We start from the raw sequence: 230,686 nt of genomic DNA, 5'->3' as shown, positions 1-230,686 counted from the left end.
TTTCAAGTAACCTTCCCGCAGCTTCCAGTCAATCGGATTGATCGAGGTGGCGGCCACTTTGACTACGACTTGATGCGCTTGCGGAGCAGGGCTCGGCACTTCTCTTTCCTGAAGTTCTTCCTTGCCCCCATAACGATCGATGACGATGGCTCTCATTGCTTCTCCTCCTTAAATACACGCTTCAACAGTATTATCCATCTCATTACACAAAAAATGCAAATGACCAAACAATTTCCATAGCATTCAAATAAAAAGAAACGGCTTCGCTGTCCTCTGATGGAGGCAACATCCATTTCTCAAAAATTACAGGAACAAAAAACCTTCACATCCACGGCAATCGTGGATGTGAAGGTTGAGATGCAGTATTGGAATTCAAGCCTACTCCCATTCAATCGTTGCAGGCGGTTTCGAGGTAATATCGTAGACGATGCGGTTGACGTTGTCCACTTCGTTGACGATACGGACGGAGATCTTCTCCAGCACATCCCAAGGGATACGTGCCCAGTCGGCCGTCATGCCGTCGATGGAGGTTACTGCGCGAATACCTACAGTGTAGGAGTAGGTACGTTCGTCACCCATAACGCCTACACTCTTCATGTTAGGCAATGCGGTGAAATACTGCCAGATTTCGCGGTCGAGACCGGCTTTGGCAATTTCCTCACGCAGGATGTAATCGGAATCGCGCACAATGGTCAGCTTCTCCTCGGTCACTTCGCCAAGCACACGGATAGCAAGTCCTGGACCCGGGAAAGGCTGACGCCAGACAATGGCATGCGGCATTCCCAGCTCTTCGCCCAGCTTGCGCACCTCGTCCTTGAATAGCGTATTCAATGGCTCGATCAGACTGAACTTCATATCTTCCGGCAGTCCGCCGACATTGTGATGCGATTTGATGGTTTGCGCCGTTGCCGTTCCACTCTCTACAATATCGGTGTACAGCGTACCTTGGGCAAGGAAGGAGAAGTCACCCAGCTTGGCCGATTCTTCGTCGAAGCAGTAGATGAATTCGTTACCGATGATTTTACGTTTCTGTTCGGGATCGGAGACACCTGCCAGCTTGCCCAGAAAACGATCGCGCGCATCGATCTTCACCACATGGATATCGAATTTGCCGACAAAGGTTTCCATGACACTCTCTGCTTCACCTTTCCGCAGGAGGCCGTGGTCGATAAACATACAGGTCAGCTGGTCGCCGATCGCCCGGTGAATCAGCATCGCCACCACCGAGGAGTCCACACCGCCGCTGAGGGCGCAGAGCACTTTTTTGTCGCCGACTTTGTCTTGGATATCCTTAACAGCATCCTCAATAAAGGATTCCATCGTCCATTTGCCTTCGCAGCCGCAAACCTCGTACAAAAAGTTCGAGATGATCTCATTCCCGTTCACGGAGTGGCGTACTTCAGGATGGAATTGCACAGCGAAGAATTTGCGGTCAACATGACTCATTGCCGCAATCGGTGCACTCTCTGTGCCGGCATCCAGCTTGAATCCGGTCGGAAGCTCCACCACATGATCACCATGGCTCATCCAAACGGTCTGACCGCTATCCAGTCCGGTAGCAAGTACAGCCCCCATTTCAAAGTCAACGTTGGCCTTGCCGTATTCCCGCTTGTCCGCACGTTCAACCTTTCCGCCCTGCTGGTGGGCCATAAGCTGCATACCATAGCAGATACCAAAAATCGGCAAGCCCAAATCATAAATAGCCGGATCTACATGAGGTGCATCCTCGGCATAAACACTGCTTGGTCCACCAGAGAAGATGATCCCCTTCGGTGATAGTGCCTTAATCTTCTCAATTGGCGTATTGTACGGCAGAAGCTCGCTGTATACCCCCAGGTCCCGAATTCTGCGCGCGATAAGTTGATTGTATTGTCCCCCGAAATCGAGAACGACGATAATTTCATTTGGCTTGTTCATTACGTGCCTCCCTTGATTATTGGATTCATTATACTCATGGTTAATTCTTACCGTCAAGGAAAGGAAGGCACGTTTATTCAATGGTTTTGCCCTTGTACAGCAAGCAAATATCAACAATTTGGCAGATGTTCACAGTATAGGGGATGAGCCAAAATGTCATTAAGTCAGGCGAAAGGTAATTGTCAGACAGTTCCCGATAAAGTCTGCGCCCTCGGCAGCGGCTTTTTTGCTGGCGGCTGCGGCCCCGGCGCGGCGTTGGTGCTTGAGGTCAGCCGCTGAGCAGAGCAGCGGGACGGCCGGGAGCGACGACGCTGTGCGGAGCGCCGGGACAGCCGGGAGCGACGCCGCTGTGCGGAGCGCCGGGACTGCCGGGAGCGACGATGCTGTGCGGAGCGGCGGGACAGCCGGGAGCGACGCCGCTGTGCGGAGCGGCGGGACAGCCGGGAGCGACGCCGCTGTGCGGAGCGGCGGGACAGCCGGGAGCAACGCCGCTGTGCGGGACGGCGGGACAGCCGGGATGGGTAGCTGCACCTGCGCTGACGCGGCGGGGCAGCTGTACGCCAGGGCTTCCCACTGGCGTATGAACTGCCGGAGCGCGGCGCGCAGCCGCGCATCCTCAATGGCCAGGGAGGCGACGTACTCCCTGGCGGTCACCCCGGGCGGCGGCGGTCCATACCGCACCGCCAGCCCGCGCCAGGCCAGAGCGGCAGCGCGCAGCTGCCGCTGGCGGCTCACCCTGCCGGCGCGCCGTGCCGCTGGCAGCAGGGCCAGGCTGCGCCGCCAGCGCCAGGCGGCGGCCAGCCCCACCAGCGCCGCTGCTGCCGGCGCTGGCGGGTTCCCGCCCGCCTGCGGCAGGGCGGGCAGAACGTCCGCGCCGCGCGCAGCGGACGCGGGGGTTCCCGGCGGCGCGGATGCAGCCGCCGGGGGGTCTGCCGCGAGGCCTCCGGCAGCGGCGAGAGTGGCAGCGGGCGTGGGGTCGAACGGGACCCAGCCCGTGCCGGGAAAGTAGACCTCCACCCAGGCGTGGGCATCGCCCTGGGTGACGTCATAACGCGGCGGCACGGAGCCCGGCGCCAGCGTACCCGTCCCGTAGCCCTGGACATAACGGGCCGGTATACCGGAGCTCCGAAGCAATACGGTCATCGCTGTTGCGAAATGCACGCAATAGCCCTGCTTCGTGACGAAGAGGAAATCATCCGCGAAATCAGACCCGGTGGGCGGCACCCGGGTCTTCAGCGTATAAGTGAATCCGCTTTGCAGATAATCCCGCACAGCGGTGACAGCTTCATACCGGTTACCCGCTGAAGCTGTGAGCTGTGCAGCCAGCTTGCTGACCCGTTCAGGCAGCAGCGCGGGAAGCTGCAGATACTCATCGCGGACAGACAGAGGGTCCATTCCGGAAGAAGCCGCCAGTACATCGGGGTTACTCTCCGGGAGCAAAGAGTCTACAGTGTATTCTGCAACTCTGACCGTGCCGCCCGCTTCGGGGAGCCGGAAGCGGGTTTTCTCCGGATTTGCAAGCACATAGCCAAGCCGGCTCCCGTCTTCAAGGATCACGCCCCGGATATCCGTTACCGTTCCGGCACCGAACAGCGGAAGTCCACCCGCAGAAGGAACCGCGAATTGAACGCGCTGAACAAGTCTGCGGCTCCCCCCTGCATCTCCGGATAGCTCCTGTTTGAATACAGGCAGCCCTGTCAGACTGACCGGCAGAAATGCCGCTCCGTCCCTGATCCAGCGTCTCCCGTCATAATAAGCTATACTCTCCCCGCGCCAGTACGAGGGCTGAGAGGCAAACACACTAAACACAGCTTGCGTACTGGATGACAGCGGAGCCCCTAGCTCTGCGTCACTTGAACTGTAGCCTGTGTTCCCTGACAGGGCCTGTTGCTTTTGGTAGGACTCCTTCATTTGCTCTGACGCCCAGTTCTGCATCATGGTCATCACCGGCTGGAAGGTGATTGGCCCTCCCGGACGTGCTCCGTACAACTGCCCCCCGGTCCAGGCCCCTGTTATTATCACTAAAGCAGCACCCAGGGCCGCCACTCCCCAGCGTGTATAAGGAAGTGAAGCACTCCCGGTGCGCTCTCTTAGCCGGAGCAGACTGTTCAAAGCCTGCATCCATAGAATCAGCCCCACGGCAACTATAATATCTCCGGTTGTTCTGACCGTGAAGCCCATATCCAGTGCAAGAAGATACACCAAGGTCACGAGAGTAAAAAGCGACGTACTGCCTCTGTATAGCGCCAGCTGCTGTACGGAGCAGACCAGCAGTCCCCAGCCCAGCACCAGAATCAGCAAGCGGCTATTCCCGCTAAGCGCCGAGAGATGTCCTGAAAAAAGTAAAGCCACATCCTCCGGAAACCCGGCAGCATACGTGCCCAGCCAGCGTCCCCCTTCGTTGGCGGCACATATATAGAACCAGGTCATGAACATCATTATGAATTGAACCGCATACAGCAGAAAATTAGGAAGCCGAAGGCTTCCCCACAGCAGCAATGCTGCCGCGGAGAACATGAGCGTGTACAGCAGCCGCTGTGTATCCGGCTCGACGGCAGACCGGAGTAGCGGGAGCAGCCATTCCATGAACAAGCCCATAATAGCCAAAGAGAACAGCAGCCGATAATGCAGAGGACTGCCGTCCCTGTAATCAGCTTGACTGTTCTCCAAAGGGTCCCGGGCGGTCGAGGCAGGGCTTGTACCGCTCCTCTGCTCCAGGCGTTTCTTCCACAGGCCTAATAGCCCTGCGATCGCTCCTGCTGAATCCGGTTGGATGCTACCAAAGTGTTGACTTCTCCTGGAATCCATGGTTTCCGACCCCCTTGTATCCGTTTGACGGGCAACTGTCTCTGAGGCAGTATACATTGGCTCCGAGTCTGGTCAGGCTGGCGCCGACCGTTGAAGCAGGGCTCCATGAATTCTTCTCAATACCACCTGCCGGCTCCGGAGCGGGTTGATCCCAGACATAATACAGTTCAACCTTCACACCCTGCACCAGAAAACGGGCAAGGGAACGGGCGGATTCTTCCTCCAGCCGGCCTGTAATGACGGCAACGGTCATCCCGGGAATCCAGCCCTTCGAGGCATCCTCCAGCAGAGTGCTTAGAGAACGCCCGCCATCGGGGGCAATTTCGGTGAGCATATCCTGGACTCTGGACGGGATTTGCCCGAGTCCTTCATGTCTTGCCATACCCTCAGGCCATCCGCCGCTGAAGAGCTGCACATATGAACCAGTCTGCTCAGCGGCCAGCAAAAGACCCATGGCGGCCGAAACCGCCTGCTCAAATGCATCGGGTGCAGCACTGCGTTGCCCCCGCGGGGTCAAAGCCCCGTATGGAATTTGATATTCTCCTGGAGTGTTGGCAAGAACGATGCAGGACATGCGTCCTTCCTCCCGCTCCGGCACACGGCTCTGCAGCGTTCCCTTGCGGGCACTGTTCTTCCAGTGGATACGGCTGAGCGGATCTCCTGGTGCATACTCGCGGATTTCACCAGCTTCAGCGCTGAAATTCCGGGTACTCCTGCTAAGTGCCACGTCTCCTGCCTTCATACCGCTATAAAGCGCCGCTCCGCCTATATACAAAGGTCTCGGACGGACCTTGAAGCTGTCTCCGCAACCTGACTGGCAGCCGCCAGTGAATAAGCCGAGCATATCTCCCCAGCTTACACTGCTTCCGTGAAGCCGGTGTACACCCCTCTGTACTTCCTCCAGCGGATAGCTATAAGTCAGGGAGCGCCGGAACCCCGGAAAAAGCAATTCCTGGTGTTGTCCTTGGCTCCAGTGGTCGGCTATAACCATCCACGGCAGTGGAATGCTTGATCTGAAGCTGACCTGCACTTCCACGGTCAGCGTATCCCCGGCTGCCAAGCTGACACGGGACAGACTTCTCGTAACGGTCACCTGATGCGGGCCCAGGAGCTTCAGCAGCAGCCCGCCTATCATAAGAACTCCGCAGGCTGTCAAGAGAAACAACAGCGTCTCGCCTCCCCGCCAGACATACAGGGATAGAGTGACAGCAGCCACCGCCAGCATTCTCAGCCACTCTCCCAAGGCATTTCGGCCATAGTGGGCAGGCAGGCTCCTGGTAAGATTTACGCTATTTTGATCCTTCCGTTCAAGCGGTTTCTGTTCCATTAAGGATGAAGAGGACAATGGACTACCCTTCCTTTGGTCATAGACTAGCCCCCACTGCCATCCCGGTTAGGTAATATGGCGGTTCGAAGCCTGATACTGTCTATTCTTCCCACGAAAAAGAGTGCCTAGACCTCCTGTTCAGCTCCATTTCAAAGCGTTTTTACCCTGCGCTCGTCTACGGTCACTGCTGTAGTCAGCGGTGCATGACCGGCAGCCTCCAGCAGCCCCCGAAGCGAAACCCACAGTGAAGAGCCGATCATTTGCACATCCGCACTGCGGACCTGCTGTCTGCCATCTGCACCTGTTATGGTTAGTTGTTTGCGCGCAGCATCCGCTATGATGGCCCGGCCATTCCAGACAACTTTGCCGGTGCGGCTGGCTGAATCCCAGTTAACCCGGCCGCCAAGCCGCTCCACCACTGCACGCAGCGGAACCCTGTACTGTCCTTCGCTGATGCTGTATTCCCCGGGCAGCAGCTTGGTTTCCAGCAGACCCACCTCCAGTGCCAGCGCTTTGCCCGGGGTGAACAGTTCACGGTTAGGAGCTATATTTGCGGCAATCCAGTCCCTGGAAGGCCCGTTACGACTGGCTTTGGCTGCTGCGTCCGATACTCTGAACTGGACAGGCTGCATCTCTGCATCCAGTACACCAAAAGCATATCCGGCAGACTTGTAGCGCTGGATGATTTCCGGCAAAGCCTTGGCACTCTGTTCATGGCCGCCCCCGTCATGCAGCAGGAGGATCACGCGGGAAGCGTTCATATCTGCTACCGATTCCTTCAAAATATCCGCAGCAGGCACCCCTTTCCGCCTGGAATCCCCGCTATCTACTGTCCAGTCCATGACGGAATAGCCCGCTTGCTTCAGCAGATGGAAATACGTCTGGTCGAAATGTCCAAACGTCCCACCTGGCGCACGAATAAGCTGCGGGCGCACCCCTGTGATATTGCGGACAATCTCCTCGGTTTGCTTGATTTGAGACCAAAACTCCGTAAACCCGCTATATAGATCATGGTAATTATGATTATAGGTATGATTGCCGATGGAATGGCCCTGCTCCCATATAGCATTGATCAGCTCCGGCCGCTGTCTGGCCTGCTCCCCAAGCACGAAAAAAGTCGCCTTTACCCCTTGCTGCCTCAGGATTTCCAGCACCTTCGAAGTGATTTTGCTGGGGCCGTCGTCAAATGTTAAGTAGACTGTCTTGTGCTTGTTGGGCGCAGGAAGATGATTTTGGGCATTATTCTTTGACACAGCAGCTTCTGCCTTAACAGCAGCTTTCGCCGGGGTTATAACCATTCTTGGAGCCATAACTTTCCCTGCTGCCTGTGAAAGTCGGTTTGGCGAATACACCCCTGCATTCCAAGAGGAGCCCGGCTTCGTCTGAAGCTGTCCGGAATTCGCCGCTACCGGGGCCAAATCTTGCTTCACGGGAGCCGGAAGATTATTCTTATAGAGTACAGCCCATCCCCCTACTGCAAATATTAGAACTGCCATAGCAAGCAGCCCGCTTAGAACGATCGGGCGAATATGATTTTTCCGGCTTTCTTTCATCTTCTCTACCTCCAGCATTCTATTGCGCTTTTTGCGCTGTTTGGTAGATTGTATGAAGACAAGCTGCGAAATAGACTTAGGCATGGTGCCCTTGGAGAGTGACGACCTATGGAAATGTTGAATTGGATACAGGAATTGTTCGCGAGTTACGGATATAGTGTACTATTCTTCGGACTTCTGCTGGAGTTTGTGGCCCTGCCTTTTCCGGGGGAGACTACTATGGCATTTGCGGGCTTCCTGTCCTATACCGGCAGACTTGACTTCTTTGTACTGATTGCCGTAGCTTTTGCCGGAACTACAATTGGCATGACTGTGACTTATTTCATCGGACTTAAGGCCGGGCTTCCTTTTATTCGCCGTTATGGAAAATGGTTTTTGTTCTCAGAGACCAAGCTGGAGAAAACGCAGCATTGGTTCGACCGCTATGGCAGTATACTGGTTTCCATAGGCTACTTCATTCCTGGAGTCCGGCATTTTACCGGCTATTTTTCCGGCATTACCGCCCTGCCGTTCCGGAAATTTGCCCTCTATGCATACAGCGGTGCCCTGTTATGGGTAGTGCTTTTTCTGGGAATCGGAAAAGTGTTCGGTCCGCAGTGGATGGGCATCTTTCACCTCATCGAACAGAATGCGGTCTGGATTGTCTCCGGTATCGCCGGTCTTGCAGCCCTTATTATCCTCTACCGCTGCCGGCGTAGCATCAGCGCCCGTCTTCTCCGGCGCAAAGGAAGTATGAACCTGGATTCAAAAGTGAACGTCAAGGTCAAGGAACCTTCCAAGTGAAGATTTGTCCCCTATCGTTGCTGAAATGACTGATTTCACCTGTTCTCCCGGCGCCGGCGCAGCAATGAAAAACCTCCAAGCAGCAAGGCCACCCCTGCGAAGCCGGCTCCACCTGTAAAGCCCAGCGCCCTCGGCCCCATCATATCCAGCAGCCAGCCTGCACCAAACATGGACACTCCAATCAAAGATCCGCTGATCGCTGCCAATATTCCAAAAACCACCGGCTGCTGGGCCTGAGGCGTATTCCTCATCACCAGTGTATCGAGACAGGCATTGCCTATCCCTCCGCACAGCGACAGCAGAATATAAAGGACAAAGGCCGCTCCAAAGTGGCTGCTGCCGCTGATGCTCATCAGCAGAATTCCCTCCAGCAGTAATCCGGCAAGCGCGATAGATAGCAGCCTCTTCTTCAGTAGCCGTCCGGCAAAAAAGCTAAGGCTGAGTCCGATGCCCAGCGCGCCATAAAAGGCTCCGACTCCGGCATCCCCCGCATGAAAAACCTGCACAGCATACACGCTGATCAGCACATTGTCCCAGCCATTGATAATGGGCACCAGTAACTCGTAGGCCATAATAATCTGCAGCACCTGACTGCCGCCAATCAGAATTTTGAGAGTCTGTACGCGGCCAGCCCGTCTCCGAAATCCCTGCTGTAACTCTGCTGAATCAGAGTCTGCACTCTGTTCATCCCCACTGTCAGCATTCTCCGGAAACCATATGCCCCGGATCAGAAGTGCCGCCAGCAGGAAAGAGGCTGCATTCAGGACAAAACCCATCTTCGGCCCCCACCACAGGGACACAATTCCACCTGTAAATGCCCCGAGGATGAGTACACATCCGGTCATTAACTGCTCCAGGCTATTGATCTTAAGCAAAGCATCCGGTCCGGCCAGCAGTGGAATCGAAGATTTGCGCACCGGACTGTAAATCGCCTCCCCAGCCGCCATAATAAAGCTCCCTGCATAGAGCAGCCATAACTTGTCCTCCCCATCCACCAGCAGAAAGGACAGTGCAATCGGCACCCGCAGGATATCAACGGCCATCATGAGGGTTTTGCGCGGTATTTTCAAGACCAGTATCCCGGCAAGAGGGGCCATGAACAGATAGGGAATAACTCTTACCCCCAGTGCGATCCCTACCGCCATTCCCGAGCCAGTCACCTTTAGAATGAGTGCCAGCATGGCGATACTACTGAACCGGTCACCGATGCCATTTACAAGACCTGCTGTGAACAGCCGTGAATACCCTCCCTTATTCCTTGTCCGCACTGCCACGGAGCTGTCTTTCAATCCATTCATGTTCACAACGCTTACCCTCACATTCATCATTAAATAATTATCTAATTAGATGTTATTCTAATATATGTGATTTGGCAAGCTTTTATTTGCTTTGATTCCACGTAAGAATACAGGGATAATGAGAGTACGAATCCTACCGGAAAGAAGGACGTTTGTGTGAAAATAGACCGTTTGCTCTCCATTGTCATATTGCTGATGAACCGGCCCCTGGTTCAGGCCAAGGATTTGGCCGAGATGTTCGAGGTGTCTGTACGCACTATTTACCGTGATATCGATAGTATTAACGGCGCGGGTATCCCCGTCGTCACCTATCAGGGTGCCAATGGCGGCATTGGCCTTATGGAAGGATACCGGCTGGACCGCAATGTCCTCACCGAACGCGAACTAGCGGATATTTTCACAGCTCTGCAGAGCGTCTCCTCCTACGGTGGAGGTGGACACAACCTGCTTATGGAAAAAATCAGCAGCGTTATTCCTCCCTCCAAGTCGCAGGCCTTCCGCACCAAAACAACCCAGCTGATTGTCGACTTCTCCCCCTGGGGGCTGCAGGGTCTGCTGGAAGAGCGTCTGTCCCTTCTCAAGGAGGCGCTGGAGGAGAGCACTGCCGTAGCTTTTGATTATGTCGATGCAGACGGCGGGGTCAGCCACCGGTCTGTGGAGCCTTATACACTAGTACATAAAGGTGCGGGGTGGTATCTATATGGTTACTGCACTGAGCGTCAGGATTTCAGGCTGTTCAAGCTGCAGCGAATGAAGGCACTGGTCAAAGAAACCCGAAGCTACGAGCGCCTGGATATTCCGCTGAAGGATCTGCCCTGGACAGAAGGCTGGAAAGAACCGCTGCACACACAAGCTATCGTCTTGCATTTTTCGGCGGAGGGCAGACATCTGGCGGAGGACTACTTCGATTCAGAAGAGCTGGAACCGGCTGGAGACGGCGGATACACCGTTAAGGTAGCTTATGCGGAAAACAATTGGCTGTACGGATTTTTGCTGAGCTTCGGAACGGTTGTGGAGGTACTGGAACCGGAACCGATCCGCCGCAAACTGGCCGGACTCGCAGCAGAAATCGCCGCCAAATATAAAGACAGCTTGTAAACCTGAAGGTATGTTGTCAGGTTTGGTATTTTATACTGTGGAGGAATACGGGCTGAAGGAGCCCAATCCATATCCAAGGAGCGTGTTAATAGTGGAAATGACAGCATCCCGTGAAAGCGGAATCCCCATCTGCCAAAGCTGCGGAATGCCGATGGCTGAGGCAGAGCTGCAGGGCACTGACCGCGAAGGCAGCAAGACGGAAGAGTATTGTGTATATTGCTACGAGAGTGGAGAATTCAAGCAACCGGAGACTACCATGGAAGAGATGGCTGATCTGTGCGCCGGATACATGGTAGAGGAGGGCATGGATGAAGCTGAGGCACGAAGTATTCTGGCTAACAGCCTGCCGCGTTTGAAGCGCTGGAGTACAGGGGCCGAGGTCCAAAAATCCCTGTAAACAAGGGACAATGTATCAGCAAAAGGACTATCCATAGCGGATAGTCCTTTTGTTCATAGATATGAGTACAAGTTCTTGCAAGTAAGTAGCTTATGCCTGCTGTGACTTCACTTTCTGTAGCTGCACAGGCTCCGCCTCTTCCGTTTTCAGGAAGTCAGGCTGCGGAGAGGTTTTCTTGATGAACAAGGCCAGCACCAGGGCCACAACGGTTACCCAGGTAGCTACGGTAAACGCATGGGTAATCCCGTTGATCGTGGCATCCTGTGTAAGTTTGAGCATTGCCGCCTTGTCGGTCTGGGATACAGCTCCGCTCATTACAGCATCCGTAATGTTGCTCTTCGTACGGTTGGTCATCAGGCTGACGAATAGCGCCATCCCCAGTGCTCCGCCGACCGTCCGCAGCGTATTCGACATTGCGGTTCCGTGTGAAGCCAAGCGCTGCGGCAGCTGGTTCAGACCGGCGGTTACAATTGGCATCATCAGCATGGACATCCCGAACATCCGGGCTGTGTACGTCAGAATCAGGTGGGTGTACGTAGTTGTATGGGTAATCTGGCTGAATTCCCAAGTGGTAACGGTAGTAATAACCAGACCGATAACGGACAGCCATCTGGCACCGATTTTATCAAAAATAATCCCTGTGATCGGAGACATTACGCCCATAAGAATTGCACCCGGCAGCAGCATCAGCCCCGACTCCATAGGTGTAAAGCCACGGATCGTCTGCAGATAGATCGGCAGCAGGATCATACCGGAATACAGTGCCATCGTAACAATAATGTTAATGACTGTAGTCAATGAGTACATATTGTACCGGAATATACGGAACTCGAGCAGCGGCTTGTCGGTGGTAAGCTCACGCCATACAAACAATGCCAAAGATACAACGCCAAGAATCAGGCAGGCATATACTGTCGGGCTGTTCCAGCCGTCTGTACCGGCATCACTGAAGCCATACAGCAATCCGCCGAAACCAAGCGTGGACAGGACCACACCCAATTTATCCAATCTGGGTGAAGTCAGCTTTCCGACATTCTGCATCGTCTTCATCCCCAGCAGCGTGGAGAAAATAGCCAGCGGAAGCACAATGTAGAACAGCACCCGCCAGGAATAGTTCTGAACCACCCAGCCGGACAGCGTAGGTCCTACAGCCGGGGCAAAAATCATGGCGACTGCCATCAGACCCATCGCTTTACCGCGCTCTTCAATCGGGAAGATCCGCAGGAAGACGATGTTCATCAACGGCATTAGAATACCTGCGCCGACAGCCTGGATCACTCTGCCGACCATAATCATCTCAAATCCGGTCCCTATGGCACAGACCAGCGTTCCTATAGAAAAAAGGATCATTGCCGTTGTAAATAATTGACGGGTGGTAAACTTCTCCACCAGAAAGGCACTGATTGGAATAAGCACCCCGTTCACCAGCATAAATCCTGTGGTCAGCCATTGCGCCGTATTGGCGGCAATATTGAGGTCCTCCATCATTTTGGGCAGTGCCACATTCATCAGCGTCTGATTCAGCAGCGCTACGAATGCGCCTATCAGAAGGGCTGCAATAATGGGGCCTCTGCGTATCGTCTTCGACGGCGAGCCAGCGTTAGCAGATATTGTACTCATAGCTTCTTGTTCTCTCTCCCTTGTTCTAAAATTTTAATAATTTCACCATGCAATCGCAGCAGCTCTTTGGCATCTTCTGCGGGTATGTTCGACAATGGCTCCAGATGGCTTCTGAGCGACTGTTTGCTTCGCTCCCTGATCTCCAGGCCTTTCTCAGTCATTGCCAGCCTAAATATGCGTTTGTCGCTCTCTGAGCGTTGTCTGGTTATCAGTCCAGCCTTTACCATCCGGTCCACTACACCGCTCGCAGCGCTGTTCCCCAAATGCAACAGGTCCGCAAGCTCCGTGATCCCTATATCAGGGTGAGCCGCCAATTTACGCAAGACCATTAACTGGGTAGATGTAATGCCCAGCTCGTCTGCATCCTTCCACATCAGCTGTTGAAAATTATGGATGATACAACGGAACGAAGAAAAGATTTCATCCAATTGCTGCTCTTTATCCTCCAACACTCATTACCTCCATGAAATTCACATACTCAATAATACTTCGCATGCGAACTATTTTACTATTTACTTATTTATTCGTCAACCATTTACTGAAAATTTCTGAAACTATCATTTTGGTATTTGGAGTATTTCCGGTTTAATATATACTTTAGAAGAATGACAACATTAAAGCGGAAGCGGTGAGCCTCTTGAATCTTGAAGCACGGACAATCTGGAGCGCCAAGCATAAGCAATTGACTGGAATCATTACAAAACCTGAGGAGCATACTAATGCGGCAGCTCTGTTCCTGGAGCTCCATGCCAACCTGTACGCCTCGGATGGTACGAATCAGGGACAGGTAGCCTATGAAGATGTGCTGTTGGAAGATCTCCGCGAGCAAACCCTGCGCAGTTATCCGGTACATACCGTTAACAGTAATAATTCGATCGTGTGGCATATTTGGCACAGTGCCCGAATTGAGGACATTACCATGAATATCCTCATTGCAGGCAGTGAACAAATTCTTCATTCCGGGCATTTTGCCGACAAGCTTCAAACCCCTTTTATTCATTCCGGAAACGGGATGAGCGAAGAGGAAATCGCCGAATTCAGTGAAACGGTCCACATTGAAGCTTTGCTGGCTTACCGTCAGGCCGTAGCAGCACGGACACGGTCCATCATCGCTGCTCTGCAGCCCGGGCAATTTCGGGCCAAACCCGGTCCCGCGCAGATCAGCAGAATTTTCGGGGAAGGCGCTGTGAAAGAATCGGAACAATGGCTCATTGATTACTGGGGGAGCAAGACCATTGCGGGCCTGGTGCTGATGCCTGCCACGAGGCATAACTTCGTTCATTTGAATAAAGCCATGCGGATCAAGCTGAAACTGCAAAAATAACAGGACTCCTAAGCTCATTGAATCCGGCATCCAAAATAAAGAGCGCACCCCATCTTGCAAAGGGCGCGCTCTTTGAATTTATTTAAGCTAATTATAGATCGCTTCTAATGCCCACTATTACAGGCTTAACCGTGCTGCCTTTTTTCACCTTTGGGGTAGGGAGGGGGGCACGGTTCTCCAGCCCGCTGGCGATAGACATCATGAGCTTGATCCGGTTCGCCTGGTTCACGACACTGACCCCCGCATCATAATCAATGGCGGCAATGTTGGCGCCGGGATACAGATCCTTCAGCCCCTTAATCATTCCCCGTCCGGTAATATGATTCGGCAGACAGGCGAAAGGCTGGATACAAGCAATATTATTAACCCCGTTATCCAGCAGATCCATCATTTCCGCAGTCAGGAACCAGCCCTCGCCCATTTGGTTGCCCACAGAGACCAGGCGGCTGGCCTTCTCGGCCAGTCCGTAGATATTCTCTCGCCCTTTGGCCAGTCCTGCTTCTTCCAGCGCCACCTTAACTGGTTTGCGGTAAATTTCCAGATAAGAGATCAGCATTGGATTAATGTAGCCCAGCTTTCTACTTTTACCGAACTGCTCAGCTTTGTAAATGGGATTGTAGACGCAATAGAAAATGAAATCCAGGAAATCCGGCATGACCGCTTCGCCGCCCTCGGCTTCAATCATCTCAATGATGTGATTGTTGGCATCCGGATGAAATTTGATCAGGATTTCACCCACGATTCCCACTCGCGGCTTCACGGCTCTAATCACAGGGAGTTGGCTGAATTCTGCCACGATCTCCCGGGTCAGACGTTTGTATTCCCTGAACGAGAAGGTAGACAGGCTGGACTTGCAGCGGTCCATCCCTTTGCGGAACAAGGCCTGGGCGCTTCCCGGAATCACCTCATACGGTCTGAAGCGGTGCAGCAGACGCATCATCAGGTCGCCGTAACACGCGGCTGCAATCAGGCGGTTTGCCAGCTTCAGGCTAATGCGGAAGCCGGGCTGGTTCTCCATTCCGGAGGCATTCAGCGAAATTACCGGAATCTGCCCCAGCCCGGAGTCCTTCAGTGCCTTGCGCAGCAGTGAAATATAATTAGTTGCCCGGCAGCCTCCCCCCGTCTGCGACATAATCACAGCGGTCCGGTCCGGATCATAGTCTCCGCTCTTTAGTGCCGACAGCATTTGTCCGATGGTGACAATCGCCGGATAGCAGGCATCATTATTTACATATCTGAGACCCTCCTCTGTCTCCTTCGGTCCGGTGCTCTCCAGGATTTTGAGCCGGTATCCGGCGTCACGGAAGACCCGTTCGAACAGTTCGAAATGAATCGGTGACATTTGCGGAGCCAGAATAGTGTAGGTTTCCTTCATTTCCTTTGTAAAAGGCACGTTGGCCTGTGTCTTGTAAAGAAGCTGAGGCTGAACATCGCCCTTCTCCCGTTCGCGCATGGCCGCGAGCAGGGACCGCAGACGGATGCGCGCGGCACCCAGATTGCTGATCTCATCAATCTTGATTAAGGTATATACCTTGTTATTGCGTTCCATAATGTCCTGAACCGCATCGCATGTGATGGCATCAATACCGCAGCCGAACGAGGTCAGCTGCACCAGCTCCAAATCGTTTCTGCTGGCGGCCAGACGGGCTGCGCGGTACATCCGGGCATGATAGGTCCACTGGTTAACTACTCCCACATCCCCTTCACTGCGGTCCAGGTGACAGACTGAATCCTCGGTCAACACAGCCAGCCCCATGCCCGTAATCATCTCAGCAATGCCATGATTAATCTCAGGGTCTGCATGGTAGGGATGTCCGCAGAGCAGAATCCCCTTGGTATCACTATGAGTAAGGAATTCGAGCGTTTCTTCGCCTTTGTTTCGCAGATCTGCTTTGGCCCGTTCGGCTTCGGTGAGACCGGTCTGCACGGCAGCGGCAATCTCTTCCTTGGGAATATCCATAAAAGTCTTCACTAGAACCCGGGTCAGCGCCGGGATATCATCAAAGGTCAGAAATGGACTCACGAGCGGTATGCCTTTTTCTTTTAGCCCATCCATGTTGTTGCGGATGACTTCGGGATAGGAGGCCACCACTGGACAGTTGAAATGGTTCTGCGCCGCGTCATCTTCCTTCTTCTCGTACACAACAGCCGGGTAAAAAATGAAATCGACTCCCTTGCTAAGCAGGCTCTGGACATGACCATGGGCCATCTTCGCCGGATAACAAATGGATTCCGAAGGGATGGTATCCATTCCACTCTCGTAGAGCTTCTTGCTGGACTTCGGCGACAGCACCGTCCGGTAGCGCAGTGTGGTAAAAAAGGTATGCCAGAACGGGTAGTTCTCAAACATATTCATAGTCCGCGGAATGCCGACCGTCCCCCGCTGCGCCTGCTCCTCAGGCAGCCCCTCATAATCAAAAAACCGTTCATATTTATATTGCATCAGATTCGGAAGGCTATTCTTCTCTTTCTTGCCTCCGGCCCCGCGCTCACAGCGGTTTCCAGTTACATGGAAGCTCTTGTCGGGGAAGCGGCTGATCGTCAGTGCACAGTTGTTGGCGCAAAGGCCGCAGCGGCCCGGAGAGACTTCATATTTGAAGGCTTCCAGTTCCTCGGGTCCCAGAAGGGTGCTGGTTCCGTCAAGTCCAGCATGCTCTCTGGCAATCAGCGCACACCCGTAAGCGCCCATCACACCGGCAATATCCGGTCTGACCACGGTTCTTCCGGTGAGCAGTTCAAACGCCCGAAGCACCGCCTCATTATAAAAGGTACCGCCCTGCACGATGATATTGCGTCCCAGATCCTCTGGGTTGCGGATTTTGATTACCTTTTGCAGCGCATTCTTAATAACGGAATACGCAAGCCCTGCCGATAAATCGGCTAGAGTGGCGCCTTCCTTCTGAACCTGCTTCACTTTGGAATTCATAAAGACCGTACAGCGCGAGCCCAGGTTGACCGGCTCCGTGGATTCCAATGCGGCTGCGGCAAATTCTCCAATGCCTAGCTCCAGAGCTGACGCAAAGCTCTCCAGGAAGGAGCCGCAGCCCGCGGAGCAGGCTTCGTTCAGCATGAGGCTGTCGATGGCGCCGCCGCGGATCTTGATGCACTTCATATCCTGTCCGCCGATATCGAGGATGAAATCAACCTCCGGCATGAACTTGAAGGCTGCCTTATAGTGGGCTACCGTCTCCACTTCGCCTCCATCTGTACGAAGCGCTGCCTTGACCAGGCCTTCGCCATAACCGGTTGCATAGGCACCGGCAATATGACAGCCCTCCGGCAGAATCCGGTAAATCTCCTTCAGAGCATCGCTTACAGACTGCAGGGGATTGCCTTTGTTGCTTCCATAAAAGGTATAGAGGATTTCGTCTGCTGAGCCGGTAATTACCAGCTTGGTTGTGGTAGACCCGGCATCAATGCCGAGATAACAGGGACCGCGATATGTATCCAGTTCAGAGCGCGGAGCTGCCGCCTGGCCGTGGCGGAGACGGAACTGCGCCAGATCGTCCGGCGTCGCGAACAGCGGCTGCAGCTCGGCATCCTCAGCGCGGTCGGCTGAGAAGTCCACGGCGTCGAGCCGGGCCAGCCAGCCGGACAGCGGCAGAACCAGCGGATCGTTCTGTGACAGTGCTGAACCGATAGCGACAAAATACTGTGAACGCTCCGGGAACAGTACATCCCCTTCGTTCAGTCCAAGGGTCTCTGCAAAACGTTGCCGCAGCGCGGGCAGGAAGGTCAGCGGTCCGCCCAGGAAGGCTACCCGTCCGCGGATCGGGCGTCCGCAGGCCAGTCCGCTGATCGTCTGGTTGACGATGCTCTGAAAAATAGAAGCCGCCACATCCTCGCGGCGGGCGCCTTCATTAAGCAGCGGCTGCACATCGCTTTTGGCAAATACACCGCAACGCGATGCGATAGGGTAGATCCTTTCATGCTGTTCGGCCAGGGTATTCAAGCCCGCCGGGTCTGTCTGCAGCAGGGAAGCCATCTGATCAATGAATGCTCCCGTGCCGCCCGCACAGGCCGTGTTCATCCGCTGCTCAATGCCGCCGCTGAGATAGATGATTTTGGCGTCCTCTCCGCCAAGCTCAATCGCTGTATCACACTGCGGGATCAGCTCGCTGATCGCTTTCGTGCAGGCAATGACCTCCTGAACAAAGGGGACCTCGCCAAGCTTCGAGAGAGACAAGCCGGAGGAACCGCTTACAGTAAGTGCAGCCTCACGATCCGGGAACCTGTCCCGCACATCCGACAGGAGGGATAGCGCAGCTTTTTTTATATCGCTAAAATGTCTCACATAATCCTGATATATAATCGTATCACGTTCCATAACAACCAATTTGGCCGTAGTTGATCCGACGTCCAGCCCAATACGCAGCATCATCATGCCCTCATCACCATGCCTTGCTCCAAATTTGAAGTAATATGAGGCAACTATATCATGAGAGCGCCTTATAGAGGCTGTTAGAAATGTTACAGACATTTACAATTAATTACTAGCATACTTATTTATTCATGATTTCTCCCAATACTGCTTCAACATGTCCTTTGACCCGAACCTTCCGCCATTCTTTGACCAAAAGGCCTTGCTCATCAATCAGAAAGGTAGAGCGCACAATACCCATAAATTCTTTGCCGTACAGTTTCTTAAGCTGCCAGACTCCGAATAATTGGCTTACCTTATGCTCCTCATCGGAGAGCAGCGGAAACGGCAGACTGTTCCTCTCGATGAACTTCGCGTGGGAAGACAGGCTGTCCGGGCTGATTCCCAGCAGAACTGCATTGCCCCGGGCAATCGGGTCCCCGGCGTCACGGAATTCGCAGGCCTCCTGGGTACAGGCAGGCGTCATATTTTTCGGATAAAAATACAGCACTACCTTGCTGCCCCGGTAATCCCGTAAGCTGATGTTCTGTCCAGTTGAAGCGGGAAGGGTGAAATCCGGCACTTCTTGTCCGACCTTAAGTTCGTTCATTTACTGTTTCGCTCCTTAATAATATGGATGTATATTCCGAAATTGCTTGTATACCTAAAAGAAATTATAATGTAGAGAATGTGAATGGGAAAGGAAGAACGAAATGTCACCAAGAAAGAAACGGCACGCAAAAGCCGGTAAGTCAAAAAAGAAACCGCTGCTCTGGACTCTGGCAATCATACTTCTCCTCATTATCGGCGGGGCAATTTATTATTTTGCTGAGATCTATAATCAAATGGACAATCTGCATAAGACGGGTGAAGACTCACCGTTTGCGGCACTCCCCTCTCCTTCGGCCGATGTTATTCAGCCTCCTAAATGGGAAGGTACCGAGCCGGTCAACATCCTGCTTATGGGTGTCGATGCGCGAGGCGTGAAGAAGGGTGAAGTACCACGCTCCGATACGATGCTGGTCGCCTCGCTTGACCCAGTCAAGAAGAAGTTTTATGTGTTCTCTATCCTCCGTGATACTTATGTTCCTATCCCTGAGCACGGCAAAGAACGTATCAATACGGCGATTACTCATGGACCCAACACGGCAATGCAGACAGTCAGCGATCTGCTCGGCATTCCGATTCAATATTATGTCTACACCGACTTTCAGGGCTTCATCAAGCTGGTGGATGCCGTTGGCGGGATCGATTACGATGTCGAGAAGGACATGGTCTATAAGACCAAAGCCGATGGACCGGAATACGACATTGATCTGAAAAAAGGCTTCCAGCACCTCGACGGCAGTATGGCGCTGCAATATGTGCGTTTCCGTCATGATGCTACCTCCGACTTCACCCGGACGGAGCGCCAGCGGGGCTTCCTTAAGGCGGTTGCAGACAAAGTAATAAGCACCACATCCATTATCAAGCTTCCCAATATCCTGTCTCAGGTTACCCCTTACATTGATACCAACCTGGATGTGAATGATATGTGGAAGCTGGCTACCGTGGGCTATGACAGCTCCATGGGCGGCAGCGTACAGATTCCCCCAATGGAGCTGCTTACTGAAGAAAAAACCAGCGGCGGTTCTGCGGTCATCGGCATCAGCAGCGAAGACAAGCTGAAGCAGTTCATTCAAGATACGCTGACTGGTCCTGAGCCGTCCCCATCGCCTTCTGCTTCACCGGGCAGCAGCCCTTCGGCAAGCGCCGGGAGCAAATAAGGCACTCCATTTCAGAGATATTCGTAAATAAACCTATGCTTGGCATTAGGGCGGGCGAACAGCGGATGAATCCGGCGGTTCGCCCTTTCCCTTGTGCCACTACTATTGAAAGGATGATGAACCATGAACCGTACCACATCTGAACATTTGTATGAGGAAGCCCTGCAGCATATTGTCGGAGGCGTCAACAGCCCCTCCCGTTCCTTCAAAGCTGTAGGCGGCGGCGCTCCCGTCTTCATGAAACGTGCCGGCGGCTCCCGCTTCTGGGACGAAGACGGCAATGAATACATAGATTATCTGGCCGCCTACGGACCGATTATTACCGGACATGCCCATCCCCATATTACAGCAGCTATTACAAAGGCTGCAGAAAACGGGCTGCTGTACGGAACCCCCACGCAGCTCGAAATCAAGCTGGCCAAGATGCTGAAAGAAGCCATCCCTTCGATGGACAAAGTCCGCTTTGTCAACTCTGGCACTGAGGCCGTCATGACCACAATCCGTGTCGCCCGCGCGTACACGAAGCGCAGCAAGATTGTCAAATTCGCCGGCTGCTACCACGGTCATTCTGATCTTGTTCTGGTAGCCGCTGGTTCGGGTCCATCCACTCTCGGTATTCCCGACAGCGCCGGAGTACCTGCAAGCATCGCCCAGGAGGTCATTACCGTTCCCTTCAATGATCTGGACGCACTACGCGAAGCGCTGGATAAATGGGGCAAGGATGTCGCAGCGGTCATGGTAGAGCCGATTGTCGGCAATTTCGGCATGGTTATGCCGCAGCCGGGCTTCCTCGAAGGGCTCTGCAAGCAGGCTCACGACAATGGCTCCCTCGTAATTTACGATGAAGTCATCACCGCTTTCCGTTTCCATTACGGTTCTACCCAGACCTATGCAGGACTCGATCATCATGAGGATATCATTCCTGACCTGACCGCACTGGGCAAAATTATCGGAGGCGGCCTGCCGATCGGCGCTTACGGCGGCCGCAAGCATGTCATGGAGCAGGTTGCCCCGCTCGGCCCGGCCTACCAGGCCGGAACAATGGCAGGCAATCCGGCCTCAATCTCCGCAGGCATTGCCTGCCTGGAGGTGCTTGCAGCCGAAGGCGTGTATGACGAGATGGAACGGCTGGCGATCCGTTTGACGGAAGGGCTTCAGGCTTCCGCTGACCGCCATGGCATCCCGCTGACCATTAACCGGATCCGCGGCTCATTCTCCACTCATTTCTGCAGCCACCCGGTGACCAATTACGATGAAGCGCAGGATACAGACGGCGAACTGTTCGCCAGCTTCTTCCGTCACATGCTGAACCGCGGCATCAACCTGGCCCCGTCCAAGTATGAAGCCTGGTTCCTGACCACGGCTCATACCGATGCCGACATTGACCTCACTCTCGAAGCGGCAGACGCTTCGTTCCAGGCCATGGCGGCGGAGAAATAATACAGTCCTTGCAGGCAACAGCCTCAGCTGCGCTGAAGCTCATTAAATACAAACAGACCCACTGCGGATATAAGCGCAGTGGGCTGTTTTTTGCGTTACCGCACAGCTAGTGAAAGTCAAACGGATTCTCCCGTTTAACCTCTCCTCTCATGGGGTGCTCCTACTGCGGCCGTAAACAAATACTCCTGCAATGGATAAGGTGATTACCAGCCGAAGGAGAAAAGCCATATTGGATGCCGCCATCGATACAACGATATAGCTGACTACAATAGCCTTCTCCGCCATGAGATGCTTTTTAAATGTCCCGTTTCGTATCCTGTACAGGAAAACTCCGACAATTACGAGAGCCAGCACGGTAAAAGTAACCGTCAGTATGTCTATGTTTATATCCATATAAGCTCCCTTTTGCCGTCTCATTCTGAATAACCACTCTCCCGGAGGAAAGCGGTTTAAACCGGCTTATCTGTTGCTCTTCTGCTCATAAAGACTACGGATATTCACGCCTTGGGGAAGCTTAAACGGATTCTCCTGATTGATCCGGTCATAGAACATAATCCCGTCCAGATGGTCAATTTCATGTTGAACTACAATGGCCTGATAGCCCCTGAATTTCATAACGACTTCCTTGCCGCTCATATTATATCCCTTGACCTTTATGGAGTCGTATCTCGGCACAAAGCCATGCACCGGGCGGTCCACGGACAGGCAGCCCTCGCTCTCCGGCAGATATACCATCGCCACCGAGTGGCTGATGATCTTGGGATTCACCCAAGCCTGCTCCACCATGTTGCCCTTCTCATCCCTCAGGTACATTACGAACATCCGCTTCAGCAGTCCGATCTGGTTGGCCGACAACCCGACACCCGAACGCAGCTTGTATTTGGCGGATACTTCTGGATCCTGGCTGTTCTTCAAGAACTGCATCATGCACTGCAGCGCCTCTTGATCCTCGGCCTGCAAGGGCAGCTGTACAGGTTCAGCTACCGTGCGCAGCACGGGCTCCCCCTCTCGCACAATATCATCCATGGTAATCATATATTCTGCATTATATTTTGCACTAGACAACAACATTCATCCACCTTTTATGCCGTACGGGCTGAATTTATATTTATCTTTATATTTATCTTTAGTTTATGTGTATTTATGGATTTATGGATTTATGAAAGCCGTCCGCAGCTTGCTGCTGTAATTCACATCGAAGCCGAGGCCGGTGGCGAGTGCGGCAAGCGGCAGATAGGTTTTATCCTCCTGGCCTACCTTTTGCAGAAACGCTGGCGTATCAACGGTTACAGCTGCCCCGTTCACCTTGATCGTTTTGGAGCCGATGGTAATCACAACGGTTCTTCCACCGTACACAATGCTCGCACTCTGGGTTTTGTTGTCCCATTTGCCGTTGGCACCCACAGCATTCAGAATATCCTTAAGCGCCAGGAAGTTCTGGCCGTTCTTCAGAATAGGCTTATTCGGCGTATTCAGCTCCACTCCCTTCACCACAATCGACATAGGTGCCGATGCGGCTGTCCAGACGGGGACGGATGGCGTACGGTACTCTCCCCAATAGGACTCGGCAAAAACCCGGGCGATGGTTTCATATCCCAGCTGGGTTGGATGAAAATCCGCTGCTCCCGCGCCAATGATATGGGTCAGCGAAGCTTCCACACCTGCGAACTTCTCCGCCACATGAGCCACTTTTACCGGAGCACCCGGCTGGTTCATGCTGGACGCTACACCCTCTGCTGCCAAAGTGAACTGTTGCGCAGCGCTCATCAGCTTCAGGTAGGAGCTGCTCACGGCAATCTTAGGCGCCGGCTGATACTGATCAGCCAGCAGAATGGTGGCCTGCGGATTAACCGTGCGGATATTCTCCAGAGCTGTCTTCACATTGGTGCTGTAGCTTGCCAAAAGCTGATCCAGCTCAGCCTTGAACGCCTCTTCTGTCAGATCTTTGGCCGTAAGCAGCAGGCTGCTGACATCATTTCCGCCGATCGTCAGCGTGATCAGATCCGCCTCACCAAGCTCTGTTTTGATCTGTGGTGTGAGTGCGGCAAATTGTTGAATCCGCGGGTCCGGAAGTCCAGGCTGTATCCCGTCGGCAGTTGTAACAGCTCCATCTTTAATAGCCGCGGTATAATTCAGCAGCCCCGTAGTGGTAAGTCCCAGGATACCATAGTTGCTAAGAGCGCTTCTGCCATGATACCAGCCTTGCTCCAGCAGACGTTCCGCATATCCGTAAGGCTTCACATTCGGATCGGTCATTCCCGGCTCATAGCCGGCAGTGATGGAATCCCCCAAAGCTACGATGCGAAAAACATCCGGCTCCGCCCCCTGTGTTACTGTTGCTTCAGCTGCACTAGCAGACCCCGCTCCTGCACTGATCAATAACGTGAACAGCAGCAGGCTGCTTGTGCCAGCCGTGTACACTTTTTTCCATATGTTCAGCATCGTATCCCTCCCAAATTGGTATAATTCCATTCTAACACCCAGTCCGCCTATGCAAAAGAGCGTCTTCCCGATATCGGGAAGACGCTCTGGCATGTATCTATTATTGCTTCATATCATCGGTGTCTATTAAGGCATTACCTTTCTCCGTACGCTTCAGATATTTATCATATCTGTCATCCAGCTCATGGCCGAATTTGCGGTAGCGCAGCGTTTCTTCCACAATCGGATCAAGTGTGGTCTGAATACGAATCTCATACTTGGGTGAGATCTGGCGGATTTCCTTGGCGGTCCGGTCTGTCTCCTCCATCTCGCCATCCTCCAGCATTTCACTCAGCTTGCGCTCCAGATCGTCCTTCTCGCTCATGCTTCCCGCCGCCTCCTACTTCTTATATCCCGTTGCCTTAGCTTCTTCCAGCGAACCCACAAGGAAATCATGGATTCGGCCATTGCTTGCCACCACATGACGTGTACCGATGTCATAGGGATTGCCCTGCGTATCCGTCACCTTGCCGCCGGACTCCAATACCAGAAGCACACCTGCTGCACAGTCCCACGGACTTAAGCCGACTTCCCAATAACCATCCACCCGGCCCGCTGCCACATAAGCCAGATGCAGAGCGGCAGACCCGCCTGCACGAACGCCGCGGATCTGCGGCAGAATCTGCTGCAGCCCGGCCATGTTGGCGGGCTGGGCAAAGAGACGGTCTGGAGGGAAGCCCATGGCTACCAGGCTGCTTCCCGGGTCTGATTCAGCAGAAACGGAGGTAGGTATACCGTGCATATAAGCGCCTTTGCCCTTCTCCGCGACAAACATTTCATCCCGGATAGGGTCATAGATGACCCCCACTGTCAGCTCTCCCTTGACTACCAGGGCTATCGAAACACAATAAAAGGGAAAGCCATGTACGAAGTTAGTCGTTCCGTCTATCGGGTCAACAATCCATAAATACTCATGCTTCAGCCCTTCTTCCAGGGCTGCGGTCAAAGCGTCTGCCCCAGGCAGAACGCTCTCTTCCCCGAGAATGGCATGGTCGGGATAATGGGTCAGGATCAGCCGGCGTATCATCTGTTCCACACCTTTGTCGACTTCTGTAACCAGATCCTGGGCCGACGTCTTGCTGCCCAGCTCCTTCACATGACCCTGTCTGTTCTTGATCCATTCCCCCGCTTTGGCAGCGGCGTTGATGGCTGCAGCCGTATGCCCCTTACTGGTAACTACGTAGGGCTCGCGGTCATTCCGGTTATCAGGATTTGTAGGATTCATATCTTCACTCCGCTTTCTTGAACATAATTGTTCTCATATGTAAAGACATATGTTCGCTCTTTGGGATCAGACTTACATCCGTCAATTGGCCAGGCCAGGTGTTCCCGGCGCTGACCTTCTTCTTGCTTAAGTTTCATTCAACGTACCCTATTTCAAGGGACTTATCAAGTCATACCTTGCCCCGTTTCCCGCCTCTAGCCCCGGGTTATGCGGGGTTTATGGTTCAATATTAACGCTGGCTCCATCTAATACCTTTATTCCGTTCCCGGATTCAGCCAGCTCCTTCAGGGCTTCCATCAGATCGAACAGCGCCCCGTCCTTGGCTTTTGCTTCAATCATCGCATCCACGGCCGGAGTATCCGCAGCGATGCGCTTCAGAAAAGCCAGAAGAGGTGCGGGCTCGACACCATCAGCATGGCTTCTAGGGTCCGAAGGGCTGCGCGGGCTGGAGACATGGATCTTCGGGGGCAGCCACTCACCGGGGAGCGTACCCCTCTGTGCCAGTGGTGTCTGCCAGGTCTTCAGAATCTCCGGCCACAGCTCCCAGGGAAGCTCGCCTTCATTATTCACCCATTGATGATGGATATCGAGAACCATCGGCAGCCCCAGCCTCCGGCTGACCTCAAGGGTCTCCGGCGCGGTGAATGTCTTGTCATCATTCTCCAGTGTGATCCGCTCCTGCAATACTTGCGGCAATACCGCAAATTGCTCTACGAAGCGTGCAGCCGCCGCAGGCTTGTCCCCGTAAGCGCCGCCGATATGAATGTTGTTCTTCGCGGTTGCGGGAAGGCCCATGGCATTCAGCATATCCACATGATGCTGCAGATCGCGGATGGAGCTGGCCAGCACCTCGGGCCGGGGAGTACTCAGAACCGTAAAATGGTCGGGATGAAAAGAAACCCGCAGTCCGTGTTTTTTCAAGTAGCTGCCTACTTCGGCAAAATCAGGAGTGAGTGCGGCAAAAGGATTCCAATCCTGCATGTCGGGATGTGTAGCCAGCGGAATCAGTTTGGAGGTCAGGCGGTATACCTGGATATCCGAGCCGACATTATGTTTCAGCAGACGCAGGGTATTGTGGAGATTCCCGCGGGCGATAGTTTCCAGCCGCCGGATTCCGGCCTCCCGGTCACTTAGCTTGTTAAAGCTTGCCATGGTCATGGTTTTGGAGGGCGAGCAGTCCGGAATGACTGTGGACATAGCTACATAGCCAAACCGGACAATCATCCTTCTTCCCCAAAAAACATCTCATACGCCAGTGCCGTCTGTATCCTCGATTCTTCGTCATTCAGCTTGCGTACCAGATCCATCTCCACAGCGGTAACCTCATTGCCCTGAAAATTAATTTCCGCGATGGACGCGGAAATTTTGACAATGGCTACCGCCACATTCTCAGGTGTGTAGGCGATAACCTTCTGACCGGTCGGATACACGCGGAAGCCCTGTTTAACCATTTTGGTGCGGCCGTATTCCAGCAGTTCGTACAGCTCCTGCTCATTCTTGAACTTGCACACGGAATTGAATTCGGATTGAAATCCCATCCTGTTCCTCTCCTTCCCGGCCGGAATCACCCCGCCGCTCGCAAAATGTTATTCGTTGTCGTACTTCAGGTTCTGCTTGAAATGGTAACGCTCCAGCGCCAGCTCAATCATGCGGTCCAGCAGCGCCTGATAGGATACCCCCGTCTCGCGCCACAGTAGCGGATACATGCTAAACGGTGTGAAGCCGGGCATCGTATTCACTTCATTTATGAGAATTTTTCCGTCTGATTTGCGGAGGAAGAAGTCGGCCCGGGTAATGCCGCTGCCCTCTATGGCCCGGAAGGCCTGAATGGCGGATTCCCGCAGGCGGTCTGCAACCTCAGAGTCCACAGGTGCCGGAATCAGCATCTGCGATTTGCCGTCGGTGTATTTTGCCGCGTAATCATAATATTCACCAGAAGAGACGATTTCACCCGGAACCGAAGCCTCAGGCTCCTCATTGCCGAGCACACTGACTTCAACCTCACGCGCATCGACGAACTCTTCAATAATGACTTTGGTATCGTAACGGAACGCAAAATCGACCGCCTTGATCAGGCTTTCCTTGTCCACGGCTTTGGAAATGCCCACACTGGAGCCCAGATTGGCCGGCTTGACGAATACCGGATACCCCAGCTTATCTTCCAGGCCGATGATCAGCTCATGGCTTTTGCGTTTCCATGAACTGATATTGAAATAGCAATATTCGCACTGATCCAGCCCGGCTTCCCCGAACAGCTTCTTCATCACGACTTTATCCATACCTGCAGAAGATGCCAGCACGCCTGCACCGATATACGGGATATTAGCCATTTCGAACAAGCCCTGAATCGTTCCGTCCTCCCCGTTGGTACCATGCAGCAGCGGGAACATCACATCAATCACCTGGCTGCCGCCGGTCAGACCGCTGAATACTGCATTTAACGCCATGCCCATATCCCCGGCTTCGCCGCCCAGCTTCAACTGCTCAATAGCGCCAAAAGGTGCGTCCAGCACCGCTCCGACCTTCCAGAGCCCCTGCTTCGAAATATAAAAAGGAATAATCTCATATTTAACGTAGTCAAAAGCATTCATAACCGCAAAGGCCGTCTGCAGCGATACCTCGTGCTCCCCGGATTTGCCGCCGTACACCAGTCCTACGGTTAATTTTGTGTCACTCATGCCCTAACCTCTTTCTGATTTATAAGTAGTCATTAATATGAAAAAAACGGTAGGCTGTTCTGTCAGTCCATGCATAGGAATCGCGATAATCCCAAAAGCGGTGCCGGCTGCTGACTGTCCGCGCATTCACCAGCGGCTGTCCCGCTGCGTCAAAAGCGGTAACAATCGTGCTGTGCTGATAATGGCCGTTACCGTCCCAATCGTACTGGATAACATCCCCGAGCATCAGCTGATCTGCCCGTTCCACCGCCTCGGCCCGTAGTCCGCTGCTCCGGACTGCACTTAAATAGCGCTGCAGACTGTCCGACACCGCCCAACTGAAGCTCCACCATTCCTGCGCGCCGTTATAGCCTTTGTACCACCAGCCCGTTTCTCTTTTACCAGTATAGTTGATAGGCGCCCCCCCTGCAAAGAGACATTGGGACACATAATTAGTGCAGTCCACATCAAATACCTCGAACTCCGGATTGCCGTCCTTCCACCACCGGTCGGCATAAGCGGCTGCCTCTTCCCGGCGGTAGCGCACTTCTTTGCCGCTGGCAATGCTGCGGAGTATACTCTTGTTAAGCAATGGCTGCGACGGCTGGGGCACGGGGAGCACCTCGCCCCATTTGGATAGCCGAAGCAGAGGCTCCGGTCCTATCACTTTGCGCATTGAATTCCGCTCAGGCACGCTGCGCTCCACAGCGGTAATCTCCCAGGCGCCCCCTTCACTCACAAAAGTCAGCCGCTCCGTTTCAATGACATCCTCACGGTGCGTGATGCCGCCCTTCTCGTAATAGAGTGCACTGTGCAGTGCTACATCCGCAACCACCTCGGACGGGTTCTGCCGGACCGTCCGCAATGTGCGGACGCCTGTCTCCGAACGAAGCGGTGTTATGCCCCGCCGCTTGTACCACTGCGCCAGACGCCGGGAGCGCTCTCCCTGCTCCAGCAGAAACCGCGGGTCCCTGACCGCACTGCTGCGCGGCTGGTCAACTCCCGGGGCCACACGACCTTTATTCACTTGATCTACGTACACGTAGAGGCTTTTCTTCCACTTCTGTTCCATTCCATTCCCCGCCCTTCATCCCTGTTTGGCTGCTGCTCTATGTATATGAGGAAAACCTCGCAGCTATACAGCTAGAAAAAAGAAGAAACACTTTTGGTTTATGGGATGACGGGACAACGGGCTCTCATTTACGCGATGAAGGGCGAAGGGTATCTTAAATTAGCAATCCCCTTATTTTCCAGGGACCAAACCTCACATCCCATTGAATAATCCGGGCCTTTCTGCGGCAAAAAATACTTTACTCGCACTTATGTAACCGTTATACTTATGATACACGAAATATTGAAATGTAGTTTCATCAGATGAAACAAGGAGGCGCATATATGCCAAGCAAGGACCACTTTTCGCTGGCCCGCACCCTGGAGTCAGGCGGCAAAAGCTATCGCTACTATCATCTTAACTCCCTGGAAGAGCAAGGCGCAGGGGCTATTTCCTCCCTGCCGTTTTCCATCAAAGTATTGCTTGAGGCCGCTGTCCGCCAATATGACGGACGGGCGATTACCGAAGAACATGTGAAGCAGTTGGCGGATTGGTCTGGCGATATCGACCGCAATAAGGAAATCCCCTTCATCCCGGCCCGGATCGTGCTGCAGGATTTTACCGGCGTACCGGTGGTTGTCGATCTGGCCGCCATGCGTGACACCGTAAAGAAAGCCGGCGGCGACCCGAAAAAGATCAATCCGCTCGTACCGGTTGACCTGGTCATTGACCATTCGGTTATGGTTGATGCTTTTGGCACCGCAGACGCGCTTGAATACAATATGAACGTAGAATTCGAACGCAATGAAGAACGCTACCGGTTCCTGCGCTGGGCGCAGACCGCCTTCAACAATTTCCGCGCGGTTCCACCGGCAACCGGTATTGTGCATCAGGTTAACCTGGAGTATCTGGCCTCCGTGGCAACCACCAAGACTGTGGACGGCGAAACCGTCGTCTATCCGGACTCCCTGGTAGGCACCGATTCTCATACGACGATGATCAACGGTCTCGGTGTTGTAGGCTGGGGTGTAGGCGGCATCGAGGCGGAAGCCGGCATGCTGGGGCAGCCTCTTTATTTTGTAACACCGGATGTGGTGGGCTTCAAGCTTACCGGCAGTCTGGTAGAAGGAGCTACAGCAACCGATCTGGCGCTGACCGTCACCCAGATGCTGCGCAAAAAAGGCGTAGTCGGCAAATTTGTTGAATTCTACGGACCGGGCCTGGCCAACATCAGCCTGGCAGACCGCGCGACCGTAGCCAATATGGCTCCGGAATATGGGGCAACCATCGGTTTCTTCCCTGTGGACGAAGAGACGCTTGCCTACCTGCGCAGCACCGGCCGTCCGGATGAGCTTGTGGAGCTGGTTGGGGATTATTACAAGGCACAGGGTATGTTCCGTACCTCCGAAACGCCGGACCCGCTGTTCAGTGATTTCATTGAGCTAGACTTAGCTTCAGTGGTTCCGAGTCTTGCCGGACCGAAACGTCCGCAGGACCGGGTGGAGCTGACACACATGAAAGAAAACTTCGAAGGTATTATCCGCACTCCGGTCGACAAAGGCGGTTATGGCCTGAGCGACGAGAAAATAAACGAAGTAGTGGAAGTGCAGCATAAGAACGGCACGAGCAGCAAGCTAAGCACAGGGGCGGTTGTGATTGCAGCCATTACGAGCTGTACCAACACCTCCAACCCAAGTGTAATGCTGGGAGCCGGCCTGCTGGCCAAGAAGGCGGTAGAGCGCGGATTGACCAAACCGGGATACGTAAAAAGCAGCCTCACGCCAGGCTCGCTGGTCGTTACCGAATACCTGGAAAAGGCTAATCTGCTGAAGCCTCTGGAAGCACTGGGCTTCTATCTGGCCGGTTACGGCTGCGCCACCTGTATCGGCAACTCCGGCCCGCTGCCGGATGAAGTCAGCCAGGCGATCACAGACCATGATATGACGGTAGCTGCCGTAATATCCGGGAACCGGAACTTTGAAGGCCGCGTGCATGCTCAGGTCAAAGCCAATTACCTGGCCTCCCCGCCGCTTGTCGTAGCCTATGCACTGGCAGGCACAGTTAACATTGATCTGAAAACCGAGCCGCTGGGCTATGATCCGCAAGGCGAGCCTGTCTTCCTTGCTGATATCTGGCCAACTTCTGCAGAAATCCGTGAAGCCATCGCCCTCTCCCTGAGTCCGGAGATGTTCCGCCGGAAATACGAGAATGTATTCACGGCCAATGAGCGCTGGAACTCGATTCCGGTACCGGAAGGCGAGCTGTATGAATGGGACGACAACTCAACGTACATCCAGAATCCGCCATTCTTTGAGCATTTGGCAGACGGTGTCGGTGATATCGAGAACATCCGCAATGCCCGGGTGCTTGCACTGCTTGCTGATTCCGTAACCACTGACCACATCTCGCCAGCGGGTAATATCTCCAACTCTGGTCCTGCCGGTGAATATCTGCGGAGCCATGGCGTGGACCGAGCCGACTTCAACTCCTACGGATCGCGCCGCGGGAACCATGAAGTGATGATGCGCGGCACGTTCGCAAACATCCGTATCCGCAATGCGGTTGCTCCGGGAACGGAAGGCGGAGTCACCACCTTCCTGCCAAGCGAAGAAGTGATGTCGATCTATGATGCGTCCATGCTGTACCAATCCGCAGGACAGAATCTGATCGTCATCGCCGGCAAGGAATACGGTACCGGTAGCTCCCGCGACTGGGCAGCCAAGGGCACACTCCTGCTGGGCGTCAAAGCCGTTATCGCCGAAAGCTTCGAGCGGATTCACCGCAGCAATCTCGTCGGCATGGGCGTGCTTCCGCTGCAATTCCAGGAAGGTCATGGCTGGAGCAGCCTGGGGCTGACCGGACGCGAGACCTTCAACATCACCGGACTTGGCAACGATGTACTGCCTGGTCAAGAGCTGACTGTCACCGCTACCCGTGAAGACGGCACCCAGTTCGAATTCCCGGTCATTGCCCGTCTCGATAGTACCGTGGACATTGACTACTACCGCAATGGCGGGATTCTGCAGACCGTGCTCCGCCAGATGCTGGCCGATGCCACCACTTCAGATTCAGCGCTTCCGGTGGAATAAATCTTTCGCGGAAGACCGGCTGCCTGCGTTTCGCATGGGATGCCGGTCTTCTCCGATCACAAAACAGCCTCCAACCTCTCCCTGCGGGAGGATTGAAGGCTGTTTTGTTTTGAGAACCATTACACTTGGATGGAGGAGGCTTCCAACCTCTATATCTCAATCCGCTCCGAATTTAGAATCCTTTTATAGATAAGAGCAATAATCTGCGAGCGGTCGCTTACGTTCATTTTATCAAAGATACGGCTCAAATGGTTCTTGACGGTATGTTCGCTAATGAACAACGCCGCAGCAATATCCTTATTCGTCTTGCCGAGAATAATCAGCTCAAGCACCTCTTCTTCACGGGGCGAGATCCCCCATTCCTCCTTCGGTGACTTGAGGGACGTATTATTGAGGAGCTTAACAGGCGAGACTGGCTGCATATGACGCTGTTCCCCGGACCGGCTGAGCAGAAAGGACTGAAACGCCACCCGCGGCTCCGCATCAATTACTGCTTTTACATTGATGTCCAAATGAAATCTTGAAGAAACGATCCCTTTCTCCCGGTTGTCTTTCAGCGTCTCTGCCTGCTCCTGTTTGCCTGCATGATGCAGCACAAGCGCCAGCAACTGGGCCTCAAAGGACAGCATGGGTTTCTCAATTTCAAAATAAAAAGCGGACAATTGATCTACCTGGTTCAGCAGCGATACTTCTTGAATGTAGAAATCATATTCCATTAGTACCTCTAGCGGAAAAGGTGCCAGCTTACAAGCAAGTTTCAGCCGCTCGGACTCTTTCTCCGGCAGGCCTGCATAACGGGCAAAATCATAAGCCATATTTGAGGCTTCCAGCGAAATGCGCTGCAGCTCCGGATGATGATATTGCAGATTTTGGAGGAGGTTATTCAAAAAGGTCTCCGCTTGCTTTGCATATCTGCTGTCCTTCTCCAGAAGACGGATAGCCGTCGTAGCCAGAGTGGCAATACACTCCATAAAGGCCCGCCATTCCTGTGCTTCAATTCGTTTGCGGAATCCGATGGACAATATCCCTTTGTATACATTTTCCGCGATTAACGGGCATTCCAGCAAGAACCGTTCGCCTGAGGTCTCATGGATGACAGAGCCAGAGAGAAAAGCTTGGGGGGAATACCGCATCTTCAGATCCTTCACGTAGAACGGCTCTTCTGCTTCCGGCCAGCCTCTGGCGTAATATGTACTCTGATCAGCTGTTGGGTTCTGAAAAAAGACAAGGACAGATGCAGGGGAAAAGGGCATGCTCATTACAGTATCAATCAGTTGGCTGCCGAGCTCCTTATGGGAGGCTGCCAGCGGCAGCAGCCGCACAGCTTCTTTAAGAATGAGGGTTCCTTCTTTGCGCAGCTCTTCCCGTCGTATCAGCTTCTGCCCTCTATCGGAAATCCCCAGTAATGAGGCTACACACTGCTCCTGAGGGTCGTAGTTCTGTATATGTTCACTTTTACCGAAGCCAACTGTCAGCAGCAGCGCTCTTCTGCCGCCATAGATCATAACAGGGTAGCAGGATAAATATTCCGGCTGCGGAAGACCGCGCTGCGTGAAGAACAGTGACCTCGGGTCCATCGCGCTCGTTCTCCAGTGCCGTGGCTCCTTGCCTAGTGCAGCCTGTCCCAGGAATCCGTCACCTTGCTGGAATGCGGCATTCATTAGCTGGTCCGATCCTTTGCCGGCGGCATACTTCACCTGAAATTCTCCAGCCTCATTCTCTTTGGCAAAAGCATATAAATCCCCAGCCGAGGGGGTGGCCGCCAATTGCTGCAGTACCTCTTCAACCTTGAGATAACCCTTCTCCAGATTCATTAAGAGCCCGGAGATCATATCTCCGAAGCCTTGCGTGGCATTGCCACCCGCACAACCGGACAACAACTTGCTTAGGATACGGCCAAGCACGGCGATCTTGTCCCGTACTTCAGCAATTCGCTCCCGGCTGAGCTCAGGCAGGGCAAGCAGCTCCTTACATAAATGCTCATAGACCGGGTGATTCTTCATTTTCGCTTCAAATGCAGGCATTACCAGCGCTTTGGTGCCCTCTTGCATATAGATGCCCGACCATAAATAATAGACCTGTCCATAACCGGGGAACAACGGGATGATGGCATATTTCAATCCGGGAATCCATTCCTCCAGAATTACAGGATGCGACAAAGGACCCAATCTCCGCAGGGTAGGCTTGAAAGGGTTGTCTATATTCTGGAGTGAAGTCAAAATGACCTCATAAAACATTCCTGGAGCTACCGGACGAGTAAAGACGTTGCCCTCCTGATCTGTTAGTACGATAGCCTGCCCAGTAATCCTGCTGAATGATTCCTGGAGCTGCTCCATCTCCTCCATTAATGAATCGGGTACTACAGTTGCCATCCTATCACCCCATGCCCCGGAATTAACCACAATATCCTATAGATAATGACTGTACAATTACCTTCACTTACTAATTACCCCCTAAATCGACTATATAACGGAACTTGGGTGCTTTAACCCATCATCAGACCCATTTCAGCAGCTTTTTCGGCCAAAATCACGGCATAATCCTCCAGCGTCTCGCGGGAAAGGCGGCTGACGGGTCCCGACAGGGAGAGCGCAGCGACCACATTCCCCGCCCTTCCGGTAATGGGCACCGCTACCGCTGCTGCACCCGGCTCCCGTTCCTCGAAGCTTGTTGCATAACCCCGGCGTGTAATTTCCTGCAATTGCTCTAAATACGTACTTCTATCCACAGCCTCCGGCCAGTTCGGGTCGGCCAGCAGGCGGGCCTGTACCTCATGCGGAGCGTAGGCTGCAAGCACCTTGCTCGAAGCACCGACCGAGAGCGGGAGTCTCGCACCAATCTGTGCGACCCGGCGGATCGCCTGCCTGCTCTGCACCGCCTGGATGCGCACACGTTCCAGATCGTCGCGCAGATACAGGCTGACCGTCTCTCCCAGCGAGTCGCGCAGCTTCTCCATGGCTGGAAGCAGCAGCGCCGCCGGTTCATCCAGTGTCGGCAGATGCGTGGACAGCTCCCAGATGCGGATGCCCAGGCGGTACTTCTCCGTGGCCTCAATACGCAGAAGAAATCCCTTATCCTCAAGCGTAGTCAGCAGCCGGTGCACTGTGCTTTTGTGCAGGCTGATTCTGGAGGCAATTTCCGTCAGACTCAGATCACTTTCCTGTGTAAAGCACAGCAATATATCCAACGCACGTTCTACCGCGCGTACAGTCAGCTTTCGGTCTTCCACAGCACTCTCTCCTTCAACTGTTTCACCAAATGAAACCCGGTTACATTATTTAAGATATCCATTCTATCTTAGAGCAAATGCCCCGGGAAAGTCCAGCAGTTTCAGTGAGCGGAAAAGTCTGGGCGGCACTTTACAGTTAGATTACAAAAGCGGCGAATTCATTGACTTTGTAAGGTCATAATCATACGATTAAATATATGAATTATATAGCCTGCAGCAGAGAATGAACAGCACAATTTCTCACGCACACATTCTTTTTTTTAGTTGCAAATTACGGACCACTATAGGAGGGGACCTCATGGACTTAGCAACTACGCATACCGGTACACCGGTCTCCCGTATGCCGGGTGAGCGCACACCAAGTGCTGCACCCAAGCTTTCTTTGCGGATGATTCGCGTTAAACATATTGTCGTTGCTTTGCTTTTGTCCGTTTTTTTCTTTTTTGTCTTCTGTTTCATCGCCTTGCATGGCTATATCGCCTGGGTGCTGTCCAACCCGACCGTAGCCCCGCTCTACTCCAATCCTTCATTGGCCAAGGGACTGGATTATAAGGATATCACCTTTCCGGCGCTGGATGGCAGCCGCATGATGCAAGGCTGGTACATTCCTTCGAAGGGCTCGACCAAGACTATTGTGTTCAGTCATGGATATGGTGCCAACCGCGAGGAAACCTGGGTACCGATGTACGATCTGGCACACTATGCGCACAGCCTGAATTTCAACGTTGTCATGTTCGACTACGGTTTCGCTTCCAAGACCAACAAGGATATCGCCACCGGCGGCAAAAAAGAATCCAAGCAGCTCCTTGGAGCTATAAAGTACGCCAAGGAGCATGGCGCCAAAGAGATTGTAGTCTGGGGCTTCTCGATGGGAGCTGGTACCGCGCTTCAGGCAGGACTCGTCACCAAGGATGTCGATGCCATGATTCTGGACAGCACCTTCCTGCTTGAGCCGGATACGCTGTACCATAACATCAAGCACAATATCGACCTCCCCCGCCAGCCCTCTCTGGAGATTATGGAGCTATTATTCCCAGTGCTGAACGGTACAGGATTGAATCAAATCCCCTATTCCAAGGTCAAGGCGGAGGATTACCCGTTCCCTACACTGTTCCTGCATGGCACCAAAGATGACAAGGCGCCGTATCCGATTGCTGAAGAACTTGCGGCGAACCAAAGCAACCCTTACTCGGATTCCTGGATCGTGCAGGACAGCCATCATGAGCTGCTGTTCCGTGAGCACCCCCGTGAATATCTGCGGCGTGTGTCCGCTTTTCTGGGCAACGTGCAGCTGGCCAAAGCCCAGTAGAACAGACGTATATGTTTCACCGTGTCGTAACATTTAAGCAGGTTCTGAAACGGCTCAATCGCCTTTTCGTGAACCTGTTTTTTATATGCGCGGAAGCTGAATCTTAATTGTGTTCATCATAAGGAATTCTGAGTAAAACTTGAGTTCCTTCTCCGAAGATGCTGTTAATCGTAAGTCCATACTGTTCGCCGTACATTACAACTGCCCGGTCATTTACATTTTTAAGTCCGTATCCTTTAGATTGAGATTTAAGCAATAGAGCAAGCCGCTCCTGCTCTACTCCGATTCCATTGTCAGTTATCAGAAAAACTATACTTTGACCATCTTTTTTGCCTGAGAGATGAATGATTCCACCACCGTCTTCCCGGTTTTCAATTCCATGAATGATCGCATTTTCGATTAAAGGCTGGAGCATTAAATTGGGCATACGGCAGGAAAGAATGGAGTCATCAATCTGATAATCTATCTCGAAACTGTTGCTGTGCATAATCAACTGGATATTAATATAGGACTGAACATTAAGAATTTCGTCTGAAACCAATATCAGATTCTCGCCCTTATTGAGCGTAGTACGGTAAAAGGTAGATAATAGCTGTGCCATTTCACTAATATCCGTCGCATGTATTCGAAGCGCTCTCCAGTTTATTAATGACAGGGAATTGTATAGAAAATGAGGATTGATTTGCGCCTGCAGAGCTTTCATTTCGTATTCCTTGCGTGCAATTTCTCCCACATACACAGTATCAATTAGCGTCTTGGTTCTTCCTAACATACTTCCAAACCCTCGGATCAGATCTCCAATTTCATCTTTAGAATCGCTAAAAACTTTAATCTCTAAATTCCCTTCTCCTATAAGTTTCATATTTTTGTGCAGGCGGTGAATAGGCAGCATAATTTTCCGGGAAAAGAGTGTGCCAGCCATAACGACAGCAGCGATGCAGGCGGCAATCATCAACAGGACAGTCAAAGCAATCCACCATGCGGAGTTGGTAATCAGGCTTGTCGGCTTATACAAATATACTTTCCAGCCTGTAATCGGGATCGAAGATTGAAGGACGGTGTAGTTCTTACCACTCCAATGAAACTCATCAGCTGTCTTATCGGAAATGGGGATGACTGAATTTTTACGGTCTGCTCCCGAGGAATAAATAGAATCTCCATTGGAGTCCATTATCATTATCTCCGCTCCATGAGATTCGAGGGGTTCAAACGTTTTAAACAGTGCATCATAGTCTACTAGTGCAAACAGAATATTATCTTTGGGATTTTCCTGTTTTGTGCTGAGGAGACGCCGGGCACTATATACACTTTTCCCGCTGGAAAACCAAAGAACATCAACCGACTTCATTACAGGCGGGTACCATGAGGCTTCTTTGATTTCATCGATAGGTCTTACTGTGTTTCCATGTGGAGGCAGATTAGTTCCGGTATACAGGATAATTTGTTCTACCCCGGTGTTTAAGTAACGCGCTGTAAAGAAATTCTGATCGATTACGTTATTTAACTGGTCATACATTTCATACGCACTGGTATATGTGGTGTTGGCGGCATTCAAAATCTCCTGGTTGAAGCTCAGAAAGTTCATTACTTTATTGTAGACATCCATCTGGTTGTTTACAGACAGGACGCTTTGTTTTAACGTGGCATTCAGATCGGCTTTTGACTGCTGCACTAAGAGCGATCTGGTTTCTGAGAAGCAAAAACTTCCGAGAACAATAACAGGAATCATGCTGACCAGTAAAAATGAAAGCTTTATTTTTGTTTGAAATCTAAAGTCTCCGATTTTCTGTTTAAGGGCCTTCCACGTTTGCATGCCGTTCCTCCCGGGCTGGGGTTATTTCTGATTGTACTGCCGGAATTTCTCAGGTGTCTGCCCAAAAAAATCTCTAAAATTCTGACAGAAATAAGAAACGTTTTGAAACCCCACTGTATAACAAATATCTGAAACCTTAAGATGTGTTTGCTGCAGCATGTCCTTCGCTATATTCATACGGACATTTTTAATATACTTGTTCAATCCGCATCCCGTATTTTTTTTGAAAATGGAGCTTAAATAATGGGGTGATAAATGTATCTTTGCAGCAAGAAGATCCAAACTCAAATCCTCGCCATAATGATCCTCGATGTACTGCTTTACGGCGGCAATATCCCGGTTTAAAAATTCGGAACTGTTATCCTCCTGATCAAGAAGAGCAATCCCGGCAATTATAATCTCTTTTATTTCCTTTAATTCTTCGGACTTATATATTTTTTCGATTCCATAGCTCAATTCAATTTCAGATACAGGTGCAGAATAGGTCATAATCTCCTGATACAAAGAAGAGAACATATACTTGACATATAATTGTGAAAACTGAGCCTGATTCGCATATTTTTGATACAAAAGATCTGTATTTGCTCTAAGACTGAAAATGTCCCTTTCCTTCAAATTATTTCTGATGTGATTTAAAAGATCGCCATCTGATAACCCGGGAAGCATGTCATTAGAAAAGTAAAAATCTTTCTTCACTTCACATACAAAAAAATCCGGTGAGAAGAACCGGTATTCCATCAGTTGATCTAATCGAATCAAAGCGGCGGAAAGATCCTCCAGCACCGTGATTTCATCATTGATAGCGAGGTAGCAATGTACTTTGTAGTTATCTAGTATACTATCATGCAAAAACGTGCCTAAATCATGGAAAGAACCAGGGGAACCTGCCGGCAGATGGGGAAATAACAGCAAGCTCTGACAGCCATTCAAATTCACATAATCAACAGGGTCCTTCAGTAAAGACAAGATAAACTCCTCAAACTCCGGTCCGGCATTTTCAAAAAAGTTCTTGTCAAATTCCAGCAAAAACATTCCATGATAATGATCCGGAAGCTCGAAGGATATCTCCTTCATCGAAGAAGGTATTCCCAGGCCGTTAACAAGATTAAAAAGCACATGCTTTTTGACATACTCAAGTTTAATTTGCGAAGCGATGTTTTCCTGTTTCTGATCTGTTAGCTGAGCAATTACTTTTTGCATGGTATTCTGGAAAGCTTCAACATTGATCGGCTTGAGAAGATATTCAGAAACACCAAGGGAGATGGCGGTTTTTGCATATTCAAATTCAGCGAACCCGCTGAAAAGAATAACCTTTAATTTGGGGTTAAGAATTAAAGCTTCTGTGGTAAGCTGCAAGCCATCCATCAAGGGCATCCGAACATCAGTAAAGAGGATATCAACAGGATTTTGCTCCAGATACTCGAGAGCCTTTCGGCCGTTCTCTGCCGTCTCTATATGGAGGACAAACCCCAGTTCATCAATGAGAAATTCAATGCCTTCCCGTTCTTCCCTTTGGTCATCTGCTATTAGTATCGTTAACATCCCGGACGCCCTCTCCATACGCAGTAATCCACTTGTGTCCCTAATCATGTATAGTGTACCATGTTTTAATTGAGCTTTTCAGCAAGCAAAACGCTTTGCTTCAAGTATGTTATTTATTTGTGTAAAACGTAATTTATTTGTATTTACGCTCAAAAGTAAAGGGCTCTACAATAAAGAAGCCAAATTAATTCTGGTTTCAAAGCAAGCCGGCGCTTTGAATCCGTTATCTCTAGCCTATTGACTCAACGTATTTATTTAAGGGGGTTCTTATATGTCATCCAAGCTCACAAAGTCTTGCACTATTTTATTGACAGCGCTTTTAGCCGTGTCAGTCGCAGGCTGCCAAAGTTCCAATAATTCCAATGACTCGGCTAAAAACCCTGCGGCAAATTCAAATGATCCCGCGTGGAAGAAAGCCCAGACGACTCCTTTTACCCCGTATCCTGAAACCGTTACCTACACCATAGGACAGGTGGCCTCCAACTTCTCTGCGCTTGCGGGAACGCCGTATGAAAAGGATAATGCAACCGATAATGTGTGGACCAGATATATCAAAGAAAAACTCAACGTGCAAAACAAAGTTGCATTTGAAGCAAATGACGGCACGGACTATAACCAAAAGGTTTCAATGGCCATTGTAGGCGGTACGATTCCTGATATCATGGTTGTCCCTGACCTCTCTACTCTGCAGCAGCTTTATGAAAACGATCTTATTGCGGATATGACAGATGCTTATAATCAATGCGCCAGCGACCAAATTAAGGAGATTTATGACTCCTATAAGGGCCGTGTTCTGGATACCGCAAGGTTTGACGGAAAACTGATGGCGCTGCCGACTACGGAAATTTCACACGGCCCAGGGGTCCTCTGGCTGCGCAAAGACTGGATGGATAAACTGGGACTCGCAGATCCCAAAACGATGGATGATGTGGAGAATATCATCACCCAGTTCGTTGAAAAAGACCCTGGCGGCAATGGAGCGGGAAACACGGTTGGTCTTGTGGTCGACAATGAAAATACCGCTGGTGTTTCCGGCGGCCAGTATGAATTGAACAACATCTTTACGCTGTATGGCGCATTCCCGAAACAATGGATGGATGATGGGAGCGGCAAGGCAGTGTATGGTTCCGTGCAGCCCCAAATGAAGCCGGCCCTTGCAAAGCTGGCGGATATGTACAAAAAAGGCTTGATCGACCGGCAGTTTGCCGTACGCACATCCGACGACCGGAAGGCGCTGCTTACCGGCGGAAAAAGCGGATCGTTCATGGACAATTGGTGGGGAAGCTGGACGGTAGCGGATTCGATTAAGCTGAATCCAAATGCCAAGTGGGCTTCTTATGTGGCTCCGCAGTCGGAGGATGGTTCAGTTACGATGTTCACCGGCAACCCTTCAAGCAGTTACCTTGTGGTCCGGAAAGGGTTCGAGCATCCGGAAGCCGCTATAAAGATCGCCAGCCTTCAGTTTGATTATCAGCGTTATCAGGAAAAAGATGCAGCGGTCCTGAAGAAATTTGAGGACTATGCCAGCTATAACGTAGGGGGATCTCCGATTGCTATAAATATCGATTACTATGATGCATTTTACCGTAATGTCGGGATTATGGAAGAAGCGCTGAAGACAGGGGATAGCAGCAAACTGCTCACCAGCAACGATATAAACGCCTACCGCTCATACAAGAAGTATCTGGATAACATAAAAAATGGGGAGAAACTGGATTCGAATGGATGGGCCGGATATACCTCGAGCATCACGACGGCCAACCTGGTCAAGAATTCAAAGATCAAGGAAGTAAACCCTGTATTTTTCGGAACAACACCTTCCATGGCACTGAAGTGGCCCACACTGACGAAGATGGAGCTGGAAATGTTTTTGAAGATCATTACCGGTGAGCAATCTCCTGACGCTTTTGATAGCTTTGTCAGCAGTTGGAAAAAAACAGGCGGCGATACGATTACGAACGAAGTCAATAAAGAAATCACCTCCAAATGATAGAAAGAGATGATTCTAAATGAACAATAAAAAAGATCAGGCGGCGTTCCACCTTATGCTCGCACCAAGTATAGTATTTTTGATTATCTTCTCGTTTATTCCAATGTTCGGTATCGTGATGGCTTTTCAAAATTACATCCCCGCTAAAGGGATGAGTGGATCAGCTTGGGTAGGACTTGATAATTTCAAATTTATGTTTCAAATTCCCGACAGTAAGCAAATATTAATCAATACTATAGTCATTGCCTTATGGAAAATTTTAATAGGGACTTTGGTTTCCATTGTGTTCGCCTTACTGTTAAACGAAATTCGCGTACGATTTGTCAAAAAGTTCATGCAGACCGTTGTTTATCTGCCGAATTTTCTGTCCTGGGCCGTACTGGCTACTGTCGTTATGAATATTTTTTCATACGAAGGTCCGGTTAACGCATTTTTGGGATGGTTTGGCATTGATCCGGTTTTGTTTATGGCCAGCAACCACTGGTTCAGACCTATGCTGGTATTAACAGATGTCTGGAAAGGGTTTGGATATGGCTCTATCATCTATCTGGCCTCCCTGACGGCCATTGATCCGGGACTTTATGAAGCGTCATCCATTGACGGCGCCAACCGGTTTAAACAGCTGTGGTATGTGACGCTGCCCGGCCTGATGCCAACCATCCTGCTGGTTACCACTTTAAATCTGCCCAACGTGCTCAATGCCGGGTTTGACCAGATTTTCAATCTATATAATCCGTTGGTGTATGCAACGTCCGATATTATTGACACCTATGTATACCGGGTGGGTCTGGTACAGAGACAATACAGCCTGGGAACAGCGATAGGGCTACTGCGGTCGGTTGTCGGAATTGTTCTCATCCTATCCGCCAATAAACTGGCACAGAAGCTTACCGATTACAGAATCTTCTGAACAAGGAGGTGTTATTCATTATCACTCATTCCATCAAAAGCCGAATTGCGGATACTATAATCTGGATATTTGTATTAGCATTCACTTTATCCTGCCTTATACCCTTAATTAATCTGGTTGCCATTTCCTTCAGTGACAACGCGGCGGCTTCCGCAAATATGGTAAGTATTTTCCCGGTTAATTTTACGTTAAGCTCCTATGAGAAGTTGTTGTCGGACTCCCAGTTCTGGCGCTCCTTTATGATCTCGGTGGAACGGGTTGTCCTTGGTCTGATAGTCAATATGATGCTGATGATTCTTGCTGCTTATCCGTTATCCAAAAGCTCAAAGCAATTCCGGGCACAGAAGGTGTATATGAATATTGTGATTTTCGCCATGCTGTTTTCCGGTGGTCTCATTCCAACCTTTATGGTTGTCAAACAGCTTCATCTTCTGGATTCCATCTGGGCTTTGATTCTGCCGGGAGCTGTGCCGATCGCCAATGTCATTTTGCTGATGAATGCGTTCCGCGCCGTACCGAAATCTCTGGAAGAGGCCGCAACCATTGACGGGGCTTCGCAGTGGAGAATTCTCTCAACAATATATGTGCCTGTGGTGCTGCCTACAATTGCCACTGTAACGCTGTTTACGATTGTCGGACATTGGAATGACTACTTCAGTGCTTTGGTGTATATCAACAAAACATCAAATTACCCTTTGCAGACTTATATCCAGCAGCTAAGCGTAGACGTTCAGAATATAACTGATCCACAAAAGCTCATAGAGTACTCCAAGATTTCGAACCGGACGCTGAATGCTGCCAAAATCGTGATCTCCACCTTGCCACTGCTCCTGATTTATCCTTTTATGCAAAAATACTTTGTTACAGGAATCGTGGTGGGTTCTGTTAAAGAGTAATGTATAAATTTTTACTGCGGGAGGTAAGCAACAGTGAAATTATCAACAAATCATGCCGGGCAAACATCCGATATTCTGGATGAAATGAAAATATTCGTTTCTCGCGAAGAGAATCGCGGAATTTCCTTTACTAATAAAGAGGCCGCTTATTATTATACTCAATCCCATCTCAACAACCATGTGGAGCATGCTTATTTTGAGGGATTGAACATCTCAAAAAGCAGAATTTTTGGCGGCTACACTTTAATTGCAGATCAACGGAAACTGGATAATCAAGAAGCTGAAGTCTGTGTGTCCCCCTATAAAATGGTACGTAGACATGGGAATCTGACCGAAGAACTATGGATGTTTGACTACAAAAATGTGCTGGAGATCCGTCTCTCCGGTGCTCAAAAAACCATTGGGATTGAATTGTTGGGAGAACAGCTGAACCCGCTGAGCCCACGGGAAGGCATCGCTTTTTTCAATTCAATAGAAGGCGGATGGGTTATTGCTGTAGGCGCAGCAAGCAGCCAGCCGGTGGAAGTTAAAAACCATATCGTTTATTCCGGCGCCAGCGCCGGAGGCTTTTATATAGCCGTGGGCAAAACGGCTGCCGAAGCGGCAGATATGATTCATGATACGAGACGGGATGTCATCCCTATGAAGCTCGAACGAATACAGCGTATGGAGGATTTTTTGCAGAAGAATGTGTATATCGCCAGCACCAGTGACTCGCTCGCCTTGTCTTTGAATTGGTTAAATCTAACGATGGACCAACTGGTGACCAGACAGCAAGGCGACGGGATCTATGCCGGCCTCCCCTGGTTTAATGAATATTGGGGAAGAGACCAATTTATTGCGCTTCCGGGAGCCGTATTGGTAACCGGGCAATTTGAAACTGCTAAGAATATACTGCTATCCTTTGCGAAATTTCAGAACACCGATGCAACTTCCAAATACTTCGGCAGGGTGCCCAATATTCTTGCTCTAAAAAACGTAGACTACCATACAACCGACGGGACACCGCGGTTTATTATCCAATTGCAGGATTACGTTAAATATTCGGGTGACTCGGCAATCATCACAGAGCTTTATCCGGCGGTACAAAACAGTATAGAAGGCTCCATTAAGCATTGGGTAGACGATAAAGGCTACCTTATGCACGATGATAACGAAACCTGGATGGATGCCCGGGATGCGAATCTGAAGTCCTACTCTCCTAGAGACACCCGGGCCAATGATATTCAAGCGCTTTGGTACGACCAGCTGCAAGCTGGGATATACTTTGCCGAGTACATGGACGACAGCGGCAGCGCGAAGAAATGGAGCAATATCGCGGGCAAACTCAAAAGAAATTTTGCAGAGGATTTTAGGGATCAGGCACATCCCTATCTCGCTGACCGGCTGAACTCGGAGGATGAGCCGGAGTTCTCACTGCGGCCCAACCAATTGTTTGCCTTGGACATGATTGAAGATGATTCTTTCAAATGTGAAGTGATTCGTACAGCATGGGAGGAACTCGTGTATCCATGGGGAGTTGCTTCATTGAATCAAAAGCATCCGTTTTTCCATCCATTTCACTTAACCCGCCTGTACCATAAAGATGAAGCTTACCACAATGGTACGGTTTGGCTCTGGTTAAACGGTATAGCCATGCAGCGTATGATCGAGGCCGGGCAGAAAGAGACTGCTTATCAACTTTTCAAGAATATGAACTGGCAAGCGCTGAACCTGGGAGTAGTCGGGGGACTGAGCGAGAATATGGATGCTTATCCGCAGGAAGGCCAGAGCTCAGCCAAACTTACGGGAGCCTACCTGCAAGCCTGGTCCAATGCCGAGCAGCTGCGTGTGTGGTATCAGTATTTTCTGGGGTTCCGGCCGGATATGATTAATCAGAGGCTTACGCTTGCGCCCCGGATTCCCGGGGAGATCGGGGATTTACAATCCCGCGTTAAGATTGGAAGCGGGACCATTGACATGAGCTATACAGCTACAGGTGCAACAGAACAAACGTATCTTTACGGATTTACAGGAATCGGGCTCACGGTAGTTATTGATATATCTCCTTTTAAGCTCCTGCAAATTGAAGTGGCAAATGATTGCGAACTGAAAATGACCCGGACAGAGCTCGATTTGAAGGTTATCCTTACCGATAAAACAGGCACAACTATCAATGAGATTACAGCATCCCCATTACCACTGCGTGTAGAACAGCAATTGAATGTGAATCAAGTGTTTAAGAATGTTAAGTTTGCAGAGCCAGTGGATCTGAAGAATCACCCTGTTATGAAGCGCTAAGAATTCGATGTGGAAATCATAAGCTGCTGCTCCTGTACATAGAATGAACTGTTGAAGATCTATGACGGGAGGATTACAGGTATGCCGGATCTATACGGGCAAGTGCTGCCAGTACGTATTCTCGAAGAAATTGCATTCTGGAAAAAACAGGAGCAGGAGCATACGGTAGTCATTAAGGCGGTTATCCCACAGCTTGAAGAGCGGTATGTGAAGTTGCTAGACGAATGGGCTTTTGTCTTCGGGGCTACCGAGCAGGCAGCCCGCCAGTTGCTTGAGGCTTCTCAGGGCTGCAGTCCGGCAGAGCTGGCCGCCGGAACAGAGCAGCTTCTCCAGGTGGCCTGCTCCCAGTCCCGCGAGTTCATCCGGCAGCTGTATGCCCTGATGGAGGGAAGCGCCGCTGTAAAAGCCCAGCCGTTGGCTGGAACCGTGCTGCTGCACATCATCCGGGAGTCAGAGTATGTCTTGGGCGTTTTGAGTGCCCTGACATTACACGGAAATGTTCCCCTCTGGATGCGGGAGGACACAGCGCCGCAATCGGAAGCAGCAGATGAGCATAAGTCCAGAGACAGCCAGACTGGGCCTAGCCCGCTGGTTCCCTTGATTCTTCAGTCCTCCGGAAATCGGGAACAGGGCACGGTTCCGATCGGAGGCCATACCCTGCCGCCTCTTCCCTATGCCTATAATGCGTTGGAGCCGTATATCGACGAAAAGACCATGAGAATCCATCATGACAAGCACCACCAAAGTTACGTAGACGGACTGAACAAGGCGGAGAAGAAGCTGGCCGAAGCCCGGAAAACCAAAGATTTTGACCTGGTAAAGCATTGGGAGCGGGAGCTTGCCTTTAACGGGGCCGGCCATTATCTGCATACCATCTTCTGGAACGTCATGTCACCGCAAGGGGGAGGCCGTCCGACAGGCGCACTGCTGGATGCCATAGAGCACAGTTTCGGCAGCTACGAGGCCTTCAAGGAACAGTTCACGGAGGCGGCCAACAAAGTGGAAGGCGGGGGCTGGGCGATTTTGGTCTGGAGTCCGCGGAGCCACAGACTGGAAATCCTGACAGCGGAGAAGCACCAGAATCTCTCCCAATGGGATGTCGTTCCTCTACTGACCCTGGATGTGTGGGAACACGCGTATTACCTCAAGCATCAGAATAACCGCGCGGATTACATCAAGGACTGGTGGAAGGTTGTAAATTGGCCATATGTCTCTGAAAGGTTTACCGCCGCCCGCAAGCTTGTCTGGCAACCTTATTAACAAAGGACGGCACCGTTACTCGTCCAGACGCAAAAAGAGCCCTTCCGTCACTTGGCAGTGATGGAAGGGCTCTTAATCTTATGAAGCAACGGGGCATGCCCCAGTATTCTATTCCTTGATCAAAGCCAAAAACTCCGCCCGGGCGGCAGCGTCCTCACGGAAGGTCCCCCGCGTTGACATGGTTACCGTCTTGCTGCCGGGCTTTTTCACCCCGCGGGCGCACATGCAAAGATGCTCCCCTTCCACAACGACCATCACCCCATGCGGATTCAGAACCTCTGTCATGATATCGGCAATCTGCGCCGTAATACGTTCTTGCACCTGAAGGCGCCGGCTTACGGCCTCCACAAGACGGGCCAGCTTGCTGAGCCCTGCAATCCGTCCGCTCGGAACATACCCGATATGCACCTTCCCGAAGAACGGGGCCATATGATGTTCGCACTGGCTATAGTAGACGATATCCTTTACGATCACCAGTTCCTCATGAGACTCATCGAAGGTCACACCGAGCGCCTCACGGGGATCAATCGAATAACCGCCGAAAATCTCCTCATACATCCGTGTAACTCTGGCCGGTGTTTCCAGCAGCCCTTCGCGGCCTGTGTCTTCACCAATCAGCTCCAGTATTTTCTCTACGTGGTACTCGATTTGCTCACGGTTCGCAGCAACCTTGCCATTCATGTAATCTTTGACGCCCCCCATGAAGCCTCCCCCTTCCGTACCCGTATCTAATTCCACTTTATCCGGGACAGGTTACTTGCCTTTACGGCCTTGTCTTTTGCCCGCCGCTGGTGCACGTCCCGGCTGATTATTGTTCTTCATCATCTGCTGGGCACGCTGCATCTGCTTTCCGTTCAAGTTATACCCCATCTGTTTGGCAACCTTCTGCAGCATTTCAGGATCATTCTGCATCGTTGTCATTTGTCTGCGCAGATAATATACCCCGATAAAGAATCCGCCGATCAGACCTACGACAAGCGTAATAATAGGCAATGCAATGTTCATCCAAAGTCCACCTCTTACTCTATTGTCTGCAATGCCGCTCTAGGCACGCGAATCTATCATAGCATTTCAACAACTGGACAGCAATTGGAAAATACAATGCAACAGGTCACTGCAAATACTAAAACTACATTAAAAGAGGTAGGCCCCCATTCCGTCCGCCATGCCGTGCTCCGCCTCCAGCTTCAGCAGCCGGCTTTTGATCCCCAGGCCTCCCGCATAACCGACAAGAGCACCACCCGAACCGATGATCCTGTGGCACGGCACTATTACCGGCACAGGGTTGCGGTTATTGGCTCCGCCCACAGCCCGGACCGCCTGCGGATTGCCGATCAGGGACGCAATATCCTTATATGAGGCCGATCCCGCGTATGGCACAGTACACAGTGCTTCCCATACCTGACGCTGGAACACAGTACCACGCATATCCAGCGGGAGTGAGAAACCTCTCAGCTCACCGGCAAAATAGGCTTCGAGCTGCTGAACAGCCTCCGATAATCTGGATGAATCCTGATGCAGCTTGACCTGGCCCATTTGCCCTTTGATCCATTGGCCGATACTTGAAGCGGTATCCCCAAACGTACCGAACTTTATAAGACACAGCCCCGCCTCTGTTGCGCAGAGGGTAAGCGGGCCAACTGGAGAATCCATTTCCTCATAAAATACAGACTTCTCCATGCTGGCCGTGTCTGCCATTGTCTCAGTCATGTTCCTGAACCTCCTCCTGCAGCAGGAGCTTGTCCCGCGAGCGCTCAAGCATTTCCCGGACCGTAGTGTCCTCTTCCTCCCGCAGCGCCAGCTTCACTGCCGTAAGCGCTTCTTGGCCTCCGATACGTCCGAGCGCCCAGGCAGCACTCCCGCGCATCTCCGGGCGGGTTTCCTTCAGCAGAATCTCAGTCAGCTTCGGCACAGCCGCAGTCTCCTTGAAGTTCCCGAGCGCGATCACCGCATTGCGCTGAATCGGCTTCTTGCCACGCCAGGCTGCTGAGCTGCTTCCGAACTGTTCCTTGAACTCACGGTTGCTGAGTTCGAGAATTGGCATCAGCAGCGGCTTGACGATCTCGGGATCAGGCAGAAGCTCGGGACGGTGATCCCAATTCTTCGCCCGGTTCTTCGGACATACGATCTGGCAGGTATCGCAGCCGTACAGCCGGTTGCCGATCTTGGTCATGTATTCATCACTTAGAAAGCCCTTCGTCTGCGTCAAATACGAAATACAGGCCTGGGCATTCAATTGCCCGGGACCCACCAGGGCCCCTGTAGGACAAGCGTCGATACACTTTGTGCAATCTCCGCACCCCTCCTCTACCTGCTTATCCGGCGGAAAAGGGATATTCGTCACCATCTCACCGAGATATATCCATGAGCCCCATTGGGGGGAGATGATACTGCAGTTTTTACCGCTGAATCCGATGCCCGCCCGCTCAGCGACGGCCCGATCAACCAGCACTCCGGTATCCACCATGCTCTCTAGCTCTGCTCCCGGCACACGCTCCCGGATGAAGCCCTCCAGCTTGGTGAGTGCCTCCCGGAGGACATGATGATAATCCCGCCCCCAGGAGGCACGGGCCAGAATACCACGCCGTGCACCCGGCTCTGACTTGGGCGGATTTTCCATTTTGGAGGGATAAGCTACAGCTATGGCGATAATGGACATCGGCTGCCCCCCGGACTGCAGGGCCGGGATGGTCCGCTTATCAAGATCCGGCTCCTCGAACCCCGAATCATACCCGTTGTCCCGATGCTCCTGGAGCATATTTTTCAAATATAAAAACGGCTCCGCAGTCGCAAACCCGATATCATCAATACCGAGTTCCGAAGCAGCAGCCTTAATTTCAGCTTTGAGACCTTCCCATTTCGAAGGCGGTGGGGCATAGGATGTCTGAATGTTATTGTTCATTACCGCCTTCTCCTTCACTTATAATGCACTTGCCTTGCCAAAGGGCCACCAGATAAACGCAGCCTTGCCGACCAGAAGGTTCTGTGAAACGGCACCAAAATACCGGCTATCCTTGCTCGCCCCCGCATGCCGGTTATCCCCCATCACAAAATAGGTTCCCTTATCAAGGGTAAGCTGGGCAAAATCCGGGTCTTGTATTTCCGTATCCACATAGGGCTCAGCCTTAAGCTTGCCGTTCACATACAGCTTATGGTTCCGCACTTCTACCTTGTCACCCGGTATCCCGATGACCCGTTTCACCAGGTATTCCTTACGGTCTGGTCCGGTGCTTGGGTCATGAAGAACAATCACATCTCCACGCCCTGGACTGGCAAAGACTAGTGAGATCTTGTTAATAATCAATTTCTCGCCCTCCAGCAGCGTTGGCTGCATGGATTGGCCGATAACCGTTGAGACGTTGAACACAAATATATTGAGCAGTGACATCAATGTGAAAATAACTGCGGCAGTTATGAGCCAATTCCGCAAATCGCGGACCCAGCCCCGTCCCGGTGCAGAGCCAGGCTTCCCGTGGGTAACGGACCGGTATCTCTGCCGGCGGCTCCGCATGAAATCTTCTTTAAGCTCCTGGTTCATAGGCCACCTTCTTGCTTCTCATTGGTCATTCAAGTCCATAACAATAGAAAAGCATATCTCCCGGCCATTTGCAATGGACTGTGGGAAGATATGCTTCAGTATAATAAATCAGACTATGCAAGCACGTACTCAATCCTAAAATAAGCATGTTATCCTATTCATGATCATTGAAGACGTAACCACTGCTATAGTTCTCTACTCTAGAAAATGTTTCCGCTTACGCAGCACCGGAATTAAAGTTCCTTATCCGACAATGCTGAGCTTCCGTACTGATTTGAAGATTTGATCCTCGCCATAACCCATGGCTTCGTACAGCGGCAGGGCAAATGAATTATGCTCATCAACCGCTACAAAAATACCACTGACCTTGCGGGCCTGAAACTTGTGTTCCATTGCCGATACAAGACCTCTGCCAATTCCTTTGCGGCGGTAGTCGGGATGAACGGCAATGCGGAAATAGCAGCCGTGATTCTTCTCGATCGTACCAATCAGCGCACCAACAATCTCTCCTTCATCCTCAGCAACAACAATGAGATCGGAATCCCATGAAAGCTGCCTGGAGAAAGGCTCGATAGTGCTCTCGAAACATTCTTCCGATAATGCGGTCTGCAGCAGTTCAGTCACAGGGGTAACGTCGCTTAATTGAAAGGAACGAACGTGCATTCTTTAAATCTCCCTTTTCTATGGCTTAGAATTTAACAAAAAGAAGGAGTTCCCGTAACAGCGTGGAGAGGAAAAAAAGAAAAGCAAAAAATTGCCTTTCGAAGAAGTCGCGTAATCTGTCTTAAGTAGAAGCATTTCATGCGACTAAAGAAGTATTAACCTAATGTTAAACAGTTTATAGCTTCTTTAAACTTCAAAAAACGAGAAATACCTGCTTTTAAGTCTATTAAAGCATACTTTTCTGGCGATATCATCATTTTTCTTTTGAAAGCGCTTGATATAAAGCGTTTACATAGGATAATGTTACAGAAATTCGTTAAATAGGACGTTAAAGCCATGTAAACGTATACCGGGGGTGGCCCCTTTCGATTTTAACACAGCGTTAACACATGTGGTTAGATTTTCATAGTCTGAACTTTACAAACATTAATGTTTGTTTAATGTTGCATTATTGTTCCAGATACGGTTTAATAATAGTATCTTATCAGGTACATAACCTATAAGGTTCATCGGAAATAAGGGGTTTTGACGTCAAGACCGCCAAAATTCTTTATCTATACAAATTCTAATAACACTCAGGAGGGATTTTTCCATGGCATTTCAATTACCGGCACTTCCTTATCCGAACAACGCTCTCGAACCGCACATCGACGCTTTGACGATGGAGATTCACCATGACAGGCACCATAACACATACGTGACGAATCTGAACGCTGCTCTGGAAAAGGCACCCGAACTGCAAGACAAGAGCATTGAGGAACTCCTTACTGACCTGAACGCAGTACCTGAAGCGATCCGCACGGCAGTCCGCAATAACGGCGGCGGACACGCCAACCACACTCTGTTCTGGGAAGTTATCGGACCGAATGGCGGCGGCGCACCAACCGGCGCACTGGCCGCAGCCATCGACAGCGAACTGGGCGGCTTCGATAAATTCAAGGAAGATTTCGCTACTGCAGCAACTACCCGTTTCGGCAGCGGCTGGGCTTGGCTCGTTGTTAAGGACGGCAAACTGGCTGTAACAAGCACACCTAACCAGGACAACCCGATCAGTGAAGGCGCAACCCCTATCCTCGGCCTTGACGTTTGGGAACATGCCTACTACCTGAACTACCAAAATAAACGTCCTGATTACATCAAAGCTTTCTGGAATGTAGTCAACTGGGAAGAAGTCGGCAAACGCTACGACAGCGCAAAATAAGTAAAAGCGGCCCCGGTGCCGCTTAGTGCAGTGCAATGGTGCTGCACCTGAATATATGAAAACGGGTACCCTCCTAGATGGCGGGTACCCGTTTTTTTGGCTGTATCTCATGTAATATGCGACATTCAACCGTTCACCTGATTGGAATCTTGCTCATCGAAATAGTGATTCAGCAGCTTCAAGAAAACATTGGGAAAGGCGTAATTGGCCATATCCTCACGGTTAATCCATCGTACCGCCCCGCCATCTTCAGGACTTCCGGTGCCGTCTGCGAATGGCTCTACTGAAACGCTGTCCGCGGCGTCAGGCAGACCGGCGTCCCCGGCACCCGGGGACAGCACGGCAGCATACGCCGTCCGGCCTTCCGCCGCCAGCAGCAGCGCGCGGACGTCCTCTTCCCTGCAGCGGTATACCTGCAGGGTCCACACAATATGGCTGAATGTATGCTCCGCAGCCATCCAGTGCTCAGCAGGCCGGGCGGGAATCCCGGCCTGCCTCAGGGACCGGCGCAGCCGGTCCAGCGCCGCGGCCTCCGGCAGCAGCGCACCTGCTGCGCCGCCCTCTGCAGGCGGCGCAGGCCAATGCGGCAGCTCCCACATGCGGGCTAAAAGCCCGCTGGATGGCCGCTGCCGGATGAGCACCTGGCCCGCGTGCTCGCCGCGGCCCTCCACCAGGGCCGCCAGCCGCTCCTCGGGGCGCGGCGGCTTGGCCTTGGTCTTGACGGGCAGCGATGTCTCGCAGCCCGCCAGCCGCGCAGCGCAGTGCTCCATCACCGGGCACGGAAGGCAGCGCGGTGATTTCGGCGTGCATACAAGCGCGCCAAGCTCCATCAGCGCCTGGTTGAAAGGCGAGGCCTCGCCTTCAGGAATCAGCTCTGCCGCCAGGCGCTCCATGGCAACGCGGGTAGGTCCCTTGGCGATATCATCTTCAATGAGGAAATACCGGGACAATACCCGCATCACATTGCCGTCCACCGCCGGCTCCGGCCGGTTAAAGGCAATACTGAGGATAGCTCCTGCTGTGTAAGGGCCTACGCCTTTGAGGCCGAATACGGCGTCGCGGTCATCCGGAACCTGCCCGCCATACTGCTCTTTCACCTGCCTTGCGGCATGCTGCAGATTCCGGGCACGCGAATAGTAGCCGAGTCCCTCCCAGCACTTCAGCACTTCTTCTTCAGGGGCATCGGCCAGCGACTCCACCGTAGGAAAACGCTCAATAAAGCGGTTGAAATATGGAATCACCGTATCCACTCGGGTCTGCTGCAGCATAATCTCCGAAATCCAGATATAATAAGGATTGCGGTGGCGCCGCCACGGCAAATCCCGTTTTTGACCCTGATACCATTCCAGCAGGAACCGGCTGAAGAATAACTGGGCTTCCTGCTGTGCTTTACCTTGTTGTTCATGTGTTGTCATGGTTATTCTCCTTGCCGTTCATTTATTTGACCCTTTTTATTGGGCCGGCAACCGCTCCACCACAACGAATGTTGAGGCCAAATCGCGGCTGTGCGTAATGGTGAGATGGATGGCATACTCCTGTTCCGGCAGCAGCAGCCGGGCCCAGGCCTCAGCCGAGAGCGAGACCACCGGCTTGCCCTGGTCATCCGGCAGAATTTCAATATCCTGGAAGCCCACGGTATGCCCGATTCCGCATCCGAGCGCCTTAACTACCGCTTCCTTGGCCGAGAATCGTCCGGCTATGAACTCCGCTGCCTTCCTGCCCCTTCTTTTGGCCAGTACCAGCTCCTGCCCGGTAAGAATCCGGCGGATAAACCGGTGGCCTAAATTACCATCTGCTATACTTACAATCCGCCCGATTTCCAGCACATCATGTCCGATTCCGTATATCAAAACTTCACGCCCCTCGTGCTCCCGCAGTCATGGACTGCCTCATATTGCCTTCTATCCTTAACCGCGTGCTAATGGTATGATCTTCCTACAGAAAGACTATAATCTCATACTGGACAGAAGTCTTTCAACCTTTGTATGGAGTAGTATAAATTATAGTCTTGGTTCTAGCTTTCTGCTATCTTAAAAGAAAAAGCCGCTGAAGTCTATTTTCGCAAGGAAAGGGAGATGCCCTATGCCCCGTAATTTCGAATTACCCGCAGGTGAGGATGCTGTCCTGCGTTGTTCCCATTTCCCGTCCCGAGGCAAAGCTAGAAGTCTGGTTGTCATTGCCCATGGCTACAAGGGCTTCAAGGATTGGGGAATGTTCCCTTATACTGCAGAGGCGCTTAGTGATGAGCATGAAGTCGTCACCTTCAACTTCTCGCATGCCGGAATTGGCGAGGATCTACAGAACTTCACCGAGCTGGAGAAGTTCGCCCGCAACACGGGTCAACGTGAGATCAGAGATTTGGAAATTCTGCTCTCCTACCTCAGCCAGCATCACAAATTTGGAGGTCTGCCCGTATTTCTGCTCGGTCACAGCCTGGGAGGCGGGATATGTCTGCTCTACGCGCTCGATCATCCCGAGGCAATTACCGGCGTGATCTCCTGGAACGGTGTCACTAGTATCGATTTGCTCACAGAAGACCAGAAGCGGGAGATGAGAGCAAAGGGCCGGACCTATGTGCTCAATGGACGTACAGGTCAGCAAATGCCTCTGGATGCTATAATTCTAGAAGACTTAGAGCAGCAAGCCGAACGCTACAACATCCTGGAGCGGATGAAGCAGGCCAGCTTCCCGGTCGTCCTGATCCAGGGAAGCGAGGATGGGGAGCGGCTGCGCCGCGGTTCAGAACAATTGACCCTTTTACGGCCGGATATTGAATGGTCACAGATTCCCGGAGGCAATCATACCTTTGGCACCGTTCACCCTTTTGCCGGGACTACTCCCGGGCTGGAGCAGGCGATCGATGCTTCCAAGACGTTCATTGGGCGTATTCTGGCGAAGTAGCTAATCACATGAAGAACCGCCGGAGCGACTGCGATTGGAAGCAGCCGCCCAGCGGTTTTCGATATAACCCCTTTTTCAGATCCCCGGAATCACATTACGCTTATGCGCGGTTCTCCGGTAATAGCTTTCAAGCTTCCTGGCGGCTTCGGAACTGACCGTTTTGCCTTCCAGGTAATCGCTGTTCTCCTCATAGGTGATGCCCAGCTCCGTCTCATCCGTCTGTCCCGGCCATAGGCCTGCTGTCGGTGCTTTGGTAACGATGTCGGCAGGTACACCCAGGAATGCAGCCAGCTGGCGCACCTGACGCTTGTTCAGCGAAGACAGCGGCGTAATGTCCACGGCACCATCGCCCCATTTGGTATAGAAGCCGGTTATGGCTTCGGAGGCATGGTCTGTTCCTACTACCAGCAGATTGTTCTCAAAGGCCAGCGCATATTGCATCACCATGCGTGTTCTGGCCTTCACATTGCCTTTGCCCTGATGGGTGATGTGACGGTGCTGCCCAAGCGATTTCAGGCTGTGTTCTACCTCAAGTGCAATCTCATTGACCGTTTCCTCGATATTGGTCTCCACCTTATGCGTCAATGCAAAGGCCTCTGCTACCGCATAACTGTGCGCGATATCCTCCTGTTCGCCGTAAGGCTGGAACACGCCAAGTGTGATATATTCCTTGCCTTCTCCGGCTGAGAGCTCATCTGTTGCCCTTTTGCACAGACCTGCAGCTACCGCACTGTCTACCCCGCCGCTAATCGCGATTAACAGCCCTTTTGCCCCTGCTTCCAGTATATACGCTTTCAAAAAATCCACCCGTTTCCGGACTTCCGCCTCCACATCAATAGATGGCTTAACGCCGAGGGCGGCAATAATCTCTTCTTGCATACTCAAGTACGTACACCCCGATTCACAGCATAGCTGCGGTTATTCTTGCGTATTATTTCCAAAAAAGTCCCGCAGACAACCGGACTTCCGGCAGCCTGCGAGACCGAGTAATGCTGGCATTATTTTATTGACACAAGCGGTTGAATACATCCCTCAGCTCAGCAGCAATTTCAGCAGCCGAACGGTCTTCAACACCATGACGTTCGATGAAGTGAACAAGCTCCCCATCCTTCATCAGCGCAATGGAAGGCGAAGAAGGCGGATATGGTGCAAAATATTCACGCGCTTTGGCTGTTGCTTCTTTCTCTTGGCCGGCGAATACGGTGAACAGGTGATCCGGCAGGATCTCGTTCTGCAGCGCCTGAGCCACACCCGGACGACATTGACCGGCGGCACAGCCGCAGACCGAATTAACAACAACTAGTGAGGTACCTTTGGAGGCAGGAAGAGCTGCTTCCACCTCTTCCGGAGTCAAAAGCTCCTGAAACCCGATGCTTGTCAGATCATCGCGCATGGGCTGGATGGAATCCTTCATATATTGATTAAATGACATGGACATTCAATGCACTCTCCTTTATCCTTAAACTATTTGTCAAAACCGCGTTGTAGCAGGATTCACTAACTTTATTATACATACATACTCTGTGAAAGCAAGCAGAACCGGCCTCACAGTTCTTGGCCGGGAGGGATATCGCTGGAGGGAAAATAAGAGGTTTCCTTTGCGGCGGCAGCTTCCTGGCTGACCTCCTGCCCGTAAGGAAAAGAAATGATAAAAGCCGTGCCTTTGCCTTCTTGGGAATCCACTGTAATACTGCCATGATGCCGCTCGGCAATGCTTAGGCAAAGCGGAAGACCGAGGCCGGTCCCCTGACCTTTTGTTGTGTAAAAAGGCACAAATAACTTCTCCAGCTGACTCTGTGGAATTCCGCTTCCCGTATCCTGTATGACCAGTTCCACCTTGTCCTCATGGATGCGCGTCTCCAGATACAGAACCCCCTTAGGCTCCATCGCTTCCATTCCATTGCGGGCCAGATTAAGGATAAGCTGCTTGATTTCCCTGGAGTTGAGTTGAAGCAGCGGGAGGGACGGACATAATCTCAGCTCCACGCTTTGACCACGGAGATTGGCATCAGCCCAGAGGAGCGGGGATAGTTCTTCTATAATATGATGCAGCTGAACAGTCTCCTTGTTCGATATCCGGCTCTGGGCAAGGGAGAGAAAGTCATTGATAATGCTGTTGGCCCGGTCCAGCTCTTCCATAATAATCTGATAATACGAGTCCATCTCTCCATGGCTTTTTTCCCGCATGAGCTGCAGAAATCCGCGCACCACCGCCATCGGATTGCGGATTTCATGGGTAATTCCCGCCGCCATCTGCCCAACCAGGGTTAGCCGCTCCACATGATCCAGTTCGCTGCGGAATTTCTCTTCCTCGGTCAGGTCCTGGACAATCACAACCCTTCCTCCGGATATGCCCCCCATTCCTAGCTGCAGAGGTGCAGAGAATACATCATAAGTCCTGGAATCATAGTGAAGTTTCTCGTTGTACCGTTGTTTGTGCAATACGTTATCCGCCATACGCTTTAGGATCGGGCTATCCGGCTCTTTGCAGAGAAGCCGCTCTACCCTCCGGCCTAGAATGGCCTCTTTTGTAATCAGGGGATTATGCTGGCGGAAAAGGTTCAGCATACATTCATTCAGTTCGGTTACACAGCCCATATCATCCAGAGACATAATACTGACCGGCACGACATCGGTAATCTGCTGCAGCTTCTCCGATTCCCTTTCCAGCTTCTCAGAGATTCCTTTCATCTGTTTCTGGATCTCCATCCGGTCCCAGGCGGTTTCGATAAAGTAAATAAAGCTGCCGCCCAGGACCACCGAGACAACAAGGTAGAGCACGGCCACACCCACTTCTTGGGATGGGGAATCATACAGGCTGTGCCCATGCATTTTGGGTGCAAGGACAATAAACAGCATGCTCGGAAACAGTACACCCCAGAGGACGGCAATTTTGCTTAGTGTCCCGCCGTTCTTGAACGGTTTCGCCATACCGAACAGCAGCGGATACAGCAGCACCCCTGTGTTCAGCACCAGATTGCTGATACCGGAAGGCTCCGAGAATAATATAGTGCATAGTACAAAAAATATGACCAAGCTCACCCCCGAACGGAATCCAGCGTATAGAACGCCGATGTAAGCCGGTATAATAGCTAAATTCAGATAGATCACACCAAACAGCGTTGTGGACAGAATCATGCAGAATACAATGCTTAGTGCACAACTGATAATCAAAAAGGATTGGTCATCCGGGAATTTCCCGTTCCTTCGAACCATCTGGCTCTGATCAAGCCACCACTGGAACAAGAACAGAAAGGAGCAGGCAGATGTTATTTGCAATAAAATATCCTTTACCTCGTAAATAATTGCAATCACTCCCCAAATTGGACAAATCACCCTATTCCATTTGATTAAATCATAACCTTGCAGTCCTGACAATGGAATTCGCCGTCTCGCACGCGGGGCCTCTGGCCCCGCCGTGGCCGTAATGGTATGATGCCGTTAAGGGTGCACAGTTTGCATCTTGTCTTCATATGTAAAGGAGCAGATTTATGAGCAGTAACTATGATGTAATTATCATCGGAGGCGGACCTTCGGGGCTTATGGCCAGTGTGGCTGCTGCCGAGCATGGAGCGGCAGTTCTGCTGATTGATAAAGGGGCCAAGCTTGGAAGGAAGCTGGGGATTTCCGGAGGAGGGCGCTGCAATGTGACCAACATCAAAGAGACCTCCGACCTGATCTCCCATATTCCCGGCAACGGCCGTTTCCTGTACAGCGCATTTGACCATTTCAATAATCAGGATATTATCGAATTTTTCGAGAATCTGGGGATTGCCCTAAAAGAAGAAGACAACGGGCGGATGTTTCCCGTATCCGATAAAGCCTCCAGCGTCGTCTCAGCGCTCATCGGCAAAGTGCGAAGCCTTGGTGTAGAGATTATAACCGACAGTCCGGTGGCAGAGGTTCTCTATACAAATGGCGCAGTGGAGGGCGTCCGGCTGACATCGGGCAAAAAGCTGGGTGCCCGTTCCGTGGTCATCGCCACAGGCGGCAAATCTGTACCGCAGACTGGTTCCACCGGAGACGGATATCCGTGGGCTGAGGCCGCCGGACACACCATTACGGAGTTGTTCCCTACAGAGGTGCCTATCCTGTCGCAAGAGGAATGGATCAAATCCGGGGAACTGCAGGGCTTATCCCTGCGGGATGTAACACTGACGGTCTGGAATCCGAAGGGCAAGCGGGTCATTGCCCACCGGGGCGACATGATCTTCACCCATTTCGGCCTCTCCGGGCCGATTGCGCTGCGTTGCAGCCAGTTCCTGCGGCAGGTTCAGCGCAAATCGGGAACCCACACTGTAGAACTGTCCATCGACCTTTTCCCGGACCTGAACCCGCAGGAGATGGAGGAGCAGCTGCAGAACAAGCTGGAGCTGGAGCCGAAAAAGGCCATCCGCAACTCACTGAAGGGCCTGCTGCCGGAGCGGATGATTCCCTTGTTGCTGGCTAAGACTGGACTCGACGGCGATACTACAGGACATCATCTGCCCAAAACCGGGCTGCAGTCGCTCGCAGCGCTTCTGAAGCGGATGCCGGTTCAGGTGCATGGCACCCGTTCTCTGGCGGAAGCCTTTGTTACTGGCGGCGGCGTTAACCTGAAAGAAATTGATCCCCGGACCATGGGATCGAAACTGATGCAGGGACTGTTCTTCTGCGGTGAAATACTGGATATCCACGGATATACCGGCGGGTACAATATTACCGCCGCGTTCTCCACGGGATATACGGCGGGCATGCATGCGGCCGGGCAGCACGGGGAATAACCCTCCGCACCTCACTTCCGGCAGATTTGTCTTGAATGTAAAAAGCCAGCCTCCGTTTGCTTAGGAGGCTGGCTTTTGGGGTTTGATATATTCAGATGGTCTGAGGGCTTAACTGCGGGCAGCGGCTACCCTTCAATCTTGGCGATGAGTATTGGCCGCCCTCTGGGCTGCTCACCCTGCCCATCCGGTTCAAGTGTAATCGCCACGGTATCATAGCCCTGGGGATCAAAGGTATAGTACATCGCACCTGTCCCCGCAGAAGACAGGAAGGTTCCGGCGCTTTTCTTAACATCGCCCTTGATCAGCCAGACCTGGAATGCCTCGCTTCCACTAAGTTCAGGCAGCTTCTCCGCCTGTACCAGCAGATGGGTGCCTTTGGCATCAATAACGATTGTCGCGAGGCCCTTGGCCACAATGTCCTGTGCCGCAGGACCAAGCTGGACCACCTCATTTACTTTTAGCTCAGTGGAAGGGGCTCCGGTCAGTGCAAGCTGCTTCTTCAGCCCGCTCACATCCCGCTGCAGGGAAACGGAATAGATGGCAAGCGCTGCTGCAGCTACAGCCAATATAGCGCATGCACCGCGCAAAAGGCTGTTGCGGCTCAACGGAGTTATCTTCACTTTTCCGGCTGACGAAGAGAACGGAATTTCCGGTGCGGGAGCCGGTGGCACTATGGTTTCATGAGCACCGCGTACGGTGCTCCGTTCCAGAGCATCTGCAAGAGATGTCTTCTTGCTCTCTTCCACAGCCAGCACCCGGCCCAGCACACGCTCCTTCATTCCCTCCGGCGGTGACATTTCCTCTGAAGCGAGAGGCAGCACATCCACGATCTCTCTCAGCTCTTCCACTACCTTCCGGCAATCCGCACAGCCCGTCAAGTGCGTCTCAAACTCCAGCCGTTGCTCTTCGTCCAGCCCGCCCAGCGCATACAGCTCTGCCCATTCACAGATTTGATTGTCCGCTTCATCCATGGTAGCCTTCCCTCCTTTCCTGAGCCTTAAAATGCCTCTTCAGCTGCTTCAGGGCCAGCCGCACGCGGCTTTTGACCGTCCCCAGCGGAATGTTGTACCTCGCCGCAACCTCTTGCTGCGTCATGCCTCCATAATAAATGGAATGAATGACCTGCAATTGATCACGGCTAAGCTCTGCCAGCACTTCCCGCATGCGCTGGCCTTCCGTTCTCATCTCAACAACCACGGCAGGTTCCAAGGACTCGTCAGCCACGGCATGCAGCGCAGCGTCTTCCACAGGTACTCCCCGGTCCCTAACCGACTTGCGGCGCAGCATATCTACCGCTATATTGCGCGTGAGCGCGAACATCCAGGTTGTCAGCTTGCCCTGGGATTCATCATACCGCTCACTATGTGTCCATACACGCAGAAACAGCTCCTGTACAACCTCCTCGGCTGCCATGGCGTCCTGTACCATCCTGTAGGCAAAGGAGTATATCACCTTTTCATAACGGTCATAGAGGTTTTCCAGCGCCGAGGGTTCCTTGTCTCCAATGCGTTTCATCAACTCTCTGTCATCCAGAGCTTCTGTCATAAGGGAACCCCTCTCATTAATCTCCCTCTATATTAACCTTCGCGGGAAACTTTGAAGAGGATTACTTTTATTCGGAAAAAATCCGGTTTACAGCTGTTATCATTTGGCAAAACGGAATGCGCTGAACATATTGGCAATCAGATATCCGGCCCCGCCGCCAACAGGAATAAACAGCAGCAGCCCTAGCCAGCCGTACAGCGGCAGACAGATAGCCGCCGAGCACAACAGGGCAAACGGCATCAGCATGAGCGGTAGCGCCTTTGCTCCCGCCTCTGCTTTTTGTTCTTTGGTAAATGGTAAAATCCCAATGTAGTCATCCCCTGAAAACAGCAGCCAGTAGGAGGACAGCCAGTAGGACATTAATGCGATCAGCAGCGCGAAGATCAGCCACTTCAACATAGAAGGAACAATGAATACCGCTATCAATCCGACTCCGGTAAATGACAGATACAGCTTCAAGTGAGACGGATTCCGCACCAATGCCTTGATAGCAGCCGCCGTGAACCGGCTCTCAGGCAGCGTAGACTTCAGCAGCGGCTGCGATTTCCGGAAGATCCACGGCTTGTACCGCGTAGGCCGCGGTTTATCGAGCACCCCGCGCAGCATCAGTGCAGCGATTCTCATCCGCTGCTTGTAGTCTTCGCGCACATCATTTATGAAGGTGCCGCGCAAACGCAAGCGATAGCGGATAGCCCAGGCCGTCACCACCGCAAACAAGGCAGTGACCAGCAGCAGAAGCAGAGGGCTGTCCTTGAAGTACAGTCCGGCCCGGATATAGACGGCACAGGGTACGGTAACCGCAGGAATCAGCCATAACCAGCGGCGGAAGCCCTGCCGCTGGACCTTGACGATATGCCCGAGCAGCTTGACACACCAGCTGCAGGCAATCGTCATGGCAAGCAGTGCCCAGGCCGCGGCCGGACTAACGCTGTAGCCATGGACGATGAAGGGCAGCAGAATGACATACAGCACAGCCATCTTCAGAGCTGTGACTACGAGACTGTACAGCGTTCCCCGCAGCACAATCGTCCGGATCCAGTCCTCCCGTTGCCTGAGGAATAACAGATCCCCTTCCTGCAGCAGCAGAACCAGGCCTCCGGTGGCCACCAGGATTGCCAGCAGGGCGAGAATGATTCCAAAGGGTAAATCTGCTGCCCATGCAGGCAGCTCTTGATTCCAGAAGCCATAATAAAACCGTCCGCCCAGCAAACCGCCTGGAATGATAATATACAGCAGCACCGTCCAGTCCGCAGCTGTACGGATGATAGCAGATTGCTCGCGAAAGTGGGAAAACAGCCGCCGCCGGAACAGCTTCCGTGCTGTGGGAAAAGCAAATGCACTTCTGCTCATGTCAGTTCGTCGAAGCAATCAAACAACGACGCCTCCGGCAATCCCGCCTGGGCGCGGATATCTTCCAATGTCCCCGTTGCTGTCATTCTCCCTCCGGAGACCAGCACGAAGCTGTCACAGATTTTTTCGGCCGTGTCCAGCACATGCGTTGACATCAGCACGCCGGCTCCGCGCTTGCGCTCAGCTTCCAGGAGACGAAGGAAATCCTTGGTCGCACGCGGATCAAGCCCAATGAACGGCTCATCCACAATATAGACATCAGGCTGGACCAGAAAGCCCAGCATCAGCATCATTTTTTGTTTCATACCCTTGGAGAAGCCTGCGGGAAGATCGTTGCGCACCTGATCCATGCCGAACTGGGACAGAAGCTTATCGGCCGTGGCCTCAAAGGTTTCGTAGGACAAGCCATAAGCGGCTGCAGCCAGGTCCAGATGCTCCCACAACGTCAGATCCTCATAAAATACGGGTTGCTCCGGCACGTAAGCATAAGATTTGTTCTCTCCGCCAAGCTTCACCTGGGCTTTGGCATGCTTCAGCAGACCCAGGAGGGTCTTGATTGTGGTGCTCTTTCCCGCTCCGTTAGGACCAATTAAGCCCAGCAACTGTCCTTGCTGTACCTGAAAAGAGATGTTGGATATTCTCTTATCGCCTGCTTCATAGCCCGCTTCTTCAATATAGACATCCAGTACAATGCCCCGTTCCATACTTTCCTGCTCATGATCTCCGATTGATCCAAGTTCCTGAACCTGCGGTGCTTCTGTCTCTTCCATACAGCTCTCCATCTCCTAAACCATAATAGCTGGCGCCTATTCACCGCCTGCCGGATACACTCCGGTAATCCGATCATATCACCCTCAGCCACCCTGTACCAGCTTAGTTCGGCGGACAGTCCGTTTAGGCTACTGATTGTTCCAGGGCGTGCGACGCCTTGTCTCTTTTTTCGATTCCCGGCCGCAGGAAGAGCAGCGACGCTCCAAGCAGGGCTGCCAGCATACCCGAGACAATGAAAGCCGTGACCGGACCGGAAACTGTCACTAATGCCCCACCGGCTACCGGCCCCAGAATAACCGCTGCACTGGTCAGACTGCTCACAATTCCAAATACCCGGCCCGTATAGGCTTCCGGTGTCCTGCACTGTAGCATCGAGTTGAATGGAATAAGCACAAAGCCTGCGCCAGCACCGGCGAGAATAAACGAACCGAACAACATTATATTCATCCAAAGGCCCGCCTGTCCGTAAGCAGCCACAAGAGCAGCGCTCGCAAATACAGAGCCCATGAGAATCGTACCGGTGGCCATGAACACAAGCGGGCGCTTGCTGCTGCCCATGCGTCCCACTACGAGGGCCGAGAGCAGAGTACCGAAACCGCTGGCAGCTACGCACCAGCCCAGCAAATCGGCATTCACTCCGGGAATTTCCCGGAACAGAGTAACGGTCTGGGAATCAGCCACCTGAAGCACCAGCAGGGCTGCTACAATCATCACGACGCCGCTGAGCACCACTGGCATGCCGGCAATCAGCCGTAATCCTGCACCAGCTTCCTTGCGGAAGGAATGGCGAAGCTTTGGCGTTTCAGCAACCTCACTCACTCTGTCTGTCTTGAACATCCCCGCTCGCGGCAGCCCCAGCAGGATGACCGCCGATACGATGTAGCTCACCGAATCAATGATGTAGCAGGCGGAAATTCCGACGGCCGCAACAAGCAGACCTCCAATCGCAGGACCGATAATTTTGGTAATCTGCTCTATGGAAGAGCTGAGCGCTACCGCTTGATCCATTTGTTCAGGCGGCACAAACTCTTTGAGCTTACCGCTTTTGGCCGGAGAGAACATCACATCCAGAACCCCCTTCGCCAGCAGCAGGACATAGACTTGCCAAAGAGAGCCCGCGAATACCAGACAAGCCACAATCCCGGCACGCACCAGATCAGACCCGATCATGATTGCTCTGCGGTCCATCCTATCACTTAAATATCCTGCGAATGGACCCCCTAGAAGCATCGGTACTGCCATACATAAGGAGACGGCGGTTATCTCCCAGGGTGAAGCCTGCCACTTCAGCCCGACCATAGTGAGCAGGGCCAGAATATGCAGCCAGTCCCCTATATTAGATACCAGCTGTGCTGTGATTAGCACTACAAATGGCTTGTTGGCCGTGAGTTTCACTGCCTGCGCCGAATTCCCCTGATTTTCCTTCATCCTTTATCCACTCCCCGTACAATTGGTTATCTACTGTAACCATAATAAGGAATTGCACAGGAAGGTTCATCGAACCCTGGCTGTAATTACCTGCTGCGCCTAAGGCTGATTTCCCGCTCCTTCCAGAGACGGATTGCGGTAATCTCCAAAAAGTTCACAACTTTTGTGCACCCGTAAAAAATTGTTTGATTTTTAATAATTAAAAGTGTGCTCATTGTGACAAATCACATGTTCAACATTCCTTCTTTGACGTATTGTAAAGCTAGATCAACGAAAGCAGGATTCCAAACCGTGTGGGCAAGCCCTCACGATTAACAATAGAGGTGGAGAAGCATGATACAATCCTATGAACGCGATACTCAACTGACACTGCATTTGTACCGGGTTTTTGCCAAGTCTTTCAAGAGCATTAATGAGCATGCCGTAACCGGCAGCAAGATTGAAGGCTTCAATCCTACGGCTTTCGCTGTCATGGAAGTCCTCTACTACAAGGGACCACAGCCTATCCAACAGATCGGCGCCAAGCTGCTGCTGCAGAGCGGCAACGTTACCTATGTAATCGACAAGCTGGAAGAACGCGGCTACCTGCAGCGCAAACCCTGCCCAAGTGACCGCCGGGTGATCTTTGCCGAGTTGACTGCAGAAGGCGAACGTCTCATGAACGAAATGTATCCGAAATATTCGGAGCGGCTGCATCTTGCCTTTAGCGGACTGAGCGATGAAGAGAAGGAACAGATGATTACACTGCTTAAGAAGATGGGCCTGCAGGCTGAGAAACTCTCTCCGCTTCCCCGCAAGTAGGATTTAGGCCTCAGAGGTTGTGAATCAATTCACGTTCAGACTAACCTAAATAGAAAACGGCCGCGCCCCCTGTACAGGAGAGCGCGGCCATTTTTTGTACATTGGAGCTTCGGGATGACCAGGTTCAGCCTTCCTTCCTCACGCTGTGCTCCTTCATTGCTGAAGTTAGTCCTTTTGCGAGCCCTCAAGCAGTGCATACAGGACTACATCCTGGAATCCCGCTTCCGTATGCCGGTATTCATGCAGCAGACCCTCCCGCCCAAACCCGAGTGACTGAAACAGCCGCTGCGCCCGGATATTATCCGGGTGGCATAACGCTTCGATCCGGTTGAGGCCCATTACGGCGAAGCCATAGTCCAGCATTAGCTCCAATGCCTCCCGCATGTAGCCCTTCCCCCAATAATCAGGCAGCAGCTCACAGCCGATTTCTCCTCTGTACGCTCCTTGCAGCTGCCAGCTGTTATAACCGCAGCTGCCGATAATATGCCCGTCATGTCCGAGGATGCTCCAGCGCAGACTTTCTTCCTCACGGGACATTTGCAGGAGAATCGCTATGAGCTCTTCCGCCTCCTGCGGAGTAGACAGCGGCGGTGCGGCCAGCCAGCAGGCAACCTGCGGATGCGACCAGACAGCGAACAGGTCTGCCGCATGCTCCGCCTCCATCGCGCGCAGCTTTACTTTTTTTCCGTGCAGGACAGGGACTTCTCCGCCACATACATACAAGACGATCGTCTCCTTTCAACTTTATTTAGTATACATCAGATGCAACAACGGCTGCGCCGTCCTTTTGAAGGCTTAGGCTTCCGAAGCAGCGATACTATGTATTGCTATCAGGTACCCGATTGAAACGAGAAATAGCAGGATAATTTATAGCGTGAAGCGTAGCGTAGAATTTAAAATAGCGCCTGTCATGGGTGCTTACCACCCGCAACAGACGCTGTCGTTATCTAATTGTAACGGCCGGGAGCTATCCGGACGCACCTGCTGCTCGGACTGGCTTAAGAACTTCGGTGCACAGCACCTGAAGCTTCTGCTGGATCGCCTTGAACTCCTCAATTCCCGTTCCGGTAAGACTGTAAGCCTCCCCATGGGCAGTCAGGAAATTCTCCTGGGAGAGCCGCTCCAGCTCCTGCTTCACTTCACGTTCTGCCACCCGGTACCCCAGATTCTCCAGCTCCGGCAGCATCTCTGCCAGTGTCAGATCCTTCTCATGTGCACAATACAACATATGGATTCCTATGAACAAGTTCTGTACATCGGCGCGCATATCCCACTCCTTCCGGCCAGAAGCCTTCGGTATTTATAACTGCATTACCCTGGGGAGAGAGATCGGAAACATCAACCAGATATGGTAACCGGGCGTTCCTTCCCACTGAGCCGCTGATGTAAAATTCAAACAATCCGTCAATATCCCAGGAATGCTTGACGTATCCCGCCGGGCTGTACTATGTTGTTAGTTACAGTTATGGATTTATGCTGATTTATCGTACAGGAAGGTGATGCTTCATGTTTCAAGCCATGCCCTATGATGGCACACGCAGCGAGAGGTTTGAATCGGTTCTCAGCCAGCTCGGTGCACTGATGGAAGGCGAGCCGAATGCCATTGCCAATCTGGCCAACGCCTCCGCACTGCTTAAGTACTCTCTGCCGGATACCAATTGGGCCGGCTTCTATTTATTCGACGGCAAGGAGCTGGTCCTCGGACCGTTCCAGGGATTGCCGGCCTGCCTCCGCATTCCGCTGGGCAAGGGGGTGTGCGGTACGGCCGCCAGCGAGCGCCGTACGCTGGTCGTTGGTGATGTACATGCCTTCCCTGGGCATATCGCCTGTGATGAGGCTTCAAACAGCGAGATCGTCGTCCCGCTGGTTCAAGGCGAACGCTTGCTGGGGGTGCTTGATATTGACAGCCCTATCAAGCACCGTTTTGATGATGAGGAACGCCGTTTCCTGGAACGGTTCGCCACACTGGTTGCCGACGTCATCTGATACGCTCCGTAATCAGACAAAGAGACCTTCACCGCCGCAGAATAATCTGCGCTGGTGAAGGTCTTTTTGCTGCCGGGGTGCTGGAGAGAATCCTCTCTTCCCGCACTCCAGTTTATTCAGTCGGGCTCTGCCTACAGGCGCACCGGACTGATATTCCAGATCTCGGATGCATAGCGGGCAATGGTATTGTCGCTGGAGAATTTGCCGGAATGTCCAATATTGATAATGGATTTCTTCAGCCATTCCTTCTGGTTGCGGTACGCCAAGTCAATATTGACATGGGTCTCCACATAGGAAGCGAAATCCTTAAGCACAAAAAACTCATCGTTATTGTCCAGAAGCGACTGATACAGCGTATCGAATTCCTGGGTATTGCAGCAAATAGGCCCAGGGGTCACGAGCTGATCCAGCACTTCCTTCACCCGGCTGTCGCCGTTGTAAATATCACGTGCATGGTAACCGCCGTATTGGTAGTAATCCATAACCTGCTCCGCACGAAGACCAAACAGGAACATGTTGTTATCCCCGACCATTTCATGCATCTCCACGTTCGCCCCATCCATCGTTCCGACGGTTAGCGCACCGTTCATCATGAACTTCATGTTCCCGGTACCGGAGGCTTCCTTGCTGGCGGTAGAGATCTGTTCACTAACATCAGCAGCCGGAATAATCTTCTCCGCCAGGGACACCGAATAATTTTCGAGGAAGAAAATATGGATCTTGCCCTTGATCTGCGGGTCTTTATTGACGACATCGGCTACCGTGTTGATCAGCTTAATGATGCGCTTCGCCAGGTGATAGCTTGGCGCTGCTTTGGCACCGAAGATAAAGGTGCGCGGCACTATGTCCATGGAAGGGTTATCCTTGAGCTGATTGTACAAGTGCATGATATGAAGCACATTCAGCAATTGGCGCTTGTATGCATGCAGACGCTTAACCTGCACATCGAAGATCGAGTCCGGATCTACCTGAACGCCATGCTTGCTGAAAATATATTCAGAGAGGCGCTGCTTGTTGCGGCGCTTGATTCCGGCCACCTGCTCCTGGAAGGAAGCATCCTCACTGTATTTGATCAGGCCAATCATTTCCTGCGGATGATGAACCCAACGCGAACCGATCGATTCAGTAATCAGTCCGGCCAGCTCCGGGTTCGCATGAAGTAACCACCGCCGGTGGGTGATGCCGTTTGTCTTGTTATTGAAGCGGTGCGGATACATCTCATTGAACAGACGCATTTCGCGCTTCTGCAGTATCTCTGTATGCAGAGCCGCCACACCATTAACGCTATGGCTGGCTACGATCGCCAGATGGGCCATGCGCACCTGATCATCATGAATGATTGCCATTTGATTAATCCGGTTCTGATCCCCCGGATATTTACTCATCAGCTCACCGCAGAAGCGGGCGTTAATCTCCTCGATAATGAGGAAGATACGCGGCAGGAGCTCCCGTACCATGCTGATCGGCCATTTTTCCAGCGCTTCGCTTAGAATGGTATGGTTCGTATAGGAGACCATGCGGGTGGTGATACTCCAGGACTGCTCCCAGCCGAGTCCGTGCACATCCATCAGAATCCGCATCAGCTCCGGGATAACCAGTGTAGGATGCGTATCATTGATATGCAGGGCCACTTTGTCCGGCAGTGATTCAATGCCAAGCCCGTTCTTGCTGTACGTCCGCAGAATACTCTGTAACCCCGCGCTGCACAGGAAGTACTGCTGCTTCAGCCGGAGCAGCTTGCCTTCATACTGCGAGTCATCCGGATACAGAAACTCGGAGATCGACTCTACCGAACGCTTGTATTCCAGATACTTGTGGTAATCACTTCCGGCCAGAGAACCGAACATCCGTGAAGGCTGGGCGATGGACTCTGCGCTCCAGTTGCGTAGTGTGTTCACATGCCTGCAGTCTGCACCGATAACTGGCACATCGTAAGGAACCGCGCGCACCGCTTCATAGTCCTTATGCTCGAAGGCCAGCTCACCGTTCTCCTCACGGGTCTCGATATGGCCCCAGAACCGCACCTCTACCTGCTTGTCTTCCCGCCGCACTTCCCATACATTATCATTCTGCAGCCAGTAATCGGGCAGTTCCACCTGATACCCGTCAACGATTTTTTGCTCGAACAGGCCGTATTTGTAACGTATGCCACAGCCGTGCCCTGCATACTGCAGGGAGGCCAGTGAATCCAGGAAGCATGCCGCCAGACGGCCCAGACCGCCATTGCCGAGGCCCGCGTCCGCTTCCTCCTCTTCCACATCCCGAAGGCAGAACCCCAAATCCGTAAGTCCGTCACGTACAACCTCAAGCACGCCCATATTAAGGAGGTTATTGCCGAGAAGTCTGCCGATTAGAAACTCCATGGAAAAATAGTATACCTGCTTATCCTTATCGGCTTTGAACTTCTGGTTGGTATCCGCCCAGTTCTTACCCGCATTTTCACGGATCATGTTGCCGAGAATGTTGTAGATGTCGGCGTTCGATGCTTCCTCCAGCGGCTTGCCCAATTTCCCGATGAGTGTCTCGCGGAACACTTGTTTAAAAGTCTCTTTATCGTTGAACAACAGCAGGTTCCTCCTGACAAATGCTTTTTTTAAAAGAATGGCCTCACGGTTAAATCTTACTGCTCTTGACAATCACAAATGGACGTCTGCTGTCCCCGACAAGTATCCGGTCCTTGCTTAGTTGCACGTCTTTATCCATAATGACATTCTCAATCACGGCATTCTCTTCGATGACACATTTCTGCATAATCACCGAATTAATGATGCGCGCGCCCTTGCGGACCTGCACCCCCCGGAAAATCACGCTGTTCTCCACGGTCCCCGCAATAATGCAACCATTGGCCACCAGCGAATTGCTGACCTCCGCGCTGTCCAGATAGCGGGTAGGAGCTTCATATTTTATTTTCGTCTGAACCGGGTTCTCTTTGAAGAGTCCGAAATAATTATCCTGCTGCAGCAGCTCCAGACTGTTCTTGTAATAACTCTCCAGAGAGTTGATTACGGCATGATAGCCTGTATATTCATAAGCGGCAATCTTGAACTTGTGGCGGTTCTTCTGAATGGCGTCACGGAAAAAGTAGCTCTCCCCATGCGCAATGCAATATTCCACCTGCTCCAGAAACAGCTTTTTTTCCATAATAAAAATATCCAGATAGACGTTATGATGATCCTTCTCCTGATGGATCTCCGTCACATTACTGTCCTCGTCTACATCAACCCGCAGACAGGGATCGTGCTCCGGCTTAAGGATGTCAATTTTCTTGTAAACCAGCGTGACATCGGCACCCTTCTCCATATGATATTGAAACACATCCTGGAAATCGACGGTGTTGATGTGCTGGCTGCCGGAGAACACAATATATTTGGCCGCAGCCCGTTTGAAGAAATCAAGATTGTTGTGATAATGCTGCAAATCCCCCAGGGAAGTATCTGTCGGATCATTCCAGTCAGGCGGCAGAATGAACAGGCCCCCGTGCTTGCGGTTCATATCCCACGATTTGCCGTCGCCGAGATGGTCCATCAGCGAACGGTATTTACGGCGGACAAACAGCCCCACGCTCTCCAGCTCCGCACGCATCATGTTGGAGAGAACAAAGTCGATCAGCCGGTAGCGGCTGGCAAAAGGCACCGCCGCGCCGCAGCGGAAATAGGTCAGCTCGTTTAATTGGTCCAATTCATGGTCAAGATTGATGACACCCATGAGTTCTTTCATCGAAATCCCCCCGTCCTCTGCTGATTATATGGTTTTGGCTGCAACGGATTTGCGCTTTTTGCTTCGATTGTCGATCAGCAGAATTTCTTCCTCATCCTCCCGCTCAATCCCGATCTCCATGTAATCTTCAATGACCGTATTCTCACTGATAATGGCCTTGTGAATTCTTACATTCTTCCCGATCTTGACCTTTGGCATGATGACAGAGTCCGTAATCACACTGCCTTCACCCACTTCCACGCCGTAAAAGAGTACTGAATGCTTCACTTCTCCGTGGACAATGCAGCCTTCATTAATGATGCAGCCCGACACCTTCGCTCCAGGAGCTACATATTGTGCCGGCTGGTTCGGGTTGCGGGTGAAGATACGCCAGTTCGGATCGTTCAGATTCAGAGGCGGAGTATCGCTCAGCAGATCCATGTTCGCTTCCCACAGGCTGGTTATAGTACCTACATCTCTCCAGTACCCTTCAAAAGGATACGCAAAGAGGGATTGGCCATCAGCCAGCATGAGCGGAATAATATCCTTGCCAAAGTCATGGGACGAGCCGGCGTTCTCTCCGTCCTCCAGGAGATGCTTGCGGAGCACCTCCCATTTGAAAATATAGACACCCATAGAAGCCAGTGTACTTTTCGGCTTCGCCGGCTTCTCGTCAAATTCATAAATTTTAAGATCCTCATCCGTATTCAGTATGCCAAACCGGCTGGCTTCCTCCAGCGGAACATCGATAACCGATATGGTGCAGTCGGCATTTCTGGCCTTGTGGTACTGAAGCATCGCATAATAGTCCATCTTGTAGATATGGTCTCCCGACAGAATCAGCACATGCTCCGGATCGAATTGATCCACAAACTTCAGATTGCGGTAAATGGCATCTGCTGTGCCACGGTACCAGCTGCTCCCGTTCTCCCGTTCATGCGGCGGTAAGACAAATACCCCGCCGTCCTTGCGGTTCAAGTCCCAATCGCTGCCTACTCCGATGTATGAATGAAGCACAAGCGGTTCATACTGCGTCAGCACACCGACAGTATCAATTCCCGAATTGGAGCAGTTGCTCAAAGGGAAATCAATAATCCGGTAGGTCCCCCCAAAATAAACAGCGGGCTTTGCGAGCGACTTGGTCAATCCCTTTAATCTTTTCCCTTGGCCTCCCGCCAATAACATGGCTACCATTTCTTTTTTCTTCATGGAAGAGCCTCCCTTAACTTATGGGTAGTGAAGCATGTAATCAAAAAGGTTGGATGATGAATAGTACAGCGTAGATTTAACCCAGTGCAGCAATAGAAACTCCAGAAAGAAGTGTAGCGAAAGAGACGTGCTTCAAAGGAATAAGATAAGGTCAGAAACGGGGAAAACACATAGAATTGGGACTTATTTCCTGCCACGGAAAGACTCTTTAGGCCGGGTGGTATCCTTATTGTAAAGTGTTCTATAGCCGCCGTCAAAACCCTTTATCGTCCCGTTCAAAAACTATTTATATTCTGACTAAACTTCTTATTAATAGCATTAATATCTCCGTATAATTAGATTAACCATTATGATTAACCCTGAAAGACTATTTTCGAATCCTTTCCTAATTTAATGTTTCCATCTTCAGCAAACTTTCATTCTGATATGTCATAATGTAGCTAACGATTACCGATGTGGAGGAACAATGCATGAAGGCTGCCCAAGGTGTACGATTGCTGCTCGTGGATGATGAGCCTCATATTCTCCAGTTCCTGGAGCTGGGCCTGAACAATGAGGGCTTTGAAGTAAGAACCGCTCCGGACGGGGTTAGTGCCATTGCGGTTGCTGCGGAATTCAAGCCCCATGTGGCCATTCTGGATGTGATGATGCCGGGGATGGACGGGTTCGAGCTCTGCCGCTATCTCCGTTCGGAGGAATCAGAGCTTGCGGTAATCATGCTTACAGCCAAAGATGAAGTGGATGACCGTGTTAAGGGTCTGTCCATTGGGGCTGACGATTATATGGTCAAGCCGTTCAGCTTCGAAGAGCTGCTGGCCCGGATTCAGGCACGTCTGCGGAACCAGTTCCCGGGACTGCTCGGCGAAGTGCGCTGCGGACCATTCCGGATCGATGGCCGGCGCAAGGAAATCCGCCACAAGGACGAGGTACTGGAGCTGTCCCCTACCGAATACGAGCTGCTGCAATACCTGGTCATCAATCATGGTCTGGTGCTGAGCAAACCGATGATTCTCGATAAGGTATGGGGCTATGATTTCGGCGGTGAGGAGAATATCGTAGAGGTCTACATCCGTTCCCTCCGCGAGAAACTGGGCGACAAAGAACACCGGATCATACGCACGCTTCGCGGTGCGGGTTATCGGGTGGATCTGGTATGATTGCCCGTGCCAAGGGCCTTTTCGGCAGGCTCCCCGCGCCGCGCTCCTTGCGCAAGCAGCTGCTGATCATTTCACTGCTGATTCTCTCCGCCCTGCTGCTCTTAATCGGTGTGCTTCAGTATGTACTTATGCGTGATTTCATCTACACCAACCGGGCGGAATCCATGGAAACCCAGATCCGTTCGGTGCCGCGTGAGATTTTTTTTAACTCGCTGGCTTTTAATAACAACGGTGAGAATGGATCCGGGACAACCAGCGGAGAACCAGGCAGCGGTATTAGTGGCAGCACTGGTACGCCAACTCCCGGGCTGCCGCCTGTAAACGGCAGCTCGGGCGGTATTGGAGTCCCTGAAGGCAGCGGCACTTTCATCCCCGGCAATATGCGTAACGCTGCCAACCGGCGTCCGCTTCTGCTGGACGCCCATACGACCCTCGCGATTTACAGCACGAGCGGAGGGTTCAAGGATTTCCAGGAGGAGACCCTGTCTGATTCCTCCGCTCCCAGATTATCCGATGCAGAGTACAATAATTTGCTGAAGCACACCACCGACAAGGCTACCGGCAGCTACCGGCTCATTACCGCACCGGACGGCAGTGAGCATCTGGCCGTATTCATGAATCTTGGCAAACCCCAGGAGTCCCGGATGCTGCTGCAGATGAGTGTGGGCACAGGCCCGCTGAAGGATGTGATCATGCAGCAGCTGCTGATTTTTGCAGCCTTGTCGGTTGCAGCCCTGCTGGCTGGGCTTCTCCTGTACCTGCCAGCCCTGCGCAAAACGCTGGTCCCCTTATCCAACATGGGGGAAGCCGCACAGATTATCGATGCAGGCAATTTGAGCGAGCGGTTCCCCGTCAACCAGGGACAGACAGAGATCGACAAGCTGTCCCGCTCATTCAACGGAATGCTGGAGCGGCTGGAGATTTCTTTTCAAGGTGAGCGTGAAGCCAAAGAGCAAATGCGGCGTTTTGCCGCTGATGCCTCCCACGAGCTTAGGACCCCGCTAACGTCCATCCATGGATTTCTGGAGGTGCTGCTGCGAGGAGCTGCAGATAACAAGGAACAGCTCATGAATGCGCTAAGAAGCATGCACGGAGAATCGAAACGGATCAATAAGCTGGTAGAGGATCTGCTCCTCCTGGCCCGCATGGACGGAGCGCCGCAGCTTAACATCAAAAAAATGATGCTGGGAGATGTGATCACCGAGATGCAGCCGCAGCTCCTCATGCTTGCCGGAGACCGCAGGGTTACCTTTGGGATCCCTCACGGCATCTGCGGCATGTATGATCCCGACAAGCTGAAGCAGGTGATTCTTAATCTATTCCACAATGCTGTACAACATACCGATGCTGAAGAGGGAAATATACATGTTGGCCTGGTTGCCCGGGGCACAGAAGCCGAACTGACCGTGAGAGATAATGGCTCCGGGATCGCGGCAGAGCATATTCCCCATGTATTTGAAAGATTCTACCGAAGTGATTCTTCACGCACCCGTAAATACGGCGGCTCCGGACTCGGACTCTCCATAACCAAATCCATTGTGGATGCACATCACGGCGACATCCGTATCGACAGCCGCCCCGGTGAAGGAACCTCCTTCAAGGTTACCCTTCCATGCTTCACAGATTAGCTAATGAAGAATCATTAACGTTATAATAGTAAGTGAGACGCTCACAAAACTTAAGGCCTATGCTTCCGAAGTGAGTTTTGTACGGAGCGGTTCGGATGATGTGTAGGCTCACAAAACTTAAAGCCTATGCTTCCGAAGTGAGTTTTGTACGGAGCGGTTCGGATGATGTGTAGGCTCACAAAACTTTTAGGAGGTTATGTTATGTACGAAATCGCCATCATCGGGGCCGGCCCTGCCGGTGCAAGTGCAGCCCTGTTCGCCGCCAAGGCGGGCAAAAAAACGCTGTTAATCGACAACGATAAAGGCATGACGCGCAGAGGCTGGTATGAGAATTACTATGGGATTGCTGAAATTGGCGGGCCCGAGCTCGTGGAAACCGGTCATAAGCAGGCTGTAAAATTCGGTGCGGAATTAGTAGCAGACCAAGCGGTGAACCTCACTACAGCCGGCGAGGGCTTTGTCATTGAGAGTGAGAGCGGCGCTACCTATGAAGCGAAGCACGTAATCCTGGCAACGGGTGTGCTGACGGATCTGGCCGCCAAAGCCGGTGTAGACACGAAGGACGGCACAGAACCAAGAATCAAGACCGTTGTAGCCGTGAATGCTGAAGGCAAAACCAATGTCGAAGGTATTTGGGCTGCCGGTACGGTAGCCGGAGTAAGCGTTCATGCCATTATTACTGCCGGAGACGGTGCGAAGGTTGCTATTAATATTATCAGTGAACTGAACGGTGCAAGATATGTGGACCATGATCTGCTGAAGGCTTAAACTTACTGTTCGACACGAAAGAGCTTCAGGCCAGTTAAGGCCAGCCAGAGATACATCCGGCTGGCCTTTTTGGACGTCGGTGCTCTATCCACTGGATTCAGCCTTGCCGTCAGCGAACCCGGCCGTTTGCCCCTGCACCGGGAACCTGCCGGACGGACAAGACCTTTGCACCATCCCAACTATTTATGAAGCTGCGCCACCCTTTGCTCGACTGCACCTTGCTGCTTGCCGCTGTAAAAGTCCTGGACAATATAGAGCGGGCGTCTCTTCGTTTCGTCATAGATCCGGCCCACATACTCACCCAGAATACCCAGCATAATCAGTACAAATCCGTTGAATGTCAAGGTAATGCCGATCATCGATGCCCAGCCCTTAACGGCTGCGTCCGTAAACAGTGCCAGGTACAGCACATACATAAGGTACAGAAATCCGGCAGCCGACAGCAGCCCTCCCAGATAGCCCGCCAGCTTCAGCGGCTTGTAGGAAAAGGAGGTGATCCCATCCAGTGACAGCTTGATCATGCGCTTCAGCGGGTATTTCGTTTCACCTGCCAGCCGTTCATCACGCTCATATTCGATAGCCTTCTGCCGGAAGCCGACCCAGCTGACCAGTCCGCGAACGAAGCGGTTTTTCTCCGGCAGCCGTTTCAGTTCCTCGCATACCTTGCGGTCGATCAGCCGGAAATCGCCGGTGTCCACCGGGATAGAGATGTCCGTGGAATACCGCAGCACCCGGTAAAAGAGGCTTGCTGTCCACTTTTTAAACAGAGACTCCCCGTTGCGCTTCACCCGTTTGGCATATACAACCTCATAGCCGTTGTTCCATTCCCGGATCATATCCAGAATCAGCTCCGGCGGGTCCTGCAGATCAGCGTCGATGATGACTACCGCATCCCCCAGCGCATAATCCATACCCGCGGTAATGGCAATCTGATGACCAAAGTTGCGGGAGAAATCAATCAGCTTCACGCTCTCATCCCAATAGCTGTATTCCTCAATCATCTGCGCACAATTATCCGTGCTTCCGTCATTGACGAACAGCAGCTCGTAATCCTCTCCTGTCGTTTCCATTACCTTTTTTATCCGCCGGTAGGTTTCCTGAATAACTGCCTCTTCATTGTACATCGGTATGATTATGGAATAGCGCACGTGCGTACTCATGAGCAGCTCCTCCTTAATGTCATTTCTAGTCATAAAGCGCGCTTTTGCCAAAAAACCAAGTAAAACGCGCTTACTATACAGCCTGGTAAACCCCGTCCTACTGAACACTCACTTCGTACAAGGTTCCGCCGTTATTACCTGTCTCTGTTCCCTGCCATTCTGCTGTTGGAACTACCGTTCCATTCTCCGTAATCCAGTTGGTAATTTCAGAGCTGCCCCCGCGACCGCCGCCCATGCCTCTGGTAGTGACAAGGAAATATTTCACTTTACCGCTCGCCACAAGCGCCTTCAGTGTATCGGTGGTATACGGCACATCCGAGTTGTTGAACCCGTTTAGAATAACGACCGATTCATTTTTATCGATAATATAAGGGCCTGCAGTTCCATAATCCATTGCCGCGAACAGATACTTCTCACCGGTATTATGCTCTTTCAAATAGGTCAGCAGATTGTCGTTGACTCCCGCTGTGCCATTTCTGCCACCCAATCCGCCTATTCCTCCTTTACCACCCATGCCGCCAAAACCGCTGCTGCTGTCCGGTCCAGCCGCCGGAGTCATGCTGTTTGCTCCGTAAGTGATAGGTGTCAGTGCCCAGTAGATAGGTCCGACCAGCAGCACCAGTAAACCCATCACCGCTGCAGCATGTACGAAAGGCTTCTTCTGCCCTTTCCATACCCGCAGTACGAGCAGCAGAACAGTGACAGCGATCCCCCCAGCCAGAACACCTATGGACCAGCCGCTTCCGATCTTATCTTCATAAGGATGCATAATGTACCACTGAAAGACAGCTGTAGCGAGCGTCGCCACTGGAAGCAGCCAGGACAGCCAGGTTGAACGTTCTTTGTAATAGGTCCACAGCTGCAGCCAGCCTGCTCCGGCCAGTGCCGCAATCGGCGGAGCCATCATAATCAGATAATATTGGTGAAAAAATCCGGCGATGCTGAAGAATCCCATAGCCGGCACCAGCCAGGCCAGCCAGAACAATGCTTCTGTATGCCGCCATGTGAAATTCCGTCTGCGCAGGCTGGCAAAGATTCCGATGCAGCCGAATAGCAGGAAAGGCAACAGCCAGCTGGCCTGGCCGGACAACGCCGATTGGAACAAGCGGAGCGGACCGGCAGTACCTGTGTTGAACATTCCTCCTGCCCCGCCATTCATCCCGCCACGGCCGCTTTGCCCGAAATCAAACTGGCCTCGGCCGTCCATTCTGCCTCCCGGCATCCCGCCGTCATCTGCAGCCTGGCCGCGGCCATTCAAGCCTCCGTCAGTCTGTTCGCCTCCTGTACCTCCAGGTGGCTGTCCCTGTGCCTGACCGTCTGTACCACTCATCATTCCTTGACTGCCTTGGGCGGCGGCTCCGTTCATGGGCGGCATCTCCCCGCCATTCCATGACGGCATTTCGCCGCCAGGAAAGCCGCCACCGCCGCCTCCGGTACTGCGGTCACCGGTCAAGCGCGACACCCCGTTATAGCCAAAAGCCAGATTCAGCACAGAGTTCGTCCCGCTGCTGCCCATGTAAGGCCGTTTGCTTGCCGGGATCGAATCCACGATAACCGCCCAGGATAGCGAAATCACCAGCAGCACTGCGGTACAGGCTGCGAGCACTCCGGTTTTCCTCTTCCAATTCACCTTCGCAGCCAGAACATAGAAGAGGTAGAATGCCGGAAGCACCATGTATGCCTGCAGCATCTTCTCGTTGAAGCCTACGCCGATCAAGGCAAACGCTGTGAGGAGACTGCCCCATTTATTGTGCTTAGTACCCTTGAAGAGAAACCATGCTGCAAGCAAAAGCGTGAATACCAGCATGGCATCAATATTATTCGTTCTGCTGACAGCAGCAGCTACGGGTGTAGTTGCCATTGCCAGTGCCGCGAGCCGAGCTGCCGTGCGGCCAAAGGTTGGTTTCACCAGCAAATATACCAGCAATACGGAACCTATTCCGCTAAGCACCTGCGGAAGGATCACGCTCCAGCCGTGCAGGCCGAAGATCAGCGCGCTGAGTGTCTGAATCCAGAACGTCACAGGCGGCTTATCAACCGTTACCGAGCCTGCCGAGTCCAGCGAGGCAAAGAAAAAGTTGTGAAAACTCTGAAGCATACTTCCTACTGCTGTGGTATAGTACGTGTTTGAGTATTGATCATTCCAGATTCCATAGCCATACAGAAAGGCTGCAAGCAGCAGAATACCCAGCAGCACGACATCGGAACCCAGCTTTTTTATCCATTTCATTTCTCTCCACTCCCATCGATCGATACACTATTCCGGCAGTGCTCTATCCCCCGGTACAGCTTTGCTTAGGTGTATTATGGCACCCCTACCTTAACTGATAATGAAATCAGGCTGAATGTTTGCTGAATACCGGAACGAGAAATAGCCCCACAATGTGGGGTTCAGTATTGGGCCCAGGGAGGATATAATTACCACAATGGGCATCAAGCCTAGTATTGAATTTGGATAATGATGAAGCATGAAATTAGGTAAGGGAGTGCGGCAATGATTTATTTAAGAAGCTTTAAGCTTTCTGATTATACAGATCGGAATCCCAACATATACCCTGATTATGTATTTAAGCACGTGGCTGGAGAGGTGCTTTTGTTTGATCGGATTACGGTGCTATATGGCAATAACGGGAGCGGAAAATCCACTTTACTCAATGTAATCTCCAACAAGTTGGGCATTCATGGAGCGGAAAGAATGACAAGCTATGGACATATTAACTATGCGCAACGTTTCCTTGATTTGAGCAGCTATCAGTTTGGGTATGATGAGCAAGAACGTGAAATCAGGCAACTTCCAAAAGGAAGCCGATATATGAAATCAGAGGATGTTCTATATGAGATCAAGAAGATCCAGCAATCTTCCGTGCTTCGTGAGGGAATCATAAATGAACAGAGGCACAAAGGGATGAGCGAGGCTCAGGCGGCAGAATATGAAGCTACGTATGCGTTTAGGAAGAAGCTGGAGGACATTCAATTTTCCCAGGAAAAATACTCCAACGGGGAGACGTCCATGCAGTTCTTCGAGGAATATCTGCTGCCTGGGCAATTGTATTTATTGGACGAGCCGGAAACATCACTTTCTCCTGCTAATCAAATACGGATGGCAGAACAAATAAATGAGCTGGCACGATATTTTGACAGTCAATTTATTATTGCCACTCATTCCCCTTTTGTTCTAGGCACGTTGCATGCAAAAATATATAATCTGGATGCGAGGCCTCTTCAAACAGCAGAATGGTTTGAGCTGGACAATGTGCGGTTTTTTTATCAATTTTTCAATAAGCATAAGCCATTGTTTGAATGAGAGAAGGTCCAGCACCGTCTTTCAATGCCAGCCTGCTATTCCCCCCGCCCGATTGCCGCCAGCTTATTCACCGTATTCCAATTCCGTGCGGTAATGGATGTGCCCAGCCATTTGTCGAGCGGAACCTTGAACAGCGGAGACTGGCTTACACTCACCTCATACAGGGTGTACATCTCTTTGCCGGCAACGCGCAGCTTATCTGCGCCATCGGCGTAGGGGATCAGCTTGTCCAGTGCCTCCTCCGAGGGAGCTTTACTAAGAAAAGAAACATACAACCTTTTATAATCTTCTTGTGACAGGTTCAGAAAAGGGTTGGCAGCAATAGCCGCCTCCAGTTCCGCAAGCGTACGGATCATCACAGAGACCTCGAAACCAAAGGTGTCCCGGATCGCCGCACCGATCGTTTCCTCAAGCTTAGCGCCTGCCGATTCCCCGCTTTCAAAAACCACATTTCCACTCTGGATATATGTGCGCACCTGTTCATATCCAAGCGACTCGAACATTGCCTTCAAAGCCTGCATTTTAATGATTTTGTTGCCGCCCACGTTAATGCCGCGCAGCAGGGCAATATATGTATTCATAGCGCACCTTCTTCCCTAAATGTCCTTACCGGCGGGAGCTAATCTTAGACGTCTGCGGATTTCACGGACCAGCTGCTCTTTCTCCGCCAGCGGAATGCCTTCCGTAAGCCGGGCTGCTGCTACCGGCAGCACCCAGGCGTTCACCTCGGCGTAAGTAAGACCCGATAACCTGAGGTATTCTCTGATATACCCTTTCGTGAGCCTCTTTCTTATAAAACCAGTAATCAACCTGGTGGCGAGTGATGCTCCCGGAGGCAAGGCCCCCATACTGAGCATAATGACAGACCTCGCAGCATCCCCGGCCGGATCGCCGGAAATCCCGGTCATCCAGTCGATAATCCATGCCTGCCCATCCAGCAGCACATTGTCCGGATGGAAATCCCCGTGCAAGAGCCGGTCTCCCTCCGGCAGCTGCTCTAATTGGGCCAATACGGCCGTCTTCTCCTCCATAGCGAGCATGGGTGCAGCGATAATACTGCTCTTCAGGTTCTCCTTCTGCTTCCCAAAAGCCGCTGCCCCCTGGAGCTTATGAAGATGATGGTGGAGCACAGCCATTTGTCTTGCATATTCGGCAAGCTTCCACGGCTTCTCCCCGATCAGCCTAAGCATGGAGCGTCCATGAATTTGTTGAAACACAATGCCCATACGCCCCTCAAGCTCAGCAAGCTCCATAGGCTGCGGGGTGAGAACGTTATGCTCATAGACATATTTACTGATCTCATATTCGTGCTCCACGTAGTGCGCAGGAATATCCTCACGATAGAGCTTCAGAATCTTCCCTGTTCCATATTCCCGGACCTCTGCGGTTCTTCCTTCCCCAATCCGCTTCCCCTGCATACCGTCTCCCCCAATTTATTCCAGATTAACAGACTTGAAATGCTCCACTACCGGGAAGGGGCTATAATAATGATGGAGCAGCGCTTTCCATTCCTGATATTGGCTGGATTCCCTGAATGAGATGGTGTGATCCTCAAGATTGCGCCACTTCACGAGCAGCAGATATTTATGATTATCCTCCAGACAGTGCTGCAGCTCATGGCCCAAATAACCTTCTATGGAAGAAATCAGTGCGGACGCCGCCTTGAAGCTCTGTTCGAACTGGCTGGTAAGCCCCGGCTTCACATGAAGCATAGCAGCTTCCAGAATCATCACAATCATCCCCTATTGCATATTTATTCTCAGCCTGTGAGCGCATCCCGGAAAAACTCGTGATAAAAGTTAATGATGACGAGCAGCACGGCCAGCGATTCATTGACACTGCCTACTTCGAGCGCATGATTGGCATCGTCAATCCGGTACACCCGGAGATTCTTCTGTCCGCTAAGCCCGGCGGCATGCTCCTCTGTGAAGGTCGGGTCGCTGCCACCGTAGATGATGCTGCCCCGGCTTTGTCTCAGCAGCGGCATTGAATCGGCAACTGGTGTTATATATAAATGCGAGGTTTTCTGCTGAAGGTTCATCTCTGCCGCCACTCTTCCGGCAATGACGCTCCCCATGCTTTTGCTGATGAAGAGCAGCTGTTCGTAGTCTGGAAGTGAAGCTACGGCCGCTTTGCATTCCTCGGTTACAATATCGATTTCCTCACGTTTGAGCTCTGCACGTGCGCTCTGATAGCCATATTCGAGCAACAGGATATCGCAGCCATACTCTCTGGCCAGCTTGGAGGCATAATCCAGCAGTGAACGTTCAGCGGAGTAGTTCCTGCCCGGAAATACTACCGCGAGCACCTTCGATTCCTGTGTAATATATTTATGTCTGACTTCTCTGCCCCAATGCGAGGACATGACGATACTTGATACACTCACCTGTGCTTCCTCCTACGCCAGAAATTAGCTCTCTGCCTCCCATTATAGCTATCTTCCGTGAAGGATGGAAATATAAATGAACATGCTGTAAGCATGGAAGCACCAGGAACAACACTGCCCTTAATTCTGAGCAGTTTTCTGCTTACGGATTTTTTTCCGGGCCAGGATTTCAGCGGCAATCCACAGGATCACAGGAATCACCACCTGAAACGGCAATGCATAAATCTTGTAGATATGGTGGGCAAAATAATCCATCTGCATAATATCTTTATAGATAAAATCCGCGAAATAGACCATGATGAGGCCCATTTGAAGCACTACCGAACGGTAACTGCTCAGCTTAAACACCTTGGCTACACCATTACAGGCGGCATAGAGACAGAGACTCACTTTCACAAACAGCGTAGTGACAAAAACAATAGCTGACGAGCCTTCAATCCGGGTCAGGAAATCACCGATGTTGATTCTGCTGACCGCTACATACGAGGGGAAATATAGGCTGGATAAGAGATCCGGCCCCAATACGAGTAGGTTGCGAATCGTGACTAACAGAATAATAACTCCGGCAATCAACGTGCCGCTGATCAGAATCCTGACCGCCGAACCCTTTTGAGGCAACGCATGAAAAGCACCCAGGAACACCACAATTTCGGCAAACGGAAAGGTGAAGGAACCCATCATATCTGTAAACACAGGCTTCCACCCACTATCCAAAACTGGTAATAAATGATGAAATTGAAACTTGGGGATGGAGAGCAGCTGCACCACAACGATTACCCCGAAGGTAAACAGCAGCAGGAACTTGGAACTCCTCCCCAGTACTTCTATCCCCCCCTTCACTACCCACACGCATAGCAGGCCAATGATCAGCATGGGGGCCAGCATAGGTGTTGAAGTCAGAGGAACCGACTTGCCGAACTCCCCAAAATTCCGCAGTACCAGCGAGCCCAGATGAAGCGCATACCAGATATACAAGCAGGAGAGCACTCTTCCTGCTACTGCTCCAAATACAAGGATTAGCATGTCGAACAGATCCTTGCCCGGAAGTAGCACATGTAGCCGGGCATAAATTAACATAAGCGGAAGGGCCAGCAGCATTGCAAGAATGATAGCAATCCAGCTGCTGTTGCCGGACTGTCCTGAAGCCCCCATAAACAGAGAACTGCCGATAATAAAGAGGACCGCTATGCTTATAGCCTGGCCTGCCGGAATATTTTCCTTACCCATCTTTCCTCCCCCCCTTATAGAGTCTGGTCCTAGAACAACTTCTTAACCATATAAATGATCGTGGGAGACGGGCTGGGGATGTCCCAATGCATGGACAGGGCAAAGGCCAGAGAGAAGGACACAAGGCACAGTGCCGAGCACACATAGAAATCCCGCTTCTTCCCTTGTTTCAGCAGACCGTAAGGGTCAATCACCACGATGATAGCATAGATCAGCAGCAGGTAAATGACCATATCTGTTAATCTCCCAGCCTAATAGAGCGCGAGGTTTTGGCAGTGTTCTCTATAATCACCTTGGAGTCTACTGAAATATCCAGTTTTACGAATTCGTTATCCCAGTTGTCACGGAGCTTGGCCCAGACCTTTGGCTGATGTTCATGAATGATTTCCCCGTATCCAAAGATATCGGCATGGTATTCCTGCTGCAACTTCCGTATGACAGACTCGATGTCCTGCCGGAGGGCTTTGCTGGCGCGCTCCTCGATGCTACTGATGCCCTCATTGCCCGAGAAGTCTTTCGTAGTCATGACTTCATCGAGGCCGGTACGTGTGACTGTTCGGACCTGCAAGCTCAGCTTGCCGTTGACCAGCTTTGGCTTCACCTTGGTTCTGCTTGATAATATCTCCAAAGAATAGGTGGGAACCCCGTGTATGTCATTCACCGCCAATACGCCTCCCTTGATGCCGTCTTTGGCAAACAGCATGTTTTTGGTCTCTTTCCCATTCAGCTTGCCTATCATTTTATCCTTTGAGAAAATAGCACAGCCGTTCACACGTTCATTCTTCTTCCCGTTCTGCTCATGAACGTAGATCAGAGGTGCCACTGCATGATTACCCGAAGTCTCCAGCTTGTCGATGAAATCCCATATTTCCACGGTCGGCGCAGTGCTGGTAAACTTCTCGTCACTCATCATTTGTGCCAGTTCAAACGACAGAATTGCTTTTTTGGATGTGTTCAGGTTCAGAATTTCCCGCGCGGTTGGCTCACTGGACACAAAAATGAACACATCTGATCTGGTTTCAGTATCTCTGCTGTACCAATCCATTGTCTTGATCAGTCCTTCGCGGGCAACCGCCTCGCTGAAGATGATCGCCTTGGCATGGCTCCAGAACAGCTTTTTCCCGGTTAGGGATATCATATTACGGACAATTTCAAACATGGTTTTCCCCTTAAGACTGAGCATTTTGAAGCCGGCCTGATTCTGGTTAAGCCCTCCCTTGATGTCAACGATCTCTGCCGTCAACTCGATCTTGCCGTCAGCAGCATCCTTATCGATGGCCACCCCGGCTACAATGGACATATCATCAACCTCGGTATAGTTCCAGCAGCCGCAGAGACACAGTACCAGGGCCATGCAGAGCAGCAGCGTCAACAGTCTCAGAGCTCGTCTCACCGGCTACCCGCCTTCTTCCGGGACGCCTTCCGCTTCATATTGCGCGTACCGATCCTTGCCGGCCGAAGATACATATCCCACCAGGGCGCGCGGATCGCCGCATCCTTAATATCCTGCGGGCGGATAGAGCCCACTCCCAGCATATAGGAAACACCGAAGGAGCGGAGACTCATCAGATGAATCACCAGACCGAGCAGTCCAAAGAAGTATCCATAGATCCCAAGGAAAAACGCTGCAAACAAAAGAATCAAACGCACGATAATCATGGGTCCGGTAAGCCTTGGATTAAGCAAGGTCGTGATTCCGGTAAGACCTACCACTATGACCATTGGCGCACTCACGATGCGTGCATCTACAGCCGCCTGCCCCAGCACCAGCGCTCCCACAATGCTTACCGCCTGGCCAATGGAGGTTGGAATTCGGGCACCCGCCTCACGCAAAATTTCGAATATCGTCAGCATAATTAATGCCTCGATAATGGTTGGGAATGGAACGGATAGCCTGGCAGCGGCAATGCTGAGCAACAGCTTGGTAGGGACCATCTCTTGAGAGTAGGTAACCAGAGCGACATATACTGCCGGAATACTAATGGACATGAAGGCTCCAATGACTCTTAAGAACCGGTTGAAGGAGGCAAAATAATAGTTGACGTAGTAATCTTCACTGGCCTGGAAATTCTCCACAAAAACATAAGGCAGCGTCAAGGCAAAGGGGCTGCCTTCAATCATCAAGGCAATGCGGCCCTCCATAATCTTGCTTACAGCCGTATCCGGTCGTTCCGTGCTGCCCATCATCTCGAATGGGGAGTAGGGCTCGTCACGGATCAGTTCAGCCAGATAACCGGTATCCAGGATATGGTCAATTTCTATCTGTGCAAGCCTTCCCTGCAGTTCTGCCAGAATATCGGGTGAAGCCAGGCTCTCCAAATAGCAGATGCAGGTCTGCGTCTTGGACCTTGTCCCAATGTCACTAAAGACAAACTTTAGATCGGAATTCTGGACTCTGCGGCGGATCAGGGTTAAATTAACGATCAGTGATTCCGTAAAACCTTCTCTTGGACCCCGGACTGCCTTTTCCGTCGTAGGCTCTTCTATTGCGCGAGTCTGCCAGCCTTGGGCATTAATATTCAGCGCCCCGGCATAACCGTCCAAGAGAAATACCGTCTTACCTCCTACAACAGCTCCTACTAGTTCATCCAGCTCCGTCGAAACCATAATGTCACTGATGTTTATGATCTCCATGCGGATCTTCTCCATCAGCTTCGCCGGATTCCCATGGTCTTCTTTCTTGAATGGATAAGTCATTACAGGCTTCGTAATACCATTCTGTATAAGATCCTGGTCAGTCATTCCATCCACATAGATCAGGCCGCAGCGCAACAGCGTTCCATAGTTATTCTCAATCACCCGCACCCGAAGCGTCCCGTCATTGCTGAATATCCGCCGGAACAGAGCCACATTGTCGTCCAGCGAGGGACTAAGCGGCTGGGAAGACGATATTTTGGAGGCGTCCTGTCTGTTTCCCAGGGCAGCATCTGTGTTCTTCACAGCAGTCACTCCTGTCACAATTGTTTTGATCTGATTATCCCCCGACTCTGGTTCTCCTATTCCACATAATTATACTGTGCAGGAAACAGTGTGCTCCAAAAGCAAAGCCCGCAGTACTCCTTGGGAGCATCACGGGCCTGGTTCTTCTGATATAATTCAAGTAAATCCACACTACTGTTTGTACAAAAGGAGTTCCAGCCATGACACCATTCACGCAAAAGGTTATCGCCATCATCCGCTCGATTCCCGAAGGTTATGTCATGACCTATGGGGGCATTGCCAGGGCTGCCGGAAGCCCGAGAGGGGCCAGACAGGTCGTCCGCATCCTCCACTCCATGAGCCGCACATACAAGCTGCCCTGGCACAGAGTGGTCAATGTCAAAGGGGAAATTGCCCTTACGGACGATGAGTCCAGCTCTCTGCAGCGGCTATATCTGCTGGGAGAAGGCATCATTTTTGACGCAAAGGGAGCGATCGATCTTCAGCGCTACCAGTATCATCCGAAGTCTGAGGATGAGCTTCAACTGGAATAAGGCCGGTTACTTCCTTTGCCCAGCACATTCAGCAGGCAGTACATCGTTGCATAAATAGCCAGCAGCACACACGCAATGAATACGCTGAAAAAGACCGACTGCCTGTTCAGGCTGTCGACAACGAGCTGGTACAGCTGATGCCGGTCGGTGAGCACATCCCAGCTGTTCAGCCGGTACACCCGTCCAAGCAGAACGCCATACCCCCCGAGCGCGCAGGCAAACACCACGAAAATCCAGGAGAGCAGCAGGTTGCTTTTCCGGTATATCACGGCCTGGAACTGGTACAGGGAGAAGAAACCGGTCAGCCAGCCGCTCCAGGTGAACAGCAGCAGTGTAATCAGATCATACCAGTAGCGGCTCTGGATCGTTCCACCGACAAAATACAAATTCTTGCGGATCGTTAAGTGCACCAGATCGGTCATAATATATGGCGCGTTCGGAAAAAACAGCAGCCAGGCGATGCCGAGCGGAAGCACCAGCAATCCGCCGATTTTTCTTTTGTCCAGTTCATGGGCGGCCATGGAGAACACGAATGGGAGCCAGGCCAGAAACAGATTCCAGATTAGAAACTCGTAGAACGTATCTGTCCGTTGAGACACTACACCGTAGACCGCCAGTGTGACAAGGGACAATCCTGCCAACAGCAGAAATACCTTGATATAATTCAATTCCTTCATGTCCGGGTACTCTCCTTATCCCAATGAATTTCATAAACCCTCTATTGGTAATTGTACAAATTTTTCTATGTCTTGTACAAATCGGAGTGGCCATAAGCCTGTTCCGGGTAGCGGATTCAAAGGCAGAAATACCTTTGTTTCGGCTCTTTCCACGCGGGTGGCGGATTCAAATGGTCACTACCTTTACTAGCCTATGACCAGTTAGAGCAAGCGGAAAATGAGCACTAACGCAAAGCAGCGCTTCTCCAGGTGAAGGGAGAAGCGCTGCTTTTGAAGGCTATAGAATGAAGCTAAGGCTTCTCTGCCACAGCCTGCCGCTGATGCCAAAAATTATCCGAGCATACTGCTCAGCGGCTACAATTCACCGCTCAGCTTACGTGCTACAGCTGGCACACGCCCTTTGAAGGCACTGCGGCCAGACGTTTCATCCAGTCCGGCAAAGGCTGCGCATTCCCTGAAGGCAGCATGACGGCAGCCCAGACACTTATTATAGTTAATGACCTTAAGCGCATCATTGATTGCCTCTCCGGTATGCTCATAGAACTGCGTTGCTCCGATCTTGTCATACAGCCCGGTCTTCTTAAGCAGCTCGAGCGGCTGAGATTGAATGCCTGAGATCATCAGGCGGCCGCCATCCTCATGCAGCTTCTTCACCAGCCCTGCCAGATTGGCTTCACCGGTGGTGTCGATAAACGGCACCTTGCCCATCCGCAGCAGAATAACCTTTGGCTTATCAGGGCCGAAGCCAGGCATCGTATTCTCGAACCGGTAGGCAGCTCCGAAGAACAGCGGCCCTTCCACATTATAAATACCGATCTGCGGACAGTCATGGCTGTCCGTGACCATATGTGCTTCAACCTTCACTGAGTCCGGATCAGGCAGCACCTTGGACACCAGATGCACCTCGCCCATCCGTTTAACGAACAAGACTACAGCGAGCACCAGTCCAACCTCTACCGCCACGGTTAAGTCGGCAAAGACGGTCAACAGAAACGTAATGAACAGCACCAGCGAATCTCCGGTCTTCAGTTTAAGCAAATGAATGAATTCCTTGCGTTCGCTCATATTCCAGGCTACGACCATCAGGATCGGTGCCATCGCGGCTAGCGGAATACTCGATGCATAAGGTGCAAACAGCAGCAGAATAAGAAATACCACTACACCATGGATCACACCAGACAAGGGGGAAGCGGCTCCGCTCTTGATATTGGTAGCGGTCCGGGCAATTGCACCGGTAGCCGGAATCCCGCCAAACAGAGGGACAGCAATATTGGCAACCCCCTGTCCGATCAGCTCACGGTTGCTGTTATGACGGCTGCCTGACATGCCGTCTGCCACCACGGCGGACAACAGAGACTCTATCGCTCCGAGCATAGCGATGACAAAGGCAGGTCGCAGCAGCAGCCTAATCCGTTCCCAGGTAATGACCGGGAAGTGGAAGCTCGGCAGTGTATTCGGAATGTCCCCGTAGGCAGAACCAATCGTAGTCACCTTGCCGCTGAAAAACAGTGCAGCTATGAGGGTTGCACAGAGCAGTCCGACCAGTGCCCCTGGCACTTTGGGCGCAAAACGCATCCCCAGTATAAGCACAGCCAGACAAATGGCCGCTGTCAGAATACTGTACAGGTTAATCGTAGAGATATGCAGGCCAATCTCCTTCATGTTGTCCACGAAGCTCTCATGCCGCTTCATATCCTTCAGGCCCAGAAAGTTCGCGATCTGCCCCGTGAAGATAATAACGGCAATCCCTGCGGTGAATCCGATCGTTACAGGCTTGGGAATAAACTTAATCAGCACCCCCAGCCGGAGCAGACCCATGAGGACAAGAATGATCCCGGCCATCATTCCGGCAAGCAGCAGGTTTTCATAGCCATACTGCATGGCAATAGCGAATAAAATAGGAATAAACGCACCCGTAGGTCCGCCGATCTGAAACTTTGAACCGCCAAACAAAGAAATTATAATTCCTGCGACTATGGTTGTATAAATTCCGTACTCAGGCTTCACACCCGAAGCAATAGCAAATGCCATCCCCAGAGGAATGGCAATGACGCCTACGATAACCCCTGAAATGAGATCCTTACGCAGCGAAGCAATATTATAGCCTTTGAAACGGCCCCACCCTGTCATCCTTTAACCTTCTTTTCTCTGAATATCTGATTATTTGAATATAAGAGCAACATTACTCCTGCAAGCCTCGCTTGTCAACGGGTAATCCGCCCCGGGAGGCCCCGGGTTATTCGCTGCGGATCCCTTCCAAAAGGGAGATTGCGTTCACCAGATGATTATCGAATATCTGCTTAGCTACGGCCAGAAGGTCTTTGATCAGGGGATCCCGCAGGGAGTAAATCACCGTCGTGCCTTCTTTTACACTGGCTACTACATTCTTGGCGCGGAGCACGGCAAGCTGCTGGGACACGGCAGACCCTTCGGACCCCAGAATGGCCTGCAGCTCGTTCACATTCTTCTCGCCTTCGCTCAGCAGCTCCAGGATACGAATCCGCATCGGATGAGCCAGCGCCTTAAAAAATTCTGTCTTGAATTGCTGAATATCGCTGTTCATTGAACCTCTGCTCCTCATAGCTTACTTCTTGAATACTATTTATCTTAGCCTATTTAGCCAAGAGTGGCTATGCCAATGGGTTAATTTGATAGACGAATCCCTTATTCACAGAAAGATCGGATACAACCTGATCTCCCGGGTCCTGACTTCCACCAGGCTGCCCAGCGCCATCGGCTCGCCAAGGCTTTCGAACATAATCAGCTCTCCATCCAGCTGCAGACAGCCGGTTCCATCCTCCTCGATATTGTCCAGCACCCCGGTAAGCACCACAATATCACCTTCCAAACGGATGCTGTGGTCTCCTCCGCCTGCCGGAATGATGTCCACCCAGCGCATAAGCAGTGCCGGAATTTCGAACTCTACCACAGCCAGGTCCCCCGGCTTCACCTGAGCTCCGCACCAGATTCCTCTACCCTTTCCGCTATCCGCTTCAAAAAACACCTCGTCCTTCTTCAGGCCTGTCTTCTGTATTATGATATTCATCGCAATGGCTCCATTTGCTAGGATTTACTGCATATTATACATGACATCCGGCCCGCTGCGCGATCAGGTATAATTCCGGGTTGCTGTATTCACATAAGTGCTGGGGTGCATCCACGGGTGCTTGAAGAATTCCCTCTTATCAGTGATTTTGCGTGATACGCTGAGGTCATAGTCTATCATAGCTTTTACTTTTGCTGCAAAGGCCTCTCCCTTCACCAGCAGCCCCAGCTCGAAATCGTGGCAGGCGCTTCTTTCGTTGATATTATATGAGCCGTGGAACACCGCGTGCGACCTGTGGTCATAGGTGATTTTCCAATGGGAAAAGCGTTCTGTGGCACTGTAGTCATAAAAAGACACCCCATTGCAAAAAGGGACATACATATTGCTGCGCACGGCTGCACGGTTGGTGGGATGGTCATTGACCTCCAGCGGATTGCAGATCGTAAGATGGCAGGAGCGCTCCGGTCCGAGCCCGCCCAGCCGGTCCCAGAAAGCCTGGTCAATCAGATACGGGTTCACAATGACCGTCTCATCGGCAGCATACGTGATCAGATCCAGATAATACTGCTGCATCAGATTGACCGGGTTTCCGGGAAAACTCACAAACAGCGTACATTCCTCTGAGCCGAAATCCGTATTGCCTTCAGAACGATACAATGCATCCTCCGGATCATAGAAATCCCCTCCGAGCAGAAGCCATCTGGACTGGAACACGGCATTCAGCGGCAGCGCTGCTGCTCCCCGGATACGAAAACAGCCGTCATGCCACTCCTCCTCACGGACTGGAACGCCCATCGGGCGCCCATCCACCTGTACCGAGGCAGAGGCTTCAATCGGTGTGGCAAACGTATATTGATCTCCAATATTCAGACTGCCCACGATAGAGGTGATCCCGTCGATAATCATGAATTTGCGGTGGTCAATCACATTCAGTCCCGTCAGCTCAACGTCCTCCTGCACTTTATCCTGCAGGAACAGGATGCTCTCAGGTATACCCTGAGCCTTCAATTCAGCCCGTCTCCTACTCCACTCCATAGCAGAATAGTAGGAGTGGAAGGTATCCTGTAGCTTCGCTCCTGCCTGCTCCAGCCGGTCCGAGATTTCCGAGAATCTTCCGACCTCCAGGTTATGTCCATACCCCAGGGCAGTGACAGTGTAATTCACCATCAGCCGGACCTGAACCCCGCGATCCAATGCATGCAGCAGCGCTGCCGCAATCCGGTTGCCTGAATCATCATTAAAAAACAGCATGACGGACAGATGAATATAACGCCGGGCCTTGGCGATTTCCTCAAGAAGCATTTCCAGACACTGCGGGCCGTTCACATAGGCGTCGACCTGGTTATTACGGGTAGTCCGCGGAGCCAGTGCCCGGAGCTTACCCGAATCCAGCCGGCTGACCTCAGCGGCAAGCTGTTCAAGCAGCTCCGTACTGAAACCCGGCAATTCAGTGAGCTGCCTTAACTCTGTGATTACGCCGCCAATTTCCTGCCGGTATGCGCGGGCAGCGCCTCCTTCCAGAGCTACGGCAATCAATGACGAAACCCGTTCGGACGGGTCAGCAACCGCCCTCAGGGATCCGCCCGAAATATAATAATTCACAAAATCGATAACATCCTGCTGAAGCTCTTGATCCCATTCTCCGAAGGAGATTCTGGCATTAATATGTATATTCTTCATTGGCAAGTCCTCCATCCGTCTTAAGGGGGATCCTATCAGTTCAGGGCCAGCGAACAAATGACAGGTCGAATCAGGCTAAGGTTAGATACCCCGGATCGCCCGTCAATAAACGTACCGTACGTGTTATTTCCTCACCACCCAATTCTATCGGTATAGAGCAAAACCTATAAATGCTTATCTTTCGAAACAAACAGGGGAAGTCTCAACAGCCCGTCCGGCTCTTGAAACTTCCCCTTGCTTCAAAGAATGTATTACATTCATTTCAACCCTGTGATCCGCTTCACTGAACAGCTCCAACAGGTTAACGGTAACCCGGTGGATGGCTCAAAATGATTCACTGCAAGATTTCATCTTCCGGTTACAGATTATTTGCCGGCCGGTTCTCCGTTATATATTCCTTAAGGTCCAGCGGAGCGGTCAGGAACTCAGGCGCTTTCGCTGCAAATCCGGTCAAATGAGCACTTGTATTATGGCTGGCTACAGCCTCCATATCGCGCCAGGTTTCGATCATGATATAGGTGTTTTCCTGTTCGAAATGATTGTACAGCTCATAAGAAAGGTTGCCTTCTTCTTTATGGGTTGCGGCTAACAGCTGTTTCGCCTCAGCCAGGAATTTTTCCTTATGCGCAGGATTTACTTGCATTACGGCATGAATAATAATCATTGATTAGTCCTCCTAAAAGTTTTGTAAGCTTAGGCTTACTGATTGGCTTCGTACAAAACTCGCTTCGGAAGCATAAACTTAAGTTCTAGCATAGGCTAAGTTTATGTTAGAAACGTGGACTTACATATATGAGCTTACGCCTCTTATTTCCACTGTGCAATGGTGTTGATAGGAAGACGGACGGAGGCGTAACCTTCTTCAGCGGCTTTACCGATGGAGATCAGCATGACTGGAACATAGCGCTCTTTGTCCATACCGAAGACTTCGGCGATCTGGTCTTTCTCGAAGCCGCCAATGGCGTTGGTGTCATAGCCGTGGGCACGTGCAGCCAGCATCAGCTGCATGGAGACGAGGCCACCGTCAATCATGATCGTTTCTCTGTTGATATCTGCAGGCAGCTTCGCGAAATGCGCACCCAGCGCAGCAAGCTGTCTTTCTTTTACTTCAGCAGGCATCAGTCCGCGCTCTACAGCGGTGCCGTAGATTTCTTCGGCATAATCGAAATTGTTCAAATCTCCGAACACGGCAATCATGGCCGCAGAGGTCTCTACCTGAAGCTGGTTGAACTTGGCGATAGGCGCGAGCTTGGCTTTGCCTTCCGCACTTTCGATCACAAGAAACCGCCAAGGCTGCATGTTCACCGAGGAAGGGGCCAGCGTGGCTTCGGTAAGGATTTCAGTCATTTCTTCTTTAGAGATTTTGACAGATGTGTCGTATTTACGGATGGAGCGGCGGCCTGTGATAATACTTGTGAAATCATTGGTTCTGGTTGCATTCATGAATAATAAACTCCTTTTATAGTTGGATTATAGTTAATGGCTACAGCAAGTTGATATTATGCTGCAGCCGGACAAGCATATCTGCGAGCAGAGCGCGCTCTGGTTCATCAAACCCGGCGAGCAGACTGCCGATGAAGCGGCTCTTCTCTTCCTTGTACGTACGGATTTTGTCTCTTCCCTGCGCAGTCAGCGAGACCAGGGTCACTCTATTGTCATCGGGATTGTTACGTCGGGAGACCATGCCATTCTCCTCCAGCCCCTTTAAGTGACGGGTGATGGCCGCAGCATCGATGTCTACTTGCTTTTGCAGTGAAATTTGGCTGATCTCAGTAACCTGAAACAGCTCATGAAGCAGACGGAGACGGGTGGGGCTTATGCCCGCACAACGCTCGAAGGTCGGTGTAATGGCTTTGTTCAGCGCCTGCAGCCGTTCAAAGATGCGGTCTTCCTCAGGCAGATGTTCAGTCAAGATTAACCCCCTAACACAAATATATTGCACAAAACCTTTTTGACATTCATCACTTTACACCTTTATCCTTGACCCGTCAACTAATAATTTCAATTGGCCTTTCAACTTGCCCCGGCAGCCGCTTACCCGTAGAATCAAAGTGTAGTGCTCGACCAAAAAAGGAGGGCTGTTACATGAAAATCTCCCTGCTTCAGCTCGATATAGCATTTGGCAATCCCCAGGTAAATTATGCTGCCGCAGAACGTAAAATCCGTGAAGCTGCTGCTCAGGGGACGGATTGTGTGGTTCTTCCCGAGCTGTGGACAACCGGATATGATTTAACCCGGCTTGTGGACATTGCCGACCCTGAGGGGAAGGCCACGAAGGCTTTGATGTCAGGACTGGCCCGCGAGCTCGGCATCCATATTGTGGCCGGCTCCGTCGCCAGCAAGAAGGACAACGGCATAACCAACAGCATGTATGTGTTCAGCCGCACCGGAGCGATCGCCGGCGAATACAGTAAGCTGCATCTGTTCCGCCTGATGGATGAGCACTTGTATCTGCATCCTGGAGAAGCCAAGGGTCTGTTCACTCTGAACGGGACAAGCTGCGCCGGACTGATCTGCTACGATATCCGCTTCCCCGAATGGGTCCGCGCCCATACGGCGCTCGGTGCCGAAGTCCTGTTCATCAGTGCCGAATGGCCGCTGCCGCGTCTTGCCCACTGGCGGGCACTGCTGATCAGCCGGGCGATTGAGAATCAATGTTATGTCGTTGCGTGCAACCGTACTGGAAAAGATCCCGCGAACACCTTTGCCGGCCATTCGATGATCATTGATCCCTGGGGCGAGGTGGTCTGCGAAGCTTCGGAGAACGAGGAAATTCTGAGCGGAGAGATTGATGTACATAAGGTGCGGGAGGTTCGTGCGCAGATTCCGGTTTTCTCCGACCGGAGGCCGGAGCTGTATCTTTGATCCGCCAGCCGATTGTACGGGGCACATCCAATTGAACTTTAGACTGCAAAAAAGTGCCGCACCTGCTGAATCTATCAGCAGATGCGGCACTTTCTGCTATGCCGGTGATGCTACATTACACCGGCTATAGAGCAGGGCCGGTTCGCTTCGACCGGCCATGACACAGCTTAGCGGGCGTAGCGTTCACGCAGCACCCGCGCCGCCTCCAGTACACGGATATCGGTGTACTGGAGCTTGTACCCTGCGGCCGCCAGCCCGGCCGCAGGCTGAAGCTTGACGCCGCGCCGGGCCAGGGCCTGGCGGAATCCTTCGGCGAATACATCCGCCGAAGCCGGTCCGCCAAGCTCGCCAAGCGCGGCTAGGGTCTGCGGCATGACGCGCGGATAGTCCAGCGCGTCATCGCCATCCGCGGCGGTATCATAGAAGCCGCGGATCAAATGCCCGCGCTCCAGCCCGGAGCCGGAGACGATCACGAACGCGTGCACGAAGTACGCGCTGCTCTGCCTCCGCTGGGCGATGCCGCAGAATTTGCGGCCGCCGATGGCCAGATCGAAGTCGCCCGGGCAATACGACCCGGCGATCTCGCCTGCCCGGATCTGTGCCGCTGCCTGTGGATGGCTGACCGCAACGGCTTCTGTGATCAGCGAAGCCAGCAGCCGGAAATCATCATGAAAGTCCAGCTTGCCCGGACTTTTGCGGAGCAGCAGCGATACGTTGACGATGCCGGCATCCAGCGGCACAGCCGCGCCGCCGGAGTGCCGCACCGCTGTACGGTAGCCCTGCTCTTCCAGCGCGGCCATGGCTTCAGCTGCCCGCGGCAGCTTGCTGTCCCGCAGGCCCAATGCCACTCCGCCGGGATGGCTCCATAGATGTACAGACGGCGGAACAAGGCCCGCACCCACATCCCTGCAGAGCGTCTCCTCGAACGCGAACGGGAGCAGCATATCTCCGGCAACCGCTTCAACGGGCTCTTGCATCGCCGCGGCTTCTGCTGCATCCGCTATCCTTCCGGAGTCTGCGCTTTCCGGTGATGATTCCCCTGCCGCCAGGTGCTCAAAGAGCGCCATAACCGGCGGGAGCAAACCCGCAGACGGATACACCTGCTCAGGCTCAGACTCCTGGAACAGGACCTGCCCCTGCTCCTGCACTCGCTCGTACATATGTCTTTGCTCTACTGCTTGCTCCTGCGCTTGAACCCGCTCTTGCCCTTGCCCCTGCTTTTTGTATTCTCCGCTCATCCATAACCCCTCCCGGTGACCATCGTTTTCCTCTTTCGCGTAATCAAGACATCCACACTTACTGGCTTCCTGCAGACTGCCGTCGAATACTCCGTCTTCCTGTACTATTTTACAATACCGGCAATATTCCCATTGTAACCGATCCGGGGTGCAGCAGCGAAGCTCAGGACAGCACCTTCATTTGAAAAAGCAGGATGATAGCGTTATCCTTAAGGTATATGAAGAGCATTCGTCCCGCCCCAAAGCTCATGCTATACACAACCATTAAGGAGTGATGCCGTATGACTGACCTGCTAACCGTGAAGGAACGGCAAATCAGCAAAGCCAGACAATGGGAGCTGGCGCTGAACAAGCTCTATCTCAATTTCCGTGATTACAGCAAGGATGCGCTGAAGGAGTTCGGCGATGAAGATACCCATCAGGCCAGAGTGAACTGCCGTAAGCTGCTGACGCTATTGTCCATTCTAGATCCGGAGCATCTGGTGACAGCAGATCTGTATAGTACCTTCAAAGAGGCGCAAAAAAGACTCGGCAAGGTTAGAGACGCGGACGTGCTGATTGAATCCTTCAAGGATAGACGGGAGCAAGCGGAGGAAGCCGGAGAAGCCAAATCGGCCAAGCTGCTCAAGGCTGTTATCCAGTACGAGAGGAACGAGCGGAAGAAGTACCGCAAGAAACTGAGCACCAAACTGCCCAAGCTGTGCGGCAAAGCGTTGGACGCCGAGTGGGAGGCATTCCTTAGCAGCGATCTCGAGGCACTGGCGGCCAAAAGAGATGCGAATGTTGTCATGCGTGAGCTTGAGGTCGCTTTCGAGCAGAAGAAAAAAGCCTGCAAGACCCTGTTTAAGGGTCCTGAGGCCGAATCCAAAGAAGCCTTCGATGCGCTGCATGAGCTGCGGATTGCCGCCAAGGAATTGCGTTATACCGCCGGTGCCGCTTCCTTTGCGCTCAACCAGAAATTTCACGCCCATGAGGAAATCTACAAAGACATCCAGGAGCAGCTCGGTACTATTAACGATAAACGGGGATGGCTGGAAGTGATCCAATCCATTGGTCGTGATGAGCTGGGGGTCAGCCTTAAGGTATGGACTGAATTCACGGACAAACTCCATGCTGAAGTGCTCGAAGCGCTGCACCATAATGAAGTGGTACCGTTCCCATTGAATGCGAAATAACCGCACTTCGTTCCATTTATAATTTTTCCCACAAGTGGAAACGGCTTCGCCGTCCTTTTAAGGATGGTATCCGTTTCAGCGAGAAATAGAAGGATAATTTATAGCGTGAAACATATAAATTCTTATATTTTAACAAAAAGGCAGGAAGCCAAGCATTATGCGGCTTCCTGCCTTTCCTGCGTTTACCGGCTATTCGCGGCAGCAAATTTGTCCAGCACGCCCTGATAAGCCGATTTCGGGCGCAGTCCTACCAGTTTTTCCATAGGCTGCCCCCCATTGTATACGATCACGGTAGGGAGGCCCATGACTCCCGCTTCTGCAGCCAGCTCCGGCAGCTCATCGCAATTCACTTTGAGGATCGTGATATTGCTGCCATACTCTTCATCCAGTTCCTCCAGAACCGGCAGAAGACCCCGGCAAGGCGCGCACCATGGCGCTCCGTAATCTACCAGCACAGTTCCACCTTCCTGCAGCTGTCTCCGAACGGTATCGGCGTGCCCGGCATTTATAACAGTCATTGTTAACTCCTCCTTATCAGTCTAAGAATTTATTCAGGTTATTCTGATTCCTGCTGCTCCTGCTGTATGGAAGCAATCCGTTCCTCCAAATTCTGCTTGATCTGGTTCAGCTGCAGGAGCTGACGCTCAATATCCTCCAGCTTGCTGCGGTACAGCGGCATCACTTCTGCACAGAAAGCCTCTTTTTTCTTCAGTACACAATTCAAGAAACCGGCGATTTCCTCGGTCGATAAGCCCAGATTCAAATACAGTTTGATCGTCTCCACCGTCTCCACGGACAAGAGAGAATACTCTCGGTATCCATTGGCCTGGCGGAGCGGAGTGATCAAGCCCTGACGTTCATAATATCGCAGAGAACGGATGCTGACACCCGTCCGTGCGGCAAGCTCACCTATTTTCATGGTCTGTTCTCCCCGGGGTTCATGAGAAATGGTCTGTTCTTAGTATAAACCCTGACACCAGTGTCAGGGTCAAGGCTTTTTATCGCCGGGAGCAGCCAATCAACCAAACACCAAAAAACCAACAGCAGTCTAACGCTTCCGTTGGTTTTTACACTATCCATCCATATGATGTTGTTAAAATGATCAAAGGCTATAGTAATCCGGCCGCCCACAGACCACCCCTTGTAATCATCTGCCGGAACGGCTCTACGGAAAAGGAAGGAAGATGATGGCCCGGCATCAGATACACAACTCGCCCCATCCCGAACTCATGACACCAGGCTGCCGCATGATGGGCCCCCTCGTGGAAATACTCCGCCAGCACCGTCGTTTCAAAATAGGGCTGCATGTCAAAATAATACGGCTCGTCCTCGATCACAAAGTCGGTAATCCCCTGCATGACCGGATGGCCTGTTGCCGGAACCGTCATCTGAAGCTCAGTATAGGCCGGATGATGCGTGAAATGCGCTCCCAGCATCACACCCAGCTCCTGGTTACGCTGCAGTGAGATCCCATTGTGCACTACGAGCAGTCCACCGCCGTTAGCTACATAGGAGAGCAATGCCCCGCTCTGTTCAGGAGCTATTTTGTTGTCCGAAAATTCTGTATACGCTATCACAAGCTTGTAAGCCGATAGGCTGTCCGGACTGAGCAATGAGTAATCTTCCGTGGATTTCACGTCCAGCTTCCCGGCAAATAACGCCTCAAACACGTGGTCCACCCCGGAGAACGGATGATATTTAACCTCTGTATAGCTTCCCAGCGCCAGTGCCTTCCATTCTGTCATCTTTTATCTACGCCTTTCTCTTAGCGAGAGTTGTTCTTACCAGGGCCAGGGATTGCCGTCCAGATCAAGATAAGCCGGTTCCATGCCCATATGCGTCTTATGCTCCTGCACGATTCCCATAATTTTGCGGGCGGATTCTTCAGGGGGAATAGGGGCTGCCTCATTCTTGTCACCGTTCATGTAGGACTGGAGCCAACCCGGATGAAAAACCATCACCTGGCCGCCCATGACCCGCAGATGATTGTGCAGCAGAGAGGACTGCATATTAAGCGCCGCCTTGGACATACAATAACCGTACATGTTAATCCGCTGATTGCGGCTGATGCTGCCGGCTTCAGAGGAGATGTTCACAATTAGCTTTTGCTTGCCTTGCAGCAGGAGGCCCATCAGCGAATTGCTCACCCGCAGAGAGCCAAGCGTATTCACATTATAAATGCGTGCCATCGCGGTGTCATCCATATCTACCAGCATGGTGGCATCATCCGCACGGTCAATAATTCCAGCATTGTTGATGATCATATCCAGATGCCCTGTGCGTCCTGCAATAGTTCGTGCCGCGCAATTTACGCTGTCGCTGCTGCCGACATCCATCGGAACCAGAATTAGCTGTTCTTTATATTTTGTATTGAGTATTTCCAACGCTTCCGATTCTTCCAGGTACTGCCCGGCAAAAACCTTATATTTATTCTCCAGAAGCCAACGCACAAGGAAAAACCCGAGTCCCCGGTCGGCACCGGTAACACAAGCAGCCTTTTTCATGGAATGGGTCACTCCCTCTTATCAGACATCAATATACATAAATCGCCATATCCCCTACACCTTAGCATGGGAATTGTCATTATTCAACGTCCTCTGCTGGACTATTCTGCTAATGCATTCCCTGCTGATTCTTCCTTTTGATTTAATTTTGAACTATGTTACAATCAGGAATATCATTGTTAACAACCGAATTGTTAGCAAAATAAACTACCAGGAGGGTGAACCCCTAATGTCCATACAACAAATCCACAGTCTTGATGAATTGCATCAATACATTGCACAACCCGGTAAAAAACTGCTCTTCAAGCACAGTACCACCTGCCCGATCAGCGCCAAGGCGAATGAAGAATTCCAGGCTTATGTCCAGAGCTCCGGAACCCCCGCTGCTGTGGTTCATGTGATTGAAGACCGTCCGGTCTCCAACCAGATTGCCGAAGATTTCGGCATCAAGCATGAGTCCCCGCAAATCTTCCTGCTGGAAGATGGTGAAGTCCGGTGGAACACCTCCCACTGGAAAATCACCCGCGATGCCCTCAAGGAAGCTGTGAGCCAATGAGCCAACCTGTAATCATTTATTCTACAGCCAACTGTAGTGACTGCAATCAGGTGAAACAGCTGATGAAGGAGCAGGACATTCCTTTTGAGGTACGGGATGTAATGACCAGCACGGTTTATCAGGAAGAAGTTGAGAAGCTGGGCTTCATGGGCGTTCCTGTTACAGTAGCCGGGGCACATGTCGTCAAAGGGTTCAATCTGCCCGAGCTGAAGGAGCTTATCGCAGCTACGAAATAAATATGCCGGAACGCTGGCAGGAGAATGCCGCGTACGGATTCATTGGTTTAACTTGAACAAAAGGGTATCCGGGAGCTGTTTGCCCCTGAATACCCTTTTTGTCTTGCCTAAGGAATGACCCGTATTTTGAGGCAGAAATAAAAACAGGCGTGCCAATGAGATAATGGGCCGATATGCAGTAAGATATATGGTTTTATCTGTTTATTTCCTTCGAATTATTCGATTTCAACGTGAAATTGGCGCAGCAACTCCCTTTTCCTTTTTTACAAAGACCTCCCCGAAGCAGTATGATTCGTTTTGAAAGTAATTCATGAAAAATTACATGAACGCTGAATTCCCGGCACACGGGAAACGGGGGAACCACCGGGCCACAAGGCCTTATTGGGGTGAATCCTAAGGAGACTGCAGAAGTGCGGTCTCACAAGGTAGGGCGACTCTCACCGTCCGAATCCGACAGCTAACCTCGTAAGCGTATAGAGAGAGATCTTAACCCGCCAAGCTTAAGCGCCAGGTTTATTTAAGCCTGTACCGAAGCCGCAGCAGAGGTTCTCCTCTGCTGCGGCTTTTTTGCGGAAATTAGTGAGGTATCGGAGTTTCGCCGGGAGAGCGGCCGGGGCTAGGTGAAAAGTAGTATATCTAATCCGGGGAGGAATACAGGAATGGAATCGCGCATGTCGGTTTCCGCATCCGAATTTGCGGAATATGTTGAGAAGTATAGCGGAAATATCTTTACGCTCTGCAGGTTGCTGCTGGGACAGGGTTCTGAAGCGGAGGAGGCTGCCGTGAAGAGCTTCACAGAGCTGTATATACCTTATCTCCGAAAGGGCTGCGACCCGCAGAGCTTCTCTCTTCTGGCCTACCGCGAATGCATCCGGCATTGCTTCCGGATTGCACAAGGCCGTAAGGCCAGCAGTACAGCTTGTCTCTCCTGGGAGGACCAGCTTGTGCATGCGCTCCGGTATGGCTTGCGGCTCCCTTTGGCGGAGATCAGTCCGATCCTCATGAAAAGCATGCCAGAGCTTAAGGCGCAGCTCCGGCAAATACGTGAACTACTGGCAGCACATGAAGCTGCACTGCCGAATTCCAGTTTATCTGCCGGCTAAAAGTGAACAGCACTGCAGGCCAAAACGGATTTGCAGTCCTGTACAGGGAGCCTATACTACTGAAGCAGCGGTACAGAGTATCGCTTAAGGTACCGTCCAGAATGAGAGGTATTTCTACCTCTCATTCTGCCCGCTAGCCCGGTTATGGCGCGACCAGAGGTATTTCTACCTCTCATTCTGCCCGCTAGCCCGGTTATGGCGCGACCAGAGGTATTTCTACCTCTCATTCCGCCCGCTAGCCTGTTTATGGCGCAACCAGAGGTATTTCTACCTCTCATTCCGCCCACTAGCCTGTTTATGGCGCGACCAGAGGTATTTCTACCTCTCATTCTGCCCGCTAGCCTGATTATGGCGCGACCAGAGGTATTTCTACCTCTCATTCCGCCCGCTAGCCCGTTTATGGCGCGACCAGAGGTATTTCCTTTTCTACCTCTCATTCCGCCCGCTAGCCCGTTTATGGCGCGACCAGAGGTATTTCCTTTTCTACCTCTCATTCCGCCAATTTCCCTGCCTGCGCTCAATTCAAAGGTACTTAAGCGGGTTAAACTTCAAATCACGGCCAACCCTATGAATCACGGTAATGACACCCACTTCTTATTGCTCCCTCTGGCTTTACCATCTATTGAATCACTTCATTTCTTCCGTTTATCCCTCTCACTTTTCAATCGGAGTTATCCATAGTTTTAGACTTAAATAATTTCTTAAGCCGCAAAAAAGCCGTGGCAACCAGCCTCGGCTTCTATTCCGTTTTTATTATTTTTTGCCTTTTTTGCTATTCTTGTCTTTTGTGCCTTTGCCGCCCTTGGCGAATCTCAAGAATGCCATGCAGCACCCTAATAATCCGATACCCAGTAATAACGTCTGTAGCGCACCCAGCCAGGTTGAACCTTCTGAATCAATCAGGCTGCTGAGGATAATCAACAGGATCGAAGCCGCTACCATCAAGGGCGTTTGTCTTTTTTTCATCAACATTACCACTCCTTACTTACTAAGGTACACCATACGGCATGATTCCGCCAGATGAACAGATAACGAATGCCGGAGACTGGTGTTTTCTATACGGTATGTTTTTCAAAACTTTGTAAGTTTGTCAGCCACCGATTCATTGGGCATTGGGTCCGATCAATCAAGACCTTGATGATTGCTCCCAAGGGTCTTGGTAAATTATAGAGGAATAAATACAAGCACTGAAAGGAATTGTGCGTACAGGGGTCTTGAGAAAATCTCATACGGGGATAGTGAGCATTTCTTCTTAGCCGCCCAATTCATTCGGCACTGGGTGGGGGTATAAGAAAGACCTTGAGGGGTATCGCCCCTCAAGGCCTATAACATTAATATCCGTATGCTGTTTCTGTTGTCTCACATAGTGTTTTCGTTAATTTACCCATATGAGATTTGGCTGTATCGATAATATCTCTATCAGTTATTAATGATTCTAGAACTGATACAACCAATACTTCGTGAACCTTATCATCAGCTACAGCCATCTCTTCAAGGAAGCTATAGAGATTACTTATTTCTTTTTGAGTTTCAATAGACTTGATTATAAATGGAGTGACCACCATACCAAAAATAACATGGGGTAAATCCTCTTCAAGCCATTCAATCTCTTCTTCATAATGTGGTCTAATTTGTGGTACGTCAGCCAATAAACGTTCGATTAAGTTTTCATACTCCAACTGTTTTCACCTCTTACTACTTTCCTAATAATGCCTTCTGCATATCATCATAAATTGCTTGTGCCGCCACCTTATCTTGTGCACTTAGATTTCCGCCGTTAAGTAATTTTTGTAGTGCTCTGCTATAATCCTATCCAGTGAGCGATAAGTTCATCTTGTCTTAGCCGCCCGATTCATTCGGCACTGGGTGGGGGTAAGTGAAAGGCCTTGAAGGTTTTATCCCTCAAGGCCCAGAACAACCACCTTTTATTTACTGAACTTCTCAAATCTATCCGATTCAAGATATTTTAGCGAGGATTGTTTCACACCACCAAATTCAACAAAATTCTCACGTGCTTGAGCAAGCGTCATATGGTTAGGTGAACTAAAGTAACTTAGTTCTCTGTTCCCATCATCCTCCCAAAAGCAAACTGGGCAGATATCGTATTCTCCCTTCGTTGGAAGGGTCTTAAATTCACAACACGGACAACTATAAAGTTCTTCTTGAGAACCCTCAACCTCATGGAAAGATTGCAGGATTTCTGAAACGCTTTTTGATATATACTCATTTCTGACTCCAAGATACTTTTTCCTTAAAGCTACAGATATCAATGCATTGTAAACTTCATTCATAGCATCTAGTTGAGGTTCATCAAAACCGAGTATTTCTGATTGTAACGTTTCCGGCAATCTATCAAATTCGGGATTGTCTTGGTCAATCCCCCACCAATCAATTAGGATTTCTTCCCGTTTATCCTTAGACATATCTGCAACTGTTGAATTTAAGATAATATTTATTGCTTCATATCGATTCATTTTCTCACCTCACTTATTAGCCGCCACCAAGTGATTTTGCGAGATCAACTGCGGCTTGGAACGGATCAGCAGATCGCCCGTCATCCTTATAAAACGTTCTAATCTGTCGGTCTTTTATATGACCCACAAGTACGCGCCTTGTTGAAGAATCATATTTAACAATGAAATTACCAACAACCTGTTCTTTGAAAGAATCACTAGTTTCAGCGGCGAAGTCTTTAGCTAGCTTCAAGTACTCATTTTGAGTTATGTTCCCAAATTCATGCCCATGCTTCTCATAATGCGGCTGTAATTTACCACTACTAAACCCTTTCCAGTTTATAGAGGCACAATTGGTGTTATGCACCCAAATCCCAAGGTCACTAACAAAATAAGTATGGAAGCCATCAACCCTCAAGTTATAAACCGTTGCTTGCCTGTGTTCAACTTCAATGCTATCAACTTTGAGTGTATCCCCATCGCTTTGAACAAGCAAGTCACCGACTTTAAGGTCTTTAACGAACGTCCAACCCTTATCCTTCACATGGAATGGATGGTTAAAGGTCGATTCAATCGTCTGACCGCCCACATAGATGTTGTAAATCTCATCCGTCTCGTGGTTGAACGCTGCCGTAACCTCTTTGTAAGCTACCTCGCCAGTCGTTTCATCCTTGGAAAGAACCTTATCTCCGACTTCAATGTCTTCGATATTCTTCTCCCCTTCGCCTGTCTGCACTTTCGTATCGCCAGTAAAACAATTACATGCATTTTTGGCTAATCTCACTACCGAGCTTACTTCGTTCTTCTCCACTACAGCAGCCGATCTTGTGCTTGAGCGTACCAATACTCTTTCGTATTCATTGCTACCCGAGCTGAAGTGAAGAATGGATCTGTGAAGCCGAATGTCCAATAGCTCAGCGCGCTTTCCCATGATGAATGGACCGATTTCATTTGAATAACAAATGCATTCGACTGATCACTCATCCAAGAATTTCCGCTAGGATCAAAACGGATCATAGGATTATTACCAACATAAGTATACAAAATCAAACTCAGCGGATTTATTATCTGCCCTTCATACATATCCTCATTTATAAATCGTCCTACATTTGGATCATACCATCTGGCCCGGAGTTATTGTAAGCCCGTGGTATCGTCCCATAACTCTCCAGAGTACCGGAACGGGTTATGAACCTTCTCCTCTTTCAGAGTGATATTGCCCCACATATCGTAATCATAGCGATTTAAAATCTCGCCCTGAGCATCTCTCACCTCGACAATATCGCCGTGACCATTGTATAGAGGGTATGCCTTGGTACCATCATTGTACGAAATGGCTTCCAATCTCTGTCCACGAATGTAGCTGGCCACCTCTTGCGGGATGCCATTTACAACATTTGCCTCAGCAATAATTTTATCCCCGTCATAATCGTATTGAACTGTCTTTCCATTACGTTGTTATTTTTTCCAAAAATCCCATATTTTAATTTTTTATTACATTTTGAATACCTTAACGCAAAAAAACCTCAAAAGGCCTAGGCCCTTCAAGGTTTTTAACAAATACTGCTACTTGTTCTCAATGACTGCGCTTATTCCGCTTAAATCTTGTAAGCCTTCATCGCTTTTCTGATCTCCTTGATGCTTGGGCGTTTGCCGTACATCAGCACACCTGTGCGATAGATCTTGGCGGCGAGCCAGCCCAGTCCAAATGTGGTTGCGAGCAAGATGATGAGTGATACAGCAATCTCCCAAAAGGCAACGTCCCCTATACCGATGCGCAGCAGCATGCTGAGCGGTGAAGTGATGGGTACAAAGCTTGCCACCTTGATAAGCATGGTATTAGGAGCTGAGATGCTGAACAACGGAATGTAGAAGGCCACAAAGGTACACATCATTACCGGCATCACAGCCTGGCCCAGATCCTCCGTGCGGCTCACAATGGAGCCTACAGCAGCATACATCAGAGCATACAGGAAGAAGCCCAGCACATAAAGGATTAGTCCGTATATGAGAATACCGTAATTTAATTGTCCAAGATCCAGGTCAAAATCAGACAATATGCTGGCGTTATGCGGAAGCATCAGATTGATGGCGATACTTGCCGAGATAACGGCAATCTGCATCAAGCCGACCAAGAAGATCCCGATCACCTTGCCGAACATTTGCGTTAGCGGTGAAGCACTGGTAATCAGAATCTCCATGATACGGGAGCTTTTCTCCGAGGTGACTTCTGCCGAAATCATATTCCCGGTCATGGTAATCGACATGAAGAAGAGGATCAGAAGCACATAGACGATAACATAATTGATAGCTGGCTTTGATTTATCTGCTGCTCCGCTGTCCGTTCCATCCGTACTGAGCTGCTGGGTTCCGATAGACACCGGCGCGAACATCGCCGCTACCTGTGCTTGAGTCAGCTTATCACCTACGATCAGCTTTGTATTGATCTGTTGCAGGGCAGTCTGAAGGTAAGTCTGCAAATCTCCATCCAGTTCTCCGTCCTTACTGTGGTAGGTTACTGGAGGGACGCCTTCCGTGCCTTTGGCATCAAAGGTAAGGTAGCCTTCGATTTTACCGTCATCCAATCCCTGCTTCAGGGCAGCATCATCTGCCGAAGCAAAGGCCTTGAAAGCCACTGTGTCCGTATCTTTATCCGCATCAGCTTTTGGAGCTGCAGGCGGCGCATACGCCAGCAGGAGCTCAGCGGCACGGTTCCCCTGTTCAGCCACTACACCGATCTGTGTATTCTTCGCTCCATTATCACCTTGAAACACTTTGATGAGGTATGGCACGTTCATCCCGATGCTCAGCAGCAGCACCAGAATTAATGTTGTAATCATGAAGGATTTGGTTCTCACTTTGTTTTTAAAGGTAAAGCTGATAATTGTCCCCATCTTATTCATGAGATTCACCCACCGCTCTGATAAAGATTTGGTTCAAGGTTGGTTCCTTGATTTCAAAATGCTCAATTTCACTTACCGCCATTGCATGCTGGAGAATACGCTGTGCTGCACCGATCTCGCTGATGGAGAGTACATAGCCCCGCTCCTGCTTTTGCACCGCGCTAACACCAGGAATCAGATCCAGTCCGCTTACTTCGCCCACCGTCCGCAGCACAACTTCTTCGCGGGGGTAACCCTTTTTGATCTCACGAATATCCCCTTGCACTACTGTATTGGAACGGTCGAGAATTGTGATATTGCGGCACAGCTCTTCCACATGCTCCATCCGGTGGGTGGAGAACAGAATGCTTGTACCCTGGTCACGCAACTCCCTTACAGTATCCTTAAGCAGTTCCACGTTGACAGGATCCAGGCCGCTGAAAGCCTCGTCAAGGACCAGAATTTGCGGTTTGTGGACAACTGCGGCGATGAAGCCCATTTTTTGCTGATTGCCCTTCGACAGCTCTTCAATCTTCTTATTGTAATAATCCGGAACGTCGAAGCGGTCCAGCCAGAAGCGGAGGCTCTTGTCCGCATCACTGGCCGACATACCGCGCAGCCGGGCCAGATAGATAATCTGATCACTAACCTTAACCTTCGGGTACAGCCCGCGTTCCTCCGGGAGGTATCCCATCAGATGCTGCAGCTCATCACTGAACGTTTTGCCATTATAGAGGATCTTTCCCTCATCGGGATAGATCAGTCCAAGCACCATGCGCATCGTCGTTGTTTTGCCGGCGCCGTTGGCTCCGAGCAGTCCATAAATCTCACCTTGCTCCACCTTCAGGCTGATTCCGTTTACTGCGGTCTTCTCTCCATACTGCTTCACTACCTGTTCCAGCTTCAAAGCTTCCATTCTTCTAATCCCCTCTCTCCTGGTCAATCAGAATCGGGCGATGCCCCTGTGTCCATAAGCTTAAAATCTCATCCAGCTCGAGCATCCGGCTCTTAATAACCTTTACGCCTAAATTCTGCATGCGTTTCTCATTTTGCTGAGCTTGCGGGGTAATGAGTGAAGCCACACCCGGTGTCTGCATATCAAAATGCAATGCTCCCGGCAACTCCCCTGCAAGCTCCCTCAGCTCCTCTTCATTCTCCACCTGGACCCAAAGCTCGCTCCAGGAGCCGAACAGACTATCCTTTTCGGCCATTCCGAGCAGGCTCCCTTGATGCATCAGCACGATATAATCTGCGAGCCGCCGCACTTCTTCAATAATGTGGGTGGAGATCACCACGGTAGCACCGGTAGCATCCATATATTTGCGCAGCGTCTCAACCATAGCCTTCCAGGCGAAAGGGTCCAGCCCCGAGGAGGGTTCATCCAGCAGGAGCAGCTGTGGGCGGGGTGCCAGAGCGGCAGCAATCTCGAACTTACGGCGCTCTCCCTTGGACATCTTCCCCAGCTTCGCACCTTGCGGCACTTCAAATTTCGCCAGCAGTTCCTCGAAATATTCCTGGTCCCAATCCGGATACCAGTGTCGGCGGAATTCAGCAGCCTCTCCGGCACTCCAGAACTTCTCTTCCACTTCTGAGGTTTCTGGCACGTAGGCTATACGCTGGCGAAGCGACAGCGGCAACCCGTCCGGATAAAGCTGCCCTAGCCAGCGGATCTCTCCCTCGTCGGGAAATGTCAGCTGCAGAAGCATGTGCAGCAGTGTGCTTTTGCCGGACCCATTCTGGCCCACCAGTGCGGTAATATAGCCTTGCGGGAGATTCAGATTAAGCGGTCCTATCGTCTTGCCCCGCCGTCGCTTCTTGCTCACATTACGCAGCTCTATGGCCTGCTGTACCATTGAAAGCCCCCACCTTTCATTCCTGTGATCCATATTTGTGCTGCACAATTTCCCGAAACAGCTCCATCAGCTCCGCTTCAGAGCATTGTACGGACAAGCCGACATCCACTGCACTTTCCAGCGCCTTGCGGATGGCCTCCTTCTTGTATCCCTCCATCGCCCCTTCACCCACATGGGAGACAAACGTACCTGTACCCTGTCTGGTACGCAGCAGACCCTCGGCCTCCAGATCTTGATAGACACGGCGCACAGTGATTACGCTGCATTTCAGGTCACCGGCAAATTCCCGGATCGACGGCAGAAGTGTACCCTCGGTGATGGTTCCGCTGATAATCAGCGATTTGAGCTGGGTTTCGATCTGGTGGTACAGCGGCTCAGCGCTATTCTCGTTAATTTGTATCGGTATCCACATGATTCACACCCGCTTTCCACGCTCCGGCCACCCGGAGATCCTCCCTATCCTTCAGTCCCCTTATACGAGATCACGGCTCTTCAGCCGATAGATGGTCCATTTGGAAAACAGCTGCACGGATACGGTTCCCAGCAACAGCGTTGACCACATCAACGGGGAGGCCAAGCCCCATTCCTTCGCATTATGTAAGCTGTAGAGGAACAGATTCCCTCCGAACTCCCAGACCAGCAGGGCCGCACCCATGCACAGCAACACGATGAGCAGGAGAAGACAGAAATATATTTTACCGCTAACCAGCAATTCAATGAAAGTGTACAGCCCCGACATCACAAGTGCGAACCCCGTCCAAATTAATGCAAAGGAGAGATAAGCAGGGATAGTCAGCTCGCTTCGAATCTGTCCGCTCATGGCATAAATAAGGCCGAAGAGGAGCACCCCGTTCAGAGAAAGGGAGAAGAGGGTATGCAGCTTTCTCTTACACAGAATCACAGCCACCGGAACCGGGAGACTGCGCATATAAGCGAGCATCCGGGTATACGAATCCTCACTTAAATACTTCATCGTACGCCTGGAGAAAGTGACGCCAAGCATCGGCGTCATTGACAGCAGCAGGATATCTGCCAGCACCTTCCCGTCCCCCGACTCCAGTACATCATCCAGAATCATTCCGCTAAATATGGAAATATAGCCCATAAAAACAATGGCGAAGGCCAGTGCCCACAACAGCTTCAGTTTATCGGCCCGAAAGTCCCCCCGGACAATAATCAAGGCATCTCTTATCGTTGTCATCAACTTTAACCTCACTTTATGTTCAGTAACATGGTGTGCATCAATTATCATCTGAGTGTGCTTCCTGTGTGCTTACTGTGTATATCTATATACACAGTATATGTCCTTCATTTTCCAGTGTCAACCCAAAGTTATAAACTGTCTGCTTCCGAATTTGAACAAGATTTGCTACCTTCCGTTCATAAAGGCGGTGAACCACATCAAAAAGGCCTGTACCCTGCATTCCTATGAAGGATGCAGCGGTACAGGCCGATTCTTACTTCAATTAAAACCCCAAATGGCATCCCATACAGGCTTCGTATGTCCGCCAGGATAAAATATGTACAGCAGCACATATACCGCTACTCCTGTAATGGCTGTAATGAACCAGATCACTGCGGTCACTCTGCCCCATTTCCGGTGCTTGGCATACTGAGCCTTGAAGCCGAGAGTAAGCGTGGTAATTCCAAATACGGCTGCCACCGTTGCCAGCACAATATGAAAAATCAGAAAAATGTGGTACAACAGCGACAGACTATTCGGACCACCCCACGAAGTATTGCCTACAAACACCGTTCTTGACATATATACGATGAAAAACAGTACAGCAGCGACAGCGGCGGCAATCATCGTCTTCTTGTGCGCTTCGCGTTTACCTTTAATAATTTGTCTCCAGCCAATAGCTACCAGCACCGCACTGATCACGATGAAAGATGTGCTGATCGTCGGAAACACTGTAAAAATATCCATGATTATCCTCCTCGGTGCTCTACCTGCTATACCCGGGTCAAAACATGCTCTTCCAGCTCGGAAGAGGGCGCGGAGACTTCCGCATCGTCTTGCCCGTTCTCTTTTTTATACCAATGATAGAACACATAAGCAAGCATCGAGGCAAAAATAAATTCCTGAATGAACTTCATGGCGATCCCGCCCACCTGCTGATCCACCTTAGGCGACAGCCAGCCGAAGAAGGCCGGACCGCCAAAAGCCTGCAGCAGCGCTGCTGGACTCCCGGACACACAGTACCCCATCGCCCGCGCCCAGGTCTGCGGATCACTATAAGTGGCATATAACGGCGCTCCCGCAAATATGATCAGTCCGCAAGCCGGGGTCAGCAGTACCATGTTCAGAAAGATAAACCCGATCTGGCCCAGTCCGCTTAAGCTCCGCAGCTCCGGCAGCGGATTGATCAGATTCCACCACATGAGTGCGGAGGTCAGGAAGAGTACCGCATAGTAAATCCGGTGCACCGTAAAATGCAGCATGACATAATCATGAATCACGGGGATATGATAGAGCGAAAATAGTCCGTTGAACAGCAGCGCCGCCAACACGGGCTGAGCCAGAAAGGATAACCGCCGCAGCGGAAGAGGAACTGCCTTCAGCAGAGCTCTCCAGGCCCAATCCGGAATGCCCAGCATGATCAACGGTACCGCCACCAGATAAGAGAAAGCCATGCTCACCATGTGAAAAGAGAACAAAATATGCCCCAGCAGGCTGAGCGGTCCACCCTGGGCCAGATACAGCGCCAACATACCAAAGATGAACGAGAGCCGCCGCCATAGCGGAACTGTAGATGAACCCGGAAAGCGCCCGGCAAGCGGACCTATCCCTACAAAGTAGCCGGCTGACAAAAGCAGCATGACCGCAAGAAACAGCGGATTCCACAGCTCGGCAAAGCTGAAAAAGGATAATCCCGGCATGTTTCAGGCCTCCTCGTACAGGATATTTGATGGGACAAAGGTTGGAAGCGCAGTTGATGCGCTGACCGGATGAAAGGCCTGAGACTCACTGAGCCTGATTCGGTCACTACCCTAGAGGGCGGAACCTCAGGCGGTACGCTACCCGGTGTGGTGAGGACCGAGGCGGTACGCCTACCTTCCCCACGTCTGCGTTTGCAAAGTGGAATGTGTACAACTAATCCGAATGCAAACCCGTTGTTGACACTGCTAAGTGGAATTTGGACAACTAATTCGGTTAAAACCATACTCCTTCGCAGTTTTCAGCCAAATTAAGTTTACTTTCTCCCACTAATAGTCGGTTTCACCCCTAAACGGGAGAATTAACTCTACTTTTTCCAACTAAACCCAATTCCAGCCCCAGTAACGAGAATTATGTTTATTTCATCTCGCTCCCGCTAACTCCTTTTACCACCAGCAAATTAGTTACTGAAGTAACCCTCGCCGCTCTAACCTCCTCACTGAGCCTCCATACTCACCCTTAGTTCTCATTCAGCAGCGTCCGCTCTTCTTATAGCAAAAAAGGCGGCATCGCCGCCCTGTCTCATTAATCCCACCATACCCAGTACAGCGCCATCACGATGCAGGTTCCGGCAATAAAAAAGCCGCCCAGCATGAATATAATCGGCAGCAAGTGCCCTTTATCCTTGAGATGCATCCAAAAGCCCATCTGCAGGATGACCTGAAACACAGCCATCACCAGCAGCAGGATCACAGCAAATGTGGCGTTGACCCCCCCGGCGGCAACAGCCGCAAAGGCGATCAGCGTCAGGACAACAGAGAGGACAAACACCACGATATGCCGCTGCGGCCCTTCCTGCCGGTGACGGTGCTTCACTGCACCATCCGAAGGGGAATGCTGTTCTGTCGCCATGGTTACCCCACCTTTCCGAGCAGGTATACGACGGTAAAGATAAAGACCCACACCACATCTATGAAATGCCAGTACATGGCGGACACATAAATTTTGGGTGCGGTTATGACGGTAAGCCCTTTGCGCGCCAGTTGTCCGATCAACACGGAAATCCAGAGGATGCCAAAAGCCACGTGGGCACCATGGAAACCAACCAGAGTATAAAATGCGGAGCTGAAGGCGCTTGTCGTCATGCCGAACTTTTCATGCCTTATATATTCGCTGAATTCGTAGATTTCCAGGCCTAGGAAGCCAAGTCCCAGAAAGACTGTAATCAGCAGCCAATTGCGCAGCAGCGCCGGCTTATTGCGGTGCATGGCCTGGATGGCAAACACACTGGTCAGACTGCTCACCAGCAGAAGGAAGGTTGCAGCCGCCACCAGCGGCAGGTGGAACAGTTCATTCGCCGACGGACCCTCATTAGTCTGATTGCGCAGAGCCAGGAATGTGGCAAACAATGTGCCGAACAGCACCGACTCTCCGCCTAGGAACAGCCAGAAGGCCAGCACCTTATTCCTTCCTTCCAGGGTTGCCTTTTCCGGTTCGTGCGGAAGCGTGCCTGCCGCCTCAGCATGTGCTGTTGTCATGTCCGCTCACCTTCCTTCCAGCTCTTCAGGCTCGATATGCCAGCCGTGATCATCATAGAGCGACCGTACCAGCATCGATCCAAAGGTGATCAGCAGCCCTATGGCCGTAACCAGATAGTTATTGAACATAAAGCTCATGAACGCATTCCCGAAGTCATCCCGGCTGAACATGAAGCCAAATCCGGCAATAAAGATGCCGACCGACATCAGGAACGGCAGGATCGTCGCCGATGGCATATGAATTGGACCGACCGGCTCAGCAGGCGTCATAGCGGTATGACCGGAGGTTTTTTCCTTCCAGAAGGCATCCAGGCCCCGCACCAGCGGCGTCTGTTTGAAATTGTATTCCGGCGGCGGCGAGGAAATCGTCCACTCCAGCGTGCGGCCGTCTCCCCAGGGATCGTCTGCCGCGTCTGCCGGTTTTCTGGAAGTGAGGAAGATATTCGTGAGGAAAATAAGCATTCCCACACCCATCAGTCCCGCGCCTATCGTACTGACCAGATTAAGCAGGTCAAACTGCTGATTCGGCAAATACGTGAATACCCGGCGCTGCATCCCCATAAGTCCCAGGAAATGCTGCACGAAGAAGGTGAGATGGAATCCAATAATGAAGGTCCAGAAAGTCCATTTGCCTAAGCGTTCGCTCAGCATCCGGCCGAACATCTTCGGCCACCAATAGTGCAGTCCTGCGAACAGTCCGGATACCAGACCGCCAACAATGACGTAATGGAAATGTGCAACGACAAAGTACGTATCATGGAACTGGAAATCCGCAGGCGCAGAGGCCAGCATGACCCCGGTTACGCCGCCCATCGTGAAGGTGGGAATGAAACCGACTGCGAACAGATTAGGACTCGTAAAACGAACTTGCCCGCCCCACATCGTAAACAGCCAGTTGAAGATCTTGATCCCGGTCGGCACGGCAATCAGCATCGTCGATACCGAGAACAGCGCGTTCGCTACCGGACCAAGGCCTGTCGTGAACATGTGATGCGCCCAGACCATGAAGCCCAGAAAGGCGATCAGAATCGTGGCAAAAACCATGGAGCTGTAACCGAACAGCCGCTTCCGGGCAAAAGTCGGGATAACCTCCGAAATGATGCCGAATGCAGGAAGAATCAGAATATACACTTCGGGATGACCGAAGATCCAGAAGATATGCTGCCAGAGCACCGGGTTGCCGCCTGACGAGGTTTCGAAGAAATTGGCTCCGAGAATCCGGTCGAACGTAAGCAGCACTAGCCCTACTGTAATAGCCGGGAAAGCAAACAGGATAATCGCGGACGTGATGAAGCTGGCCCAGACGAACATCGGCATCCGCATGAAGGACATCCCCGGTGCGCGCATCGTAATGATGGTTGCCAGAAAGTTAATGCCGCCAATCAGGGTCCCGAGACCGGCAATCTGCAGCCCGATAGTGTAGAAATCAACCCCATGCGTTCCACTGTACTGGATAGTGGATAATGGGGTGTACGCGGTCCATCCCGCATCAGGCGCACCGCCCATGATCCAGCTGAGATTGAGCAGGATGCCGCCAAACAGGAAGGTCCAGAAGCCCAGCGAATTCAGAAAAGGAAAGGCCACATCGCGGGCCCCGATCTGCAGCGGAATCACCGCGTTCATCAGCGCAAAAATCACTGGCATGACGCCCAGGAAAATCATGGTTGTACCATGCATCGTGATCAGTTCATTGAACGTCTGGGCATCCAGAAATGTATTCATCGGCTTGATGAGCTGGATACGGATCAGAATGGCCTCAAGCCCGCCGATGCCAAAAAACAAGCCTCCAGCCCACAGGTAAAGAATCGCTATCTTTTTATGATCGACGGTAGTAATCCAGTCCATCAGTCCGGTATGACGCTTTACGCTGTGGCCATGCCTCAAAGGTGGTGATGGATTCAGGGACTGCGCTGCTTGAGCCAAGGTTCGTACCCCCTTTTCAGATATGCTGCTTCCATTGCAGGTTGTAAGCTCTAGTCCAGCGTATAGCCGGCCAAATACTCCGCAATTCCGTCGATCTCTTCATCACTCAGTCCCATATCCTTCTTAGGGTCAGGCATCTTGTTGCCAGGCTTAACGCCCTTGGTATCATGCAGCCAGGTCTTGAGATTCTCCAGCACCGGAGCGCCATCCGCCCCTGTATCATCATTCAGCAAGATTCCGGCCACCGACTCCCGGGAGCCAATCCCGGTCAGGTTCGGGGCACTCGACATGTCAGGCATTTCCCCTACCGCATGGCAGGTCAGACACTGGGACTTGAACGTTTTGGCAAGCGCCGGGTCCTCCGGCAGCACCGCTGGAGCTTTCATGGAATTCACCCATTTTTCAAACGCCGCTTCGCTGACTGATTTCACCTTAAACTCCATGAAGCCATGGGAAGGACCGCACAGCTCTGCACATTTGCCCCGGTAAACGCCTTCATTTGGTGCACTGAAGCTGAAACGGTTTGTTGATCCTTCGGGGTTGGTGTCCATTTTGCCAGAGAGGGAGGGTACCCAGAAGGAATGTAATACATCCTTCGTGCTAAGCTCAAAAGCGATATCTTTCCCGGCGGGAATCACCAGATCCTGTGCTGTGGTTATTCCGTAATCGGTATACTCGAATTCCCACCAGTACTGGTGCCCTGTCACTTTAACCTTTATCGCATCTTTGTCGTTTGCATGATCATTCCCGGCGGCAAACACCGCTTTCACCGTAGGGACGGCCAGCACAACTACGAGAATCAATGGAATGACCGTCCAGAGCACTTCGAGCTTGAAGTTGCCCTCGACCTGCTCAGGCATTTCGCTCTGATCCGGTTTGCGGCGGAAACGGATCAGCACATAGGCTGCTATAGAGAAGACGATCAGCAGTACTACGATCATGATGGTGATCGACAGCTTCATCAGATCGAACGAGCTTTCCGCCGCCGGTCCCTGCGGTCGAAGCACCGACAGGTCCTCCCGCCCACATCCGGCAAGAATGAGTCCAAGCGCTGCGGTCATGGGAAGAAGCCGCTTTCCAGCCTGCCACGTTTTCATCATTGATCTACCCCGCTTTTCCCGATATCGTAGATTAGAGTATTATCCTGTCAATTATAACAATCACTATTAATATAAGTTTGAAGGGGTGTTTTGTCAATCGTTCACAACAAATTCACATATTGCATTGTCCAGCAGGAAGTATTGTCCTAATTGACTTTAATAGCGCTTTCAAAAGTACCTTCATATCTGCTATAATGAATAAAGCGCATACATAACTAATTATGTCTATTAATTCATTTGACTATTTTAAAAGATTTGTTATGCGCAATTTAAATGGGCATACAAAAAAAACCGTTTCCTGCGGCAGCAAGCGGCCCGGGCACGGTTTATGAGAATCCTCATGGATGTAATGACTCAGATTGATGTCTTTCAAGAAGCAGCATGCTTAGTACAACTGTCTGTTGTTCAAGAGACGGATGAGTTCATTCTCACCAGCTCATGCTCCACGACCATGGTCAGCTCTTCTTCATAGCCTCCCGTAATCCGATACTTACGGACGTACTCCTTCACAAATTTCTTGGGATCTTTGGGCCGGAAAATTCGTGTCATTTCCCGCAGACTTTCCTTGACTTCGTTATGACCTTTACTTGCCATGATCAGTTCCCTCCCAAAACATTGAAAATGAATGCTCCGATAGTAGAGAATGCATGATGAAAAGTTCGCCGTAACCTTGAATGCAAGTTCAGAAACCATACACATACGTGGCTTGCATTATCCGCCAATACCATCCTTCCAATAAAGGAATTCCGTCTCGCCGGTGAAGCAGGTTCGTCGTGATTTGGGCTGAGAATAAGGATATCCCGATAAATCGGACCCCTTAGACACTTTAGTTACCCGAAGAGCCACTTGCTGAATCACTCCTTTCGGGCCTTATCGTTATATTGTATCATATTCCAGTCCAAGTTCCACCTTTCCATGTAAAATGTGCGAAAGGATTTTTTTATGAATTTTACCTTCCGATGCAGGTTAGGGTTGTGAACACTCCGTGAACAGAAGGGACTCTCAGTGAGGGCTGCACAGGTGCTGATGTTGATATAATGCCCAGTCCTGGCAAAAATATCAGCCGTATGTATGCGCTTTGTTCACTGCCCATTACCAGAGTGCTTACTAATTACATCGGTTTTTAGGGGCAATCGGATTAACTTTGCGGCGTTAGCAGCCACATACTTTATACGAACCTCTCATAGGCTTGTAAGGAAGCAGGAATAGGCAATCTGCCTTCTTCCATCACACCCAAGGAGAGTGAGCCCTTGTCCCCTATCAAATCCTCCACCGGATTACCGGATCATATCGCTGCTGCCCTCTGTTACTTTTTCCCGTTCATTGGCGGGATTGTATTTCTCGCTCTTGAAAAACGCAGCCGCTTCGTGCTGTTCCATGCACTACAGTCGCTGATCGCCTTCGGCGTGCTGATGATTATCCATGTGCTGTGCGGATTCATTCCGCTGCTGGGTCCATTCTTCGCCGCCCTCATCTCACTGTGCTCGTTCGCCGTGTGGCTGCTGATGATCTACCACGCACTGGGTGGAAGGTGGTATAGGCTGCCCTGGGTAGGGGATATCGCAGAAAATCAGCTCCGCAAGCTATAACGGCACCCCGGTTCCTTACCTGGGTGCCAGCGGGTCTTTGCTGATCCTTGCTAAAAAGATTCCCTTTTGCTCCGCTCCTCCGTACAATGGAATCAGGACATACAGGAATCTGCAGGCTGGAGGAACATTCATGTATTTATTGATCATAAATCCCCGCTCCGGGGGAGGGGCAGGTGAGCGGACCTGGCATGCCGTGGAAGCCATGCTCCAGGCTCGCGGAACCGCTTACGAAGCACTGTTCACGCAAAGCGCGGACAGCGCCGAGTCCCAGGTTCTGCATGCGCTCGCGCACCGCGAGGACTGGCGCGCCGCCATCGTGATCGGCGGCGACGGCACGATCCACAGCGTGCTGGGCGCGCTGCGGCGCAGAGGCGTGGCGCTGGCGGTAATCCCCGCCGGCTCCGGCAACGATACGGCCCGGGGCTTCGGCATCCCGCTGGCCACGGAGGCCGCGCTGGATGCCGCGCTGCAGGACCGCTGCCTGACAGCGGATGTGCTGTCAGGCGAGGACGGCCTGACGCTGACCGCCGTGGCCAGCGGCTTTGACGCCCAGGTGGCCGTCAATGTGAACAACAGCCGCTACAAGCGGCTATGCAACGCCATCAGGGCTGGACAGCTGGCCTACCTCATCGGCATTCTGCATACGCTGATGACCTTCAAGCCCTGCCGCGTGAGCGTGACCTGCGACGGGAAAGAGGAGGCCTTCGAGACAGCTTGGCTTGTCTCGATCTGCAACCTGCCCAGCTACGGCGGCGGGCTCCTGATCTGCCCGCAGGCGAAGGCCGATGACGGCCTGCTCGACGTCTGCGTCGTGCACGGGGTCAGCCGCGGGCAACTGCTGCGGCTGTTCCCAACGGTCGTGAAGGGCAAGCATACCACGCTGCCCTTCGTGACCATGCTGCGCGGACACAGCGTAGCCGTCCGCTTCGCTGAGCCGCGCCAGGCCATCGGCGACGGCGAGAGCCTGGGCACAGCGCCGCTGGCGGTGCGCTGTGAGCCGGGCGCGCTGCGCGTGCTCTCGCCGCTAGCCGCTGCGCTGAGCGCTGACGGAGTAGCCCGCTCCTGCACCGCGAGCGGCTAGGCGGGTACGTTGTACGGCGAGATCCCGGCCGAACCTGCCGCAACAATCGCCGCTTCCCTCTCTTAACAAAGAAACGAACCCTTCTCCACTGCAAAGTGGCGATAGGGTTCGTTTTGATTTTATGGCTATGCATACAGTATTCCACGGGTCCGAAGCCCCCGCACAGGGACATCCTGATCTGCCGATGGACGGTTTATCCACCGGAACCTCAGTCAGAGAGCTCCGCGTCCTCCTCCACAAAGGTGATGATGCCATCATCCAGCGAAGCAATGCGCACGAGCGATTCCACGCGGTAGCCGGCTTCCTTAAGCAGCCTGTTCCCGGGCTGAAACGCTTTTTCGATCACAATGCCGATTCCCGCCACCGTCCCGCCTGCCTGCTCAACGATCCGTGCCAGCCCGAAGGCTGCCTCGCCGTTGGCCAGGAAATCATCTACGATCAGTACCCGCTCGCCGGGAGCAATGAACTTTTTGGAAACCGTAATTTCATTGCTTTCTTTTTTCGTGAACGAATATACTTTTTCTACGAATATATCTTCCGTCAGGGTCAGGGACTTCTGCTTGCGGGCAAAAATCAGTGGAACCTCAAGCTCCAGCGCGGTCATGATGCCTGGCGCAATCCCGGAGGATTCGATGGTCAGCACCTTCGTCACTTCTTCCCCCGCGAAACGGCGGGTAAACTCACGGCCAACCTCACGCATCAGAAACGGGTCCATCTGGTGATTCAGAAAAGAATCCACCTTGAGCACGCCCTGTCCGAGAACAATTCCTTCACTTATAACCTTTTGTCTCAACAACTTCATCTGTGCCCCTCCTTCTCCCATCCCATGGACCCATGTTCCTTACTCGCACCTTACTTACAGACCGTTAGGCTTCTGTGGCAGCAGGTTACCGACGATCGACTTCAGATTATGATCCTCTTTACCGTCTGTCTTTCCATTATCAAAGCTAGTGATGCGAATCTCCGAGTAGGTTTCCCCGGGATTTACAGGCTTAAAGATCAGCTTCTCACGGTCATCCAGCCGTACATCAAACTTCATATCCTTGAACATATCAACCAGCTCTTTCTCTCCAGGAATCTGTCCCTCGTCCAGAAACAGCAGACCGCGCAGCGGCTTCACACCTTCGGTATGATTCACCTCAAAATGGACGATACACTCCATGCTTTTCACCTCCCTAAGCTAATATCGGCTCCGCAGCGCTCACTAATCGGGAGAATCTTCGGACCGCATCTCCCCTGCAACCTGCTCTCCGGTTCTCTCCACTTCTTCCCCAGACGGGTCATGCAGCACATATTTACCGAAAATCCGGCTGTAGCGCTCACCGTAACGCCTGGTCAGTTCAGTTCCCATGTCTTCTTCCAGTTCAAAAAGCACCATTTCCTGTGTAAAGTGGTTCAGCAAGAGCTCCACCAGCACTGGATGCTCCGTGACCACCGCCTGTGCGGTTCCATCTTCATAACGCATGCCCAGCATACACCAGTTCCTATCGATGACAAAAGAAAACTTGCGCCCCCCGCTTCTAGCCAGCTTACCGCCAAGTGGCGGCCAGGCCGGATAGGGTGCGGGAACGGAATTGCCGCCGTCAAAAGCCCACAGCAGCTTCACTCCGCGCAGTTCCGCCTGCTCCAGCTCGCTGCGCAGCAGCGAAGCCTCCTCGCGCCATACGTCAACCACGATCTCCTGCCGGGCGAGATTCAGCTGGCGGATCAGCGCCCCCATTACGTTGCGGTCACCCTCGACATTATAAAAGGACGGGCTTACCGGCCCGCCGCGGGGCATTTCACTTTCCATATAAGCCAGCGATGCCTGTACCCGGCCGGAAATCATTGTCGCCAGCTCCTCCGGGTCCAGCACGCTGTAACGCGCCGGTTCCCCTTCACCGCATCTTACATATCCTTGCTGAGTCAGGCGCTGCAGCGCCGCATATACGTTGGATCTGGATACTCCGAGCTGTTTGGCGACCTCGTAGCCCGAAGCCTGGCCTTTGGTGGCCAGCTCGATCATGATTTTGGACTCCATCTCCGTGAAGCCCAAATTGCGCAGATGCAGCAGCAACTGTTCCATCTATGTGTCCCCCTAAGCTGTCTCTGACTCTGTCTATAGTTGCTCTGAACCGCAGCGCGGGCACCACATGGAGCCCTTGGGCAGATCAGCCCGGCAGATCTGGCATTTCACGATGTCGCGCACACCGCTGCCCTCACTGACAGCCGCTTCCTCCGGTTCACTGGCCTTCCAGTCCCGGATCCGCCGGTCCAGCTCAAGCTGCCGCTCGCGTTCACGCTCCAGTTCATCGGCCTCGCGGCGGCTGCGCTCCTCATGCTGGGCATTTCCGGCATAATTCTCCAAAGGCAATTCTTCCTCTTCAGGAAGCACCTCGGTGTACACGGCACGATTCTCATGTCTCATCGCGAGTTCTTTTTCGGCTTCGGTTAATTCGTCCTCGCCGTAGTATTCATCCTCTTCCTCTTCGTGTTCATGAACGGTATGTACGCTCACTGCCGCCGCTTCTTTTCTCGGGGAGATGCCCTCCAGCTTGCGTCCGCAGTGCGGGCAGAAATTAGCATCCAGAGCGACCACACGCCCGCAGGCGCAGAGACGTTCATTCTTCAGCTCGGCAATACGTGCGCGCAGCTCGTCAATCTGCTCCTGAAACTTGAAGCAGCCCCGTGAGAGTTCCACCATTTTGCCTTCCGCCACCGACATATCCCTTAAACGGAAGCCATCGTAGAAAAGCTTTCCCATTTTCATAAATTCCATTTCCATCTCACGCTCAATATCCGATATTTGACCATTCAGTTTGCCAATTTCCACCGAGCTTTGCGCTTTTTCGCTCACCCGGCTGGCACCGTCCTTGATCCGTTGCAAAAAATTCATTGTAAGTTCCTCCTTCTCCAGAGTGAGAACCGGGCTGATCGCAGCCTCGTATAGTGTAGTTAACCCTTTACGCTCCTTGCAGAAGCGGAATTGTGCTTCTATCATACCAAATGTCCCGGCCAGATTCATTATTTGTCATTCTGTGTATAATACTACGTGAAAACGGCTTCTCCGTCCTACAAAGGACAGTACCTGTTTTAGCGAGAAACATCGAATGATGGAGGGATTACACTTGCATGGCGATGACAAGAAACGCTATTTCGTGTCCGTAAGTCATGGCCTCATTCAGGATGTGCGCAATGACTCGGGTGAGTATGAGGTCCTGCTTACCGCTGAAGAGCTGACAGGGCTTCAGGATATCCTCAAGGATTTGGCTAGGGAGGACGAGTATGCCTTCCGGCGTGCGTTTGTGCCCTACAAGTCCGCAGACCACGATGAGGCCATTAACCAGTTCGACGATCAGACCCTCCGGGTATTTCAGTATCTCCACCGCCATGGCACCCCGGAGACCCGTCAGACAATCGAACAGCTGAATGTTCTGCCGAAGCTTGCCAACACCGGCTACGAGGACACAGGCTATGATGGGGGCTCGCCTACCAACAAATAACTACGCGCCTGCCCGAAACTTTATGTGTGCTAATACGCGGCGGACGTCAAAATGTTTCTGCAAAACTGGCCGCGAGCTGCTTTTCTTCCATTTCAGGACCCGGACTCCCCGGCATTCATCCAGAGGGACCGGGTCTTATTTTTTTGCTTCCAGGGCTCTACATGGGTTAAAATATAATTATGAACCAGTCACAAATCATGAATACCGGGAGAGTCTCAGTGGAAGAAAACGATAGTACACAGGTTACGCTGAATCAGTTGCAGGTACATGTCAAGGATTTGCAGAAGTGGCAAATGAGCGAAGACTTCGCCAAGCAGATGGAAAGCTTCAAAGCGCTGCCGGCGCTCTACCGCCATGCACTGAATGAGCTTGAGAATAAGATTGATATCATCAAGACGGAATGGCAGGTGCGCGACGGTTTCAGTCCGATTGAGCATGTCAAGTGCCGGATCAAGGAGCCCAAGAGCATTCTGCAGAAGATGGAACGCAAAGGGCATGAATTCACACTGGACAATATGGAGCAGCACATTCATGATATCGCAGGCATGCGGATCGTCTGCGCCTTTGTAAAGGATATCTACCGTCTGGTCGACCATCTGTGTGCACGCGAAGACATGCGGGTGCTGGAGATCAAGGATTATATTGCCCACCCCAAACCCAACGGCTATCAAAGTCTGCATCTCATTGTAGCCATGCCGCTGGTGCTGCTGGAGGGAACCCGCTGGGTGAAGGCCGAAATTCAGCTGCGCACGCTTGCAATGGATTTCTGGGCCAGCATGGAGCATATTCTATATTATAAATTCGACAAGCAGCTCCCTCCCCATGTCGCAGAGGAATTGAAGGAAGCGGCACGCGCCGCCGATGAACTGGACCAGAAAATGCTCCGCCTCCGCCGGGAGATTCTGGAGCTGGCGGAAGGTCCCTCCACGAAATAAGACCCCTGAACAAAATTAGGACTTATATCATCTAAAAAGGCAGCATATGAACAGCGGGTAACCTGTTCATATGCTGCCTTTCGTATAATTCCGCTTCATGGTCACATCTTACTTAGACCGGCAGCCCGGCGGGCAGCCGCCTCGGCTACTTCCCGCATGATCAGCGCCAGCCCTTCGGTCGCCCTGGGGGTCTGTGGAAGAAGGGACTTCCAATCCTCTGTTGGCACAGCTACCACCGGAGACACCGGAAACGGCCGGGCTGCGATCTCGTGAAACAGCGGCCCCGGCTGGTGAAGCGAGCCTTCGGCGGCAGCCTCTGCCATCCATTCTCCTGAGGCGACCGCAGGACCCTTGCGCTCCAGCCGGGCAAGCTCCGCAGCTAGTGCACCTGAAGCGTCCGGCACAGCTTCTCCTTCTTCTTCGGTGCCGGCTTCGGCCCACAGGCCAAATACGCCTGCCAGCAGCTCTTCCTTTCCCAGGCCGCGCAACGACAGAGCCAGCAGCGGCTCCTCCGTCAGCCGCTGCGTCAGCAGGGTCTGCAGCCGGGCCTTGTCTGCGGCGTCGAGCTCTTGCCCGAAGACCGCAGAGGCAAGCTCCTCCTCTGCAGGCAGCAGGCCAAGCCCGGCAAGCCTTACGCTCAACTCTCCCTGCAGAAGTCCATACAGCTCTCCCGGATGCGCAGCGAGCTCGCGCAGAACCGTTCTTTTCCGTTCAGCCGTCCATGGCGGAACTTCCAAAGAAAGAACCGCTGCGGCTTCCGGCTCCTGTACGGCTGATGCTGCTTTTCGCACACCCTGCAGTTCCGGCGTTGACCCGGACCCCTGAAGACTTCTTGCTTTTACCCTACCGGGCTGGATGTCCAGCCGAAGCTCAAGCCCTCCGCTCATTGCTGATTCCTCCTTTATTTCGTCCGTATCCGCTACATCCAGTCCTGCCCTTGCAGCTCAATGAGCTCTTTCAGTTCATGATTCGACATCTCGGTCAGCCAGTTTTCGCCGGAGCCGACGACCTGCTCTGAGAGATTCTTTTTACGTTCGATCAGCTCATCAATTCTCTCTTCAAGGGTTCCCTGGCAGATCAGCTTATGCACCTGCACATTTTTGTGCTGCCCGATCCGAAAAGCCCGGTCGGTCGCCTGATTCTCGACTGCCGGATTCCACCAGCGGTCATAATGCAGCACGTGGTTGGCCCGGGTCAGATTCAGCCCGACACCACCGGCTTTGAGCGAGAGAACGAAGAAGGCAGGGCCTTCCCCCTCTTGAAAAGCATGCACCATCTCATCGCGTTCCCGCTTAGGGACCCCGCCATGCAGAAAGAGCGGTGCTTTGCCATACCGTCTGGCCAGCCTGCTGACCAACAGCTCGCCCATCGCCACATATTGGGTAAAGATGAGTGCCGATTCTCCAAGCTCAGCGATACTGTCCAGCACCTCGAACATGACGTCCATTTTGCCCGAAGCCTCACTGCGTTGTCCCCGCCCCTCATCCTTGCGGAACAGCTGCGGATGATCACAAATCTGCTTCAGCTTGGTCAGAGAGGACAGCACCAGACCCCGGCGGGCCATACCCGAGCGCTCTCCGATTACGCCCAGCATTTCATTGACTACTCCCTGATACAACGCTGCCTGAGTTTCTGTGAGCGCACAGTACTGCTTCAGCTCCAGCTTCTCCGGCAGATCCTTGGAGATATCCGGATCACTCTTCAGACGCCGCAGCAGGAAAGGCGACACGAGGCGGTGCAGCTCGCGCAGCCGCTCTCCTCCTTCTCCGGAAACATAACGCTGGCGGAACGAATGGTACGTTCCCAGGTATCCCGGATTCAGGAAGTGAAAGATAGACCATAGCTCGCCCAGTCTGTTCTCTACGGGAGTACCCGTCATAGCAATGCGGTGAGGCGCCGACAGCTTCATCACGCTCTGTGCCTGCTTGGTACGATGATTCTTGATGTATTGCGCCTCGTCCAGGACCACCGTTGACCACCTTACACCTGCCAGATCCTCACTGTCCCGTCCGGCGAGATGATACGTGGTCAAGACGATTTCGTGACTGGCCGCAAGCTGGGCGAAGCCTTCGCCGCGAATCCGGCGCCCCCCATGATGAATGTGCACCCGTAGTGAAGGCGCGAAACGCTGCAGTTCCCGCTGCCAATTCCCCAGCAGGGAAGTCGGACATAGAATAAGCACAGGCTCGTGTTTTTGTTCCGGCTCCGCAGTGAGCGCGCGATCCAGCAAACAGGTAATCACCTGGACCGTCTTTCCCAGTCCCATGTCATCCGCCAGACAGACCCCGAAGCCTAACCCGCTCAGCGAGGCCAGCCACTGAAACCCGCGTTCCTGGTATGGTCTGAGCGTTCCGTGTAAATCGGGAGGGACTGGACGCAGCGGGAGATGCCGCAGCATGTCGCCCTGCATAAGCGAAGCCAGCAGACCGGTGGTTTCCATTCCGGTCACCGACATCCCCTTCCACAGCCGTTCCTCGCCTGCTTCGGCTTCCAGACGCATCCAGTCTGCTGCCGACATTTCTCCGCTTTCATTACGCTTCATATATCTGAGCACCTGGCGGAGCTCCTTCGGATCAATCTCAATCCATTCCCCGCGGAACCGCACAAAAGGTACGCCAGCCTCCACCAATGCGTTCAGTTCGTCCTCAGTGACATCCGAATCCCCCAGCGAAGCTTCTATGCGGAAGGAAATCAGCTGTTCCATGCCCAGTGCAGCCTGGGCGGGGCCGTCGATTCCGCCAGCCGGCGGCTGCATCTTCATCTTCATTCCGATCCGCCGCCGGCCCTCACGGCTCCAGCGGGACGGCATTTGCACAGTAATGCCCCGCTCACGCAGCGGCTGTACACTTTCCTTCAGGAACAAATAGAGCTGTTCCGGCGTTAGCTTCACACTGTCCGGAGCAGGTACGGTCAGCGCCCGCTGAATGTCCGGTGACAGCTTGCCTGCCCGGCCCAGTGCGGACAGCAGCTGCTGCTGAATATTGCGGTACCGCTTGCCCCAGAGCATGAATTCGCGTTCACGGCTGCTCCAGATTGCCGCGGCTGGTAGCCAGAATTCCCCCTCTTCCCGGCTCTCCACCCAGAAGGACAACCGCCAATCCTCGTTCTCGTCCGCGGGCGGCTCCAGACGCAGCCCCAGGCTGAGCTGTCCGCTGCGTGCTTCTTCTGTCTCCGCATGCGGCACTTCGTTGCCGGCGGTTCCGTTCACTGCAGCCAGAAGCTCCGTCACTTCGGCTTGTGTTCCCTGTACCGGAATATCGCGGCTGCCCGTAAGCAGACTGTTCCACCACAGCTCTGTCAAAGGGGAGTAGCCGCGCCGGTAGTTCGCCTTGTACGGTGCAAGCTTCACTTCGTTCTGTGCAACAACCCGCTTGATCTCCGCAGTCATTACCGACTGCAGGAAGGAATAGAGCACATATGCACCGGCATCTTCACGGGAAGACAGGTCGCCTTCCTCTGCCACATGCGTTCCGAGCGCCAGCACCGGCATAGATGCCGCCATTTGCAGGAACAGCTCCCTGTCTGCCTCCTGCCGGAAGGCCGGAGACCAGGCAGCCGACGCCGCCTGTTCTCCTCCGCGGCGGCGGGAGCCTAACGGCCGGGGCGGCAGCGCCCCCGGCACAATACCGCCTGTGCCCATCAGCTCCAGCGCGAAGCGGGCGGCGGCAGCCCAATAGCGCAGCTCCCCGCCCGGCTCCAGGCCCTGGCTGCGGCATAGCTGCTCGTCCCAGCCGAGCAGCAGCTCGAAGGCATCCTTCGGCGCGAGGGCCAACCCCTCAAGCGTCCGCCCCGGCAAGCCGCGCCGCGTGGTTCTCCCTTCCGCAGAGGCGGCAACCGGATATTTCACCTCCGTGAGCCTCAGTGCAGCACCCGCAAAAGGACGCCATCCGCTCCGAAGCTCCAGCCGTTTGACCACACGCGTCCATGCGTCTACCTTGGGCTCCGAGGTTTCGCCGGAGAAGCAGAAAAATACGTCCCCTAACCATATTGCATACAGATGCTTAATCATTGATGATCTCCATTCTTTTTGAGCAAACAGAAAGAGCCAGTCTGCCCCCCATCAGGAAGACTGAATCCTTCTCCGCAAGAAATATAGTTACAGGTAACCGGAGAGTCTGAATGAACGGCCCCCGGATTGCCAAATGTTTTTTTCTTCATCCCTTCATCTTATACGAAAAAGGAGATATTTAAAAACCTTTCTGCACTTTTTTCTGCAGATTTATCTGCTTTTTGCGGATTTACCCACTTATCATGGTAGCCAATCCCTCTTCATCCGCTCAATCCATGCCAAAAAACCGCTAAATAGCGGTTGATTTAGCGGTTCCCCTCGTTTGTCCGAACATGGTTGCAACCTGCCCGTTCCTGCTCGCAGAGTAACCCTATGCTTCCTCTAGTCATTCCGGATCACGTTGAACCAAGCGGCAAAACCAAGTGGAATAAGTAAACCTAATTATTCCCCCTACCACTCCCCACAATCGCTAGTGGGAAAAAGTAGACCTAATCTGACCGATTCGCACCCTCTCAGATGAATTCACTTAGATTAAGTTTACTAATTCCCACTAATACCTTTTACAAAGCGCCTTTGAGCCCATTTAAGTTCACTAATTCCACTTCACTACCCGCTGCCCCCTGACTCTCTCCCCCCTTATCTCCAACGAAGGAAATCCAGGCTTTCCCAAGAAGTAAGAAGCCCACCCTTGAAGGTGGCCCAATGGCCTGGACCTGCATATTTTATATCCTAAAGGTCCGACTATCAGCAAGTCTTTTCCTGCCCTCGCAGTCTTTCCTATCAGCAGTCCTCCCGATTCCTTCTTATCAGCCTCTCTACTCCTTCGCTGCCTGAATACGCAGCTCCCCGCCATCCGGATCATCGTTCACCTGGATTAGAAGCGCGCCATTTCCGCCGTTGCGTGCCCAGCCCGTCCGGCCCTCCTCCAGCTGTTCCAGACTGATTTCGGCAAGCCCGTCTACAGAAGCTGCAGTGAATTCCGGATAGCATAGCGCAAAGCGCAGCATTTTCCTTCGCGGCGCATACTCGCGGACCGTATAGGTCCAGCCCAGGCGCAGTTCACCGTCTTCTCCCTTCGCATGGACGCTGATCTCCGAATAGAGCCCTTCCTTATAGCTGAAGCTATGTCCGTCGTCCTCATAGAGGGAAAAGGAGGCCAGGAACCCATCCCGCGCCCGGGCACCATACAGATGAAAGATCATCGTCTCGGCCGTATTCTCCAGCGCATACTGCTTAAGCGGTCCTTCGGCCACAAAGGTCCCTGCCTTGATGTACATCGGCATAATCCGCAGCGGGGCAGCAGCCAAAATATGCCGCCCGCCCTCGGTAACCTCTCCGTCCCAATAGTCGATCCACAGCCCCTCCGGCAGATAGACGGAGCGGTGGTCCGTGTCCGGCCGGTACACTGGAGCAATCACCACATTCTCCCCAAGCAGGAACTGGTCACACAGATTCGTCACATGCGGATCACGCGGGTATTCCAGAATCAGCGGGCGGATCACGGGCAGGCCCGTCATTTCAGCTTCACGGAAAAGATTATAGATATGCGGCATCCAGCGGTAGCGCAGTCCGATGAACTCCCGCAGAATCGCCTCCACCTCTTCCCCGAATGACCAGGGCTCCTGGCGCAGCGTGCCGATGGAAGAGTGATTGCGGCAATACGGGAAAAAGACCCCCATCTGCGTCCAGCGCACCAGTAGCTGGGCAGAGGTATGGTGGGCAAACCCTCCGATGTCCGGCCCCGAGAAAGCGAGACCGGACAGCCCCATATTGAGTACCATCGGCATGGCCATCGCCATATGCTCCCAGAAGCTGCGGTTATCCCCGGTCCACACAGCGGCATAGCGCTGAATTCCCGCATACCCGGCCCGTGTCAGTACAAAAGGGCGTTCGCCGCCCATATGCTCCGCCAGTCCTTCATACGTAGCCTTAGACATCATCATTCCGTACAGATTGTGGTATTCCTCGTGCGTGACCGGACGGCCATTGTTGAAATGCATCACATCAAGGTCCATGGTCTTCGACTCATTGAACACCGCAGGCTCGTTCATATCATTCCAGATGCCCTGAATGCCCAGGTCGGTATAGTATTTGTGCAGATCGCCCCACCACTCGGCAGTGCGGACATCACTGAAATCGGGAAACGCGCTGATCCCTGGCCAGACCTCGCCGAAGAAGATGTCACCCTCCAGGAAACGGCAAAAATGTTTTTCCAGCACCCCTTGCTTATATATTTCATAGTTGGGGTCTTTTTTGACACCGGGATCTACAATCGGCACAATCCGCACCCCCAGCTCGCCCAGCTCGGCAATCATCTTCTCAGGTTCGGGGAAATTGACCGGATCGAAGGTGAACACCCGGTATTCATCCATATAGTGGATATCGAGATAAATGACATCGCATGGAATGTTCTTTTCGCGGAAGGTCCGGGCAAGCTGAAGCACCTCCTGCTGATTCATATAGCTGTAGCGTGACTGGTGATAGCCAATGGCCCATTTGGGCGGCAATGCAATCCGGCCGGTCAGTGAGGTGTATCTTTTGACCACATCCTTTATTTCGGGGCCATTAATGAAATAGACATCATAGGCGCCCGTAGAGCACCCGATGGTAAACGCCACCCCGTGAGAGCGCATGTCAAAATCGCTCCGGCCCGTATTGTCCAGGAAAAGGCCATAAGACAGCTCGCCATGCACATGAATGAGCAGCGGAATGGACTCATATAGAGCTTCAATTTCCGGCAAATGGGGGGCAAACACATCGGTGTTCCAGTTGGTGTAGCGTTCCCCGCGTTTGTCGAGAAAGCTTGCCTTCTCCCCCAGCCCGTAAAAGTGAGAGTCCGGCTGCATATCATATTCTGCGTGGCTCGCGCCGCGCGGATTCCAGCTCGTCAGATTCTGCTGCATAACAATCTCTCCGTCCATGTTCTCCACACGCAGCAGCAGGGACGTTTTCTCAACGATCAGCTTGATTGCACTGGTCGTAAAGGTCAGCTGATCGTTATTCTCCTCCACAGGGAACAAGTGCGGGATACAGCTCTCGGCCAGCACCGCCGGAGTCGTCGTCAGATCAGGCACCTTGTCCCGAAACACTTTCATCCGGAATATTTCGTCATTCAAAAAGACAAAAACAATACCTCCGCGTTCTCCCTGGACAATATATATATTCTCGGAGCGTTCCCAGGACACCAAGCTTCCAGGTGTATTCCAGGTCTCCTTCATAACCAGCGGACCCATTTTCTCGGGACGAATCGCTTCACTGCTCTCCATGCTTGCTTTCCCCCTTCGGCTGTTGCGGCTTTTACTTTAATACATATTACCCAGCGTTACCGGACTGCTATCCGCAAACTTTATGACCCCCTGGTCATTTTTTTACCAAAAATGGTCTTATCAGCTGTGAATGCGGGTATATTCTATGTAGACGCCAGCTTCAGCACAAAATAATCAGGGTTAGGGAGTGAATGAAAATGAGTCGAAACAATTCTTATAAATGGTGGAATCTGCTGTTCTTCCTTGGTGTACTCGTCGTAAATACCCTATCGGTGACCCTCCCGCTTGGCGGGAACAGCACCAGTGAAATTTCGGACAGGTATCATACCTTGCTCACACCTGCCGGCTATGCCTTTTCTATCTGGTCATTGATCTATCTGCTGCTCGCCGGCTTCATCGTCTATCCATTCCGGCAGGGTACCAGCTCCCGGGATTCCGTACGGCCGATCAGCATCTGGTTTGTGCTTAGCTGCATCTTTAATATGGGCTGGCTGTTCCTCTGGCAATATCTCTATATTGAACTGTCCCTCGCGGTTATGTTGCTGATGCTGATTACACTGATTGTCATCTACCGCAAAACCCGCAGCATCACGAGCCCCACTCCAGGGGAACAATGGCTGGTCAAGCTGCCGTTCAGCCTCTATCTGGGCTGGATCTCCGTTGCCACTATTGTCAATGTCAGCGTCGTCCTGGAAAAGAACCAGTGGGATGGCTTCGGGTTAAGTGATCCCACCTGGGCCGTAATAATGCTCAGTATCGGCACTTTGCTCGCTGTTATTGTCAGTTTCCCTTACCGGGACAGGATCTATCCGCTGGTCTTCGTGTGGGCCTTCATGGCCATTGCCCTGGAGCATAAAGATACCGGCAGTGTGTTTATTACGGGGCTAGTCGCTGCCGGCTTACTGCTGCTCTACAGCACTTGGCTGCTGCTGACACCACGCCGGAGTAAATTTTGAGGTCATTCTTATCTGTTCAAAAAAAATCCCTGAGTGCTTCCAAGGTACGGAAACACTCAGGGACTCTCATAACCCTTAGGCTTATTTCTTCCGGGCTACCGCTTCAATCTCTACAAGTCCATCCTTTGGCAGACGTGCAACTTCAACAGCGCTGCGTGCCGGATATGGCTCCGTGAAGAATGTGCTGTACACTTCGTTTACAGCCGCAAAATCATTCATGTCCTTTAGGTACACGGTCGTCTTCACTACATGCTCAAGGGATGCACCAGCCTCTTCGAGGATCGCCTTCACATTGCTTAGCGATTGACGGGCCTGCTCCTCTACACCTTCTGCCAGAGCTCCTGTTTCCGGGTTCAGACCCAGTTGACCCGAAGTGTATACCCAGTTCCCGGCCACGATCGCCTGACTGTAAGGGCCGATTGCGCCTGGGGCTTTTGCGGTTGCTACCTGTTTTTTGCTCATGTTCTCCTCCTGTTTGCTGTACAAGACAGTGATCTCTCTATGTACGTATGATTTATGTCCCATTGTACGTCCTGAGCCAAGCTTATTGCAAACCTCAGGCCTCCACTTTTCCAATTACATGAATGACTTCGTTGGTATAGACATGAACACCGCGCGTATCGGCAAGGGCGATGTTCCTCATTGCTCTAGCCACCTTCGCTGCGGGTATTGCCCGGTACTTGGCTGCATGTCCGACCATGGCGAAGTCCAGTGCCTTCATCACAACGGCGGCTGCCCGTTCACCGGGCCTGGATTCCTCACGTTCTCCCAGCAGCAGGGAAGGGCGGAACAGATGGAGTCCCTGAAAACCGGCAGCAATCAGCCCCTCCTCCACTTTCCCTTTGGTGCGGGAATAGAAATTGCGCGATTTGACGCTTGCCCCCATCGATGAAACCGCCAGAAACTGCTTCACGCCGCTTGCTTTGGCCAGTGACGCAGCAGCAAGCGGATATTCCAGATCCACTCGTTCGAACTGCTCCTGCGAGCCAGCTGTCTTGATGGTTGTTCCGAGACAGCAGAAGACAGCAGAAGCACCGGCAAACTGTTCCTTGTACTGTGCGAGCTGCTCCCAGTCGATGATAACCTGCTTCAGTCCGGGATGCTGAAGCTTCATCGGATGGCGCACCAGCACACGCACTTCCTCCCAACCCCCATTCAGCAGATCTTCCGTAAGCGCACGGCCTACAAGACCCGTAGCCCCCAGCACTACTGCAATTTTCGTCATTGAATGGTCTCCTTTCATCCGAAATAAGAGGAAGACCTGGCCATCCTCTGCAGTTAGTCTTTCAGAATACGCCGGCCCAGCAGCAGTGCGAGAAGAAGCATCAGCGTCCCTACGATAATCTGCATCCCGTATACCTGCATCCATTGCGGCCATTCTTGTATCCACTCATAAATCCGCCCTCCGATAAGCGGTCCAAAAAACGCAGCGAGTCCAGTCAGAGCCGCATACATCGCCATATACATTGGCCGCTCTTTCTTTGGTGTATCGCCAATGATGAAGTTAAAGGCCAGTTGGTTGAAGCCTCCTACTCCCACACCGAACACAATATGGGCGGCGAACAGCACCAGCAGCATCGGCATTACAGACAGCAGCCCCCAGAGCAACGAGGATATGGCAATGATCGGCAATGTCCAGAGCAGCAGCCGCTTATTGCTGTACTTGGCGTTCAGATTCCCCCACACATAGAAGCTTGCCATCATAAAGATCGTCTGTGAGACGTTCAGCAGGGACAAGGTCTCATAATTGATATTCAGCAGCTGCAGCATGACATAGGAATAGAGCGGCACTGTCAGGTTCTGCAGCAGCAGCCACGCGGACAGGAACAGCGTAGATTTCATGAACAACGTGTCATGCAGCGGTTTCTTGAGCATCGGCAGAAAGTCCTTCTCTTCCGATTTCTCAAACGGTACGTCCGGATAGAAAAAGAACACAATGATATTAGAGATGGAAAAAATCCAGACCACAATATACAGAATCAGAAACCCGTGCCCTCCCGGATAACGGTCTAGTACAATGCCTCCGCCATACATCACAAGACTTCCCAGGGCATTCAGAAACGTATTGCGGATTCCAAAGTAACGGCCCCTCACCCGTGCGGGAACAAGGTCACTGATCACAGAACTCCACAAAACACCACCGGCTGTATTGGCAATGAATGCAATCGTATATAATACGATAAATGCGGTGACCCAGTGCTCTTGCGGAAAAATAAACGGAACGAGCCCCGTGGAGCCCCAGAGCAGCCTATGTAAGCCGATAAAGGTTACCATGGCCCATTTGCGGCTCGGCAGCTTTTGAATCAGAAAAGCCACACCTATCTGCGCTACATTAACCAGTGTAGTAAGTGCAATCACAAAACCTATCTGGCTGGAGCTGGCTCCTAGATATAACAGAAAGCCTGTCAGAAACTGCCCTTGGAGCAGCACCTGAAATATCGTTGATGGTATCCCCTCAAACGTTGCGATCTGCAGATTCTTACGATGTACTGAGGCTTTGCGGAGAACTTTTGGACGTGAACCGCCAAGCCTGTTTCTCATGATGTTCATGGGGGTGATAACACTCCTTTGATGCGGCTTTTGCTTCATTCTACTCCGCATCAAGCTCCTGTCAATACGCCAAAATCACAAATAAAGTTGGACTTCCAAGCACCTTCTTGCCCGGACCATCACAGTGGCAAATATAGGGAAAAGAGGCTGCCTTGTTCCTCCTTGCTGGATAGTGTAATGTAGCCGCCCAGGAGCTTAGCCAGATCATTGCTGATGGACAGACCGAGGCCCGTCCCTCCATACTTGCGGCTGATGCTGCTGTCCGCCTGCTGAAAGGCCTCAAAGATTACCGTATGCTTGTCGGCGGCGATTCCAATTCCGCTGTCTTGTACATCAAAGACCACCCAGCGCTTCAGGGCTTGCCCTTCTGACCGCTCTATCATTCGAACATTCAGCGATACAAAGCCGTTCAAAGTGAACTTAAACGCATTGGATAACAGATTACGGAGAATCTGCTGCACCCGCTGGGGATCGGAATGAATTACCGCGGGGACGTCCTCGCTAAGGTTAATATTGAATTCCAGTCCTTTTTTTCTGGCCACCACAGTAAACTGAAGCGCGAGCAATTCCGGAATCTCGCTGACATTCAACTCCTCGTTAACCACATCCAGCTTGCCCGCCTCTACCTTGGAGAGATCCAGAATATCATTAATCAGCGCCAGCAGATCTCCGCCGGACCGGTGAATGATTGAGCCATATTCGGTGATCTCCTCCGGGGTGAGCTGTTGATCATTTTCTTCAATAATCTGCGATAAATTAATGATGCTGTTGAGAGGTGTTCGCAGTTCATGGGACATATTAGCCAAAAACTCCGATTTGAATTGGGAGGCCAGCATCAGCTGCTTGGCCCTTTCCTCCAGCACGATCTTATTCTTGTGCAGCTCTTCCGCCTGTGCGGAGAGCAGTTTGTTCGCCCTTACTACCTGGCCCGTGCGCTGCAGATCAAGCTGGAAATCACGGATGATCAGCGAAAACAGCATACTGAGAACAATCCCGGCAGGCAGTGTGATAGGCATAATTTCCGTTATGTACACCCGATCCGGTATCACTCCAAAAACAATGATATTCACCGCATTCATCAGATTCACAACCAGAATGATAAGGAGACCCTTACCCACAATCGTAACCGTGGTGCGGCGCACCCAGTAGCTGAGCCCGGCACAGACGAAGCCCAGAATCGATAAATTCAGCACGCCTGCTACCGCCGCCTCGTTCATCCCGAAGATGAGACGGGTCAAGCCTATGCCAACACCGATGATAATTAGAATAAAGGGCTGGGGAAATGCAAGCGTAGAAATAATCAGCGGCACAAACCTCAAATCAAAGATGGCGTTCTCATGCAGTCTGTAGCCAAACAATATCGTGATCCAACCGGCAAAGATGGAAAGCACGACCCAGCTTGCCTTTTTGACAGTCTCTGGAGCATGAGAAATAGTATGCTTATATATTAAATTCGCCAGATAAGCGACAGTAATCAGCAGAGCTGTGTTCATAAAAAAAATCTTCAAGTATTCCATAGCACCACTCCTTCAACGCTTACAAATATGTAATTCTTATCAATCATAGTACCATAATAGTAGGATCAACACATGAAATTACAGTCCCATTAATACCTGCGAACCAGGCCCAAATCCTTCTCCGATATATGCCTTTCTGCATAAGAAGAGCGCAAATCAGATACGATTTGCGCTCTTCTTATGCTGCGGAAACCAGGGCCTTATAGAACTCCAGCGGCTTTTCAAGCTCTGGCCTCCGCTCTGCTCATGCAATATGATTACAGGCTCCTCTTTCAGGTCACATTCCTCAGGTGTCCATGTCTCAACATCCGGAAGCATATAGTACCGGGGATGAAAGCTGCAGAACATCTCTCCCTGCTGTGTAAGTACCCGATCAGCGTTGATCTCGATAATTCTGCCGGTTACGACATGGGATTTATACATAGACATCGCCTCTCCTGTTTATGTGATTATCCTGTTTTGAGGGTGTGTTATATTAGTGGCGGATGGATTGCTCCCAGCTGCGGTATTCCGCTTCCGCATCATCTTTGGTATGGCCATAACGTTCCTGAAGTTTGCCTACCAGCTTATCCTTCTCACCGTCGATAACATCAAGATCATCATCTGTAAGTTGTCCCCATTGTTTCTTGGCCTCACCTTTAAGCTGCATCCACTTTCCCTTGATTACATTACTATCCATTACATGCTCATCTCCTTAGGTGCCTTTTTAGTATGACCAGAGGCTCATGTCTTACAAAATCATTACCCCTGATCCTTAAAAATGAATCTAATCCCGGCCGCAGAAAAGAACAGCAACCCCCGTCGGTTTCTGTCACATAATAGTCCTTTAAACTAGTATCTTAGTATTTTAAAATTTGATATAATTCAACTGTCAATAAAAAACTTTATCTTTAAGTGATTATTTTCACATGTATTATGTCCTGCTTATGCTAGAATGCCATCGAAGATGAAACGAGATAATTAAATTTTTTTCTATTATACGCCGATATATGTCATAAGGCTGCTACAAAAAGGGTCTTTGGACGGATTCAAAAGTGATAAATGTCATTTATAAAGTGATTTTTATCACTTCCAATTACTATTAAAATGTTTTACATTTTAATATATATATTTTAAACTATTTCTTTGGAGGTCATACTAAAATGAAAAAAGCTTCTGTAATTTTGTCGAGCGCTCTTGTACTTGGTACTTTGCTCGCAGGCTGTGGTAACAACAACAATAGTAACAACGCGGCAGCTACTAATGCCCCTGTCGAGTCCGCTGCACCTGCTGCATCCGACGCCGGCACTGCAACTGCTGAAACAGGTAAGTATCAAGATGGAACATATTACGGAACAGCACCAGCTGACAAAGAAACAGGCTGGCAATCATTCGTTCTGCTGACTGTTGAAGGCGGAAAAATCACCAAAGCAGATTGGGATGCTTTCAATACTAAAAAAGCTGGCGATCTGAAGAAAAAAGTTTCTGAAGATGGTAAATACGGACTGGTATCCAAAGGCGGCGGCCAAGCTGAATGGCATGAGCAAGCGGCTAAAGCTGAAGCCTTTTTGATTGAAAAACAAGATCCTGCAGCAGTAGTTGTAAATGCTGAAGGCAAAACCGATGCCATTTCCGGCGTTTCCGTTGGAGTAAGTGACTTTGTTACCGCATCTCAAGCTGCCCTGGCTGCAGGTCCTGCACAACTTGGACCATACAAAGACGGTGGCTACACTGCTGAAGGCGAAATGGATGCTAAATCCGGCTGGAAATCCACTGTTGCAATTACGGTTGCAGGCGGAAATATCGTAGCTGCTAATTTCAGCGGCGTGAACGCTGCAGGCGATGACAAGAAACAGTTTTCCATTGATGGCAAATACGGCATGAAAGCCGGCGGCGCTTCTGCTGAATGGCACGAAGAAATTGCTCTTGCCGAAAAATACTTCCTTGAAAACAAAGGTGCTGCTCCTAAACTGGATGCAGAAGGCAAAACTGATGCAATTTCCGGTGTTTCCATCCACGTTGGCGAATACTTTACACTTGCAGAAAAAGCACTTGAAGGCGCGAAATAACATTCGCTTCCCTTTTGCAGCTAATCAGATGAATGAGGTGAGTTTCTCTTGAAAAAAATAGTCATTTTGGGCGGCGGCTACGGCGGCGTACTCACGGCTAAGAAACTGGCAAAGAAGTATAAGAACAACAAAGATGTAGAAATTAAGCTGATCGACCGCAATCCTTATCACACTCTCTTGACTGAGCTGCATGAGGTGTCCGCGAACCGTGCGCCTGAGGATTCAATCAAAATTGATTTGAAGAAAATTTTTGCCGGTCTGAAAGTGGATGTTGTTCTGGATGAGATCAGCAATATTGACTTCAAGAGCAAGAAGCTGAAATCCGACAAAGCGACCTATGCTTATGATTACCTGGTAATCGGAACAGGCAGCAAACCTACATTCTTCGGAATTCCCGGAGCTGAAGAGAACACCTTCTCCTTCTGGTCGTACGATGATGCGGTTGCGCTCAAACGCCAGATTCGCGATATGTACACCAAAGCCGCCAAGGAGAAAAATCCTGCTGTCCGCCGTGCAATGCTGACCTTCGTCATCATCGGTGCTGGCTTCACGGGTGTCGAACTGGTTGGGGAAATGGCTGAGCAACGCGAAGAGCTGTGCAAGGAGTTCTTCATTGATCCATCCGAAGTACGTCTAATCGTTGCCGATATGGCTCCGAAGATTCTGCCTATCCTCCCGGATAAGCTGATTCAGAAGGCTGAAGCCCGTCTGCGCAAGCTGAACGTCGAAATCGTTACCGGTGCCAAGATCACTGAAGTGGGCAACGGCAGTGTAGCCCTCGGCGAGAAAAACATCGTGGATTCCCAGACAATTGTCTGGACTGCCGGTGTAGAAGGTTCCGAAATCGTTGGCGGCCTTGAAGTACAACAGCAAGGGCGTAAACGCATCGTTACCAACGAGCACTTGGAAAGTGTTGACCATAAGAATGTCTACGTAGTAGGGGATAACATCTTCTTCATTCCTGAAGGCGAAACCCGTCCGGTTCCGCAGATGGTTGAAAATGCTGAACAAGCCGCTCCGGTCATTGCGAACAATATCGCAGCAGACATCAGCGGTACCGCCAAAAAAGCCTACAAACCAGGCTTCCATGGCACCATGGTCTCCATCGGCAGCCGCTACGGTGTTGCCAACGTAGGTCTTCCAGGCAAGTTCTTCATGCTTACCGGATTCATGGCAATGCTGTCCAAGCATTTCATCAATATGTTCTATCTGTCTCAAGTCGTAGGCTTTAACAAAGTATGGACCTACATGATGCATGAATTCTTCCATGTAGAGAACCGCAAGAGCTTCGTGGGCGGCTACTTCTCCAAACGTTCCCCGAATTTCTGGCTGGTTCCGCTCCGTATGCTGCTTGGGGGCATGTGGTTATATGAAGGGATAGACAAGCTCAGAAAGATCTGGGAAGATCCGAATAAGATTTTCCTGATTCCTGCTCCTGCACATCTTACGGATGCTGCCTCCTCGGCCAGCGTTGCCGTCGATGCCGTCAAGGATACAGTGGATGCCCAATCCGCAGCTTCCGCAGTAACAACTGCCAAGGAAGCGGTTGAAGCTTTATGGGTTCCAGGATGGATTTATGATATCACCCATTGGTTCATGAACTTGATGTTCTATAACAGTGGCGGAACAGATTATACAGCCCTGGCTAAGTGGTTCCAAATCGGCATGGTTTGTGCCGAAATCGTCTTCGGTGTTATGCTTATCGTTGGTTTGTTTACAGCTATCTCTTCCATAGCGACCATAGGTATGGCCGTTATGATTTGGTCTACCAAGATGGCTTCAACAGAAATGCTCTGGTACGTTGGAGCAGCTATCGCGTGCATTGGCGGATCGGGTAGCGTCTTCGGTCTGGACTACTATGTCCTGCCTTGGCTCAAGAAGCAGTGGAAACGAATCCCGCTTGTACGGCGATGGTATCTGTTTACAGACTGATGTGAATACCCGTTGTTTAATGCTTCTGTCACCGTTTAATAAATAATAACAGTAACTTATGTGTATTTTGTGTTGCTGCAGCTGAATATGATGATCTTAAGAGTAATGTGTCCGTAGGACACATTACTCTCCTTATTTATCAAGGTACTAGCATAATCCATCACAGATTTGTTTGGTTTTAACAAAGGGTTTTGTAGGGATAATCAAGGCTATGGTTTCTTCCGGCAAAACCGACAAGAAGGAGAGAATCTTGTGAACAGAAAACTCATTGAAGACAGCTTCCGGTTGCTTCAGACTGAAATGTCACCGATCGCCGGAATTCAACTGCATCTCTCTCCGTCAGAATGTGAGCAACTGCTCTCGGCACTGGAACGCCATGATCTGGAATATGACCGCAAAGTCCATTTGCTAGGTATTTATATCATTCTAATTGTGGCGGCTAAACGCCATATGGAATGTGCCCCACATCATCCTGACCTGACCCGCAACATTTTGGATGGAGATTATTTGTATAGCTTTTATCTGCAATTCGCAGTGAAATGCCGTGAACTGGACCTGGTTGCTTACCTGGCTCCTTCGATTAAAAAATTGCAAATCGCGCGGTCAAATGGAGACTTCGCAGAACAAAATCCGGCGGCGGGCATTGAAGAGTTCCTGATCCAGGAGCGAAGGCAGCACAGCCGCACCAGCAAAGCCATTTGACAGGTGGGAACCGTAAAGATGAAGCTGCATGAAGCCTTAAATATAGACCTGAACGAAATTAACCATGAAATTCAGAATATTGTAGCCCGTGATAAAGACGTACCCAAAAAGTCACAGCTGGCACAAAGCATTCTGGAGCTGACCGGCTCCGGCGGCAAACGGCTCCGGCCGCTGATGGTCATCGTCGGCGGCCGTTTTGGACGCAAGCCTTCGGGCCGCAGAACGCTTCAATTGTCTGCTGCCGCTGAATTTATTCACGCCGCCTCATTAATTCATGATGATATTATTGACGATGCTGAGCTGCGCAGGGGCGCTCCTGCCCTGCACACCAAGACCGGAGTACTATCTGCGGTGCATATCGGGAATTATATGTCCGCCCGGGTGATCGAGCTGCTCAGCAAATACACCGGTGACAAAAACCGGTATGTTCATGATTTGTCAGCCGTGGCTACCGCTCAGTTATGTCTGGGAGAATACCAGCAGATGGAGCATGCCTACGATTACAATCTTACTTTTGAAGAGTACCTGGAGAAATCCCGTAACAAAACCGCCCTGCTGATGGCAACCTGCTTGCGGGTCGGCGCGCTGTCTACGGAGAGCACAGAGGAAGTCGCGAACCTGCTTTACAACTTTGGCGAAGCGCTGGGTATGTCTTTTCAGATCCAGGATGACCTGCTTGACTTCACCCAGTCTGCCGATGTGCTTGGCAAGCCGGCCGGTAGCGACCTGCGCCATGGCCAGGTTACACTTCCAGTACTGTTTGCCCTGCAAGACCCCGAGCTGGCTCCGGTGATTCGCACCATCGGCCCCTCCTCATCGGATGAGGAGGTAGCTCGTGTACTGGCCCTGATAGTCCACAGTGACGCCCTGGCCCGCACGGAAGAGGTCAGCCAGAACTATCTGATGCAAGCCGCTGGAATCATCCAGCAGTTCTCCAGCTACCCGGCGCATGCCGATCTGGAGACGCTGCTGCAGTATTTTACCGGCCGGGATCGTTAAGGCTGCTCCGAGCCAGTGTGCAGGTGCATGTAACATAGACAACTGACCTGCTAAGCGGCTCATGCCAACCCGAACACCGAAGTAACTGTAAGCATACTCCTCTCGGGGCTGTCAGAGGCGGAAGGACTGGAAGACAGATTATGGATGGACTGGAAAATAAATGAACAGATATACTAACTGACTGATACTACTTGGTGAGCAGCCTGTTCATCTAGTAGGTGTTTAGTCTGACGCGTCCAGCCAAAGTGGAAAAAGTATATCTAAATCAGCCGAAATTCTACCAAACAGACGAATTATTGGAATTAGGTATACAAATTCCAACTAAACTTCGTTGTGGTGACGCTTCAGGCGAATTAGGTATACAAATTCCACTTAGCAATAACTCCTGCAGAGAATTACTCTCTCAGTTCAATTAGGTATTCACTGAATAAGCTGTAATCAAATACGATAACACAAAAGAAGGTCCCGATTGTTGAGGCCTTCTTTTGTATTGATCTATTTCTCTCGCTTGTTGGACCTTCTTCATATCTATCTCTCCCCCCCCACTTGTGCATCTGTGGGTGAATGCGAGACGATAGATACTTATTTCGCCCTTGCCTTTGTCTTGCCTTTGCCTTTGTTTTCGCTAAACAAGCGAACGCAGCGAAGCGCCCGTGAGTAAGTTTAGCTCTATGTCCTGCGCCTGGGGTTGGGGTTGTCCTTGAACGATGGCCCCGGCGGGACAGAGTTCAAGGGTTGCTCCGCCCTACCGAGCAAGGAAAGCCGCGTAAGCCAGCTTTCCGCGCCGATGTGCCCTGCCCACCCCATGCTGGGCAGGCTAGCGTGGGGTGGGCCAAGGCAAGGTTAGGACTTCGCTGCGGGGAAGTTTGGAACTGTAGGAGCGATAGCGTCCGCCTTTGTCTCCAGATGTTATCGCTAATAGCGATCTAATCCAAAACATCTGGAGACAACAGCGGCCGGAAGTCCAAACATTCCCCGGAGCGGAGCCTCTCCTAACCGCGCCCCCCGCCAAACCCCTAACTCACATAAAAATAATCAATCAGCGTACACAGCAATATCACCATACTGATTACCTGATTCAAATTATACGAAGCCACCTTCATCAGCCGCCGGTTATGCGGCTTAATAATGCGGTGCTCGGTCATCAGCAGCATTGTAGCAATGCCGATACCGACCAGGTACATCCAGCCCAGATCGCGCCAGAGGTACAAGAACAGCAGCAGCATAATCATAATGAAATGCAGGCCTTTGGAAATGCGCAGTGCATTCTCCAGTCCGAAGAAGCTGGGAATCGACCACAGACCGTTCCGGCGGTCAAAATCGATATCCTGGGTGCCGTAGATGATATCAAACCCGGCGATCCAGAGCATAACGATTGTGCCGATCACGAACGGGGTAAAGGCGATATTTCCCGTCACTGCAAACCAGGCGCCAATCGGCGCCGAGGCAATCACAAAGCCCAAATACAAATGGCTTAAGAACGTGAAGCGTTTGGTATACGAATAGGATGAGATCAGAACGATAGCCACCGGCGACAGCAGCAGACAGAGCAGATTCAGCATGCCGGAGGCCACAATGAACAAGGCATAGTTGATGATAATGAAGAAAATAACTTCCTTCTCCGCAAGCAGCCGCTGCGGCAGATGACGGTGCGCTGTGCGCGGATTTTTGCCGTCAAAGGTTCGGTCAACCAGACGGTTAAAGGCGTTAGCACCATTCCGCGCACCGATTAGAGCAATAAGTCCCCACAGCATCATGTGGCCGGATGGCCAACCCCCTGCAGCCCAGACCATCGAAATGATGGCGAAGGGCAGCGAAAACAGAGTATGGGAAAACATCACCAGCTCGCTGAACATTTTCAGCTTGAGCGCAGAGGTTTTGACAGCATTTAAGATGGCCATATCATTCTTCCTTTTCTGTAGAAACTTGCTGCAGCACTTCATTCAAAGCAGTCAGCATGCCTTCAATATCCTCAGCGGTAATCACCAGGGGAGGCTGGAAGGCCAGCACGTTGCGGCCTATGCCATTTTTGCCGATTAAATATCCGCGGTCCTTCATCGCTTCCAGCACATCGTCGGTCAGCGCAGCCGAACCAGCAGCATCCGGACCCGCCAGTTCCGCACCCAGCATCAGACCGGTTCCCCGTACGTCAACGATCATTCCCGGATAACGTTCCTGAAGGGACTCCAGGCCCCCCTTGAGTCGAGCCCCCAATTCGGCTGCGCGCTCCGGCAGCTGTTCGTCGCGGATATAGTCGAGTACCGCCAGTGCCGTAGCCGCCGACACCGGATTCCCCCCGAAGGTTGAAGCGGAGGGCCGGTTCAAGGATGCCGCAATGTCATCTGTGGTCGCAAAGGCCGCTACCGGAACTCCGTTGCCCAGCGCTTTGGCCATACTGATAATATCCGGCACAACGCCAAAATGCTCCATAGCGAACATAGCTCCCGTACGGCCGTAGCCCGTCTGAATCTCATCGTCGATCAGCAGCACGCCGTACGCCTCCAGCAGCGCTTTGACCTCGCGGAAATAAGTGAGGGCCGGCATAATCATGCCCCCATTCCCCTGAATCGGCTCAACGATCATCGCAGCGATCGTGTGGCCTTTTTCCTTCAGCACCCGCTCCAGGCTTTTCAGAGAAACGGCTGCAGCCTCCTCCAGCGTAAGCTCCGGGTGATACGGCCGCTCAATAAACGTTACATCTTCATCCAGGTATGGATCCGTTCTCCACATTTGCAGCCCGGTTACACTCATCGTCAGATTGGTCCGCCCGTGCAGCCCGCTCTCCAGAGCAATGAAGCCTTTGCGGCCGGTATGCATTCTGGCTAGCAGAAGTGCCCCCTCATTGGCCTCCGAGCCGCTGTTGACGAAGAAGCTGCGGCGCAGATTCCCCGGAAGCACCTCTTCCAATCGCTCTGCCAAATCCACATTCGGCTGCGTAAGATACACTGTCGAGGTGTGCTGGAGCTGCTGAAGCTGCGCAATCGTACGTCCTGTAATTACAGGGTTGCAGTGGCCGCAGGCGACAACCGATACCCCGGCAAAAAAGTCCGTATACGGCTTGCCGTTCTCATCATAGACAAACTGCATGCTTCCACGCACGAGCTGCGGCGCATCCCGGTAAAAGTGTGCGGTGCAGGGATAGAAATATTGCTTTCTTTTGGCGGCAACCGCTGTTCTTCCAATGGCTGTCTCTTGTTGCTTCATGAAGGGTTCCTCTCTTTCAGGCGCCCGTCCGGGCGGTACAGTAGGGATTATGAATCTGTAAAACTTCTTTGTGAAAAAAATTACTTAACAATCATACGTTTACCGTTATTATACGCTCCATGGCGATATTTTAAAATTTAAATAATTCAATTAAACTGCAGGGCACCGAGCGTATAACCAGCATACACAGGCGTAAGTCCGCCCAGTAGATCCTCTTGCGAATGTGTTCCGCGAAGGGCAGCCTGGTAGGCAGCAATGATTGTCCGCAGCTCTTCCGTACTGTATGTGGCGCCCTCGATCCGGAAGCTGGCAATACCAAGTCCGCGCATTTCGTTCAGCATTGGCAGGTAGCAAAGTTCTTTGGAGAAGAGCAGATGGCAGCGCCCAAATTGGTCACGGTAGACTGGATTTTCACCCTTATCGGTTTTGAGAACCAGTACATCATTACGGACATAGAGATTATCTTCTTCAGCAATAGGCTCCATAACCTCGGTATTCTCATATAGATCATGTTCCATGTACATCAGCGCCGGTGTGCCGTGAACAACAACCTCCAGCGGCAGATCACAACGCGAGGTGAAGGCGGCAAAATGCTCCATCGTCATTTCCGGTGATACGGTCAGCTTTTCCAGCCCCAGTCCGGCGTACAGCCCTGCAGAAAGATGATTGTAGATATTCAGATTGGCATCACCGATCAACGGGTACCCGTATGCTCTGTAGCGCCGAATGGCCCCAAGATTGGTAATCATCAGTCCATCAATAGGCAGTCGCTCTCCGTTCAGCAAATGATCATACTGGTTAAAATGAAGCTCGTTCATCATCCGCGGCATGCCAAGGTACAACCGGGTATTCCCTTTAATGGCCCCAAGCTCCTTAATATCCTGCTTCGTAAACGGCCGGTCCGGCTCAAATACATCTCCAGGCAGATACAGGCTCTCTACACCCATTTCGATGACCAGACGGGCCTGCTCCATATTATTCACACGTACAGCTAGTTCCGGTACAGCTTTTGAACCCTTTCCTGCCTCGGCCAGACGTTCGCGCAGCTCCTGCACCCGGGTTTCGGACAGCTCACGTTCGGCAGTTGGCGTACTGAATACCTTACCCGTGCTGTAGAATTTGCCTGTACCTTCGTACCGGCGGTTAATGTTCGACAGACCTGGTTTGCCAAAAGCGTAAGCGGTGGAGAAATCGCGTTTGCGGTTTTTGTATAGCTCTTTGGAGTCCACAGTCCGGTCAAAGCCAATCGGATCTTCAATATACCGGTCAATAGCCTCACTGTAGCTGTTCGCCAGGGAGACCATGAATTCCTTATCGCGCATCCGGCCTTCAATTTTGAAAGAGGTAATTCCTGATTCGATCAGCTCCGGAAGATGCTCATACATGAACATATCCTTGACGGCCAGCGGATATTCTGCCGGGAATACATATCCGTCCCGCTTAATCCGGTAATCCCAGCGGCAAGGCTTCATACATTTGCCACGGTTGCTGCTCATCCCGAATACCTGGGAGCTGAAATAGCAGTTCGCCCCGTGAACAGAGCACATATCACCATGAACAAAGTATTCCAGCTCCATGCCGCTCTGCTGCCCCAGCAGCTTAGCCGTCTGCAGGTCCATTTCCCGCGAGGTAACCACCCGGCTTACTCCAAGATCACGCAGCGCGTAGATCATCTCCAGATTGTGCACATTCATCATGACCGAAGCATGGATAGGAACGGTAAGCGCCATCTCGCGGATGAGCTCCAGCACTGCCATATCCTGAACAATCAGCGCATCCGGACGGACCTCGTCAAGAAACCGCAGATAGGCTCTCGCTTCCTCCACATCATCTTCGCTGAAAAGATTGTTTACGGTGATATATACTTTTTTATCTAAACTGTGGGCGATGTCCAGGGCTTCAATAATTTCTTCATGCGATAGATTATAGCCTTTGCGCATCATTCTCATATTGAGTACAGGACCGCCAAAATACACCGCATCACAGCCCGACTCGACCACTGCCTTGAAAATATCAAATGTTCCCGCAGGTGCGAGCAATTCAATTTCTTTTCCGTTAAAAAATCTTGCCATTACCTATTCCTCCTAAAATATCACAATAATGCCACTGCAACTCCCATGATAATAAACATAGCAACAAAAACAGTATCGGCAGCGCCCCACCTCAAACGGTGATACCGGCTGCGCGGAGCATCCATGCGGAAGCCTCTGGCTTCCATGGAATAGACCAGATCCTGTGCCCGCCGGAAGGCGCTGGAGATCACCGGCACAAGCAGCGACACTAGCATCCGCGCTTTCTCTTTCAAAGGCAGCTCCTGCAGATCAGCTCCGCGGGAGGCCTGGGCCTTCATAATAATCTGCGATTCATCCAGAATCGTAGGAATAAACCGCAGCGCAATGCTGATCATCAGCGTAATCCGGTCCGGCGACAGTCCTAATTTCTTGAAGGGTGCCAGGATCCCCTCTAGTCCCTGATTGAGCTTGCCAGGCGTTGTGGTAAAGGTAAGGAGCGCCGTGAACGTGATCAGAAACAGCATGCGGATGACAGAAAAAGCAGCCAGGCGCAGCCCCCCCTCATGCAGCGAGAACGAGCCGGCGGACCAGAGCACATCTCCCTCTTTGACGGACAGAAGCTGTACGATGAAGATGAACAGCATCAAATAACGCAAGGGCTTGGCCGCCTTGATGAAATACTTCAGCGGAATACGCGTCGAAGCCATGATCGTAATCGAAAATACAGCCAGCAGCGCCATCGACAGCCAGGAATCCGACAGCAGAATTACAGCTACATACAGCAGCATCCCGGTAAGCTTGGAACGCGCATCCAGCTTGTGCACCCACGAGCCGGTCTCAATGCTTCGTCCCAGCAGCAGCCGCTCATTCATGGGCATCCCCCATTCCAGCCGAGTTCCCTGATCTGACGGTCCCCGGCAATGAAGCGATCAGCTCGGCAAGGCTCTCAGCGGTAAGGCGGGGCCTCTCACCCGCAAGGCCGAACTGGCCAGCAATGGCGTGCCAGTAACGGAGCGAATGCGGCACACCCAGACCGCAGCGCGTAAGGATGTCCGGATCGGCAGCAAGCTCTCCACCGCTGCCCTGAAATGCAATTTTCCCGTCCTTTAACAGAATCCAGCGGTCGGCAACCGGCAGCAGTTCATCCATCCGGTGGGTTACGATAATAACCGTCCGGCCCTGTTCGCGGCAGAGACGCTCCAATTGCGCGATCAACTCCGCCCGGCTGACCGGGTCCAGTGTGGCGGTTGGCTCGTCCAGCACGACTATTTCCGGGTCCATGGCCAGTACGGAGGCGATGGCCGCCTTGCGCATCTGTCCTCCGCTTAAGCGGAATGGATTGCGCGAGAGCAAGGCGAGGTCCAGCCCCATTTCGAGCATGGCTTTGCGTGCGCGCTCCTTGGCCTCCTCCGGACTCATGCCAAAGTTGAGCGGTCCGAAGATCAGGTCCTTTTCCACCGTATCTTCGAACATCTGCTGCTCCGGAAATTGAAAGACCAGTCCGACCCGGCGGCGCAGCGGCAGCAGCTTCGGTGATTTCTCACCGGCCCGTATAGTCACATCCAGCACTTTTACCGTCCCCTGCGTTGGTTTAAGGATGCCATTAAAGAGCTGCAGCAGCGTAGACTTGCCCGAACCCGTTGCACCCGCAATCCCGGTAAGCGAGCCTTTGGGAATACCAAGGGTAATATCATGCAGCGCCGTCTGCTTCCACAAGCTTTTCTCGGCGTAAGTAAAGCTTACTTGCTCTAGTTGTATGGCCATAGTGTATCTATTAGCTCCTTTTCGCTGGCGGGCACATCCACCCTGATTCCCCGGCTTTGCAATTCCCGGGCAAGACGCCAAGGATACGGCTCCAGCAGATGGCATTTCTCCAGAAGCTCTGCATTTCCGAACAGCGCCTGCGGGGTCGTATCAGCGGCAAGACCACCGCCATGCAGGGCCAGTACCCGGTCCGAGGCCAGGATCTCGTCCGCATCATGCGTGATCATCAGGATGGTGTACTGCCCATCTGATCTCATCCCTTGAAGAATGCGCAGCAGCTCATCACGGCTCGCCTCATCCAACATGGAAGAGGCCTCGTCAAAGATGACGATGCCTGGCTTCATAGCTAGGATGGATGCAATGGCGACACGCTGCTTCTGTCCACCCGACAGCTCGCCCGGATGCTTGGCCAGCAGATCCTCAATCCCCAGCTTCAAGGTATAGGTTCTCAGGCGTTCCTCCATCTCCGCGTAGGGCAAACACAGCCCCTCCAGCCCAAACAATATATCTTCCTCCACCGTAGCCCCGATGAATTGATTGTCGGGATTCTGGAACACCATACCGATGCATTGGCGGATGGCGCTAATCGTTTCTTCACCCAGCTGATGGCCGCATATGGTGATCTCTCCGCCGCTTTTGGGCAGTAGGGCGTTCATCAGCTTAACCAGTGTGGACTTGCCGCAGCCGTTCGGTCCTACTATACTCACCCACTGGCCCTGTGGAATGGATACGCTGATATTGTGGAAAATAGGATGCTCCGGATCATAGCCAAAAGATACTCCGTCCAGCTGGATCACAGCCGGCACCCCGCCTGCATTCTCCACGTCTTGATATGCTTTATTCATGTTAGTCATCCCTCCGCTGATGGGTCCGCTTTAGCCCAAAAACTCTTCAAACAGCGATATTTTGGACAGCGACGCTATTAGATAACGTACGGCGAAGCCAACTGCGATCCCCGTCACAATCCCGGTAATAAGCAGCACCGGCAAGTAATAGAAAATACTCATAGATTTGAATACAATGGCTGCCGCGAACAGCTGCCCCGTATTATGGGCCAGTCCACCCGCTATACTAATACCGATCACACTCAACTTCCCGCCTCCCCACTTCACCAGCAGGAACATCACCACAAAGCTGAGCAGCGATCCGAACAGACTGAAGAGAAGACTCGAAAAGGTGCCCAGCAGGAATGCAGTAAGCAATGTCTTCAGAATGACCAGCACAAAGGCGTCACGGCCCCTTAAAAAGAAAATACAGGTCAAAATCATGATATTGGCGAAGCCGAGCTTGGCGCCAGGCATGAGTCCGACCCCAACCAGAGGGATCTGGGCCTCCACTAAACTTAGTACTACAGCGACCGCTGCGAAAATAGCCACAATCACCGTACGCTTTAATGCTGTTGTCGATTCACTACTGGACATAGGCATCTATATCATCCTCCCCCGACACACCGCCTGCAATTTCTACTAACACCCGGTGCGGCAGGCACACGATGGTCTGCTTCGGACGGGTAATATGGCCAAAGCCCAGGCATACCTTATCGGGACAGTCCGCATCGTACATTTCAATCCCATAGTCATACACCTTCAGAATGTTATAGCCGCGCTCTGTGCGGATATCAATGGTTTGTTCTTCTTTTGTAAGCTTCACTGTCTTATACAGCTTGCCATCCACCGTTATATTAGCTACCAGGTTGTTTCCGGGTCCCGCCTTGTCGCTATCGTTCGAGAGCCATCTCGGCACGATAAAAGCAAGCGCGGCAATGAGCACGATGGAAATCAGCAGCACATCTGCGCGTTTCATAATGATCTCCCTTATTTTTTAGTTAAAATCCAGACTTATTAATTATAACGGTCTGTTTGCAATCCTTCAATGAATGTACTCGGGTTTTGTCGGTTTTAGGGAGCAGTTCACAAAATAGGCACGCAAGCAGAAGCGGATACCGATCATAAATGGATGGCATCCGCTTCAATAAGAAATATTAGGTTATCCCGCCCGGCCTGGATAATCTGTTTTATCCAATTTCTCCGTTTTTCCGAAATAAGCCAGAAACAAACCGGCAAATTCAGGATCCCACTGGGTACCTCTTCCCTGTTCCAGAATAGCCAATGCCCGCTCATGATTTATCCCTTTGCGGTAGGGCCTGTCAGAGGTCATGGCATCATAAGCATCAGCCACGGCTATAATCCGGCCATGCAGCGGAATAGCTGTTCCGGCCAAGCCGTCCGGATATCCCTTGCCGTCATAACGTTCATGATGCGAGCGAACCCCGCCCAGGTAAGGCGCCATCTTTTCCACAGGCTCAATCTGTCGCAGAATATTCTCTCCAAGCACGGGATGGCTCTTGATCTGGTCAAATTCCTCATCGGTCAGAGCCTCCTCCTTAAAGAGCACGCTGTCCCGTACACCGATTTTGCCGATATCATGCAGCAGGGCAGACTTGCGCAAATTATCCAGCTTCTGCCCGGTGAGCCCCGCGAGCTGGCCAATAATTACCGAATATTCCGCCACCCGCAGCGAGTGCCCGGCAGTGTACGGATCCCGGGCATCCAGCGCTACGGCAAGGGTGGTGAAATAGCTGTCGAGCAATTGCCTGCTCTGACGCTCCCGGGCCTGCAGACCTCGGACCATCATATTAAAGCCGGCCACAAGCTTCGAGAATTCATCGGAGTATTCATCCTGCATCTGCAGCAGCTGCCCGTCTTTGATATGGTTCATCGCTTGGTATAACTCGTTAATGGGATGCTGCACACTTCGGGTTAGAAGCCAAGCCGCTATGGAAGAAAAAAGGGTACCGATCATCAGCATAAGCCCCGCCCACTCCCAATAGTTCTGCATGCCCTCCACTAATCCGCTCCCCAGCGTTTCCATCCTGATCTGGGTTGCCATAATAAATAGAATGAGCGGGAAAGTACCGATCAGCATACAAGTGACGAGAAATTTGGGGCGGATAGGCACAAACACATGGCCTTCCAGAGAAAAATCAACCATATATAAGGTCAATGCCCGGTTTCTGAATTCTTTAATCAGCGGAATGATCGCCGAGGCGGTCAGAAAAAACTCAATCAACGCATGCATACTTGCCACCAGAATGGCCCCGGCGACTGCAAGCACTAGATAGAAGTAGGGTAAGCTGATTAATCCGGTGCGGATCAACCATAAGGTCAGGAGCGACGCTGGCAGAGACAGTCCGAGGAAATGCGGACCCAATATCCGCTGTACCGCAAGCTTCGGCAGCCGGTGAGTATGCAGATAAGCTTCTTCCAGCATATCCAGTGACGGTTTCCGCTCTCTAAGTGCCCTCCGGATGGGCCGCATTTGTCTGAGGAAGACGTTGATCTCCGTCACAGCCATAATGACGAACGAGATCAGCAATACGTAGAGCAGCCGCAAATACTCAGTTTGGCTTATTTCAAGTGAGGAGAGAAGGATCAGACTTCCCACCGCAAGCACGGCAACCACGGAGCCGAATATGTAGTTACGAATCTGCTTTTTCAAAAAAACTCCGTATAAATTCATCGGGTCCCCCGTTTCCAGCCTTCCTTTAAGCTCAAAGATTTGCATTTCTTGGCATTCCATGATATTATTATAGAATATTTGTTTGCAGTATACATTATCCCCATCAAGAAGATGTCAAGCCGATTCGTTGCCCATTTATCTATTATCGGCATTTTGGACACAAAATCTTACGTTTTCTTGCAGTACTCTTCCTTTTTATGAGATTAAATTCGAACATAGTTTTCCGATTCGCACTGGCGCGGCCGCGGAGCCGCAAGGACAAAAGAGAGGTAGGGCTTTTGTCGTTTTGGAAGGATTATTCTCGCCACACGGCTGCTGGAAATAACAAGGATCAAGACACCCGTTCTTCTCACGGACGGCGGGGGATTAAATATACGCAGAAGACATGGCTTCACTGCTTTCTTGTACATAGGATGCAGTTCCATGTGTGGAACATATTAGCGCCCGATAACCGCAGTTTGCGGATATCGGGCGCGTCTACGTTTCCGGGGCTTTTTTTCAAGGTTAATGGACGTAACGGGTCACAAAATCGGCTACTTTTGTTACATACGCTGCCTTGTCTGTGTCATACGCCAGGCCGTGTCCCGCACCATGGACTACAAGCTTGTCCTTGGGACTTCTGCATGCCCGATAGAGTTCATCCATCATATGGAAGGGCACGAACTTATCGGCATCGCCATGTATGAACAGTATCGGCACCCGGGCTTTGCGGACCTGCTTCAGCGCCGAAGCCTCTCCGAAGAAATACCCTGCCTTGATGCGGGTGATGAGGCTCGCCATATGTACAAAAGGAAAGCTCGGCAGATGGTACATCCGCCACAGCTGGTAAGACAGCTGCGCTTTGACAGAGGTATATCCGCAGTCAGCTACGATAACTTTTACCTGCGGCGGAAGCTCTTCTCCTGAAGTCATCATCACGGTTGCCCCGCCCATGGATATCCCGTGCAGCACAATCTGTGCCTCCGGCCCGTCCTCCGCTAGGATGTACCCGATCCACTTCAGATAATCCCGGCGCTCCGGCCAGCCGAATCCGATATAATCCCCCTTGCTGTCGCCATGTCCACGGGCATCGGGAATCAGCACATTATAGCCCATGGTCTCATAATAAATTTTGGCGCATGCTCCCATATCCTTGCCTTTACCGGAATATCCGTGAGCTATAATAGCGGTCCGCCCTGCGGCACGCTCTGATGGCAGATAATAACCTCGCAGCGTCAGCCCGTCATCTGATGTAATTTCAATATTTCTGAAGGTGTGACGGGATACCCACTCCGCCCCTTCCCCCCAGGATGCCCCGGCAACCGGCGGGTCTACCTTAAGGTCAGGAGTCTTGGCCAGAAACTCCTTCGGCGCCCGCTTGATCGCAACTCCATAAAAAAAGAATCCTACATAAGTCACACCACCAGCAATAATCAGCAAGGCGGCAATTATAATTACACTCCACATGTTTGTCACCTTTCTTCGATAAAATGGAATCCTGCTTCAGTGTGGCCTTAGCGCTACCCGATTTTCAGCATAGTATAACATGGCTCGGGACCAACTGGAAATGTAGCTGAATTTTGGCAAAATCCATAAAATGACCAAACAAAAGAACAGGACACCTCCATGGTGAAGGGGCCCTGTTCTTTTCACTTGTTATACTGCTGTAGTTATCTTTTTAACCCGCTAAAATATAGTATTCCATTATTTATAACAGTTGCATTTACTTTTACCGTTTGCGTTTATTGCTTCTTGCTGTTCTGCTGAGGAGCAAACCCAAGCCTGCTATTCCCAGACCAGCGATGTAATAAGGTGCCGGACTGGATTCCCCGGTCTGCGGCAGCTTGTCGGGTGTATCCACACTTCCCAAAGGAATCTCATCATCTAGTATCACTTCATCCCCAGACTTCGGTGTTACTGTTGCTGACGGAGCAGGGGCAGGAGCTGGTGTAGGCTGGAGTGATGCTGTCGGCTGAGATGGAGCGAGCGTTGCCACCGGCCCCAAAGGTAATGGATCATCATTGATTACCGTATCATCTACAATCGTACCGATTATCGTTGTTGGCGTTGGTGTTGGCACAGTTACCGGCACGAAAATGACAGTAGTGTTTGACGTTGGTGTCGGTGTTACTACGCTTGTAGGTGTAGGCGACGGGGTCACCACCGGTGTTGGTGATGTTGACGCGCTTGGTGTTGGTGACGTCGACGCGCTCGGCGTTGGTGACGTCGATGTGCTTGGTATTGGTGACGTCGACGTGCTCGGCGTTGGCGACGTCGATGCGCTTGGTGTTGGTGACGCGCTTGGTGGCGCTGTCGGCGTTGGCGTTGCCGATGCACTTGGTGTTGGTGACGCGCTTGGTGTTGGTGACGCGCTTGGTGGCGCTGTCGGCGTTGCCGATGCACTTGGTGTTGGTGACGTCGACGCGCTCGGCGTTGGTGACGCGCTTGGTGTTGGTGACGTCGACGCGCTCGGCGTTGGTGATGTTGATGCGCTCGGCGTTGGTGACGTCGATGTGCTCGGCGTTGGTGACGCGCTTGGTGGCGCTGTCGGCGTTGGCGTTGCCGATGCACTCGGCGTTGGTGATGTCGATGCGCTTGGTGTTGGCGACGCGCTTGGCGGCGCTGTCGGCGTTGGCGTTGCCGATGCGCTTGGTGTTGGTGACGTCGACGCGCTCGGCGTTGGCGTTGCCGATGCACTCGGCGTTGGTGATGTCGATGCGCTCGGTGTTGGTGACGCGCTTGGTGGCGCTGTCGGCGTTGGCGACGTCGATGCGCTCGGCGTTGGCGACGTCGATGCGCTTGGTGTTGGTGACGTCGATGCGCTTGGCGTTGGTGACGTCGATGCGCTTGGCGTTGGCGATGTCGATGCGCTTGGTGTTGGTGACGTCGATGCGCTCGGTGTTGGTGATGTCGATGCGCTCGGCGTTGGCGATGTCGATGCGCTTGGTGTTGGTGATGTCGATGCGCTTGGTGTTGGTGACGTCGATGCGCTTGGTGTTGGTGTTGGCTTTATAGGTGGTTCCGACCCGTCATATGGATAGTGGTGCATCTGCACATAACCACTGAAAGCTTTTGCGATTAGAGTGCCGTGAAGTTCTGCATGATCATAAAAGACGCTGGCATGAGGAGCCAGTATGGTGCCTTCAATGGTTGTATTCCCAATATTCAAAGAAGCAGCTTCATAGAAATTGAACAGTACCTTACGGGGTTTGCCTCCCCAGAATTGAAAATTAGGAATCTTCACTGAGCTTCCGCTCACATTAATAACCACGGTGGCATCACCAGTTATATTGAACTGCAAGCCATTGGCATCAGCTAAATCTGCAGCGGCTAGATGAATGACATTATAGGAATCCGGAGCGTTAATGGTGATCTTCCCGTATTCTTTTACAAAAGGCTGTGTCTGCGGCAAAGCGGCTAGTTCATCCGAACGTTGTATCAAAAACTGTTCCTCGGCTGCAAAATCAATCGGGGTTCCCTTCCGGGGAGTTTCCTTAAGGTCTGCACGTGTGTTGGTTATACTGCCGCCATATACTGCTGCGCCATATATTGTACCGTCTGTTAGACTGAGATTCTTGCCTGCAACCAGCACATCCCCGCCAGGCGCATCCTTGGATACACCGTATCCTTGCAAAGTAATATTCCCTTCAGCCGCAAGCCTTCCATGAATCTGATCATAAGATTGCGTGAAATCCCCAAATATAAATGCGTTAAAATTGCCGGCAACGCCCAAAACAGGTGTAGGGGTATACGGCATATTGGCCGCTGCGCTAACGTTCCATCCCCAGGTAATCGTACTGCCCAATACCAACACCCCTGCCAGTAGCAGAGCTGCTGCCTTCTGTGTTCTTTTTTTCAATCGCATGCACCTCCTAGTAACTTATTCTATGATTTCGCCAAAAACATATAACAACAAAAAAACCGCCACGAAGGGTTAGCTTCACGGCGGCCGGACGATCATAGCCCCTGCTTGCGGGCATTAGATTCCTGACTTTGCGTCCTGTCCTTTCGAACAGTTTGCGTTTATACATGATGGTGTGTAATTTGGCGATTCTTATGTAGTCTATGACAATTGTTACTTTTGAACTAGTTCCATTTTATCCCTCAGATACCCCTATTGTCAATCTATTCCTTTAGTATTTTCCCAAGTGCTTGGCATACACAGATTATGGACAACCCCTTTATACATAAGGGATTATAGCTTTCACACACCATAGCTTCACTCTGGGATACGAATAGCATCAGATCTAAGAGTTACTCTTAAACGTCCCAAACCTGTATTTTATCCGTAATTTAAAATATTAAAAAATAGTATTTTTGAACTATACGAGTACTATTCTGCATACTTGCAATATAACAAAAGAACTGCCACGGAAACAACCGTAAGCAGTTCTTGATCCACCTCTATGTATGCTATATGCGCTCTCGTAATCAGACAATGCGAATATAGCTGATTGGTATGTTACAGCAGTTGAATCCAGCCAATCATCGACATCCATAACGGAATGCTCAAAAATAGACCAAATACCAAACCACGGCGGAGACTTCCTTCATGACTCATCATCATTCTCCTCTTTGGGGTGCTTTATTTTCTTACGCTTTAATCTTTAATATTTCAATTTTAATATATAATAATTCTTCGGATTTTATTGTGAAAAATATCACATTTATTCCTCTTGTATAAAAATACTTAGGGTCATCCAAACAAAATAAAAAAACGGGCCTCGCCATGGGAGTTGGCAGGACCCTGTAAGCTATCTATAAACACTGGGGAGTGTCTGGTACATTCAATATATATCCTTAACCTGAAAACAAGCTTATAATTACATAAAGATTACATTAAAAGCTTCCAATAGCCCAGGGTTCCGAAAAAAACGACCAGTGCCACGGGAAAGATAATTTTCCGGCTCGCCTTATCCTCGAACGAAAAATACAAACACAGCATACAAAGCCACGCAATAAGGAGACTTCCCATTTCCTATGCATACGCCCTTTCTTATCATCCTGATGATCACGCGGGGTTCACTTGGCTGCACCAACGGCCTTATAAGAAGATTACCCGCGAGTCAGCCGGTTCATACCCAATAATGGCTTGGGCTGCTAAATAAATTTTCCGATTATGCCAAAAGGTTGTACAGCCCCAGCGGGTCACTGCTCTCCCTCCAGCACAGGGTGTTCCCAGAAGCTCAGCCTGCCTTTTGCGGGAATCGGATGGGCAAGCGCCGTTACCTCTTCCAGCTTCCAGGCATAGCGCCCTTGTGAATAATCGCCAAAAGCAAATTCATTGCCACCCGGCCAGCCCGCTCCGGCATCCTCATTCGTCACCTGGTAGCAGTCGGCCAGACGGCTTGTAGCGATAATGGCTCCGAGAGGAAGGTTGTCCGCACTGTATCCATGCCGTGCCAAAGCCGACTGGATCAGCTCCTGCCTGCAGGCGGATTTGTCGATCCCCATCCCGGCATGAATAGCCAGTTCACCACGGTATGCCGTTTTCCAGGAACGGGTCTCGAACTGCTTTTCCTTAAGAGCAATTAAGGTCGCCCAAGGCTGCCGGACCGTGAGACATTTCATCTTGTGCCTATTCCCCTCTCCAGAAGAGCAAAAAACGCAGCCTCCCGAACATCCGGAAAGCCGCGCCGCCTATTGTTTATCGGGATGCCGGCGAAGGGGCATGAAGCCCCTGCCTGCGCATTGTGTGTGCTTTCTACTACTGTATTGTATGACTCTATGAGGTTCTATGCAACTTTTACTAACTTTATTGGTAAAACAAATAATGGATGAACCCCCGAGCCACCCACGCATATGGATTAATAATTACTCTGAATATGGAAAGGACGAGCGAAAGAGGTTCACTTATACCTATATCCACTCCGCCCCAGCCGGGTTGAGAAGAGGGCTTGGAATCATCAAGTCCATACTTTTCTATCAGCTTTTCTTGGATGCCGCTGTCTGCAGTTATCGTTCCACTATCCGCCGCATGGGCAGCTCCAGGCTGTAGAAGCATTACGAAGACCACAAGCAGACTTGTAAAAATTAGTATGTATTTACGCCACATATACCGTTTCCCCGTTTCCGTTCTATTTTTTCGAAGGCTTCTCCATTATTGAGATCTCACCTGATGAATAATCCAGAAAATATGCTGTTTGTGATTTTAAGTTGTAGTACAAAAATTTCGTGGCACCATTTTTAGGCCAGTCCTGTTTTTTTAAAAGTATAGCTCCTTCTTGAGAAAACAAGGACCATGTGTGTTCTAGTAAATCCCCTACAAATACTTGACCGTTAATTAATTCTGTTTTCCACCCGGAAATGTCGCCATCCTGTTTAAAAACTTCTTTTATAGAAGCAGTTTCCTTTGTAGTGGATTTATTGATTAAACGAAATACCTTTTGAGAGTCATTGGCTGAGGGACGGATTACATTTCCCGGTATTGCCTGATAGGTATAAGAGGATAATGCTGCAAGGTAATTACCGCTAGTTTTAATTAAAAAATCAGAATTAAAGTCCTTGAGTGAAGTTTCATTCTTTGAATAAAGATTGACCATTTTAACGAAATAATCATCCCTCATTATACCTTGCGCATGGTACTTAATGGCCAAATTAGGATACCCCTCAAATTCCCAATCCATTACTGATACACTTTCATATCCCATATCAACGATCTTTGCGTTGTAGCTCACACTTGGTTTAGTCCACGGGTATTGATACAGGCTAAAGGAATTATTAGATTGAACCATTATTCGTTCGTTTGTTGTGCCTGTAGGAGCTACCCATCTGATTTTATCTCCCGCATTTTCAAGAGCGATCTCAGTCTTGCTAATAAGATTTCCGTTAAAAGAGAATACTGTTTTTGAAATTTTATTTCCGTTCCCCTTTTGAAGCAGCACTATTTTTTGAGGATTTTTTATAACCTTTACATCTAGGATCGTATTTGAACCATCCGAAATATTTGTGGTTATCTTTGTCTGTAAATCAACTATATCTGCTTTATTATTAATATAGTCAACCAGTGTTACTACATTTTCGCTAACATAGACCACATCCGTACGGTCGTTACTTGGCGGTAACTCAGTGGGACGGGCATAGGACTGATCAGCAGATACCATTAATCCTATAGTCATAGCGAAAATAACAAAAATTCTCTTTACCACAGAGAAATCCTCCTATTTACACAATTTAACATCCTCTTACATGACGCTAAAATAAAGAAAAAGTTGCAGAAAAGTAAATTTTTTCTGCAACACAATTATAAATATAGAAGCTCCCCTAAGTGAGTACTACCGTTATGGCTCTCTGGGAGATTAATCGGCCTTTTGTTTTAAATACTCATCTAGATACCTTTGGTGAAAACCATCTGTAGGATGTAAACCTAGAATTTCATATTTCCAGATTGTACGCTGTTGTAGAATACTATGGCTATATATCAACTCATTTTTGGTAGTGGATGTAAAGTAGAAATAAACTATTCTTGAACCAGGTAATATCTCAGCATAGAGATGAATTTCGTCCCACGCATCAGGGATAATCCCTACAAGTTTATTACCTATAAGTTGATATAAATCTTCACTTTTCACAGATGTATTAACTCCAATTTGATTATATATAGTTATAGTAGTGGATTTACCATAAAAAAAAAAAAAAACGCAGCCCCCCGAAATCCCGGAAAACCGCGTCATGATTGAGTTATTAAGGATGCTGGTGAAGGGAATTGAACCCCCGGCCTACGCATTACGAGTGCGTTGCTCTACCCCTGAGCTACACCAGCTTAAAGCTTTTTTTCTGTCAAACAAAATACATTATACCCCGTCTGGGGAAAAACGCAACCCATTCTTTCACAGTGCTGCGCCCGTGATTTATACAGGACCCGCGCTGCGTAGGGGAATCGAGTCCCTCAAAGTTATCCCAGCATTCCCCGTCTGCGGAAGTAATCCAGCGCCAGCCTTGCACTCTCCAGAGAGGACGAAGCAAAGACCTCCTGCTCCACAATATAGTGCCGAATACCGGCGTCATCCGCAGCCTTGAAGACACTCTCGAAGTCCACCTGGCCCTTTCCAAGATCGGTTTCTTCATGGCCCGCGCCAAAATCCTTGATATGGACCAGCGGAACGCGCCCGGCGTAACGGGATACATATTCTGCCGGTACGGCACCGCCTACATGCACCCACCCCAAATCAAACTCAGCCACCATATCTCCAGCCGGAATCCGCTCCAGCCAGATGTCGATCACAGCCTGCCCGTTGAGCTGCTTGAACTCAAAGTCATGGTTATGATAGCCGTACTTCAGACCCGCCGCCCGCACAAGTTCAGAGGCCTTTTCAAAGAAAGGCACCAGTGCAAGCACATCGTCCAGTGCCGGATGCTGCGGAAGCGGTGCCGAAGGCGTGATGATATACTCCAGCCCCACCTCCCGGGCATATTCAATCTCTCTGGATAACGCCGATTGCATCTTCTCCAGGCTGCTGAAATCCAGTCCGACATGTGCCGAAGGAGCCGCCAGCCCCAGCTCATCCAGCGTTCTGCGCAGTTCGGCAGCCGATACGCCGAAATAACCGGCAAATTCCACCGACTTGTATCCGATCTCCGCCACATTGCGCAGTGTGCCCAGAAAATCCTTTTCGGCCATATCCCGTAGTGTATACATCTGTATCCCGACCTGCTGATTCATTGCCGCCATAGAGGACACGCTCCTTGTCTGCTGTAATTATTCAGAACTATTCCGCCTGCAGCTTGCGCTCCACCGATTCCAGCTTGCTGCGGCTTGTGGAGGGCTTGTCGCGCCGGTCATCAATCTTGAGTGAGGTGGACACCCTTTGCGCTCCGGCAGTAAAAGGGGACTCGTGCAATGCTTCGACGGCCGCCAGAATCCGCGCCAGCGGTCCCTCGATAATTGTGCCCATGGATGTCAGCTCGTAAGTTATACCTTCCACTGTCTCCAGCACGCGCTGCATATCCGCAACATAGCTGCTGAGGCTGGTGCTGCCTGTTCCGATCGGAATTACGGTTACTTCGCCAATAGCCATTCGAAACCCCTCCTACTATAAAATATAAAAAAATCCGGTATATAAGTCTCCAGTTCCCTCTATTGTAGCAACTCCCGCCTCCCCCCACAAATCACCCCTAATATGGGGACAATTTATGAACTAGAATCGGAAAAATTTACACACAAGTTGTGGATTACCTGTGGACGAACTGTGGACGAATGCCGGGATATCTGTGGATGGGCTGTGGATCATCTGTGAGTAAATCGGCTGAATCCGCCCCCAGCGCGGGCTCGCAAAAAAATGTTTACAAACACAAGATATTGGGTTATTTTTATCTAACGACAACAAAATATAGTGGAAACAGGTGCTTTACTCTCTCAAGAGAGTTGAAGCTTAATAGGGAAGCGCGGTGCAAATCCGCTGTGGTCCCGCCACTGTAACCGGATGTTCCGCAGGCTTCCACAAGCCCCTGCGGAACAGTATCTGGAGGCTCACGCCACTGAGGGTATTCCCCCTTGGGAAGGTGCCTCCAAGATTCACCGGAAGCCAGGAGACCTGCCTGTTTCCGGGCACCATCATTTACGCCTGCGAGGAACAGGAGAGGTGTCCGCATGCGGCCTGCACAAGCAGATTTAGCCTTCCCCCAGGATGGGAAGCAAAGGCTGCCGATACCTGAATGCGATAAGCCTTATCGCGCTCAGGTATCGGCTTCTGCGGGAAAGCTTCTTTCCATGGAGACCATCCGTAAATATCCGGTTTCGGTTATTTGCGTTACGCATCCGGGCATTTTCCGCCGTCCTCGGCGGAAGATGCTCTTTTTACTGAGTTAAGGGGTGTCTTATTACAATTAGAACGTTTTTTATATACCGAGAGGAGAGGGCTATACAATGACGCTGCTGGAGAAACGGTACAACGGTGGACAAGCTGCACAGGAGGATCTATTAGAGGAAGTCATCCATTTGGGGCGCGATATTATCGACAGCCGGGATTTGGATCTGCTGCGCGAGAATGCCAATTTGAACGGAGAGAGCTTCTCCGGCAAAATGAGCAAGTTCGGCAGTGAGTATTCCAAGTGGTATGCCCGCAACTTCACAATGCCGCCGCAACTGGTACAGGCTACCCTTGATAACGTAGTGTATGTCCATGATCTGGACCAATACGCGATCGGAACCACCAACTGCATCTTCATCCCGTTTGAACGGCTTCTCCGCGAAGGCTTCAACACCGGCAACGGCAGCGTGCGTCCTCCCAACTCGATCATGACTGCAATGTCGCTCGTAGCAATTATTTTCCAGTCTCAGCAAAATGCCCAATACGGCGGCGTATCCGCCAACAAGCTGGATTATGACCTGGCCCCTTATGTGACCAAGTCCTTTGCCAAGCTGTTCCGCAAGGGACTCGAATATTTCGAAGAAGGACAAGCCGGTGAGCATCTTGGCGAAGTCACTATGAGCCGCAGCGATCTGGCAGAGCTGTATCCGCGGGCCTTCCGCTTTGCATTAAAAGAAACAGAGAGCGAAACGCTGCAGGCAGCAGAGAGCATGATACATAACCTGAATACGATGTCCAGCCGCTCGGGCGGCCAGATTCCTTTTACCAGCATCAACTACGGCACATGCACCTCGCCGGAAGGCCAGCTCGTGATCAGCTCGCTGCTGACCGCAACGATGAACGGACTCGGCAGCGGCGAAACGCCGGTATTTCCGATCCAGATCTTCAAATGCAAGCAGGGCGTGAACCAGCAGCAGGGCGATCCGAACTATCACTTGTTCCTCAAAGCTGCCGAATGCTCTGCCCGCAGACTGTACCCGAACTTCGCCAATCTGGATGCGCCGCTCAACATGCAATATTATGATCCGGCCGACCCGGATACTGAATTTGCAACCATGGGCTGCCGCACTCGGGTGCTGGGCGACCGTTTCGGACGCAACCACTGCTCCGGCAAAGGCAACCTGTCCTTCAATACGCTCAATCTCGTGCGGTTGGGACTGGCTTACGGAACTGCCACAGGACGCCGGCTTGCCGCCGACGAGAAAGGCTTCTATGACGATTTGAACCATTACATGGACATCGCTCTGGATGGGCTGCTCCACCGCTTCCGCATCCAGGCTTCCCAGAAGGCTAAAGCCTCTGACTTCATGATGCGCGAAGGCGTCTGGGAAGGCGGCCAGGACCTGGCTCCCGAGGATTCGGTTGGCGAACTGCTGAAGCACGGCAGTCTGTCGATTGGCTTCATCGGCATGGCCGAGTGCATGAAGGCCATGTACGGTAAGCATCACGGCGAGGACATGGAGATCCATGCCAAGGCGCTCGCTATTGTCCGCCACATGCGGGAATACTGCGACCGTAAGAGCGAGGAACTGAACCTCAACATCACCCTGTTCGCCACACCTGCTGAAGGGCTGTCCGGCAAGTTCACCAAGGTGGACCGTAAAGTACTGGGCTCCATTCCGGGCATCACCGACCGCGAATACTATACGAACTCTTTCCACATCCCGGTCTACCATGAGCTGAGCGCTGCGCAGAAAATCAGCCTGGAAGCACCGTTCCATGAATACTGCAATGCGGGTGCAATCTCTTATGTGGAGCTGAATGGTAATGCTCGCAGCAACCCGGCAGCTTTTGTCAAGATTATCCGTTACGCGCTGGAACAGCAAGTCAGCTATTTCAGCATCAACCATCCGGTGGACCGCTGCTCAAACTGCGGCTACGAAGGCGTGATTGGCACCAATTGCCCTTCCTGCGACGCGCATGAGAACGATGTGCATATCCGCCGTCTGCGCCGGGTAACCGGCTACCTGACCGGCGACTATCAGACCCGCTTCAATGCCGCCAAGCAAGCCGAAGTAAGGGACCGCGTTAAGCACCTATGAACATATGCGGCTACTACCCGGAATCGATCAATGAAGGAGAAGGCATGCGGGCCGTCCTTTTCCTCAGCGGCTGCCGTCACCGCTGCCCGGGCTGCTTCAATCCCAAGACCTGGAACTTCAATTTCGGCGAGCCGTTCACACGGGAGCGCCAACGGGAGATCATTGCCGAAATAGCCGCGAATCCGCTGCTGGACGGACTGACACTGGCAGGCGGCGACCCTTTTTTCTCGGCAGAGGAGGCTGCGGGCTTCATTCTGGAGCTGCGCAGCGTGCTGCCGGAGTATCCCGTCTGGATTTACACCGGCTATACCTATGAAGAGCTTACAGCGACACCCGGCTCACCCGAATGGAACCTGCTGGCCTCGTGCCAGGTCGTGATCGACGGACGTTTTGTGGAAGAACTCAAAGACACTACCCTTCCCTACCGGGGAAGCAGCAACCAGCGCATTATTGATATTCAGGCCAGTCTCGCCGGTACGGAAATCGTACATTGGGAGCCGGCTGCCTTATAAATTCAGTTAACTTTCAAAGAGCAGGCCAAGCCTCGGGGCGGGCCGCTCTCTGCGCTTATATACTTCAATTTGTGATATTGAAAATTAAACCCAAAAATGAAAGGATGGTTAAACTTATGCCACAGCTCGTAGTGAAACCCGATAACCGCCAACTGGCTTTTGATGAAATCCGCATTTCCGTGTACGCCGACCGTATCCTGAACGGCCTGGATCAATTAAGCAAGGAAACTCTGATCCGCGGAGTGCAGTCCAAGCTGCGCCGTGATGAGGTCAGCGGAGAAGAGATCAGCAATGCTTTTACGATGAGTGCCCTTGAACTGGTTACCAAAGAGGAGCCGGACTGGAAGTTCGCTGCTGCGCGTTCACTGCTAACCTCCCTGTACAAAAAAGCTGCCGTCAACCGCCGCTACAAAGCATACCCGGAAGAGCCTTACGGCGAGCTGTACCCGCTGATTACCGATCTCGTGAAGAAGGGCATCTACCGTGAAGAACTGCTGTCCCACTACACCAAGGAGCAGATTGAGGAACTGGGCAGCTGCATCGATTACACGCGCGACCTGCTGTTCGATTACATCGGCCTGCTGACCCTGTCGGACCGTTATCTGGCGCATGACTTTGACGGCCGCGTAATGGAGCTTCCACAGGAGCGTTATATGATTATCGCAATGTTCCTCATGCACACAGAGCCGGTAGAGAAACGGCTGGATCTGGTCAAAGAAGCCTACTGGGCCATGAGCAACATTTACATGACCGCTGCCACACCTACCATGTCCAATGCGGGTAAAAAGGTCGCCGGACAGCTCTCCAGCTGCTTCATCGACACCGTGGACGACTCGCTCGAAGGCATTTTCGACTCCAATACCGATGTGGCCCGCCTAAGTAAAATGGGCGGAGGCATCGGCGTCTACCTCGGCAAGGTGCGGGCCCGCGGGTCCGATATCCGCGGCCACAAGAACACCAGCTCCGGTGTCATTCCATGGATCCGCCAGCTGAACAATACTGCAGTCAGCGTAGACCAGCTTGGCACACGCAAAGGTGCCGTCGCCGTCTACCTTGATGTTTTCCATAAAGATATTCTTGCCTTCCTCGACCTGAAGCTGAACAACGGTGATGAGCGGATGCGTGCGCATGATGTGTTCCATGGCGTCTGCCTGCCGGACCTGTTCATGGAGGCTGTCGAAGCACGAGGCCACTGGAACCTCTTCTGCCCGCATGAAGTGAAGAAGGTGATGGGCTGGAAGGATGGCCGCGGTCGCGCGCTGGGCCTCGAGGATTTCTATGACGAGAAGCTTGGACAAGGTGCTTTCCGTGAAAAGTATGCCGAAGCCACTGCCAATCTGGAGCTGTCCCGCATCACGGTTCCGGCCATCGACATCATGAAGCGGATTATGAAATCGCAGCTGGAAACCGGCACCCCGTATATGTTCTACCGCGATACGGTGAACCGCTCCAATCCCAACCGGCACCAGGGGATGGTCTTCTCCTCCAACCTGTGCACGGAAATCATGCAGAATCAATCGGCAACCGTTATCGAGAGTGAAGAACTGGTTACCAAGGACGGCCAGACCCGGATCGTCATCTCGAAGGTTCCTGGAGACTTCGTAGTCTGCAACCTGAATTCCATCCACCTGGCCCGCGCGATTCCGGCCGGTGTGCTGGAGCGCCTGATACCGATTCAGGTTCGTATGCTCGATAATGTCATCGACATCAACAATATTGAAGTGCTGCAGGCACAGTACACGAACAGCCAATACCGCGCGGTGGGCCTCGGCACCTTCGGCCTGCATCACCTGCTGGCACTGAAGGGCATCCGCTGGGAATCCGACGAAGCCGTGGAATATAACAATCATCTATATGAACACATTAACTATCTGCTCGTGCGCTCCAGTATGGAGCTGGCTCGTGAGAAGGGCCGTTATCCGAAGTTTGCCGGTTCTGATTGGGAAACCGGCGCTTACTTCACCTCGCGCGGCTATACCAGCGGCGAGCAGGAAGGCAAATACGTGACAACAGAGCAGTGGCGCGAGCTGCAGCAGGAAGTGGCTGCCGACGGCGTGCGCAATGCCTGGATGTTCGCGATAGCCCCGAACGGCTCGACCTCGATCATTGCCGGGTCCACCGCCAGCATTGACCCGCTGTACGAGCTGCTCTCCTATGAGGAGAAGACCACCTATAAGATCGCCAACCCGGCACCGGATCTGTCCGAGAAGACGATCTGGTATTACAAAACGGCGTTCCTGATCGACCAGAACTGGTCGATCCGCATGGCCTCTGCCCGTCAGCGCCATGTCGATCAGGGCCAAAGCTTCAACTTGTATGTGACACCTGACATCAAGGCCACCGATTTCCTGAACCTGCATCTGAACGCCTGGAAGGGCGGACTGAAATCGACTTATTATGTGCGGAGCCGTGCCTTAACTATAGAAGAGTGCGAGTCTTGCGCGAGTTAAAGACTAACTTTAATAGGGGGCACTTGGAGTCACGGAGAGGAAGTTTGGAACTGTAGGAGCGTTAGCGTTCGCCTTTGTCTGCGGATTTCCACCGCGAACAGCGGTTTAAATCAAGAAATCTGCAGACAACAGCGGCCGGAAGTCCAAACATTCCTCGTAGTGGCGAATAAAGTGCCGGCTTTTAAAGTGACCAGATAGCCCCGCAAAATACAGGAGGGAAACAATAACATGCAACTGCAAAAGATTTTTAATACCGAAGCCCCGAACCAGTCTACACGGATCATCGACGGGGAATGTTCAGGGATACTGAACTGGAACGATATCCGCATGCCGCACATGTACAAGCTGTACAAGGTGCTGCTGCTGAACCACTGGATCGCCGATGAGATCCCGATGTCGAAGGATGCCCAGCAGTTCCCGCAGCTGGAAGCGGAAGAGCAGCGTGTGTTCAAGATTAACATCGCCCTGCTGGCGGTGCTGGATTCGATGCAAACGATGTTCGTCGGTGATGTAAAACGTTATTTTACCGACTCTTCACTGGAAGCTATTTCGGCGATCATCGGACAGCAGGAGGTTGTGCACAACCAGTCCTACTCTTACGTCCTCTCTTCCATTGTCTCGGACAGCGAGCAGAAGGAGATTTTTGAATACTGGAAACATGATCCGGTGCTGCTGGAACGCAACCAGTTCATCTCCGACATCTATCAGGAGTTCCGGGATGCGCCATCCAAGGAGACTTTTTTCCGGGCGATGGTGGCCGATCTGATTCTGGAGGGGATTTTCTTCTATAGTACCTTTGCCTTCTTCTACAACCTGGCCCGTGACCAGAAAATGATGGCGACCAGCCAGATGATCTCCTATATTCAGCGAGATGAGAATCAGCACTGCTACTTCTTCGCGGAAGTATTCAAGCAGCTGCTGGTGGATTTCCCTGAGCTGAACACCAAAGAAAATATGGATTACGTCTACCGTACCATTGACCGCGCTGTAGAGCTGGAGACCAATTGGGGCCACTACACGCTCACCAACGTACGCGGCATTGATATGAACGAGCTGAGCGACTACATCAAATACACCGCCAACAAGCGCCTGACGCTGATGGGTCTGGACAAAGCCTACACAGGCGTAGACGTCAACTGCATGCCATGGATCAAGCCATTCTCCGACGAAGCGCTGAACGCGACCAAAACCGACTTCTTCGAAGCCAAGTCCCGCAACTACGGCAAGGTTGGCGACGATAACGGGTTCGACGATTTGTAATAGCAGTCCGATTTCGGGATAAAAAGCGTTCCCGCCACATTCTGCTGCACAGAATACAATAGAATGGCCCAAAGCTGGTTCCAATCCGTTGCGATCCTGAGTGGCGAAAAAGCCCCTTACCGCCGAAATTTCGGCAGTAAGGGGCTTTCGCTATTCATCGTACGGCATTTCTGCGCAGGAATGGGAGACACTCGGCTCACATTAAAATGCGCCTACCTGATACGCCGGGCACATCTGGGCTCTGCCTTTTAAAATCCAGCTACTCTGCGGACTTACGCCCCGCCTTATGCGACGTCTCTTCCGCCAGTTCCACAAGTACGCTGTCCAGACGCAGCTTAAGCTCGGCGGCCAGCTCGACGACACCCTGATCGTTACGCACCGCCTGGGAATCTACCGCATATACACCGCCAAGAATATGGCGTGCGCCCAGCACGGACAACACCGGCTTCAGCGCATAATCAATGGTAAGGAGATGTGCCAGACTGCCGCCCATAAAGAGCGGAAGCAGGATTTTGCCGGCCAGGCCTTTTTCTGGAATCAGATCCAGGAAGGTCTTCAGGACGCCCGTATAGGATGCCTTATATACCGGGCTGACGACAATAACTGCATCGGCCTCAGCTACTAGACCGTTGGCTTTGACGATGGCTTCACTCTCGAATTTCGTATGGATCAGATCCTCTGCTGGGAGCTCAGCCACATTGATGCGTTCGACTTCAAATCCCTGTCCCCGTAAATCCGCTTCCGCATATTCAATAACCGCGGTAATCCGCGAGACCAGGGATGGTGTTCCGTTGATGATAACTATTTTGGCCACGTTCCCACCTCTTCCGTTCGTTATCCGTTATACGTTTCTGCCGCTTGTTCCAGTAAAAAACCTTCAAATTAGTAATAATCCTAGCAGAGTACAGGGATTATTGTCAAACGTAAACAGCCTCTTGCACCCGGTAAAATCCTGAGCTATAATAAGCGGCAATACTACATCCCGATCAGGCCAGTGACCGGCATCCAACCGTGAGGCGTCTGCGACCGGAGCAATGTTCTTGCTTCCTAAGTTTACCGGGTTTCGCCCGTTACCGCGAAGACCAAAGAGGGCCTTATCCTGCTGTGATTTCAGAGGATTCGGTCAACCTGGGTGGCACCGCGAGCTAACGCTCCTCGTCCCATGGATGAGGGCGTTTTTTGTATTTTTATAAGACAAAAAGGAGCGAAACGGCATGCTGGACATGAACTGGATCAGGGAGAATGAGGAACTCGTAAGAAACACGGCAACATGGAAAAAGGTAGACTTCCCGCTGGATGATCTGCTGAAGTGGGATGATACGCGGCGGGAGCTGCGGCGGGAAACCGAGCAGCAAAGAGCGGAACGCAATGCGCTGACCAAGGAGGTCGAGCGCCTGCTGCGCCAGGGAGATGCCGGAGCCGGAGAACATGCCAAGGCACAAGTGCGGGAGATTAACACCCGGCTCACGAAGCTTGAGGCGGATCTGGCAGAAGCAGAGCGGCGCTGGGGCGAATTGCTGCTGCTGGCACCAAATCCGGTATCGGAGGATACACCGGTCGGCGCGGATGACAGCGAGAATATGGAGCTGCGGCGGACCGGCAGGCTGCCGGATTTCGGCTTCGCACCGCGCGATCATGTGGAGCTCGGCGAGCTCCATGACATCATCGATATCCCGCGAGGGGTCAAAGCCGGAGGAGCGCGCAGCTATGTGCTTAAGGGAGCGGGACTCTACCTCCACCTAGCCGTGCAGCGGCTGGCACTGGATGTACTGGCAGAGCGGGGCTTCACCGTGATGGACGTCCCGGTCATCGTCCGGCCGGAGGCGCTGGAGCGGACCGGGTTTTTCCCTGGAGGGATGGACCAGACCTACGAGCTGAACGGAGAAAAGCGCTGGCTGGCCGGAACCTCGGAAGTGTCGCTCGTGTCGCTCTACAGCGATGAGATCATCGAGGCCGATACGCCGCTGCGGCTGGCCGGAATGTCGGCCTGCTTCCGCCGGGAGGTCGGTTCGGCGGGGCGTGATGTGCGCGGCCTGTACCGGGTGCACCAGTTCTCGAAGATTGAACAGGTCGTAATCTGCCGCAATGATCCGGCAGAATCGGAGCAGATGCTGCAGGAGATTCTGGGAAATGCCGAGCACATTCTGCAGCTGCTGGAGCTGCCCTACCGCGTAGTGGCTGTCTGCAGCGGCGATATGTCGCTGAAGACACACAAGCAGTATGACATCGAGACCTGGATGCCCAGCCGGAATGCCTATGGGGAGACCCATTCGGCATCCAACCTGCTGGATTTCCAGGCCCGCCGCTCGGGCATCCGCTTCCGTGACGAGAACGGACGCCTGCAGTACTGCCACACCCTGAACAATACCGCAGTCGCCACGCCGCGGATTCTGATCCCGCTGCTGGAGAACCACCAGCAGGAAGATGGTTCAATCTATATCCCGCAGGCGCTGCGCAAGTACATGAACGGGCAGGAAGTTCTTCACAGCTGACACAGAAATGACTTTCCATGTATTCTTGCAGGGAGCTATAAAACTATGAATCCGCTAATTCAGCCGTTGCTTTAGGTTGAACAGGAGGATTTCATAGTTTTTTTGTGCATTATGACAAAATTCCTTGTAAATTGATGTTTTCCATCCATTGTTTACTATATATTTACGATAGACAATCTCTCATTTAACGTACAAATGATAGATTGGGAGAAGGCGAAAATAATATCGTATCTAGAGAGGAGAAGATTGTAACAAATGAATATTTCCTCAAGGCGAAAACAATGGTGGTCGGCAGCGCTCTCATTCGTGCTGATTACCGGTATGGCCCTGCCCGCAGCATCAACAGCTTCAGCGGCAACAGATAATAGTGCTCCTGTGATCTCCCAGGTGTATGGCGGCGGAGGGAACTCCGGAGCCAAGTACAAGAATGACTTCATCGAGTTGTATAATCCTACAGATGCAGATATTGACTTGACCGGCTGGAAGGTGCGATATGCCTCTTCCTCTGGAAGCTTTAGTGAAGCTAAGCCCAATTTGTTCACCACACTTACCGGCAGCATCCCCGCAGGCGGATATTTTCTGATTCAGGAAGCGGCGGGCACCGGAGGCACGGACGATCTTCCGGCGCCAAACATCGTTACGGATAGCAACTCTGCTATAGCTATGGCCGGAGCAAATGGAAAGATTGAGCTGTTGAATGCATCCGGCACCCAGGTTGATATGGTTGGCTATGGCTCTGCTACTACCTTTGAAGGCACGGGGCCGACTCCACCTCTCTCCAACACCACCGCAGCTATCCGCTTGGAATCCACCCTGCTCCCTACCGGCAACCGCGGACTGGATACTAACCAGAATTCTGCCGACTTCACGGTTCAAGCACCGGATCCGCGCACCTCGGGTGTGGACAGCACCAAGGCTCCGGCCGTCACTGCTTCCCTCGCTTCCGGGCAGACGGTGCCCAAAGGCACCCAGCTCTCCCTTAGCACAAGCAGTGTAACCGCAAGCGTATACTACAGCGTCTATGCCAACGGCAGCACCAGTGCCCTGGCCGATTACGCTTTGTACAGCACTCCAATTCTTTTGCAGGACGACACCGTACTCATCAAAGCCTATTCTACAGAAGAAGGCAAAACCGACAGCGGCATCTCCCAATTCAGTTACACCACCAAAGAAGCGGTTAGCGGACTGACGATCCCCAAGATTCAGGGTACTGTCCAATCCTCCACTTATGCGGGGCAGCTGGTGAAAGGTGTACCGGGTATTGTTACTTACACCAGCGGCAGCACCTTCTACATTCAGACTGCAACACCGGACAGTGACCCCCGGACCTCCGAGGCGATCATGGTCTACCTCCCGGGAAACAAGGTAAAAGTAGCCGATTCTGTTCTCGTGGACGGATGGGTGAAGGAATATAAGGAAAGTGGCTATGCTGACGCTACGGACCTGCTGACTACCGAAATTGCGGCGACTCAGGCAACCGTGGTATCTGGAGCCAATCCTCTCCCTGCGGCTACGATTATCGGAACAGGCGGGCGGGCAATTCCCACTGCTATCATTTCTGTGGGATTGACTAAAGAGCTTGATCCTGCCAAATATGCCCTAGACTTCTACGAAAGTCTTGAAGGCATGCGGGTTCAGCTCAACACCCCGAAGATTATCGGGCCTTATGATTTTGAAATTCCGGTCACCGTGAACAACGGTACCAGCACTACAGAAGTCACTTCACCCTCAGGTGGTCTCGTTCTTACAGGGGCGGACTTCAATCCTCAACGTGTTCTGATCGCCGCCAAGCCGAGCCAGCCGGTTAGAACGGGACAGATCTTCAGCGGGAACATTACCGGTATTCTCGGTTATGACTATGGTAATTACAAAGTTCATCCGAATGCCCCGCTGCCGGCAGTAACTGCAGGCACTTCAGTTGAGCGGGAAACAACCTCATTCGAAGCCGGAGCCGATAAGCTGACGGTTGCCTCATTCAATGTGGAGAATTTCTCCAAATTGAGCGGTTCCGACAAAATCAACAATATTGCCAAAGACATCGTTACCAACCTGAACACGCCGGATATTGTCGGCCTTCTGGAGATTCAGGACAATGACGGCTCGGGCAACACCGGAACCGTGGATGCCACCGACAGCTATAATGCGCTGATTGATGCTATCAAGGTAAAGGGCGGCCCAACTTATGCTTTTACTGATATTACCCCGGTTAACAATATGGACGGCGGTGCGCCGGGCGCGAACATCCGGGCCGGATTTATTTACAACACCGCACGCGTCCAGCTTGCTCCGGGCAACAAAGGTGACGCTACAACAGCGGTAGCCTACACCAAGGACGGCGGGCTCAGCCTGAATCCGGGCCGGATTGATCCGACCAACTCCGCATTCGATAATTCCCGTAAACCGCTTGCGGCGGAATTTATGTTCAATAACCAAAAAGTAATGGTCATTGCGAATCACTTCAACTCCAAGACGGGAGACTCCGCATTGTACGGCAGTATCCAGCCACCCGTCAAACCAAGTGAAGCCCAACGGGCGAAAATTGCCACCGTTGTGAACGGCTTCGTATCTGATGTGCTGGCCAAGAACCCTGATGCGAATATCGTGGTGCTTGGCGATCTGAACGACTTCCAGTTCTCGAATACTTTGAAAATTCTGAAAGGCAGCGCATTAACCAACCTGATCGACACGCTGCCGCTGGGAGAGCGTTATTCTTACGTATACCAGGGCAATGCCCAGACGCTGGACCATATGCTGGTCAACAACAAGCTGGCCACAAGATCCACACTGGACATTGTGCACATCAATGCCGACTTCCAGGAGGAAGACGGACGTGTGAGCGACCATGATCCGCTGCTGACGCAAATTGATTTCGGCACCGACCATTTCAACCTGCGGGTACTGCATACCAACGATACCCACGGTCACCTGGAAAATATCACAAGACGCACCTCGGCGATCAGCAGTGAGCGGACAGGCAATTCCGTACTGCTGGATGCAGGCGATGTTTTCTCAGGAACCTTGTATTTCACCCAGTTCAAAGGACAGGCAGACATCCAGTTCATGAACAACATCGGCTATGATGCCATGACGTTCGGCAATCACGAGTTCGATCTGAACAAGGATCAGCCGGAGGTGCTGAAAGATTTCGTCACCGCCGCCAAGTTCCCGTTCACCAGCGCGAATATTGACTTTACCACCAAAGGAAGTGAGCTGGCGGGGCTGTATCACAATGCCATCGGCACACTGGAAACGGACGAGACCAAGAGCACCGCAAAAGACGGCAACATTTATCCTTCTGTCATCAAGGACGTCTACGGTGAAAAGGTCGGCATCTTCGGCCTGACCACTGAGGATACCATTGGACTAGCCTCGCCGGGAGATAAAATCAGCTTCAAGGATCACGTGGAAAGTGCCAAGAATACAGTAGCGATGCTGGAAGCAAAGGGCATTAACAAAATCATCGCCGTCACCCACCTGGGCTACACTGTAGATCAGGAATTGGCAAAAGCTGTTCCGGGCATTGACATCATTGTCGGCGGACACTCGCATACGAAGATCGATAATCCTCCTACGCCAATCGTCAATGTCGGCACCGGTAAAAATGTACTGATCGTACAGACCGGTGAATACAGCCAGTTCCTCGGTGAACTGAATGTGACGTTTGATAAAAAGGGTGACATCCTGACTTACAACGGCAAGCTGCTCGATGTGAATCTGTTCGGCGAAGACGCCACAGCCAAAGCGATGCTTGCTCCATATGATACCAAATTGACTGCTGTACGCAGCACAGTCGTCGGCAACTCTAGCGTTGATCTCTACACGAACCGCACCATCGACGGCAAATCCGTCCGTGTCGTGCGTCAGGAAGAAACTCCGATCGGTAATATGATTGCCGACAGTATTGCCGAAAAGGTCAGAGAGCTGATGCCAAGCTTCGTGTCGGCAAGCGACCTTGCTTCCATTAAGGGCGTTGTCGCTATTCAGAATGGGGGCGGAATCCGCGCAGCCATTGACAAAGGCGACGTTACGATGGGCGAGGTACTGACCACGCTGCCGTTCGGCAACAGTCTGGTCGCTCTCAAAGTGACGGGTGCTGAAATCATTTCCTCTCTGGAAAACTCGGTCAGCGGGCTGAGCTCCGATCAGGGCCGCTTCGCCCAGGTTTCCGGAATGAAATACACTTATGATTCTACGAAGAAACCGGAAATTGTAGATCCTTTGACTAACCAGGTTACCCAGGCCGGAGAGCGCATTGTGTCTGTTGAAATCCGGCAGACGAACGGCTCTTATCTGCCGATTGACCCGAAAGCTTACTATCTGCTGTCCACGAACTCGTTCATGGCAGGCGGCGGTGACTTCTACCGCGCACTGGCCGGGGCCAAGGCCGACGGACGTTATTATGAACTCGGGCTTCCGGATTTCGAAGTTCTTTTATCCTATTTGAAAAATCATAACCCAGTCACCATCGGCACCGAGGGACGGATTACGGATCTGAAGGGTACGACGCCTACGCCAACACCTGCGCCGACTCCGACCAATCCACCGGGAGGCGGCGGAACACCTGCTACACCAACACCAACGCCTAGTGCTACCACGGCGCCGCTGGCTTCACCGCAGGTGACAACGATCACCGCAGCAGATCTGACCAGCAAGCTTACAGCCCTGCCTGCTGGAACCAGTGAGCTGGTTATCCCGCTCACCGCTTCCAGCGGCGGAGCGCAGGCTGTTCTTCCGGGCAGCGTACTTGTTCAGCAGGCAGCTTCGAATCCTGCTACCGTCCTTACGTTCACCATCCCTGGCGGAGCTTCCTACTCGCTTCCGCTCCGTGTACTGAACGGAACTGCACTGACAGCTGAGCTGGGCACCAGCGACTTCACAGTCACTGTATCCCTGCTGCAGGCAAGTGCTTCAACACTAAGCAGTCTTAACCTGGCCGTTACGGCGCAGGGCGGATCACTAAGTCTGGCTGCACCGGTCATCGAATTTACAGTTACAGCGCAGGCTGGAAGCAAAAGCGTTCCGCTGAACAGCTTCGGCAGCACATATGTGAAACGGACGCTTACTGCACCTTCTGTGCTGAACTCCATGAATTCGACTGCAGTATCCTTTGATCCAGCCACCGGCAAGCTGACTTTTGTACCTTCAGTCTTTGCCGGTAAGCCTGACGGAACCACCGAGGTTACGATCAAACGCAACAGCAACAGCTTCTACACAGTTGTGAAATCGAGTAAAACGTTCGGAGATATTACCGGACACTGGGCCAAATCATCCATTGATCTGCTGGCCTCCAAGCTGATCATTACCGGCACGAGCGCTACCACATTCCAGCCTTCGCAGATGGTAAGCCGCGCAGAATTTGCGGCGCTGATTACCCGCTCCCTCGGCCTTGCCACCATGAGCAGCGGAGCCACCTTCAGTGATGTGGGAGCAAATACCTGGTATACGGATGCTGTTAAGACAGCCGCTGCCGCGGGGCTCATTACGGGCTATACCGACGGAAGCTTCAAGCCCAACAGCCCGATTACCCGCCAGGAGATGGCCACCATTCTGTCCAAAGCCATGAAATACACGGGCAAATCACTGAATGCCGATCCTGCAGCACTGGCTAAATTCAGCGATGCCTCCGGACTTCCGGCCTGGTCCCGGGCGGCCGTAGCCGAAATTGCCGCTGAAGGCATCATTCAGGGCAGACCGGACGGCTCGTTCGCACCGCAGGTGCTGGCTACCCGTGCAGAAGCCGCAACGATGCTGGAGAAGACCTTGAAGTCGCTTCAGTTCATCAACTAAAGCTACAAAGAGCCAAGTCCCTGCAAGGAGGGCAGACAGCTCAGTCTAACTGAAAGAGACGGTTCCCTTTAAGCGCTGATGCGCTTCAAGGGGCCGTCTCTTTTTGGCATACAGATTGTTGTCACACCCTCTATTTCAGTGGCACTGTAACCTCGAACTCCGGAATATATTCCTTGTCCATGTTTCCTTTAGGATCAATACTCAGAATCTTGTAAGTTCGAATGGTGATATATTGGGAGGGCTGCTTGAGTGGCTCCAGCATCGTATCTGTGGTCAAAACATTTCCGTCCGTAGCGTTGAATCCCATACTTCCGTTCACCGCCTTCACCAGGTTACCTGAGTCATCGACCATTTCAAAGCCCATAAGAGGCAGCTTTCCTCTGATCTTCTGTCGCTCTGGAACCTCGATCCGAGTCGTGATTAGGCTGGTAATCGGCGTGAGTTCAACCTTATCCAGGGTAAAGATCATTCCGTCATGCTGACGGACAATCGGGTCTGCGATCTGGTTATTCACGGTTTTCTTTTCAACCGGAAGGGTGATCCGGTAAGGCTCCGAAACCCCGTCCACGGTGACCGACAGCAGAAGTTCGAACTGATCGGGTAAAGATCGCCCGCCCCGGCCGCGGATATCAGAGAATTGAATGATCCTTGAACCTTCATCCTTCCCCTTCAAACTAAAAATGCCGGGAGCACTTCCGCCGCCTTGCAGTCCATATGCGAGCAGATCTTCACCATTAATCGACAGCTTGATATCACTCATAAGGTCGCCAAGCTCCCGCTTCAGGAACCTCTCCTCTGTCGTTTGACGCTCAAGTCCAATGGAGACCCGGACTCCGTCGAACAATACCTCAGGCACATTCAGCGTCAGCCCGTCATGGGTATCGCTGCGGTTCGGCGTGAACACCAGCCCTTGATCATCTGCCGTCCTAAGTCCCAGATCACCTGCCAGCTTGAAGATGGAGTTCAGCACCGGAATCTGCCGGATCGAAGCTGCGAGCGTAGGCGGGATAAAGGCCATACCTATAAATGACCCGCACAGCAGCAGGACTGCAGCTACACCAACAGCGGTTCTTCCTCTTCTGGTTCTGCCATTTTTCACAGCAGGAGCTGTCTGGTCCGTTCGATTCCTCGCTGCATAGCGCTGCATAGTCCGGTCCACCAAGTCCACATCTGCCGGGGTATCCCGGATCATTCTCCCTAGATGCTTAAGCTTGTCATCCCCTATTCTTGAACGGTTCTCCAATTTGTGTCCCTCCATTTGCTGTGTGCCGGCCCAGCTTTTTGCGTAGCCGCTCGTATTTCTTGCGCACCGTGGCCGGACTCATCTCCATCACCGCACCGATCTCATTAAAGCTATAATCCTCAAGCGCACGCAACAGCAAAATCTGCCGTTCGCCCATGTTCAACCGCTCCAGCAGCTCATGAACCTGTTCGGTATACCCTAGACTGGCCGGAGCCTCCTCCGTCTGCAGCTGCTGCTTTTTGTACATGGCTAGAAGGCGGAAGCCCTTGCTTCTCCTTTTCATGAGATCCATGCAATGATTCCAGGCAATCCTGTACAGCCAAGCTGTAAAAGATACCTTCTGCACATATCCGCCAATGTTCTCCAGCCCCTTGATAAAGACATCTTGCGCGGCGTCCTCCGCCTCTTGCCGACTGCCGAGCAGATAATAGCAGTACAGATATATGGGTCTTTGAAACTGCCGGATGATCTCCGTGTAAGCCTCCACCTCTCCCTGCTGCACCTGCTCTACAATCGCATGGAGTTCCGTCCCGGTATTCCTGTTGGAGGCTGTCCTATCCACAAGTCCCCCTCCTTTCTGCATGTATAACTGAAAAGCAGTGTGTTTTGTGACAACAGGCTGTAATTTTTTTTGGATGCGTTGTTCGAGATTGTTGATATCAGAATTAAGTTCGTTTATAATAAAACAAATAATAAGTTCTATATTTATAGAACTAATATAAGACGAGTTATGATCCACACAACTCAGCTGCTACTTAATCGTCTATACGGCGGAATTCACAAGGGATCGAGGCACACACATGGATTATACGGTAGAAGTCGATTTTGCCCCAATGTATGAATGCTTTACCAGTCTGACTGCTTTTCTCTACAAGCAGAATCATAACGCTCTGGAGTCCGGAAAGGTCTGGGTCAAGGAGGTTCAGAAGAGGTTCACCGCCGCTCAGTTGCAGAACATGCAGGAATTCTCCAAGGAAAATGCAGATTTCACGCTCACTCCTTATATCTGGAGCTGTCCCGGAGACCGTTCGGTGGACGGCTTTCTGAATTGGTTCGATGGCCTGTCTCCGGGAGAACTGTTCGAGACCGCTGCACGCTTCGGATCCACGGTGTCGTCCAATCTTGCCGGACTACGCAGCCGTACCTCCGATATTCTGAGGGAATGGAATGAACGGTATTTTGGCGGAATTGATCCCGCTATTCTTAAAGGGTTGAGCCGGGAGGCGGAATCCAGACGGGCCGAACTGAGCGGCACCAATGCCATGGAGGTCTACGAACGGGCGACGCAGGGGATGCGGCTGTATCCCGGGGAGAGCCTGAAGCAGATTATTTTGATTCCGCACTACCACGCCCGTCCATTGGTCACTACTTCTTTATATGATGAATTTGTATTTACCAGCTATGCCTATGATGCGCTGCCTCCGGAGGAGGGACGGCCCGCTCCCGCACTGCTGCGGCTGACCCGGGCGCTGTCGGATGAGACACGGCTCTTCATTCTCCGTCTGCTTGCGGGGAAGCAGCTCAGTTTCACGGAAATCGTCCGGCAGGTTGGCCTGTCCAAAAGCACGATTCACTATCATCTCATCGCGCTGCGCTCGGCTGGACTGGTCATTGTCCATTCCACTGGCAAAAGTACGTCCTACAGCCTGCGCCTGGATGCGCTGAATGATCTGCCCAAGCGGATTGCCGATTATTTGGAGTAGTTGGCGGCTAACCAGAAAAAGGAGCGAATCCCCTATGCTGAAACGCAGCTACTACGGTCTGCTGTCTACGATTTCTTTGAGCGCTTTCGGCGATGCCTTTGGCCTGTTGGCGATGGAATGGCTGGTCTATGACCTGACCGGCTCCAAGCTGGCCATGGGCGCGCTGGCGCTAAGCTCCGGCATCCCGGAGCTGCTGCTGCGCCTCCTCGGCTCCCCGCTGGCCGACCGGCTGCACCGCGTGCGCTTCATGGCCTGCCTGGCCGCGATCCGGCTGCTGGCCATCGCCCTTCCGCTGGGCATGGGCCTCGCCGGCCAGCTCCAGCTCTGGCATTTATTCGCCGCAGCCGGACTTAGCGGCGCCTGCGCCGCGCTGTTCATGCCCACGGCGATGGCTGTAATTCCCGGCGTCGCGGACAGCCGGAAGCTCGTGCGCGCCTTCGCCGTCATCGAAGGCTGCAAAGGGGCGGCCGCGCTGCTCGGACCTGCGCTGGCTGGCGCGCTGACCGCCGCCAGCGGGGCGCTCCCGGCACTGGGCATTAATATGCTCTGCTACATTGCCGCTATCGCCACTCTACTCTGCCTGCCGAAGCTGCCCAAGCCAGCCAAGCCAGATGCTGCTTCAGGGGGCTTCTCCCTTTCCTTATACCTGCGTGAAATGGCTGAAGGCTTCACCTTTTACAAGCAGTTCCCGGCCATGTTCACCATCATGCTTATGGCTTCGGTCAGCAATCTGAGCTCCATCGCGGTCTGGACGATGATGGTTCCGTATGTACGCGAGGTCCTCCACCGCGATGCAGCAGCGATGGGCACACTTACCACAGCTTTCGCACTCGGAACACTGGCCGGCCTTGGTGTGATCTCCCTGCTGGGTGAGATTACACAGAGGCGTCTAGTGATGCTTGGCAGTCTCGGCACGATCGGAATCATTACATCCATATGGGGGCTGATTCCCAGCTTTCCGTTTGCGCTTGCTGCCGTATTTGTATCCGGCCTCCTGGCCCCCTTCTTCAGCTCGCTAAGCTCCTCCCTGCATGGACGCCTCGTTCCCGAAAATCTTCAGGGGAGGGTGAATTCCATCCGCTTTCTGATCGGCGGCAGCCTGACGCCTTTTGGCGCTTTTGCCGGCGGGGCCATTGCTGAGGCCTATGGTGTGCCAGCCTTATTCATCGCTGCCGGACTGCTGCCGGCGTTATGTGCCGGAGCCGCCCTTCTGCTCCCCGGCCTGCGGATGCTCGACGGCGACCTGTCCGCGCTTGAAGCCAGACAACGGCAGGGCCGCAGAGGTGGCCCACACCAAACAGGCGATGTCCATAACACTGGAGCATCGCCTGCAGGTTGATTTTTTTCCCAACCAACATTCTATACAAGACTAATGAGGGCTAATCAAATAGTTCATCTTCTACGCTATTCACATAATGGCTTGTATCCCCGTGCAGCAGGATCTCCGCCTGTCCGTCCGTAAAATCGATCCGGCACAGACAGGTCGGATAAATATATGGCAGGTCCCACAGCTTCTCCATGGCTCTCTCTTCAAAATAAGCCATCAATACTTTAATCACTACGGTATGGGTAACAATCAGGATGCGCTGCCCGTCATGTGCCGTCACAATATCCTGCAGCTTCTCCAGCGCCCGCTTCTGTACCCCGGCAAAGGTCTCGCTGCCTTCCACACTGAATTTCTCCGGGTCCTTCCAAAAATGATGATGCTGCTCCGGGTCCCCGGCCTCAATCTCGGCGGAATCTCGTCCTTCCCATAACCCCATACCAATTACTATGAATTCATCGCAAGCGATCAGCGGGATGCTCCGCTCCCCCCGGACGATCTCTGCTGTCCGCAGTGCCCTGGGGCTTGAACTGGAGTAAATCATATCTAGCGGTTCCTGCTGGAGCCCGCGGTTCAGCCACTCTGCCTGCTGTACGCCAAGCGGTGTAAGCGCCGAATCGCGATGCCCCTGCATCCGGTTCTGGACATTCCACTCCGTCTGCCCGTGCCGGGTTAAATATACGGTTGTTGTTTTCAAGAAGATCCTCCCCTTTATGTAAAATGAACTTATTTTCGGCTATACCCGCTTGTGCTCCAGCCATTTCACCGCATAGTCTACGAGCTCGTGCTGCGGGATGAGCTGGGCTGCCGCTGCGGCAACCTTTCCATAAGTAATCTGTCCCGTCTCTTGTCCAAACTCCTCACCAATAGCGGCAAAATCCTCCGAATTCCAGTTATAATCCCTGTACTCCACCCATTGTCTGGCCCCGTTGACCAGCATGGGCGCTCCCGCAGTGACCTCCTGCTTCCCGGCATACTCAGCCCGGTATTCGGCCAGGTGCAGTGAAGTATTATTGTAGCTGTCCACGCCAAGCAGCAGTACGCTTCCCTTCAGATCATAGATCCGGGCCAGAGGCGATTGTTCACCAAAAGCAGCGTCCAGCGCATGCCCATCGAGAATCTCATCCCTGTGCCTGCCCCAGGCAGCAAAAGAATGGACCGGATGGCTGCTGCGCCGAACCCCCTTTTGCTTACGGAAGGTTTCGGGAATTACGCCCATTCCCCGCAGCAGTGTAAGATCCGGGTCATAGGCCGGCATTTGTTCCCGGATGCTCTGCCACCACGCCTCCGGCACCGGCGGATTGCTCCAGCCTGATGGATCGGTCAGATCGGAGGAGTGGGTCGGCATCACCAAAGTCCCCCCTTCTCCAAGCACCTGCTCCAGCGCCAGAATAACGGCAACCGGCCCGCCTGCCACCCATTGTCCCAGCGATTTAAAGGAGGAATGCAGCAGCAGCGTCATCCCTTCACGCACCCCAAGCTTCCGAAAGTCGGATGCCAGTGTCTCCACTGTAATGAGTTCCCCTCGTATTTCTTCCATTCGAACACTCCCCTACAACTCTCATTCGACGGACCCGGGCAGAACTGTGCCATTTTCAGCAGCCCGTATGCTTAGCACAGCAACCCCCCGTATATCCGAAGACAACTTACGTGGCCTTGAAGAAAATTTTCAATCCATCTGCCCATCCTCGTACTGGGTTCCATGATCATTAGTTGGAATTCCTCCTACTAATTATTCTCATAACAACCCCTATCCATGTTTAGTTGGAATTAGTGCACTTGAATTTTCCGTAATCGTTAGAATACATCCAAATATGCCTATAGCTAAAATTCAAGTTCCCTTTTTCCACCTAAATCGAAAAAAGAGCACAAAACCACCTAAATTAGTTAAACAATTTCCAACTAACAAAAAGAGCAGCGCCCCTGCCTCTCCGCCTTCTTACGATTCCTTATCCCCCAGACGCCCGGAATACCGCTCCAGCAGAAGCTTAGCGCGGTATTCGCCTGGCGAGATGCCCTCCAGCTCCTTGAACACACGGGCGAACTGCTTGCTGTTCTCGAAGCCGACGGCTTCGGAGACACCGGCCAGCTTGATGCGGTTCTCAGAGAGCAGCGCCTTGGCATGGCGGATCCGGACTCTTTTGAGATACAGCACAAAGCTCTCTCCGGTATAGGCCTTGAAGGCCTCACTGAAATAAGAATAGTTAAGCGACACATGGTTGCTCACCATCGCCATATTCAGCGGGCGGGCATAATTCGCTTCAATATAGGCGAGTGCCTCCTCCATGTCGGCATGCTCCGTATGGGCAGACTTAATTCCTATGATATAATCGTTCACCGTAATGAGCAAATGTTCCAGTGTCCGGTAATAGTCGTGAAAATGGCGGAAATTATACAGATTGCCCACCGTACGGTACAGCTTGAGCACTTCAACGGAGGCCTCCCCGTGCAGCCGGAATACCTCATCAAGCACCCGTTCGTTCATACTGCGGCCCACCTGTTCCAGATACGCCAGATCCAGATGCTGCAAATGATCCAGTTGAAAAATCGCCCCCAGCAGGCTTCTGATTTCCTTCTCACGGTCCGTGCCGAGCATGTTCAGCAGCTTGCGCAGCTCCTCCTCCGGCGATGGAAAACGCAGCCGTCCTTCGCGCAGATCTGCGTAATCTATGAAGCTGGCCTGCGGTGGCAGGAACGTATACTGCAGCGCGCGGCAAGCTTCTTTGTACGCGGTGCGGAAGTCTGCCGGATTCCGGGTTTCACCGCTGATACCGATGAGCAGACCCGTCAGTTCTCTTGCCTCTGCCTGCCGGGCCAGCTCCAGGAATGCCTCCTTGCCGGCTCCGATCAGGACCAGCTTCCCTTCCCAATCCGTCAGAATTTCAGCAAACGGCCCGGCCAGCGGTCCGCCCATCCGTTCAATCAGTCCCTGAACTTCGTCCGGTTTCATCCGGGCCCCGTCTTTGTAATAGAAATTCAGCACGCCCACTGTAAAAGGAACAGGCAGCTGTTCCAGCTCCTGCTGCTGCTCGGGTGACGGCTCCACAGGCTCCTGCATGAGCAGTCCGCGCAAGCGGGCAGTACGCAGCTCCTGGCGGTAGCCCTCCGTCTCCTGTGCAAGTCTGCGGGAATTGGACTCCTGCTCCAGCCACTCTCTGCTGATCTGCTCCAGAATCCCGAACAGCTCCTCGCGTCTTATCGGCTTCAGCAGGTAGTCCTTGACGCGGTAGCGGATCGCACTTTTGGCATATTCGAAATCATCGTAGCCACTCAGAATCACGACCGCAGGTCCTTCACGGCCAGGCTCCGCCTCAGCGGACAGCCGCTCCAGCAAAGTAATCCCATCCATCACCGGCATGCGGATATCGGTAATAATAATATCCCTGCGCTCCTGCTGATACAGTGCCAGCGCTTCTGCACCGTTCCCCGCGAGCGCGATGCTGTAACAGGACGGGTATTCCCGCTCAATCATGGCCTGCAGACCCTGGCGGATCATCTTTTCATCATCTATAATCAGCAGCTTCTTCATATCTGTCTATCCCCCGTCAAAAGAACTTTAGGCAGCGTCATGAACACCGTCGTCCATTCCCCCGCTTGACTCTTCACTTCCAGCCCGTAGGCTTCCCCGTAGAACAGCTGCAGCCGCTGGTGCACATTCCGCAGTCCTATGCCGCCGCCTCTGTAACCGCCTGCTGCGGACCCGGAAGCAGCCATACCCGGCTCCTCCTTGGCATAAATCGAGGTATGCAGCTCCGTCAACCGCTCCGGAGACAGCCCAAACCCGTTATCGCGGATCGCAATGAGGATTTCCCCGTCCGCCTCTGAAATCTGGATACGGATGGAACGGTCTTGAAGCTCCTCCGCTCCGGCTGACCAGGCATGCTTCACGCTGTTCTCCACGATCGGCTGCAGGGACATCTTCAGCACCTCCAGCTCCAGATAGGAGGGTGCAATCGAAAGCTCCAGCGTGATGGGATGCTCAAACCGGATATTCATCACTTCGATGTAATTCTCGATATGACGGATTTCATCCCGCAGCTTCACATATTCACCGGACCATTTGAAATTGTAGCGCATCATGCCGCCGAGCGAGGTCAGAGCATCGGAGATGCCCCGCTGATTCTCAATCTCTGCCAGCATTTTAATATTTTCCAGCGTATTGTAGAGAAAATGGGCATCGATCTGGTTATGCAGGGTCCGCAGCTCCGCTTCTTTGGAGAGCGCCTCCTTGTTCACGGCCTGGGCAACCAGTGTATTGATTGTATTCATCAGCTTGGAGAAATGATGCGCCAGTTCCCCGACCTCCCCGCCTCCACGGATGCTGATGCCCGTGTACGCCTCCCCTCTGCGCACCCGTTTCATCGTCTCCGTCAAGCGGCGCAGATTCTTCAGAATAAAGGCATTCAGCACGTAGGCAATAGCCGTAACCAGAACAATAAAACCAATATTGAGCCCGATAATCAGATTCCGGGTATGCGAAATATCCTTCATGACATTCTCCATCGACACTACATTCAGCAATGAAGCGCCAATCTGCGTAAGCGGGGTGTGAACCAGCAGAAAGGAGTTACCGTTCTCCTTGTAGTGGACATCCCACTCCCCGGTTTCCGCATACTGCCGCAAGCGTTCGGTAATCGCTATGTTCAGCTTTGGGTTATCCTCCTCAAAAGAGTTGTCCGCCCGCGTAAACAGCTGCAGCCCATCCCCCGTGATGAACATCTGCGACTGGTTGTCGCGCACATCGGTATAGGTTTTCGGCGTGAAGCGGCTGAGCAGCATATCCACCTGAATCATGCCGACATGATGGCCGGCCGGAATACTGATCTCCCTCAGCAAAGAAACCTTGGGCTGTCCCTCCGGTGCCTGGCCTGTATAGCGCTGCATGGGATCCGGATCATTCTTCTGAAAAGACCATAGCTCCTGCCCCTGCAGCTTCAATGCTTGCTGATACCATGGCTCCATGGACACCCGTTCCTCCCGAAAAATAATCGGCCAGATCTCGTGCACCTCCTTGCTCCGCGAATACAGCCGCAGATGCTCAATATTGGGATTATTGAATTGAATCCGGTTCAAATTCACAAAAGTGGTCGTATTGAAATCAATCAGTTCTCCGAGTGAAGGATCGCTCTCATTGAGCAGATAATTCCGGATCACCTTATCGGAATAAGCCATCTGTGCGGCCCGTTCCATGGCTTCGATCTGATTGAGGATATGCGTCTTTTCCATTTGTAGCAAATAGCTGTTTTTGTCCACAGCATCGCGGACATACGTATTATTGATTGCTCTATAGGAATAGAAGGACACCAGCAGGCAGGGACCCAGAATAATAAAAATATAGGCCGCCACCAGCCGGCTTTGCAGCGATCTTCGTCCCCACCAATAGCTGAAGGAGCTCCATAATGCCCCGGTTCGTTTGTGCATGTTCACCTGTATCCTGTACACCTCGCCTCTAAGGCCGCAGATTAGAAGAAAATAACCCAAAAGCCCGCAGTCAGCGGGCAATTGGGCAGTAGTATAGTGAGTTACATTCCAAGCTTTTTCTTATTTTCTTCGTATTTCGTCTGACGGTATGCGTCAAAGGTCGCCTGACCTTCTTTTTCCTTCTTCGCCAGATACTCACTCCAGAGCTTATCGAACTCCGCATCAGAGGAAGCCATCAACAGCTTCGGCAGCGTTTTGCCACGAAGGTTTTTGAGCTTGGTGGCGATAATGCCTTCAGGCGAGTTGCCCGTAGGATCAATCTGCTGGAATTCGGAAGTGTTAACCGCTTTGCCGCGGGTCCAGTCTTCCAGCTGCTTGAACGGTTCAACGGATTTTGGAGCCCATTGGTCCGTAATATTTGTATTTTGCATCATCCAGAAGGTGAAAGAAGATCCGTACTTCTTATCGAAGGCCGCACGGTCCTTATTCATTAAGTCAAAGGCTTCCGGCAGAAATTGGTCTTTACCGTCAATGGTATCATAGCTGACCCCTTTTTCACCCAGGAAAAGATCCTTGTTGCCTTCTTCACTGTTCAGGTAGCTGAGGAATTTAATCGCCCGGGCTTTATCCTTCACATCCTTGGAGATCAGGGTTACTGTCCAGCCCGAGATCCCCGGCCCGTTCAGTGCCGGAGGGTCCATCTTGGTGTTCGCAGGTCCTTCTACAGCGATATAGGTTTGTTCCGGATTCTTCTGATAGATGGTACCGAGCTGAGGAGCAAAGTCGGTACGTTGATAGAGCATGGCGAAATAGCGGCCTTGCGCAATCTTTTCTTCCATTTGAGCGCGCTTGTCAATGAAAATGTCCTTGGACAAAAGTCCGTCCTGGTTGGCCTGGCGGAGCGTCTTCATCCAGCGTACATATTCAGGATCGGTTTCACGGTCATAGACCTTGCCGTCCTTTTCCCACGGGATGTTCAGGAAGTTCTGAATATAACCTTCCAGCGAGTCGTTGCCAGTCTCAGTGAACTCATGCAGACCGAGCGGAATAATCGGCTGGCCGTTAATCTCAGGGTATTTCTCCTTCGCCAGCTTCAGTGCATTCAGGAAGCCCTCCGGTGTGCGCATATCCGGGCTACCGATGGCTTCATAAATATCCTTGCGGACGACAAATGTCTGGTTGGAGACATAGTTTTTGCCGTATTTTTTATAGTCAGCAGGTGAAGAGGAGGAGTTAGGATAGCCGTATACATTGCCGTCCGGTTGTGTGTACCAGCCTAGCTTGTCGGCATCGGATACCTTGAAGAAGTACGGGTCATATTCTTCGGCCAGCTTGTTTAGCGGAAGCACCAGATTGCCCTCGATCATCGTCTTGACCGCATCTTCCCAGAAGCCCAGTGTAATGAAGTCAGGCAGCTTGCCGGAAGCAATCAGGGTGTTGAGCTTCTCATTCTCATTCCCTGCGGGAACAATGAAGTTGATATTTACACCCGTCTTTTTCGTTACATATTTGGAGGTAGGGTCTACGCCCCATTTATTCGGAAACCAGGCGAAATTCAGATACCAGTCGAACGTGATTGGTGAGGTGTCGCTTTTCCAGCCCGGCTCATCCGCCGAGACCGCTGACGCCGCCGGTTCTGCCGGTGCTTTGGTGGCCTCTGCCGCATTTGTAGCAGCCCCCGCGTTATCCTTGCCATTGTTTCCGGCATTATTGCCACTTGAACAGCCTGTTGCCGAGAATGCCAGCATCAGCCCCAAGAGCAGCAGCACCATTGCTTTCGGCTTGCGTTTCATGCCCATGCTTATTTACCCCTTTTCTGAAATTGTAGTAAATTATAAGCTCAACTCCATAACCCATCATGTGCCGGGTGCCGGAGGAGTTACCTTTGTGGCTTGATCGCTTGGGTTGGGTTGGCTTGAAGACAAGCCTTAGCCCTTGATCGAACCGATCATCATGCCCTTTACGAAGTAGCGCTGCAGGAACGGATAGACGAACACAATCGGTAGCGTGGTGACCACCATTGTGGCCAGCTTGATAGACTGGGAAGTCACGCTTTTGGTAACACTGCTGCCCTGCACGGCCACCATCATCTGGCTGGAGCTGGACTGCGCCACCACCCGGAACAGGTAAGTCTGGATCGGCTGCAGGTCCGGATTATTCACATAGATGATCCCGGCAAAATAATCATTCCACTGGTACACACCATGGAAGAGGGCAATCGTGGCGATGACTGGCATGGATACCGGAAGCACGACCCGCAGGAAGATGGACCAGTCGTTGGCACCGTCTATCCGTGCCGCCTCCTCAAGACCCTCGGGAATTTCCCGGAAGAAGGTCATGAAGATAATGAGATCGAAGAAGCTGAACATCACCGGAATGATGTAGACCATGAAGTTATCCAGCAGATGCAGGTCCCGGTTCAGCAGAAAGGTCGGGATGAGACCACCGTTGAAGAACAATGTAATCGTGCCCAGCAGGATATACAATTTGCCGCCAATCAGCCCTTTGCGGGATAACGCGTAGGCTACCATCGCCGTGAAGAACACATGCACCAGCACGCCGAGCACCGTTTTGGCAACCGTAATTCCCATGGCCTGCATAATGCCTGGACTCGCGAACACCGCGTCGAAATTCTTCAGGCTGAACATGCGCGGCCACCAGTAAATCCCGCCCAGCATCGCATCATTTCCATCATTGAAGGCATTGATCAGCACGTACCAGATCGGGTAGAGCGTCAGGAAGCATACACACAGCATAATCAGATTGTTGGCGATATCGAATAGGGCTTCGCCCATCGTCTTGCGTTTGAGAGCAAACATTGGTTAAGTCCTCCTTGTCTAGAACAGCGACGTATCGTTGATTTTTTTGGATACCTGATTGGCAATTAGCAGTAGAATCAGTGCAATGACCGCCTTGATCAGGGTGACCGCCGCAGAGTAGGAGAAGCGGTTGGAGACTATACCTGTATAGTAGATGTAATAGTCGATTACGTTGCTGGCGCTGTCATTGAGCGAATTGCGCAACACCAGAATCTGGTCAAAGTTGGAGTTCAGCACACCGCTGACTGCCAGGATGAAAAGAATGCTGATTGTCGATTTAATCGCCGGCAGCGTGACAAACCACATTTTCTGGAATCGTCCGGCTCCGTCAATCGTCGCTGCTTCATACATTTCCGGAGAGACCCCGGAGATGGCTGCCAGGTAGATGATTGCGGACCAGCCAAGCTCCTTCCAGATGTCGGAGGAAATGATAATCGTCCAGAAATAGCTGGGCTCGGCGAGATAGGTAATCGGCTGATCAATCAGATGCAGCGACAGTAGAATGTTGTTCACAATTCCCACATCCGCAAGCCATGTTGCCAGAATGCCGCCCAGTACCACCCAGGAGAGAAAATGCGGCAGATACGAAATGGTCTGAATCGTTTTTTTGTACCTTAAGGAACGGACCTCGTTCAGAAACAGAGCGAAAATAATCGGAAGCGGGAAACCGATCAGCAGCTTGATCAAACTGATGCCCAGTGTATTCTTGATGACATTGACCAGATCCTCGTCATCCATGAACTCCCGGAAATGCGTCAACCCCACCCAGGGGGCTTCAGCTATGGATTTCACAATGTTGTAATCCTTGAAGGAAATAATCAGCCCGTACATTGGAATGTAGTTGAAAATAATCATCCAGACCACGCCGAGCAGGGCCATTGTCTGTAAATGGCGCTGGACCAGCAATCTCCTCCAAAGCGAGCTTTTTCGACCTGAACCGGTTTCGATTTTTGGCGAAAGAAGCGGCTGCATCGCCTGATTTACTTGGGTGCTTCTTTTGTTATCCATCCTATGGCCTCCAAAATCTATCTGTCTGTATTTATATGAAGCGCTTACAGTTCCATGTGTTTATTGTATCGATTTTCGGATGGGGCTGTAAGGGTCCAGATTTCGTATTTGGGGGCTGATTTTTCGGCTATATGATTTGAAGGTGAAAGCCTGGATTAAGGATCGGGCGCAACTGCGGGGAATGTTTGGACTTCCGGCCGCTGTTATGTTTGGATTTCTTTGATTGAAACCGCTGCTCGCGGTAGAAATCCAGACATAAAGGCGGACGCTAGCGCTCCTCCAGTTCCAAACTTCCCCTCCGCTGCTTCACCCTTAAGCGGGTTTCAAAGTTCAAATGAAATAGAAAATCAGGCGGAGTGAGGGGCAAAGAGAGGCCTGCTCAGCCTTTTCAGCCTCTCTTTGCCTTCACTGTCCACCCTGAGCCTTGGCCATCTCGCCGTTCTAGGATTCAGTGGTGGCTGGTGGCTAAGGCTGCTTCAGTTGCTATGATGGCCTCTTACTTACCAGCCTGCTTAATTGGAAAAAGTAACACTAACCTGAGTGAAACGACTAGCAGATCATCGTATGTTGGAGAAAGGATACTTAATCCGGACAGTTTGAGCGAAAACAGCTGATGCTGCCCGGATTAGGTGGAGGAAATCCAACTAAACGTTGCTGTGCGGCTGATTTAGACTAATTAGTTGTAGAAATTCCACCTAGAATCCGTCCATTGAACAAGGAGCCTTTCTCCTGATGGAGCACTGGCGTCAGTGGTTCCTTATGGTTACTTAGGTTACTTGCGATTCCTGCCGGTTCCTTGTACTAACCATTATTGCTAGCCAGTTACTGAAACTATATAGATTAAACTTAAGAGCCTAACTTGCTGTAATGGCGAAACCCTTGGTCTACAAGGAATCTCACCATTCAGCATGCAATCATTCTTAAACTCAGCTTATATAGTTACTGCTCATACTACTGTATTTCTACCATTTATTACTTCTACTCACTACTTCTACTCATTGCTTCTACTCATTGCTTCTACTCACTACTTCTACTCACTACTTCTACTCACTACTTCTACTCACTACTTCTACTCATTGCTTCTACTCACTACTTCTACTCACTACTTCTACTCACTACTTCTACTCACTACTTCTACTCATTACTTCTACTCAATGTTGTTTCACTTAGTTTACAGCCCGTTTTGCAAGCCTGGGTGGGTCCGTTACTCCAGCACCGCCCGGATTTCGATGATATCGCCCCGGCGCAGCGCCTCGGCCTCCGTACCGCGCAGCAGCGAACCGGAGATCCGGCTCACGGTGCCGTCACGGTAGGTTAGCGCCAGGCTCCGGATGGAAGCCCCTCCCTCACCGAAGGTGTTCAGATGGCGCGGATTGTGATAGGTCACCCGCGTCTTTCCCAGGAAAGTGAAGGATACTTCCGCCTGCTCATCAAACAGCCAGCCCGGAAGCGCCGGGGCAAAAGACAAGGCCAGTTCCCCGTCTACCACCGAGAACATGCGGCTTCCGGCCATCATCGTCCGCCACATGCTCAGGAACTCTGCGGTGGAACCGCTAAGTCTGGCGACGAATCCCCTGCCGTGCGTGCCCGGATCGGGATTGCCGCCCGTGGCAATGAAGGAGGAGTTCTCCAGGGTACTCCGTCCATATACTGCAGGGTCGAGGAAAGGGATGAGCGAGGTTCTCAATTCCCCGTAGAATTCCTCATAGAGCCCCGCCTTTAGCAGCTCCAGCAAATATTTGTAGGACATGTGCAGGAAGTTGGACTCCCGCTCCAGCCAGCCCGGAGTGAACGCCCGCATCCGTCCGATTTCATTGGACTCCTTATCCAAAGAGACCGATGTGCGGTACATCGACGTAACCGGATCATACAGCTCCGTTTGCTTGATCCGGTTATAAATATCCCGGGCCTCGCCCTCATTGTCCAGCGTCTTCAGCCAGCGGGCCGGCCCCTCCAGAAAGTACGGCAGCGGGAAGGCTTCGAACGCTTCCACCACCGCCTTGGGCAGACCATAACCGCTGATTACCGGCTGGCCGGCCTCGTCGGTCACCGCCTGAAACCGCGTAGCCTCAAAGCGGAAATAGGTCGGGGTCAGACCGCCGCCCAGTTCGACTGCAAGATTAATCCCGATATCGATCTTGCGCAAGAATTTGCCCAGCGCCTCAAGAATCACTGCAAGCGTTACCTGCCGCTCTTCCCCGGTGATACCAAAGCGGATACGCTCCCGATAGGACTCACGTGCGGACGATACGGTATTCCAGTATTCAAACTGCGCAAGCTCTCCTGCCAGAACAGCGGTTGTCGCACTGTGCACCTGCTCCAGCAACAGGGACATTTCCGCAGGAAGCTTGGCGGCTAATTCCGAAGTTCCAGTCCCCTGCACATTGCTCTCCAGAACCTCCAGCAAAAAGACGATCATCCGCTTCAGCTCAAACGCCTCGCTCATCCCTGAACCGAATAACCCCGGCAGTCCGTTCATAGCGTCATTCCAGCCCGGCTTGTTGCCCTCCATCTCCACGCCCATGCCATAAGGGTCCAATGTGGCAAATTTGTTCAAGGCCAGCGACAGCATCTTCACGAACAGGCTGGTACGGTAGATGTCTCCATTTCCGCCTTGGGTACGGAGCCAGTGCGTCTCCGAAGCCTTTCGCTTCAGCAGATGCAGCTTCTCCTCATCCTCCAGAAGAGCACCATATTGACGTACTCTGCCATCACTCAGCACATATTTCTCGCTGCGCGGCAGTACATAGGCCGGGCTGTCATAGAACGCATAACTCTCATCTCCGAAGAGCAGCTCCTGTCTGCATTCCGGGAAAATATCCAGATAGCCCTCTACCAGATCGAGGTTGTAGGTCCAGTGATCCGACCAGAATCCTTCTCCGAAGGCGGCCTCAATATTCTGCTGCGATAAGGCCAGTACCCCGCTCAGAAAATCCTGCTCACTCGCCTTTAATGTAACATCATGGTCAGCAATATAATTGATCAGGCGTCCGGGAGTGAAACGGCCCGCGCAGAGCTTCACCAGCTCCTCCTGATGATCGGCAGCCGCCCCATGAATCCATTCCGCAAGCTGCGGCGACTTGCCCGGCAGAATTTCAAAGGTGGTCCCCTGTACACTCAGCGGATTGTAGCCATCCGCCTGAATCAGGCTGTAGAACATTTTGATGTTGAAGCTGCCGACCCGGGGATTGAAGAAGACATCATTGCGCCGGTTCTGGTTCATATCACGGAAATTCCCGTTGCCCTGCGAGTAATACTCCGGTGCCAGCGAGAAAAAGTTGTAGTCACGCTCCATGTCGCCGTGCTTGCGCGAGAACAGGTGCACGACAAAGCCTTCTCCTCCATTGTCGAAAATAAACGGATAGCCGCCGCGCAGGAAATTATCCAGATAGGACTGCCGGCAGTACGCATCAAATATTGGCGAAGCGGTGCGGGTAGCAATATCCGCGGTCAGCTCGCCGGTCAGGCTGGCCGCTTCCCGGGCTTTGGACGTAATGTATTCATCGCGGCAGAGGGCTGCCGCTTTCCGGTTGATTTTATCGATGTCGTTCACATGCCCAATGATGGAATTTAATGTCAGCCTGCTGCCCGGAGTGAGCGTCCGCGCCGTGCCGCTGAAGCCGCAGGGAACCTTGTTGACGGGATACTGGGGCTGTGCCAGCAGTTCTGCAAGCTGCAGACCAGCAAAACGCTCCGGAAAACCTAGGGAAGTATTGCCCCCAAACACCGTCTCAAAGTCCACAACCGATGCCAGCCGCTCTCCTTCTGCTGTGAAGGACAGATAGAAATGCCCGCTTCGGATTTCGCTGACCTGCGCATCATCATTGGTGCTGGAGCGCAGCTTGTAGAACGGAATACCGTTGTCCAGATTATATACTTCCATCCAGCTGCGCAGCAGGTTGCCGATCTCCTTGTACCCGCTGTTTTCTACACCGTACGGCAAAATCTCCGGCAGACCGTCCAGAAGCTCCAGTTCAAGCTCGCCGCCGCTAATATTTTCGATTTCTACGCGCCGGACCAACGCCGCATAGTCGTCATTCGGCAGATTGAAATAGTGGACGGTTGTTTTTAATCCGTAGCCCGTATGGGATTCCTCAATCCTCAGCCCGTTTGGAAGAATCGTCATCTTGCGTTTTGCATCGGAATCAGGCCGTGCCGACTGGAACGGCTCATATATTTCCGGAGTACCCTTTATCTTGATGAATGTACGGAAGCCGGACGAAGCTACGTTCTTGTAAGAAATATTTGCCGGTGAAAACTCCATAATCGGTGAGTTTTTATCGCGTACCCCGAAGCTGGAAATTCCCTGGCCCCGGTTCACATAAAAGGTCCACATCGGAATGCCCTTCAGTCCGGCCAGCCCGGGCAGAAAGCTCGCGAATGGCTTGCCCTCATGAAACTGCTCAATCACAAAGTTGCCGGAATCAAAATAATATTGGCTCATACATTTGCCTCCTTCAAATTAAACTGCAGCGATGAACGCATTATGAAAAAATGAGATGTGTTGCAATGGAGTGCGGCGGCAGCTCGCATGCGGCCAGCTCATCGCCAAGCCCCAGAGTCACGCTGCGCATCTCTTCCCCCTCGTTCATGAGGACAACGGCGAAGCTGCCGTCCGGATTGCGGAATGCAGTAGCCAGAACGCCTTCGGCGGCTGAATCCAGGCCAATGCGCACAGCGCCGGGAACAATGAATTTGCTGAAATGCCCGATGTAATAATACGAGCTGTTGTAATGCACCTCATCGGAAGTGGTATCGGCAATCACCGGAGCATCGCAGAGATTGCCCACATGATTTGGCCCTCCGGTCTCGTCGAGCACCAGATTCCAGTCCAGGTAACCTTCGGTCCAGGCATTCAGGTCACCAATCATATTCCGTCCATAGCGTTCACCCGTGAACCATTCGCCCAGACGCACACCACCCTCCTGGCAGCCTTCTGTGAACAGCAGATGCTTATCCGGGAAAAGCTCGTGCACCTTGGCCACCTTATCGAATTCCTCGCCGCCGTACCAGTGAATGCCTGTACCCCATACATACCGGGCAGCTTCCGGGTCGGACAACACGGTAGAGGCGCGTTCGACCATGATATCGCGGTTGTGGTCCCAGATAACGATGTTCACATCTGCCAATCCCGCCTCATGCATCACAGGGCCCAGATGGTTTTTGACAAAATCCCGTTCCTCTTCCGCACTGTATATACAGGAATCCCAGGTCTGTACGGCTGCCGGCTCATTCTGCACGGAGACAGCCCAGACCGGAATGCCTTCCTTGCGGTAGGCCTCAATGAATTTGGTATAATACCGCGCCCAGACTGCTGCGTACTCCGGCTTCAGCGAACCGCCGTTGTTCATCTCCCCATTGGTCTTCATCCAGGCCGGGGGGCTCCAGGGGGAAGCCAGCATCGTGAAGGGGCCGCCTCGCACCTCCATCGCATCTTTGATCAGCGGAAGCACCCACTTGTGGTCATGGGAAATATCAAAAGTCGCAAGCTCCGTATCTCCCTCCTGCACATAGGTATAATTTCCGAGCGCAAAATCGCAGCTGTGGATATGCACACGCCCCATGCTGTAGTTCAATCCTTCTTCAGGATGAAAATACTTCCGGATGACCTCCGCCCGCTTCCCGGGGCTCATCCGGGACAAGGTATAGGCCGCCGCCTCCGTGAAAGCGCCGCCAAAACCAAGCATTTGCTGAAACTCCTGCTCCGGCTGCAATTGCACATCTGCGTGCTCTTTGGTTGTGCGGGCTCTGAATACGATCGCCTCTCTGGGACTTAAGCGTTCTCCCGTATCCCTGGCAGTTACCACTGTGCGTGCCTTTGTCATTTCATCCAGCTCCTTTTTTATGCTTATATGATAATCGAAACCGGTTTCGATTATTTCGAAAAAAAATGCGCACCCGGCGGAGCCTCTTTATTCCCCGCCCGGCGGCGCGCAGGAGTCCCGCACCACTACCTCTACAGGAAGCATCAGTGCTTCCTTCTCTTGTCCTTTACCGTCGATGGAAGCGAGCAGAATCTCCGCCGCCCGGGTCCCGAGCTTTTCCGTATCCTGCCGGATGGTCGTCAGTGCAGGCGATACATAGGCAGCAAGCTCGATATCATCATACCCGATGACTGAAATATCTGAGGGTACAGAGAAGCCCTTATCTTTGGCTGCCATCACCGCGCCCAGTGCCAGCAGGTCACCTGAAGCAAACACAGCTGTCGGCCGCTCCACTAGCTCAAGCAGCTTCAGCATTGCAGCATAACCGCTTTCCCTTGAAAAAAAAGCTCCCTCAGCGATGTAGCCGTCCCGCACCTCAAGCCCTTGCAGTTCCATGGCCGCTATGTATCCCAACTCGCGCTGGCTTCCCGGAAAAGAGTTCCCGCCTCCGGAAATATGAGCAATCCGCCGGTGACCCAAAGACGCCAGGTAATTCACTGCGAGCTGCGCTCCTGCCATATTATCCGAGCACACCGTATGCGACTGCGCCGTATCATAGTCCAGAATAACCGTAGGAATATCACTTTCGAGCAGTTCCAGAAAATAAGGGTCGTCATAGTCGGATAGGAAGACCACAACCCCATCCACCCCGCGAATCCGGCAATTCTCCAAATATCCGCTTTGCTTGCCGCCAACATCCTTGGAAATAAACATCAGCGCATAGCCTTTGGCTACCGCAACCTGCTTGAAACTCTCAATGACCGCACTGAAAAATGGATGGCGGATCCCCGCACCGGTCTCCTCCACAAACAGCACACCGATAGTCCATGACTTCTTGGTGGTCAAGGTACGGGCATGCGAGTTGGGCAAATACCCCATTTCCTGAGCCGCCCGCAGAATGTCCTGGCGGGTCTTCTCCCGCACATCGGAATAATTATTGAACGCCTTGGACACTGTGGTTGGCGAGTAGCCGGTTTTTTTGGCAATATCATAAATCGTTGTCAATCCGGTTCACTCCCGCCGGCCCCAAATGAAAGCCCTTTTATATTCACTGCCATTCTAACGCCTTTGGGCGCCGCCGTCCAGCAGAAATTAGGAGATCTGCACCTTACCCTGCCTGCTGTGTGATTCACCACACTTTGCGTTATACTAAAGCTACCATAAAAAAGAAGGGGAATGGACAGGCAGTTATGACGGCCTTCCACACATACCTATGACCGATACCCAGCAGCCATTAACCAAACAATGCGCCTACTGTCAGCAGTATAAACCTCTAACTGAATTCCGCAGGCGCACAGGCAAGCGCTCCAAGGGCCAGTCCCGCCGCGGTGCCTGCCGGGAGTGCCGCAAGGAACTTCTGGCGCATAAACCCAAGCCCGCTGTTCGGGGAAAAGTAGCCGCAGTGACTGCAGCCACCGTGATCTCCGATTCCGGATTGACCGATACGCTCGTGCTTACGCGATATCCGCTCCCCCCGGCCCCGGCTGCTTCAGCTTCCAAGTCCGCTGTGCCTGGAGCCCATAAGGCTTCCCCGCCAGAACGCTCCAAGGAAGGCCAAGCAGCCCCTCCGGCACACGGGATCAAGGGCAAAGCGCGGCCACGCGGGGCCGACCCCCGTCGTAAGGCTCCACAGATTAGAGGACCGAAGCCAGATCCTCAGGATGCATCTGCACTCATCCCGTCATCCAAAGGCATGATTCTCATGAGGGGCCACAGCGACAAGGGCCGGCGCTGGCATCAGGAAATCGACCTGGAGCTTGCCGTAACACTCGTCAGAGAGCATGCCGCTGTAGTGGTAAACCGCCGCACAATCCGCAGAATATACAGTAATAAGGATTTCCGCGTATTTATTCTGACCAGGGACAATTATACCTGCCATTTCTGCGGCTTGTACGGAGATACCATTGATCATTTGCTGCCGCGTGCCAAAGGAGGCCACACTACGCCGGATAACTGCGTCTGCGCCTGCAATCTGTGCAACCAGACCAAAGCCGACCAGTACGTGGAGGAATTCATGGGGCGCTAAAAAAAGCGCTCCCGGCTCAGGAATATGCTGTTCATGAGAACGGCAGCCAAGGGCCGGGAGCGCTACTGTAGTTTACGTAATATGTTTGACCCGTCCGACTTGACCGTCAGCCAGCCGTACCTTGATACCGTGCGGATGGCGGGGCGAGTTGGTTAATATATCTTTGACTACGCCATGCGTAAGTTTGCCGGTAGCCTGATCCTGCTTCAGCACAATATCCACCTCAAGCCCGGCACGGATATCCGCTCTAACTTGTCCGTTCATGATGCACTCCCCTTTCTTAAGTTATAATGGAGTTACTATATTTCAGATTAAGGATAAGGATGAGACAACAATGGCCTTCGGTATTAATAGAGCAGAATTGACCCGCTGGAAACAGGCGGTCTCCGCAGGAGAGATCGCCTTCCTGACCCATTATTGGCTGGACCCGCGATTTCCGGGGATGACCACAGTAACCAAAGTCGGCTGCAGCAATCTGGACCGCCTGCACAGCTGGTGCGAGCAGCATGGGCTGCCGTCCCGGTACATTCATAACCGCAAACCTTTCCCGCATTTCGATCTTATGGGACCGAAGCAGCCGGAAATTCTCCGGCAGGAGGGGCAATGGGAGCAGCTCGAAAGGTTCCATATGCTCTGATCCACAGATGAGCACATATGCTTCTATGTCTATACTACAAGCTGCGGATTATTTCTTATTCTTCAGATCCTTCATAATCTTCCGCCCGGTTGGGGTCTGGGCCAGTCCGCCCCCAGCCGTCTCCCGGTGCTTCTCCGGCATGGCAGAGCCAACCTCAAGCATGACCTTGATGACCTCGTCGGATGGAATCACGCTGCGCACCCCGGCCAATGCCATATCGGCGGCGGCCAGCGCCGTAACGGCTCCGAAGCCGTTGCGCACGATGCAGGGAATCTCCACAAGTCCGCCAACAGGGTCACAGATCAGCCCCAGTGTATTTTTGAGCGCGAGGCCAACGGCATGCACGGCTTGCGCCGGGGTTCCTCCGCGCAGTTCAGTGAGTGCTCCCGCTGCCATTCCGATAGCCGAGCCAACCTCGGCCTGGCAACCGCCCTCCGCACCGGAGACAAACGAATTATTGGCAATCACATACCCTATGGCTCCGGCGGCGAACAGACCGGATACCATATAGTCATCATCCCAGCCGAAACGCTCCTGGCAGCTCAGAAAGACGCCGGGAATAATTCCGCAGGAGCCGGCTGTCGGTGTGGCGATAATGCGTCCCATGGACGCATTGACCTCCGATACAGCCAGCGCATAGGCCATAGCCTGACCGGCAGGTCCGCCAAGACAAGGCTCATCCGCTGCGTTGTAGGCGGCGACCCGCTGGGCGTCCAGACCGGTCAGCCCGCTGCGCGAAGTGGTATCCTCAGTCATGCCGCGGTGGACGGCTTCTTTCATCACGCCATAATACTGGCTCATGGTAGCAAATTCCTGTTCCCTGGACCGTCCGGATTCTTCGCTCTGCTCCTCCAGCATCAAGGCGCCGATACCCATTCCCCGTTCTTCGCATAATACAGCCAGCTGGCTTAAGGTTTGAAAATTCATCGTGTGTTGTCCTTCCCTTTCTGTTCTTGCAGAGTTTCATTCAGATCCACCACTTTGACGGATTGGACGGCAGGCAGAGCACTCAGCTCATGCAGCAGCTCCGGCGTCGCAGCTTCATCCAGCTCCAGCACCGTCAGAGCCGCACCGCTGCGGTTTTTCCGGTCCAGCGACATATGCCCGATATTGAACTGGCCCCTGCGCATGACATCCGTAACACTGGCGAGCACCCCCAGGTAATCCATATGATGAATCAGCACCGTGGGATACATTCCTGTAAGCTTCACTCCGAATCCGTCTATATCAACAATTTCGATATTTCCGCCGCCGATGGATATCCCCGTCAGCGTTAATTCCGTTCCCGTCTGAGCACCCGTCAAACGCAGCCGTACTGTATTGGGATGAGGGAAGAGCCCCGTTCCCTGACCGAAGGAAATAGCCATCCCCGCCTCTTCTGCGAGCTCGATGGAATCGGGCAGACGGGAGTCGTCCGTAGCGAAATCCAGCAGCCCCCCGGCAATCGCCCGGTCTGTTCCATGCCCTTGATACGTCGCAGCAAAAGAGCCGAAAAACGTCACCTCGGCCTCAGACGCCGGCTCACCCAGCACCTGCCGGGCAGCCCTGCCGATCCTCGCCGCGCCTGCTGTATGCGAACTGGAAGGCCCGACCATGGCCGGACCGATAATTGAGAATACATCTTTGAACCGCATTGTTCAGATCTCCACCTATCAAAATTCGACAATATACTTCACTTCTATATTATACTGCAGCCGCGTAAAAGCTACACCATGACATTATCTGTTACGTGAAGAGTATTCCGGGAGAACAGGAGAATACCCTCCCGTTCCTGCCACCCGATCCCAGCCCAGAAGCTGCGGCCGGGGCTGTTACCCTCGATCACCATCAGATGACATTTATCGACACCCTCCTGCAGCAGTTTGTCCAGACAACGCGAAACCATTCCAAGGCCGATTCCCCTGCCGCGGCTGTCTCCGCTGACCGCGACATGATACATATATCCCCTGCGTCCGTCATGTCCGCACAACGCCGTACCCGCAAGCGTGCCGTCTTCGTACTCGCAGACCTGGCTCATTCCGGGGTTACGCTCCAGATAGCGGAGAATTTCTTCCCGGGAATCCGCAGCGCTTAGGTTCATTCCCGGCGTATTCTCCCATAACTGATATGCGGCTTCATAATCACCGGCAATCATAGGTCTGTAGTTCATTCTCTGTCCCCATTTCCATTTGTATTTCGTATGTATGAATAAGCACCTTGGCATATCACGGCGAGCTCTTCCAGAGTCAGTCTGCCAAGAGACAGCATAGCCGCACGCTTTTCTGGGCGCATGCATAAAAATATACAGGAAACCAGAACGCACCTGAGGAGTGTCGCTAATGAATCCTGTTTACCCCTATTACGGGGAACGTACGGTCTGCCGTGTGCAGCCTATAAGCTTTCCCCCGCAGCACCAGGACCGCCAGCCGGGCCTGGAGAGTCTGATGCAGCCCCGGCCCATCAGCGAGAACAAGGAGAGCCGCGGCAGCGGGAAGCTGAGCGGCAAAGTGGCACTCATCACAGGCGGAGACAGCGGGATCGGTAAAGCCGCTGCGATCGCTTTTGCCAAAGAAGGGGCCGACGTCGCCATTGCCTACTTATACGAAGCTTCGGATGCGGAAGCCACACAGCGGCGTATTGAAGAGCTGGGGCAACGCTGCCTGAGGATTCAGACGGATTTACGGTATAAAGCAAACTGTACTCAGGCGGTGGAACATACCGTGCAGACCTTCGGCAAAATGGACATCCTGGTCAACAATCATGGTGTGCAGTATCCGCAGCAGAGCCTGCTGGATATCTCGGAAGCACAGCTCTACGAGACGTACCGCACGAATATTTTCCCGTTCTTTTTCCTGACACAGGCTGCACTTCCGCATATGGAACGCGGGGCAACAATCATCAATACAGCTTCTATTACGGCTTATCAGGGAAAAAAAGACCTTATCGATTATTCATCTACCAAAGGCGCGATTGTCTCGTTCACCCGCTCGCTCGCCCTGTCGCTGGCCGATCAGGGGATCCGTGTGAACAGCGTGGCTCCCGGACCCGTATGGACCCCGTTGATTCCTTCCAGCTTTTCCGCTGAAGAGACCAGCGTTTTTGGTAGCGACACCCCATTCAAGCGGGCTGCCCAGCCCTATGAGCTGGCTGGAGCCTATGTCTATTTAGCGGGTCCCGATTCTTCTTATGTCACCGGAACCTGTATTCATGTTAACGGAGGGGACATGGTTACAAGCTAACAGCCGCCGGTGGGATGGATGATCCCGGCAGCCGTGTTCACTTCCCTGAAAGGATGTTAAATAAATGAACAAGATAAAGGATTACAATCTTCCGTCCGTCCGTCTAAGCGCAGGGATGTACGCATTAACTAAACTGTCTGCCGCCGGTTTGACATTTATGCTGGTCTCCCTCGTGATGCTGGGATTCCCGCATACCGATGGCATCCCGGAAGGCTGGCCAACCTCAGTACCTTACGCCATCTATGCCTACGGACTGCCGGCTGCGCTGGTCGCGGATGCGTTGCTGCGCGTGTTCCGCTCCACTTCGCTCGTCCCGGCTCTCCTCCTGTACGCGGCCGCCGGCTATGGCGCAGGCCTGTGGATCGCCTCGGAACAGGGAGGGGATGCGGTAACCTGCGGCATCGGTGGAATTTTTGCTCTGCTGCTGTTCCGGCTTGCACAGCTGGCCGGAGAGCGGCAGCCGCTCCTGCTTCCGGTATTTGCCCTGTTTGTCCCGCTGCTCTGCCTGGTGCTGTTCTAAGCTGCGCTTAGGGGGAATGTCCCCCCGCTTGGCTGCATTTGCGCATCGCGAATGCACAGTGAGTTGGGATGTGTTGTGAACACCCCAGCACCGTTAGAGCCTTGCAAACGTATAACACCGCCCTGCCCTCCGGGCTCAGAGCGCCTCGATGATATCCCCGGCGGTCAGCGCCGCCGGATCATGGCGCATGCGGGCAGCTCTCTCACCCGCCAGCCCGTGCAGATAGACCCCAAAGGCCGCTGCCTGCGCGGCATTCAGCCCCTGTGCGAGTAATCCGGCAATGATGCCGGTCAGCACATCGCCCGCACCGCCGGTTCCCATTCCCGGATGGCCCGTGATATTCACATAAGCCTCACCTTCAGGTGTTGCGATGACTGTATGGGCTCCTTTGAGCACGAGGGTAACCCCGTGCTCCCGGGCATAAGTAAGCGCCAGACCGATCCGGTCCCGCTGCACCTCAGCCGTGGATAGCCGGGCCAGCCGGGCCATTTCCCCCGGATGAGGTGTCAGGATCACCGGATGGCGGCGGCTTGCCCAGGAGCCGTACTCACTGCCCGCCAGAATGTTCAGTGCATCGGCATCGATGACGAGAGGGGCTTCGATGCCTTCCCACAGCGCACGCAGCCATTCCCCGTCACCTTCAAACCGGCCAAGCCCCGGTCCTACGGCAGTAACATCTCTTCCGCTGCTGAGCCGCAGCACTTCGGCGGCAGTCCCGGCGCTCCAGGCTCCGTTCTCTCCCCCGGCCGCTGCCAGCATCAGCTCCGGGGCCGCTCCGATGACATAGGGAAGCAACATCGTTGGCAGCGCCCAGGTCACCAGGCCGCAGCCGGCGCGCAGCGCAGCGCGGGAAGCGAGCAGGCCAGCGCCGTTCATGCTTAAGGTTCCTGCCGCCACCAGGACATGCCCGTAGGTGCCCTTGTGGCCCTCCGGCGAACGGCGGCGCGACACGTCGACCTGCAGACGTGTCCTTAGCACCTCCGGCGTCAGCAGGCTGGCCGGGATGCCGCTCTCCCGGGCCAAGGCAGCCGGGATGCCGATGGAGCGGACCACCACCTGCCCGGCGCTCGTTGCGCCGGGATACTGCAGCAGCCCGCGCTTCAGGAACGCGAGGCAGACCGTCACTGCCGCATGAATGCAAGGCTCATGCGCCCGGCCTGTGTCCGCATCCAGCCCGCTCGGGATGTCTGCGGACACAATCGGTTTGCCGCTGCCGTTCGCAGCGGCAATCAGCTCCGCATAGGCACCGCGCGGGGCTCCCGCGCTGCCGGTGCCGAGCAGCGCATCCAGGATGCCGCTGCATGCGGCAAAGTCCACCCGGTCCCGGCCGTAGACTACGGCGGGCAGGCCCATGGCTGCAGCAGCATTCTGCTGCAGCGCGGCTTCGCCGGCCAGCGACTCCGGCGCGGCCGCATACACCAGCGTGACGGCGATACCCGCCTCACGCAGATGCCTGGCGGCGGCGAGGCCATCGCCGCCGTTATTGCCTTTGCCGACCAGCACGAGCCAGTGCTCGGCGCCGGCATGCTCCAAGGTCAGCGCGGCATCGCCGCTGACCGAGAACCCCGGCGGCTGGACCCCTGGGCCGCCGCTTCCCAGTGCCCCGGCGTCACCCCGTCCGCCTGGACCATATGCTCCGCCGTTCCGGCTCCTGCCCGCAGCGCCGGCATCTCCCCGCTCCAGCTCGCGCGTACCCGCAGCTTCGCTTGCTCCGCCTGCCTGATTCCAAGCAGCAGGGGTACCGCCTCCGCCGGCTTGGTACCGGCAGAACCGGATGATCTCCTCCGCAATGGCCCTGCCGGCATTTTCCATCAGCGCGATTGCAGGAATACCCAGCCGCTCAATGGTCTGCCGGTCCAGCTCCCGCATTTCCTCTGCAGTTACCACATACATAGCCCAGCCCCCTTTTTAATTGCTTTGTTTACAACATAAAATTCTTATCTTTCAAAAAAAGCCCTCCGGTCACGGAAGGCCACCTATTCATATGGTGCAGCGGGTTCTGCACGGTTAGCCTGTACCCGGCTCAATACCCAACCGTAAACCGGTTGCGGCTGAAATTCCCCTCTTCCAGTTCGTCAACAACAGCTACGGCAAAATCCTCCACGCTGATACTGCTGTCCCCGTTCTCATCCACCACCAGCCGGTCCAGGCCGATACGGAACTGTCCCGTCCGGCGGCCCGGGCGGATCGTGGCCGGCGGGCTGATGTACGTATAGTCGAGCGCAGAGCCGCTATAGATTTCATAGGCATGTCCATGCGCTTCCGCAAGCGGACGGAACTTCTCCGGGAATCCCGGCGAATCCATGAGCCATTCACCCGACTCCGTCTTCAGACTTCCAGCTCCGCCAACCACAAGCAGCCGCTGAAGACCGGCAGCCTGCAGACCCTCCAGCAGACTCTCAGCCGCACGCACCAGGTCATTCTCCCGCCCGGCAGCGGGGCCAAAGGCGCTGATCACCTCTTCATGTCCGCGCACTGCCTCCGCTACCGTCGCCGGGTCCAGAATATCGGCGGTGGCCACATGCAGACGCTCATGCTCCAGCTCTAAAGAGGCCGGATTCCGGACTACGGCGGTGACCTCATGTTTTCTTTTTAACGCTTCTTGCACAATAGCTCTGCCAATCGTTCCTGTTGCCCCAAAAACTACAACATCCATATCCTGAATGCCTCCCTTTCTCCTGCTGTATCTCCAAACGGTTACCCTATATTAGCGCCGCAGGAACATTCCCTGCGAATCAGGCATGATGAACAGTACCTGCAAATCCTGGCTGCTATTCTGTTACCAATATATATGACCTCACCACTGCCAAGCAAGAACGCCCATCCCATGCACAAGGAGTTGAAACATTATCCGTGGTGCGACGTACAATGACTCAGAGAACCTGTTCTTATAAGCGTACTTGCAAGCTGCGAATATTCTAAGCCCATGCTCGTGGGTAACTTTGGAATAAGATCATATTATGATGTGGAAAGGTTTGGTGAAGTAATCATGACTCCAATAGGAAAACTGTTCAAGTGGGGCACCTTTGCTTATGAGGCTTTTCTGGCACTGCCGTTGATCGGGGGCGCTTTTGTTGTCGCTAATGCCTGGGTGCCGCTGGGTGTTGCCTTTTTGCTGCATGCCGTAGCCGTAGTCCTGCTGTTGAAAGAGCGTGGCCCTTTTATCGGGAATGTAATCGGGGTGATCACCTCGGTTGTCGGTTTAATTCCTTTGGTCGGATGGATTATGCACGTTATTACTGCAATCATTCTGCTTATTGAGGGTATCTTCGCGCCACGGCGCACCCCACGCTACTAAGGGCGGAGGCATAGAAATCACAGAAGAAGGAGTACAACCTACCTCCATTGATAAAAGGTCTACACGAGGCATATTGCAGTCCAGGTCACTTATGAGGATCTGGATTCTTTTGCCTGGCTTGAATGTATTCCAATTCCGGCGGTTTCCTCTCAGGAGCAGAGGCTGAGTAGAAATGTTTCTCCTCCCCACCTTCAAGCGAGCTATAGGCTTTCCGTTTTTTATGCGCAGCATCAAAAGACTGGACCAAAGTCGGGCGGATTTTCAGACTTGGGGTTAGTGCTCATACAAGAATATCCAGTTATACTGAAAAAAGATCGGTAAAGGGGAGAGAATAATACAATGAAAAAACAAAGCTTTATGAAATCCTGGAGTCTGCTTATGAAGTCTCTTCCAAAAGGAATCCTAGCATTTGTAATTGCAGTTACGGGAATATGCGTAAGTTTGCCTCTGATCATATTATGGATTGGGTTACCCTTGCTGGCAGCAACACTTGCTGCGTGCCGCAGAATGATGGTACAAGAAGAACTAGTGGTGGATCACTGGATTCGCGGAGATCATCAACAGCCTGAACATACAGGCGGTCCAGCACCTCTGCGCACGGATGGCCCAAGGTCGTTATTCACACTTCTTAGTCAAGGAACAACATACCGGGGACTTATCTATAGCGTAGCACAGCTTCCCATAGGGATTCTCGGTTTTACATTGGCTATCGTCCTGCCGGCTACAGCCTTTGGGATTTTACTGTCTCCATTAGCCTATCTGGTGAGTGACAGACTGTTCTCCTTTGATCTTTTCGCATCCGATACCACTCCGCTTCTCTTTCTGTACGACTTGTCATCGTTCGAGCGCTCCTGGATAGCCGCTGGCATTGGATTAGTGTTAACCTTATTACTGCCGTTGATCTTTCGGAAACTTGGGCAGTTATACGCCGCATGGGTGCACACGGTATCCAGCACATAATACGTCTCCCTTTTTCAGAGAGAGCAAAGAGGTGGACAGCAAGAAAAAACGAAGATCTTTCTGAAAAAATCAGAATGGACCTTCGCTTTTTATTGATAGGTGCCTCTTGATAAGCCTTGCTTCTATCCTCGCCCCGCAGAACGGGAATCGGTCCGCCGGCTTCCGGCCTCTCCACTATAACGTGCATTTGCAGTACTGTAGCATAAGCTTCTTTGAATCAGCTTCGACAAAACTGGCTTCGAAAGCCTCCTCACCGCGAAGTCTTGCGGACCCAGCGCTGCAGAGTGTTGATTACGAGCAGCATCAGAAAAGAGATCAGTAGAAGCAGCAGTGCTACTGCTGTTGCCCCCGCATAATCGAATTGCTCCAGCTTGGACATGATGAGCAGCGGCGCAATCTCCGTGCGCATCGGCATATTTCTTCCACTTCTAATTCTCAGGAATACGCATATTCTGTATCTCTTGTACACCAGGCATAAACCCAAGGTTAAAATACACAGATTCCGCATCATTACCTTCCATAACATACAATCTCAGCAGAGGATATTTATCTTTCAGAATCGTTAAGGCCCTTTGTAACATGCGGGTAGCCAGACCTTTTCCTCTATGGGCAGGTGTAACCCCAATACTATATACCGCCGCTACGTTATCCTGCAGGCATAGGCGGCAATTTGCAATAAGCTGACCTGAATTCTTATCAAATACCAGGGTGGAGGCCTGAACTAATATTTCATTAGCATAATTAGGATCTTCATGGGGGATAAAATCCTCTAAAGAGGACTTTTTCCGCCTGACCGCTTCAAAACCTCCCCTAAAGCTATCAAAATCACAATGGGCAATCTCATTTTCGAGAATGAACCTCTTAGTCCCTTGACCATTTTCCAGAATTTCCGGACTCTCAATTCTTAAATCGTCATCCCAAACCACTTCAAAATGATCAGTAGGACGCTGCATCCACCGGCATCTGAACTCATCCGGCCAAAAGCCTGACCTCGCAAATAACTGAACCTGATCCGGAAGAACCTCATATGTCCTGATAGGCTCAGTCCGATCTGACCAATGTGTCAACAGTTCCTTGAGTTGCTTCAATACCTCAAAGGAGTCGTTAAACGGAGGGATAAAAAATAAATGGTAAATCACGTTCGGTGACATTCTGACTCCGCCTATTTTGGTTTCCCCTTTATAAATCCAAAATGCATTTTTGCGCGAACCCGCAAAGCCCTCTTCTCTAAAAAATCCGGTATACTGCATATTATAATATACAGAGCAAAATACTCCCCATTCTTCCGGCTCCGCCTTTCGGATCAAATATCCACCCGATAAATCATACATAATTGTATCAACAGACCAATCGCTTAATCGCATAATACACTCCCCCTTGTTCATGCAACAAATAGTACCAATCAGATTAACCGTTTACAATATATAAAATGATTATAGAAAAATTCCCACCATCCTGGAGCAAGAAAAAAGACCCCCACTCGAATTTCGAATGAAGGTCTTGCATTATGCTTCTATCCTCGCCCCGCAGAACGGGAATCGGTCCGCCGGCTTCCGGCCTCTCCACTATAACGTGCATTTGCAGTACTGTTCTCAAAACGCTTGCGTTCTGTCCGCTCCATCTGTACAATTTGTCCTTCGTGTACCACAATATGCAGGGACCCGAATTCCATATCATCCAAAAGCTCCGCAATCCGCGTAAGCCATACCTCATCCACTTTCAGCGGCTTAGCCATTCTCCAGCCTCCCTTTCCCCGGACAGGGGATTCTCCACCAATCCCGTCATAACCAACCTGTATACTATGTTTTAACTTAGCATGGAATCAAAAGGGCTGTCAATGTGCATTTTTGCGTGTAAGCCAGCTTTTTACGATCATCGTTACCAGAGCCAGCAACAGCAGCAGGGAGGCCACGGCGAAGGAAGCCGAAAACTGATACTCGTTATACAAAATTTCGACATGCAATGGCAGCGTGTTCGTCTCCCCCCGAATGTGCCCGGAGACAACGGATACCGCACCGAACTCCCCCATCGCCCGCGCGTTGCAGAGGATAATCCCGTACAGCAGGCCCCATTTAATATTCGGCAGGGTTACCCGCCAGAAAATCTGCCAGCCATGCGCCCCCAGTGTGATAGCCGCTTCTTCTTCCTGCGTGCCCTGGTCCTCCATTAGCGGAATCAGCTCGCGGGCCACAAATGGAAAGGTCACAAACAGTGTGGCCAGCACAATGCCGGGGAGGGCGAATACAATCTTAATGTCATGGGCGCTGAGCCAGGAACCGAACCAGCCATTAGAGCCGAATACAAGCACAAAGATAAGTCCGCCAATGACTGGCGATACGGCAAAAGGCAGATCAATCAGCGTAATCAGAAACCCTTTGCCGCGAAAACGGAACTTGGTCACCGCCCAAGCCGCCATCACCCCGAACAGTGTATTCAGCGGTACGGTAATCACAGCAACCAGCAGCGTCAGCCGGAGAGCGGAAGCGGCATCAGGATCAGTCAGCGCTGCCAGAAATACATCCCAGCCCCGCTTCAGCGCTTCTGTCAGCACCACAATCAGCGGCAGGGCAATCAGCCAGAACAGCACAAGTGCGGCCGCAGCGACCAGCACCCATTTCACGGCAGAGGACTCCGTCGTTGCGGGGGAGGCTGCACTCCGGTGCGCCCTGGGAGCAGCCATAGGGACAGTACCAGCCATGATTTCACCTCCTGAAAGTTTTGTAAGCATAAGCTTCATAGGTTTACTTCGTACAAAACTGGCCTCGAAAGCCTCCTCACCGTGAAGTCTTGCGGGCCCAGCGCTGCAGTGTGTTGATTACGAGCAGCATCAGAAAAGAGATCAGCAGAAGCAGCAGCGCTACTGCGGTTGCCCCCGCATAATCGAATTGCTCCAGCTTGGACATGATGAGCAGGGGCGCAATCTCCGTGCGCATCGGCATGTTGCCGGAGATGAACACCACGGAGCCATATTCCCCGATCCCGCGGGCAAACGCCAGCGCAAAGCCGGTTAGCAGCGGCGGGAACAGTTCCGGGAGCACGATGCTGCGGAAGGTCCGCCAGCGTCCCGCTCCCAGTGTTGCCGAAGCTTCCTCCATATCCCGGTCGAGGTCCTCCAGCACCGGTTGTACGGTGCGGACCACAAAGGGAATGCCGATGAACATCAGTGCGAGTGTGATCCCGAGCGGGGTAAATGCGATCCTTAGCCCCAGCGGTTCCAACAGGGAGCCGATCCAGCCATTCTGTGAATACAGCGCCGTCAGGGAGACACCCGCTACAGCTGTCGGCAGTGCAAACGGCAGATCGATCAGGGCGTCAAAGATCCGTTTGCCCGGAAACTCATAGCGCACCAGCACCCATGCCAGCAGCAGCCCCAGAAAAGCATCGGCTAAGGCTGCCGCTGCCGCAGTGCTCAGGCTGACCCTGTACGAAGCCAGAACACGCGGGTCCGTAGCGATATCCCAGAATTTTGCCCAGCTGAGTCCTGTCGAATTGAACAGCAGTGCCGATAGCGGCAGCAGTACGACGAGACTCAGATAGAGTACGCTGTAGCCCATCGTTAGTCCGAAGCCCGGCAGCACCTTGCGCCGTACCGCAGCCGTAGTGGTGACATTCATGACCTATTCATCCCTTTCCGCCTTCGGCATGTAAGCCGATCAGCTTCCCTGCACAAGCCTGCTTGCCATAACTCTTACCATTTCTTCTGTATTTCGCCCATCCCGCTCTTATTTGGCTCCAGGCACATAGATCTTGTCAAAGATTCCGCCGTCATTGAAATGCTTTTCCTGCGTTTCTTTCCACGTTCCGAATTTATCCGCCAGCGTGAACAGCTTAATCTCAGGGAATTTATCCTTGTATTCCTCTTTTACACTCTCAAGGGTCGGACGGTAGTAGTTCTCCGCAGCGATTTTTTGCCCCTCTTCGGTATACAGATATTTCAGGTAGGCTTCTGCGACCTCACGGGTACCTCTTTTATCTACAACCTTGTCAACGACGGCAATCGGTGGTTCGGCCAGAATGCTCTCGGACGGGTTAACAATTTCGAATTTGTCCGGGCCCAGCTCTTTAATCGACAGGTAGGCTTCATTCTCCCAGGCAATCAGCACATCACCGATTCCACGTTCTACAAAGGTCGTTGTTGCCCCGCGCGCCCCGGTATCCAGCACAGGCACATGCTTGAACAGCTCCTGGACAAACTCCTGCGCCTTAGCTTCATCATTATTGTTGTGATCAAGCGCATAACCCCAGGCAGCAAGGTAGTTCCAGCGGGCGCCGCCGGATGTTTTCGGGTTCGGGGTAATGACCTCTACACCTTCTTTTAACAAATCCGGCCAGTCCTTAATGCCTTTGGGATTGCCTTTGCGTACAAGAAACACAATGGTCGAGGTGTATGGGGAGCTGTTATGTTCGAATTTGCTTTCCCAGCCGTCATTGATCAGCCCTTTATTCTTCAGTGCGTCAATGTCATAGCCCAGGGCCAGGGTAACGACATCCGCTTCCAGGCCCTCCTGGACCGCCCGGCTCTGTGCGCCGGAGCCGCCATGCGATTGTTTAACCGTAACCTTCTGGCCGGTCTCCTTCTCCCAATAGGCAGAGAACGCCTTGTTATAATTCTCGTACAACTCGCGTGTAGGGTCATAAGATACATTCAGCAGCTCTACCGGATCTTTCGCCGGTGCCTTGGTAGCTTCAGCCGCTCCTGCCGCATTGCTTGCTGCTGGCGCATCTGTCTGGGCGGCCGCCCCGTTATTCGAATTATTGTTGCCGCAAGCGGCAAGACCTGCCGTCAATAGTAATGTGAAACCAGTGATAAGTCCCTTCTTGATCCCTTTCTTCATCACAGCTTTCTTCATCACAAGCCACTCCCCTGTCCTTTTCTCTTGGCCGTTCTATTTGTGACACCCCATGAAGTTCCGATAAGCCTGCTTGCCCCTTGCATTTCAGCAAAAATAGACGGAGGAAGGCCCACTTATGGCAGGTCAAACCGGTCCTGTGGACACGTGTCTGCGAGCTACTGGCGGGCGTTCCTCCGTCTGTACGGTAAGAACTTTATTCTATTATCCCTACCCATTTAGTGGGTTATGAAAATATAATACTGAAACCTCATCAGACTGTCAAACCTTTTTTTCAAAATAGCGGAAAGTCGGTTTGCGGCGGTTCTGACGGCTGCAAGTGGCGGCGGTTCCTGCAAGATCCACTTGTTATTGAAGCAGTAAATGTAATATTATTGCTACATCTTATTGGTCAAAGGGGAACTGCTTTACCATCCTTATAAGAGACGGAATCCGTTCTCAGTGAGAAATAGAAGGATGATTTATAGCGTGAACCATATAAGTCCTTATCTTTCAAAAAAAGCCGAAAGTACCGCAATAACCGGGGGAGACAAACATGGGAATGAATCTGGAGTATGTACCCGTGCCCGTACCTGTACCCGCACCCTCGCCGCAACGGCCACGTCTGCACAGGCGAATTCTGGGAGGGACGGCAAGGCGCATCCTGGACACGTACCGTTATGACACACAGTTATGGAGGACGGCGCTGGCCGGTCCTTGGGTCATATGCTTTTTGATGTTTACAGCAGCTATCCTGGGCATTCCTACCGGACTCGGAAGCGCTGCCGATATTATGCTTGCAACTACCGCCGCGACCCTCATTCTAGGGTTTGCAGGAAATATTCTTGCTGTATTGCTGGCCCTCACAGGACTGCGCATCCCGCGCCTCTACGCGGGCTCTTTATTGAGCACTTTGGGGATAGTCCTACTAATCTTCTACGATGCGGATTTGGAGCTTGAAGCTGCAGCTGCCGTAGCTATAGTCGCCACTGTTCTCGGAGGGCTGGGCGGCGTGGCTCTGGGACTCCTGCGCACCCGGCGGTTCACTCTGGGGCTGGTGCTGGCTGCCCTCTTGCTGGCATCTCCGCTCGCCCTCCTGATTGGTGGCTCTGATGATGATGTGCCAGAGGTGACTGCTGCTGCCGGAAACCCCGCGCCCATCCCTGCCGAAGATCCGGGAGAGCCGGGGAACTATACCTACCGCAGCTTCACCTACGCCAGCGGCCAGGATCTGCATCGGACCGAATATGGCGATGAAACAGAGCTTATAACGTCCAATGTGGATGCCTCTGCTTACATTAAAAGCTGGCCCAAGCTCCGCACCTTATTCTGGGGCTTCGACTACAGTGCGCTTCCTGTAAATGCCCGCGTCTGGATGCCGGATGGAGATGGACCCTATCCGCTTGTGCTCATGGTGCACGGCAATCACATGATGGAGGATTACTCAGAGGGAGGCTACGCCTACTTGGGCGAGCAGCTCGCCAGCCGCGGGTTCATCGCGGTTTCACTGGATGAGAACTTTCTGAACTATTCCGCCTGGTCAGGCATTCCGGACAATGACTTCAAGGTGCGCACCTGGATGATTCTGAAACACCTGCAGCAGATTGGCGATTTTACGGAGCAGTCCGGCAACCCTTTCTATCACAAGGTGGATTACACCCGGACCGCGCTGCTCGGACACAGCCGCGGCGGGCAAGCCGTTGCCATGGCCGCTGATGCCGGACGGTGGTTCAAGAACGACCCGGCTTATGCCGCCACCCGCCGGTTCCACATTGCTTCTGTCATTGCGCTCGCGCCTACCGACAAGACGATTGATGATCAGCAGGCCCGCCTAGTGGATGTCAACTATTTGACCCTACAAGGCGCACGGGACGGGGATGTACATGATTTCTACGGAGACCGGCAGTATATCCGTTCTTCCTTTACCGGGGCTGCCTCCTCGTTCAAAAGTTCACTGTATATCGCCGATGCTAATCACAGCCAGTTCAATACCAGCTGGGGACTGTATGACCAGTCGCTTCCGGCAGGACTGCTCCTGGACCGTACAGAGATAATGAATGGTGAGGCCCAGCGGCAGATTGCCAAGGTGTACGTTAGCGCCTTTCTGGAGACTACCCTGTATGGAGAGGAAGTCTACCAGAACCTGTTCCGCGATTACCGCAGCGGATTGCAGTGGCTTCCGGATACTGTATACTACAGCCGTTTCCAGAGCGGGGATTATATTCCCGTAGCCACTTTTGATGAAGACCGCAAAAAAGACACCGTCACCGGCGGAACCGCTGAAGCAGCGGGACTCATCTGGAACGAAGAGGTCGCCAAGGACCGGGAGTCCAACAGTAAAACCACCTATGGGCTTCTGCTGGAACATAAGGCAAAGGACAGCGCGGTGGCCTCTTACAGCATCAAGCTGAAGGACAGCGTGACTGGCAGACTTGCCGAATCTGGGGCGTTGGGACTGACGTTCTCCATGGCTAACCGCAATGCCGATACTGGAGATGCTGAGGATAGGCCGGAAACGGCGGTCTCCCCCCATGTGGAAGTCGAGCTGACGGACAGTAATGGTGTATCCGCCCGCCTTCCGGTGAATGAGTTCATGGATATTCTGCCTTTGCCCCGGACCCGGTTCACGATCCTTCCCTGGCTTGAAGAGCGGATGAGCGACGGCAAATACGGTGATCTCTCGGAAGCGGTGTTTCAGACCTATGAGCTGCCTTTTGCACGCTTTCTCGAAGAAGATCCTCGGTTTGAACCGGATAAACTGAGCGAAATCACCTTTTATCTGCAAAAGGGCGGTGACAGAATTATGCTGGATGATATCGGATTCTATGATAAAGGAAATGCAATGGAAGGGTCCAAGCAAACCGCAATTATACAATAAGCAAAAAGTTGTCACACAAGTGGACCCGCTACATTTATATCTAATAAAAAGTGCCTCCTATCTGCCGGCAGCAAGCCGCATAGGAGGCACTTCTAGGTTACAGCTGCTTCAGGCAGACCGGTGACGGAATTTCCAGCTCATTGCCAGTAGGAATCAGTCTTCCGGTATCCCTGTCAATTCTAAACGAAACGATATTGTCGCTGTTCTGATTCGCCGAGAGCAGCATGCCGCCAATAATGGCGAAATTGCGTGGTGTCCGGCCCCCCGAAGTCACCCAATCCTGCGGCTCCAGCAAGCCCGTGGCTGCGTCGATATAGAACACAGCGATGCTATCATGCCCGCGGTTGGAAGCATACAGGAAACGGCCGCACGGGGATACATGGATATCAGCAGCTGTGTCGTCGCTGCCGGCTGCATAATGCTCCGGCAAAGAGCTTACGTTCTGCAGAATCTTCAGATTAGCAGACGTTTCATCGTAAGCAAATACAGTAATTGTGCTGTTCAGCTCATTAATCAGATATAACCATTGTCCCGAAGGATGTCCGGCCAGATGGCGGGGACCCGAGCCTGGCGGGAGTGGAACTTCTCTGTGAGTGACCAGCTTGCCGTCCTCCAAGCGGTAGGACACAATCTGATCCAGCCCCAGATCACAGACCAGCACATGGCTTCCGGTCCGGTCAGGAATAACCGAATGGGGATGCGGCGCTTCCTGCCGGTCTTCCCTTATACCCGAACCCTCATGCTTCACTTGGGCGGACATCTCCAGGAGCGAACCGTCCGCATTCACCGGAAAGACGTTGACGTTGCCTCCCGAATAGTTGGAGACAAATATGTAATCCTCTTGCGGGGAGATCGACACATAGCAAGGAGCGCCTCCATCTGTTGGCCTGCTTCCCAGCAGGCGCAGTGCTCTGCTTCCGGGCTCAATCGCAAAAGCATAGACCTCGCCCTCATCCTTCTCACTTACAGCATATAGTACCGTTCCTGAACGGTTCACTGCCAGATATGAGGGATTCTCAATGCCCTTGGTGTTGTTCAGCACCCTCATTTCTCCGGTATCCTTGTTCAGAGCCCCCAGTATAATTGCTTCATGATCTGCGCTGTTATAGGTTCCTGCATAGAATAGAACTTCATTAGGCTGTTGCATGTCTGCGTCTCCTTTTATTGTATAGAGGTACGTAGTTCCATTTACTTCTTATATACCCTTTTTCCTAATACTCTTTACCCGGGGAACCCACCCGCGGTTCCCGGTCTTTTTTCACTATAACATGATTATGTACCCAATACCTCACCCGGTTTAAACAGCCTATTTCAGGACATAATGAAGTACTAGTTATTAGGATGCCTACAATATTTGACAATGGTTTAAACGCCCGGCTTGAGGTTAATAGTAACCATCGAAGATAACAAAAACCCAAAGGAGCTGAAGCATAATGAGTTTATTATGGATGTTGATTGTTGGTGGCGTAATTGGTTGGTTGGCTGGTCTGATTATGGGCAGAGATATTCCAGGTGGTGTGATCGGTAACATTATCGCCGGTATTCTCGGTTCATGGCTTGGCGGAATGCTGCTGGGAAGCTGGGGACCTAAGATCAGTGATTTCTACGTCTTCCCTTCGCTAATCGGTGCAATCGTCCTAATCTTTATCGTCAGCCTGATTCTCCGTTCGGTCGGTGGACGCAGCCGTTCTTAAGGTTTAGCAGGAGTGCAAGTAGAAACGGATGTGCTGTCCTCTAAGGGACGTACCCGTTTCAGTGAGAAACCCGCCAAGGTCCCTCTTGGCGGGTTTCTTGCGGCTTAATCCGTTGTCCGGCAGGCAGGAATTACTGGATTACCGCCAAGAAGCGTTCGATGTTTTGCCTTCTTTTTTCTGCTATAATGGAAAAATAAGTGACACATATCACAGAGAGGAAAGTGAATCATGGGCAATATCAACCCTTCACTTCTGCATATCGGCTCCACTGTGGGGGCTCTATTCATGGCGCTGATGGTTATTTTCATCCGCCTGAAGGCTAGCTCGCGTCCCGTGACGATCCGCAAAATATGGATTCCGCCGCTCGGCATGTCCACAGGCTTTGCCATGTTTGTTGTACCTGAAGTCAGATTCCCCTTGTGGTGGGCAGCGGCGGCTTTTCTGATCGGCTGGTTTATATTTGCCTATCCGCTGATTCGCAGCACTAAGTTTGAAGAACGGGAGGGCCAGATTTTTGCCCGGCGTTCCAAAAGCTTCGCCTTCATTCTGCTCGGATTGCTGCTGATCCGCACCCTGCTGCATGAATTCATCAATCAATATGTATCCATTCCGCAGTCAGGCGGACTCTTCTTCATTCTGGCCTTCGGCATGATCCTCCACTGGAGATTCTTCATGTATAAGCGGTACAACCAGATGGCTCCACCGGAATCCCGCATCCCGCAGCCCCGGGGTTGATACCTATTCATAGAGCAAAAATAAGGAGCATTCGGAGCTTGGCGGGCTCAGGAATGCTTCTTTATATTTTTTCCGTTTGTCAACTTACATTCCCCCTTCCCACTAGTTTGCATATAATATCAGTAGACCGCCCAGGCTTTTCTAACTTCCCGTGTCATTTGTGACAGAATATGAACAGAGCGGCAACCCTTTTTTGTTCCTGATGTCAGGTAACTTACGATGAGATCAGTTAGAATATAAGCAGATATCCTTTTAGAGAGTGGGGACATGGCAATTGAAAAGTAAATCAAGAAAAGTGGCGATCGTCGGCTCGGGAATGGTCGGCTCCAGCTGTGCCTATTCCATGGTCAATCAGGCAATATGCGATGAGATCATGATGATTGACCGCACGTATGACCGCGCGATGGCACAAGCACTTGATCTCTCGCACTGCATGGATTTCACCGGAACCCGTACCAAGGTATATGCCGGCACCTCCAGCGATTGCGCCGGAATGGACGTTGTCATTCTGACAGCAGGTGCCAATCCCATGCCGGGACAGAGCAGACTGGATGTTCTTGATGCTGCTGCAGTGATTACGAAGGAAATTATTACGGAAATTATGGCTGGCGGCTTCGATGGTATCTTCGTGGTTGCTGCTAATCCTGTTGATATTGTCACCTATATGGTATGGAAAATATCCGGACTGCCGCGCCACAGAATTATTGGCACCGGAACCTCTATCGACTCTTCGCGCCTGAAGACGCTTCTGTCAGAGGTATTCACCATCGATCCCCGCAGTGTCAACGGTTACGCGCTGGGCGAACATGGTGAATCCCAATTCGTGGCCTGGTCCCACGTAACGATCGGCGGCAAACCGATTCTCCAGATCATGGCGCAGCACCGCGAGCGGTTCAGCACCCTCGATCTGGAAGACATCGCCCGCAAAACTAAGGATGCCGGCTGGGAGATCTTCACGCGCAAGGGCTCGACGCATTTTGGCATCGGCAGTGCGCTGGCCTATATCACCCGCTCCATCCTGAATGATGAGCATAAAATCATTGCCGTCTCCGCCATATTGGACGGAGAATACGGGCAAACCGGTGTATGCGCCGGAGCACCGGCGATTATCGGCAGCGGCGGGATACAGGAACTGCTCGAGCTGAACCTGAGCCCGGAGGAATCCACGAAGCTTGAGGCTTCCTGCCATATTATCCGGCGTGGCATAGAGAGCCTGCACCTGGAAGAAAAGGTGTAATTACTCCCTGCAAGTTGAAACGGCTATGCCATACTTGATAGAAAGGTATCCGTTTCAGCGAGAACGATAAGAATCATTTATTGCGCAAAGCCTATAAATGCTTATCTTTTAAAGTAAACACCCCTCGACTTCACACGGCAGTGTGTAGAATCGGGGGGTGTTTTCATCTGGTTTCATCTGTTTTTATGCGCTTGGATATAACCTTAACCTTAACGGAATTTCTCAATCTCGCCTTTTAGCTCGGACATCATCTCATTCAGGGATTGCGCTGAGCTTACGACCTTTTTCATAAGTTGCATCTGCTCTTCAGAAGCATGGGATACCGCATGGGCATTCTCCGCTGAATCCTTGGCAATGGTCAGCATATCGGAGACCGAAGCCGTAATCTCCTCCGTCCCCGCAGACATTTGCTCATTAATGGCGGAAACGTCCTGGATCTGTGTAGAAACCTCCCGTATGGAGGAACGGATGTGCTCGAAGGATGTACCCACATTTTTCATTTTGCCCATACCATCGCCAATTTCAGCGATGCTCTTGTCCATAGACAATGCAGCATCGGTGGTAGAGGTTTGAATCTGCTTGATCAGCTCCACGATATTTATAATGGAGGTGTTGGTCCGCTCAGACAGCTTCTTGACTTCATTCGCCACGACACCGAAGCCCCGTCCATGCTCGCCTGCACGGGCAGCTTCAATTGAAGCGTTGAGCGACAGGAGTCCGGTCTGATTCGCGATTTCAGAGATGACATCGACAATTTGTCCGATCTGCTCAGATTGCTGGGTCAGCGCTTGGATGAGCTCAGAGGTTTGACCGGCTGTTGTGGTAATGACCGTCATTTGCGCCAGCGTAGATTGAATCTCCAGATAACCGTTTTCGACCTCTGCACTCACAGTTTCTGCCTGATCGGACACACTTACGGAGGATTCCGCGATTCTCTGCAGGCCGACAGCCATTTCTTCGGTAGCGCGCGCTGATTGCTCCGACCCTTTGAACTGCTCCTTCATGCCATGTGCAACCTCTTGGATTACAGTAGCAATTTCAGCCGAGGTATTGGAGGATTGGTTGGCGTATTCCAGCAGTCCTTCGGCAGCGGCAGCTACCTGCAGCACTGTGGAATCAATGGTTCCGACAATCCCTGACAGTGAAGTAACCGTATCATTGATACTCTCGCTCATTTGCCCGATCTCATCCCCCGAACGGACAGCAACCCTTTCACTCAGATGGCCGCCAGCCACTCTTTTCATTACGCCGGAGATCGCTACCAGCGGCTTAACCGCCATGCGCGTAAGATATAAAGAAATCACACTCACAATCAGAATGATGCCAATGATTAATATCGTGGCTAAGCGCTGAGCAGAATTCACCTGGGCAAAAATCTCGCTTTTCGGCACATTGATCATCAGCTTCCAATCCGTACCGGGAATGGTCTTGAAATATGTAATGACCGTCTTACCGTCTTCACCTGTATAGGTTTCCGAGCCGCTCTCGCGGCTGAGAATAGCGGTGACAGCCTTCTTCATCTCCGGCTCCTTGGCATAATCGGCGATGTTTTTGCCAATCCGGCTCATATCCGAATACGCATAATAGTCTCCCTTACCGGAAACTACATAGCCGTAGCCGCTCTCAGCCACATGGATGCTTTTGCTCATCTCCTTCAGGATATCGGGTGTAACCGAAAACGCAATCCCTCCGGTAAATTGCTTCTGCTTATCCACTACAGGTACGACGAGCGGAATGATGTACTTTTTGAGCGGCTCCAGGTACGACATATCACCTACTGCCGGTGTAAGAGACTCCTTGGACTTTATGAAATAGGCTGATTTCGCCATATCGGCCGTCAGGTTCATCGTATTGGTCAGCAGGCCCTCTTTGTTAATGACACTGTACCCCTCGGACTGGGTGTCACTCTCCTCAAGCACCTTCACTACCGGAAAAATGCTCTCCGGCTTCGCTGTGTCAAACTCCGGATGCTGCGCGATGAGCTCCTGTACAGCCGAGGTCCGGCCTTTCAGCCATTCATCGATCCGGGAAGTGTTCATCTCCAGGATTTTGGTAGCCAGTTCCTCGCTGTCCGACCGGGTCACACCACCGAAATACTGTATCAAAAAGATGGTTGTCCCCAGCAAGGGCACGATGGAAATGGCAAGAATCACAAGCGACCATTTGGTTTGCACGGATGTTGATTTTCTTCCTTTTGCTTTCATTTTCATTTTTTCCGGTACATCTGTCTTATCCACCTTAGTTTCCCCCCAGCAAAACTGATAATGATCTTCCATATGCTGTAAATCTATAGTGTTATATCGGCAATAACAGACAAAAAACATTAGTTTCCACATAAAAAATAAGCCTCGGGACCCACAATTTGGGATCTCGATGCTTATTTTTTTCATACTATTTATTTGCTTGGTGCAAAGGAGAATGGTTTACACCGCTTTGGGAGCCTGCAGGGCCCGTACACTGTTCAGAACCGCAAGCACGGTCACCCCCACATCCGAGAAGACGGCTTCCCACATCGTGGCGATTCCGAATGCGCCAAGCAGCAGAAATATAGCCTTCACTGCAAGGGCAAAAATAATATTCTGCCAGACAATAGTCCGCGTACGCTTGGCAATACTGATCGCTGTAGCAATCTTTGAAGGCTCGTCAGTCATAATTACGATATCTGCCGCTTCAATCGCTGCATCCGACCCCAGGCCGCCCATGGCGATGCCGACATCTGCTCTGGCCAGTACCGGCGTATCATTAATCCCATCGCCCACAAATATTATTTTTTCCCGTTGTGACTTTTCCCGCTCCAGCTTCTCAATGGCCTCCACCTTATGCTGGGGCAGCAGCTCAGCGTGGATCTCCCCTATGCCCAGCTGCTGTCCAACCGCTTCCGCTACGGCCAAGGCATCTCCTGTCAGCATCACAGTTCTGTGAATCCCGAGCCGTCCTAGGGCCTGAACCGCCTGAAGCGAGTCCTCCTTCACTTCATCGGCAATCACCAGATAACCCGCATACTGCTTATCTACGGCGATATGAACCACGGTTCCGTGCGCTTCCGGCGTCCGGCTGGCAATGCCTTCACGCTCCATCAGCCGTGCATTTCCCGCCAGTACCGCCCTTCCCTCTACCGTAACGGCGATACCATGACCTGATATTTCGTTGTAGTCCGCTATGGCCTCACCAGGAATCTCTTCACCGTAAGCTGCACGGATGGATTCCGCAATCGGATGGCTGGAGTGGCTCTCTGCATAGGCAGCGGTCCGCAGCAGATCATTCTCCTCAAATCCCTCGGTAGGGTAAATCCCCGCCACCTTGAACTCACCTTTGGTGAGCGTTCCCGTCTTATCAAAGACAACAACCTTAACATCGTTCAAGGCCTCCAGGAAATTGCTGCCCTTGACGAGAATGCCACTTTTGGAAGCTGCGCCAATACCGCCGAAGAAGCCGAGCGGTATCGAGACGACCAGCGCGCAAGGGCAGGAGATGACGAGAAACACGAGTGCCCGGTAGATCCAATCCGAGAAGGTGGCCCCGCTCAGCACGAGCGGAGGGATGACAGCCAGCAGCAGCGCCGTAATAACCACTACAGGAGTATAGCCTCTGGCAAACTTGGTGATGAAATTCTCGGTTTTCGCCTTATTGTTGGAGGCATTCTGCACCAGCTCCAGAATCTTGGAGACCGCCGATTCCCCAAAGTCCTTCGTGACCTCAATCGTAACTACACCATTGCGGTTAATGAAGCCGCTCAGGACCTTGCTGCCCGGTTCAGCAGCGCGCGGCACCGATTCCCCGGTCAGCGCTGAGGTATCCATCATGGCGCTGCCCTCAAGGATAGTTCCATCGAGCGGAACCTTCTCGCCCGGTTTGACCACAATATGGTCGCCGATATTCACTTCTTCAGGCGCAACACGTCTTAGACTGCCGCCTTCCTTCAGATATGCGAATTCTGGACGGATATCCATCAGTGCCGAAATCGAGCGGCGGGAACGGTTGACAGCCAGACCCTGGAAGAGCTCGCCCACCTGATAGAACAGCATAACGGCAACGCCTTCCGGGTATTCTCCAATCGCGAATGCCCCTATCGTCGCCAGCGCCATCAGGAAGTTCTCGTCGAAGACCTGACCCCGGATGATGTTGCGGGCAGCAGACCAGACCACTTCGCCTCCAACCATCAAATAAGCAGCCAGAAAAATCAGCAGCTCCGCCATTCCGCTGACCGGCAGGAACATTCCGGCAGCCGCAAGAACGGCTCCGGCTCCCAGACGAAGCAGGATACGCCGGGTGTCGCCTTCGCCATGCTCATGGCTATGTCCATGGGCATCGCCGTGCTCATGGGCTTCATGGCTATGGTCGTGAGTACCGCTGTGGCTGTGGGCAGCCACATGATCATCGGCACTATGATTGAGGCTCTGCACATCAGCTTGGCTGTGGGCTTCATGGCTGTGTCCATGAGCAGCTTCAGATTGATGAGTGTGGGCGGGGCTACTTCCCTGTTCCGGACTGCTGCCTGCCTGGGGCTGTCTGCGAACGCCTGCCGCCTTCAATTCCTTAATCTTCACGTGAGGCTCAAGTGTGTTCACCGTCCGCCGGGCTTCGGCAGATACAGCTTCAGCATCGGCCGCTGCGGTTTCCAGCGTCATCAGCTTCATGGTAAAATTCACTGAGCAAGATGCGACTCCCTCAATTTTTTTGACCTTATTTTCAATTTTCATGGCGCAATTGGCACAATCCAGCCCTTCCAGCATCCACTGTTTTCTTACATTTCCTTGGACCGCATTCAAATGACTCATCTCCTTGGTAAAACCTATATATGAGTATCTGTTCATATGTTTACTTACACACATTATATGCCCCTCAATCTTGGAGTGTCAATGCAAAGTGCATAGTTTCTCCTTTTGGGTACAAGAATAGCCCTGGCAGAAAAAAATAAGCAGATGATGACTACGAAGTCTGATGATTATCTCTTGTAATCTGCTTTCATCCGGGATAATATTAATATATGAGCAATCATTCATATGTTTTACAGAAAGGGGTCATTTTATGAATAACCACAATCATCCGGGTCATTCCCATGAACATCAACCGCATCACCAAGAGCACAGGCATGTACATAATGAAGGGCATGGGCACAGCCATTCCGGCCACTCCCACTCCCACGCGCCAGATAACAAAAAGGGCCTATTGATCGCTCTGATCATTACCGGAGGTATTATGTTCCTCGAGTTTTTCGGAGGACTGGTCACAGGCAGTCTCGCTCTGCTCTCCGACTCCGGGCATATGCTGAGCGACACCGCCTCTCTGACCTTAAGCCTGGTGGCGATGATTGTCGCTGTTAGACCGCCCTCATTGAAGAATTCCTACGGCTTCTACCGGTTTGAAATTATGGCCGCCTTGTTCAACGGAGTTACACTGTTTGTTATTGCCGGATTTATTATATGGGAGGCTTGGCAGCGGTTTTTTGCACCGCCGGCGGTAGCAAGCGGCACTATGATGATTATTGCGGCTGTAGGGCTCCTGGCCAATCTGATCAGTGCCTGGTCCCTTATGCGCAAGAGCGACACCAAAGAGAACATCAATATCCGCAGCGCCTATCTGCATATTATGGGCGATGCCCTTGGCTCTGTGGGCGCACTGCTTGCCGGATTAATTATGAATCTGTTCTCGTGGTATATCGCCGACCCCATCATCAGCGTACTGGTGGCCCTGCTTATCCTTAGAGGAGCATGGGGTGTTCTGAAGCAGGCCTTTCATATCTTAATGGAGGGGACACCTGCTGCCATTAATACAGAGGAGATCAAAGAGGCTTTGCTCCGCATCGACGGCGTCATCGGCGTCCATGACCTGCATGTCTGGACCATCACTTCCGGGCTTGATGCGCTCAGCGGGCATCTGCTGATCAGGGATACCGCCGACCCTCATAGCATTCTTCAGCAGGCCGTCTATCTTGTGGAGGACCAATTCGCTATTCAGCACACCACGCTGCAGATCGAGAATTCCTCCCTGAAACACAGGGAGCTTAAAGTGTAACTAAGAAGAAACGGCTACTAGCAAGCGGAAACGGCTTCGCCGTCTATAAATTCTTATATTTTTAGAAAAAAGGGTGCTCCGCAGCCATTTGGCTTGCAGAGCACCCTATCATCTATTCATGCCGGATATGCTCATGGGTCTGCAGAAAAATCTGCTCCACATGCGCGTCATTCAGCGAATAATATACGGTTTTGCCTTCCTTGCGGCGTTTGACAATCCGCAGATTACGCAGATAGCGCAGCTGGTGGGATACCGCCGACTGTCCCATATCCAGTATGGATGACAAATCATGCACACACAATTCCCTTTGCGACAGGGCATAAATCATCCGTACTCTTGTAGGGTCGCCCAGTGCCTTGAACATCTCCGCCATTTTATCCGTTGTCCCGCGGTCAGGCAGGATTAACGCCATAGATTCCGGTTCCAGCTCCGAACCGTTGCATGTATTGTCGCATTCTTCGAGTGCCGCTGGCTCCATGCTCTCGCCCTCCTCCATCTATTTCATCCGGCCATACCGATAGTTAATCGAAGCTTCTACGATTAATTATAGCAAAACTTTATCTGATGTCCATGGAGAAGGCCGGTATGGGAAGACTTGCAATTAGCATGAAGCACCGTGTTTAGATGGCTTTGCGCCAGAAGGAGAATAGACCTGCCGCCATAAAGATAATCAGACTGCCGAATACTACAAGCATCAGACTTTCCATTGGCAAATTAAAGGCCCCGAATTTTTCCTTTCCAAAAGGCGACATCGCCAGCAGCGGTTGAACCCAAGGGTAATACGGCCCGTAAGTGGATGAATTGGCGATTAGCATATTAGGGATGGTTAAGCTCACATTCAGCGCCAGAGGTGCGCCAAAGCTGCTCCAGTTCAGGGATACCGCCATTTGCAGCGCGGCCAGCGGTAAGCAGGCGAACCAGCCGCCAAAAACACTGGACACAAAAAGCATCCAAGGTACAGGCCCATCCACCCCGCGCACCACACCCACACCCATCAGCGCCACAAAAAACAGCAACTGTACAGCAGCCAGCAGGCCCATAACCATAGTATATTTTGCAAAATATACAGAAGAACGCGTCACGGGCAGCGAGAGCAGCATTTTCCAGCCGCCGTCAACATGCTCGGTTCGGCAGATTAATGCCGCGAAAATACCCGTGAGTATCGGAAGAAATAACAAAGCATGAGCCATTGACATGACACCAAGCAGTACCTGCCAGGTGATAGGCCTACCCTCCTCCTCCATATTGGCGAGTGCTCCAATGAATACGGCGATCACCGGACTGCCTATAACCAGCAGCCAAATGAAGGATTTGGATATCTTCAGTCTTTCTGCGGACAGAACTCTCCAGAAGATTGCCATATCAATTCACATCCTTTCGCGCGAAATGCAGGGCTCCCGGCAGCAGTAGCAGCAGTCCCAGCATCAGCCCAGCCCCGCTAAACAACCAGGGCCGGGGAGCGCTCCAGGCCATAATAGGCCAGGATAACGGAAACCATTCGGACAGAGACGCCGAGAAAAGGCTCCCCAGCGATAGGGTAATGCCGCACGAAACGGGCAGGGTCTGGTTGCGGCTGGACAGGGAGAGCCATAGCTGCAAGGAGATCACAGGCAACGCCGCAGCATAGGAGGCGAACCCGATTTGCATCACCTTCGCATAGGGAACCGGCTGATCGCCGAAGCCGAGTAGATATCCTAAACCTACCGTCCCCACTGACAGCAGGAGGCAGGAGACGGCGACAAGCAGCAGACACAGCAGCAGCTTGGACATAAATACGGCGGTCCGGGAGATAGGCAGCGCCAGCAGTTGCTTCCATGAGCTCGTCTGATGCTCCACATTCGCCATGAGCGAGCAGATCAGCGTGCCACCCAGGTAGAGTGCCACCGGCACGAAATTAGCCACATTATCAAGCAGTCCCCCCCATAGATCAGACTGGTACTGCTTTGTCAGATAATCATAACGGATTCCGAAGTTCAACCCCTGCATGGCAAGGAGACCAATCGGGCCAAGGAAGACCAGGAACCACAAGCCTTTACCCCGGATTTTTAGCCAATCCGCCGAGAACGAACGCCACATCATAAGGACTGGCCTCCTTCGACTACCTGAAGGAAGAATTCCTCAAGCGATTGTCTGTGCTCCTCGATCCGGTAGATCGCATGGCCGTTCTCGACCAGTTCCTTGATCAGCAGCGCCACCCGGGCATCGCTCATCCGGGGCAGGGTGATACGTCCTTCCTGGAGCGTGCCTGAGCAGCCGCGCCGCCCGGCGAGAATCAGCGCTTCTTCCGGCTCGGATACGGCGATACGGAGGTCACCTGCCGCCTGCTGCTGCAGGTGGGCAATCGTATCCTGGTAGACCATCTGTCCGGAACGGATGATTCCTACGGTTCCAGCCATCTGTTCAATCTCGCTGAGCAGGTGGCTCGACACCAGGACCGTGATCCCCTCTTCTACGGGCAGACGCTTGATCAGCGAGCGAATCTCCTGTATACCTGACGGATCGAGACCATTGGTGGGCTCGTCCAGAATCAGCAGTTCCGGGCTTCCCAGCAGCGCAGCGGCAATACCAAGCCGCTGCTTCATGCCGAGCGAGAAGCCCTTCACAGGCCGCTTTTCTTCCCCTGTTAGAGAAACGATGTCCAGCACTTCAGCTATACGCGACTTCGGTACGTCAAGAATGCGGCGGATGGCTTCCAGATTGTCCAGAGCGCTCAAATGGCCGTAATAAGACGGCGATTCCACCAATGACCCCACCTTGCGCAGAATTTGCAGCTTATTCCGCCGAAGCCCCTGCCCAAAAATTTCAATGCTTCCCGAAGTTGGCTTAATCAGGCCCAGCAACATGCGGATTGTCGTAGTTTTGCCTGCACCATTTGGACCGAGGAAGCCATAGATCTCCCCTTTGCCTATATTCAGGTTCAAATGCTCCACCGCAGCCCGGCCGCGGTATTCCTTTACTAAGTCCCTTGTTTCAATCACTGTTTCCTTCATTCTCTTCACCTCGGTAATTAGCATAACGTCCCAAGGTTAAAAGCATGGCGGCAGCAAGTTTAAGTTTCGTTTAAAATTCCATCCGAAGGGCTTAATATTACAATACTTGTGCCTTGTCTTGTACTGTCAACCTTCCATTCCAGCTTCATCCGCTTCATCAGCAGATCGACGATGGACAAGCCCAGGCCTGCACCTTTGGACTCAGAGCCGCTGCCCAGGCCGCGGCCGTGGTCGCTGATCACGATCAGGCGCTGATCGTCTATAACCTCCAGCTTTACGCTTACATAGAGGCCGCTCCGTGCATGGCGTACAATGTTTTGAAACAGATTATCCAGAATGCGGCGGAACCAGCTCTCATCAACAGTCCAATACAGCGGTTCAGCTTCCAGGTCCATTTCAATCTGGAATCCTTCCTTCTCCCACAGCGGATACCATGCCGCAGCACACTCCCGCAGCAGTCTCAGTACATCCTTGCGCTCCAGGTTCAGCGTCATCCGCCCGCTGCTTAGCAGATTATAGGACAGCAGATTGTCGATCAGCCCGCTAAGACTGTCGATCCGTTCATCCATCAGCTTCAGCGATTCCTGGCCCCGGGGCGTCAGAGCTTCCTTACCCAGAACATGAAGATGGCTGCGGATGACGGTAAGGGGAGTGCGCAGATCATGCGACAAGTCCGCAACTAGACGCTTGCGCAGGCCTTCCTCTTCCGCCTCTCTCCCCCGGCTGGCGGCAAGCTCGGTTACCATGGTATTAAAGGCTGTCTCCAGACGGCCGATTTCATCAGACTTCCCCGGAACAATCGATCGGGGTAAGCCAGCTTCTCCTGTGAAGACCATGGCCGTCTCGAGACGCAGCAGCCTTTTGCGGATTTGGATAAAGAACAGCAAAGATACTATAATGAACCCTGTAAATAATACAAGCATGACTATCGTGAACCATGAACTGAAGCCATCAACAGAAGTCTGATCCTTAACGGCGGCAGGAATTTGCATGACCATGAAGCCTTCTCCTGCTTCCGCCTGATCCCCCAAGAAAGCTACAATAGAGAGCGGCTCCAGGTTATTACTCTTTTTCATGAAGGAAATCGCTTCTGCAGCGGTCCACTGTGAGGGGACGGAGTACCGTTCATTCTGTTGCCATAGCTTTGGATCGACAGATTCCAGCAACAGTCTGGTTTGCCCCTCTCCATCTACCCAGAACATCACAGCCAGGCTGTAGGTGGAGCTTAACGCCCGTAGCCGCTCATTGATGAACTCAGGTGGTTTGCCAAGAAGCTCCTTTGCTTCCTTATGCCAGGTGTTCTCTAGTGCATTAATATTGTCATACTGTTTATATTTCTCCGGTGGCTGTTCCCGGGTCATTCCGTTGAAAAGGCTATACATTCCTATGGTTAACGGAACTACAACGGGAATTAACAGCAGTGCGGCTATAATAATCAGCAAGTAACGGGAGAGGAGCGAGCTGTGCAGGTTACGGAAACGGCTTTTTATCCTCATGCTCTTACCCGGTAGCCGATTCCCCGGACCGTCTCAATAATCTCCGGCGCGGCCGGATCAAGCTCCAGCTTCTCGCGCAGGTAGCGGATATGCACCATGAGAGTCTTGTCACCCTCCATATAGCTCTCTCCCCAGACCGCCTCATAGATCTGTTCCTTCGTCAGGATCTGGCCGAGATGGCGCAGCAAATACGAGAAAATCTGAAACTGCTTGCCGGTTAGCAGAATTTCCTTCCCGCTGTCCGCCTCTATAATCCGGTTGTCTCCTTCGTATACCATCAGATGCTTCAGCGTCAGCGGTATGGACATGGCTGCTCCCGTCCGTCTTAATAACACCTCAATCCGCGCGGCCAGCTCATCGGGGTGAAAAGGCTTGGTTAAATAATCATCAGCGAACTCCAGGCCCTGAAGCTTATCATCAATGGACGTGCGGGCAGAGAGCATCAGGATGGGCAGATTCGGAAAAGCCCGCTTCAGCCGCTGCCCGACGGTGAAGCCATCCAGACCCGGCAGCATGACATCGAGAATCGCCAGTTGGCAGCCTGCGGCTGCCTCTGCTGCACCCTCCCCGCTCTCCAGCCAGCGGACAGCATACCCCCGTTCCCTCAGATCCGCGGAAACTGCGATTCCGATGTCCCTGTCATCTTCAACATATAGCAGCGTAACACTCATTAGCTTCATATCCTTTCTCCTTCATCCGGCAAAACAAGTAGAAACGGCTTCGCCGT

202 protein-coding genes, 1 tRNA gene, 2 pseudogenes and 3 riboswitches (1 of these 208 running past the window's edge) are annotated in these 230,686 nt (G+C 52.1%); of the genes and pseudogenes, 56 read left to right on the top strand and 149 right to left on the bottom strand.

The annotated features are described in order from the left end of the window. The 5 genes from A3848_RS21365 to A3848_RS21345 all read right to left on the bottom strand — a co-directional run. A protein-coding gene (locus A3848_RS21365; protein WP_074086858.1) for an NADP-dependent oxidoreductase crosses the window boundary here: on the bottom strand, positions 1–156 show its start. The gene continues 783 nt to the left of window position 1, outside the view; the window shows 156 of its 939 coding nt (coding positions 1–156); the start codon lies at positions 154–156; the stop codon falls past the left edge of the window. 222 nt (positions 157–378) lie between these two features. Beyond that, positions 379–1,917, bottom strand: a complete 1,539-nt coding sequence (gene guaA, locus A3848_RS21360; RefSeq protein ID WP_074086857.1) for a glutamine-hydrolyzing GMP synthase — start codon at positions 1,915–1,917, stop codon at positions 379–381. A 159-nt stretch (positions 1,918–2,076) separates the two neighbouring features. Then, positions 2,077–4,725 carry a transglutaminase-like domain-containing protein gene (locus A3848_RS21355; RefSeq protein WP_074086856.1) on the bottom strand — a complete coding sequence of 883 codons (2,649 nt, stop codon included), beginning with the start codon at positions 4,723–4,725 and terminating at the stop codon, positions 2,077–2,079. Next, positions 4,694–6,052, bottom strand: coding sequence for a DUF58 domain-containing protein (locus A3848_RS21350; RefSeq protein WP_074086855.1), 1,359 nt, complete (start codon positions 6,050–6,052; stop codon positions 4,694–4,696). Before A3848_RS21350 ends, A3848_RS21355 begins: the two co-directional genes overlap by 32 nt. A gap of 149 nt (positions 6,053–6,201) precedes the next feature. Continuing rightward, positions 6,202–7,605, bottom strand: coding sequence for a polysaccharide deacetylase family protein (locus A3848_RS21345; protein ID WP_074086854.1), 1,404 nt, complete (start codon positions 7,603–7,605; stop codon positions 6,202–6,204). A gap of 108 nt (positions 7,606–7,713) precedes the next feature. Between A3848_RS21345 and A3848_RS21340 the strand changes: the two genes are divergently transcribed. Continuing rightward, a complete protein-coding gene (locus A3848_RS21340) occupies positions 7,714–8,388 on the top strand; it encodes a DedA family protein (protein WP_074086853.1) in 675 nt (224 codons plus the stop codon). 35 nt (positions 8,389–8,423) lie between these two features. On the opposite strand, the gene A3848_RS21335 is transcribed toward A3848_RS21340, so the two are convergent. Next, positions 8,424–9,686, bottom strand: coding sequence for an MFS transporter (locus tag A3848_RS21335; RefSeq protein WP_074086899.1), 1,263 nt, complete (start codon positions 9,684–9,686; stop codon positions 8,424–8,426). 156 nt (positions 9,687–9,842) lie between these two features. Between A3848_RS21335 and A3848_RS21330 the strand changes: the two genes are divergently transcribed. After that, entirely contained in the window at positions 9,843–10,784 is a 942-nt protein-coding gene (locus A3848_RS21330) for a helix-turn-helix transcriptional regulator (protein WP_074086852.1), read from the top strand. Positions 10,785–10,881: 97 nt separating this feature from the next. Further along, positions 10,882–11,181 carry a zinc ribbon domain-containing protein gene (locus A3848_RS21325; RefSeq protein ID WP_074086898.1) on the top strand — a complete coding sequence of 100 codons (300 nt, stop codon included), beginning with the start codon at positions 10,882–10,884 and terminating at the stop codon, positions 11,179–11,181. A gap of 90 nt (positions 11,182–11,271) precedes the next feature. On the opposite strand, the gene A3848_RS21320 is transcribed toward A3848_RS21325, so the two are convergent. Then, a complete protein-coding gene (locus A3848_RS21320; protein ID WP_074086851.1) occupies positions 11,272–12,801 on the bottom strand; it encodes a DHA2 family efflux MFS transporter permease subunit in 1,530 nt (509 codons plus the stop codon). Continuing rightward, a complete protein-coding gene (locus A3848_RS21315) occupies positions 12,798–13,253 on the bottom strand; it encodes a MarR family winged helix-turn-helix transcriptional regulator (RefSeq protein WP_074086850.1) in 456 nt (151 codons plus the stop codon). Before A3848_RS21315 ends, A3848_RS21320 begins: the two co-directional genes overlap by 4 nt. Before the next feature lie 176 nt (positions 13,254–13,429). Here A3848_RS21315 and A3848_RS21310 point away from each other — a divergent pair, with 176 nt between their 5' ends. Then, positions 13,430–14,125 carry a DinB family protein gene (locus A3848_RS21310; protein ID WP_256702508.1) on the top strand — a complete coding sequence of 232 codons (696 nt, stop codon included), beginning with the start codon at positions 13,430–13,432 and terminating at the stop codon, positions 14,123–14,125. 91 nt (positions 14,126–14,216) lie between these two features. Here A3848_RS21310 and A3848_RS21305 read toward each other — a convergent pair whose 3' ends face one another. After that, complete coding sequence (locus A3848_RS21305; protein ID WP_256702507.1) at positions 14,217–18,503, bottom strand: 2-hydroxyacyl-CoA dehydratase; 4,287 nt, start codon at positions 18,501–18,503, stop codon at positions 14,217–14,219. Between the two features lie 124 nt (positions 18,504–18,627). Next, on the bottom strand, positions 18,628–19,095 hold the full coding sequence (bcp, locus tag A3848_RS21300; protein WP_074086847.1) for a thioredoxin-dependent thiol peroxidase: 468 nt from the start codon (positions 19,093–19,095) through the stop codon (positions 18,628–18,630). A 103-nt stretch (positions 19,096–19,198) separates the two neighbouring features. Between bcp and A3848_RS21295 the strand changes: the two genes are divergently transcribed. Next, positions 19,199–20,251, top strand: coding sequence for an LCP family protein (locus A3848_RS21295; protein ID WP_074086846.1), 1,053 nt, complete (start codon positions 19,199–19,201; stop codon positions 20,249–20,251). A 123-nt stretch (positions 20,252–20,374) separates the two neighbouring features. Then, positions 20,375–21,691, top strand: a complete 1,317-nt coding sequence (locus A3848_RS21290) for a glutamate-1-semialdehyde 2,1-aminomutase (RefSeq protein WP_074086845.1) — start codon at positions 20,375–20,377, stop codon at positions 21,689–21,691. Positions 21,692–21,838: 147 nt separating this feature from the next. Here the strand turns inward: A3848_RS21290 and A3848_RS21285 are convergent, their stop codons facing one another. The 9 genes from A3848_RS21285 to A3848_RS21245 all read right to left on the bottom strand — a co-directional run bounded on the left by A3848_RS21285 (position 21,839) and on the right by A3848_RS21245 (position 29,126). Beyond that, the gene (locus tag A3848_RS21285) at positions 21,839–22,084 is read right to left on the bottom strand and encodes a hypothetical protein (RefSeq protein ID WP_143192439.1); all 246 of its coding nucleotides are present in this window, start codon (positions 22,082–22,084) and stop codon (positions 21,839–21,841) included. Between the two features lie 66 nt (positions 22,085–22,150). Then, positions 22,151–22,726 (bottom strand): peptide deformylase, encoded by a 576-nt coding sequence (def, locus tag A3848_RS21280; protein WP_244169737.1) that lies wholly within the window; start codon positions 22,724–22,726, stop codon positions 22,151–22,153. A gap of 114 nt (positions 22,727–22,840) precedes the next feature. After that, positions 22,841–24,133: a stalk domain-containing protein gene (locus A3848_RS21275; RefSeq protein WP_074086842.1), complete on the bottom strand. Its 1,293-nt coding sequence runs from the start codon at positions 24,131–24,133 to the stop codon at positions 22,841–22,843. 100 nt (positions 24,134–24,233) lie between these two features. After that, on the bottom strand, positions 24,234–24,497 hold the full coding sequence (locus tag A3848_RS21270; protein ID WP_074086841.1) for a hypothetical protein: 264 nt from the start codon (positions 24,495–24,497) through the stop codon (positions 24,234–24,236). Between the two features lie 15 nt (positions 24,498–24,512). Further along, the gene (locus A3848_RS21265; RefSeq protein ID WP_074086840.1) at positions 24,513–25,397 is read right to left on the bottom strand and encodes an inositol monophosphatase family protein; all 885 of its coding nucleotides are present in this window, start codon (positions 25,395–25,397) and stop codon (positions 24,513–24,515) included. 216 nt (positions 25,398–25,613) lie between these two features. After that, positions 25,614–26,621 carry a UV DNA damage repair endonuclease UvsE gene (gene uvsE / locus A3848_RS21260; protein ID WP_074086839.1) on the bottom strand — a complete coding sequence of 336 codons (1,008 nt, stop codon included), beginning with the start codon at positions 26,619–26,621 and terminating at the stop codon, positions 25,614–25,616. Then, positions 26,618–26,935, bottom strand: coding sequence for a hypothetical protein (locus A3848_RS21255; RefSeq protein ID WP_074086838.1), 318 nt, complete (start codon positions 26,933–26,935; stop codon positions 26,618–26,620). Before A3848_RS21255 ends, uvsE begins: the two co-directional genes overlap by 4 nt. Positions 26,936–26,983: 48 nt before the next feature. Further along, positions 26,984–28,075, bottom strand: a complete 1,092-nt coding sequence (locus A3848_RS21250) for a D-alanine--D-alanine ligase (protein WP_074086837.1) — start codon at positions 28,073–28,075, stop codon at positions 26,984–26,986. 19 nt (positions 28,076–28,094) lie between these two features. Next, entirely contained in the window at positions 28,095–29,126 is a 1,032-nt protein-coding gene (locus A3848_RS21245; protein ID WP_074086836.1) for an amidase domain-containing protein, read from the bottom strand. 323 nt (positions 29,127–29,449) lie between these two features. Between A3848_RS21245 and acnA the strand changes: the two genes are divergently transcribed. Next, on the top strand, positions 29,450–32,194 hold the full coding sequence (gene acnA, locus A3848_RS21240; RefSeq protein WP_074086835.1) for an aconitate hydratase AcnA: 2,745 nt from the start codon (positions 29,450–29,452) through the stop codon (positions 32,192–32,194). Between the two features lie 149 nt (positions 32,195–32,343). Here the strand turns inward: acnA and A3848_RS33330 are convergent, their stop codons facing one another. Continuing rightward, positions 32,344–34,566 carry a helix-turn-helix transcriptional regulator gene (locus A3848_RS33330; protein WP_074086834.1) on the bottom strand — a complete coding sequence of 741 codons (2,223 nt, stop codon included), beginning with the start codon at positions 34,564–34,566 and terminating at the stop codon, positions 32,344–32,346. 113 nt (positions 34,567–34,679) lie between these two features. Continuing rightward, positions 34,680–35,423: an IclR family transcriptional regulator gene (locus tag A3848_RS21230; protein WP_074086833.1), complete on the bottom strand. Its 744-nt coding sequence runs from the start codon at positions 35,421–35,423 to the stop codon at positions 34,680–34,682. Between the two features lie 340 nt (positions 35,424–35,763). On the opposite strand from A3848_RS21230, the gene A3848_RS21225 reads away from it, so the two are divergent. Then, positions 35,764–36,732 carry an alpha/beta hydrolase gene (locus A3848_RS21225; RefSeq protein ID WP_074086897.1) on the top strand — a complete coding sequence of 323 codons (969 nt, stop codon included), beginning with the start codon at positions 35,764–35,766 and terminating at the stop codon, positions 36,730–36,732. Between the two features lie 103 nt (positions 36,733–36,835). On the opposite strand, the gene A3848_RS21220 is transcribed toward A3848_RS21225, so the two are convergent. After that, a complete protein-coding gene (locus tag A3848_RS21220) occupies positions 36,836–38,545 on the bottom strand; it encodes a sensor histidine kinase (RefSeq protein WP_074086832.1) in 1,710 nt (569 codons plus the stop codon). Positions 38,546–38,566: 21 nt separating this feature from the next. Further along, entirely contained in the window at positions 38,567–40,087 is a 1,521-nt protein-coding gene (locus A3848_RS21215) for a response regulator transcription factor (protein ID WP_074086831.1), read from the bottom strand. 271 nt (positions 40,088–40,358) lie between these two features. On the opposite strand from A3848_RS21215, the gene A3848_RS21210 reads away from it, so the two are divergent. From A3848_RS21210 to A3848_RS21190, 5 genes are all read left to right on the top strand, one after another. Next, positions 40,359–42,077, top strand: a complete 1,719-nt coding sequence (locus A3848_RS21210; RefSeq protein WP_074086830.1) for a type 2 periplasmic-binding domain-containing protein — start codon at positions 40,359–40,361, stop codon at positions 42,075–42,077. A 19-nt stretch (positions 42,078–42,096) separates the two neighbouring features. Continuing rightward, positions 42,097–42,987, top strand: coding sequence for an ABC transporter permease (locus A3848_RS21205; protein WP_074086829.1), 891 nt, complete (start codon positions 42,097–42,099; stop codon positions 42,985–42,987). 20 nt (positions 42,988–43,007) lie between these two features. Further along, a complete protein-coding gene (locus tag A3848_RS21200) occupies positions 43,008–43,883 on the top strand; it encodes a carbohydrate ABC transporter permease (RefSeq protein WP_167374661.1) in 876 nt (291 codons plus the stop codon). A gap of 33 nt (positions 43,884–43,916) precedes the next feature. Then, positions 43,917–46,163, top strand: a complete 2,247-nt coding sequence (locus A3848_RS21195) for an amylo-alpha-1,6-glucosidase (RefSeq protein ID WP_074086828.1) — start codon at positions 43,917–43,919, stop codon at positions 46,161–46,163. A gap of 81 nt (positions 46,164–46,244) precedes the next feature. Further along, positions 46,245–47,423, top strand: coding sequence for a Fe-Mn family superoxide dismutase (locus tag A3848_RS21190; RefSeq protein ID WP_074086827.1), 1,179 nt, complete (start codon positions 46,245–46,247; stop codon positions 47,421–47,423). Positions 47,424–47,531: 108 nt separating this feature from the next. On the opposite strand, the gene folE is transcribed toward A3848_RS21190, so the two are convergent. The 5 genes and pseudogenes from folE to A3848_RS21160 all read right to left on the bottom strand — a co-directional run bounded on the left by folE (position 47,532) and on the right by A3848_RS21160 (position 51,624). Continuing rightward, positions 47,532–48,125, bottom strand: coding sequence for a GTP cyclohydrolase I FolE (folE, locus tag A3848_RS21185; protein ID WP_074086826.1), 594 nt, complete (start codon positions 48,123–48,125; stop codon positions 47,532–47,534). A 51-nt stretch (positions 48,126–48,176) separates the two neighbouring features. Then, on the bottom strand, positions 48,177–48,428 hold the full coding sequence (locus A3848_RS21180) for a YneF family protein (RefSeq protein WP_074086825.1): 252 nt from the start codon (positions 48,426–48,428) through the stop codon (positions 48,177–48,179). Positions 48,429–48,557: 129 nt separating this feature from the next. Further along, positions 48,558–50,325 (bottom strand): annotated as a pseudogene (queG, locus tag A3848_RS21170) (tRNA epoxyqueuosine(34) reductase QueG). A gap of 18 nt (positions 50,326–50,343) precedes the next feature. Continuing rightward, positions 50,344–50,961 (bottom strand): signal peptidase I, encoded by a 618-nt coding sequence (lepB, locus tag A3848_RS21165; RefSeq protein WP_083612272.1) that lies wholly within the window; start codon positions 50,959–50,961, stop codon positions 50,344–50,346. Positions 50,962–51,204: 243 nt separating this feature from the next. Continuing rightward, on the bottom strand, positions 51,205–51,624 hold the full coding sequence (locus A3848_RS21160) for a GNAT family N-acetyltransferase (protein ID WP_074086822.1): 420 nt from the start codon (positions 51,622–51,624) through the stop codon (positions 51,205–51,207). Between the two features lie 592 nt (positions 51,625–52,216). Between A3848_RS21160 and A3848_RS21155 the strand changes: the two genes are divergently transcribed. Next, a complete protein-coding gene (locus A3848_RS21155) occupies positions 52,217–52,825 on the top strand; it encodes a superoxide dismutase (protein WP_074086821.1) in 609 nt (202 codons plus the stop codon). A gap of 125 nt (positions 52,826–52,950) precedes the next feature. Here the strand turns inward: A3848_RS21155 and mutY are convergent, their stop codons facing one another. Next, positions 52,951–54,240 (bottom strand): A/G-specific adenine glycosylase, encoded by a 1,290-nt coding sequence (gene mutY / locus A3848_RS21150; protein ID WP_074086820.1) that lies wholly within the window; start codon positions 54,238–54,240, stop codon positions 52,951–52,953. Positions 54,241–54,276: 36 nt separating this feature from the next. After that, positions 54,277–54,675 (bottom strand): holo-ACP synthase, encoded by a 399-nt coding sequence (gene acpS / locus A3848_RS21145; RefSeq protein WP_074086819.1) that lies wholly within the window; start codon positions 54,673–54,675, stop codon positions 54,277–54,279. A gap of 232 nt (positions 54,676–54,907) precedes the next feature. Here acpS and A3848_RS21140 point away from each other — a divergent pair, with 232 nt between their 5' ends. Beyond that, a complete protein-coding gene (locus A3848_RS21140; protein WP_074086818.1) occupies positions 54,908–55,726 on the top strand; it encodes an alpha/beta hydrolase family protein in 819 nt (272 codons plus the stop codon). 75 nt (positions 55,727–55,801) lie between these two features. Here A3848_RS21140 and nadE read toward each other — a convergent pair whose 3' ends face one another. The 3 genes from nadE to A3848_RS21125 all read right to left on the bottom strand — a co-directional run bounded on the left by nadE (position 55,802) and on the right by A3848_RS21125 (position 59,005). Beyond that, a complete protein-coding gene (gene nadE, locus A3848_RS21135) occupies positions 55,802–56,611 on the bottom strand; it encodes an ammonia-dependent NAD(+) synthetase (protein ID WP_074086817.1) in 810 nt (269 codons plus the stop codon). A gap of 118 nt (positions 56,612–56,729) precedes the next feature. Then, a complete protein-coding gene (locus A3848_RS21130; RefSeq protein WP_074086816.1) occupies positions 56,730–57,164 on the bottom strand; it encodes a BrxA/BrxB family bacilliredoxin in 435 nt (144 codons plus the stop codon). 107 nt (positions 57,165–57,271) lie between these two features. Continuing rightward, positions 57,272–59,005, bottom strand: coding sequence for a two-component system sensor histidine kinase NtrB (locus tag A3848_RS21125; protein WP_143192438.1), 1,734 nt, complete (start codon positions 59,003–59,005; stop codon positions 57,272–57,274). Between the two features lie 212 nt (positions 59,006–59,217). Between A3848_RS21125 and A3848_RS21120 the strand changes: the two genes are divergently transcribed. Next, the gene (locus A3848_RS21120; protein WP_074086815.1) at positions 59,218–60,489 is read left to right on the top strand and encodes a BaiN/RdsA family NAD(P)/FAD-dependent oxidoreductase; all 1,272 of its coding nucleotides are present in this window, start codon (positions 59,218–59,220) and stop codon (positions 60,487–60,489) included. Positions 60,490–60,614: 125 nt separating this feature from the next. Here A3848_RS21120 and A3848_RS21115 read toward each other — a convergent pair whose 3' ends face one another. The 5 genes from A3848_RS21115 to A3848_RS21095 form a co-directional block, all read right to left on the bottom strand. Further along, complete coding sequence (locus A3848_RS21115; protein ID WP_074086814.1) at positions 60,615–61,460, bottom strand: anti-sigma factor; 846 nt, start codon at positions 61,458–61,460, stop codon at positions 60,615–60,617. Continuing rightward, positions 61,453–62,034 (bottom strand): RNA polymerase sigma factor, encoded by a 582-nt coding sequence (locus A3848_RS21110; protein WP_074086813.1) that lies wholly within the window; start codon positions 62,032–62,034, stop codon positions 61,453–61,455. The genes A3848_RS21115 and A3848_RS21110 overlap by 8 nt, the downstream gene beginning before the upstream one ends. Positions 62,035–62,133: 99 nt before the next feature. After that, complete coding sequence (locus A3848_RS21105) at positions 62,134–63,384, bottom strand: ABC transporter permease (protein ID WP_074086812.1); 1,251 nt, start codon at positions 63,382–63,384, stop codon at positions 62,134–62,136. Further along, entirely contained in the window at positions 63,381–64,088 is a 708-nt protein-coding gene (locus A3848_RS21100) for an ABC transporter ATP-binding protein (RefSeq protein ID WP_074086893.1), read from the bottom strand. The genes A3848_RS21105 and A3848_RS21100 overlap by 4 nt, the downstream gene beginning before the upstream one ends. 190 nt (positions 64,089–64,278) lie before the next feature. Further along, positions 64,279–65,583 (bottom strand): MFS transporter, encoded by a 1,305-nt coding sequence (locus A3848_RS21095; RefSeq protein ID WP_074086811.1) that lies wholly within the window; start codon positions 65,581–65,583, stop codon positions 64,279–64,281. A 333-nt stretch (positions 65,584–65,916) separates the two neighbouring features. On the opposite strand from A3848_RS21095, the gene A3848_RS21090 reads away from it, so the two are divergent. Further along, the gene (locus tag A3848_RS21090; RefSeq protein WP_074086810.1) at positions 65,917–66,384 is read left to right on the top strand and encodes a MarR family winged helix-turn-helix transcriptional regulator; all 468 of its coding nucleotides are present in this window, start codon (positions 65,917–65,919) and stop codon (positions 66,382–66,384) included. Positions 66,385–66,549: 165 nt separating this feature from the next. Here A3848_RS21090 and A3848_RS21085 read toward each other — a convergent pair whose 3' ends face one another. Then, positions 66,550–67,107, bottom strand: coding sequence for a GNAT family N-acetyltransferase (locus A3848_RS21085; RefSeq protein WP_074086809.1), 558 nt, complete (start codon positions 67,105–67,107; stop codon positions 66,550–66,552). Positions 67,108–67,351: 244 nt separating this feature from the next. Beyond that, positions 67,352–67,651 (bottom strand): hypothetical protein, encoded by a 300-nt coding sequence (locus A3848_RS21080; RefSeq protein WP_074086808.1) that lies wholly within the window; start codon positions 67,649–67,651, stop codon positions 67,352–67,354. Positions 67,652–67,890: 239 nt separating this feature from the next. On the opposite strand from A3848_RS21080, the gene A3848_RS21075 reads away from it, so the two are divergent. After that, positions 67,891–68,370 (top strand): GAF domain-containing protein, encoded by a 480-nt coding sequence (locus A3848_RS21075; RefSeq protein WP_074086807.1) that lies wholly within the window; start codon positions 67,891–67,893, stop codon positions 68,368–68,370. 131 nt (positions 68,371–68,501) lie between these two features. Here A3848_RS21075 and A3848_RS21070 read toward each other — a convergent pair whose 3' ends face one another. The 3 genes from A3848_RS21070 to A3848_RS21060 are packed head-to-tail and all read right to left on the bottom strand — an operon-like array spanning position 68,502 to position 73,275. After that, complete coding sequence (locus tag A3848_RS21070; RefSeq protein WP_074086806.1) at positions 68,502–70,934, bottom strand: glycogen/starch/alpha-glucan phosphorylase; 2,433 nt, start codon at positions 70,932–70,934, stop codon at positions 68,502–68,504. A gap of 49 nt (positions 70,935–70,983) precedes the next feature. Further along, complete coding sequence (gene glgD, locus A3848_RS21065; RefSeq protein WP_074086805.1) at positions 70,984–72,087, bottom strand: glucose-1-phosphate adenylyltransferase subunit GlgD; 1,104 nt, start codon at positions 72,085–72,087, stop codon at positions 70,984–70,986. A 24-nt stretch (positions 72,088–72,111) separates the two neighbouring features. After that, complete coding sequence (locus A3848_RS21060; protein ID WP_074086804.1) at positions 72,112–73,275, bottom strand: glucose-1-phosphate adenylyltransferase; 1,164 nt, start codon at positions 73,273–73,275, stop codon at positions 72,112–72,114. A 470-nt stretch (positions 73,276–73,745) separates the two neighbouring features. Here A3848_RS21060 and A3848_RS21055 point away from each other — a divergent pair, with 470 nt between their 5' ends. The 3 genes from A3848_RS21055 to A3848_RS21045 all read left to right on the top strand — a co-directional run bounded on the left by A3848_RS21055 (position 73,746) and on the right by A3848_RS21045 (position 76,828). Then, positions 73,746–74,432, top strand: coding sequence for a response regulator transcription factor (locus tag A3848_RS21055; RefSeq protein ID WP_074086803.1), 687 nt, complete (start codon positions 73,746–73,748; stop codon positions 74,430–74,432). Further along, positions 74,429–76,060 carry a sensor histidine kinase gene (locus A3848_RS21050; RefSeq protein ID WP_074086802.1) on the top strand — a complete coding sequence of 544 codons (1,632 nt, stop codon included), beginning with the start codon at positions 74,429–74,431 and terminating at the stop codon, positions 76,058–76,060. Before A3848_RS21055 ends, A3848_RS21050 begins: the two co-directional genes overlap by 4 nt. 201 nt (positions 76,061–76,261) lie before the next feature. Then, positions 76,262–76,828: an FAD-dependent oxidoreductase gene (locus A3848_RS21045; RefSeq protein ID WP_074086801.1), complete on the top strand. Its 567-nt coding sequence runs from the start codon at positions 76,262–76,264 to the stop codon at positions 76,826–76,828. Positions 76,829–76,830: 2 nt separating this feature from the next. Here A3848_RS21045 and A3848_RS32440 read toward each other — a convergent pair whose 3' ends face one another. The 3 genes from A3848_RS32440 to A3848_RS21035 all read right to left on the bottom strand — a co-directional run bounded on the left by A3848_RS32440 (position 76,831) and on the right by A3848_RS21035 (position 80,218). Further along, a complete protein-coding gene (locus A3848_RS32440; RefSeq protein WP_178382050.1) occupies positions 76,831–77,007 on the bottom strand; it encodes a hypothetical protein in 177 nt (58 codons plus the stop codon). Continuing rightward, a complete protein-coding gene (locus A3848_RS21040; RefSeq protein ID WP_074086800.1) occupies positions 77,008–77,988 on the bottom strand; it encodes a glycosyltransferase family 2 protein in 981 nt (326 codons plus the stop codon). It abuts the gene before it with no gap. Positions 77,989–78,085: 97 nt separating this feature from the next. Beyond that, positions 78,086–80,218 carry a glycosyltransferase family 39 protein gene (locus A3848_RS21035; protein WP_074086799.1) on the bottom strand — a complete coding sequence of 711 codons (2,133 nt, stop codon included), beginning with the start codon at positions 80,216–80,218 and terminating at the stop codon, positions 78,086–78,088. A gap of 357 nt (positions 80,219–80,575) precedes the next feature. On the opposite strand from A3848_RS21035, the gene A3848_RS21030 reads away from it, so the two are divergent. After that, positions 80,576–81,292 carry an AAA family ATPase gene (locus tag A3848_RS21030; protein ID WP_256702512.1) on the top strand — a complete coding sequence of 239 codons (717 nt, stop codon included), beginning with the start codon at positions 80,576–80,578 and terminating at the stop codon, positions 81,290–81,292. A 35-nt stretch (positions 81,293–81,327) separates the two neighbouring features. Here the strand turns inward: A3848_RS21030 and A3848_RS21025 are convergent, their stop codons facing one another. The 8 genes from A3848_RS21025 to A3848_RS20990 form a co-directional block, all read right to left on the bottom strand. Continuing rightward, the gene (locus A3848_RS21025) at positions 81,328–81,873 is read right to left on the bottom strand and encodes a DUF1697 domain-containing protein (protein WP_074086797.1); all 546 of its coding nucleotides are present in this window, start codon (positions 81,871–81,873) and stop codon (positions 81,328–81,330) included. 15 nt (positions 81,874–81,888) lie between these two features. Then, positions 81,889–82,710 carry a phosphotransferase family protein gene (locus A3848_RS21020; protein ID WP_074086796.1) on the bottom strand — a complete coding sequence of 274 codons (822 nt, stop codon included), beginning with the start codon at positions 82,708–82,710 and terminating at the stop codon, positions 81,889–81,891. 15 nt (positions 82,711–82,725) lie between these two features. Continuing rightward, positions 82,726–83,022, bottom strand: a complete 297-nt coding sequence (locus A3848_RS21015; RefSeq protein ID WP_074086795.1) for an antibiotic biosynthesis monooxygenase family protein — start codon at positions 83,020–83,022, stop codon at positions 82,726–82,728. A 29-nt stretch (positions 83,023–83,051) separates the two neighbouring features. After that, complete coding sequence (locus A3848_RS21010; RefSeq protein ID WP_074086794.1) at positions 83,052–83,678, bottom strand: hypothetical protein; 627 nt, start codon at positions 83,676–83,678, stop codon at positions 83,052–83,054. A 120-nt stretch (positions 83,679–83,798) separates the two neighbouring features. Beyond that, positions 83,799–84,905: a GerAB/ArcD/ProY family transporter gene (locus tag A3848_RS21005; RefSeq protein WP_074086793.1), complete on the bottom strand. Its 1,107-nt coding sequence runs from the start codon at positions 84,903–84,905 to the stop codon at positions 83,799–83,801. Positions 84,906–84,934: 29 nt separating this feature from the next. Further along, positions 84,935–85,138, bottom strand: a complete 204-nt coding sequence (locus A3848_RS21000; protein WP_074086792.1) for a hypothetical protein — start codon at positions 85,136–85,138, stop codon at positions 84,935–84,937. A gap of 5 nt (positions 85,139–85,143) precedes the next feature. Continuing rightward, a complete protein-coding gene (locus A3848_RS20995) occupies positions 85,144–86,298 on the bottom strand; it encodes a Ger(x)C family spore germination protein (RefSeq protein ID WP_074086791.1) in 1,155 nt (384 codons plus the stop codon). Then, positions 86,295–87,845: a spore germination protein gene (locus tag A3848_RS20990; RefSeq protein WP_218619009.1), complete on the bottom strand. Its 1,551-nt coding sequence runs from the start codon at positions 87,843–87,845 to the stop codon at positions 86,295–86,297. Before A3848_RS20990 ends, A3848_RS20995 begins: the two co-directional genes overlap by 4 nt. A gap of 200 nt (positions 87,846–88,045) precedes the next feature. Here A3848_RS20990 and A3848_RS20985 point away from each other — a divergent pair, with 200 nt between their 5' ends. Then, on the top strand, positions 88,046–88,378 hold the full coding sequence (locus A3848_RS20985) for an MGMT family protein (protein WP_074086790.1): 333 nt from the start codon (positions 88,046–88,048) through the stop codon (positions 88,376–88,378). Here A3848_RS20985 and A3848_RS20980 read toward each other — a convergent pair. The 8 genes from A3848_RS20980 to A3848_RS20945 all read right to left on the bottom strand — a co-directional run bounded on the left by A3848_RS20980 (position 88,366) and on the right by A3848_RS20945 (position 95,693). Further along, positions 88,366–89,055 carry a DUF1361 domain-containing protein gene (locus A3848_RS20980; protein WP_074086789.1) on the bottom strand — a complete coding sequence of 230 codons (690 nt, stop codon included), beginning with the start codon at positions 89,053–89,055 and terminating at the stop codon, positions 88,366–88,368. The two genes, A3848_RS20985 and A3848_RS20980, sit on opposite strands and share 13 nt — an antisense overlap. A 354-nt stretch (positions 89,056–89,409) precedes the next feature. Further along, entirely contained in the window at positions 89,410–91,185 is a 1,776-nt protein-coding gene (locus tag A3848_RS20975; protein ID WP_074086788.1) for a SulP family inorganic anion transporter, read from the bottom strand. 106 nt (positions 91,186–91,291) lie between these two features. Further along, the gene (locus A3848_RS20970) at positions 91,292–91,618 is read right to left on the bottom strand and encodes an ArsR/SmtB family transcription factor (RefSeq protein WP_062522366.1); all 327 of its coding nucleotides are present in this window, start codon (positions 91,616–91,618) and stop codon (positions 91,292–91,294) included. 105 nt (positions 91,619–91,723) lie between these two features. Then, positions 91,724–92,101: a hypothetical protein gene (locus A3848_RS20965; protein ID WP_074086787.1), complete on the bottom strand. Its 378-nt coding sequence runs from the start codon at positions 92,099–92,101 to the stop codon at positions 91,724–91,726. Between the two features lie 63 nt (positions 92,102–92,164). Continuing rightward, a complete protein-coding gene (locus A3848_RS20960) occupies positions 92,165–93,781 on the bottom strand; it encodes a phospholipase D-like domain-containing protein (protein WP_074086786.1) in 1,617 nt (538 codons plus the stop codon). 358 nt (positions 93,782–94,139) lie between these two features. Continuing rightward, positions 94,140–94,445, bottom strand: coding sequence for a putative quinol monooxygenase (locus A3848_RS20955; protein ID WP_074086785.1), 306 nt, complete (start codon positions 94,443–94,445; stop codon positions 94,140–94,142). Between the two features lie 143 nt (positions 94,446–94,588). Continuing rightward, the gene (locus tag A3848_RS20950; RefSeq protein ID WP_074086784.1) at positions 94,589–95,224 is read right to left on the bottom strand and encodes a nitroreductase family protein; all 636 of its coding nucleotides are present in this window, start codon (positions 95,222–95,224) and stop codon (positions 94,589–94,591) included. Positions 95,225–95,264: 40 nt separating this feature from the next. Beyond that, on the bottom strand, positions 95,265–95,693 hold the full coding sequence (locus tag A3848_RS20945) for a MarR family winged helix-turn-helix transcriptional regulator (RefSeq protein WP_074086783.1): 429 nt from the start codon (positions 95,691–95,693) through the stop codon (positions 95,265–95,267). A 173-nt stretch (positions 95,694–95,866) separates the two neighbouring features. Between A3848_RS20945 and A3848_RS20940 the strand changes: the two genes are divergently transcribed. Further along, positions 95,867–96,646 carry a carbon-nitrogen family hydrolase gene (locus A3848_RS20940; protein WP_074086782.1) on the top strand — a complete coding sequence of 260 codons (780 nt, stop codon included), beginning with the start codon at positions 95,867–95,869 and terminating at the stop codon, positions 96,644–96,646. Positions 96,647–96,813: 167 nt separating this feature from the next. On the opposite strand, the gene A3848_RS20935 is transcribed toward A3848_RS20940, so the two are convergent. After that, positions 96,814–97,884 carry a lipoate--protein ligase family protein gene (locus A3848_RS20935; RefSeq protein ID WP_083612267.1) on the bottom strand — a complete coding sequence of 357 codons (1,071 nt, stop codon included), beginning with the start codon at positions 97,882–97,884 and terminating at the stop codon, positions 96,814–96,816. Positions 97,885–98,165: 281 nt separating this feature from the next. Between A3848_RS20935 and A3848_RS20930 the strand changes: the two genes are divergently transcribed. After that, on the top strand, positions 98,166–99,059 hold the full coding sequence (locus A3848_RS20930; protein ID WP_074086781.1) for a CHAD domain-containing protein: 894 nt from the start codon (positions 98,166–98,168) through the stop codon (positions 99,057–99,059). A 182-nt stretch (positions 99,060–99,241) separates the two neighbouring features. Here the strand turns inward: A3848_RS20930 and A3848_RS20925 are convergent, their stop codons facing one another. The 4 genes from A3848_RS20925 to A3848_RS20905 all read right to left on the bottom strand — a co-directional run bounded on the left by A3848_RS20925 (position 99,242) and on the right by A3848_RS20905 (position 101,563). Next, the gene (locus A3848_RS20925) at positions 99,242–99,577 is read right to left on the bottom strand and encodes a thioredoxin family protein (RefSeq protein ID WP_074086780.1); all 336 of its coding nucleotides are present in this window, start codon (positions 99,575–99,577) and stop codon (positions 99,242–99,244) included. Between the two features lie 38 nt (positions 99,578–99,615). After that, entirely contained in the window at positions 99,616–99,978 is a 363-nt protein-coding gene (locus A3848_RS20920; RefSeq protein WP_074086779.1) for a MerR family transcriptional regulator, read from the bottom strand. A 190-nt stretch (positions 99,979–100,168) separates the two neighbouring features. After that, positions 100,169–100,804 (bottom strand): ThuA domain-containing protein, encoded by a 636-nt coding sequence (locus A3848_RS20910; protein ID WP_074086777.1) that lies wholly within the window; start codon positions 100,802–100,804, stop codon positions 100,169–100,171. Between the two features lie 36 nt (positions 100,805–100,840). Further along, positions 100,841–101,563, bottom strand: a complete 723-nt coding sequence (locus tag A3848_RS20905) for an SDR family NAD(P)-dependent oxidoreductase (RefSeq protein ID WP_074086776.1) — start codon at positions 101,561–101,563, stop codon at positions 100,841–100,843. A 229-nt stretch (positions 101,564–101,792) separates the two neighbouring features. Between A3848_RS20905 and ytxJ the strand changes: the two genes are divergently transcribed. From ytxJ to A3848_RS20890, 3 genes are all read left to right on the top strand, one after another. After that, positions 101,793–102,119, top strand: a complete 327-nt coding sequence (gene ytxJ / locus A3848_RS20900; RefSeq protein WP_074086775.1) for a bacillithiol system redox-active protein YtxJ — start codon at positions 101,793–101,795, stop codon at positions 102,117–102,119. After that, complete coding sequence (locus A3848_RS20895; RefSeq protein WP_074086774.1) at positions 102,116–102,355, top strand: glutaredoxin family protein; 240 nt, start codon at positions 102,116–102,118, stop codon at positions 102,353–102,355. Before ytxJ ends, A3848_RS20895 begins: the two co-directional genes overlap by 4 nt. A 317-nt stretch (positions 102,356–102,672) precedes the next feature. Then, positions 102,673–102,843, top strand: a riboswitch (cyclic di-AMP (ydaO/yuaA leader). A 171-nt stretch (positions 102,844–103,014) separates the two neighbouring features. After that, entirely contained in the window at positions 103,015–103,458 is a 444-nt protein-coding gene (locus A3848_RS20890) for a hypothetical protein (protein WP_074086773.1), read from the top strand. A 753-nt stretch (positions 103,459–104,211) separates the two neighbouring features. On the opposite strand, the gene A3848_RS20885 is transcribed toward A3848_RS20890, so the two are convergent. The 17 genes from A3848_RS20885 to A3848_RS20800 form a co-directional block, all read right to left on the bottom strand. Then, a complete protein-coding gene (locus A3848_RS20885; RefSeq protein ID WP_074086772.1) occupies positions 104,212–104,424 on the bottom strand; it encodes a hypothetical protein in 213 nt (70 codons plus the stop codon). 365 nt (positions 104,425–104,789) lie between these two features. Beyond that, the gene (locus A3848_RS20880; protein WP_074086771.1) at positions 104,790–105,137 is read right to left on the bottom strand and encodes a DUF7674 family protein; all 348 of its coding nucleotides are present in this window, start codon (positions 105,135–105,137) and stop codon (positions 104,790–104,792) included. A 246-nt stretch (positions 105,138–105,383) separates the two neighbouring features. Continuing rightward, positions 105,384–105,932, bottom strand: a complete 549-nt coding sequence (locus A3848_RS20875; RefSeq protein ID WP_074086770.1) for a CPCC family cysteine-rich protein — start codon at positions 105,930–105,932, stop codon at positions 105,384–105,386. A gap of 16 nt (positions 105,933–105,948) precedes the next feature. Beyond that, on the bottom strand, positions 105,949–106,695 hold the full coding sequence (locus tag A3848_RS31405) for a polymorphic toxin-type HINT domain-containing protein (RefSeq protein WP_178382043.1): 747 nt from the start codon (positions 106,693–106,695) through the stop codon (positions 105,949–105,951). Positions 106,696–106,721: 26 nt separating this feature from the next. Then, on the bottom strand, positions 106,722–106,994 hold the full coding sequence (locus A3848_RS33325; protein WP_074086769.1) for an RHS repeat-associated core domain-containing protein: 273 nt from the start codon (positions 106,992–106,994) through the stop codon (positions 106,722–106,724). Between the two features lie 515 nt (positions 106,995–107,509). Beyond that, a complete protein-coding gene (locus A3848_RS20855) occupies positions 107,510–108,814 on the bottom strand; it encodes an ABC transporter permease (RefSeq protein ID WP_074086767.1) in 1,305 nt (434 codons plus the stop codon). Further along, on the bottom strand, positions 108,807–109,709 hold the full coding sequence (locus tag A3848_RS20850; RefSeq protein ID WP_074086766.1) for an ABC transporter ATP-binding protein: 903 nt from the start codon (positions 109,707–109,709) through the stop codon (positions 108,807–108,809). Before A3848_RS20850 ends, A3848_RS20855 begins: the two co-directional genes overlap by 8 nt. Positions 109,710–109,713: 4 nt before the next feature. Then, on the bottom strand, positions 109,714–110,646 hold the full coding sequence (locus A3848_RS20845) for an ABC transporter ATP-binding protein (RefSeq protein ID WP_074086765.1): 933 nt from the start codon (positions 110,644–110,646) through the stop codon (positions 109,714–109,716). 16 nt (positions 110,647–110,662) lie between these two features. After that, positions 110,663–111,058: a GntR family transcriptional regulator gene (locus A3848_RS20840; RefSeq protein ID WP_074086764.1), complete on the bottom strand. Its 396-nt coding sequence runs from the start codon at positions 111,056–111,058 to the stop codon at positions 110,663–110,665. A gap of 60 nt (positions 111,059–111,118) precedes the next feature. Further along, positions 111,119–111,847, bottom strand: a complete 729-nt coding sequence (locus tag A3848_RS20835) for a hypothetical protein (protein ID WP_143192436.1) — start codon at positions 111,845–111,847, stop codon at positions 111,119–111,121. Positions 111,848–112,108: 261 nt separating this feature from the next. Next, complete coding sequence (locus A3848_RS20830) at positions 112,109–112,576, bottom strand: DUF420 domain-containing protein (protein ID WP_074086762.1); 468 nt, start codon at positions 112,574–112,576, stop codon at positions 112,109–112,111. 26 nt (positions 112,577–112,602) lie between these two features. Then, a complete protein-coding gene (ctaG, locus tag A3848_RS20825; protein ID WP_074086761.1) occupies positions 112,603–113,529 on the bottom strand; it encodes a cytochrome c oxidase assembly factor CtaG in 927 nt (308 codons plus the stop codon). A 583-nt stretch (positions 113,530–114,112) separates the two neighbouring features. Then, positions 114,113–114,439, bottom strand: coding sequence for a cytochrome C oxidase subunit IV family protein (locus A3848_RS20820; RefSeq protein WP_074086760.1), 327 nt, complete (start codon positions 114,437–114,439; stop codon positions 114,113–114,115). 2 nt (positions 114,440–114,441) lie between these two features. Continuing rightward, entirely contained in the window at positions 114,442–115,065 is a 624-nt protein-coding gene (locus tag A3848_RS20815; RefSeq protein ID WP_074086759.1) for a cytochrome (ubi)quinol oxidase subunit III, read from the bottom strand. Between the two features lie 6 nt (positions 115,066–115,071). Further along, complete coding sequence (gene ctaD, locus A3848_RS20810; RefSeq protein WP_074086890.1) at positions 115,072–116,910, bottom strand: cytochrome c oxidase subunit I; 1,839 nt, start codon at positions 116,908–116,910, stop codon at positions 115,072–115,074. A gap of 128 nt (positions 116,911–117,038) precedes the next feature. Beyond that, complete coding sequence (coxB, locus tag A3848_RS20805) at positions 117,039–118,088, bottom strand: cytochrome c oxidase subunit II (protein WP_074086758.1); 1,050 nt, start codon at positions 118,086–118,088, stop codon at positions 117,039–117,041. 405 nt (positions 118,089–118,493) lie between these two features. After that, positions 118,494–118,682, bottom strand: a complete 189-nt coding sequence (locus A3848_RS20800; protein WP_019913840.1) for a hypothetical protein — start codon at positions 118,680–118,682, stop codon at positions 118,494–118,496. Positions 118,683–119,338: 656 nt separating this feature from the next. Between A3848_RS20800 and A3848_RS20795 the strand changes: the two genes are divergently transcribed. Then, a complete protein-coding gene (locus A3848_RS20795) occupies positions 119,339–119,677 on the top strand; it encodes a DUF4870 domain-containing protein (RefSeq protein WP_074086757.1) in 339 nt (112 codons plus the stop codon). A 130-nt stretch (positions 119,678–119,807) separates the two neighbouring features. Further along, entirely contained in the window at positions 119,808–120,758 is a 951-nt protein-coding gene (locus A3848_RS20790) for a diacylglycerol/lipid kinase family protein (RefSeq protein WP_074086756.1), read from the top strand. A gap of 208 nt (positions 120,759–120,966) precedes the next feature. On the opposite strand, the gene A3848_RS20785 is transcribed toward A3848_RS20790, so the two are convergent. The 4 genes from A3848_RS20785 to A3848_RS20770 are packed head-to-tail and all read right to left on the bottom strand — an operon-like array spanning position 120,967 to position 123,633. Then, positions 120,967–121,560 (bottom strand): xanthine phosphoribosyltransferase, encoded by a 594-nt coding sequence (locus A3848_RS20785; protein ID WP_074086755.1) that lies wholly within the window; start codon positions 121,558–121,560, stop codon positions 120,967–120,969. A 54-nt stretch (positions 121,561–121,614) separates the two neighbouring features. Continuing rightward, on the bottom strand, positions 121,615–121,920 hold the full coding sequence (locus tag A3848_RS20780) for a hypothetical protein (protein ID WP_074086754.1): 306 nt from the start codon (positions 121,918–121,920) through the stop codon (positions 121,615–121,617). A gap of 42 nt (positions 121,921–121,962) precedes the next feature. Beyond that, positions 121,963–122,823: a TrmB family transcriptional regulator gene (locus A3848_RS20775; RefSeq protein WP_074086753.1), complete on the bottom strand. Its 861-nt coding sequence runs from the start codon at positions 122,821–122,823 to the stop codon at positions 121,963–121,965. A gap of 33 nt (positions 122,824–122,856) precedes the next feature. Continuing rightward, entirely contained in the window at positions 122,857–123,633 is a 777-nt protein-coding gene (locus A3848_RS20770; RefSeq protein ID WP_074086889.1) for a zinc ribbon domain-containing protein, read from the bottom strand. Between the two features lie 214 nt (positions 123,634–123,847). Between A3848_RS20770 and A3848_RS20765 the strand changes: the two genes are divergently transcribed. Continuing rightward, entirely contained in the window at positions 123,848–124,240 is a 393-nt protein-coding gene (locus A3848_RS20765; protein ID WP_256702496.1) for a hypothetical protein, read from the top strand. A gap of 293 nt (positions 124,241–124,533) precedes the next feature. Continuing rightward, positions 124,534–125,175, top strand: coding sequence for a GTP pyrophosphokinase (locus A3848_RS20760; protein WP_244169740.1), 642 nt, complete (start codon positions 124,534–124,536; stop codon positions 125,173–125,175). Positions 125,176–125,276: 101 nt separating this feature from the next. Here the strand turns inward: A3848_RS20760 and A3848_RS20755 are convergent, their stop codons facing one another. The 3 genes from A3848_RS20755 to A3848_RS20745 all read right to left on the bottom strand — a co-directional run bounded on the left by A3848_RS20755 (position 125,277) and on the right by A3848_RS20745 (position 132,450). Next, positions 125,277–126,062, bottom strand: coding sequence for a hypothetical protein (locus A3848_RS20755; protein ID WP_074086751.1), 786 nt, complete (start codon positions 126,060–126,062; stop codon positions 125,277–125,279). 32 nt (positions 126,063–126,094) lie between these two features. Further along, the gene (locus tag A3848_RS20750) at positions 126,095–129,184 is read right to left on the bottom strand and encodes a DEAD/DEAH box helicase (RefSeq protein ID WP_074086750.1); all 3,090 of its coding nucleotides are present in this window, start codon (positions 129,182–129,184) and stop codon (positions 126,095–126,097) included. An 815-nt stretch (positions 129,185–129,999) separates the two neighbouring features. Then, positions 130,000–132,450 (bottom strand): glycoside hydrolase family 31 protein, encoded by a 2,451-nt coding sequence (locus A3848_RS20745; protein WP_074086749.1) that lies wholly within the window; start codon positions 132,448–132,450, stop codon positions 130,000–130,002. A gap of 197 nt (positions 132,451–132,647) precedes the next feature. Between A3848_RS20745 and A3848_RS20740 the strand changes: the two genes are divergently transcribed. After that, the gene (locus tag A3848_RS20740; RefSeq protein ID WP_074086748.1) at positions 132,648–133,406 is read left to right on the top strand and encodes a tryptophan-rich sensory protein; all 759 of its coding nucleotides are present in this window, start codon (positions 132,648–132,650) and stop codon (positions 133,404–133,406) included. A gap of 81 nt (positions 133,407–133,487) precedes the next feature. Here the strand turns inward: A3848_RS20740 and A3848_RS20735 are convergent, their stop codons facing one another. From A3848_RS20735 to A3848_RS20710, 6 genes are all read right to left on the bottom strand, one after another. Beyond that, positions 133,488–133,868: a RidA family protein gene (locus A3848_RS20735; RefSeq protein WP_074086747.1), complete on the bottom strand. Its 381-nt coding sequence runs from the start codon at positions 133,866–133,868 to the stop codon at positions 133,488–133,490. A gap of 94 nt (positions 133,869–133,962) precedes the next feature. Continuing rightward, complete coding sequence (locus A3848_RS20730) at positions 133,963–134,631, bottom strand: NAD(P)H-binding protein (RefSeq protein WP_074086746.1); 669 nt, start codon at positions 134,629–134,631, stop codon at positions 133,963–133,965. Between the two features lie 53 nt (positions 134,632–134,684). Next, entirely contained in the window at positions 134,685–135,956 is a 1,272-nt protein-coding gene (locus A3848_RS20725; RefSeq protein WP_083606779.1) for an MFS transporter, read from the bottom strand. A gap of 119 nt (positions 135,957–136,075) precedes the next feature. Then, positions 136,076–137,473 carry a sensor histidine kinase gene (locus tag A3848_RS20720; RefSeq protein ID WP_074086745.1) on the bottom strand — a complete coding sequence of 466 codons (1,398 nt, stop codon included), beginning with the start codon at positions 137,471–137,473 and terminating at the stop codon, positions 136,076–136,078. Positions 137,474–137,629: 156 nt separating this feature from the next. Further along, positions 137,630–137,902 carry a hypothetical protein gene (locus A3848_RS20715; RefSeq protein WP_143192435.1) on the bottom strand — a complete coding sequence of 91 codons (273 nt, stop codon included), beginning with the start codon at positions 137,900–137,902 and terminating at the stop codon, positions 137,630–137,632. A 46-nt stretch (positions 137,903–137,948) separates the two neighbouring features. Then, complete coding sequence (locus A3848_RS20710; protein ID WP_074086743.1) at positions 137,949–138,152, bottom strand: CsbD family protein; 204 nt, start codon at positions 138,150–138,152, stop codon at positions 137,949–137,951. A 463-nt stretch (positions 138,153–138,615) separates the two neighbouring features. On the opposite strand from A3848_RS20710, the gene A3848_RS20705 reads away from it, so the two are divergent. From A3848_RS20705 to A3848_RS20690, 4 genes are all read left to right on the top strand, one after another. Next, a complete protein-coding gene (locus A3848_RS20705; RefSeq protein ID WP_074086742.1) occupies positions 138,616–139,521 on the top strand; it encodes an FMN-binding protein in 906 nt (301 codons plus the stop codon). Positions 139,522–139,569: 48 nt separating this feature from the next. Continuing rightward, positions 139,570–141,453, top strand: coding sequence for an FAD-dependent oxidoreductase (locus A3848_RS20700; RefSeq protein ID WP_074086741.1), 1,884 nt, complete (start codon positions 139,570–139,572; stop codon positions 141,451–141,453). A 252-nt stretch (positions 141,454–141,705) separates the two neighbouring features. After that, positions 141,706–142,155: a hypothetical protein gene (locus A3848_RS20695; protein ID WP_074086740.1), complete on the top strand. Its 450-nt coding sequence runs from the start codon at positions 141,706–141,708 to the stop codon at positions 142,153–142,155. Between the two features lie 18 nt (positions 142,156–142,173). Then, on the top strand, positions 142,174–143,154 hold the full coding sequence (locus A3848_RS20690; RefSeq protein ID WP_074086739.1) for a polyprenyl synthetase family protein: 981 nt from the start codon (positions 142,174–142,176) through the stop codon (positions 143,152–143,154). Between the two features lie 1,016 nt (positions 143,155–144,170). On the opposite strand, the gene A3848_RS20685 is transcribed toward A3848_RS20690, so the two are convergent. The 18 genes from A3848_RS20685 to A3848_RS20595 form a co-directional block, all read right to left on the bottom strand. Then, positions 144,171–145,055 carry a UbiA-like polyprenyltransferase gene (locus A3848_RS20685; protein WP_074086738.1) on the bottom strand — a complete coding sequence of 295 codons (885 nt, stop codon included), beginning with the start codon at positions 145,053–145,055 and terminating at the stop codon, positions 144,171–144,173. A 1-nt stretch (position 145,056) separates the two neighbouring features. Then, a complete protein-coding gene (locus A3848_RS20680; RefSeq protein ID WP_074086737.1) occupies positions 145,057–146,358 on the bottom strand; it encodes an aspartate aminotransferase family protein in 1,302 nt (433 codons plus the stop codon). A gap of 146 nt (positions 146,359–146,504) precedes the next feature. Then, positions 146,505–148,430, bottom strand: coding sequence for a peptidase U32 family protein (locus A3848_RS20675; RefSeq protein ID WP_074086736.1), 1,926 nt, complete (start codon positions 148,428–148,430; stop codon positions 146,505–146,507). 20 nt (positions 148,431–148,450) lie between these two features. Continuing rightward, the gene (locus A3848_RS20670; protein WP_074086735.1) at positions 148,451–149,242 is read right to left on the bottom strand and encodes an energy-coupling factor transporter transmembrane component T family protein; all 792 of its coding nucleotides are present in this window, start codon (positions 149,240–149,242) and stop codon (positions 148,451–148,453) included. Continuing rightward, positions 149,235–150,134, bottom strand: a complete 900-nt coding sequence (locus tag A3848_RS20665) for an energy-coupling factor transporter ATPase (RefSeq protein ID WP_074086734.1) — start codon at positions 150,132–150,134, stop codon at positions 149,235–149,237. The genes A3848_RS20670 and A3848_RS20665 overlap by 8 nt, the downstream gene beginning before the upstream one ends. Further along, positions 150,119–150,979, bottom strand: coding sequence for an ATP-binding cassette domain-containing protein (locus A3848_RS20660; protein WP_074086733.1), 861 nt, complete (start codon positions 150,977–150,979; stop codon positions 150,119–150,121). Before A3848_RS20660 ends, A3848_RS20665 begins: the two co-directional genes overlap by 16 nt. Before the next feature lie 30 nt (positions 150,980–151,009). Then, on the bottom strand, positions 151,010–151,561 hold the full coding sequence (locus A3848_RS20655; RefSeq protein ID WP_074086732.1) for a Gx transporter family protein: 552 nt from the start codon (positions 151,559–151,561) through the stop codon (positions 151,010–151,012). Beyond that, positions 151,545–151,937, bottom strand: a complete 393-nt coding sequence (locus A3848_RS20650; RefSeq protein ID WP_074086731.1) for a NusG domain II-containing protein — start codon at positions 151,935–151,937, stop codon at positions 151,545–151,547. The genes A3848_RS20655 and A3848_RS20650 overlap by 17 nt, the downstream gene beginning before the upstream one ends. 183 nt (positions 151,938–152,120) lie before the next feature. Continuing rightward, a complete protein-coding gene (locus A3848_RS20645; protein WP_305953440.1) occupies positions 152,121–153,713 on the bottom strand; it encodes an HD-GYP domain-containing protein in 1,593 nt (530 codons plus the stop codon). Between the two features lie 444 nt (positions 153,714–154,157). Further along, a complete protein-coding gene (locus A3848_RS20640; RefSeq protein WP_074086730.1) occupies positions 154,158–155,099 on the bottom strand; it encodes an alpha/beta hydrolase in 942 nt (313 codons plus the stop codon). 262 nt (positions 155,100–155,361) lie between these two features. Next, the gene (locus A3848_RS31855; RefSeq protein ID WP_178382049.1) at positions 155,362–157,491 is read right to left on the bottom strand and encodes a choice-of-anchor A family protein; all 2,130 of its coding nucleotides are present in this window, start codon (positions 157,489–157,491) and stop codon (positions 155,362–155,364) included. 82 nt (positions 157,492–157,573) lie between these two features. Then, positions 157,574–157,664: riboswitch (cyclic di-GMP riboswitch) on the bottom strand. A gap of 1,116 nt (positions 157,665–158,780) precedes the next feature. Beyond that, positions 158,781–159,203, bottom strand: coding sequence for an ASCH domain-containing protein (locus tag A3848_RS20625; RefSeq protein ID WP_074086728.1), 423 nt, complete (start codon positions 159,201–159,203; stop codon positions 158,781–158,783). A gap of 184 nt (positions 159,204–159,387) precedes the next feature. Further along, positions 159,388–159,687, bottom strand: a complete 300-nt coding sequence (locus A3848_RS20620; protein WP_074086727.1) for a hypothetical protein — start codon at positions 159,685–159,687, stop codon at positions 159,388–159,390. A gap of 22 nt (positions 159,688–159,709) precedes the next feature. Continuing rightward, entirely contained in the window at positions 159,710–160,780 is a 1,071-nt protein-coding gene (locus A3848_RS20615; protein WP_074086726.1) for a hypothetical protein, read from the bottom strand. A 150-nt stretch (positions 160,781–160,930) separates the two neighbouring features. Further along, a complete protein-coding gene (locus tag A3848_RS20610) occupies positions 160,931–161,203 on the bottom strand; it encodes an immunity protein YezG family protein (RefSeq protein WP_074086725.1) in 273 nt (90 codons plus the stop codon). Between the two features lie 119 nt (positions 161,204–161,322). Continuing rightward, positions 161,323–161,394, bottom strand: a tRNA-Thr gene (locus A3848_RS20605). 132 nt (positions 161,395–161,526) lie between these two features. After that, positions 161,527–162,303: a sugar phosphate isomerase/epimerase family protein gene (locus A3848_RS20600; protein WP_074086724.1), complete on the bottom strand. Its 777-nt coding sequence runs from the start codon at positions 162,301–162,303 to the stop codon at positions 161,527–161,529. Between the two features lie 37 nt (positions 162,304–162,340). Then, on the bottom strand, positions 162,341–162,649 hold the full coding sequence (locus A3848_RS20595; protein ID WP_074086723.1) for an MTH1187 family thiamine-binding protein: 309 nt from the start codon (positions 162,647–162,649) through the stop codon (positions 162,341–162,343). A gap of 306 nt (positions 162,650–162,955) precedes the next feature. Next, positions 162,956–163,187: riboswitch (cobalamin riboswitch) on the top strand. Between the two features lie 310 nt (positions 163,188–163,497). Here A3848_RS20595 and A3848_RS20585 point away from each other — a divergent pair. The 4 genes from A3848_RS20585 (at position 163,498) to A3848_RS20570 (ending at position 169,705) form a co-directional block, all read left to right on the top strand. Next, positions 163,498–165,483 (top strand): anaerobic ribonucleoside triphosphate reductase, encoded by a 1,986-nt coding sequence (locus tag A3848_RS20585; protein ID WP_074086721.1) that lies wholly within the window; start codon positions 163,498–163,500, stop codon positions 165,481–165,483. Further along, the gene (gene nrdG, locus A3848_RS20580; protein ID WP_074086720.1) at positions 165,480–165,995 is read left to right on the top strand and encodes an anaerobic ribonucleoside-triphosphate reductase activating protein; all 516 of its coding nucleotides are present in this window, start codon (positions 165,480–165,482) and stop codon (positions 165,993–165,995) included. Before A3848_RS20585 ends, nrdG begins: the two co-directional genes overlap by 4 nt. 116 nt (positions 165,996–166,111) lie before the next feature. Continuing rightward, positions 166,112–168,445, top strand: a complete 2,334-nt coding sequence (locus tag A3848_RS20575; RefSeq protein WP_074086719.1) for a ribonucleoside-diphosphate reductase subunit alpha — start codon at positions 166,112–166,114, stop codon at positions 168,443–168,445. 228 nt (positions 168,446–168,673) lie between these two features. After that, positions 168,674–169,705: a ribonucleotide-diphosphate reductase subunit beta gene (locus A3848_RS20570; protein WP_074086718.1), complete on the top strand. Its 1,032-nt coding sequence runs from the start codon at positions 168,674–168,676 to the stop codon at positions 169,703–169,705. Positions 169,706–169,964: 259 nt separating this feature from the next. On the opposite strand, the gene ssuE is transcribed toward A3848_RS20570, so the two are convergent. Next, the gene (gene ssuE, locus A3848_RS20565; RefSeq protein ID WP_074086717.1) at positions 169,965–170,519 is read right to left on the bottom strand and encodes an NADPH-dependent FMN reductase; all 555 of its coding nucleotides are present in this window, start codon (positions 170,517–170,519) and stop codon (positions 169,965–169,967) included. Between the two features lie 400 nt (positions 170,520–170,919). Here ssuE and serS point away from each other — a divergent pair, with 400 nt between their 5' ends. Then, positions 170,920–172,197 (top strand): serine--tRNA ligase, encoded by a 1,278-nt coding sequence (serS, locus tag A3848_RS20560; protein WP_074086716.1) that lies wholly within the window; start codon positions 170,920–170,922, stop codon positions 172,195–172,197. Positions 172,198–172,452: 255 nt separating this feature from the next. Continuing rightward, positions 172,453–177,984: an S-layer homology domain-containing protein gene (locus tag A3848_RS20555; protein WP_074086715.1), complete on the top strand. Its 5,532-nt coding sequence runs from the start codon at positions 172,453–172,455 to the stop codon at positions 177,982–177,984. 130 nt (positions 177,985–178,114) lie between these two features. On the opposite strand, the gene A3848_RS20550 is transcribed toward A3848_RS20555, so the two are convergent. Further along, entirely contained in the window at positions 178,115–179,227 is a 1,113-nt protein-coding gene (locus A3848_RS20550; RefSeq protein ID WP_083612261.1) for a DUF4179 domain-containing protein, read from the bottom strand. Continuing rightward, entirely contained in the window at positions 179,199–179,789 is a 591-nt protein-coding gene (locus A3848_RS20545; RefSeq protein ID WP_256702495.1) for an RNA polymerase sigma factor, read from the bottom strand. Before A3848_RS20545 ends, A3848_RS20550 begins: the two co-directional genes overlap by 29 nt. Positions 179,790–180,027: 238 nt before the next feature. Here A3848_RS20545 and A3848_RS20540 point away from each other — a divergent pair, with 238 nt between their 5' ends. Together A3848_RS20540 and A3848_RS20535 are read left to right on the top strand one after the other, a co-directional pair. Next, positions 180,028–180,930, top strand: a complete 903-nt coding sequence (locus A3848_RS20540) for an ArsR/SmtB family transcription factor (protein ID WP_074086713.1) — start codon at positions 180,028–180,030, stop codon at positions 180,928–180,930. 34 nt (positions 180,931–180,964) lie between these two features. After that, on the top strand, positions 180,965–182,269 hold the full coding sequence (locus A3848_RS20535) for an MFS transporter (protein WP_178382048.1): 1,305 nt from the start codon (positions 180,965–180,967) through the stop codon (positions 182,267–182,269). A gap of 40 nt (positions 182,270–182,309) precedes the next feature. Here A3848_RS20535 and A3848_RS20530 read toward each other — a convergent pair whose 3' ends face one another. The 10 genes from A3848_RS20530 to A3848_RS20485 form a co-directional block, all read right to left on the bottom strand. Next, complete coding sequence (locus A3848_RS20530; protein WP_074086711.1) at positions 182,310–182,951, bottom strand: histidine phosphatase family protein; 642 nt, start codon at positions 182,949–182,951, stop codon at positions 182,310–182,312. A gap of 39 nt (positions 182,952–182,990) precedes the next feature. After that, entirely contained in the window at positions 182,991–183,794 is an 804-nt protein-coding gene (locus A3848_RS20525; protein ID WP_074086710.1) for an AAC(3) family N-acetyltransferase, read from the bottom strand. A 399-nt stretch (positions 183,795–184,193) separates the two neighbouring features. Then, entirely contained in the window at positions 184,194–185,783 is a 1,590-nt protein-coding gene (locus A3848_RS20520; RefSeq protein ID WP_074086709.1) for a response regulator, read from the bottom strand. Next, positions 185,780–187,675, bottom strand: a complete 1,896-nt coding sequence (locus A3848_RS20515; RefSeq protein WP_074086708.1) for a sensor histidine kinase — start codon at positions 187,673–187,675, stop codon at positions 185,780–185,782. The genes A3848_RS20520 and A3848_RS20515 overlap by 4 nt, the downstream gene beginning before the upstream one ends. A 101-nt stretch (positions 187,676–187,776) precedes the next feature. Beyond that, the gene (locus tag A3848_RS20510; RefSeq protein ID WP_074086707.1) at positions 187,777–189,474 is read right to left on the bottom strand and encodes a type 2 periplasmic-binding domain-containing protein; all 1,698 of its coding nucleotides are present in this window, start codon (positions 189,472–189,474) and stop codon (positions 187,777–187,779) included. 129 nt (positions 189,475–189,603) lie between these two features. Beyond that, complete coding sequence (locus A3848_RS20505; protein ID WP_074086706.1) at positions 189,604–190,494, bottom strand: carbohydrate ABC transporter permease; 891 nt, start codon at positions 190,492–190,494, stop codon at positions 189,604–189,606. 18 nt (positions 190,495–190,512) lie between these two features. Next, the gene (locus A3848_RS20500; protein ID WP_074086884.1) at positions 190,513–191,466 is read right to left on the bottom strand and encodes an ABC transporter permease; all 954 of its coding nucleotides are present in this window, start codon (positions 191,464–191,466) and stop codon (positions 190,513–190,515) included. A gap of 1,240 nt (positions 191,467–192,706) precedes the next feature. Continuing rightward, on the bottom strand, positions 192,707–195,946 hold the full coding sequence (locus A3848_RS20495; protein WP_074086705.1) for a cellobiose phosphorylase: 3,240 nt from the start codon (positions 195,944–195,946) through the stop codon (positions 192,707–192,709). 40 nt (positions 195,947–195,986) lie between these two features. Continuing rightward, positions 195,987–197,327: a glycoside hydrolase family 30 protein gene (locus tag A3848_RS20490; RefSeq protein ID WP_074086704.1), complete on the bottom strand. Its 1,341-nt coding sequence runs from the start codon at positions 197,325–197,327 to the stop codon at positions 195,987–195,989. 87 nt (positions 197,328–197,414) lie between these two features. Next, positions 197,415–198,431 (bottom strand): LacI family DNA-binding transcriptional regulator, encoded by a 1,017-nt coding sequence (locus A3848_RS20485; RefSeq protein ID WP_074086703.1) that lies wholly within the window; start codon positions 198,429–198,431, stop codon positions 197,415–197,417. Between the two features lie 208 nt (positions 198,432–198,639). Here A3848_RS20485 and A3848_RS20480 point away from each other — a divergent pair, with 208 nt between their 5' ends. After that, positions 198,640–199,452 (top strand): HNH endonuclease, encoded by an 813-nt coding sequence (locus tag A3848_RS20480; RefSeq protein ID WP_074086702.1) that lies wholly within the window; start codon positions 198,640–198,642, stop codon positions 199,450–199,452. 72 nt (positions 199,453–199,524) lie between these two features. Here the strand turns inward: A3848_RS20480 and A3848_RS20475 are convergent, their stop codons facing one another. Further along, positions 199,525–199,716: a YwbE family protein gene (locus tag A3848_RS20475; protein WP_020426781.1), complete on the bottom strand. Its 192-nt coding sequence runs from the start codon at positions 199,714–199,716 to the stop codon at positions 199,525–199,527. A gap of 70 nt (positions 199,717–199,786) precedes the next feature. On the opposite strand from A3848_RS20475, the gene A3848_RS20470 reads away from it, so the two are divergent. Beyond that, entirely contained in the window at positions 199,787–200,089 is a 303-nt protein-coding gene (locus A3848_RS20470; RefSeq protein ID WP_074086701.1) for a hypothetical protein, read from the top strand. Positions 200,090–200,137: 48 nt separating this feature from the next. Here A3848_RS20470 and sdaAA read toward each other — a convergent pair whose 3' ends face one another. The 3 genes from sdaAA to A3848_RS20455 form a co-directional block, all read right to left on the bottom strand. Then, positions 200,138–201,016 (bottom strand): L-serine ammonia-lyase, iron-sulfur-dependent, subunit alpha, encoded by an 879-nt coding sequence (gene sdaAA, locus A3848_RS20465; protein WP_074086700.1) that lies wholly within the window; start codon positions 201,014–201,016, stop codon positions 200,138–200,140. Then, positions 201,013–201,723: an L-serine ammonia-lyase, iron-sulfur-dependent subunit beta gene (gene sdaAB / locus A3848_RS20460; RefSeq protein ID WP_074086699.1), complete on the bottom strand. Its 711-nt coding sequence runs from the start codon at positions 201,721–201,723 to the stop codon at positions 201,013–201,015. The genes sdaAA and sdaAB overlap by 4 nt, the downstream gene beginning before the upstream one ends. A 71-nt stretch (positions 201,724–201,794) precedes the next feature. After that, positions 201,795–202,238: a GNAT family N-acetyltransferase gene (locus A3848_RS20455; RefSeq protein WP_074086698.1), complete on the bottom strand. Its 444-nt coding sequence runs from the start codon at positions 202,236–202,238 to the stop codon at positions 201,795–201,797. Between the two features lie 169 nt (positions 202,239–202,407). Between A3848_RS20455 and A3848_RS20450 the strand changes: the two genes are divergently transcribed. Then, positions 202,408–203,307: an SDR family oxidoreductase gene (locus A3848_RS20450; RefSeq protein ID WP_074086697.1), complete on the top strand. Its 900-nt coding sequence runs from the start codon at positions 202,408–202,410 to the stop codon at positions 203,305–203,307. A 64-nt stretch (positions 203,308–203,371) separates the two neighbouring features. Then, a complete protein-coding gene (locus tag A3848_RS20445; protein WP_074086696.1) occupies positions 203,372–203,827 on the top strand; it encodes a hypothetical protein in 456 nt (151 codons plus the stop codon). 135 nt (positions 203,828–203,962) lie between these two features. Here A3848_RS20445 and A3848_RS20440 read toward each other — a convergent pair whose 3' ends face one another. After that, a complete protein-coding gene (locus A3848_RS20440) occupies positions 203,963–205,720 on the bottom strand; it encodes a bifunctional ADP-dependent NAD(P)H-hydrate dehydratase/NAD(P)H-hydrate epimerase (protein ID WP_074086695.1) in 1,758 nt (585 codons plus the stop codon). Between the two features lie 130 nt (positions 205,721–205,850). Beyond that, a complete protein-coding gene (locus tag A3848_RS20435; protein ID WP_074086694.1) occupies positions 205,851–206,483 on the bottom strand; it encodes an NAD(P)-dependent oxidoreductase in 633 nt (210 codons plus the stop codon). 333 nt (positions 206,484–206,816) lie between these two features. On the opposite strand from A3848_RS20435, the gene A3848_RS20430 reads away from it, so the two are divergent. Then, positions 206,817–207,125 (top strand): hypothetical protein, encoded by a 309-nt coding sequence (locus tag A3848_RS20430; RefSeq protein ID WP_074086693.1) that lies wholly within the window; start codon positions 206,817–206,819, stop codon positions 207,123–207,125. A gap of 339 nt (positions 207,126–207,464) precedes the next feature. Further along, on the top strand, positions 207,465–208,085 hold the full coding sequence (locus A3848_RS20425) for a sensor domain-containing protein (RefSeq protein ID WP_074086692.1): 621 nt from the start codon (positions 207,465–207,467) through the stop codon (positions 208,083–208,085). 250 nt (positions 208,086–208,335) lie between these two features. Here A3848_RS20425 and A3848_RS20420 read toward each other — a convergent pair. From A3848_RS20420 to A3848_RS20395, 6 genes and pseudogenes are all read right to left on the bottom strand, one after another. Further along, positions 208,336–208,575: pseudogene (locus A3848_RS20420) on the bottom strand (sulfate ABC transporter permease subunit CysT); the annotation flags it as partial. Continuing rightward, complete coding sequence (locus A3848_RS20415; protein WP_074086691.1) at positions 208,514–209,449, bottom strand: GNAT family N-acetyltransferase; 936 nt, start codon at positions 209,447–209,449, stop codon at positions 208,514–208,516. The gene A3848_RS20415 and the pseudogene A3848_RS20420, both read right to left, overlap by 62 nt. 149 nt (positions 209,450–209,598) lie before the next feature. Then, on the bottom strand, positions 209,599–209,820 hold the full coding sequence (locus A3848_RS20410) for a YezD family protein (RefSeq protein ID WP_074086690.1): 222 nt from the start codon (positions 209,818–209,820) through the stop codon (positions 209,599–209,601). A 99-nt stretch (positions 209,821–209,919) separates the two neighbouring features. Then, complete coding sequence (cysW, locus tag A3848_RS20405; RefSeq protein WP_074086883.1) at positions 209,920–210,783, bottom strand: sulfate ABC transporter permease subunit CysW; 864 nt, start codon at positions 210,781–210,783, stop codon at positions 209,920–209,922. 76 nt (positions 210,784–210,859) lie between these two features. Beyond that, the gene (cysT, locus tag A3848_RS20400; RefSeq protein ID WP_074086689.1) at positions 210,860–211,699 is read right to left on the bottom strand and encodes a sulfate ABC transporter permease subunit CysT; all 840 of its coding nucleotides are present in this window, start codon (positions 211,697–211,699) and stop codon (positions 210,860–210,862) included. A gap of 108 nt (positions 211,700–211,807) precedes the next feature. After that, complete coding sequence (locus tag A3848_RS20395; protein ID WP_074086882.1) at positions 211,808–212,920, bottom strand: sulfate ABC transporter substrate-binding protein; 1,113 nt, start codon at positions 212,918–212,920, stop codon at positions 211,808–211,810. 550 nt (positions 212,921–213,470) lie between these two features. Between A3848_RS20395 and A3848_RS20390 the strand changes: the two genes are divergently transcribed. Further along, the gene (locus A3848_RS20390) at positions 213,471–215,792 is read left to right on the top strand and encodes an alpha/beta hydrolase family protein (protein WP_083612259.1); all 2,322 of its coding nucleotides are present in this window, start codon (positions 213,471–213,473) and stop codon (positions 215,790–215,792) included. A 97-nt stretch (positions 215,793–215,889) separates the two neighbouring features. Here the strand turns inward: A3848_RS20390 and A3848_RS20385 are convergent, their stop codons facing one another. After that, on the bottom strand, positions 215,890–216,939 hold the full coding sequence (locus A3848_RS20385) for a lactonase family protein (RefSeq protein ID WP_074086688.1): 1,050 nt from the start codon (positions 216,937–216,939) through the stop codon (positions 215,890–215,892). Between the two features lie 286 nt (positions 216,940–217,225). Between A3848_RS20385 and A3848_RS20380 the strand changes: the two genes are divergently transcribed. The 3 genes from A3848_RS20380 (at position 217,226) to A3848_RS20370 (ending at position 219,458) form a co-directional block, all read left to right on the top strand. Next, positions 217,226–217,486, top strand: a complete 261-nt coding sequence (locus A3848_RS20380) for a GlsB/YeaQ/YmgE family stress response membrane protein (protein WP_074086687.1) — start codon at positions 217,226–217,228, stop codon at positions 217,484–217,486. A gap of 228 nt (positions 217,487–217,714) precedes the next feature. Further along, positions 217,715–218,221, top strand: a complete 507-nt coding sequence (locus A3848_RS20375) for a CcdC family protein (protein WP_074086686.1) — start codon at positions 217,715–217,717, stop codon at positions 218,219–218,221. 274 nt (positions 218,222–218,495) lie between these two features. Beyond that, the gene (locus tag A3848_RS20370) at positions 218,496–219,458 is read left to right on the top strand and encodes an L-lactate dehydrogenase (RefSeq protein WP_074086685.1); all 963 of its coding nucleotides are present in this window, start codon (positions 218,496–218,498) and stop codon (positions 219,456–219,458) included. Between the two features lie 209 nt (positions 219,459–219,667). On the opposite strand, the gene A3848_RS20365 is transcribed toward A3848_RS20370, so the two are convergent. Together A3848_RS20365 and A3848_RS20360 are read right to left on the bottom strand one after the other, a co-directional pair. Next, positions 219,668–221,695 carry a methyl-accepting chemotaxis protein gene (locus A3848_RS20365; protein ID WP_083612258.1) on the bottom strand — a complete coding sequence of 676 codons (2,028 nt, stop codon included), beginning with the start codon at positions 221,693–221,695 and terminating at the stop codon, positions 219,668–219,670. A gap of 186 nt (positions 221,696–221,881) precedes the next feature. Continuing rightward, positions 221,882–224,227: a heavy metal translocating P-type ATPase gene (locus A3848_RS20360; RefSeq protein ID WP_074086684.1), complete on the bottom strand. Its 2,346-nt coding sequence runs from the start codon at positions 224,225–224,227 to the stop codon at positions 221,882–221,884. Positions 224,228–224,486: 259 nt separating this feature from the next. On the opposite strand from A3848_RS20360, the gene A3848_RS20355 reads away from it, so the two are divergent. After that, a complete protein-coding gene (locus A3848_RS20355; RefSeq protein WP_074086683.1) occupies positions 224,487–225,473 on the top strand; it encodes a cation diffusion facilitator family transporter in 987 nt (328 codons plus the stop codon). A 112-nt stretch (positions 225,474–225,585) separates the two neighbouring features. Here the strand turns inward: A3848_RS20355 and A3848_RS20350 are convergent, their stop codons facing one another. The 6 genes from A3848_RS20350 to A3848_RS20325 all read right to left on the bottom strand — a co-directional run bounded on the left by A3848_RS20350 (position 225,586) and on the right by A3848_RS20325 (position 230,630). After that, on the bottom strand, positions 225,586–225,951 hold the full coding sequence (locus tag A3848_RS20350) for an ArsR/SmtB family transcription factor (protein ID WP_025705626.1): 366 nt from the start codon (positions 225,949–225,951) through the stop codon (positions 225,586–225,588). 142 nt (positions 225,952–226,093) lie between these two features. After that, entirely contained in the window at positions 226,094–226,834 is a 741-nt protein-coding gene (locus A3848_RS20345; protein ID WP_074086682.1) for an ABC transporter permease, read from the bottom strand. Between the two features lies 1 nt (position 226,835). Continuing rightward, a complete protein-coding gene (locus A3848_RS20340; RefSeq protein WP_074086681.1) occupies positions 226,836–227,552 on the bottom strand; it encodes an ABC transporter permease in 717 nt (238 codons plus the stop codon). After that, positions 227,549–228,463 (bottom strand): ABC transporter ATP-binding protein, encoded by a 915-nt coding sequence (locus A3848_RS20335; protein WP_074086680.1) that lies wholly within the window; start codon positions 228,461–228,463, stop codon positions 227,549–227,551. The genes A3848_RS20340 and A3848_RS20335 overlap by 4 nt, the downstream gene beginning before the upstream one ends. A gap of 59 nt (positions 228,464–228,522) precedes the next feature. After that, positions 228,523–229,959: a HAMP domain-containing sensor histidine kinase gene (locus A3848_RS20330; RefSeq protein WP_074086679.1), complete on the bottom strand. Its 1,437-nt coding sequence runs from the start codon at positions 229,957–229,959 to the stop codon at positions 228,523–228,525. After that, complete coding sequence (locus A3848_RS20325; RefSeq protein WP_074086879.1) at positions 229,956–230,630, bottom strand: response regulator transcription factor; 675 nt, start codon at positions 230,628–230,630, stop codon at positions 229,956–229,958. The genes A3848_RS20330 and A3848_RS20325 overlap by 4 nt, the downstream gene beginning before the upstream one ends. Positions 230,631–230,686 lie beyond the last annotated feature (56 nt).

Source organism: Paenibacillus sp. P32E, from assembly GCF_001909085.1.
GTDB lineage: Bacteria > Bacillota > Bacilli > Paenibacillales > Paenibacillaceae > Paenibacillus_AQ > Paenibacillus_AQ helianthi.
Note: the sequence above shows the minus strand (reverse complement) of the source record. Positions and strands in the feature narration are given on the sequence as shown.

Coding starts and splice junctions, on each gene's coding strand:
- guaA (WP_074086857.1), bottom strand. CDS start 1,917: ATGAACAAGCCAAATGAAATTATCGTCGTTCTCGATTTCGGGGGACAA.
- A3848_RS21355 (WP_074086856.1), bottom strand. CDS start 4,725: ATGGATTCCAGGAGAAGTCAACACTTTGGTAGCATCCAACCGGATTCA.
- A3848_RS21350 (WP_074086855.1), bottom strand. CDS start 6,052: ATGGAACAGAAACCGCTTGAACGGAAGGATCAAAATAGCGTAAATCTT.
- A3848_RS21345 (WP_074086854.1), bottom strand. CDS start 7,605: ATGAAAGAAAGCCGGAAAAATCATATTCGCCCGATCGTTCTAAGCGGG.
- A3848_RS21340 (WP_074086853.1), top strand. CDS start 7,714: ATGGAAATGTTGAATTGGATACAGGAATTGTTCGCGAGTTACGGATAT.
- A3848_RS21335 (WP_074086899.1), bottom strand. CDS start 9,686: ATGAATGGATTGAAAGACAGCTCCGTGGCAGTGCGGACAAGGAATAAG.
- A3848_RS21325 (WP_074086898.1), top strand. CDS start 10,882: ATGACAGCATCCCGTGAAAGCGGAATCCCCATCTGCCAAAGCTGCGGA.
- A3848_RS21320 (WP_074086851.1), bottom strand. CDS start 12,801: ATGAGTACAATATCTGCTAACGCTGGCTCGCCGTCGAAGACGATACGC.
- A3848_RS21305 (WP_256702507.1), bottom strand. CDS start 18,503: ATGCTGCGTATTGGGCTGGACGTCGGATCAACTACGGCCAAATTGGTT.
- bcp (WP_074086847.1), bottom strand. CDS start 19,095: ATGAACGAACTTAAGGTCGGACAAGAAGTGCCGGATTTCACCCTTCCC.
- A3848_RS21295 (WP_074086846.1), top strand. CDS start 19,199: ATGTCACCAAGAAAGAAACGGCACGCAAAAGCCGGTAAGTCAAAAAAG.
- A3848_RS21290 (WP_074086845.1), top strand. CDS start 20,375: ATGAACCGTACCACATCTGAACATTTGTATGAGGAAGCCCTGCAGCAT.
- A3848_RS21285 (WP_143192439.1), bottom strand. CDS start 22,084: ATGGATATAAACATAGACATACTGACGGTTACTTTTACCGTGCTGGCT.
- def (WP_244169737.1), bottom strand. CDS start 22,726: ATGATTACCATGGATGATATTGTGCGAGAGGGGGAGCCCGTGCTGCGC.
- A3848_RS21275 (WP_074086842.1), bottom strand. CDS start 24,133: ATGCTGAACATATGGAAAAAAGTGTACACGGCTGGCACAAGCAGCCTG.
- A3848_RS21270 (WP_074086841.1), bottom strand. CDS start 24,497: ATGAGCGAGAAGGACGATCTGGAGCGCAAGCTGAGTGAAATGCTGGAG.
- A3848_RS21265 (WP_074086840.1), bottom strand. CDS start 25,397: ATGAATCCTACAAATCCTGATAACCGGAATGACCGCGAGCCCTACGTA.
- uvsE (WP_074086839.1), bottom strand. CDS start 26,621: ATGATTGTCCGGTTTGGCTATGTAGCTATGTCCACAGTCATTCCGGAC.
- A3848_RS21255 (WP_074086838.1), bottom strand. CDS start 26,935: ATGGGATTTCAATCCGAATTCAATTCCGTGTGCAAGTTCAAGAATGAG.
- A3848_RS21250 (WP_074086837.1), bottom strand. CDS start 28,075: ATGAGTGACACAAAATTAACCGTAGGACTGGTGTACGGCGGCAAATCC.
- A3848_RS21245 (WP_074086836.1), bottom strand. CDS start 29,126: ATGGAACAGAAGTGGAAGAAAAGCCTCTACGTGTACGTAGATCAAGTG.
- acnA (WP_074086835.1), top strand. CDS start 29,450: ATGCCAAGCAAGGACCACTTTTCGCTGGCCCGCACCCTGGAGTCAGGC.
- A3848_RS33330 (WP_074086834.1), bottom strand. CDS start 34,566: ATGGCAACTGTAGTACCCGATTCATTAATGGAGGAGATGGAGCAGCTC.
- A3848_RS21225 (WP_074086897.1), top strand. CDS start 35,764: ATGCCGGGTGAGCGCACACCAAGTGCTGCACCCAAGCTTTCTTTGCGG.
- A3848_RS21220 (WP_074086832.1), bottom strand. CDS start 38,545: ATGCAAACGTGGAAGGCCCTTAAACAGAAAATCGGAGACTTTAGATTT.
- A3848_RS21215 (WP_074086831.1), bottom strand. CDS start 40,087: ATGTTAACGATACTAATAGCAGATGACCAAAGGGAAGAACGGGAAGGC.
- A3848_RS21210 (WP_074086830.1), top strand. CDS start 40,359: ATGTCATCCAAGCTCACAAAGTCTTGCACTATTTTATTGACAGCGCTT.
- A3848_RS21205 (WP_074086829.1), top strand. CDS start 42,097: ATGAACAATAAAAAAGATCAGGCGGCGTTCCACCTTATGCTCGCACCA.
- A3848_RS21190 (WP_074086827.1), top strand. CDS start 46,245: ATGCCGGATCTATACGGGCAAGTGCTGCCAGTACGTATTCTCGAAGAA.
- folE (WP_074086826.1), bottom strand. CDS start 48,125: ATGGGGGGCGTCAAAGATTACATGAATGGCAAGGTTGCTGCGAACCGT.
- A3848_RS21180 (WP_074086825.1), bottom strand. CDS start 48,428: ATGAACATTGCATTGCCTATTATTACGCTTGTCGTAGGTCTGATCGGC.
- lepB (WP_083612272.1), bottom strand. CDS start 50,961: ATGAACCAGGAGCTTAAAGAAGATTTCATGCGGAGCCGCCGGCAGAGA.
- A3848_RS21160 (WP_074086822.1), bottom strand. CDS start 51,624: ATGCACGTTCGTTCCTTTCAATTAAGCGACGTTACCCCTGTGACTGAA.
- A3848_RS21155 (WP_074086821.1), top strand. CDS start 52,217: ATGGCATTTCAATTACCGGCACTTCCTTATCCGAACAACGCTCTCGAA.
- mutY (WP_074086820.1), bottom strand. CDS start 54,240: ATGACAACACATGAACAACAAGGTAAAGCACAGCAGGAAGCCCAGTTA.
- A3848_RS21140 (WP_074086818.1), top strand. CDS start 54,908: ATGCCCCGTAATTTCGAATTACCCGCAGGTGAGGATGCTGTCCTGCGT.
- A3848_RS21130 (WP_074086816.1), bottom strand. CDS start 57,164: ATGTCCATGTCATTTAATCAATATATGAAGGATTCCATCCAGCCCATG.
- A3848_RS21120 (WP_074086815.1), top strand. CDS start 59,218: ATGAGCAGTAACTATGATGTAATTATCATCGGAGGCGGACCTTCGGGG.
- A3848_RS21115 (WP_074086814.1), bottom strand. CDS start 61,460: ATGGATGAAGCGGACAATCAAATCTGTGAATGGGCAGAGCTGTATGCG.
- A3848_RS21110 (WP_074086813.1), bottom strand. CDS start 62,034: ATGACAGAAGCTCTGGATGACAGAGAGTTGATGAAACGCATTGGAGAC.
- A3848_RS21105 (WP_074086812.1), bottom strand. CDS start 63,384: ATGAGCAGAAGTGCATTTGCTTTTCCCACAGCACGGAAGCTGTTCCGG.
- A3848_RS21100 (WP_074086893.1), bottom strand. CDS start 64,088: ATGGAACGGGGCATTGTACTGGATGTCTATATTGAAGAAGCGGGCTAT.
- A3848_RS21095 (WP_074086811.1), bottom strand. CDS start 65,583: ATGAAGGAAAATCAGGGGAATTCGGCGCAGGCAGTGAAACTCACGGCC.
- A3848_RS21090 (WP_074086810.1), top strand. CDS start 65,917: ATGATACAATCCTATGAACGCGATACTCAACTGACACTGCATTTGTAC.
- A3848_RS21080 (WP_074086808.1), bottom strand. CDS start 67,651: ATGCGCGCCGATGTACAGAACTTGTTCATAGGAATCCATATGTTGTAT.
- A3848_RS21075 (WP_074086807.1), top strand. CDS start 67,891: ATGTTTCAAGCCATGCCCTATGATGGCACACGCAGCGAGAGGTTTGAA.
- glgD (WP_074086805.1), bottom strand. CDS start 72,087: ATGAAAGAACTCATGGGTGTCATCAATCTTGACCATGAATTGGACCAA.
- A3848_RS21060 (WP_074086804.1), bottom strand. CDS start 73,275: ATGAAGAAAAAAGAAATGGTAGCCATGTTATTGGCGGGAGGCCAAGGG.
- A3848_RS21055 (WP_074086803.1), top strand. CDS start 73,746: ATGAAGGCTGCCCAAGGTGTACGATTGCTGCTCGTGGATGATGAGCCT.
- A3848_RS21050 (WP_074086802.1), top strand. CDS start 74,429: ATGATTGCCCGTGCCAAGGGCCTTTTCGGCAGGCTCCCCGCGCCGCGC.
- A3848_RS21045 (WP_074086801.1), top strand. CDS start 76,262: ATGTACGAAATCGCCATCATCGGGGCCGGCCCTGCCGGTGCAAGTGCA.
- A3848_RS21040 (WP_074086800.1), bottom strand. CDS start 77,988: ATGAGTACGCACGTGCGCTATTCCATAATCATACCGATGTACAATGAA.
- A3848_RS21035 (WP_074086799.1), bottom strand. CDS start 80,218: ATGAAATGGATAAAAAAGCTGGGTTCCGATGTCGTGCTGCTGGGTATT.
- A3848_RS21025 (WP_074086797.1), bottom strand. CDS start 81,873: ATGAATACATATATTGCCCTGCTGCGCGGCATTAACGTGGGCGGCAAC.
- A3848_RS21020 (WP_074086796.1), bottom strand. CDS start 82,710: ATGCAGGGGAAGCGGATTGGGGAAGGAAGAACCGCAGAGGTCCGGGAA.
- A3848_RS21015 (WP_074086795.1), bottom strand. CDS start 83,022: ATGATTCTGGAAGCTGCTATGCTTCATGTGAAGCCGGGGCTTACCAGC.
- A3848_RS21005 (WP_074086793.1), bottom strand. CDS start 84,905: ATGGGTAAGGAAAATATTCCGGCAGGCCAGGCTATAAGCATAGCGGTC.
- A3848_RS21000 (WP_074086792.1), bottom strand. CDS start 85,138: ATGGTCATTTACCTGCTGCTGATCTATGCTATCATCGTGGTGATTGAC.
- A3848_RS20985 (WP_074086790.1), top strand. CDS start 88,046: ATGACACCATTCACGCAAAAGGTTATCGCCATCATCCGCTCGATTCCC.
- A3848_RS20980 (WP_074086789.1), bottom strand. CDS start 89,055: ATGAAGGAATTGAATTATATCAAGGTATTTCTGCTGTTGGCAGGATTG.
- A3848_RS20975 (WP_074086788.1), bottom strand. CDS start 91,185: ATGACAGGGTGGGGCCGTTTCAAAGGCTATAATATTGCTTCGCTGCGT.
- A3848_RS20970 (WP_062522366.1), bottom strand. CDS start 91,618: ATGAACAGCGATATTCAGCAATTCAAGACAGAATTTTTTAAGGCGCTG.
- A3848_RS20965 (WP_074086787.1), bottom strand. CDS start 92,101: ATGAATATCATAATACAGAAGACAGGCCTGAAGAAGGACGAGGTGTTT.
- A3848_RS20960 (WP_074086786.1), bottom strand. CDS start 93,781: ATGAAGAATATACATATTAATGCCAGAATCTCCTTCGGAGAATGGGAT.
- A3848_RS20955 (WP_074086785.1), bottom strand. CDS start 94,445: ATGATTATTATTCATGCCGTAATGCAAGTAAATCCTGCGCATAAGGAA.
- A3848_RS20950 (WP_074086784.1), bottom strand. CDS start 95,224: ATGAATGCAACCAGAACCAATGATTTCACAAGTATTATCACAGGCCGC.
- A3848_RS20940 (WP_074086782.1), top strand. CDS start 95,867: ATGAAAATCTCCCTGCTTCAGCTCGATATAGCATTTGGCAATCCCCAG.
- A3848_RS20935 (WP_083612267.1), bottom strand. CDS start 97,884: ATGAGCGGAGAATACAAAAAGCAGGGGCAAGGGCAAGAGCGGGTTCAA.
- A3848_RS20930 (WP_074086781.1), top strand. CDS start 98,166: ATGACTGACCTGCTAACCGTGAAGGAACGGCAAATCAGCAAAGCCAGA.
- A3848_RS20925 (WP_074086780.1), bottom strand. CDS start 99,577: ATGACTGTTATAAATGCCGGGCACGCCGATACCGTTCGGAGACAGCTG.
- A3848_RS20920 (WP_074086779.1), bottom strand. CDS start 99,978: ATGAAAATAGGTGAGCTTGCCGCACGGACGGGTGTCAGCATCCGTTCT.
- A3848_RS20910 (WP_074086777.1), bottom strand. CDS start 100,804: ATGACAGAATGGAAGGCACTGGCGCTGGGAAGCTATACAGAGGTTAAA.
- A3848_RS20905 (WP_074086776.1), bottom strand. CDS start 101,563: ATGAAAAAGGCTGCTTGTGTTACCGGTGCCGACCGGGGACTCGGGTTT.
- ytxJ (WP_074086775.1), top strand. CDS start 101,793: ATGTCCATACAACAAATCCACAGTCTTGATGAATTGCATCAATACATT.
- A3848_RS20895 (WP_074086774.1), top strand. CDS start 102,116: ATGAGCCAACCTGTAATCATTTATTCTACAGCCAACTGTAGTGACTGC.
- A3848_RS20890 (WP_074086773.1), top strand. CDS start 103,015: ATGGAATCGCGCATGTCGGTTTCCGCATCCGAATTTGCGGAATATGTT.
- A3848_RS20885 (WP_074086772.1), bottom strand. CDS start 104,424: ATGAAAAAAAGACAAACGCCCTTGATGGTAGCGGCTTCGATCCTGTTG.
- A3848_RS20875 (WP_074086770.1), bottom strand. CDS start 105,932: ATGAATCGATATGAAGCAATAAATATTATCTTAAATTCAACAGTTGCA.
- A3848_RS33325 (WP_074086769.1), bottom strand. CDS start 106,994: ATGTATGAAGGGCAGATAATAAATCCGCTGAGTTTGATTTTGTATACT.
- A3848_RS20855 (WP_074086767.1), bottom strand. CDS start 108,814: ATGAATAAGATGGGGACAATTATCAGCTTTACCTTTAAAAACAAAGTG.
- A3848_RS20850 (WP_074086766.1), bottom strand. CDS start 109,709: ATGGAAGCTTTGAAGCTGGAACAGGTAGTGAAGCAGTATGGAGAGAAG.
- A3848_RS20845 (WP_074086765.1), bottom strand. CDS start 110,646: ATGGTACAGCAGGCCATAGAGCTGCGTAATGTGAGCAAGAAGCGACGG.
- A3848_RS20840 (WP_074086764.1), bottom strand. CDS start 111,058: ATGTGGATACCGATACAAATTAACGAGAATAGCGCTGAGCCGCTGTAC.
- A3848_RS20835 (WP_143192436.1), bottom strand. CDS start 111,847: ATGACAACGATAAGAGATGCCTTGATTATTGTCCGGGGGGACTTTCGG.
- A3848_RS20830 (WP_074086762.1), bottom strand. CDS start 112,576: ATGGATATTTTTACAGTGTTTCCGACGATCAGCACATCTTTCATCGTG.
- ctaG (WP_074086761.1), bottom strand. CDS start 113,529: ATGCCGGGATTATCCTTTTTCAGCTTTGCCGAGCTGTGGAATCCGCTG.
- A3848_RS20820 (WP_074086760.1), bottom strand. CDS start 114,439: ATGGCGACAGAACAGCATTCCCCTTCGGATGGTGCAGTGAAGCACCGT.
- A3848_RS20815 (WP_074086759.1), bottom strand. CDS start 115,065: ATGACAACAGCACATGCTGAGGCGGCAGGCACGCTTCCGCACGAACCG.
- ctaD (WP_074086890.1), bottom strand. CDS start 116,910: ATGGACTGGATTACTACCGTCGATCATAAAAAGATAGCGATTCTTTAC.
- coxB (WP_074086758.1), bottom strand. CDS start 118,088: ATGATGAAAACGTGGCAGGCTGGAAAGCGGCTTCTTCCCATGACCGCA.
- A3848_RS20800 (WP_019913840.1), bottom strand. CDS start 118,682: ATGGCAAGTAAAGGTCATAACGAAGTCAAGGAAAGTCTGCGGGAAATG.
- A3848_RS20790 (WP_074086756.1), top strand. CDS start 119,808: ATGTATTTATTGATCATAAATCCCCGCTCCGGGGGAGGGGCAGGTGAG.
- A3848_RS20785 (WP_074086755.1), bottom strand. CDS start 121,560: ATGAAGTTGTTGAGACAAAAGGTTATAAGTGAAGGAATTGTTCTCGGA.
- A3848_RS20780 (WP_074086754.1), bottom strand. CDS start 121,920: ATGGAGTGTATCGTCCATTTTGAGGTGAATCATACCGAAGGTGTGAAG.
- A3848_RS20775 (WP_074086753.1), bottom strand. CDS start 122,823: ATGGAACAGTTGCTGCTGCATCTGCGCAATTTGGGCTTCACGGAGATG.
- A3848_RS20770 (WP_074086889.1), bottom strand. CDS start 123,633: ATGAATTTTTTGCAACGGATCAAGGACGGTGCCAGCCGGGTGAGCGAA.
- A3848_RS20765 (WP_256702496.1), top strand. CDS start 123,848: ATGATGGAGGGATTACACTTGCATGGCGATGACAAGAAACGCTATTTC.
- A3848_RS20760 (WP_244169740.1), top strand. CDS start 124,534: ATGAGCGAAGACTTCGCCAAGCAGATGGAAAGCTTCAAAGCGCTGCCG.
- A3848_RS20755 (WP_074086751.1), bottom strand. CDS start 126,062: ATGAGCGGAGGGCTTGAGCTTCGGCTGGACATCCAGCCCGGTAGGGTA.
- A3848_RS20750 (WP_074086750.1), bottom strand. CDS start 129,184: ATGATTAAGCATCTGTATGCAATATGGTTAGGGGACGTATTTTTCTGC.
- A3848_RS20745 (WP_074086749.1), bottom strand. CDS start 132,450: ATGGAGAGCAGTGAAGCGATTCGTCCCGAGAAAATGGGTCCGCTGGTT.
- A3848_RS20740 (WP_074086748.1), top strand. CDS start 132,648: ATGAGTCGAAACAATTCTTATAAATGGTGGAATCTGCTGTTCTTCCTT.
- A3848_RS20735 (WP_074086747.1), bottom strand. CDS start 133,868: ATGAGCAAAAAACAGGTAGCAACCGCAAAAGCCCCAGGCGCAATCGGC.
- A3848_RS20730 (WP_074086746.1), bottom strand. CDS start 134,631: ATGACGAAAATTGCAGTAGTGCTGGGGGCTACGGGTCTTGTAGGCCGT.
- A3848_RS20725 (WP_083606779.1), bottom strand. CDS start 135,956: ATGAACATCATGAGAAACAGGCTTGGCGGTTCACGTCCAAAAGTTCTC.
- A3848_RS20720 (WP_074086745.1), bottom strand. CDS start 137,473: ATGGAATACTTGAAGATTTTTTTTATGAACACAGCTCTGCTGATTACT.
- A3848_RS20715 (WP_143192435.1), bottom strand. CDS start 137,902: ATGTCTATGTATAAATCCCATGTCGTAACCGGCAGAATTATCGAGATC.
- A3848_RS20710 (WP_074086743.1), bottom strand. CDS start 138,152: ATGGATAGTAATGTAATCAAGGGAAAGTGGATGCAGCTTAAAGGTGAG.
- A3848_RS20705 (WP_074086742.1), top strand. CDS start 138,616: ATGAAAAAAGCTTCTGTAATTTTGTCGAGCGCTCTTGTACTTGGTACT.
- A3848_RS20690 (WP_074086739.1), top strand. CDS start 142,174: ATGAAGCTGCATGAAGCCTTAAATATAGACCTGAACGAAATTAACCAT.
- A3848_RS20685 (WP_074086738.1), bottom strand. CDS start 145,055: ATGGCCATCTTAAATGCTGTCAAAACCTCTGCGCTCAAGCTGAAAATG.
- A3848_RS20680 (WP_074086737.1), bottom strand. CDS start 146,358: ATGAAGCAACAAGAGACAGCCATTGGAAGAACAGCGGTTGCCGCCAAA.
- A3848_RS20675 (WP_074086736.1), bottom strand. CDS start 148,430: ATGGCAAGATTTTTTAACGGAAAAGAAATTGAATTGCTCGCACCTGCG.
- A3848_RS20670 (WP_074086735.1), bottom strand. CDS start 149,242: ATGAATGAGCGGCTGCTGCTGGGACGAAGCATTGAGACCGGCTCGTGG.
- A3848_RS20665 (WP_074086734.1), bottom strand. CDS start 150,134: ATGGCCATACAACTAGAGCAAGTAAGCTTTACTTACGCCGAGAAAAGC.
- A3848_RS20660 (WP_074086733.1), bottom strand. CDS start 150,979: ATGAATAAAGCATATCAAGACGTGGAGAATGCAGGCGGGGTGCCGGCT.
- A3848_RS20655 (WP_074086732.1), bottom strand. CDS start 151,561: ATGCCTATGTCCAGTAGTGAATCGACAACAGCATTAAAGCGTACGGTG.
- A3848_RS20650 (WP_074086731.1), bottom strand. CDS start 151,937: ATGAAACGCGCAGATGTGCTGCTGATTTCCATCGTGCTCATTGCCGCG.
- A3848_RS20645 (WP_305953440.1), bottom strand. CDS start 153,713: ATGGAATGCCAAGAAATGCAAATCTTTGAGCTTAAAGGAAGGCTGGAA.
- A3848_RS20640 (WP_074086730.1), bottom strand. CDS start 155,099: ATGTGGAGTGTAATTATAATTGCCGCCTTGCTGATTATTGCTGGTGGT.
- A3848_RS20625 (WP_074086728.1), bottom strand. CDS start 159,203: ATGAAATGTCTCACGGTCCGGCAGCCTTGGGCGACCTTAATTGCTCTT.
- A3848_RS20620 (WP_074086727.1), bottom strand. CDS start 159,687: ATGTGGCGTAAATACATACTAATTTTTACAAGTCTGCTTGTGGTCTTC.
- A3848_RS20600 (WP_074086724.1), bottom strand. CDS start 162,303: ATGGCGGCAATGAATCAGCAGGTCGGGATACAGATGTATACACTACGG.
- A3848_RS20595 (WP_074086723.1), bottom strand. CDS start 162,649: ATGGCTATTGGCGAAGTAACCGTAATTCCGATCGGAACAGGCAGCACC.
- A3848_RS20585 (WP_074086721.1), top strand. CDS start 163,498: ATGACGCTGCTGGAGAAACGGTACAACGGTGGACAAGCTGCACAGGAG.
- nrdG (WP_074086720.1), top strand. CDS start 165,480: ATGAACATATGCGGCTACTACCCGGAATCGATCAATGAAGGAGAAGGC.
- A3848_RS20575 (WP_074086719.1), top strand. CDS start 166,112: ATGCCACAGCTCGTAGTGAAACCCGATAACCGCCAACTGGCTTTTGAT.
- A3848_RS20570 (WP_074086718.1), top strand. CDS start 168,674: ATGCAACTGCAAAAGATTTTTAATACCGAAGCCCCGAACCAGTCTACA.
- serS (WP_074086716.1), top strand. CDS start 170,920: ATGCTGGACATGAACTGGATCAGGGAGAATGAGGAACTCGTAAGAAAC.
- A3848_RS20555 (WP_074086715.1), top strand. CDS start 172,453: ATGAATATTTCCTCAAGGCGAAAACAATGGTGGTCGGCAGCGCTCTCA.
- A3848_RS20540 (WP_074086713.1), top strand. CDS start 180,028: ATGGATTATACGGTAGAAGTCGATTTTGCCCCAATGTATGAATGCTTT.
- A3848_RS20535 (WP_178382048.1), top strand. CDS start 180,965: ATGCTGAAACGCAGCTACTACGGTCTGCTGTCTACGATTTCTTTGAGC.
- A3848_RS20525 (WP_074086710.1), bottom strand. CDS start 183,794: ATGGAAGAAATACGAGGGGAACTCATTACAGTGGAGACACTGGCATCC.
- A3848_RS20520 (WP_074086709.1), bottom strand. CDS start 185,783: ATGAAGAAGCTGCTGATTATAGATGATGAAAAGATGATCCGCCAGGGT.
- A3848_RS20515 (WP_074086708.1), bottom strand. CDS start 187,675: ATGCACAAACGAACCGGGGCATTATGGAGCTCCTTCAGCTATTGGTGG.
- A3848_RS20510 (WP_074086707.1), bottom strand. CDS start 189,474: ATGGGCATGAAACGCAAGCCGAAAGCAATGGTGCTGCTGCTCTTGGGG.
- A3848_RS20505 (WP_074086706.1), bottom strand. CDS start 190,494: ATGTTTGCTCTCAAACGCAAGACGATGGGCGAAGCCCTATTCGATATC.
- A3848_RS20500 (WP_074086884.1), bottom strand. CDS start 191,466: ATGCAGCCGCTTCTTTCGCCAAAAATCGAAACCGGTTCAGGTCGAAAA.
- A3848_RS20495 (WP_074086705.1), bottom strand. CDS start 195,946: ATGAGCCAATATTATTTTGATTCCGGCAACTTTGTGATTGAGCAGTTT.
- A3848_RS20490 (WP_074086704.1), bottom strand. CDS start 197,327: ATGACAAAGGCACGCACAGTGGTAACTGCCAGGGATACGGGAGAACGC.
- A3848_RS20480 (WP_074086702.1), top strand. CDS start 198,640: ATGACCGATACCCAGCAGCCATTAACCAAACAATGCGCCTACTGTCAG.
- A3848_RS20475 (WP_020426781.1), bottom strand. CDS start 199,716: ATGAACGGACAAGTTAGAGCGGATATCCGTGCCGGGCTTGAGGTGGAT.
- A3848_RS20470 (WP_074086701.1), top strand. CDS start 199,787: ATGGCCTTCGGTATTAATAGAGCAGAATTGACCCGCTGGAAACAGGCG.
- sdaAA (WP_074086700.1), bottom strand. CDS start 201,016: ATGAATTTTCAAACCTTAAGCCAGCTGGCTGTATTATGCGAAGAACGG.
- sdaAB (WP_074086699.1), bottom strand. CDS start 201,723: ATGCGGTTCAAAGATGTATTCTCAATTATCGGTCCGGCCATGGTCGGG.
- A3848_RS20455 (WP_074086698.1), bottom strand. CDS start 202,238: ATGAACTACAGACCTATGATTGCCGGTGATTATGAAGCCGCATATCAG.
- A3848_RS20450 (WP_074086697.1), top strand. CDS start 202,408: ATGAATCCTGTTTACCCCTATTACGGGGAACGTACGGTCTGCCGTGTG.
- A3848_RS20445 (WP_074086696.1), top strand. CDS start 203,372: ATGAACAAGATAAAGGATTACAATCTTCCGTCCGTCCGTCTAAGCGCA.
- A3848_RS20440 (WP_074086695.1), bottom strand. CDS start 205,720: ATGTATGTGGTAACTGCAGAGGAAATGCGGGAGCTGGACCGGCAGACC.
- A3848_RS20435 (WP_074086694.1), bottom strand. CDS start 206,483: ATGGATGTTGTAGTTTTTGGGGCAACAGGAACGATTGGCAGAGCTATT.
- A3848_RS20430 (WP_074086693.1), top strand. CDS start 206,817: ATGACTCCAATAGGAAAACTGTTCAAGTGGGGCACCTTTGCTTATGAG.
- A3848_RS20425 (WP_074086692.1), top strand. CDS start 207,465: ATGAAAAAACAAAGCTTTATGAAATCCTGGAGTCTGCTTATGAAGTCT.
- A3848_RS20415 (WP_074086691.1), bottom strand. CDS start 209,449: ATGCGATTAAGCGATTGGTCTGTTGATACAATTATGTATGATTTATCG.
- A3848_RS20410 (WP_074086690.1), bottom strand. CDS start 209,820: ATGGCTAAGCCGCTGAAAGTGGATGAGGTATGGCTTACGCGGATTGCG.
- cysW (WP_074086883.1), bottom strand. CDS start 210,783: ATGGCTGGTACTGTCCCTATGGCTGCTCCCAGGGCGCACCGGAGTGCA.
- cysT (WP_074086689.1), bottom strand. CDS start 211,699: ATGAATGTCACCACTACGGCTGCGGTACGGCGCAAGGTGCTGCCGGGC.
- A3848_RS20395 (WP_074086882.1), bottom strand. CDS start 212,920: ATGAAGAAAGGGATCAAGAAGGGACTTATCACTGGTTTCACATTACTA.
- A3848_RS20390 (WP_083612259.1), top strand. CDS start 213,471: ATGGGAATGAATCTGGAGTATGTACCCGTGCCCGTACCTGTACCCGCA.
- A3848_RS20385 (WP_074086688.1), bottom strand. CDS start 216,939: ATGCAACAGCCTAATGAAGTTCTATTCTATGCAGGAACCTATAACAGC.
- A3848_RS20380 (WP_074086687.1), top strand. CDS start 217,226: ATGAGTTTATTATGGATGTTGATTGTTGGTGGCGTAATTGGTTGGTTG.
- A3848_RS20375 (WP_074086686.1), top strand. CDS start 217,715: ATGGGCAATATCAACCCTTCACTTCTGCATATCGGCTCCACTGTGGGG.
- A3848_RS20355 (WP_074086683.1), top strand. CDS start 224,487: ATGAATAACCACAATCATCCGGGTCATTCCCATGAACATCAACCGCAT.
- A3848_RS20350 (WP_025705626.1), bottom strand. CDS start 225,951: ATGGAGCCAGCGGCACTCGAAGAATGCGACAATACATGCAACGGTTCG.
- A3848_RS20345 (WP_074086682.1), bottom strand. CDS start 226,834: ATGGCAATCTTCTGGAGAGTTCTGTCCGCAGAAAGACTGAAGATATCC.
- A3848_RS20340 (WP_074086681.1), bottom strand. CDS start 227,552: ATGATGTGGCGTTCGTTCTCGGCGGATTGGCTAAAAATCCGGGGTAAA.
- A3848_RS20335 (WP_074086680.1), bottom strand. CDS start 228,463: ATGAAGGAAACAGTGATTGAAACAAGGGACTTAGTAAAGGAATACCGC.
- A3848_RS20330 (WP_074086679.1), bottom strand. CDS start 229,959: ATGAGGATAAAAAGCCGTTTCCGTAACCTGCACAGCTCGCTCCTCTCC.
- A3848_RS20325 (WP_074086879.1), bottom strand. CDS start 230,630: ATGAGTGTTACGCTGCTATATGTTGAAGATGACAGGGACATCGGAATC.